Origin of the sequence: Pseudomonas sp. FP1742, from assembly GCF_030687145.1 — a bacterium.
In the GTDB taxonomy this organism is placed as follows: Bacteria; Pseudomonadota; Gammaproteobacteria; order Pseudomonadales; family Pseudomonadaceae; genus Aquipseudomonas; species Aquipseudomonas frederiksbergensis_D.
The window spans coordinates 6,234,387-6,460,467 of the sequence record NZ_CP117460.1 but is presented as its reverse complement, the minus strand read 5'-3'; the positions used below and the strand labels follow the sequence as shown (position 1 = coordinate 6,460,467).

The following is a 226,081-nucleotide window of genomic DNA, read 5'->3' as shown; positions in this document are numbered from 1 at the left end:
TTTTCGATATTACCGTCGGCCGCGTTGACGCTGCTGGCCAGCAGGGCGATCAGGCCACGCTGGTGTTCCAGTTCGACGCGCAGCTCGACGTTGAATTCGCCGGTGACATCCTTGGCCCACGAGAGCTGGATGCATTTTTCCGGGTTGTGGCGGATTTCGCTGATGTTGCGGCAGTTGTCCAGGTGCACCACCATCCCTTTGCCGGCGGACAGATGGCCAACGATCGGGTCGCCAGGGATCGGCGTGCAGCACTTGGCGTAACTGAGCACCAGGCCTTCGGTGCCGCGAATCGCCAGCGGACCTTCCGGGCTCGGCAGCTGTTCGCCTTCGCCGAGCAGGCGTCGGGCGACTACGTAAGCCATGCGATTGCCCAGTCCGATGTCTTCGAGCAGGTCTTCGATCAATTCGAGGCGGTATTCGTGGAGCATCAACTGCACACGCTCGGCCGGAATTTTTTCCAGGGAGCTGTCGAAGCCGTTGAGCACCTTGTTCAGCAGGCGTTCGCCGAGGCTGATGGATTCGGAGCGGCGTTGCAGTTTCAGCGCATGGCGGATGTGGGTCCGCGCTTTGCCGGTGACCACGAAGTTGAGCCACGCCGGGTTCGGCCGCGCGCCGGGGGCGCTGACGATCTCGACCGTGGAGCCGCTTTGCAGCGGTTCGGACAGCGGCGCGAGACGACGGTTGATCCGGCAGGCAATGCAGCTGTTGCCCACGTCGGTATGCACCGCGTAAGCGAAGTCGACCGCCGTGGAGCCTTTGGGCAGCTCCATGATCCGGCCCTTGGGCGTGAACACATAGACCTCGTCCGGGAACAGGTCGATCTTCACACTCTCGATGAATTCCAGCGAGTTGCCGGCCCGTTGCTGCATTTCCAGCACGCCTTTGACCCACTGGCGGGCGCGGGCATGAGTGCCTTTTGGCTGCTCGTCGCCGCTGGATTTGTACAGCCAGTGGGCGGCGATGCCGTTGTTGGCCATCTCTTCCATTTCACGGGTGCGGATCTGGATCTCGATCGGTACACCGTGCATGCCGAACAGCGTGGTGTGCAGCGACTGGTAGCCGTTGGCCTTGGGGATCGCGATGTAATCCTTGAAGCGCCCCGGCAACGGTTTGTACAAATTGTGCACGGCACCCAGCACGCGGTAGCAGGTGTCGACCTTGTCGACGATGATCCGGAACGCGTAGACGTCCATGATCTCGTTGAAGGCCCGACGCTTGCCGCGCATTTTCTTGTAGATGCCGTAGAGGTGTTTCTGACGACCGCTGACCTCGCCCTGGATGCCGTCGATGGCCAGGCAGTGGCTGAGGGACTCTTCGATCTTGTTGACGATTTCCTTGCGGTTGCCCCGGGCGCGTTTGACCGCCTGGTTGATCCGCGCGGAACGCATCGGGTGCATGGCCTTGAAGCCGAGGTCTTCGAATTCTATGCGGATGGCGTGCATGCCCAGCCGGTTGGCGATGGGCGCATAGATTTCCAGGGTTTCCTTGGCGATCCGCCGGCGTTTTTCGCCGGACAGCACTTCCAGGGTACGCATGTTGTGCAGGCGGTCGGCCAGTTTGACCAGGATTACGCGAATGTCGCGCGCCATGGCCATGGCCATTTTCTGGAAGTTTTCCGCTTGGGCTTCGGCTTTGGTCTCGAAGTTCATCTGGGTCAGTTTGCTGACCCCGTCGACCAGTTCGGCCACGGTTTCGCCGAACTGCGCTTGCAGCGCTTCCTTGGCAATACCGGTGTCTTCGATCACGTCATGCAGCATGGCCGCCATCAGGCTCTGATGGTCCATGTGCATGTCGGCAAGAATATTCGCCACCGCAAGAGGATGCGTGACGTACGCCTCACCGCTACGGCGGCGTTGGCCGTCGTGGGCTTGTTCGGCGTAGAAGTACGCTCGGCGGACCAGGTTGACCTGGTCCTTGCCGAGGTAGGTCGATAAGCGATCGGCGAGGGCGTCTATGCTCGGCATGATAATTCCTGCCGTTTGCTATGACCCCGCGCCGTGCTACGTCGACCAGGCATGGCCTTATACTGCCTCGTTGGACTCGTCCTCGAACGCTGCGAACAGCGGTTCGTCTTCGACGATTTCAGCGTTGGCGATGAACTCGTAGCTCATCAGGCCTTCAGCGATTTCACGCAGCGCTACAACTGTAGGCTTGTCGTTTTCCCACTGAACCAGGGGCTCTTTGCCGCCGGTGGCCAGTTGACGGGCACGCTTGGTAGAGAGCATGACCAGCTCAAAGCGGTTTTCCACGTGTTCTAGGCAGTCTTCAACGGTTACGCGGGCCATGGTATTCCTCGGAGCGAATGCAATATGCGCGCTGCCCGGTTGGGCGAGCGGACTCAACAGTTTAAAAAATCACCAGCGATTAGGGAAGCGCTGATTTTTTGACCAGGCTCTTCAACGCGCTATAAGTGCCAATGTAAAGCCCTTGCAGCGGTTTTGGGAAGAGCTGTTTAGCCGAGCAATTCAGCCAATAATTTGCCGTGACGCTGCTGCTGACGCTTCTGATGCAGCTGATTGGCGCGGAAAATCGCCTGCAAATCGCGCAACGCGTGGGCGAAATCGTCGTTGATGATCAGGTAGTCGTAGTCGACATAGTGGCTCATCTCACTGACGGCTTCGCGCATCCGGCCTTCGATGATCTCGTCGCTGTCCTGGCCGCGATTGGTCAGGCGCTGGTGCAGGGCCTCCAGGGACGGCGGCAGAATGAAGATCGAACGGGCCTGGGGCATCAATTTGCGCACTTGCTCCGCACCCTGCCAGTCAATTTCCAGAATCAGGTCGTGGCCTTCGTCCAGGGTCTGCTGCAGGTGGCTTTGCGAAGTGCCATAGAGGTTGCCGAACACTTCGGCGCGCTCGAGGAAATCTCCGTGCTCGATCATCTTCACGAACTCGCTGCGTTCGACGAAGTGATAGTTCACGCCATTCACTTCACCCGGGCGCATGGCGCGGGTGGTGTGGGAGACCGAGACGCGGATCTCCTGATCAGCGTCGGTCAGGGCTTTGACCAGGCTGCTCTTGCCCGCGCCCGAAGGTGCGGAAATGATGTACAGGGTGCCGGTACTGTGGGTCATGTCAGGTTTGCCTTACTCAATATTCTGCACTTGTTCGCGCATTTGCTCGATCAACACCTTGAGGTTGACCGCCGCTTGGGTGCTGCGCGGGTCGAAGGCTTTGGAGCCCAGTGTATTGGCTTCGCGGTTGAGCTCCTGCATCAGGAAGTCCAGGCGCCGGCCGGCAGCGCCGCCGGATTTGAGTACCCGGCGAACTTCGATGATGTGAGTACTCAGGCGATCCAGTTCTTCGGCGACGTCGCTCTTTTGCGCGAGCATGACCATTTCCTGCTCCAGGCGCTGCGGGTCGAGGTCGGCCTTCATGTCGGTGAAGCGGTCGAGGACCTTCTGGCGCTGGGTGGCGAGCATCTGCGGGACCAGTTCGCGCAGGATCACCACATCTTCTTCGATGGACGTCAGGCGCTCGTTGATCAACCGCGCCAGCTCCGCGCCTTCGCGCTCGCGGCCGGCCTTGAGTTCTTTCAGGCCTTGGTTGAACAGCGTCAGGGCTTCGGCATTCAGCGCTTGCGGGTCGGCGGCGTCGGCCACCAGCACGCCGGGCCAGGCCAGGACTTCCAGCGGGTTCAGCGCGGCCGGGTTCTTGATCAGGCTGGCGACGGTCTCGGCGGCAGCGACCAATTGCGCGGCGCGCTCGCGGTCCACTTGCAGCGGTTTGCCAGTGTTTTCTTCGGTGAAACGCAGGGTGCATTCGAGCTTGCCCCGGGACAGTTCCTGGCGCAGGGCCTCGCGGACCGCGCCTTCGAGGTCGCGGAAAGATTCCGGCAGACGCAGGTGGGGTTCCAGGTAGCGGCTGTTGACCGAGCGCAGCTCCCAGCTCAGGGTGCCCTGGACACCGGCTTTCTCGACGCGGGCGAAAGCGGTCATGCTGTGCACCATGAAGGTACCTCGCAATGCAGGTCGGCGCGTAACCCATGGTTCGCGGACCCGCTATCTGTGAATTAAAGCCGACAGGCAGCAAAGGCGCAGGATTGTAGCGCAGTGACGCGGATGCGCCCAATCACACGCTGTGACAATGAGCTGCAGGCCGTCGGCTACGCTCTGTTCAGGGGCTTCGATCGTCGGGCGATTTTTTTAGAAGTGCCCACTTGCGGCCCACGGCTCTATAATGCTCGGCAGTTTTCCGTCCCCCGTACAGGTAATCCCTATGAAACGTCCAAGTGGTCGCGCTGCCGATCAGCTCCGCTCGATCCGCATTACCCGCAACTACACCAAACACGCCGAGGGATCTGTACTGGTCGAGTTCGGTGATACCAAGGTCATCTGCACCGTCAGCGTCGAGAACGGCGTGCCGCGTTTCCTCAAGGGGCAGGGCCAGGGCTGGTTGACCGCTGAATACGGCATGTTGCCGCGCGCCACCGGTGAGCGTAACCAGCGTGAAGCGAGCCGCGGCAAGCAAGGCGGTCGCACTCTGGAGATCCAGCGTCTGATCGGTCGTTCGCTGCGCGCTGCGCTGGACATGTCCAAGCTGGGCGACGTCACCCTGTACGTCGACTGCGACGTGATCCAGGCTGACGGCGGCACCCGCACCGCGTCAATCACCGGTGCCATGGTTGCACTGGTCGACGCCTTGAAAGTGATCAAGAAGCGCGGCGGCCTCAAAGGTGGCGACCCGCTCAAGCAAATGATCGCTGCCGTTTCGGTGGGCATGTACCAGGGCGAGCCTGTGCTTGACCTCGACTACCTGGAAGACTCGGCTGCCGAGACTGACCTCAACGTGGTGATGACCAGCACTGGTGGTTTCATCGAAGTCCAGGGCACTGCCGAAGGCGCACCGTTCCAGCCGGAAGAGCTGAACGCAATGCTGGCACTGGCGAAGAAAGGCATGATCGAGATTTTCGAACTGCAGAAAGCTGCACTGGCTGACTGATTGTTTTGACGTCCGGCAAAGGAGAGCGCCATGAGTGATGAACAGCAGTTGCTTCCCACCCCGAGCTCCGAGGCTCGCCAGTGGGCGATGTTTTGTCACCTCTCGGCGTTTCTCGGTGTCTGGTTTCCGTTCGGTCACCTGATCGGGCCGCTGATACTCTGGCAGTGGAAGCGTGAAGCCGACCCGTTCATCGATGCCCAAGGCAAAGAAGCGCTGAACTTTCAGATCACCGTGGCCCTGGTCTCGGGCATCTGTTACCTGCTGATGCTGGTGTTGATCGGCTTTGCGTTGCTGCCGTTGGTGCTGATCGGGGCGATGGTGCTGTGCATCATTGCCGGGCTCAAGGCCAATGACGGGGTGCCTTACCGCTATCCCTTCACCTGGCGGCTGGTGAAATAAGCGGCGACACGCCCCCCCTGTGGGAGCGGGCTTGCTCGCGAAGAGGCCGTCACATTCAGCGTTGATGTGACTGGCCGACCGCTTTCGCGAGCAAGCCCGTTCCTGCATTAGATAATCAGCGTATCTAGTCCTGAAACCGGCGCGCACAAAAAAGCCGACAGCGATGTCGGCTTTTTTTCATCCGCGAGAAGACGCTTAGATAGTCAGCGTCCAGTCGTAGTCCACGATCAGCGGTGCGTGCTGCGAGAACCGTGGCTGACGTGGCAGGCGTGCGCTGCGTACGAAGCGGCGCAGGCCAGGGGTCAGCAGCTGGTAGTCGAAACGCCAGCCCAGGTTGAGCATTTCCGCCTGTTCGTTGTCCGGCCACCAGCTGTACTGGTCGCCTTCGCGGCTGACTTCGCGCAGGGCATCGACATAACCCATGTTGCCGACAATCTCGTCCATCCAGGCACGTTCAGGTGCCAGGAAGCCCGGGGATTGCTGGCTGTCGCGCCAGTTCTTGATATCCAGCTTCTGTTGCGCCACGTACAGCGAGCCACAATAAATGTACTCGCGACGTTTGCGCCGCTGTTTATCCAGATAACGGGCGAAGTCGTCCATTAGCTTGAACTTCTGGTTCAAGTCTTCATCGCCGTTCTGCCCCGAAGGGAGCAGCAAGGTCGCGATGCTGACCTTGTCGAAATCGGCTTGCAGGTAACGCCCGTAGCGGTCGGCCGTCTCGAAGCCGAGACCGCTGATGACAGCCTTCGGTTGCAACCGCGAGTACAAAGCCACGCCACCTTGGGCGGGAACTTCGGCTTCGCAGGCATAAAGGAAGTAGCCATCCAGTTGGAAGGCTGGATCGTCCAGTTCAAAGGCGGAGGCACGGGTGTCCTGCAGGCAGATGACGTCGGCATTCTGTGCTTGCAGCCAACTGAGCAAACCACGCTCGACTGCAGCCTGAATACCATTGACGTTCACACTGATGATCCGCATAAGTGGCCCCAAAAATCGCGTGCGGGTATGATACACGGCGTCTACCTAATTAGCTAAATCCGTGGTATTTGGGGTTTTTTTCATGCAAGCGTATCAACGCGATTTCATTCGTTTTGCCATCGATCGCGGCGTTTTGCGCTTCGGTGAGTTCACCCTGAAGTCCGGGCGCACCAGTCCATACTTCTTCAATGCCGGCCTGTTCAACTCAGGGAAGGCCCTGGCGCAGTTGGGCCGTTTCTACGCGGCAGCCATCGTCGAGAGCGGTATTTCCTTCGACGTACTGTTCGGCCCGGCCTACAAAGGCATCCCGTTGGCGGCAGCCACCGCCGTGGCGCTGGCCGAACATCACGACCGTGACCTGCCATGGTGCTTCAACCGCAAGGAAGCCAAGGCCCACGGCGAAGGCGGCAGCCTGGTCGGCGCGCCATTGACCGGTGACGTGCTGATTATCGACGACGTGATCACCGCCGGCACCGCCATCCGCGAAGTGATGCAGATCATCGCTTCCCAGGACGGCGCCAAAGCCGCCGGTGTGCTGATTGCCCTGAACCGTCAGGAGCGTGGCAACGGCGAATTGTCGGCTATCCAGGAAGTGGAGCGTGACTTCGGCATTCCGGTGATCAGCATCGTTTCGCTGAACCAGGTGCTCGAATTCCTGGCTGACGATCCGCAGCTCAAGCAACATTTGCCTGCTGTAGAAGCCTATCGCGCCCAGTTCGGCGTGTAACTACGCTGTGATCCCTGTGGGAGCGGGGTTGCCCGCTCCCACAGGGATCACAGGTAACAAAAGACCCCGTTCAGTAATCTGAGCGGGGTCTTCTGTTTATGTATGGCCCAGTTTCACCAGGATTATTTTTTGCTGGTACTGCTGAATGTCTCGGCCTTTTTGATCCCGGTGGGCTTATTCGTTTTCTCTGGGTACGGATCAGCCACAGCATCGCCCTGGCCAGTCAGAATTCTCCAACCATGGCGGGTGTGAGCAGTTTTGCGAAATTGCGGGCACGGCGGCATCGAAGTTTTCGCCTGGTTCGAATATTCATGACCGCAATCGACGCAGACATAGGTGCCAGGTGAAACATCACTGCCGTAAGGGACGTAGTCTTTTTGCATGGTCAATCTCCTGTGAGTACAGAGAAGATCCTATGCAGATGGCTTCCTTCGTGATGTCGGACGTTTCGCCCAATCAGGTCAGGCATTTCCTGCGCGCATAAAAAAGATCGCAGCCTTCATCAACTCCTACAGGCTTTTCGTACATCCGAAAATCCGTGGGAGCTGACGAAGGCTGCGATCTTTTTAACGTTTTGAATCAGTGACGCTTGCGATTGCTGATCAAGGTGCCCACACCGGTATCGGTGAAGATCTCAAGCAGAATTGCATTCGGCACCCGACCATCGATGATCAACGAGCTGCCCACGCCGCCCTGTACCGCTTCCAGCGCGCAACGGATCTTCGGCAGCATGCCGCCGTAGATGGTGCCATCGGCGATCAGCTCGTCGACTTGTTGGGTGCTCAGGCCGGTCAGGACTTTGCCGCTCTTGTCCATCAGGCCGGCGATGTTGGTCAGCAGCATCAGCTTTTCAGCTTTCAGTGCCTCGGCCACTTTACCGGCTACCAGATCGGCGTTGATGTTGTACGACTCGCCATTGGCACCCACGCCGATCGGCGCGATCACCGGAATGAAGTCGCCTTTGACCAGCAGGTTCAGCAGGTCGGTGTTGATCCCGACCACTTCGCCGACGTGGCCGATATCGATGATTTCCGGCTGGGTCATCTCCGGGGTCTGACGGGTGACAGTGAGCTTTTTCGCGCGAATCAGCTCGGCGTCTTTACCGGTCAGGCCGATGGCGCTGCCGCCATGACGGTTGATCAGATTGACGATGTCCTTGTTCACCTGGCCGCCGAGGACCATTTCCACGACGTCCATGGTCTGCGCGTCAGTCACGCGCATGCCATCGATGAAGTGGCTCTCGATCGACAGGCGCTTGAGCAGGTCGCCGATTTGCGGGCCGCCGCCGTGAACCACCACCGGGTTGATGCCCACGGCTTTCATCAGCACGATGTCGCGGGCGAAGCCGGTTTTCAGCTCCTCGCTTTCCATCGCGTTGCCGCCGTATTTGATCACCAGCGTCTTGCCGACATAGCGGCGAATGTAAGGCAGCGCTTCGGACAGGACCTTGGCGGTGTTGGCGGCGGCTTCGCGTTCGAGGGTCATTCAGGGCTCCGGGTGCTTCAATAGATCAAAACGGTAATTGGAGATCAGGTGCAACGCGCTTCAGCTGGACGTGGAACACATCCTTGATGCGCTGCAATTCAGCCTCGTCATCGGCCTCGAAGCGCAGTACCAGCACCGGTGTGGTGTTGGAGGCGCGAACCAGGCCCCAGCCTTTGGCATAGTCGACTCGCACGCCGTCAATGGTGGTCAGGTCGGCGCCTTCACCCCACTGTGCGTCATGCAGTGCATCAATGATGCTGAATTTGCTCTCTTCGGTCACATGGATATTGATTTCCGGCGTAGAAATATCGTTCGGGAAGGTCGCGAACAACTCTTCCGCGGTGGATTTCTCTTTGCTGAGGATCTCCAGCAGCCGCGCGGCGCTGTAAATGCCGTCGTCGAAACCGAACCAGCGCTCCTTGAAGAAGATATGCCCGCTCATTTCGCCGGCCAACAGGGCGCCGGATTGTTTCATTTTCTTTTTGATCAGCGAGTGACCTGTTTTCCACATCAGCGGACGACCGCCATATTCCTTGATCAGCGGGATCAGGCGGCGGGTGCATTTGACGTCGAAGATGATTTCCGCGTCGGGGTTGCGTGCTACCACATCTTTGGCGAACAGCATCAGCAGGCGGTCCGGGAACACGACGCTGCCGGTGTTGGTGACCACGCCCACGCGGTCGCCATCGCCGTCGAAGGCCAGGCCCAGGTCAGCGTTGGTTTCCTTGACCTTGGCGATCAGGTCTACCAGGTTTTCCAGCTTGCCCGGGTCCGGGTGATGGTTCGGGAAGTTGCCATCGACATCGCAGAACAGCGGGATGACTTCGCAGTTCAGGGCTTCGATCAGTTGCGGGGCAATCACGCCGGCCGCGCCGTTACCGCAATCGACCACCACTTTCAGGCGGCGGGCGAGTTTGATGTCCTGGACGATTTCGGTGTTGTAGCGGTCGAGAATCTCGACCTTGGTGATGCTGCCCTTGCCGCTGCTCAGGTTGTTGGTCTTGAGGCGGTCGTGCAGGGCCTGGATTTGTTCGTTGGCCAGGGTATCGCCAGCAATGACGATCTTGAAGCCGTTGTAGTTCGACGGATTGTGGCTGCCGGTGAGCATCACCCCGGATTTGCCGGCCAGTACGTTGGCGGCGTAGTACAGCGCAGGGGTTGGTACCAGGCCGACGTCGCTGACGTGGCAGCCGCTGTCGGCCAGGCCCTGGATCAATTGTTCCACCAGTTCCGGGCCGGACAGGCGACCGTCGCGGCCGACTGACACATTGGGTTCGCCCTGGGCCAGGCTCTGGGAGCCGATGGCGCGGCCGAGCCAATAAGCGGTTTCAGCGTTCAAGAATTCCGGGACGGTGCCACGAATGTCGTAGGCGCGGAAAATGCTGTCGGGGAACTTGGGTGCGACTTGGGCTGGGGTGCTCATCTGTAGGAATGCTCCATCTTGAAAGTGGCTGGACCTGCCGGCGAAAAACTCGTCGGCGGGCTCAAACTGAAGGGTATGACGGTGTTTTCCACCGAGAGTTCGTGGTGTGAAAAGGCCATGCCATCAACATCGGCGGGCAATTGGTCGGCCAATGCCTTGATTTTCAGTGGTAAACCTTCCAGATGACGTCTGTGCAATTTTCATCCTTAAAATGCAGAGGGCAGGTCAGGCCAGGCGGCGCTCCCAGCCTGAATGCCGATAATCAGTGGCTGCCGGAGTGGCCGAACCCGCCGGTGCCGCGCTGGGTTTCGACGAACTCTTCGACCATTTCAAAATGCGCTTGAACCACCGGCACCAGCACCAATTGGGCCAGGCGTTCGCCGACAACGATGTTGAAATCGGTCTGGCCACGGTTCCAGCACGACACCATCAGCGGGCCCTGGTAATCGGAGTCGATCAGGCCGACCAGGTTGCCGAGCACGATGCCGTGTTTATGGCCCAGGCCTGAGCGCGGCAGAATCAAGGCCGCCAGGCCCGGGTCGCCGATGTATACCGACAGGCCGGTAGGGATCAGCAGGGTTTCGCCCGGCTTGATGATGGTGTCTTTTTCCAGCATGGCGCGCAGGTCGAGGCCGGCGGAGCCGGGCGTGGCGTACTGCGGCAGCGGAAATTCGCTGCCGATGCGTGGGTCGAGGATCTTGGCTTGCAAAGCGTGCATGTAAATTAAACCTGGTTCAGACGTTCGGCGATAAAAGTGATCAGCTGGCGGGCAATCTTGCCTTTGCTGGTCTGGGCAAAAATAGTGGCGTGCAATTCCCGGTCGATCACGCTGCAGGCGTTTTCTTCGCTGTTGAAGCCAATACTCGGGTTGGCGACGTCGTTGGCGACGATCAGATCGAGGTTCTTGTCTTTCAACTTGCGGGCAGCGTAGTCGAGCAGGTGTTCGGTTTCGGCGGCAAAGCCGACACTGAACGGACGGTCGGGACGGGTGGCGATGGTGGCCAGGATGTCTGGGTTGCGCACCATCTGTAGCAACAAGCCGTCGCCGCTTGTAGGGTCTTTCTTGAGTTTCTGTGGGGCCACGACTTCCGGGCGGTAGTCCGCGACCGCTGCCGAGGCGATAAACAGGTCGCAAGGAATCGCGGCTTCACAAGCGGCGAGCATGTCGCGGGCGCTGACCACGTCGATGCGCGTGACGCGATCCGGGGTCGGCAGGTGCACGGGGCCGGTGATCAGGGTCACGCGGGCGCCGGCTTCTACCGCGGCTTCGGCCAGGGCAAAGCCCATTTTGCCGGAGCTGTGGTTGGTGATGTAGCGCACCGGGTCGATGTTTTCCTGGGTCGGACCAGCGGTGATCAGCACATGTTTGCCGGTCAGCGCCAGACGCTGGAAGCAGTCTGCCGCGCACAGGGCGAGGTCGGTGGCTTCGAGCATGCGGCCCATGCCGACATCGCCGCAGGCCTGGCTGCCGGAGGCCGGGCCGAAGACTTTGAGGTCGCGACTTTCGAGGGTCTGCAGGTTGGCCTGGGTCGCCGGGTCGCGCCACATGGCCTGATTCATCGCCGGCGCCACGGCGACGATTGCGTCGGTGGCCAGCACCAGCGTGGTCAGCAGGTCGTCGGCAATGCCTTGGGCCAGGCGAGCGATCAGGTCCGCGGTGGCGGGGGCGATCAATACCAGGTCGGCCCATTTGGCCAGTTCGATGTGGCCCATGGCGGCTTCGGCCGCCGGGTCCAGCAGGTCCAGGTGGACCGGGTGCCCGGACAGGGCCTGCATGGTCAGCGGGGTAATGAATTCGCTGCCGCCACGGGTCATGACCACGCGCACTTCGGCGCCCTGGTCGATCAGGCGGCGAACCAGCTCGGCGCTCTTGTAGGCAGCAATGCCGCCGCCGACGCCCAGAACGATGCGTTTCCGATACAGCCGCTGCATAGGTCTGCCTTTCATTTCGTTGATGACTGCATGGCGATACCCCCTCCCCAGGGGTGAAATCGCCCGCAAAAAAGATGGGCTACGATATCACAGCGACCGCTACGGAACAGCGGCGCCCACTTACATGGAGGTGTTATGAGCATTCGCGATTGGCCAGCGGCGGAGCGACCGCGGGAGAGGTTACTTGAGTTGGGTTCGGCGAGTCTTTCGGACGCCGAGTTGCTAGCGATTTTTTTACGTACCGGTGTATCGGGTAAAAGTGCAGTAGATCTGGCACGGCATCTGTTGAGTCAGTTTGGCAGCCTGCGTTCACTGCTCGAAGCCGATCAAACTGCGTTCAGCAGGCAATTGGGGCTCGGGCCGGCGAAATTCGCTCAGTTGCAAGCGGCACAGGAAATGGGCAGGCGGCATTTAGCCGAACGTGCGCGCCAGAAATCGGCACTGGAAAATCCGCAGGCGGTTCGTGATTACCTGAAGTCGATGCTGCGCCACGAGCCTCACGAGGTATTCGGTTGTCTGTTTTTGGATTCAAAACATCAAGTGCTGACCTTTGAAGTGCTGTTTCGCGGCTCCATCGACAGTACCAGTGTCTATCCAAGACAAGTGGTTAAACGCGCTTTGGCCCACAACGCCGCAGCGTTGATCCTCTGCCACAACCATCCGTCGGGTAACTCCAACCCCAGTCAAGCCGACCGGATGCTGACCAAGCGCCTGCAAGAAGCGCTGGACCTGATCGATGTGCGGGTGCTCGACCATTTCATCGTCGGTGAAGGCGATCCGTTGTCCATGGCCGAGTACGGGTGGATGTGAAGGGGAAAGGCTAGATGAGTCCCTGTGGGAGCGAGCCTGCTCCCACAGCTTTTGTGGCGACGCTGATTACTTGAAGTTGACCTTGGAGTAATCCTGCCGGCCAAACGGGCTGACCTGATAACCCTCGACGTCCTTGCGCGTCAGGGCGAAGGCGGTCGGGTGAGCCAGCGGCAGCCACAACGCCTGTTGCTGGATCTGCGCCTGGGCCTGCTCGTAGAGCTTGGTGCGTACACCTTGCTCGCCAGTGGTCTTGCCGGCGCTGATCAGCTTGTCCAGGTCCTGGTTGCAGTAGCGGGCGAAGTTGGTGCCGGATTTGATCCCCGCGCAGGAAAACTGCGGCGTGAGGAAGTTGTCCGGGTCACCGTTGTCACCGGCCCAGCCCATGAACAGCAGGTCATGTTCGCCGGCCTTGGCGCGGCGAATCAGCTCGCCCCATTCGATCACACGGATTTCGGCTTGAATGCCGATTTCCGCCAGGTCGGACTGAAGCAATTGCGCGCCGAGGCTCGGATTGGGGTTCAGCAGGCTGCCGGAAGGGCGGGTCCAGATGGTGGTCTGGAAGCCATTCTTGAGCCCAGCCTTGGCCATCAGCGCCCGGGCTTTCTCGACATCGTGAGGGTAGCCCGGCAAATTCCTGGCGTAGCTCCAGGTATTGGGCGGGTAGGGCCCATTGGCAGGCTCGGCGGTGTCTTCGAATACCGCTTTGACGTAGTTGGCCTTGTCGAACGCGAGGTTGATTGCCTGGCGCACCTCTGGTTTGTCCAGCGGCGGATGCTGGCTGTTGATGCCGACGAATGCGGTCATGAAGGCGTCAGTCTTTTCTACCTTCAGGGTCGGTTCCTGCTTCGCAGCCTGTACGTCCAGCGGTTTGGGTGACAGGGCGATCTGGCACTCGTTGCGGCGCAGTTTCTGCAAACGCACGTTGGCGTCCGGGGTGATCGCGAAGATCAGCGGGTCCACCGATGGCTTGCCCTGGAAGTAGTCGCGGTTGGCCTTGTAGCGAATCGAGGCATCTTTCTGGAAGCGCGTGAAGATGAACGGGCCGCTGCCGATCGGCTGGCTGTTGAGCTTCTCCGGAGTGCCGGCCTTCATCAGTTGGTCGGCGTATTCGGCCGAATAGATCGAGGCGAAGCCCATGCTCAGGGTTGGCAGGAAAGTCGAATCCGGGTGATCGAGGGTGAAACGGATGGTGAGCGGGTCCAGGGCGTCGATTTTCTTGATCAGCGTCGGCAACTGCATTGACTGGGCGTGCGGGAAGCCGCTCTGGGCGACTTTGTGCCACGGGTTCGCCGGGTCGAGCATGCGGTCGAAGCTGAACTTCACGTCTTCGGCAGTCAGATCGCGCGTCGGGCTGAAGTACTCTGTGTGGTGAAATTTCACCTGCGGGTGCAATTTGAAGACGTAGGTCAGGCCATCGGGCGTGACTTCCCAACTGTCCGCGAGGCTGGCGACCACTTTGCCGCTGGCGGTGTCGAAGTCCACCAGGCGGTTCATCAGCACGTCGGCCGAGGCGTTGGTGGTGGTCAGCGAGTTGTATTGCACCACATCGAACCCTTCCGGGCTGGCCTCGGTGCAGACGCTCAGGGCGGCGGCATGGGCCAAGGGGCTCAGCAGAAGCGGGGCGAGCAACAGTGGTAGGGCAGCGAGGCGCATGGTCGGATTCCTTTACAGATCGAAGGCCCATCTGCAAGTGCAGTCTGGAAAAGGCTTACCCTAGTGGGCTCTTTTGCAAATGACTATCCCCTTTTTCATTTTCAGGGGAGTATGGGCGATTGTTTTCGGTGGGCGACGGTTGAGGAAAACCCTGAATTGGCCTGTTGGCCGATTCTCTGCGACGAGCGGTCGCTATCGGGCTTAGCCTTTGTCCAAGGCACTCGGCGCCCGAAAAACCGGGTTTTTATCAACTCAATGCACACCGGTTGTTGTTGCTCTCTGGTCTTTCTGGTATAAAGCAGCGCTCTTTTCTAGGGGCCCGGTTCCTTCGTTCGTAGGTGTAGCCGGTAAGACCCTTAAAGAAACGCGGCGCCTGGCGCCAAATGACTGAGAGATTAAGCGGCCAACCCATGCCGGGTTGGGCATGTGGTTTTAGAGGGCTGAGGCATGTCGAGAGTCTGTCAAGTTACCGGTAAGGGTCCGGTGACTGGGAATAACATTTCCCACGCAAACAACAAAACCCGTCGTCGTTTCCTGCCGAACCTGCAGCATCACCGCTTCTGGGTTGAAGAAGAGAAACGTTTCGTGCGTCTGCGCGTATCTGCCAAAGGCATGCGTATCATCGACAAGCGTGGCATCACTGCCGTGCTGGCCGAAATCCGCAAAGCCGGCAAGATCTAAGGGAGCTAATCATGCGTGAATTGATTCGTTTGATTTCGAGCGCCGGTACTGGTCACTTCTACACTACCGACAAGAACAAGCGCACTACTCCGGACAAAATCGAGATCAAGAAATTTGATCCGGTTGTTCGTAAGCACGTGATCTACAAAGAAGGCAAAATCAAGTAATTGATTTTTCCTCCTTACGAAAAAGGCCCGTATCGCGAGATACGGGCCTTTTTTGTTGCCTATAGATTTTGTATTGCCTGGACCGGCCTCTTCGCGAGCAAGCTCGCTCCCACATGGGATTTGTGAACGACGCAGAACCCATGTGGGAGCGGGCTTGCTCGCGAAGGGGCCGGCCGGGGCAGCACAAATCTTCAGGTCTTCTGTTCAAACACCACATAAATTTTGCGGCACGGTTCCAGCACTTCCCAGGTGCCTTTGAAACCGGCCGGAATCACGAAGCGATCGCCCACGCGCAGGGTCTTGGCGGCGCCGTCGTCATCGCGCAGCACTGAAACCCCCTGAACGATTTCGCAGTACTCGTGTTCGGTGTAGTTCACCCGCCACTGGCCGACTTCGCCTTCCCAAACGCCTGCGCTCATCTGGCCGCATGGGCTGTTGTAGTGGTTGTACACCGCTTGTTCAGGGTCGCCCTTGAGGACTTTGGCCGGGTCTGGCCGATAGCGATCGGGCTGGGTGGTGGCCTGACTGAAATCGACGATATCCTGAATGCTCATGCTGGTATTCCCCCGTGATTGCGGCGCGAGTCGGAAGTCTATGTTTATTAAAATGAACATCGCAAGGCCGTTTACCGGCCTTATGTCAAATATATTGAAACTTCACCTGCCGCTGGTTTAGGGTAACGGTTGCCTTGAGCCAAAAAGCAGGCTGGCCGGGCAGAATTCCTGACAGCACCCGCGAAGCGCGTGGGCGCTCGTATTCAATAAGAGGAGGACACTCGTATGACCACCCTGACTCGTGCCGACTGGGAACAACGGGCTCGCGATCTGAAGATCGAAGGCCGTGCCTACATCAATGGCGAATACACCGATGCAGTCTCCGGTGAAACGTTCGAGTGCATCAGCCCGGTCGATGGCCGCCTGCTGGGCAAGATTGCCAGCTGTGACGCCGCCGACGCCCAGCGTGCCGTGGAAAACGCCCGCGCCACTTTCAATTCCGGTGCCTGGTCGCGTCTGGCGCCGACCAAGCGCAAAGCCACCATGATTCGTTTTGCCGGCCTGCTGAAACAGCACGCCGAAGAGCTGGCCCTGCTTGAAACCCTGGACATGGGCAAGCCAATCAGCGATTCCCTGTACATCGACGTTCCCGGTGCGGCACAAGCCCTTAGCTGGAGCGGTGAGGCCATCGACAAGATCTACGACGAAGTCGCCGCCACCCCACACGATCAGCTGGGGCTGGTAACTCGCGAGCCGGTCGGCGTGGTCGGTGCGATCGTGCCGTGGAACTTCCCGTTGATGATGGCCTGCTGGAAGCTCGGCCCGGCGTTGTCCACCGGTAACTCGGTAATCCTCAAGCCTTCCGAAAAATCGCCACTGACGGCTATTCGTATTGCAGCGCTGGCAGTTGAAGCCGGCATCCCGAAAGGTGTGCTGAACGTGCTGCCGGGTTACGGTCATACCGTCGGCAAGGCCCTGGCCTTGCACAATGATGTCGACACCCTGGTGTTTACCGGTTCGACCAAGATCGCCAAGCAATTGTTGATCTATTCCGGCGAATCGAACATGAAGCGCGTCTGGCTCGAAGCCGGTGGCAAGAGCCCGAACATCGTGTTCGCCGATGCGCCAGACCTGCAAGCCGCCGCCGAATCGGCTGCCAGCGCCATTGCCTTCAACCAGGGTGAGGTCTGCACCGCCGGTTCGCGACTGCTGGTCGAGCGTTCGATCAAGGATAAATTCCTGCCGCTGGTGATCGAGGCCCTCAAGGCCTGGAAGCCGGGCAACCCGCTGGATCCTGCGACCAATGTCGGTGCACTGGTGGATACCCAGCAGATGAACACCGTGCTGTCCTACATCGAATCCGGTCACACTGATGGCGCCAAACTGGTGGCTGGCGGCAAGCGAATTCTTCAGGAAACCGGAGGCACCTACGTTGAGCCGACGATTTTCGACGGTGTCAGCAACGCGATGAAAATTGCCCAGGAAGAAATCTTTGGCCCGGTGTTGTCGGTGATCACCTTCGACACAGCCGAAGAAGCCGTTGCGATTGCCAACGACACCCCTTACGGCCTTGCGGCTGCGGTATGGACCACGGACATCTCCAAAGCCCACCTCACCGCCAAGGCATTGCGCGCTGGTAGCGTGTGGGTCAATCAGTACGATGGCGGTGATATGACTGCGCCGTTCGGTGGCTTCAAACAGTCCGGCAACGGTCGTGACAAATCGCTGCATGCGTTCGACAAATACACCGAGCTGAAGGCGACCTGGATCAAGTTGTAAGCCTGTGTGAACGACACAGATCCCCTGTGGGAGCGGGCTTGCTCGCGAAGGCGGTGTAACAGCCAACATTGAGGTTGGATGTGATGGCCTCTTCGCGAGCAAGCCCGCTCCCACATTGTTTTGTGTCGTCTGTAAAAAATAACAATCCACAGGAGTGTGGAACATGCGTTGGGCGACTTATTTCGCCGTGTTGGCGTCTGTCTTGAGTGTCGGCCTGGCTCTGGGTGTCAGCATGCCGTTGGTGTCGCTGCGTCTGGAAGGTTGGGGGTACGGTTCGTTCGCGATCGGCGTGATGGCGGCGATGCCGGCCATTGGCGTACTGCTGGGGGCAAAGATCTCCAGCCATCTCGCGGCCCGTCTCGGCACGGCCAATCTGATGCGCCTGTGCCTGTGGGGCGGGGCGGTGTCCATCGGTTTGCTGGCGTTGTGGCCGAGCTACCCGATCTGGCTGGTGCTGCGGTTGATGATCGGGGTAATCCTGACCCTCGTCTTCATCCTCGGTGAAAGCTGGATCAACCAACTGGTGGTCGAGCAATGGCGCGGGCGACTGGTGGCTCTGTATGGCAGCAGTTATGCGCTGAGTCAGCTGGCCGGGCCGCTACTGTTGGGTGCGTTGGGCACCGAGCACGATTACGGTTTCTGGGTGGGCGTCGGTTTGCTGATGACGTCACCGTTCCTGCTGCTGGGTCGTAGCGGCGCACCTACCAGTGAAGCCTGCAGTGTGACCCTCAGCGACTTGCTGAACTTCTGCCGTGGCCTGCCGGCAATTGCCTGGGCGGTGTCGCTGTTTGCCGCGTTCGAAGCGATGATTCTGACCTTGCTGCCGGTCTACTGCCTGCGTCAGGGTTTCACCACGGAGATCGCCCTGGCGATGGTCAGCACGGTGGTGGTGGGGGATGCCTTGCTGCAATTGCCGATTGGCGCACTGGCTGATCGCTTGTCGCGGCGTACATTGTTTACCGGCTGCGCGATGCTCTTGCTGCTGTCGAGCCTGGCAATTCCATTGCTGATCGATACGCTGTTGATCTGGCCGCTGTGGGTGTTGTTCGGCGCCAGCGCCGGTGGTTTGTTCACCTTGTCACTGATCTTGATCGGCGAGCGTTATCGCGACGATGCGCTGGTGCGGGCCAATGCCCATATCGCGCAGTTGTGGGGTATCGGTTGTCTGATCGGACCCTTGGCGGCCGGTGCCGGCAGCCAGTGGATCAGCGGGCATGCCTTGCCGTTGCTGATGGCGGCGGGCGCGTTGGGGCTGGTGATTCTGGTGTCGCGGCAAGGGGCGTTTGGCACGGTGCAGCCAGCATAGCTCCAGGTAATTCAAGCTACAGCATCCGCTCCAGGCCGACCATGCTGCTGAGCCATGAATTGAAATGCTGCCACCAACTTCCCGGTTCTTTGGTCAGTGTGTGCGGCTTGTCATCATCTTCAGTGGCCCAGACCATCTGGCCCTTTTCCAGTCGGACCTGATAGCTGAGAGGGGGCGCCATACCCTCCAGCGCCAATTCACGCACCCGTCCGGCGAGCTGTGGGTTGTCCACCAGTACTCCGACTTCGGTGTTCCACAGTACCGAGCGCGGGTCGAAATTGAACGAGCCGATGAAGGCTTTCTGTCGGTCGAATACCATCGCCTTGCTGTGCAGGCTGGAGTCGGAGCTACGGGAGGAGCTGCTCCCGCTGTGAAACAGGCTCGGTCCGCTGCCGCTGCCTCCAATGTCGCCGGGCTGGCGGCGTAATTCGAACAGCTGCACGCCATGCTCCAGCAAGGCTTTGCGATAAGGTGCGTAACCACCGTGCGTGGCCGGCACATCGGTAGCTTCCAGTGAATTGGTCAGCAAACTTATCGACACGCCGGCATCGGCGCGACCGGTCAGGTACACCAGGCCCGGTTGGGCGGGTACGATGTAGGGCGAGACCATGATCAACTCCTTGCTGACTCCATTGAGCTCGGGTGCCAACTGGGTGGACAGCTGCAAGTACGGAGCCGGCTCGCCGTCGGCCAGCACCTTGGTTGGTGCGTCCCACAGCGCCTGGTTCCAGGCCCAGATCAGCTCCTGGCGCCAGGTCTCCAGGCGAGGATGAGTGGTATAGGTCATCAACTGTTGGTAGAGCGTGTGATTCTGTTTGCGCGTTTCCTCCAGGGATTCGTCCAGTCGCGTCCGGGTATTTTCCAGGTCCTTGAGTGTCGGCCTGATCGAGAGAAACTGCTCGATCGGCTTGCTCAGAGCGCTGTTCCAATACTCGTCGAAGCTATGCCCCAGCTGCTGGGCAACCGGGCCGACGCTGAGCATGTCGATGTCGGTGAAATTACGGTTGGGCTCGGCATCGAAGTACTCGTCCCCCAGATTGCGCCCGCCAACGATTGCCACGCTATTGTCCGCCACCCACAGTTTGTTGTGCATGCGGCGATGTTGCTGCGACAGGTTGAACAGCCGGCCCATGGTGCGCGTCACGACGGTGCTGCGGCCCAGGTGCAGCGGGTTGAAGACGCGGATCTGAATCTTCGGATGGACAGCGAGGGTTGCGATGATCTGGTCCAGGCCATCGCTGGTGGTGTCGTCGAGAAGAATCCGCACCCGTACGCCGCGGTCGGCGGCCTTGAGCAGTTCGCTTATCAGTATCCGTGTGCTGATGCCGTCATGGACGATGTAGTACTGCAAGTCGAGGCTGCTTTGGGCATTTCGAATCAGCTCGGCGCGGGCGGTGAAGGCCTCGGTGCTATCGGATAGTAAGCGGAAGCCCGACTGACCCTGGTGGGGAGCGGCCTGGGCCTGGATCGAACGGCCGAAAGCAGAGTCGGCCGCCGGCAGGGCCTGGCTTGGTTCGCGAGGGATGTTGAGTGTCGTACAGCCACCCAGAAGTGAGGCGAGTAACAGAAGAGCAAGCAGGGGCTGTCTGATTCTCACGGCGCGTATTCCGGATGGTGGCGGATAGCATATGGACGCCGTATCCCGAAGAAAGGTCAGTCGGTTTCCGCCAGCAGTTTGATTGCTGTCGCGCCGACCTTGCGCACGGCTTCTTCAATCTGCGGGGTCGTTTTGGCAGCGTAGTTCATCCGCAGGCAGTTGCGGTATTTGCCCGAGGCGGAAAAGATGCTGCCGACGGCAATCTGCACACCTTGATCATGCAGGGCACGATTGAGTTTCAGGGTGTCGAAGCCCTCCGGCAGTTCGACCCACAGCATGAAGCTGCCTTGCGGACGGCTGGCGCGGGTACCGGCGGGGAAATAGCGGGTGACCCAATCGATCATCGCGTCGCGATTGCGCTGGTATTGCATACGCATCCGCCGTAAATGTGGTTCGAAGTGCCCGGCCTTGAGAAAATCGGCAATCGCAATCTGTGGTTGCGGCGCGGTTGAGCCGGTGCTGATGTATTTCATGTGCAGTACCCGTTCCAGATAACGGCCCGGTGCGACCCAGCCAATGCGCAGGCCCGGTGCCAGAGTCTTGGAAAAGGAACTGCAGAGCAGGACGCGGCCGTCTTCGTCAAAGGACTTGATCGTGCGCGGGCGTGGGTAGGTGTAGGCCAGTTCGCCATACACATCGTCCTCGATAATCGCCACGTCGAAACGCTGGGCGAGTGTCAGCAGCGCACGCTTTCGCGACTCCGGCATGATATAGCCCAGCGGGTTGTTGCAGTTGGGGGTCAACTGTATGGCTTTGATCGGCCATTGTTCCAACGCCAACTCCAACGCATCGAGGCTGATGCCGGTGAGCGGGTCGGTGGGGATTTCCAGGGCTTTCATGCCCAGACCCTTGAGCGTCTGCATGGCGCCGTGAAAGCTCGGCGAATCCACCGCCACAATGTCGCCGGACTCGCAGATGGCGCGGATGCTGGTGGACAGCGCTTCGTGGCAACCGGTGGTGATCACCAGATCGTTGGCGCTCAACTGACAGCCGGAATCGAGCATCAGGCGGGCGATTTGTTCGCGCAGTTCGAGGGTGCCGCAGATGTTGTCGTAATACAGGCCTCGCATGTCCTGCTGGCGGCTGATTCGCGCCAGGTTGCGCAGCAGCGGTTTCATGGTCGGCGAGGTGATGTCCGGCATGCCGCGGCCCAGTTGCACGACATCCTTGCGCGGCACGGCGCGAATCAGTTCCAGCACCTGATCCCACTGCGAAATATCCACCGGTCGTTGGGCGGGGCGGCCAACCACTGGCAGCTCCGGCAATTCGCGACTCACCGGTACGAAGTAGCCGGATTTGGGTTTGGGCATCGCCAGCCCCACGTCTTCCAGCACGCGATAGGCCTGCTGCACCGTGCTCAGGCTGACCCCGTGCTCGACACTCAGCGCCCGCACCGACGGTAGCCGGTCACCGGGGCGATAGAAGCCCTGTTCGATACGTGTGCCGAGCAACTCGGCGAGGTTGACGTAAAGGGTCATAGCGCAGTCTCGGTAAAGGTGATTCGGTTAACCAATACAGATTGGGCAAAAATAAGCGATTCAGAGACAGAAACAGAAAAACTGTATGGAATTAATAGAGCCCTGTTGGATCTGTAATGCTTTTTGCCGTCCGCGCATCATGAAAGCTCTGGCTACCCAAGTAAACAGGAGCGACGAAAATGAACGGCTTGAGCGATGTGCGGCTGACGTTACGCAGTCAGGAACTGGCGGCAGGGCAAAAGAACGGTGCGCGCGAGGCGGTCATGCGCAACGCCCCGTCCTGCCTGGGTCGCTGGGGTCTGTTCTGGCATCGTCTGCACACACGCAAGACGTTGCTGGAACTGACGCCGGAGCAACTCAAAGATGTCGGGTTGAGTTGGGAGCAGGCGCGGGAGGAGGGGCTCAAGCCTTTCTGGCGGATCTGAAATCTATGGCGTTCTTGCGGGCCTCATCGCGGGCAAGCCCGCTCCCACAGGGATTAGCGGTAAACACAATTTTTGTGAACGCCAGCGACCATTGTGGGACCGGGCTTGCCCGCGATGAGGCCCGCAAGAATGCAGCAAACCGATCAGATCAACTCTTTAAGACGATGCCAAAGCATCCCCAGCGCGAGCAGCGGCGAACGCAAATGTTTGCCACCCGGAAAGGTGATATGCGGCACCTTGGCAAACAGATCGAACCCGCCACTGTGCTGCCCGCTGATGGCCTCAGCCAATAATTTGCCCGCCAGGTGTGTGGCATTTACGCCGTGACCGGAATAGGCCTGGGCGTAATACACATTAGGCTGGTCCTTGAGTCGGCCGATCTGTGGCAGGCGATTGGCACCGATGCCGATCATTCCACCCCACTGATAATCGATTTTCACCCCGGCCAATTGCGGGAACACCCGCAGCATCTTCGGCCGCATATACGCGGCGATGTCTTTCGGATCATGTCCTGAATAATGGCAGGCGCCGCCGAACAGCAAGCGTCGGTCCGCCGAGAGACGGTAATAATCCAGCGCTACCCGTTGATCGCAGACCGCCATGTTCTGCGGCAACAGTGCGTGAGCCTGCTCTTCACTCAGTTGTTCGGTGGCGATGATGTAACTGCCGGCGGGCAGCACCTGGCCGCCAAGTTGCGGGTTGAGATCGTTGAGGTAGGCGTTGCACCCCAGCACCAGAGTCTTGGCGCGGACCGAGCCCAGGGCGGTGTGGACCTTGATCTCGGGGCCATAGTCGATGCGGGTTACGGCCGATTGCTCGAACAGTTTGGCGCCCAATTGCCGGGCGGCGGCCGCTTCGCCCAGTGCCAGATTCAGTGGGTGCAGATGCCCGGAGCCCATGTCGATCATGCCGCCGACGTAGCGATCGGAGCCCACCACACTGTGCATTTCGTTGGCTTGCAGCAGACGGGTTTCGTAACGATAGCCAAGGCTGTGCAGCTCGATGGCGTCTTCGGCGAAGCCTTCCAGGTCGTGGGCTTTGTTGGCGAGGTCACAGTAACCCCAGGTCAGGTCGCAAGGAATCTGAAAACGCTCGATCCGCTGTCGGACGATTTCCACCGCTTCCAGCCCCATCAGTTTCATCTGGCGTACGCCGTCTGTACCGATCACATTGGCGAACTGATCGAGGCCATGGCCGACGCCACGAATCAATTGCCCGCCATTGCGTCCGCTGGCACCCCAACCGATCTTGTGCGCTTCCAGCAACACCACGCGCAAGCCACGTTCGGCCAGTTCGAGCGCGGTATTCAACCCGGAGAACCCGCCGCCCACCACGCACACGTCCGCAACCCATTCACCTGTGAGCGCCGGAAGGTCGGGCTGCGGCAGGCTGCTGGCGGCATAGTAAGAGGCTACGTGCCGGTGGTCTGGGGCCGGTTGCTGAACGGGGGCGTTCATGGACGTCATCCTGATGCGTGTGTTTAAAAAAGTTGACGGAGCATAAGCCGCCGTTTCAGGCGCGAGCAACATCGGTCGGTTGGCGCTGTCTGGATTGAGGTTTTTGCGTCAGAATCCCGGTCTATTCCGCATTCGGTCACCGCTTCGATGAGCTGCAACAGTCAGAAAATCCGCACGCTGCGCCAGCAGATTCCCACCTTCGAGTGCGTGCCCGGCTGCCATGACTGCTGTGGGCCGGTGACCACCTCGCCCGAAGAAATGTCCCGCCTGCCGCGCAAGACCCGGGCCGAGCAGGACGCGGCGATGGATGAGCTCAATTGTGTCCATCTGGGCCCCAACGGCTGCACGGTATATGACGAACGACCGCTGATCTGCCGTCTGTTCGGTACTACCAAGACGTTGCCTTGCCCCAATGGGCGGCGGCCGGTGGAGCTGATTCACCCCCGGGTCGAGAAGCAGATCCACGAATACATGGCCAGTACCCGGCAGGTGTTGGTGTAGGGCTCAATCCGGAATCGGCAGACTCAAGCTCTCTTTCACTTCCTCCATCACGATATAGCTCTTGGATTCGCGCACATGCGGCAACTTGAGCAGGATGTCGCCCAGCAGTTTGCGGTACGAGGCCATTTCGGAAATCCGCGCTTTCACCAGATAATCGAAGTCACCTGACACCAAATGGCATTCCAGCACGTGGGGCAGTTTCAGTACCGCGCGTCGGAACTCTTCGAAAGTATCGCCGGATTTGTAGTCGAGGCTGATCTCGACGAACACCAACAGACTACCCTTGAGGTGCTGCGGATTCAGCCGGGCGTTGTAGCCCATGATGATCCCTTCGCGCTCCAGGCGCCGTACCCGTTCAGTGCAGGGGGTGGTGGAGAGGCCGACCTTTTCCCCCAGTTCGGTAAAGGAGATGCGCCCGTCCGCTTGCAGGATCCGCAGGATGTTACGGTCGATCTTGTCCAGCTCACGTTTGGTTTGAGTGTTGGTTCGCATAGGGGATGCGCCTCCGTGAAAAGGGTTTTTGCCGAGAATTGTCGCCAAATATAGGCACTTATATAGTGAAAAGCACTGCCTAATCTTTTTTAAACTGCCCACATCTTCGGTCTGCACAATAAACGTCAGCGGTAAGCCGCGATGAGGGATATGAAAATGCGCGTTCTGGTCTTGGGTAGCGGCGTTATCGGTACCGCCAGTGCCTATTATCTGGCACGAGCCGGTTTTGAAGTGACGGTCGTGGACCGTCAGCCAGCGCCGGCCATGGAAACCAGCTTCGCCAACGCCGGGCAGGTTTCGCCGGGTTATGCCTCGCCGTGGGCTGCGCCAGGCGTACCGCTCAAAGCCATCAAGTGGCTGTTGCAGCGTCACGCGCCATTGGCAATCAAGGCCACCGCCAATATCGACCAATACCTGTGGATGGCGCAGATGCTGCGCAACTGCACGGCCAGCCGCTACGCGGTGAACAAAGAGCGCATGGTGCGCCTGTCCGAGTACAGCCGCGACTGTCTCGACGAATTGCGCGCCGAAACCGGTATTGCCTACGAAGGCCGCAGCCTCGGTACTACCCAGCTGTTCCGCACCCAGGCGCAACTTGATGGGGCCGCCAAGGACATCGCCGTGCTGAAAGAGTCCGGCGTGCCGTTTGAACTGCTTGATCGCGCCGGCATTGCCCGGGTCGAACCGGCCCTGGCCAGCGTCACCGACATCCTCGCCGGTGCCTTGCGACTGCCGAACGACCAGACCGGCGACTGCCAGATATTCACCACCCGCCTGGCCGAAATGGCTGTGAAACTGGGTGTGGAATTCCGTTTCGGCCAGGACATCCAGCGCCTCGACTTCGCCGGTGATCGCATCAATGGTGTTTGGATCGACGGCAAGCTGGAAACCGCCGACCGTTATGTCCTGGCGCTGGGTAGCTACTCGCCGCAATTGCTCAAGCCGCTGGGCATCAGGGCGCCGGTGTATCCGCTCAAGGGTTACTCGCTGACTGTGCCGATCACCAACCCGGCGATGGCTCCGACGTCGACCATTCTCGACGAGACCTACAAGGTCGCGATCACCCGTTTCGACAACCGCATCCGCGTCGGTGGCATGGCGGAAATCGCCGGTTTTGACCTGTCGTTGAACCCGCGCCGACGCGAAACCCTGGAGATGATCGTCAACGACCTTTATCCTCAGGGCGGCAATCTGGCCGAGGCGAGTTTCTGGACCGGTCTGCGTCCGACCACCCCGGACGGCACGCCGATTGTTGGTGCCACGCCGTTCAAAAACCTGTTCTTGAACACGGGCCACGGCACACTTGGCTGGACCATGGCTTGTGGTTCCGGTCGCTTGCTGGCGGACTTGATGGCGAAAAGAACGCCACAGATCAGCGCCGAAGGCCTCGATATTTCCCGTTACGGCAACAAACTTCAGGAGTCTGCAAAACATGTCAATCCAGCGCCAGCTCACCAATGAGCGCATGAGCCAGATCGTTGTCCATAACGGCACGGTGTATCTGGCAGGGCAGGTCGGCGACGACATGAACGCCGGGATTGAACAACAGACCCGTGAAACTCTCGCCAACATCGAGCGTTTGCTGGATTTGGCCGGGACCGACAAAAACCGTCTGCTATCGGTGACGATTTATCTGAAAGACATCGATGCGCACTTCGCGGGCATGAACTCGGTGTGGGACCAGTGGCTGCCCAAAGGCGTTGCACCGGCCCGTGCCACGGTCGAATCGAAGCTGTGCGAGCCGCAAATCCTGGTCGAGCTGTCGGTTGTCGCCGCGCTGCCATAAATCAAGTTACAAAGATCCCTCTCCCGGTGCTGTTGGTGGTTGACGCTATCAGCCAGCGCCGGTTTTTTTCCAATGACCGACTAGAAGTCTGCTGCCATGCGTCCTGCCCGTGCCCTGATCGACCTTCAAGCCCTGCGTCACAACTACCGGATCGCTCGTGAAGTCACGGGTGCCCGTGCGCTCGCGGTGATCAAGGCCGATGCCTATGGCCATGGCGCCGTGCGTTGCGCCCAGGCGCTGGAAGCCGAGGCGGACGGGTTTGCCGTGGCCTGCATTGAGGAAGCCCTGGAGCTGCGCGCCGCCGGCATTCGTGCGCCGGTGTTGTTGCTGGAAGGTTTTTTCGAAGCCGATGAGTTGGCGCTGATCGTCGAACACGACTTCTGGTGCGTGGTGCACTCGCTGTGGCAGCTCGAAGCCATTGAAAAAGCCGCGCTGAGCAAACCGATCACGGTCTGGCTCAAGCTTGACTCGGGCATGCATCGGGTTGGCCTGCACCCGGCGGATTACCAGGCGGCCTATCAACGGCTGCTGGCCAGCGGCAAAGTGGCGAAGATCGTGCTGATGAGTCACTTCGCCCGCGCCGATGAGCTGCACTGCCAGGCCAGCGCCGAGCAGGTTGCGGTGTTCGAGGCGGCGCGTCAGGGGTTGTCGGCCGAAATCAGTCTGCGGAACTCGCCGGCGGTGCTCGGTTGGCCGCAGATTCCGAGCGATTGGGTGCGCCCCGGCATCATGCTCTATGGCGCGACGCCATTCGAAGAGGCCAATGCCGTGGCGTCCCGCCTGCAACCGGTGATGACCCTGGAATCGAAAGTGATTTGCGTGCGTGAACTGCCGGCCGGCGAGCCGATTGGCTACGGCGCGAAATTCGTCACCCCCAAGCCGATGCGTGTGGGTGTGGTGGCGATGGGGTATGCCGACGGCTATCCGCGCCAGGCCCCGAGCGGCACACCGGTGCTGGTGGCCGGGCAGCGTAGCCAGTTACTGGGCCGGGTATCGATGGACATGCTGTGCGTCGACCTGACCGACGTGCCTCAAGCCGGCCTAGGTTCACCCGTCGAGTTGTGGGGCAAAAATATCCTCGCCAGTGACGTCGCCGCCGCCGCGGGCACGATTCCTTACCAGATCTTCTGCAACCTGCGCCGGGTGCCGCTGCTCTATTCCGGGGCCTGACAAACAGCCTTCCCGACCGAAAGTCGCTTCACCAAACAGGATTCAGGCCCAAGTGTTGTAAATACTGAACGCTGTCGCCATGATAACGCTCAATATCCCTGCAACCTGAATCCCTGGAGGCTCCAGCATTGGACGTCGGTGAACGACTGCAATCGATCCGTAAGCTCAAAGGTCTTTCCCAGCGTGAGCTCGCCAAACGTGCGGGTGTTACCAACAGCACCATTTCGATGATCGAGAAGAATAGCGTCAGCCCCTCGATCAGTTCGCTGAGGAAAGTCCTGGGCGGGATTCCCATGTCCATGGTCGAGTTCTTTTCCGAAGAAATCCTGCAGGAAAAGCCGACTCAGATCGTCTACAAGGCCCACGAGCTGATCGATATTTCCGATGGCGCAGTGACCATGAAGCTCGTCGGCCGGGCTCACCCGAGCCGGGCTATCGCGTTCCTCAACGAAATCTACCCGCCAGGTGCCGACACCGGTGAGGAGATGCTTACCCATGAGGGCGAAGAAACCGGGATTCTGGTGGAAGGTCGGTTGGAACTGGTGGTCGGGCTCGAAACATTTGTGCTCGAAGCCGGCGACAGCTACTACTTTGAGAGTACCAAGCCGCACCGTTTCCGGAATCCGTTCGATGCCCCGGCGCGACTAATCAGCGCAGCCACTCCAGCGAATTTCTAAGAGAAGAGGCGTCGTGCCCGGATTGCGCAGACGCCCATGCTGTATCCCCGCCTGGTGATAAGACCCCTTCGACTTTGGGGTTGTTTCAGTGTGGCGGGCTTACCGCTATACTTGCGCCCGCCTGCGAACCGTGGCCGTAGGCGTGACTAGCCACCATTGAGGGTGTACGCGTGAACCTAATTATGAAAATGCTGGCCGCACCAGCAACCGTATTGGCCCTTTGGGCAGTCAGCGCACAAGCTGCGACCAACGACGATATCGCTAAACGTCTTGAACCAGTCGGCCAGGTTTGTGTGCAGGGTAAAGAATGCAAGGGGATGGAAGTCGCTGCTTCGGTTGGCGGCGGTGCAGCGAAAACTCCCGACGAAATTATTGCCAAACACTGCAATGCTTGTCATGGCACCGGCCTGTTGGGCGCCCCCAAAATCGGTGATGCCGCAGACTGGAAAAAGCGCGCCGATAAAGAAGGCGGCACCGCTGCTGGCTTGGCGAAGGTAGCGTTGAACGGGCTCAATGCGATGCCGCCAAAAGGCACCTGCAGTGACTGCGAACTGAAAGACCTTGAAGGTGCCATCCAGAAGATGTCTGGCCTGAAATAAGCCTGTCTTCAACGAAAAGCCGCTTGCGAGCGGCTTTTTTGTACCTGCGATTTCCCCCTGAGGCTATTCTTTGCAGCAAAGACCCGGCAAGCTCGGTCCAGCCCCAATTCATGGAACGGGCGGGAGGATCAGATGGTGCAGTTGTGTTCTATCGAGCAGGCGGTCGATGACGTCCTGGCACGATTGCCGGCGCATATCCACATGGGCCTGCCGCTGGGGCTGGGCAAACCCAACCACTTCGTCAATGCGCTGTATCAACGGGTCGCGCAACTGCCCGAGCGGCAGCTGACGGTCTACACCGCCCTGTGCCTCGGCCGCCCGCCCTTGGGCGATGGCTTGCAAAAGCGCTTTCTCGAACCCTTCATCGAGCGGGTATTCGGCGATTACCCGGAACTGGATTTCCTCGCCGACCTGCATCGCGACAGCCTGCCAGGCAACATCCACATTCATCAGTTCTTCATGCAACCGGGCAGCCTGCTGAACAGCGCACCGGCCCAGCAGGACTACGTCAGCAGCAATTACAGCCACGCCGCGCGGGACATCAATGCCGCCGGATTGAATCTGGTGGCGCAACTGGTCGCCAGCCACAGCGAACATCCCGATCGCCTGAGCCTGAGCTGCAACCCGGACATCACCCTCGACCTGTTGCCGATGATCGCCAAGCGCCGGGCGGCGGGGGAGACGATCCTGATGGTGGGCCAGGTGCACAACGACTTGCCGTACATGCCCGGTGACGCGGAAGTCGGCATCGACACCTTTGACCTGCTGATCGACGCCAAGGACAACACCACATTGTTCTCCACACCGAACATGCCGGTGGGTTGCCAGGATCACTTCATCGGGCTGCACGCCAGCACGCTGGTGCGCGATGGCGGCACCTTGCAGATCGGCATCGGCGCCATGGGCGATGCCCTCACAGCGGCGTTGCTGGCGCGGCAGGCTGACAGTGACGGTTACAAGGCGTTGCTGGCAGATTTGAATCTCAGCCAGTGGGCGCAGCTGATCGAGCGCGAAGGGGGCGTCGAACCGTTCGCCAAAGGCCTTTACGGTTGCAGCGAAATGTTCGTCAACGGCTTGCTGGTACTGGCGGATGCCGGGATCGTGCGGCGCAAAGTCTACCCGGACGTGCCGACCCAGCAGCAGGCGAACGCCGGGACGCTGAATGAGGCGGCGCAAACCGATGGCATCTCGGTACATGGCGGTTTTTTCCTCGGGCCACGCAGTTTCTACGAGCGCTTGCGCGAGTTGCCGCAGAGCAAGCGGCTCGAATTCAACATGACCCGTATCAGTTACATCAATGAGCTCTACGGCCAGGAAGAGCTCAAACGCTTGCAGCGCCTTGATGCGCGCTTCATCAACACCGTGTTCACCATGACCCTGCTCGGCGCCGGCGTGGCTGATCAACTTGAAGACGGGCGGGTGCTGAGCGGCGTTGGCGGGCAATACAACTTCGTGGCCCAGGGTCATGCACTGGAAGGGGCGCGCTCAATTCTGCTTCTGCGCAGTTGGCGTGAGTCGGGTGGTGAAGTCAGTTCGAACATCGTTTGGGAATACGGCCACTGCACGATCCCGCGGCATCTGCGGGACATCGTTGTCACGGAGTACGGCATCGCCGATCTGCGGGGCAAGACCGACGCGGCGGTGATCGAGGCGTTGCTGAACATCAGCGACTCACGCTTCCAGCCGGGGCTGATCGAACAGGCGCAGAACGTTGGCAAATTGCCGAAGCATTTCCGTCTCGATCCGCGTTTTGCCGACAACAGCCCACAGCGTTTACAGGCCGTTCAGGCACGGCATTCGAATCTGTTTCCGGAGTATCCACTGGGCTGCGATTTCACAGCTGAGGAGCGGGACTTATTGCGGGCGCTGAACTGGTTGAAGAGCAAGTTCAAGCTCACGGAAATTCTGGAACTGGGCAAGGCGGCGCTGGATGCGCCAGAACCTTCGGAGTTTCCCGTGCATCTGGAGCGGATGCAGCTGACGAAACCGGAAGGGTTGAAGGAGGATTTGTTCCAGCGGTTACTGCTCACCGGCCTCAAAGCCACTGCTCAGTAGCGGCGAACAGAGAAATGTGGGAGCGGGCTTGCTCGCGAATACGGAGTATCAGTCACAGATGGTGTCGACTGATACACCGTATTCGCGAGCAAGCCCGCTCCCACATTGGTTTTTGCGGTGTGGCGGTTTATTCGATGAAGGTTACAACGCCATCCTTCAGCGACTGAACACGCGCCAACGATTCAACCCGATAACCCTGGGCATCCAGTTCCGCGCGGCCACCCTGGAACGACTTCTCGATCACGATGCCCAGACCGGCCACGGTCGCGCCGGCCTGTTTGATGATCGAGATCAGCGCTTGCGACGCCTTACCGTTGGCCAGGAAGTCGTCGATGATCAGCACGCGGTCGCTGCTGGTCAGGTGGCGTGGGGAGATCGCCACGGTGCTTTCGGTTTGCTTGGTGAACGAGTAGACAGTCGCCGACAGCAGGTTTTCAGTCAGGGTCAGGGACTGATGCTTACGGGCGAAAATCACCGGTACGCCGAGGTTCAGGCCGGTCATGATTGCCGGGGCAATGCCTGAGGCTTCGATCGTGACAATCTTGGTGATGCCCGAATCCTTGAACAGCGAGGCGAATTCGTCGCCGATCAGCTTCATCAGGGCCGGGTCGATCTGGTGGTTCAGAAAGGCGTCGACTTTCAGAACCTGGTCGGAAAGCACGATGCCTTCTTCGCGAATTTTCTTGTGCAGTGCTTCCATGAAGCTTTCCTCTACTGGCGCCGTGTGCGCCCAGCTTGTAAAAAGTGTTCGGTTAAAAAAAGCATCGGCTGAAAAGTGCTCAATTCTAGCGCTTTAGCATCGCGCGTATATCCGCCAATGCGGTATTACCGCGAACCGCTTTGACTTCAGTCGGGGTGTCGTCGTTACCTTCCCAGGCCAGGTCGTCCGGCGGCAGTTCATCGAGGAAGCGGCTGGGCGCGCAGTCGATGATCTCGCCGTATTGCTTACGCTTGGCGGCAAAAGTGAAAGCCAAAGTCTGACGCGCTCGGGTAATTCCGACGTAGGCCAGGCGACGTTCCTCTTCGATGGTGTCGGCTTCGATGCTGGAGCGGTGCGGGAGGATTTCCTCTTCCATGCCCATGATGAACACGTAAGGAAATTCCAGGCCCTTGGAGGCGTGCAAGGTCATCATCTGCACACCTTCGGCGCCGTCTTCCTCTTCCTGCTGACGTTCCAGCATGTCGCGCAGCACGAGTTTGCCGATGGCGTCTTCGACGGTCATCTCGCCGTCTTCGTCTTTTTCGAGGGTGTTCTTCAGCGCCTCGATCAGGAACCAGACGTTACCCATGCGGTAATCGGCGGCCTTGTCGCTGGAGCTGTTGGTGCGCAGCCAGTTCTCGTAGTCGATGTCCATGACCATGCTGCGCAGGGCGGAGATCGGGTCTTCGCCGGCGCACTGCTCGCGGACCTTGTCCATGAAACGCTTGAAACGTGACAGCCGATCGGTGAAGCGGCTGTCCAGGTGTTCGCCCAGGCCGATTTCGTCGGTGGCGGCGTACATCGAGATTTTGCGCTCGGTGGCGTAGTTGCCCAGCTTCTCCAGTGTGGTCGAGCCGATCTCCCGGCGTGGGACGTTGATCACCCGCAGGAAGGCGTTGTCGTCGTCCGGGTTCACGATCAAGCGGAAGTAGGCCATCAGGTCTTTCACTTCCTGACGTCCGAAAAAGCTGTTGCCGCCGGACAGGCGATACGGAATCTGGTGGTGCTGCAGCTTCAGCTCGATCAGCTTGGCCTGGTAGTTGCCGCGATACAGGATCGCAAAATCGCTGTAGGGCCGATCCGTGCGCAGGTGCAGGGTCAGCAGTTCCACAGCCACGCGCTCGGCTTCGGCGTCTTCGTTGCGGCAACGGATCACGCGGATTTCGTCACCGTGGCCCATCTCACTCCACAGCTGCTTTTCGAACTCGTGGGGGTTGTTGGAAATCAGCACGTTGGCGCAGCGCAGGATACGGCTGGTGGAGCGGTAGTTCTGCTCCAGCATCACCACTTTCAGGGACGGGTAATCGTCCTTGAGCAGCATCAGGTTTTCCGGGCGGGCGCCGCGCCAGGCGTAGATCGACTGGTCGTCGTCGCCCACCACGGTGAACTGGTTGCGTTTGCCGATCAGCAGTTTTACCAGCAAATACTGGCTGGCGTTGGTGTCCTGGTATTCGTCCACCAGCAGGTAGCGGACCTTGTTCTGCCATTTTTCCAGGATGTCGTCGTGTTCCTGGAACAGTTTTACCGGCAGCAGGATCAGGTCGTCGAAGTCCACCGCGTTGAACGCCTTGAGCGTGCGCTGGTAGTGGGTGTAGACGATGGCGGCGGTCTGTTCCTTGGGATTGCGCGCGTTTTCCAGGGCTTCGGGCGGCAGGATCAGGTCGTTTTTCCAGGCGCCGATCATGTTCTTGATCTCGTCGACGCCATCGTCGCCCGAGTATTCCTTCTGCATGATGTCGGTCATCAGGGCTTTGACGTCGGTCTCGTCGAAGATCGAGAAGCCCGGTTTGTAGCCCAGTCGTGCGTGTTCCTTGCGGATGATGTTCAGGCCCAGGTTGTGGAAGGTGCACACCGTCAGGCCGCGGCCTTCGCCGCCCTTGAGCAGGGTGCCGACCCGCTCCTTCATCTCCCGCGCGGCCTTGTTGGTAAAGGTCATGGCGACGATGTACTGGGCACGGATGCCGCAGCTCTGGATCAGGTGCGCAATTTTGCGCGTGATCACGCTGGTCTTGCCGGAGCCTGCGCCGGCGAGCACCAAAAGAGGGCCGCCGACGTAGCTCACGGCTTCTTGCTGCCGGGGATTGAGTCGGGACATACGAAATCAGGGAGTCGTTAGCGAAATGGGCCGGCATTTTAACAGGCTCAGCGAATTGTGCTGCTCTCTCCGACTTGTGACGCAACACGCGATCTCTATTTGCCGGTTTTGATACTTTCACGCAGGATGCGCAGTGAATTCGCGTCTAATGTTCGTATTCAAGACTCGAAGCCATGTTTGATAACCGATGTCATTTGGTCATTGGTTACCCGAGCGGCATAATGCCCGCCGCCTACATCTTTGCAGAGTCTAGGGAGCTAGCTTGTCTACGCCTGTCGAACCCTTGCGTTTGCTGCTACTGGCCGAAGAGCCGGCATGGGCGGCGTTGTTGCGCGAGTGTCTGGCTCCGATGGGGAATTCGGCGGTGCTGCTTAGCGCGCCGAGCTGGGAGTCGGTCAGCAACCTGTTCGATGACAACCGCAGCGCGGTGTTGTTGACGATTCCTGCTCTGCAGCCGGCCCCCGGCCGTTGCAACCTGCCGACGGTGTTGCTGCTCGAACACGAGCCGCTGGCGCCGCCCGACGGTGTGAGCGACTGGTTGGTGCGCAATCTGCTGGATGCCGGCATGCTGCGCCGCTGCCTGCGTCATGTCCGTGAACGCGGCGTGCTGGAAAACACCTTGCAGCGTCTGGCCGAGCAGGATCCGTTGACCGGCATCGCCAACCGTCAGGGTTTTCAGACCTTGCTGGCGGCGCGGCTGGCGGAAAACGACGGCCGTGGTCTGGCCCTCGGTCACCTCGACCTCGACAATTTTCGACACGCCAATGACGCCCTCGGGCATCAGGCCGGCGACCGGTTGATCCTGCAGGTGGTTTCGCGGCTGAAAAGCCAGCTGGAGGCCGGCGATCAACTGGCGAGGCTGGGCAGCGATGAGTTCGCCCTGCTGATCGACACCCGCCGCGCCCCCCAGCGTGCCGAATGGATGGCCGAACGCATTACCGAAGCGCTGTCCGAACCCTATTGGATCGACGGCGAAAGCCTGTTGATCGGTTCCAGTCTCGGCATTGCCCACGCCCGAGCGCAGGCCGGTGCCGACCCATTGATGTGGCACGCCCACATCGCCATGCAGCAGGCCAAGAGCACCCAAGGTTGTACCTTTCACATCTTCAACGAGCGGATCAACCGCAATGCTCGCAGCATCGCCGATCTTGAAAGCGAGCTGCGCCGGGCCTTGCGCCGCGATGAGCTGGAGTTGCATTACCAGCCGCGCCTGAACCTTGAGGACGGTCAGATCGTCGGCCTCGAAGCTTTGGTGCGCTGGCGTCATGGCGAACGCGGTTTGCTGCCCCCCAGCGAGTTCGTGCCGCTGGCCGAGCAAAGCGGCTTGATCGTGCCGCTGGGTTACTGGGTGATTTCCCGAGCCCTGCGGGACATGCAGGCGTTGCGCGAACGGGGGTTGCCGGCGTTGCATATGGCGATCAACCTGTCGTTCCGACAGTTTCAGGACAGCCAGTTGCTGGCGACCTTGAGCCGGCTGATTGCCGAGCGTGGGGTCGAGGCGCAATGGCTGGAGTTCGAACTGACCGAAACCGCGGTGATGCGTCGCAGCGATCTGGTCAAGCAGACCATGGATGCCCTCGGGCGTCTGGGCGTGCGCTTCTCGCTGGACGATTTCGGCACCGGGTTCTCTTCGTTCGTGCACCTCAACAGCCTGCCGATTGCTTTGCTGAAGGTCGACAAGAGCTTTGTCGGCGGCATGGAGGAGCGCGAAGAGAATCGCAAACTGGTGCATGCCATGATCAACCTGGCGCACAACCTCAACCTCGAAGTGGTCGCCGAAGGGGTGGAAACACAGGCGCAGCTGGAATTGTTGCGCGGGTTCGGGTGCGATCAGGTGCAGGGGTACCTGATCAGCAAGCCGTTGCCGTTGGCGGAGTTGGTTGAGTATTTGACCTTCTCCAGTCAGCAGCCCGCACTGGAAGTAGTTTAAACACGGACAAATGTGGGAGCGGGCTTGCTCGCGAAAGCGGTAAATCAGCCAACGTAGATGTCGACTGGCACACCGCTTTCGCGAGCAAGCCCGCTCCCACAGGGGATCTCAATCTGGCTGAGCGATTTGGAAACTCGCCCCTGACGACGGCTCCCGCCGAATCATCCGCTTCATTTTCCACTCAAACGCCAGCGTCAGACTCACCGCCGCACAGGCCAGCCCCAACGCCAACCCCCACCAGACCCCCGTCGGCCCCCAGTTCAGATGGAAGGCCATCCACCACGCGGCTGGCGCGCCGATCAGCCAATAGCAGCCCAAACCCACCAGGAACGTGGTCTTGGCATCCTTGAGCCCGCGAATACAGCCCATGGCAATGGTTTGCGTGCCGTCGAACAGCTCGAACCACGCCGCCACCGCCAGCAGGCTCACAGCCAACTCGATCACCGGGCGAAAGGCCGGGTCGTTGTGGTCCAGGAACAAGCCGATCAGCTGATGCGGCAGCAGCCAGAAGACCATTGCGAACCCCAGCATCGACACGGCCCCGAAGGCGATCCCGACCCGTCCGGCCAGCCGCGCATCCAGCAATTGCCCGGCGCCGTAATGCTGACCGATGCGCATGGTGATCGCATAGGAAAGCCCCGCCGGCACCATGAACGCCACCGAGACGATTTGCAGGGCGATCTGATGCGCCGCCAGTTGCGTACTGCCCATGGTGCCCATGCACAGCGCGGCGAAGGCAAACAACCCGACTTCCACCGCATAGGTGCCGCCAATCGGCAGGCCCAGGCGCCACAACTCCTTGAGGTACTGACGGTTGGGCCGCGACAGACCCTGGCTCAACGGATAAGCGTCATAGGCCGGATGCCGACGGATGTGCAGCGCGAGCGCCAGCGCCATGAGGTTGGCCACGATCGCCGTGACCAGACCGATGCCCATCAGGCCCATTTTCGGCAGGCCGAACATGCCGGTGATCAACGCGTAGTTGAGCAGGAAGTTGGCCACGGTGCCGCCGAGGCTGATGACCATCACCGGCGTTGCCCGGCCGATGGCGCTGGTGAAGCCGCGCAGGGCCATGAAGCTCAGGTAGCCGGGCAGGGCGAACGGCAGGATCAACAGAAACTGGCCGGCCGCCTGAACGTTGGTTTCGGTCTGTCCGAACAGCAGCAACACCGGTTTGAGGTTCCACAGCAGCAGACCCGCCACCAGCGCCATCAACCAGGCCAGCCACAAACCGGCCTGGGTCAGCCGCGCCGCGCCGATGATGTCGCCCGCGCCCTGACGGATCGCCACCAGGGTGCCGACCGCCGCGATCACGCCGATGCAGAAGATCGACACGAACGAATACGTCGCCGCGCCCAGGCCGCCGCCGGCCAGCGCCTCGGGACTCAGGCGCGCCATCATCAAGGTGTCGGTGAGAACCATCAACATGTGCGCCAACTGCGAGGCAATCAACGGCCCCGCCAGCCGCAGGATGGCCCAGAGTTCAATACGCGCTGGATGCTGCATGATCATCACGCTCGATTGTCAGAGAGAACAGGAAGCGTCGATTCTCGGCGCTCTGCGGGGTTTCCACAAAGGGATAAAAAGGATGGGTGGCATGATTAAAACTCATGCCAGGGACTTTCTGATAAGTTGAGGCAACCGCGCTATAGGAGCTTTCCCAATGTCTCGTCGTCTTCCTCCCTTGTATGCCCTTCGAGCATTCGAAGCGGCGGCGCGACATAGCTCGTTCACCCGCGCCGCCGAAGAACTGTCGATCACCCAAAGTGCGGTCAGCCGGCACATTCGTACGCTCGAAGAGCATTTCGCCTGTCGGCTGTTTCATCGCAGCGGGCGCAACCTGCAACTGACCGAATCGGCGCGGCTGATACTGCCCGGCATTCGCGAAGGCTTCACCGCCCTGGAACGAGCCTGCAATACCCTGCGTGCCGAGGACGACATCCTGCGCATGAAAGCCCCGTCGACCCTGACCATGCGCTGGCTGTTGGCGCGGCTCAGTCGTTTTCGCCACCTGCGACCGGGGAACGAGGTGCAATTGACCAGCGCCTGGATGGACGTCGATACGGTGGACTTCAACCACGAACCCTTCGACTGTGCCGTCATCCTCAGCAACGGGCATTTTCCACCGGACTGGGAGACGACTTTGCTGTTTCCCGAAGAGCTGATTCCGGTGGGCGCACCGAATCTTCTGAAGGATCAACCGTGGGATGTTGCGCGCCTGGCCAGCACCGAGCTGCTGCACCCGACGCCGGACCGCCGTGACTGGCGCAACTGGCTGGAGCGCATGGGCCTGACCGATCAAGTTTCGCTCAAGGGCGGACAGGTGTTCGATACGCTGGAACTGGGCATGATCGCTGCCGCCCGGGGCTACGGCGTGTCCATGGGCGATTTGCTGATGGTCGCGGAAGATGTCGCCCAGGGGCGCCTGAGTTTGCCGTGGCCGACGGCCGTCGCCAGTGGTGAGCATTATTACCTGGTCTGGCCGAAAACCCGCCCCGGCGGTGAACGTTTGCGTCGGCTCAGCGATTTCCTGCAAGGCGAAGTCCGGGCCATGGAGTTACCGGAAGTCGAGCGCCTGGGCTGAATCGATGGAGCCGCTGCAATGGCGGCCTTGAGCCATATCCCGGCTAATCACTCAAGTATTCGGTTTTGCCGCCGAAAATCTGCTGATGGAACCTTAGTGCCAGGCTCCATGTTTTCCCCACTATCAGAAATTTTGCCGAGTGCGACGGGATCAGGATGATCCGGCCACTGGGTCAGGAGCTGTCATGTCTCAACCTCGTGCTCGGATTGCCTCACAGCTGGGTCTTGCGCTTGCCGTGATACTGGCGATTGTCATCAGCGGCAGTACCGTGTTCGCCTTGCGCTCGCTGGACGCTGCCAACCTCGCCACCCGCGAAGAGCATCTGGCCAGCGAGGCGCGGCTGCTGGCCGATCAGCTGAGCACGTTCCACGGCACGTTGCGTGAAAGTACCCAGCGCCTCAGCGGCCTGTTCGAGAAGCGCTTCAGCGCCGGTCTGAGCGTGCACCCGGATGAGCCGGTGGCTGTGGCGGGTGTGCAAACGCCGGGCCTGCATTTGGGTGGCGAAGTGTTGAACAACAATTTCAAGGAAGTGGACGAGTTCAAGCAAATGACCGCCGGCGTCGCGACGCTGTTCGTGCGCAGTGGCGAAGATTTCATTCGGGTCAGCACCTCCCTGAGCAAACAGGACGGCACCCGGGCCATCGGCACATTACTGGATCACGCTCATCCGGCTTATGCGCGCTTGATGGCCGGGCAGAGCTACGTCGGTCGCGCCTTGCTTTTCGAACGGTCCTACATGACTCAGTACACCCCCGTACGCGACAGCGGCGGTAAGGTGATTGCCGTGCTGTTTGTAGGATTCGATTACACCGACGCACAGAACGCCCAGTTCGAAAACCTCAAACGCTTCCGCATCGGCCAGACCGGCTCCCTGGCATTGCTCGATGAGCAGAACAAATGGCTGGTGCCGATCGCCGGTGTGCAAGCATTGGACGTGGCAGTCCCGGCCATCGTTGGTCTGGCCAAGACACCAGGCAAGGGCGATTTCTGGAGCGACAAGTCGCAAGACTTCTACAGCATTGCCGTGCCATTCGAAGGCGGGCCGTGGTCGGTGGTGGCGAGCATGCCGAAAACCGAAATCCGCGCCGTGACCTGGAGCGTCGGCATTCGACTGGCCATCGGCAGTCTGCTGGCGATGTTGCTGGCGGTGGGGGCGGCGGTCTGGTTGCTGCGCAGCAAACTGGCGCCACTGGGCGATCTGGTGCGTCAGGCTGAAGCCTTGGGCGCGGGTGATTTGAGCGTGCGCCTGAACGTGTCGAGCCATGACGAAATCGGTCAGTTGGCCCGCGCCTTCAACCAGATGAGCCAGGCCCTGTCGACCATGGTCGAGCACATTCGTAGAGCCTCGGAAGAGGTCAACAGCCGCGCCCAAGCGTTGTCTGGTCTGTCCGGTGGTGCCTATGAAGGGATGGAGCAGCAGTCCGGCGAAATCACCAGCATGGCCGGCGCCGTGGAAGAGTTCAGCGCCACCTCGCTGAACATTGCCGACAACATGGGCAACACCCAGCGCCTGGCGCAGGAAAACGCACAACAAACCCAGATCGGTCGTACGTCGATGGACGAAGCGTCCTCATCCCTGGAGCAAATCGCCGGTGCGCTGAACAGCACCGCGACAGTGATCAATACTCTAGGTCAGCGTTCCCAGGAAATCGGCGGCATTGTCGGGGTAATTACCGCGATCGCCGAGCAAACCAATTTGCTGGCGCTCAATGCCGCCATCGAAGCCGCCCGTGCCGGTGAACAAGGTCGTGGGTTTGCGGTGGTGGCCGATGAGGTGCGCAACCTGGCTTCACGCACCCGCCAGGCCACTGATGAGATTTCCGGGATGATCCAAAGCATCCAGCAGGAAACCGGCAACGCCATCAGCACCATGGAACAAGGCAACGTGCTGATGCAGGAAGGCCTGTCGCGCAACGCCAACGTCGCCTCAGCCCTGGCGCGGATCGACGAGCAAAGCCGCTCGGCCGGTCAGCAGTTCGCCGCCATCACCGCCGCGACCCAAGAGCAAAGCAGCACCGCGACCTTGCTCAGCAGCAATCTGCAAAGCATTGCCCTGGCGAACAGTGAGCAGCGGGAAGTGGTGTCGAACCTGGCGGTGACTGCCAAAGAGCTGGAGAAGCTTGCGGCGGATCTGCGGCATGAGGTTGACCGGTTTCGTTGAGTCGCCTCTGAAACCGCTTTCGCGAGCAAGCCCGCTCCCACATTCGGTCTCGGGTGTTCACAAATACTGTGTTCACCGCAGATCTAATGTGGGAGCGGGCTTGCTCGCGAAGGGATCGACTCAATTCCCGACTTGCACCAAATCTGCGAATCAATTCATCACTCATAGTCTTTCTTGGCGTTTATCGACTTTATCTCGATTTTTATGCTTGCTGAAACGTTTCTTCAAGTTTATAAAAATGGCACAACTCCAAGAAAGGCTGCTGCCATGACCCCGCTCAAACTCTTCGTTGCCCTCAGTGCACTGTCCGCTGCTTCCCACGCCATGGCCTGGGATTACGTCCTGCTCGATACCGACAAAGCCGCCCAGAACTGGCAGATCACCAGCCAGCAACTGGGGGTAAAAACCGACAAACCCTTCAGTGTGACCCTGCGCACCTTGCACGGCGGGCGGCAGGAAGGCGTCAGCATCGTCGACATCGATAACGGCACGATGAAACTCTCGGTGGTGCCCACTCGCGGCATGAACGTCCTACAGGCGTCTGTAGGCAACGTGCGCATGGGCTGGGACTCGCCGGTGAAGGAGGTGGTCAATCCGTCCTTCATCGAGCTCAACGGCCGTGGGGGCCTGGGCTGGCTGGAAGGTTTCAATGAACTGGTCACCCGCTGCGGCTACGAATGGGTCGGCCATCCCGGCATGGACAATGGTGAGCTGCTGACCCTGCACGGTCGCGCCGCCAACATCCCGGCCAACAAAGTCACCCTGCACATTGACGAAAAACCGCCGTACGCCATCAGTTTGCGCGGCGAGCTGAAAGAGCAGGCATTCAAGAAAGTCGACTTCTCCGTCGCGACCGAACTGGTTACCGAGCCCGGCAGCGTAGTGTTCGCCCTCAACGACACCCTGACCAACAACGGTGATTATCCGAAGGAATACCAGGCGCTGTATCACAGCAACTTCAGCACACCGTTCCTGGAGCAGGGCGCCCGCTTCGCCGCGCCGGTGAAACAGGTGTCGCCGTTCAACGACAAGGCCAAGGGCGATCTGGCGGATTGGCAAACCTACCGCGCACCGACCAAGGACTACGACGAGACGGTTTACAACGTGGTGCCGTATGCCGATGCCAAGGGCGATACGTTGACCGTGCTGCATAACAAGGCCGGCAGCCTGGGGGTTTCGGTCGCCTTCAATACTCAGACACTGCCCGTGTTCTCCCTGTGGAAAAACACCGATACCCAAGGCCAGGGCTATGTCACAGGGCTGGAGCCAGGGACGAGCTTTTCCTACAACCGCCGGTATCAGCGGCCACTGAACCTGGTGCCGACGATTGCGCCGAAGGAACAGAAGCAGTTCCGCATCAGCTACAGCTTGTTGTCGGATAAAGCGGCTGTGGATAAGGCGTTGAAGCAGGTGAGCGAGATTCAGGGTGGGCGCGAGACAGAGGTGCGGCAGACGCCGTTGGTTGATCTGACCAAGGGGTGACACCGACTAGAGTGCTGTTGGCCGATATTGCAGCGCCTCGGCCAAGTGTTCGCGTCTGATCCCGTCGGCTTGTTCAAGGTCCGCCAGAGTGCGCGCGACCTTGAGCAGTCGATGGGCCGCTCGCAACGACAGCGTTAAACGCTCGCAGGCGGATTCAAGCCAGTTTTCATCGGCTGTGGATAACTTACAGTGCCGGCGTAGGCTTGGCAGGTCGAGGAAGGCATTGGCGCAACCCTGGCGTTTGTGTTGCCGCTCTCTTGCCTCGGCAACCAGCTCGGCGGCGGTGGCTGTATCGTCGCCGGGTTTCAACGCAGGATTCAGCGCCGTAGCCTCCCGAGCAACCGTCAGGTGCAGATCGATGCGGTCCAGCAGCGGCCCCGATAGCTTGTTGCGATAGCGCTGAACCATGTCCGGCGTACAGGAGCAACGGCCGCTTGGTTCGCCAAGATATCCACAGGGGCAGGGATTCATCGCAGCCACCAGTTGAAAGCGCGCCGGAAAGCGTACGCGGTCCTTGGCGCGGGAAATCACGATGTGGCCGGATTCCAATGGCTCTCTCAATACCTCCAATACCTTGCGATCAAATTCCGGGAGTTCATCGAGGAACAACACACCATGGTGGGCGAGAGTGATTTCGCCGGGTTGCGGTTTCGAACCGCCACCCACCAGTGCGGGGCCTGAAGCGGAGTGGTGTGGTTGTCGGAAGGGGCGCTGTGGCCAATGACTCAACGGCACACAACTGGCCACCGATTGAATCGCCGCGACCTCCAGCGCTTCGCTCTCGGCCAATGGCGGTAACAGCCCCGGCAGACGACTCGCCAACAACGTTTTCCCCGTCCCCGGCGGACCGCTGAACAGCAGGTTATGAGCCCCCGCGGCGGCAATCAGCAAGGCGCGCTTGGCCGCAAGTTGTCCCTGCACTTCGTTCAAGTCCGGATAGGGTTTGCTGGCGTAGAGCAAACCGTTGGAAGCGTAGGGTTCGATGGGCGTGTGACCATTGAAATGCGCGACCGCTTGAAGCAGATGATCCACCGCAATCACCTTCAACCCCGATGCCAGGCATGCCTCCTCGGCATTCGCTCGCGGCACCACCAGCGTGCGCCCGGCCTTGCGCGCCGCCAGCGCCGCCGGCAACACCCCGCGAACCGCCCGCACCGCGCCTGACAGCGCGAGCTCTCCCAGGCACTCCACGTCATCCAGCGTCAACGTCGGCACCTGCACGCTGGCCGACAGAATCCCCAAGGCAATCGCCAGATCGAACCGCCCGCCATCCTTCGGCAAATCGGCGGGAGCGAGATTCAAGGTGATGCGCCGCGCTGGAAATTGCAGCCCCGAATTGATGATCGCGCTGCGTACCCGGTCCTTGCTTTCCTTCACCGCCGCCTCGGGCAGCCCGACCATGGTCAGCGACGGCAAGCCGTTGGCCAGATGCACTTCTACGGTGACGGCGGGCGCATCCACACCAATCTGGGCGCGGCTGTGGACGATGGATAGGGACATGGTCGTTCCTTGAGCTGACGGGGAACCGCTTCCTGCGGGTTTTTGAAGGGTAGACGGGGAGTGAGGGTTTAGCGTGGCGGCAAGGGAAGGAAACTTTCGCAGGATGTTGCGAGTTTTGGTGAGCTAATCCGGGAGCTTCGTCAGGCTCGTGCCTGCAAGCCAGCCACTCGGTTCAAGTTCTTTGCCCTGAGCAGCGGCGACATCAAAAAAGCGGCGTTGTTTGGCCGATACGCTCCCGGCTAACCGGAGTGCCTCAGCATGATATTTAGTGGCGAGTAACAGTTTGGCTTTTTGTTTTTTAGATTTCATAGCGACCTTTTCGATTTGTAGATTGGTTTTTTTGGGTCAGTCAGCTTAAGAGGTGGACACGGTTTTGATGCAATGGGAATTGGCGCTTGTTTTTGTAGGATTCGGCTGGATTTCGAAAGCCTTCTGAAGGACTCAGGTAGTCCTTTTCCTAAAGTTTTGAGAGGGGGACCAAGAATCGCAACACCGCGTTTGCATTAGTGAATTCAGGTTATACACTCAAGATTAATGCATAACGTTAAGCTTTAAATTATGATCGTTGGCTTTAAGTGTTCTGAGACCGAGTACCTGTTTCGCAACGGAAAGACCCGTATGTGGTCACTGAGGTGAGTAATGACTAAGAATGGTATGCGCCCGGTTCACCCTGGCGAGATCCTCAAAGAGGAATACCTGGAGCCTCTGAGCCTTACGGCTGCAGCCTTGGCCAGAGCGTTGAGCGTTTCGACGCCTACGGTGAACGACATCGTACTTCAGCGTCGAGGTGTCAGTGCCGATATGGCTCTAAGGCTATCTATCTGCCTGGACACGACTCCCGAGTTTTGGCTGAACCTGCAATCGACATACGATTTGCGAAAAGCCGAGATCGAACGAGGGGCTGCGATCCGGGATCAGGTTGAGCGGCTCCCGCACTGCGCCTGAACCTCTGTACCTGAACGAACCCCACGCGATAAACGTGGGGTTTTTTTGTCGTTCAGAATGCCTGGAGTATTCGTGACGCACGCTTCCACCACGGAGCATTGACCATACTTCGCGGTCGTTCCTCATTCGGCAACAGCTGCGGAACATCCTGCAACCGAATCCACGGCTGGTTATTCCAGTGCAGCAAACTCAACGACATCTGCGGCCAATTGAGCAGGCTCAGAATCGGGCGTTCGGTTGAGGTGGGTTGTTGGGCGTCTCTGAGGGCTGGTACCACGTTGTGGGTCAGCCATTCGCGCAGGCCTCGGTATTCGGGGCAGTAGTGGTAGACCAGTAATGCGTAGACGCCGGATTCGCTGATCAGCAGTGTGCGTTCGATGGTGCCGTGGATCAGCATTTGTACGGTTTGGTGTTGGTCGGGATCGAGTTTGCGTAATGCTCGTTCGTCCAGGAATAGCCTGAGCAATCGGCCGAGGTCGCGAGCGCTGAACCAGGCCTGGTTTTGCAGGAGGAGGGCGTGGAGGTGGAGTTTGTTGCGGGTGAAGACGTAGGGGATTAGATAGTTTTCGTCCATGGTGCAGTTCTCGGGATCAAATGAAGAAAACTGCCTCTGATCGTCGCCAAACGAAAAGGGTGGCAGCCATGCGCGGGTTGGCGAACCGGTGACGCCCGAAAACCGGTAGACCCGAAGGTCTCCCACGCATAGCCGCCATAATTCGAGATGGGAATAAATTCCTCGGTCGAATGTGGTCGCGGTGCGTCGGGGGCTTCCGGGTCGCCAAACCCAGAGCTGAACATTCAGCTGGGGATGAGCATAGAAACTGGAGGTCTTACGACGCAATCGGACGGCGGTGGTGTTCTTTGTAGGACGTTGCCGGGATGTTTGCGAGGCTTAGGATCAAAAGATCGCAGCCTTCGGCAGCTCCTACAAAGGTGATCTGTCCAGTATGGGAGGGCTGGTAGACCGAGGCGCCCGCTTTCGCGAGCAAGCCCGCTCCCACAGGGAATGCATTTCACAGAAGAGTCGGTGCGTTACTCGGCAGGTGGATTGAGCTTCGCTTCCAGCTCCGCCACTTTCGCCTCAAGGCTCTCCAGCCGGGCGCGGGTCCGCGCCAGCACAACCATTTGGCTATCGAATTCTTCACGGCTCACCAGATCCAGCTTGCTGAAGCCGCTCTGCAGCAGGGCCTTGAACTGGCTTTCGATTTCGCTTTTCGGCAGTGGGGTGTCGCCGCTGAAGAGGCGGGAGGCGGTGCCGCTCAGGGCATCGAGGAAGTCTTTGGGCGCGAGCATGGGAAAAGTCCTGTCAACAATGGCGGGCAGTGTACCACGCAGTGTCTATAGTCAATCTCGGCGGCTGCGATGCACGCTTTTCGCGCATGCGAGTGGGCGGCCGCGCACTGTTGTTGTGCGTAACCGTGGCGTCAACCGTGCGAAGGGGCCTGCGGCTGCGGCCAAGGGCTTGAAATCAATGGGTTTTGGATAGATGGCAAGCTTTCTGCTTAGTCGCTGGTGACCCATGCACTGATGCAGTCGCTGTGACGAATGCAGTGCGCCAAGCGGAACGGGGGAAGTTTCGTGCGGAGTGGTTAGCTGGCGTCGAACGGGCAGGTAAGGCCGACGATGCGTTACAAAGCCAGGCACTGCGCTTAGACTTGAGTCGGGTTTGTTTTCCTGGGGCAAGTCCACCAATTCGGGAGAGAGTTTTCATGAAGCTAGTCACTGCCATCATCAAGCCGTTCAAACTGGACGACGTGCGCGAGTCGCTGTCCGAGATCGGCGTGCAGGGCATTACCGTTACTGAAGTCAAAGGCTTCGGTCGGCAGAAGGGTCACACCGAGCTGTATCGCGGCGCGGAGTATGTGGTTGATTTTCTGCCCAAGGTGAAGATCGATGTCGCCATTGACGACAAGGATCTGGACCGGGTTATCGAGGCGATAACCAAGGCCGCCAACACCGGCAAGATCGGTGACGGCAAGATCTTCGTGGTCAATCTGGAACAGGCGATTCGCATCCGTACCGGCGAAACCGATACCGACGCAATCTAAGCCGCCACAAACCCAACGCCCCAGGAGAAAACAATATGACTCTGCGTAAAATCGCAGGGCTAGGAGCCCTGTTGTCCCTCGTAATGCCCGGCCTGGCCATGGCGGCAGACGAAGTGGCGGCCCCAGTCCTCAATTCCGGCGATACCGCCTGGATGATGACCTCGACAGCCCTGGTGCTGTTCATGACCATTCCCGGCCTCGCGCTGTTCTACGGCGGCATGGTTCGGTCGAAAAACATTCTTTCCGTGATGATGCAGTGCTTCGCCATTACCGGTCTGATCAGCGTGCTGTGGGTCATTTATGGCTACAGCGTCGCGTTCGACACCACTGGCATGGAACAGGGCGTCATCAATTTCAACTCGTTCTTCGGGAGCCTGAACAAGGCCTTCCTCGCCGGTATCACGCCTGCGAGTCTGACCGGGCCTGCGGCGCTGTTCCCTGAAGCAGTATTCGTCACCTTCCAGATGACCTTCGCCATCATTACCCCGGCGCTGATCGTCGGTGCCTTCGCCGAGCGGATGAAGTTCTCCGCCATGCTGATCTTCATGGGCGTGTGGTTCACTCTGGTTTACGCACCGATTGCGCACATGGTCTGGTCCGGTAACGGTGGCCTGTTGTGGGACTGGGGCGTGCTCGATTTCGCCGGCGGCACCGTGGTGCATATCAACGCCGGTGTGGCCGGTCTGATTGCCTGCCTGGTACTGGGCAAGCGTAAAGGTTTCCCGACCACTCCGATGGCTCCGCACAACCTCGGCTATACCCTGATGGGCGCCGCGATGTTGTGGGTCGGCTGGTTCGGTTTTAACGCCGGATCCGCTGCGGCTGCCAACGGCACCGCCGGCATGGCGATGCTGGTGACCCAGATCGCCACGGCCGCTGCGGCGCTGGGCTGGATGTTTGCCGAGTGGATCACTCACGGCAAACCAAGCGCACTGGGTATCGCTTCGGGTGTGGTGGCCGGTCTGGTTGCAATCACTCCGGCGGCAGGCACCGTGGGCCCGATGGGCGCCCTGGTGATCGGTCTGGCAGCAGGCGTGGTGTGCTTCTTCTGCGCCACGACTCTGAAACGCAAAATGGGTTACGACGACTCCCTCGATGCCTTCGGCGTGCACGGCATCGGCGGTATCCTCGGCGCGATCCTGACCGGTGTGTTCGCGGCACCGTCCCTGGGTGGTTTCGGTACCGTCACCGACATCGCGGCTCAAGTCTGGATTCAGTGCAAAGGTGTGGGCTTCACGGTGATCTACACCGCGATCGTCACCTTCATCATCCTCAAGGTGCTGGACGCCGTCATGGGTCTGCGTATCACTGAGGAAGAAGAGGCAGTTGGTATCGATCTGGCGCTGCACAACGAACGCGGCTACAACTTGTAAGCACGCCCGAAAAAAATTGCCCGGCTTGCCGGGCATTTTTTTGTCTGGATTTTGTCAGTGAAGGAGTGGCTGAAAGGTTTTTTCATACACGTTCAGGGGCGTTTATAACGGGCGTTTTTCTGCGGCCAATGGCTTACACGATTGAAGGAATATTAGGGCCTTTGTTTTTTCCCAGAGCGCGCTAGAATGCGCCCCGAACGTGCGGAGAACTGTATGTGGCAACAGACTCTGATAACCCTGCGGGCACGGCCCCGGGGCTTTCATCTGGTAACGGACGAGTTACTCGCCGGCTTGCCTGAACTCAAGGCGTGTCGGGTCGGTCTGTTGCATTTGTGGCTACAGCATACCTCGGCGTCGTTGACCATCAACGAGAACGCCGATCCGGCGGTACGTCGCGACTTCGAACGATTTTTCAATCGTCTGATCCCACAAGGAACAGACGGCTATGAGCATAACGACGAAGGCTTGGACGACCTCCCGGCGCACTTCAAGGCCAGCGTGCTTGGCTGTCAGCTCAGTTTGCCGATCTCGGCAGGCCGGCTGGCGTTGGGGACCTGGCAAGGTGTTTATCTGGGCGAGCACCGTGATCATGGCGGTGCCCGCAAAGTCCTCGCCACCGTGCACGGTGAAGGGGCATAAACCGCTGGTCACCAGCGGTGGTTGAATTTTTTCCGGCAGCCTTCGACAGATGGCAAAGCTGGGCTATAACTAATCTGCTTTTCGCAAGTCATGAGGTAGAACATGAGCGACGATGATCTGGAAAACGACGACCTCGAAGTAGGCGACGACGACGAAACCGAAGAAGGCCTTGAAGCGGCGGCAGATGACGTCGTTGAAGACGACGGTGGTGATGTGCCCGTTCCGACTGCCAAAGGCAAGGCCAAGGCAGCGGTATCGGTCGATGAGCTGCCGAGCGTAGAAGCCAAGAACAAGGAACGCGACGCCCTGGCCAAGGCCATGGAAGAATTTCTGGCACGGGGTGGCAAGGTGCAGGAAGTGGAGGCCAATGTGGTCGCCGATCCTCCCAAGAAGCCTGATAACAAGTACGGCAGCCGGCCTATCTAAGCGCCTGTTTCCTGCTTGCTGAAAAAGCCCGCCGTCGCTGCGGGCTTTTTCATGGGCGGTGTCAAAAGTCTCGAACTCTGTGTGATCCAGTGTGGGAGCGGGCTTGCTCGCGAAAAGGCCAGCACAGTCGATATTGATAGTGACTGATACTCCGCTTTCGCGAGCAAGCCCGCTCCCACAGGATGTCTGTTCTACACAAGGTCAGTGTTGGGTGTTCCAGCGCGCCAGCAGCGCAGGCAGCTCGGTCAAGCTGCGAACCTCGGCATCCGGCGCCTTCTCGGCTTCCCACACTTTACCCGCCGGGTTAAACCAGATCGCCCGCAACCCCGCTTGCTGTGCTCCGGCAATGTCATCGCCAGGATGATCGCCGATATGCACCGCGGTGTCGGCGGTTGCGCCGCCACGTTGCAACGCTTCATGAAACAGTCGCGCATCCGGTTTGGCGATGCCGATGTCTTCGGCGCACAGGGCAAACCTGAAGTAATCCGCCAGGCCCAGTCGGCGCACATCGGCGTTGCCGTTGGTCACTACACCGAGGGCGTAGTGCCTGGCGAGTGTCTCCAGCGTCGGCTCGACTTCGGGGAATACTTCCAGCTGATGCCGGGCATGCAGAAACACTTCAAAACTCTGATCCGCCAGATCTGACGCCTGGCCATGGTCGTAACCGGCTTCTTCCAGCGCATGGAACAGCACCCGCCGACGCAGGGCGCTGATGCGGTGCTTGAGGCTCGGTTCGTGGCTCAGCACCCGTTCGCGAATCGACCACAGATGTTCCACCGGTACCGCGCCCAGGTTCGGCGCATGCTCGGTGAGCCATTCACGCAATATGGCTTCGGCGCTGGCGATCACCGGGGCGGTGTCCCACAGGGTGTCGTCGAGGTCGAAGGTGATCAATTGGATGGTCATGAATCATCGCCTTTAATGCGTTTGGCCCGTGGATGGGCGCTGTCGTAGACCGTCGCCAGGTGCTGGAAGTCCAGGTGGGTATAGATCTGGGTGGTCTTGATGTCCGAGTGGCCGAGTAGCTCTTGCACGGCGCGCAGGTCTTGCGAGGACTCCAGCAAATGGCTGGCGAAGGAGTGTCGCAACATGTGCGGGTGCAGGTTCTGCCCCAGCTCGCGCTCGCCGGCGGCCTTGACCCGCACCTGAATCGCCCGAGGGCCAAGGCGCCGGCCTTGCTGGCTGACAAACACCGCGTCGTCCGTCGGGTTGGTCATGGCCCGCAACGGCAACCATAACTCCAACGCTTCACGAGCCTTTTTGCCCACCGGCAACAGTCGGGTCTTGCTGCCTTTACCGAGGACCTGGACCATTCCGTCAGCCAGGTCCAGCTGATCGAGGTTGAGCCCGGTCAGCTCCGAAAGCCGCAAGCCGGAGGAATAGAACAACTCCAGAATCGCCTGATCCCGACGCGCCAGAAAGTCATCCTCAACCGCGCCCTCCAGCAGTTGCAACGCGCGGTCGATGTCGAGGGTTTTCGGCAGGCGGCGTTCGCCCTTGGGCGGTGCCAGACCATTGGCCGGGTCGTGGTCGCACAGGCCTTCGCGGTTCAGATAATGATAGAGCCCGCGTACCGCCGACAGCAGCCGCGCCAGGCTGCGGGACGACTGGCCTTGAGCATGCAGGCGAGCGACCAGGCTGCGCAGGCGCTGGATATCCAGCGCGGCCCAGCTACCGATGTTTTGTTTGACGCACCAGCCCAGCACTTTGTCGAGGTCGCGGCGGTAGGCGTACAGCGTGTGCGGCGACACCTGCCGCTCACTGCGCAGGTGTTCGCAGTAAGCGTCCAGCTGCCGTTCCATGGTCAGCGTACCGAGCGCAGGGGATTGTTGACCCGTGGCAACACGCGGCCCATGACTTCGGCGATGTAGCTGAGGAACAACGTGCCCACCGAGCTCTTGTAGTGCTGCGGATCGCGGCTGGCGATGGCCAGGATGCCATGAATACCCTGGTGGCTGATGGCGACGACGGCCGTGGAGCCGATCTGCTTGCGCTGTTCTTCGCCAAACAGGAAGTCCAGCTCATGCTCACGCAGGCTGCCACTGACGCTTTTGTCCTCCGAGAGCAGGCCGCCGATGGCTGTTTGGGCGTCAGCGTGGGTGACCCAGCGGCCTACCGGCATCGGGTTGTCGCCCAACAGGATCAGGCTGACGAAGGGCACCTGGAAGTCCTGGCGCAGGCTGTCTTCGACGCCGATCACCACGTCTTCCAGGCTGGTTGCGTCCATCAACGTGAGGATCAGGCGGCGGGTCTTGTCGAACAGCCGGTCGTTATCGCGGGCCACGTCCATCAAGTGCGAGAGACGATGACGCAACTCGATGTTGCGGTCGCGCAGAATCGTCATCTGGCGTTCGACCAGCGAAATGGTATCGCCGCGCTGGTGCGGAATGCGCAGGGCCGGGAGCAGTTCTTCGTGCTCGATGAAAAAGTCCGGATGAGCCTCCAGGTACGCGGCAACCGCCGCCGCCTCAAGGCTTTCGGAAGGGGATTCGTCGGGCTGTAGGGCGGGAACCTGGGGCTTATCTTTCATGGATTCGACTCTCTCAAAGACGCACTTGTCCTTCATAAACGCGCACTGCCGGGCCGGTCATCATGACCGGTTGGCCTGGGCCTGCCCACTCAATGGACAGGCGCCCGCCAGGCAGGTCGATCAATAGCGGCGAATCCATCCACCCCTGGCTGATCGCAGCCACTGCAGCTGCGCAAGCGCCGGTGCCGCAGGCCTGGGTTTCCCCGGCGCCACGTTCCCAGACGCGCAACTGCGCGCGGTTCCGGTCGATGACCTGGAGAAAACCGACGTTGACCCGTGCCGGGAAGCGCGGGTGATGTTCGATTTTCGGCCCCAGTTCATGCACCGGTGCTTTGTTGATGTCGCTGACCCGCAACACGGCATGGGGGTTACCCATGGACACCGCCGCCAGTTCGACCACGGTACCGTCGACGTCGACCTGATAGCTCAGGGCCTGGCTCGGGGCTTCGAACGGAATCTCGGCCGGCACCAGGCGCGGGGCGCCCATGTTGACGCTGATCTGGCCATCGTTGCGGATGTCCAGTTCGATGATGCCGCTTTTGGTCTCGACGCGAATCTGCCGTTTGGCGGTCAGGCGCTTGTCGAGCACGAAGCGGGCGAAGCAGCGCGCACCGTTGCCGCACTGTTCCACCTCGGAGCCATCGGCGTTGAAGATCCGATAGCGGAAATCCACATCCGGGTTGCTGGGCGCCTCGACGATCAGCAACTGGTCGAACCCGATGCCGGTGTGCCGATCGCCCCATTGCTTGGCATGCTTGGGCAGGATGTGCGCGTGCTGGCTGACCAGGTCGAGGACCATGAAGTCGTTGCCCAGGCCGTGCATCTTGGTAAAACGCAGCAGCATGGGATTACTCCGGCAGCAGGCTTTCGCCGGCAAACAACTCGGCTACCGTCTCGCGGCGACGCACTTCAAAGGCCTGGTCACCGTCCACCAACACTTCGGCGGCACGGCCGCGGGTGTTGTAGTTGGAGCTCATGACAAACCCGTAGGCGCCAGCCGAATGCACGGCCAGCAGGTCGCCTTCTTCCAGCGCCAGCTGACGATCCTTGGCCAGGAAATCGCCGGTTTCGCAGATCGGGCCGACGATGTCGTAGGCGCGAGCGGCGCTGTTGCGCGGGCGCACGGCGGTGACGTCCATCCAGGCTTGATACAGCGCCGGGCGGATCAGGTCGTTCATGGCGGCGTCGACGATGGCAAAGTCTTTGTGTTCGGTGTGCTTGAGGTACTCGACCTGGGTCAGCAGCAGGCCGGCGTTGGCAACGATGAAACGGCCCGGCTCGAACACCAGCGCCAAGTCACGGCCGTCAAGACGTTCGCGCACGGCTTTGATGTAGTCGGCAGCCAACGGCGGCTCTTCATCGCGATAACGCACGCCCAGACCGCCACCGAGATCGATGTGACGCAGGTAGATGCCGCAATCGCCGAGGCGGTCGACCAGGCCCAACAGGCGGTCAAGGGCATCGATGAAGGGCGGCAGGGTGGTCAGTTGCGAGCCGATGTGGCAATCGACGCCGACCACTTCCAGGTTGGGCAGTTGCGCGGCGCGCACGTACACGTCTTCGGCGTCGGCGATGGCAATGCCGAACTTGTTCTCTTTGAGACCGGTGGAGATGTACGGGTGAGTGCCGGCATCGACGTCCGGGTTGACGCGCAACGAGATCGGCGCGCGAACGCCCAGTTCGGCGGCCACCACTTGCAGACGTTCAAGCTCATCGGTGGATTCGACGTTGAAGCAGTGCACACCGACTTCCAGCGCACGACGCATGTCGTCACGGGTCTTGCCGACACCGGAGAACACGATCTTGTCGGCGCTGCCGCCAGCGGCCAGTACACGTTCCAGCTCGCCACGGGAAACGATGTCGAAACCGGCGCCCAGACGCGCCAGGACATTCAGTACACCCAGGTTGGAGTTGGCCTTGACCGCAAAGCAGACCAGATGCGGCGTGCCGGCCAGCGCATCGGCGTAAGCCAGGTACTGGGCTTCGATGTGGGCGCGGGAGTAGACGTAGGTCGGTGTACCAAAGCGTTCGGCGATGGCGGACAGGGCAACCCCTTCCGCGAACAGCTCACCGTCACGGTAGTTAAAAGCGTCCATGGCGTTCCCTTATTGGTAGACGTCGTGCTTGTGTGCTTTCGACGGAGACTGTTGCGACGACTTGGCTTGCTCTGCAGGATCCTGGTTTTCATCAGGCAGGTACAGCGGGCCTTTTTGACCACAGGCCGAGACCAGGCAGGCGACCGCGACGAGCGCAGCAAGGGAAGAGATCAGGCGCTTCATGGCGAAATCCTTGAAAATGCATTAATTGCGCCGGAGTATACCGGCCACCCGGCAGCTTGCCTATGCGACGCGGCTCCCGTCCGGCGGGCCTTTGCACGATGCCGGTCAGTTATGTGCAATCCATTGTGGGAGCGGGCTTGCCCGCGAAGGGGCCGTGTCAGTCAGCATTAATGTCGACTGACACTCCGCTTTCGCGAGCAAGCCCGCTCCCACATGAGGTTTGAGTACTCTCAGGTTCTGATGGATATATTTCGTACCGCGCCTCGCCCTGGGTGGTTATCCTTTGCAATCATCGGGGCTCGCCCGTATCTTGCGGCGCTTGAGCGTGAGTAGACACTTTTTGAGGTTCCCGTAATGAGTTTGACCGAAGCCCGTTTCCACGATCTGGTTGATTCCACCCAGCAAGCGCTGGAGGATGTTTTTGACGAGAGTGGCCTGGATATCGATCTGGAGAGCTCGGCCGGTGTGCTAACCGTCAAGTTTGAAAACGGCAGCCAGTTGATCTTCAGTCGTCAGGAACCGTTGCGGCAATTGTGGTTGGCGGCGGTGTCGGGTGGCTTCCACTTCGATTACGACGAAGAGAGCGAGCGCTGGATGTGCGACAAGAGTGAAGAGCAGTTGGGCGAGATGCTCGAGCGCATCGTCAAGCAGCAAGCCGACGTCGAACTCGAATTCGAGGGTCTGTGAGATCGTGATCCAGCCTGCACCCGTTCGCCCGCCCAAACCGCTCTATAGCAACGTCAGCCCGGCCGTGCCTTCGCCGTGCAGCGGTGTGTGCCGGCTGGACGAGCAAAAGGTTTGCCTGGGTTGTTTTCGGCATGTCGAGGACATCCGCGAATGGCGCTCGGCTGATGATGAGCGGCGCCGGGTGATTTGCGCCCAAGCCCTCCAGCGTAAATCACCCGCCTGACGCACAACCTGTGGGAGCGGGCTTGCTCGCGAAGGCGCCAGCACAGGCGCCCAAAGCTTCGCGAACAAGTCCGCTCCCGCATAGTCTCCTCTGAGCCACCTCACAATTTCCCCCTATCGGGTCGGTTGCCCACTCACTTGTATATTTATTGAGCTGTGATAGTGTCCAGATACGCCTCAACCCATCGAGGCTCGTGAAAACCCCGCCTTTTTCTGGCGGGGTTTTGCTTTTTTCGTGCAGAAGAAAGGAGTCTGCCCTGATCATGACCGCACCTTCCATCACCCTTACCCGTCTGGACGTGCAACGTCTGGAGCGCCTGATCGACAGCCTGGATGACACGCTGCCGGGCGTTATCGCGCTGCAAACCGAACTGGATCGCGCCGATACCCTGGTCGGTCACGAAGAGGTGCCAGCCGATGTCGTGACCATGAATTCTAAAGTGCATTGCCGTGAAGAGAGCAGTGGCAAGGACTATCACCTGACCCTGGTCTATCCCAAGGATGCCAACGCCGACGAAGGCAAGATTTCCATTCTGGCACCGGTCGGCAGCGCCCTGCTGGGTCTCAAGGTCGGTCAGCACATTGACTGGCCAGCGCCGGGTGGCAAAACCCTGAAACTGACCTTGCTGGCAGTCGAGTCGCAACCGGCCAATGGTGGCGACTTTCCGGAATAAAACCCTCAGACCTGCTCGAGCGCCTCGTTCAATGCGCGCTCCAGGTCGGCCTTGTAGCGCAGATACAACTGGCTTGAACTCTGACCATCACCGAGCAGGCCCGACAGGTCCAGGTCGGTGATGTAGCAGCGATAGCGTTCGGTCTCGCGGCGCTGCTCGACGATTTCCCGGGCAACCACGCTGAACAGTTGGTCGCCATGTTCCAACTCTGAAAATTCCCGCTGATTGCAATACAACGTGACCTGCACCTGCCCCGGTGCGGCTTTGCCGACGATCGCTTGCACGTCGTAGAACGGTTTGTTGACCGGGGTCTTCGGCGCCGGACGGGCTTCGACCCGACGTGCCCGCGCAGAGCCTGAAGGCAACAACTGGTAATACAAAGTCTCCAGGCTCAGCGGCTGGGCGGCATCCATCGGCAGCAAGGCGTCGCGCCGGTACTGGATCGATTGCAGGAAACGTTGCAGCGGTACCAGCAGGCTTTGTTCGTCGTGATAGGGCAAGCGCTGCTGCCACAAGGCATTGAACTCATCCAGCACATACAGATCCGCCAGGTGTTCGTTGATCCGGTAGAACACCTGAACGCAGTCGGGTTGCCCCATGGGCAGGATCAGCGCCAAGTCGTGGTCTTCCAGCGCCATCGGGTCCAGATGCAGCGGGCTGTAGCTGGCCAGTTCTTCACTGAGGTAGTCAAACAGTGCCGGCAGCGTGTCGAGGGCCACGTGATTGACCTGGCCGGGCACCAGCTCCAGCACGTGGTAATGCTGCTGGACCTGAATCAGGTAACGATGATTGAGTTTGCTCAGCAGCAGGTTTTGCGCGGTATCGAGAATTTCTTCGACCCGTCGGGCAATGAATTGCGCGCGGTTGTGGCAGAAGCAACGTACCCGCAGCTTGGGTTGCTGTGGCCCGTCGGGCAGGTTGTTGAGGTAATCGCGCAGGCAGTCGAGCAGGGCGTGGGGGCCGTCAAAGCGGCTGACCAGCACCTCGTTCCAGCTATTGAGCGTGACCTGATCCAGGGTCAGCACCAGGTTTTCCCGCACACCGGCGTAGCTCAGGGAGTCGGTGCGCTCGGTAGTCATCAGGATGTTCAGGTCGCGATGGTGCTTGAGCGGATCGATGCCGACGTTCACCAGAATCAGTATTTCGCTCGGCACGCTGGCACGCAGCAAAGGCTCTTCGGCGACGGTGGCCAGGGGCAGGGCGATGCTTTGTTGCAGGCTGCCGAGCAGGTTGAACAGTTCGAACTCGCTCAAATCGCTGGTGCCGGGGTGCAGGGCCAGGCGGGTGCTGCTGTCGATCACGCCGTTACGGTGGCACCAGGTGAGCAGTTCCAGTAACTGGCGGCTGCGCTTGATCGGCGCGAAGTGCTCCCACTCGTGGGCGGTCAGGCTGCCATTGTACAAACCCCATTGGGTTTGCCCAGGTTCTCTCTTGTTCGGGGCTTGCACCAGCGTCAGGGTGTCTTCGGCCAGGTCGGGGGCGATGCCCGGGTTGATGAATTCGACCTTGTCGGCCTTGCGCTCGAAGGCCGCGTACAGCCGCCTGCCCAGCACATTGAGGTCGCGTTTGTTGATCAGGCTGACGGTTTGCTCGTTGCGGGCAAACTGTGTCAGGAAACGGTAGCTGTAATTCAGTTCGCCGACCAAGGCCCGGCGTTCGGCACTGACCTGGCGGACTTTCCACTGGCTGCGGCTGTCGAGCAACGCCAACTGACGCTGATCCCAATGCCATTCGTGGGCCAGGCGCTCAAGCAACGAACGCTGCCAGCTCTGGGTGCGACCGCTATTGCCGGTGAGCTTGCGATTGACTTTCAGGTACAGCGCGCGGCGTACCAGCTCCAGCCGCTCCGGTTCGCCCCGGGCCGTGAGGTATTCCTCGATGCGCCGGTAAACCACCATGTACGGGTCCAGCTCATCGAGGTCCAGCCGATTGGCAAACACCGCCTGTTTGTAACGCAGGCTCAGGCAATGGACCTTGGGGTGCTCGCTGGCATAGACCTCGGTCAGCAGCAGTTTGAGCACCGATTTGTATGGTGACTCGATGCCTTTGAACAACTGCCAGAGCCCGGCGCCGATGAATTCCCCCGGCGGGATGTACGCCAGATGCCCCAGGTCCAGGGTTTCGTCGGCACGGATGAAACGCTTGGAAAGCAGCGTGTGGGTGTAACGGTTGTACGCGGCCTCTTCATAAACCGGCACCAACCACCAGATGGGAGTGCGTCCGGCCAGCCAGATCGCGGTGCGGTAGAACTCGTCCAGCAGCAGATAGTGCTGGGTGGTGCCACAGTCTTCCGAGCTCAACTGCGTATCGCGCTCGCCGAGCACGAAGCGGGCCGGATCGATCAGGAAAAAATGCGCCTCGGCACCCTGGCTGGCGGCCCAGATTTCCAGCAACTGGCATTTTTTGCGCAGTTCGGTGAGCTCGCTTTCGCTCAAGTCCGGGCCGTGACAGACCCACACGTCCATATCGCTCTGGTCGGCCTGGGCCAGGGTGCCGAGGCTGCCCATCAGGAACAGGCCGTGAATCGGCCGCGGCGGATTGCTGCCATGGCGCGGCTTGTAGGAAAACGAACGGGTCAGGCGTTGGGCTTCGGCGAGGGTGTTGGTGTCGGGTTCGTAATTCGACAACCCGGCCGGGGTGCTACCCGAAACGTAACCCGGCAACAGCGGATGATTGACGTGGAAAAACAGCGGCAACAGGGTCAGCACCGTTTGCTGGCGGGTCGACAATCCTTCCAGGGCGCGGGCCATGCGGCCCTCGTTGAGTTTCAGAAAACGGGCGCGCAGCTGACTGAGAACCTTGCGGTCGATTCCCTCGTCCAGATCGGGGCGGATTTCATGGGTGCGGGTCATGTCAGCTCAATCCGGCTCGCGGGGCTCGGACGCAGAAGGGCTCAGGGTGAGGGGCAGTTTAGCGCCTCGGCCCCGGGACTTTTAAGCTGATTTTGTTTTCCTGGCGTCAGATTTCTATCGTTTGGCGACGGCAGGTAACTGGGCTGCTAATCAAGTGTGCCCGCGGAAATCCCGTAACAGAGCTTTCCGTGGGCCATGCGCTGGTGCTCAGGCAGTTTCCTGGACGGACAGAATGGTGAGAACGGTCTGCACATTTTGTGCGGCGTCACGCCCCAGGCTGGTCAGATAACCGCCATCGGGCTGGGTGATCAATTCTTTCTCGAACAGTCTTTGTGCGGCGGCAATGGCTTTGGGGGCAGCGGTCTGATGAATTTTCAAACCTTCCTGGGAACTGTCCAGGTTGAAGAGTGCGAGGATTTCCAGTTCGGCAACCAGCTCAGGGGTAAGCGACATAAGGACTCCAGACTTTCTAGGAATTGGACGACAGCGCCCCTAAGGTGAACCCGTCAGTGAGGCATGTCCAGTGCTGGCAACAGGGTTTTTTCGCCTCTGGGAACATTCCCCGGTGGGTGGTGCGGACGTCGGGGTGGTTACCAGTGTAGTCAGGGTCTGGGGTAAGACGGGACTGATTGGTGACAATCTGTGTGGGAGCCGGCTTGCTCGCGAAAGCGGAGTGTCAGCCAACATCGATGCTGGATGTGCTGGCCTATTCGCGAGCAAGCTCGCTCCCACAGGTATTGCGTGAGGCAATTGTTCGGTTATTGCTTTTCCGGCGGCAACTCTGGCAGCGCGCGCAGCGCAGCTTCGTACCATTCGGTATCGAACGCGCGGTCTTCTTCGAGGATTGCGTCGATTTCCACCGCCAGCACATGGGCCATCAAGTTGAGGATTTCTTCCCGCTCGTAACCCACCAGGGTCAGCTTGTTGAAGGTTGCCTTGGCGGCTGGCGGGTTGTCGCTTTCGATCTGGTTCTCGATCGCTTCGATCAGCGTCGTTTCGGTGAACGCTTCTTCGTCGTTGTCGATGTCGTTTTGCTCGCTCATGGCAGGCTCCTCAAGGAAAGGCGGCCAGTTTACCTGCATTCAGCGCTGTGATGCTGCTGGCAAGAAGTGCCCGGGCGTTCTATAACTGGCGCTGCCAACCCCCTGCACGGCCTGGAGGCTATGTAATGCTCAAGCTTTATGGATTTTGCGTCAGCAACTACTACAACATGGTCAAGCTGGCGTTGCTGGAGAAGGGACTGTCGTTTGAAGAAGTGCCGTTTTACCCAGGCTCCAGCCCCGAGTCGCTGGCCATCAGCCCGCGCGGCAAGGTTCCGGTACTGGGCGTCGAGCAGGGTTTCGTCAACGAAACCAGCGTGATTCTCGAGTACCTCGAGCAGAGCCAGAAAGGCACACCGCTGCTGCCGAGCGAGCCCTTCGAGCGAGCGCAGGCGCTGGCTTTGGCCAAGGAAATCGAGTTGTACATCGAACTGCCGGCGCGCGCCTGCTACCCCGAAGCGTTTTTCGGCATGTCAGTGCCGGAAGCGATCAAGGACAAGACCAAGGCCGAGTTGCTGCTGGGGTTCGCCTCACTGGGCAGGCACGGCAAGTTCGCCCCTTACGTGGCGGGCGACCGTCTCAGTATTGCGGATTTGTATTTCCTGTACAGCGTGCCGATGGCCTGTGCCGTGGCGCAGAAGCTGTTCGATATCGATCCGTTGGCTGAGATGCCGGCGGCCAAGGCGCTGCTGGAGCGTCTGGGGCAGAATCCGAACGTGCAGCGAATTGCGGCGGACAAGGACGCAGCAATGCCCGCGTTTCTGGCGATGATCGCGTCGAAGAAGTAGGTTTTGTAATGTTCTGAAGTCAGTCATCGCGGGCAAGCCCGCTCCCACAGGTTTCTCTGTCTGCCATGGATTTTGGCCAGTCGGAGGTTCTTGTGGGAGCGGGCTTGCCCGCAATGCTGTCAGCGGCTGGCGAGTAACGCCTGGCCGCGAGCCACGGCAGCCTTGACCTGTGCCGGCGCGGTCCCGCCGATATGGTCACGGGCATTAACCGAGCCTTCCAGGGTCAGCACGGCAAACACGTCCTGCTCGATCTGGTCGCTGAACTTGCGCAGTTCTTCCAGGCTCATTTCCGCCAGGTCCTTGCCGCTGTCCACGCCGTATTTCACCGCGTGGCCAACGATCTCGTGGCAATCACGGAACGGCAAGCCGCGGCGTACCAGGTAGTCGGCCAGGTCGGTGGCGGTCGAGAAACCGCGCAGGGCTGCTTCGCGCATCATCGCGTGCTTGGGCTTGATCGCCGGGATCATGTCGGCAAAGGCCCGCAGCGAGTCGCGCAGGGTGTCGGCGGCGTCGAACAGCGGTTCCTTGTCTTCCTGGTTGTCCTTGTTGTAGGCCAGGGGCTGGCCTTTCATCAGGGTCAGCAGGCCCATCAGAGCGCCGAACACCCGGCCAGTCTTGCCGCGAACCAGCTCCGGCACATCCGGGTTCTTCTTTTGCGGCATGATCGAGCTGCCGGTGCAGAAACGGTCAGGCAGATCGATGAATTGGAACTGGGCGCTGGTCCACAGCACCAGCTCTTCGGAGAAACGCGACAAGTGCATCATCGCGATGCTCGCGGCCGAGCAGAATTCGATGGCGAAGTCGCGATCGGACACGTTATCCAGGGAGTTACCGCCGACAGCGTCGAAGCCCAGCAGTTGTGCGGTGTACTCGCGGTCGATCGGGTAGGTGGTGCCGGCCAGCGCGGCGCTGCCCAGCGGCATGCGGTTGGTCCGCTTGCGGCAGTCCACCAGACGCTCGTAGTCGCGGCTGAGCATTTCGAACCAGGCCAGCATGTGGTGCCCGAAGGTCACCGGCTGCGCGGTTTGCAGGTGCGTGAAGCCCGGCATGATGCTGCCGGCTTCGCGCTCGGCCTGCTCCAGCAAGCCTTTCTGCAGGCGGGTGATTTCGCTCAGGATCAGGTCGATTTCGTCACGCAACCACAGGCGGATGTCGGTGGCCACCTGGTCGTTACGGCTGCGGCCGGTATGCAGTTTTTTACCGGTCACGCCGATGCGGTCGGTCAGGCGCGCCTCGATGTTCATGTGCACGTCTTCGAGGTCGATGCGCCAGTCGAACTGGCCGGCCTCGATTTCCCCCTGGATGGTCTTGAGGCCATCGATGATGCTGTCGCGCTCGGCATCGGTCAGCACGCCGACCTTGGCCAGCATGGTGGCGTGGGCGATCGAACCCATGATGTCGTGGCGATACAGGCGCTGGTCGAAGGTGACGGAGGCGGTGAAGCGGGCGACGAAGGCGTCGACGGGTTCACTGAAGCGGCCGCCCCAGGACTGATTGGTCTTGTCAGTGCTCATGAATTCGCTCGTATCGGCTTGAAGAAAGGTGGTGTGGAACGCTGTCGCGGATAATAACAGGGTTGCCAAGCCTGTCGCTGACGCTGGTCGATACGTTTTTTTCTCATATGGCGACCCATACTTGCAGCAAGCCTTGTGGAAATTGCACAACGATATTTTTCATTTGAGCAATATCGTCCCGGCAACCGTCTACAGTTGGACAGTAGGATCAGCGCACTTCTCGATGCTGCGGCTGACTATAGAAAGAAGAGGGGTGTTCATATTGTGTATCAGCAAACCCTACGGCGATGTCTCGCCAACGCGGGCCTGGGCCGTCAGTGACCCGGCAGATGTAAATTTAGCCGCGGGTCTCGCGGCACTTTTTGGCCCTCGCGCTAGTCTTAGCGTGGATCGCGGTGACGGACGTCACTCCACCTGTCTACGCTATCTTTGTGCGAGACTCACGCAGGAATCCAGCGCAATATGAATGTCCTGATCGTTGATGACGAACCCTTGGCCCGCGAGCGCCTGAGCCGAATGGTCGGTGAACTCGAGGGATACAACGTCCTGGAGCCCAGCGCCACGAACGGCGAAGAGGCGTTGGCACTGATCGACAGCCACAAACCGGATATCGTGTTGCTCGATATCCGCATGCCGGGCCTCGATGGCCTGCAAGTGGCGGCACGATTGTGCGAACGCGAAACCCCGCCCGCCGTGGTGTTTTGCACAGGGCCCGATGAATTTGCCGTGGAAGCCCTGCAGGCCAGCGCCGTGGGCTATCTGGTGAAGCCCGTGCGCACAGAACAGTTACACGAAGCATTGAAGAAGGCCGAGCGCCCCAATCGCGCCCAACTCGCGGCCCTGACCCGTCCTGCCGCCGAAACCGGCAGCGGCCCACGCAGCCACATCAGCGCCCGTACCCGAAAAGGCATCGAGCTGATTCCGTTGGGGCAGGTGGTCTATTTCATCGCCGACCACAAGTACGTGACCTTGCGCCACGAAGGCGGCGAAGTACTGCTCGATGAACCACTCAAAGCCCTTGAAGACGAATTCGGCGACCGTTTCGTGCGGATCCACCGCAATGCACTGGTCGCCCGTGAACGCATTGAGCGGCTGCAGCGCACGCCTTTGGGGCATTTCCAATTGTTCCTCAAAGGCCTGAACGGCGATGCCCTGATCGTCAGCCGGCGCCATGTGGCCGGTGTACGCAAAATGATGCAACAGCTTTAGCAAGGGCGGATTTCTACCCTGTCACCGGACCTTGAGGCCAGGGAGGCCATGCAGTTTCTGATACAAGTCAAAGTGGATTTGGCTGAGCTGTTATTATCCGCCGTATCTATTCAGTACGGATTGATCCATGTCCTCTCGCGAAATCCGCATCGCCACCCGCAAAAGTGCTCTGGCCCTATGGCAGGCCGAATACGTCAAGGCTCGTCTGGAACAGGCCCATCCGGGCCTGCTCGTGACGCTGGTGCCCATGGTCAGCCGCGGCGACAAGCTGCTCGATTCGCCCCTGTCGAAAATCGGCGGCAAGGGTCTGTTCGTCAAGGAGCTGGAAACCGCGCTGCTGGAAAATGAAGCCGACATCGCCGTGCATTCGATGAAAGACGTGCCGATGGACTTCCCGGAAGGCCTCGGTCTGTTCTGCATCTGCGAGCGCGAAGACCCGCGCGACGCATTCGTTTCCAACACTTACTCCAGTCTGGATGAGTTGCCGCCAGGCAGCATCGTCGGCACCTCCAGCCTGCGCCGCCAGGCTCAGTTGCTGACCCGTCGCCCGGATCTGCAAATCCGCTTCCTGCGCGGCAACGTCAACACGCGCCTGGCCAAACTCGATGCCGGTGAATACGACGCCATCATCCTCGCCGCGGCGGGTTTGATTCGTTTGGGCTTCGAGGGCCGCATCACTTCGGCGATCAGTGTCGATGACAGCCTGCCGGCCGGTGGCCAGGGCGCGGTCGGTATCGAGTGCCGTAGCGCCGACACTGAAATTCATGCGCTGCTCGAGCCGCTGCATCATCAGGATACGGCCATCCGCGTGACCGCCGAACGTGCCCTCAACAAACATTTGAATGGCGGCTGCCAGGTGCCGATCGCCTGCTACGCCGTGCTTGAAGGCGAGCAGATCTGGCTGCGCGGTTTGGTGGGTGATCCGAGCGGCGGCCTGCTGCTCAGCGCCGAGGCCCGTGCGCCACGTAGCGATGCCGAGGCATTGGGTGTGCAAGTGGCCGAAGACCTGCTGAGCCAGGGCGCCGCCGACATCCTCAAGGCAGTCTATGGCGAGGCAGGTCACGAGTGACCGGTTGGCGCCTGCTGCTGACACGTCCGGCAGAGGAGTCGGCGGCGCTTGCGCGTGTGCTGGCCGAAGCGCGGGTTTTCAGTAGCAGCTTGCCGCTTTTGGACATTGAGCCGATTCCTGCCTCTGACACAATGCGCGAAGTGATTCAGGCCCTGGACCGCTATTGCGCGGTAATCGTGGTCAGCAAACCGGCCGCCAGAATCGCTGTCGATTTGCTTGAACAGTTCTGGCCGCAACCACCGGTCCTGAGGTGGTTCAGCGTGGGCGCGGCGACGGCGCAAATCCTTGAGGTTAACGGGCTGGATGTGAGCTTCCCGGCCGATGGCGATGACAGCGAAGCCTTGCTTGAACTTCCACGGTTGCGCGAGGCTGTCGCTCGACCCGACGCACGGGTGCTGATCATGCGCGGCGAGGGTGGGCGCGAACTGCTGGCTGAGCGTTTGCGCGAGCTTGGTGCTAGTGTCGAGTATCTGGAGTTGTACCGGCGTGGTTTGCCGCAGTACCCGCCAGCGGTGCTGCCTCAGCGGATCGAAGCGGAACGCTTGAATGGGCTGGTGGTCAGCAGTGGACAGGGTTTTGAGCACCTGCACCGATTGGCCGGCGATGCCTGGCCGCTCATGGCGCGGTTGCCGTTGTTTGTTCCAAGCCCCAGGGTCGCCGAGCTGGCACGTGCCGCCGGGGCCCAAACAGTTGTGGATTGTCGTGGCGCCAGCGCCGCGGCCTTGCTGACGGCGTTACGGGAGCACCCCGTGCCCGTTTTCTAATGCAAAGGATGGATACGTGAGCGAAACAGCCTTGCCTAAAGATGACGTCCAGCCGGTATTTGATGCACCGGTTGAAACTCCTTCACCTGCTGCTGAGCAGCGCCGAGGCAATGGGCTGGCAATCGTCGCGCTGCTGTTGGGCGCTGCCGGTGTTGCCGTGGGCGGTTGGGGAGTCTGGCAGGTGCGTCACCTGCAAGCCAATAACCTGCAACAGTTGAGTCAGGTACAGGCGTTGAACGATCAGGCACAGAGCCTGAAGCTCAACGAGCAGCGTCTGACCGCTCGCCTCGAACAAATGCCTGCCGCCGAAGAGCTCGATGCGCGCAGTCGCCTGGTCATTCAACTTCAGGGCGATCAGCAACGCTTGAATCAGCGTCTGGAAACCGTCCTCGGTGCCAGCCGCAAGGATTGGCGTCTGGCCGAGGCTGAGCATTTGCTGCGTCTGGCCAGCCTGCGTCTGTCGGCGTTGCAGGACATCAGCAGCGCCCAGGCCCTGGTGCAGGGTGCCGATGAGATTCTCCGTGAACAGAACGACCCGGGCTCCTTCGCTGCCCGCGAGCAAGTAGCCAAAACCCTGGTCGCCCTGCGCAGTACCCAACAGCCGGATCGCACCGGGTTGTTCCTGCGCCTGGGTGCCTTGCGCGATCAAGTGATCAACCTCACCGAGCTGGCGCCCGAGTACAAGGACCGTGGCGAATCCCTGATGGGCCTGACGGCCGATGGCGACGGGGCCAGTCGCTGGGCGCAATGGTGGGATCAGATCTCGCGTTATATCCGCATCGACTTCAACGCCGACAAGAATGTTCGTCCGTTGCTGGCAGGGCAGAGCCTGAGCCAGGTACGTCTGGCCCTGAGCCTGGCGCTGGAGCAGGCGCAGTGGGCCGCACTCAATGGTCAGGCTGCCGTCTACACCCAGGCGCTGACCGAGGCGCGGGACGTGCTCAAGGGCAACTTCAACCCGGACAACCCTCAGAGCAGAATCATGCTGGAGCAGGTGGGCGAGTTGAGCAAGCAGCCGGTCACGGTGGTCACCCCGGATCTGACCGGTACGTTGAGCGCAGTCCAGGCTTACCTTGAGCGGCGCAACATCAATGCCGAGGACTCGGTGAAACCCCTGGCCAAACCTGCCACCAACACTGTGCAGGAGGCCACACCATGAAACGCCTCTATGTAATCGTGTTTGTGGTTATCGCTGCCGCTGCCGCGTTGGGGCTGGCGATCGCTGAACATTCCGGCTACGTGTTGATCGCCTACAAAAGCTTCCGTTATGAATCGAGCCTGTGGGCAACCCTGGCCCTGGTGGCCGTGCTGTGGCTGGTGTTCTGGGGTATCAAGGCGTTGATCGAACTGGTGACAACTTCCGGTGGGGTGGTCAACCCATGGTCGCGACGCAACCGCAGTCGACGGGTACAAGTGGCGATCGAGCACGGCCAGCTGGATTTGGCTGAGGGCCGGTGGGCCAGTGCGCAGCGTCATCTGCATCGTGCCGCGGAAGCCGAGCGTCAGCCGCTGCTCTACTACCTGGGGGCTGCCCGCGCCGCGAACGAACAAGGTCTTTACCAGGAAAGCGACAACCTGCTGGAGCGCGCTTTGGAGCGACAGCCCCAGGCCGAGCTGGCAATTGCCTTGAGTCATGCCCAATTGCAGACCGACCGCGGCGATACCGACGGCGCACTGGTCACCCTGCAAGCGATGCACGAGCGTCATCCTCATAACGTGCAGACCCTGCGCCAGTTGCAGCGTCTGCTTCAGCAGCGGGGCGACTGGTCGGCCGTGATTCGCCTGTTGCCGGAGTTACGCAAGGACAAGGTATTGCCTCCGGCCGAACTGGCTGAGCTGGAGCGTCGGGCATGGGGTGAGAACCTTTCGCTGGCGGCGCACCGGGAAGAGGACGGAACGGTTGGTTTGCAATCGCTCAATCGCGCCTGGCAGCAGCTTACCGCTGCTCAGCGCCAGGAGCCGCAACTGGTGCTGGCCTATGCCGAGCAACTGCGGCAACTGGGTGCGCAGGTCGAGGCTGAAGAGGTCCTGCGCGTGGCCCTCAAGCGCCAGTACGACAGCCATCTGGCACGCCTGTACGGTCTGGTTCGCGGCAGCGATCCGGCCAGACAGTTGCATACCGCCGAAGGTTGGCTCAAGGATCATCCGGCCGACCCGAGCCTGTTGCTGACATTGGGTCGCTTGTGTCTGCAAAGCAGTCTGTGGGGCAAGGCCCGGGATTATCTGGAGAACAGTCTGCGTGTGCAGCGCAATCCTGAAGCCTGCGCCGAACTGGCGCGGTTGCTGGCGCAATTGGGTGACACCGAACGCAGCAATCAACTGTTCCAGGAGGGCTTGGGCCTGTTGGACGAGCGCTTGCTGGCGGCACCGCTGCCGGTGCCGGCTCACGCTTGATGACGGCCAGTAGCAGCTGCCGAAGGCTGCGAAGCAGTCGTGAAATCAGGCGCCGCAGTCGGATCAGCTGAGTCGTGTTAAACCGATCACGACTGCTGCGCAGCCGAACGCAGGCTGCGCCCGCTGCTACAGGGGGAGTCGTTCTCCAGGGCGATCCAACCGCTCCAAGTCCGTCACTGTTTTTGCGTTGTAGTCCTTAGCTGGCAAAGTCCTACAAAGGACTACATCTTATCCTCTCGACTCTGTCGGGAATTCCCTACACTTCTGGTGAAGTGTCCGCGCTGACCCGCCTTGAAAGGCTGCTGCGCTTTCCTCTACCGTAACCACTTGTCTCTACAGTTACGGAAAAGCCATGTCTTTGGCCTGCTCACGCTCCTTGTTTTTCATGGTCTTCATTGCAGGTGCCCTGGCCTTGGGCGTTTCCTATTACCTGGAATATGCGGTCGGCCTCAAGCCTTGCGGGTTGTGCCTGTTGCAGCGGGTTTGCCTGGCGCTGCTCACGGGTGTCTGCCTGACGGCTTCGGTGCAGGGGCCTGGTCGCTTCGGATCATTCCTGTATTGGCTGCTGGGTCTGCTGTGCAGTCTGGCGGGCACTGTCACGGCGTGGCGGCAGGTCGTGTTGCAGAGTGATCCGGTGCATCAGCTATCGGCATGCTCGCCCAATCTGACCGATCTGTTCGCCAGTAGCCCCTGGTTGTGTGTCGTGCAGCGAATGTTCGAGGGAACCGCCGACTGCGCGGAGATTTCCTGGACGCTGTTCGACCTGAGCATTCCGGAATGGAGCCTGCTGTTCTTCGTCGCGATGATGATCCTGGGCGGTTATCAGTTGCTGCGCCTTGTCTGGATCGCATGTCAGCGACCGCTCAGCGGCGAGTCGTCGCACCGGGTACTGGCGGGTGATTAAACACTTGTATGAACTTTATCTCCTGCGTACCTTGAAGCCATAGGCGCGCGGGCATAATCTGGCCCGCACGTGTCACTGGAATTATGTTGCTCGTTGCTGTTCTGCCTGACCAAGACCGGATGTGCCGAGTGTTGGGGGCAGGCGTAGAACGGCATGACCCATTAGGGAAGAGAGATCGCCATGTTAGATAGTTGTCAGAATGCTCAGGAACGCTGGGGTGGGGTTCATAAGCTCATTGACCGCTGGCTACAAGAGCGTGAAGAGTTGGTAAAGGCGTTCCACGACTTACGGAATGCTAAGCCGGCTTTCGCCGACAAGTCCCTGAATGGTCGGTTCTGCGAGGTGCTTGTCGATTACGTTTCTGCCTGGCACTTCGAAGTGAGTGAGCATCTGGTCAATGAGGCCAAGGCCTTTGGCGACGATGGCGGCCTTGAACTGGTGAAGCAGATCAACCCGCGTATCGACGTTAGCACTGAGACCGCTCTGTCGTTCAATGATCATTGCCACAAGGGTGACTGCAACGACACCGGGCGTTTCGCCGAAGCGCTGGAAAAGCTGGGCAGCCAACTGCGTGAACGCTTCGAACTGGAAGATTGCCTGATCGAAGTGTTGCATACCGCCCACAAGGAAGAGAGTTCGGTTCAGGCCTGAACCCTTCCCGGCGGAAACCCCCTTCCAGCAAGAAACCAAAAGCGGTGCGCAATGCGCGCCGTTTTTCGTTTCCGGCATTCAGCTTGTCGCACCACGCAATTCGACTTCGAATACCAGCGGCGTGAACGGTGCGATCAAGTCGCCGGCACCGTCGGCGCCATAGGCCTCGGCCGATGGAATCACCAGGCGCCATTTCGCGCCGACCGGCATATTTTGCAGCGCACTGCGCCATCCGCTGATCACGCTATCAAGACTGAACCACTGCGGCTGGCTGTTCTGATCGAACACCGTGCCGTCAGGCAAGCGTCCGATATACAGCACCTGGACCTTGCCATTCGGACCCGCCTTGGCGCCGGTGCCCGGTGCCAGTTCTGTCAGCAAGATTCCATCCGCCAATTCGCGAACCCCGGGTTTGGCTTTTTCTTCGCTGAGAAATCGCCGCTCCTTTTCGAGGGCGACTTCGCTTTGCGCGACGGCGGGTTGCTCGGCCGCTTGTGCTTCATGCTCGGCCAGGATCTGTTCGATCCGCTCGTCTTTCAGTGCCAGCGGCTTGCCTTGATAGGCTTGCTGCAAACCTTCGAGCAACGCCTGAAGTTGCAGGTCCGGAACCTCCTGGCGCAAGCGTTCGCCAAGGCTCGCCCCCAAGCTGTAAGCGAGATCGTGAGCATCATTCGCAGTGGTTTTTTCGGCGGCCTGGGCCACGGAAAAAAACACGCACAGTGATAAAAAAAGGTAGCGCAACATGGGCACTCTCCGTCCTGAGATGCGCGGGATTATGCCAGTGTGAATGCGCTCGAAGGTGAACTGGTTTTGCCTAAGCGCAGAACATTTTTACTTCGTTGCAACGGAGAGCTTTCGATAGTGTCAACATGCCCTAGCGGCGGTTGCAGCAGAGGTCTAGTATGAGCCGCACTCACGTCAGCCAGGAGGTAAACCATGTCGGCCACCAAGAAGCCAGTAAATACTCCGTTGCACTTACTCCAACAACTCTCGGGCAGCCTGCTCGAGCACTTGGAAAATGCTTGTTCCCAAGCCTTGGCTGATGCTGAAAAACTGCTCGCCAAACTGGAAAAGCAGCGCGGAAAAGCGCAGGAAAAGTTGCACAAATCCCGTACCAAATTGCAGGACGCTGCGGCGGCCGGCAAAGCCAAGGCACAAGCCAAGGCCAAGGATGCGGTGAAAGAACTTGAGGACCTGCTCGACGCCCTGAAGGATCGTCAGTCCGAAACTCGCAGCTACATCCTGCAACTCAAACGCGACGCTCAAGAAAGCCTGAAATTGGCCCAGGGTGTCGGTCGTGTCCAAGAGGCTGTCGGCAAGGCGTTGTCCCTGCGTTCGGCCAAGCCAGCTGCGGCACCTGCGAAGAAAGCCGCTGCCAAACCGGCTGCTGCAAAAGCACCGGCCAAGCCTGCTGCGGCTGCTGTTAAAAAAACCGCCGCCAAGGCACCGGTAAAAGCCGCGGCAAAACCCGCCGCAAAACCTGCGGCGAAAAAACCAGCCGCTGCCAGCGCTGCGAAACCAGCAGCTAGAACGGCGGCTGCCAAACCTGCCGCCAAGCCAGTTGCTGCCAAAACGGCTGCCGCTAAACCTGCTGCAAAAACCACAGCTGCCAAACCCGCCGTGGCGAAAACTGCAGCGGCCAAATCGGCTGCAAAACCTGCTGCAAAACCAGCAGCCAAAGCTGCCGTCGCGAAACCGGCCGCGAAGCCTGTCGCAGCTAAAACCGCTGCAGCCAAGCCTGCTGCAAAACCGGCGGCGAAACCTGCTGCAAAAGCTGCAGCCAAACCCGCCGCTAAACCGGCTGCCAAAACTGCCGCGAAACCTGCCGCCGCTGCCAAACCAGCCACTGCCGCCAAGCCAACTGCCGCGAAACCGGCAGCCAAACCTGCCGCTGCAAAACCGGCAGCCAAACCAGCGGCAAAACCGGCGGTGAAAAAGCCAGTCGTTACTGCGAAACCAGCTGCCGCACCTGTTGCCAAGCCAGCAACCCCGGCGCCGGCTGCATCGGCTTCGCCTGCGCCTGCGGCAACCACCTCGACAGCTTCGCCTGCGCCAACGCCAGCCGCACCGTCGAGCACCAGCACCACCCCAACCAGCGCTTCCTAAGTGCCGGTTACCGCGACGCGCAGCTGATGCAGCGCGTCGCGGTCCAGGTTGGCGGCGCCCGCCGCCATACCTTCCAGCCAGGCCGTTAGATCGGTCGCCTCATACTGCGGCCAACTCTGTGCCAAACGCTCCAGTCGCAGCAACAAATGCCTTTCGGCTTCCATCTCCAGTGTCTTCACTTGTTCGCGTAAATCATCCAGTCCGGCATCTTCGCCAGCGGCGGCTTTCCATTGCTGGCGCAAGGCGCGCAACGGTTGCACGACATCCGTGTCCCAAGGCCCGGCTACATCGCGCAGCAGCTGCAAGCGTTGTTCGTCGCAGGTAACGCCGCGTTCTTCCAGCCATAACCCGCACAGCAGCAGGCACACGTTCGCTCCCGTCGACTGCAATTGCAGGCAGGCGCCTTCAACGCCGGGTCGGGAGTAGGTGTCGAGGGAAAAGCTCCACAGGTCAGAGGACATAGTGCTACTCGCGCCAGTTGCGAGCGAAGCTGGTAGACTCCGCCGCCATTATGATTCGACTTCAGAACCTGACTTTACAGCGTGGCCCGCAACGTCTGCTAGAAGACGCCGAGCTGACCCTGCACGCCGGCCACAAAGCCGGCCTTATCGGTGCCAACGGCGCCGGCAAATCGAGCCTGTTCGCCTTGCTTCGGGGTGAACTGCACCCGGACTCGGGTGACTGCTTCCTGCCGGCCGACTGGCGCATCGCCCACATGCGCCAGGAGGTCGACACCCTCGAACGCCTGGCGGTCGACTACGTGCTCGATGGCGACCTTCGCCTGCGCCAGGTGCAACGCGACCTGGCGGCGGCCGAAGCAGCCCATGACGGTGCCGCTCAGGCCCGCCTGCACTCGGAACTCGACAGCGCCGACGGGTACACCGCCGATGCCCGGGCTCGCAAGCTGCTGGCAGGCCTTGGGTTCACCAACGAGCAAATGGACCGGCAGGTAGGAGATTTCTCCGGTGGCTGGCGGATGCGTCTGAATCTGGCGCAGGCTTTGATGTGCCCCTCGGACCTGTTGCTGCTCGACGAACCGACCAACCACTTGGACCTCGACGCCATCATCTGGCTCGAAGAGTGGCTCAAAAGCTATCCAGGCACTCTGTTGCTGATTTCCCACGACCGCGACTTCCTCGATGCCGTGGTCGATCACGTGGCCCACGTCGATCAACGCAAGATCACCCTGTATCGCGGTGGTTATACAGCGTTTGAACGGGCCCGTGCCGAGCGTCTGGCCCAGCAACAGCAGGCTTACGAGAAGCAGCAGGCGCAACGTGCGCACATGGAAAGCTACATCGCCCGCTTCAAGGCCCAGGCCACCAAGGCCCGTCAGGCCCAGAGCCGGATCAAGGCGCTGGAGCGGATGGAAGAGTTGTCAGCCGCCCACGTCGATTCACCCTTCGACTTCGTCTTCCGCGAGTCGCAGAAAATTTCCAGCCCGCTGATCGACCTGTCGGATGCGCGCCTGGGTTATGGCGACAAAACCGTGTTGGAGAAGGTCAAGCTGCAACTGACCCCCGGGGCACGGATCGGTTTGCTCGGGCCCAACGGTGCCGGTAAATCGACCCTGATCAAAAACCTCTCCGGTGAACTCGAACCGTTGGCGGGCCGACTGACCCGGGGCGAGAACACCGTGGTCGGCTACTTCGCCCAGCATCAACTGGACTCCCTCGATTCCAAGGCCAGCCCGTTGCTGCATTTGCAGCGCCTGGCGCCGACCGAGCGTGAGCAGACCCTGCGCGACTTCCTTGGCGGTTTCGATTTCCGGGGTGCGCGCATCGATGAGCCGGTGCTGAACTTCTCCGGTGGCGAAAAAGCGCGACTGGCCCTGGCACTGATCGCCTGGGGCCGGCCGAACCTGTTGCTGCTCGACGAACCGACCAACCACCTCGACCTGGAAATGCGCCTGGCGCTGACCATGGCCTTGCAGGAATTCAGTGGCGCGGTTCTGGTGGTTTCCCACGATCGTCATTTGCTCAAAAGCACCACCGACAATTTCTACCTGGTGGCAGACGGCAAGGTCGAGGAGTTCGACGGCGACCTGGAAGACTACACCCGTTGGCTGGTCGATTATCGTCAGCGTAATGCGCCGGTCAGCAATACACCGGTCAACCCGGACAAGACCGACAAGAAGGCCCAGCGCCAGGCCGCCGCCGCGTTGCGTCAGCAACTGGCACCGCACAAGCGCGAGGCCGACAAGCTCGAAGCCGAGTTGGGCAAGCTGCACGAGAAGCTGGCGAAGATCGACGCCAGCCTGGGCGACAGTGATATTTACGAGCCGGCGCGCAAGAACGAATTGCGCGATCTGCTGGCCGAACAGGCCAGGCTGAAGGTGCGTGAAGCCGAACTGGAAGAGGCCTGGATGGAAGCGCTCGAACTGCTCGAAAGCATGCAGGCGGAGCTGGAGGCATTGTCCTGATGGATGCCTTCAAGCTGCCGTTGCCGGCGGTGTGGGTCGAGCCGCTCTGGCTGGTGGTGCAAATCCTGCTGATCCTGCTGGCCGGTTATGTCGCCCAGCGCGTTGTCGCCAAATGCCTGACTCGCCTGGGCGAGCGCTACCCGTTCCCGCCGCAGTTTTTGATGCCGCTGCGCGGTGGTTTGCGCTGGCTGATCATGGGCAGCGCGTTGATCTTCGTGCTGGAACGCCTTGGGGTGTCGGCCACAGTGCTCTGGACCGCGTTGTCCGGTTTCGTGGCGGTGGCCGCCGTGGCGTTTTTCGCCATGTGGAGCGTGCTCTCCAATCTGTTGTGCGCGATCCTGATTTTCACCGTCGGCCCATTCCGTATCGGGGATGTGGTCGAGTTGGTGGACACCACCGACAAGCCCGGCGTCAAAGGCCGGGTGGTGGCGATCAATCTGCTCTACACCACGTTGATCGAAGCCCAAGAGCTCGGTACCGGCAGCGCCATGGTGCAAGTGCCCAACAGCCTGTTCTTCCAGCGCTCGGTTCGACGCTGGCGTGGTACCGATGTATTCCCTTCGAACGGGTTCGAAAAGTAAGTCTTCTGTTGCCTGACACACCGCTTTCGCGGGCAAGCCCGCTCCCACAGGCTTTTTGGGGCGGATTGCAGGTTTGTGATCAGCCCGAATCCCTGTGGGAGCGGGCTTGCTCGCGATGGTGGTCCGTCAGACGATGGGACCTTCAGCCATCAATGCTGGTCGGCAGCTACTCTGTCCGGCAAAAAAATCGGTAGTCATCGGCCCAAAGCCGCATTAGCTTAGACATCTGTCACGAGTCTGAGTCGAGGTGTGCGATGCTGCTTCAAACATGGCTGGCGTTTTTTGCCGCTTGCTGGGTGATCAGTCTTTCCCCCGGTGCCGGTGCCATTGCGTCGATGTCCAGCGGTCTGCGTTACGGCTTCTGGCGCGGTTACTGGAACGCCTTGGGTCTGCAGCTGGGCCTGGCGCTGCAGATTGCGATCGTCGCCGCCGGTGTCGGTGCGATCCTCACGGCCTCCGCCACTGCCTTTTATGCGATCAAATGGTTCGGCGTGGCCTATCTGGTCTACCTCGCGGTCAAGCAATGGCGCGCGCTGCCCAATGAGATGAACGACGACGCTGCCATTCGGCAGATCGGCAAGCCGATGGCGCTGATGTTCCGCGGTTTTCTGGTGAACGTCAGCAACCCCAAGGCCTTGGTGTTCATGCTGGCGGTACTACCGCAATTCATCGATCCCAACGCGCCGCTGGTGGCTCAATACCTGATCCTCGGCGTGACCATGATCTGTGTCGACCTGATCGTCATGGCCGGCTACACCGGGCTGGCGGCCAAGGTTCTGCGTTTGTTGCGCACGCCCAAGCAGCAGAAACGCATGAACCGTACTTTTGCCGGGCTATTCATCGGCGCGGCGGCGTTCATGGCGACCCTGCGCAAAGCGGCGATGTAAAACCGTCAGGCACAAAAAAGGCGACCTATCGAGGTCAATGCCAGTCAGTTAAGCGCAATCCATGTGGGAGCGGGCTTGCTCGCGAAGACGGCGACACAGTCAACATTGATGTTGCCTGACACATCGCTTTCGCGAGCAAGCCCGCTCCCACAGGTTTCGCGCCTTAACTGACAGGCATTAACCTATCGAGGTCGCCTTTTTTCATTTATGGCGAGGGGCAAGCCCCCTCGCCATAGAATGACTAGCCTTGGATCAGTGCAGAATCACCGGCGGCGTATCCCGCGGCAGGTTATTGTGCAGCGGCGCCTGGCCTGGCGGCTCGTAACCGCCACCACCGAGCTGTTGGCTCAGTTGCGAAGCCACGTCTTCACCCAGCGCCTTGGACACGTCACGCACCACCCGCGGGCGGTTCAGGGAAACCCGGATGTCCCGGCCATTCACCAATTTGGTGTCCTGACCTTCGCCCATCGCCGTGAAGGCCGAGGTGATCTCGAAGGTCTTGGTGTTGATCAGGCTGAAGTCCGCCACCAGCGTCAACGCCAGCACCGCCGAATAGCTGTCGGTATTGGCCAGCTCGTTCATGTCGCGGGTGAAGTCGATGTCTGACACGGTGCCGAACAGCACGTAGTCGGCACCCTTGAAGCTACCGGCCTTGATGCGCTTGATCACGTCATACACGTCACCTTTGGACGATGCCGTATAGGGCGTGCCCTGCACCAGCTGGAACATGCCGGTGCGCAGAATCTCGCCCTTGATGTCACCGGTGAATTTGCGCAGCTCACCTTGCTCGATGTAGCTGCTGGTGGCTTCGTACTCTTCGTAACTGGATGAACCACTGGCGCCGTAATAGCTCTGGCTATGGTTACTCTGTGCCGAAACAGTGTGGACGTATTGCTCCACGCGCTCCTGGTACGCCAGATCCGCTACTGCAACTTTCGGGGCCGCTTGCACGCTGAACGCGCAAGCCAGGGCCATCATGCCAATCCATGTGCGCATCGATTAACGCTCCGTGGTTTTGCGGATCTCTTTTTCGTCCATCCATTCGGCCAGACCGCTTTCAACGTCGATCAACTGCAGGCTGAATTTGTAGAAGACGTCCTTGTAGTCGCTGCTGCGCTTGACGATCGAACTGATCGAGCCTTCAAGACGGTATTGGGCAGCGATCATGTTGCCCGTCTTGGCCACGGTGCTTTTCTTGTACAGGCCGCTCTGGTTTTGCAGCTTGAGCTGGTCGACCTGGCTCTGCATCGCGGTGTTGTCGCTGGCGAAGCGGGCGACGCCGGTCTTCATCAGCTGAGTCTTGATGCTGGTGGTGATTTCGCGGGTATCGATGTACTCGCTGGTCTTGTTCTTCACGTCGTAGACCTGAACCACCGGACGGCCTTGCAGGATGCCGGACTGGGCCAGGGAGCGGGTCATGGATTCGGCGATCATCTGCAGGTCGGTGGAGCCGAACTCGTTGGTCACGGTTTCAACCGCTTTGGTGTCGCCGTAGCTGATGTTTTTGCTGCCCAGCGTCGGCGAAGTGTTGGCGCAACCGCTGGCCAGGAGGGCGATGACGGCGATGAACGAAAAGCGTGCAAACATGGGAATGCTCTCTAGAACTGAACGAATAGGGTGTCGGGCTTAAGGCGTTTTGATTTCGAGACGGAAATCCACGGCTTTGGCGGTTGGCGCAATGGCCTGAATGAAACTGGTCTGCTCGCCGTACATCATCTGGCTTTTCCAGGTTTCTTCTTCGGCAACCGGGAAGCCTTCAGGGCCGAGCCAGGCAAAGCGGTAGTAGAAGGTCTTGTTGTTGTAGCTGGTGTTGCTCAGCTGTGCATTGACCGTCATGAAGCCATTTTCCCGCGCCACGCGCATAGCGCCGACCACGATGTTCTTGAGCTTGCCCATGGCCACGACCTTGCTGGCAGCGCTGCCGGGCTCTGGTGGCGGCGGGGTGGCGCAGCCGGCCAGCAAGGCCAGGGCGACGACAGTGATGAGTTTGAAGCGCATGCAAAGACTCCGTTCTTAAGGTTGTTTGAGGCTGGCCATGGTGGTCGGGTTGGTGCTCGGGATCACATGAGCGGCCAGGCCGCTGGCGAACACCTGATTGCCCACGGCGCGCAGGCTGATGACCTGATAGCGCTGATCCACAGTGACCTTGACCACCGAACCGCCCACGGCGCTCGGCAGGGAGACTTGGTGCTCGCCTTTCTTCAAGCGCAGACGCACCACTTGAGTGGTGTCCGGCAGGGTTCGCCACGTACGGGTATCGGCACCTTCGAGCACGGCTGAAGAGATACCGACCGCAAGACCGGCCAGCGGGTTGGTTTCGTTGATCTTCTTCTGCGCCACGCCTTTGGTCACGGCACGGACGGTGGTGCGCAGGATGATGCCCGGCATGTCATCACGCAGCGCGCGGCGGGACATGGCGGTGGTGCTGTTGAGTTGCGTCAGGTTCACCTGCTGACCGTCCACGCCGATCTGGGCGAAGGGGGCGGTGGAGGTGTCTGGCTTGATGATCGGGAACGACAGCGGCGTGATCACCACGTTGTTGCTGATCGGCAATGGCAGCGGAATGCGGATCGAATCGCGGGACGGCGCCAGACCGCTTTGCACGACGATCAGGATGTCGCTGTCTTGGTCCTTGGCGGGCTTGTCGAGATTCACCAGCGCCTGTTCCAGCAGCGGCGTGTTCGGCCGCAGCTCGGCGGCTTTGCGATAGCCCGGCGCAGCCAGGTCTTTCTCGCCCAGGGCTTCGTAGACGAAACCGGCCAGGTAATGGCTGAACGCGCTCTGGTAGCTGTTTTTCAGGCTGACCACTTCTGGCGCGTCGAGGCTGGCCACCGGATACCCCTGAAGGTCCTTGTACTGGGTTTTGACGCCTTCTTTCTCGGCTTGCTCTTCGCTCTTGAGGTATTCCTTGTCACGTAAATCGGCGATCACCGCTTCACGCTCGTGAGTCTTCTTGATCGCGGTGCGCGCGCCGTCGAAGTCGTTCACTGCCAGCAGGTTGAGGGCCATCTGCGTGGTCAGCATGACTTTTTCGTAATCGTAGCCTTCGTAGCGACGGACCTTGTCGTTGACCAGGAAGCTGCCGAACTGGGCCAGGTATTTTTCGGTATCGAGCTTGACCGCGTCTTCCCACTTGCCCACCACCTGATCGGCGCTGGTCCAGGCATTCTGGCTGCCGGACAAGTCGCCCTTGGCGCGCAGCAGTTCACCCTTCTCGAAGTAATAGAGCAGGTCTTTGTCGGTGCCGGTGTTGTTCTTTTCCAGCAGGGTCAAGGCGGCGTCGACGTTGCCGGCCGCCAATTGCTGGTTGGTTTGCGCCAGTTCGGAATCGTAGTTGCGAAAAGCCGAACAGCCGGAGAGTAAGGTGACAGCGCTGAGCGCGATCGAGGTAAGGGCGCGGGAGGCCATAGGGGGTACTTCTTCCCTGAGTGTAAGCAGCCGCGTGCTGGTCGGGCTGTTGGGACCCATCGGCAGGGAGACTGGCGTCCTGCCAATTCCTCATAAAAAGAGGAGCTTAAATGCCATATCGCAATAACGACGGCGCGGCATTATAAACAGGGATGCTGGCTATGTAATGGCTTTTTAATTACATGTTTTCACAATGTGCCATTACTTATTTCTGGCCTGATACCACACTGCTTTCAGGCGCAACGTCAGGTTCAAAAGCCACTCCGTTGCTGTAAATCCGCTCTCCCAGCGCTCGCAGGGTTATGACCTGATGGTTCTGCTCGATGCGGACTTTCAGGGGCGCGGCGCCCGGCGCGTTGGGCAGGCTGATCAGGTGCTCGCCTTTTTTCAGGCGTAGGCGCGCCACCAGGGTGATGTTGGGCAAGGTACGCCAGGTTCGGGTGTCCGCGTGCTCAAAGCCATCGTGCTGTGTCACGTACGAGGCTTTGCTCGGGTCGCGTCGGTTGTCCGTAGCCTGAACAGAAGCGGCCAGGTAGGCACGATATACGGTGCGCTGAATGATGCCCGGCATATCGTCGCGTAACGTGCGTAAAGACATGTCGGTGATGCTGTTAACAAGGATCAGTTGCTGCTTGCCACCGTCGATCGTCATCTGTGTGAACGCCGGGGTCGACGTGTCGGGAACCATCACCGGAAACGACACGTTGGCGACGATCACCTGATTGTCCTCCAGGCGCACCGGGTAGGGGACACGAACCGAACTGCGCGCTGGCGCCAGGCCACTTTGCACGATGATCAGCACATCACTTTCATTGGCCTTGGCGGCCGGTTTGTCGAGTTCGCGCAACGCCTGCTCGAAGAAGGGCAGGTCGGGTCGCAACTCGATGGCCTGGCGATAACCCGGGGCGGCAAGATCACGCTCACCCAGCGCTTCATACGTAAACCCGGCCAGGTAGTGACTGAATGCACTCTGATAGCCGTTTTTCAGCGCGATCACGGTGGGCGCATCGAGGGTCATCACGGGGTAGCCCTGGAGATCCTTGTAGTGCACGCGAACGCCCTGGGCCTTGGCTTCTTCTTCAAGTCGCTCGTATTCCTTTTCCCGCTGACGGGCAATCAGGGCTTCACGTTCGTGGGTTTTCTTGATGTCGGCGCGAGCACCGTCGAAGTCATTCACGGCCAACTGGTTCAGGGCCATTTGCGTGGTCAGCATGACTTTTTCGTAGTCGTAGCCATCGTAGCGCCGCAGTTTGTCGTTGATGATGCTGCCCCAATGATCGCCCATCGCGGACAAGAGCTGTGTGCCGGCAGACTCTACGGTGTCCTGGCGCTGGATCACCATTTGCTCTGCACTGCGCCAGGTAGCCTGGCTTTGCGGCAGCGCACCACCGGCACTCAGGACTGCACCTTTTTCGAGGTAGTAGAGCAGGTCCCGTTCTTCTGACGGATTGTGCAGCTCCAGCAGTTGGAGAGCGCCCTGCGGATTTCCCGCTTTCAACTGGGCGGTCGTTTGCTCCAGTTCCAGGTCGTAGTTGCGGTAAGCGGCGCAACCAGTCAGTTGCAGGGCAAGGCTTAACAGCAACGAGAAAAACAGGCGTGAATGCATGGACGTTGATTCTTCCCTGATCGGATACCGCGAGTAGATGGCAATTTGCCGCCAAATGTACACGCCGTTACGCAGGAAATACCAACAAAGCTTGAGTGAAACTGATTGGAAGTGAACAATGTGTTACTTCGTATTTCCATTTGAGAATTATTCATGACTGCATCTTCTCGTTTTCTGGCGTGGCTCGTGCTGCCGATGATCGCGCTTTGCAGCTTCAATGCGCTGGCCGAAACCGCAGACGGTGCGCCCAAGGCCTTGCATTTGCTCGATTACATTGGCGCCGATTACCCGGCGACGGTCGAGGCGGGCAAAGTCATCGATGAGTCCGAGTACCGCGAACAGCAGGAATTCCTGACGGTACTGCAAGGCTTGATCGCCGATTTCCCGGCCAAACCCGAGCGCGCCGAACTGGAGCAGGGTGTCAGCAACCTGCGCACCGCGATTGCCGCTCGCAAGGACGGCGCGGACGTTGCTCGCCAGGCGCGGCAACTGGGGGCGAAACTGGCGGTGACCTATGAGGTCAGCCAAGCCCCGGTCATTACCCCGGACCCGACTCGCGGCGCGCCGCTGTATGCCCAGCAATGCTCGGTATGCCACGGTGATGCGGGCGCCGGTGACGGCCCGGCGGGTGTCGGCATGACACCGCCGCCGGCCAATCTGCGCGATACCGTGCGACTGGACCGTCTGAGCCTCTATGGGATCTACAACACGCTGGGCATGGGTGTCGAAGGCACCGATATGCCGGCCTTTGCCGATCAACTGGATGATCGCCAACGTTGGGATCTGGCGACCTATATCGCCAGCTTCAGCGCCGATCCGGCAGCGGCCAAATCCGGGAAAACCTACAACATCGCCGACCTGGCGCGTCAGACGCCGGCTGAAGTACAGGCCGCCGAAGGCCCACAAGCAGCCGCAACTTTCCGGGCGCAACGAGCGCAGCCGCCGCAGGTCAAGCGCGGCCCGGGGCAATTGCTTGATTACACGGCGGCCACGCTGGACAAGAGCATCGCCGCCTATCGGGCCGGCGATCACGATCAGGCTTACGACCTGTCGGTGGCGGCGTATCTGGAAGGTTTCGAACTGGTCGAAAGCTCCCTGGACAACGTCGACGCCAACGTACGCAAAGACACTGAAAAATCCCTGATGGCTTACCGCCAGTCGTTGCAGGACGGCTTGCCGGTGGCCCAGGCCGAGCAGCGCCTGGAGGCGGCCAAGGCCAAGTTGAAGCAGTCTGCCGGTTTGCTCGGTAGCGATGGCTTGAGCTGGTCGCTGAGCTACATTTCCGGCCTGTTGATTCTGTTGCGAGAAGGTCTGGAAGCGATTCTGGTGCTTGCGGCGATCCTCGCGTTCCTGCGCAACACCGGCCAGCAATCGGCGGTGCGTAGCGTCAACGCCGGTTGGGGCCTGGCGCTGCTGGCCGGGCTGGCGACCTGGGCATTGGCGGCGTATGTGATTGATGTCAGCGGGGCTCAGCGTGAACTGCTGGAAGGCGCGACGGCGTTGTTTGCCAGTGTCATGGTGCTCTGGCTCGGTGTGTGGATGCACGACCGTCGCCACGCAGCAGCCTGGCAGGACTACATCAAGAGCAGCCTGGTGAGCGGCGGCGGGCGTTTCGGCTTTGCGATCCTGGCGTTCTTCTCGGTGTACCGCGAACTGTTCGAAGTGATCCTGTTTTACGAAACCCTGTGGTTGCAGGCCGGCCCGGCAGGGCATAACGCCGTACTGGCGGGCGGTGCGACAGCGCTGGTGTTGCTGGTCGGACTGGCGTGGGTGATTCTGCGCGGCTCGGCGAAACTGCCGCTGGCGCTATTCTTCGGTATCAATGCCGGGTTGCTGTGTGCGTTGTCGGTAGTGTTTGCCGGTCATGGCGTGAAGGCGTTGCAGGAAGCCGGGATCTTCGGCACGCGGCCGGTGCGGTTCTTTGACTTCGATTGGCTGGGAATTCACGCTGATGCCTATTCGCTGGGTGCTCAGGCCGTGGCGATCATTGCGATCATCGTGTTGTACTGCCGCAGCCGTATGGCCGAGAAGCGGCGGGTATCGGTTTCCTGAAGCATTCGCTGTGCTCATAATCGCGGGCAAGCCCGCTCCCACAGGTTCAGCGCTAACCTTGTGGGAGCGGGCTTGCCCGCGATGCTTTTCAATAGAGGAAACCCAATGCGCGTGTGGATCGATGCCGACGCCTGCCCTCGGGCAGCCAAGGATCTGGTAGTGAAGTTCGCCCTCAAGCGCCAGTTCGAAGTGGTGCTGGTGGCCGGTCAGCCGCAGATCAAGCCGGGCCTTGCCCTGGTGAAGCTGATCGTGGTGCCCAGCGGCCCGGATGCCGCCGACGATTACCTGGTGGAACACGCGGTGCCGGGGGAGTTGGTGATTTGCAGCGATGTGCCGCTGGCGGATCGGCTGGTGAAGAACGGCGTTGCGGCGCTGGACCCGCGGGGCAAGGAGTTCGATGCGCAGAACATGGGCGATCGATTGGCGGTGCGTAACCTGTTCACCGACCTGCGCGAGCAGGGTCAGATGAGCGGCGGACCGGCGCCGTTCGGCGAGCGCGAGAAACAGGCGTTCGCCAATGCGCTGGACCGGATACTGACCCGGTTATCACGCAAGTCTTAAGCCATGCGTTGAACTCTGTGGGAGCGGGCTTGCTCGCGAAAGCGGTGTGTCAGCCAACACCAATGTTGAAGGTCAGCCCGTCTTCGCGAGCAAGCCCGCTCCCACATTGAACGGTGTTACTCGTCGTTTTCGTGGGTCAGTTCCAGTACGCGGTCGACCAGTTTGTTGATGCCGGAAGCGGCCTCGCTGATCGATTGCGCCAGCATGTAGGCCGGGGTGGTTACCAACTTGCGCGCCTTGTCTTCGATGATGTCGGTCACTGCGCATTCGGCATGGGTGGCGCCCATCTTGTTCATTGCGGCGGCGGTATCGGCATCGTTGCCGATGGTGCAGGTCACGCCCGGGCCGTAGATCTTGGCCGCCAGGGCCGGCGAGATGCAGATCAGCCCCACCGGCTTGCCGGCCTCGGCGAACGCTTCGGTCAACGCCAGGACGTCAGGTTGAACGCTGCATCCGGCGCCTTCGATGGCAAAGTTCGACAGGTTCTTGGCCGAACCGAATCCGCCAGGAACGATCAGCGCATCGAAGTCCTCGACGCTGGCTTCACGGATATCCTTGATGTTGCCCCGGGCGATCCGCGCCGATTCCACCAGCACGTTGCGCGATTCGGGCATTTCTTCGCCCGTCAGGTGGTTGATCACATGCAATTGCGCGATGTTGGGTGCGAAACACTGCACCTGGGCTCCGCGCTGGTCCAGCCGCAGCAGGGTGATCACGCTTTCGTGGATCTCGGCGCCGTCGTACACGCCACAGCCGGAAAGGATCACTGCAATTTTTTTGCTCATGGGTTTTTCTCCAGATTCATGGCGTTAAATGTCCACTAATTTGTCACTCGTTGCCATAGGGTTGATTCGTGGTTACACCTAATCTCTGCTGAACGATTCTGATCAGGTCGCGTCATGAACTTCATTCTGTATGCGGTGCCGTTTTTCTTTGTGCTGATTGCGGTCGAGTTACTGGCCGACCGTTGGCGCGGGGTGAGCAATTACCGCGTGGCAGACGCGATCAACAGCCTCAGTACCGGCGTGCTGTCGACTACCACGGGCCTGTTGACCAAAGGCGTCGGCCTGGTCACATATGCCTTCGCCCTTAAACACCTGGCCGTGATCGAGCTGTCGGCCGACAGTGTCTGGGTCTGGGTATTCGCTTTTGTCTTCTACGACTTCTGCTACTACTGGCTGCACCGCATGGGCCATGAGCGCAACATTCTCTGGGCCGCACATTCAGTGCATCACCAGAGCGAGGACTACAACCTCTCCACAGCCTTGCGCCAGACCAGCACCGGGTTTCTGTTGAGCTGGATTTTCTACCTGCCCCTGGCTGTACTCGGCGTGCCGCTGCTGGTGTTCGTCAGCGTTGCGGCACTGAACCTGCTGTATCAATTCTGGGTGCATACCCGACACATTCCCAAGCTCGGCTGGTTCGAGTGGTTCTTCGTCACGCCGTCCAATCATCGGGCCCACCATGCACAGAACGCTCTCTACATGGATCGCAACTACGGCGGGGTGTTCATTATTTGGGACCGTCTGTTCGGTTCGTTCCAGGAAGAAGACGACAACGAACCGGTGATTTTCGGCGTGACCACGCCGCTGGCGAGCTGGAATCCGTTGTGGGCGAACGTGCAGTTTTACGCGCAGTTGTGGGATGACGCCCGGCGCGCCGAGCGCTGGTGGGACAAGCTGCGGATCTGGTTCATGCGCACCGGTTGGCGGCCGGCGGACGTGGCGGCCAAATACCCGATGAACAAGCCGGACCTGGCTCAGTTCCGCAAATTCGAGGTGCCGCTGGACGGGCGTCAGCAGTGGTATGTGGCGCTGCAATTCTGCGTCTACATCGCCTTGGGCAGTTACTTGATGAACCTGGAGCAGAGCCTGTCGACCGCTGCCCTGGTGTTGGGCTGGGGGGCGGTGGCGTCAGGGTTGTTTGTGTTGGGCGTGGCCCTGGAGAATCGCCCGCAGGCGTTGAAGCTGGAGCTGTTGCGGCTGGCGTCGAACCTGCCGCTGGTTTGGCTGGCGCCGATGGTCGGGCTATGGCCGGGCAGCGCGGTGGGCTGGGTAGGGCTGCTCAGTTACAGCCTGCTCAGTGGCATCGGTCTCTACTGTTGTAGAAACCGCTTCACTCGATGGGTGTCGTAGGTTCGTTGGACTTGGCCTGTTCGGCTTTCAGTGCCTGCTCATCGGCGTAGATTTTTTTCGCCAGGCGGGCATTCTTGAAACGCCGCCGCAGCCACAGGACGAAGCCCAGTACCAACAGGGCACCCAGCACCCACAGCTCGTACTTCTTGACGCTGCCGAGCATGCCTTCGAGCACCGCACCGAAGTGATACGCGGCTGCTGCCAGCGCGGCGGCCCAGATCGCCGCGCCAATCCCGTTGAGCAGCAGATAACGTCCCGGCGGATAGCCCGACAGACCGATTGCCACCGGCATCACGGTGCGCAAACCATAGACAAAACGGAAGCTCAGCACCCAGATGTCCGGGTGCTTGCGGATATGTTCCAGTGCCCGATCGCCCATCAATTGCCAGCGCGGTTTGCGCGCCAGCAATTTGCGCCCGTGCTTGCGCCCCAGGAAGTACCACAGCTGATCGCCGGCATAACTGCCGAAGAACGCCACGACCACCACCAGGTTGATGTCCATGTACCCACGGAACGCGAGGAAGCCTGCGAGCACCAGAATGGTTTCGCCTTCGAAAAACGTGCCGAGGAACAGGGCGAAGTAGCCGAAGTCATGTAGAAATTGTTGGAGCATTGTCTGGGTGCTGGCGAAATGAACGCGCAGCCTAACCCTTCGTGCACATTCATGAAAGTGTCCAAATGTGTCTCGACGTGAACATTTCCTACAAGGACAATGGAATGCGACTACCTGCCACAGGGGTGCACATAACTGTAATACGTTGGTCATAATGGCCGCTTATAACTGTCACGCTCGCCCGCCAGCGCGGGCTCAGGAGTCTGCCGTGAGCTTTACCCCCGCCAACCGTTTGTTTCCTGCAACCCGCCTGCGTCGCAACCGTCGCGATGATTTTTCGCGTCGACTGGTCCGTGAAAACGTACTGACTGTCGATGATCTGATTCTGCCGGTGTTCGTGCTGGACGGTGAAAACCGTCGCGAAGCGGTGGCCTCGATGCCGGGCGTCGAACGCCTGACCATCGATTTGTTGCTTGAAGAAGCGGCCAAGTGGGTCGAGCTGGGGATCCCGGCGCTGGCACTGTTCCCGGTGACACCACCGGAGCTCAAGTCACTGGACGCTGCAGAAGCCTGGAACCCCAACGGCATCGCCCAGCGCGCTACCCGCGCTCTGCGTGCGCAGTTCCCGGAGCTGGGTGTGATTACCGACGTGGCCCTGGACCCGTTCACCACTCATGGTCAAGACGGCATCCTCGACGAAGAAGGCTACGTGCAGAACGACATTACCGTCGACGCACTGGTTAAACAGGCTTTGTCCCACGCCGAAGCCGGCGCTCAGGTGGTGGCCCCGTCGGACATGATGGACGGCCGCATTCAGGCGATCCGCGAGGCGCTGGAGCTGGCCGGTCACGTCAATGTGCGGATCATGGCCTACTCGGCCAAGTACGCCAGCGCCTATTACGGCCCGTTCCGCGATGCGGTGGGTTCGGCGTTGAACCTGGGCAAGGCCAACAAGGCCTCCTATCAGATGGACCCGGCCAACAGCAACGAAGCCCTGCACGAAGTGGCGGCGGACTTGTCAGAAGGCGCGGACATGGTCATGGTCAAGCCAGGCATGCCGTATCTGGATATTCTTTATCGGGTCAAGGAAGCGTTCAAAGTGCCGACCTTTGTGTATCAGGTCAGCGGCGAATACGCCATGCACATGGCGGCGATCCAGAATGGCTGGTTGAGCGAAGGGGTTATCCTCGAATCCCTGACCGCTTTTAAACGTGCAGGCGCTGATGGCATCCTGACTTACTTTGCCGTCCGTGCTGCTCAATTGTTACGAGAGCAAAAATAGCCCTCCCAGGAACATTCGATGAATACCGAAGGACTCACTGAAGTTGCCGTAAAAGATGCTCAACCTGTGGTGGAGCAAATCGCTGAAACTCCGCCGGAGCTGGAGCCCGCTCCACCCGCGGTGGTGGCCGAGCCCGTTGTGGCGGCACCAGCGATTGCCATTCCCGGTCTGGATGACAGCAGCCTGTACATCCATCGCGAGCTCTCGCAACTGCAGTTCAATATCCGCGTGCTGGAACAGGCGCTGGATGAGTCCTACCCATTGCTGGAGCGGCTGAAGTTCCTGCTGATCTTCTCCAGCAACCTGGACGAGTTCTTCGAAATTCGTGTGGCCGGCCTGAAGAAGCAGATCACCTTCGCCCGTGAACAAGCCGGTGCCGATGGCCTGCAACCGCATCAGGCCCTGGCCCGTATCAGCGAGTTGGTGCACGGTCACGTCGACCGCCAATACGCGATCCTCAACGACATTCTGTTGCCGGAGCTGGAAAAACATCAGGTCCGCTTCATCCGTCGCCGCTACTGGACCACCAAGCTCAAGACCTGGGTTCGTCGCTATTTCCGCGACGAGATCGCGCCGATCATCACCCCGATCGGCCTTGACCCGACGCACCCGTTTCCGTTGCTGGTGAACAAGAGCCTGAACTTCATCGTCGAGCTTGAAGGTATCGACGCCTTCGGTCGCGACTCCGGCCTGGCGATTATCCCGGCGCCGCGTCTGTTGCCGCGGATCATCAAGGTGCCGGAAGAAGTCGGCGGCCCGGGCGACAACTACGTGTTCCTGTCGTCGATGATCCATGCCCACGCCGATGACCTGTTCCAGGGTATGAAGGTCAAGGGCTGCTACCAGTTCCGCCTGACCCGAAACGCCGACCTTGCGGTCGATACCGAAGACGTCGAAGACCTGGCCCGCGCCCTGCGCGGCGAGTTGTTCTCCCGTCGCTACGGGGATGCGGTGCGGCTGGAAGTGGCCGATACCTGCCCGAAACACCTGTCCGATTACCTGCTCAAGCAGTTCAACCTGCACGAGACCGAGCTGTATCAGGTCAACGGTCCGGTCAACCTGACGCGGCTGTTCAGCATCACTGGCCTGGACAGTCATCCAGAGCTGCAATACACCCCGTTCACCCCGCAGATCCCGAAACTGCTGCAGAACAGCGAGAACATTTTCAGTGTGATCAGCAAGCAGGACATCCTGCTGCTGCACCCGTTCGAGTCGTTCACCCCGGTAGTCGACTTGCTGCGCCAGGCGGCCAAGGATCCGCATGTGTTGGCGGTTCGCCAGACGTTGTATCGCAGCGGCGCCAACTCGGAGATCGTCGATGCCCTGGTGGACGCTGCGCGTAACGGCAAGGAAGTGACGGCGGTGATCGAATTGCGCGCGCGGTTCGATGAAGAATCCAACCTGCAGCTGGCCAGCCGTCTGCAAGCGGCCGGTGCGGTGGTGATTTACGGTGTGGTCGGCTTCAAGACCCACGCCAAGATGATGCTGATTTTGCGTCGTGAGGCCGGTGAGATTGTCCGCTACGCCCACTTGGGTACCGGTAACTACCACGCGGCCAACGCCCGTCTGTATACCGACTACAGCCTTCTGACCTCCGACGATGCCTTGTGCGAAGACGTCGGCAAACTGTTCAGCCAGTTGATCGGCATGGGTAAAACCCTGCGCATGAAAAAACTGCTGCACGCGCCGTTCACGTTGAAGAAGGGCATGCTCGACATGATTGCCCGGGAGACACAATTCGCCCTCGACGGCAAACCGGCGCACATCATCGCCAAGTTCAACTCGCTGACCGACCCGAAAATCATCCGTGCGTTGTACAAGGCCAGCCAGTCCGGGGTGCGGATCGATCTGGTGGTGCGCGGCATGTGCTGCCTGCGACCGGGCATCGCCGGGGTTTCCCATAACATCCACGTGCGCTCGATCATCGGTCGCTTCCTGGAGCACACCCGGGTCTTCTACTTCCTCAATGGCGGCGAAGAGCAGATGTTCCTGTCCAGTGCCGACTGGATGGAGCGCAACCTCGACAAGCGCGTCGAGACGTGCTTCCCGGTCGAGGGCAAAAAGCTGATTTTGCGGGTCAAGAAAGAGCTGGAGCTTTATCTCACCGATAACACCCACAGCTGGAGCCTGCAGTCGGACGGTCGCTACGTCCGCAACACGCCGACCGGCAACCAGAACCCGCGCAGCGCCCAGGCCACCTTGCTGGAGCGTTTGGGCAGCCCGATTCTGGCGGTGCGTTAACGCGCAAAACCTGTGGGAGCGGGCTTGTGTGGCGAGGGGGCTTGCCCCCGTTGGGTCGCGAAGCGGCCCCAGAGTCTGCGGTCGTGGTGTATCAAGTTCAACGCGTGCAACGTTCTACGACTGCTACGCAGCCGAACGGGGGCAAGCCCCCTCGCCACAAGCCCGCTCTCACATGGGGTTTGCGTCGTTTGCTGAATCGCGGACACAAAAAAGGCCTTCCGAAGAAGGCCTTTTTCAATTTCAGCGGACGTTGAGCACGAAGCTGACGCGAGTCAGCCATTCTGCTTCCAGGGCGAAGTCGGCCTGGGTCAACTGGTTGTCGTCCAGCCAGTGCTCCGGGAACAATACATCCAGGCTGTCGCCGTTGGCATGCAGCACCACCTGAGGCATTTCCTGGGTGCCGCGGATGTGGTGGAACAGAATCGCAAAGCGCAGCAGCACGCACAGGCGAATCAGCTTGATGCCGTCATCGCCGAAATCGGCGAACTTGTCCTTGGGAATGTTACGTCGGTGGCCACGCACCAGCAGCGCGAGCATTTGCTGGTCTTCGCGGGAGAATCCGGCCAGGTCCGAGTGCTCGATCAGGTAGGCGCCGTGCTTGTGGTACTGATAGTGCGCGATGTCCAGGCCCACTTCATGGACCTTGGCCGCCCAGCTCAGCAGTTCGCGCCAGACGCCGTCGTCCAGGTCCCAATCCTCGGCCACTTGATCGAAGGCATGCAGCGCCTTGCGCTCGACTCGCGCAGCTTGTTCCAGGTCGACGTGGTAGCGCTCCATGAGCGAGCTGAGCGTGCGCTCACGGACGTCTTCATGATGATGACGGCCCAGCAGGTCATACAGCACGCCTTCGCGCAGGGCGCCTTCACAGTGGTCCATGCGTTGCAGTTCGAGGGCGTCGAAGATCGCTTCGAGAATCGCCAGCCCGGCGGGGAAAATCGCCCGGCGGTCGGGCTTGATGCCTTCGAAGTCGATTTTCTCGACATCGCCGAGTTTGAACAGCTTGCGCTTGAGCCAGGCCAGGCCTTCGGCATTCACTTCGCCGGTACCATGCCCACCGGCCTTCAGCGCCAGGCCAATGGCACGAATGGTGCCCGAGGAGCCGATGGCTTCATCCCAGGTCAGGCGGTGCAGGGCGTGTTCGATGCTCATGATCTCCAGCCGCGCCGCGGTGTACGCCTGGGCGTAGCGGGCCGGGGTAATCTTGCCATCCCTGAAATAGCGCTGGGTGAAGCTGACGCAGCCCATTTGCAGGCTTTCGCGCAACAATGGCTCGAATCTCTGCCCGATGATGAATTCGGTACTGCCGCCGCCGATATCGGCTACCAGGCGTTTGCCCGGAGTGTCGGCGAGGGTATGGGAGACGCCGAGGTAGATCAGGCGCGCTTCTTCACGGCCGGAGATGACTTCTACCGGGTGGCCGAGGATTTCTTCGGCGCGACGGATGAACTCGCCGCGGTTACGGGCTTCGCGCAAGGCGTTGGTGCCGACGATCCGCACGGTGCCGGGCGGCATACCGTTGATCAGTTGGGCGAAACGCTTCAGGCAATCGAGCCCGCGCTGCATGGATTCTTCGCTGAGTTGACGCTCTTCGTCGATGCCGGCGGCCAGCTGAACCTTCTCCCCGAGACGTTCGAGAATCCGGATTTCGCCGTTCTGGGCCTTGGCCACGACCATGTGAAAGCTGTTGGAGCCCAGGTCGATTGCGGCGATCAGGGACAGATTCTTGGCTTGGGGTAGCGGCATGGTCAGGGGGTCTCGGTCGATAACCTCGACATCCTGCCACGATCAAACGCTCGCGCCAACGCGTAGGAGCTGTCGAAGGCTGCGATCTTTTACCACGGGACACTTGCGGTGTTGCGGATGGCCCCTTCGCGAGCAAGCCCGCTCCCACATTGGTTCGGTGTCGTTTTCACGATTGTAGGCAACACAAAATCCCTGTGGGAGCGGGCTTGCCCGCGAAGGCGGCCTCCAAGGCACTGAATATCCTTCAGGCCGTCACTTCCACGGTCCCGATGAAATTCGCCAACTCCGCCGTCTGCGGATTGGCAAACAACACCTTCGGATCCCCCACTTCATGCACCTTGCCCTGATGCATGAACACCAACTTATCCCCAACTTCGCGGGCAAAGCGCATTTCATGGGTGACCATGATCAGCGTCATGCCTTCCCTGGCCAGTTGCCGGACCACGCTCAGCACTTCGTTGACCAGTTCCGGGTCCAGGGCCGAGGTGATTTCGTCGCACAGCAAGACTTTCGGTGACATCGCCAGCGCCCGGGCAATCGCTACCCGCTGTTGCTGGCCGCCGGAGAGTCGATCCGGGAAGGCATCGAATTTTTCGCCTAATCCGACCCGTTCCAGCATCTGCCGCGCCAGTTCGGTGGCTTTGGCTTTCGGCACTTTCTGCACCACTTGCGGCGCAAGCATGACGTTTTCGCCGACGGTCAGGTGCGGGAACAGGTTGAACTGCTGGAACACCATCCCGACTTTCTGCCGCAGGCTGCGCAGGTCGGCGCGGGCGGCGTCGAGGTATTCGCCGTCGACTTCGATCACGCCGTCGTTGATCGATTCCAGGCCATTGAGGGTGCGCAGCAAGGTGGATTTGCCCGAGCCGCTGCGACCGATGATCGCCACCACCTGGCCTTCCTCGACACTCAGGTCAATGCCTTTGAGCACATGATGGTCGCCGTAATATTTATGCAGGGCGGAAATTCTAAGCAGAGGCATGCAGTCTCCTTTCCAGGTAGCGCGCACTGAGGGACAAGGGGTAGCAGAGCAGGAAGTAACCGAGGGCGACGAGGCCGTAGACCATGAAGGGTTCGAAGGTCGCGTTGGCGAGCATGCCGCCGGTCTTGGTCAGTTCGGTGAAGCCGATGATCGAGGTGACGGCGGTGCCCTTGACCACTTGCACCGAGAAGCCCACGGTCGGCGCCACGGCAATGCGCAGGGCTTGCGGCAGGATCACGTAACGCAATTGCTCCAGCGGGTTGAGCGCCAGGCTCGACGAAGCTTCCCACTGGCCGTTGGGAATCGAGTCGACGCAACCGCGCCAGATCTCCGCCAGGTAGGCGCTGGTGAACAGCGTCAGGGCAATCGCCGCCGCCATCCACGGCGAAATTTCCACACCGGCCAAGGCCACGCCGAAGAACACCAGAAACAGTTGCATCAACAGTGGCGTGCCCTGGAACAGTTCGATGTAGGTTCGGGCGAAGTGGCTGGGCAAGGGTTTCTTTGAAATCCGCATCACCATGATCAGCAAACCGATCAGCCCGCCACCGATAAACGCCACCAGCGACAATGCCAGCGTCCATTGCAGGCCCGTGAGCAGGTTGCGCAGGATGTCCCAGAAGGTGAAATCGCTCATTGGCTGCTCCTTGCGCTGCTTTTGGATATGTAGCGGCGACCGATCCAGTTCAACAGCTGACGGATCAGTAGCGCCATGCACAGGTAGAGCAGTGTGGTCAGGGCATAGGTTTCAAAAGCGCGAAAGTTGCGTGATTGAATGAAGTTGGCGGCGAAACTCAGCTCTTCGGTGGCGATCTGCGAACAGACCGCCGAGCCCAGCATGACGATGATGATCTGGCTGCTCAGGGCCGGCCAGACCTTGCCCAGCGCCGGCAGCAGAACCACATGGCGGAAGGCTTCGAAGCGGCTCATCGCCAGGGCGGCCGCGGCTTCCAGCTGCCCGCGGGGGATCGCCTGAATGCCGGCGCGGATGATCTCGGTCGAGTAGGCGCCCAGGTTGATCACCATCGCCAGTATCGCCGCCTGCCATTCGGAAATCTGCAGGCCCAGCGACGGCAAGCCGAAGAAGATGAAAAACAACTGCACCAGAAAAGGCGTGTTGCGGATCAACTCGACGTAGACCCCGAAAATGCCGGCGAACGGGCGGATGTTCCACGCCCGCACCAACGCGCCGACGATGCCCAGAGCGACCCCGAGCACTGCGCCGATGGCTGTCAGCTCAAGGGTGAACAGCGCACCGCGCAGCAGCAGGTCGGTGTTTTCCACCACCGGCAAGAAATCGAACTGATAAGCCATAAGTCGTCTCCCGCGCGAACGATCAGAGATCGGCCGGCAGCGGCTCTTTCAGCCAGGTTTGCGAGTTCTTTTCCAGCGCACCGTCGGCCTTGGCTGTGGTCAGGATCTGGTTGACCTTGTCCAGTAAAGCCGGCTCGTTCTTGTTCACGCCGACGTACACCGGAGAGTCCTTGAGCTTCACTTTCAGCGCCGGCACCCGTTTCGGGTTTTTCTCGCTGATCGCCACCATTACCACGTTGCCGCTGGCGATCAAGTCGACTTGCCCGGCAAGGTAGGCGGCGATGGTCGAGTTGTTGTCTTCGAAGCGTTTGATCGTCACGCCTTCGGGGGCGACTTTGGTCAGCTCGATGTCTTCGATGGCGCCACGGGTGACGCTGATGGTTTTGCCCTTGAGATCGTCCAAGCCCTTGATGGCGGCGTCTGGCGGGCCGAACACGGCGAGATAGAACGGCGCATAGGCCCGGGAGAAGTCGATGACTTTCTCGCGCTCGGGGTTCTTGCCGAGGCTGGAAATCACCAGGTCGACCTTGCCGGTAGTCAGGAATGGGATGCGGTTGGTGCTATTGACCGGGGTCAGTTCGAGTTTGACCTTGAGTTGGTCGGCCAGCAGTTTGGCGGTGTCGATGTCGAGGCCGCGGGGTTTCATGTCCGGGCCGACCGAGCCGAACGGCGGAAAGTCCTGGGGCACGGCGACTTTGAGGGTGCCGCGCTTGACTACATCCTCCAGACCGTCGGCGTGGGCGGGTGCCTGGCTCAGCATCAGGCTGGCAAACAAGGCGGCGAGGAGGGCGCTGTAACGCTGGGTCATGGCAAATCTCCGGATCGGCGGGAAGTGATTTCTGCGGATCGACAGAGCACGGGCCATGCCAAGATTCGGTTTCAGGGGGTGCAAGCCACGGTTTTGCTGGTGTCGTTCGGTCTTACTGGTCTGAACAGTCAGGTGGAATTTCGCACCCTGATGGCGCACCCGTGAACAATCCCGAACCCCCATGGGGCACGACTTGCCGGATGTCGCGAATAGCTTTACAACTAGCCGCTCATTGGCCTGGTTCGTCTGAAAAAAACCATGAACTCGATCTCCCGCGCAGTACCCGAAGTGGCGCTGCAAGCCATCCGTAAATTGATCACCGAGCAAGGTTTCGGACCGGGTGATGCCTTGCCTTCGCAACGGGATCTGGCGGTGCAATTGGGGGTCAGCCGGGCGTCACTGCGGGAGGCGTTGTCGTCCCTGAGTGCGCTGGGCGTGATCAGCATCCAGCCGGGCAAGGGCGTGTTCGTGCAGTCGCCGGTCGATCTGCCCCGGGGTGATGCGGCGCCGGGTTGGCCGTTCGCGGCGCAGGCATCGCCGCTGGACATCTTTCAGTTGCGCTACGCGCTGGAGAGCTTTGCCGCCGGGCTGGCGGCCGTGACCCTGAGCACCGAAGATCTCGATGCCCTGGAAGACAATGTCGCCGCCATGCGCAACGAACTGCGGGCCGCCGACTTTGATGCAGCGGCGCGGCTGGATTTCGAGTTTCACCGACGCATCCTCCTGGCCAGCGGCAATCAGGCGATGCTGAGCATTCTGACGGCCAGCGCCGACATCTTTCTGGAGAGCCAGAAGCTACCGTTCATCCGGGCCGAGCGCGCCATGGAAACCTGGCAGGAACACCGCAAAATCCTTCGTGCACTGGCTCGCCGTTCGTCCGGTGCCGCGCAGAAGGCCATGCAGGAGCATGTGCGCAACGCTGCCCTGCGCACCGGAATCGCCTTTGTCGCTCCCGTCACCTTGTGACTTGAGCTATACCCAAATTCATGGGGCGCCATAGCGAGACTCAATCATCTGCGGCTTCCTGAACGGGGGAAGGGCAGCTATGATGGGCCACGTTTTTTTGCTTACAACCTGGAGACTTCCATGAGCAGCGATCTTATCAAACACGTTAGCGACGCTAGCTTCGAGGCCGACGTACTCAAGGCCGAAGGCGCTGTACTGGTCGACTACTGGGCTGAATGGTGCGGCCCTTGCAAAATGATCGCTCCTGTTCTGGACGAAATTGCCGAGACCTACAAAGGCAAGCTGACCGTTGCCAAACTGAACATCGACGAAAACCAGGAAACCCCGGCCAAGCACGGCGTGCGTGGTATCCCGACACTGATGCTGTTCAAGAACGGCAACGTCGAAGCCACCAAGGTCGGCGCGCTGTCGAAGTCGCAACTGGCCGCTTTCCTCGACGCCAACATCTAAGCGTTGTTATAAAGCGTCATGAAAAGGCCCCGCATATTGCGGGGCCTTTTCGTTATTGAGGGCTAGACGCTCCGAAACTCAGGTGGTACATTCGGCCCCGCACTGGTTTCTCCACTGCCCCCTGCTAGCCGTCGCCGACGCACTCCTTTTCGAATAAGTACGCGATCCTGTCGCCTTCTCTGCGGCGCGGCCTCATTAAGCCAAAAGCTTAATTTCCCCCCTCCATAAATGATTACGTCATTCCTATATGAATCTGACTGAACTCAAGCAAAAGCCGATTACCGAACTGCTCGAATTGGCCGAACAGATGGGCATAGAAAATATGGCCCGTTCGCGCAAGCAGGACGTGATTTTCTCCCTGCTCAAAAAGCACGCGAAAAGCGGCGAGGAAATCTCCGGTGATGGCGTGCTGGAGATTCTCCAGGACGGCTTCGGCTTCCTGCGCTCCGCTGACGCTTCCTATCTCGCCGGCCCGGACGACATTTACGTCTCGCCGAGCCAGATCCGTCGCTTCAACTTGCGCACCGGTGACACCATCGTTGGCAAGATCCGTCCTCCAAAGGAAGGCGAGCGGTATTTCGCGCTGCTGAAGGTCGACACGATCAACTACGATCGTCCCGAGAACGCGAAAAACAAGATTCTCTTCGAGAACCTGACCCCGCTGTTCCCGACCGTGCGCATGAAGATGGAAGCCGGCAACGGTTCCACCGAAGACTTGACCGGTCGTGTCATCGACCTGTGCGCCCCGATCGGCAAAGGCCAGCGTGGCCTGATCGTTGCTCCGCCGAAAGCCGGTAAAACGATCATGCTGCAGAACATCGCGGCAAACATCGCGCGTAACAACCCTGAAGTTCATCTGATCGTGCTGCTGATCGACGAACGTCCGGAAGAAGTGACCGAAATGCAGCGCACCGTGCGCGGCGAAGTGGTTGCCTCGACGTTCGACGAGCCGCCAACCCGCCATGTGCAGGTTGCCGAAATGGTGATCGAAAAGGCCAAGCGCCTGGTCGAGCACAAGAAGGACGTGGTGATTCTGCTCGACTCCATCACCCGTCTGGCCCGTGCCTACAACACCGTGATCCCGAGCTCCGGCAAGGTGCTGACCGGTGGTGTCGATGCCCACGCCCTGGAGAAACCGAAACGTTTCTTCGGCGCTGCGCGGAACATCGAAGAAGGCGGCTCGCTGACCATCATCGCCACCGCACTGGTTGAAACCGGTTCGAAGATGGACGAAGTGATCTACGAAGAATTCAAAGGCACCGGCAACATGGAACTGCCTCTGGATCGCAAGATCGCCGAGAAACGCGTGTTCCCGGCCATCAACATCAACCGTTCCGGTACTCGCCGCGAAGAGTTGCTGACAGCTGACGACGAACTGCAGCGTATGTGGATCCTGCGCAAGCTGCTGCACCCGATGGACGAAGTCTCTGCCATCGAGTTCCTGGTCGACAAGCTGAAACAGACCAAGACCAACGACGAGTTCTTCTTGTCGATGAAGCGTAAGTAACACGTAGTATTGTCTGATCCTGAAGCCGGTCAAGCCTGTTCAGGACGAGACAAACGCTTCAAAAAGGGCGCCCCGCAAAGGGCGCTTTTTTTTTGCGCCCGGTATTTTGTATCTGGATAGATACTTACCGTGTTGTAAACTGGCGCCCATTCTATGGGGGGGCCGCCGCCCGCGAGTCCCTTATCAATCGGCTTCGTATCGGAAACGACAAGGAACGTTATGCACACATTTGGCAATCGCCGTGATATCGACGGATTGCGGGCTCTGGCCGTTATTCCGGTGGTGCTGTTTCATTTTGGCTTCAGCACTTTCAGCGGTGGCTTTGTCGGTGTCGATGTCTTCTTTGTCATTTCCGGATTCCTGATTACCAGCATCCTGTTCCGTGAGATCGGTGCACAGCGTTTCAGCTTCGTCGATTTCTGGGCTCGCCGTGCACGACGGATCATTCCGGCCCTGAGCGTGGTGCTGCTGGCGACGCTGGCTCTGGGCTGGCTGTTGCTGACGGCCAAGGACTTCTCCGAGTTGGGAAGGACGGTTCGTTATCAGTCGCTGTTCATTTCAAACATTCTGTTCATGCGCGAAGACGGCTACTTCCAGCCCGCATCGGAACTAAAGCCGTTGCTGCATACCTGGTCCCTGGCCGTTGAAGAGCAGTACTACATCTTCTTTCCGCTATTGATGGTGTTGCTGATGCGCCATGTTCGCCATTGGCGCTGGATGCTGTTTGCCATGCTGCTGGTGTCTTTCGGGCTCAATATCGCCTATATCGACCGCAAACCCGACGTGGCTTTCTTCTCGCTGCCGACACGTGCCTGGGAGTTGTTGTGCGGTGCCATGCTCGCGGTCTTGCCCGCCTCAAAACAGGCTGTGCGGCCCTGGCTCTATCAGTCTGTGGGAGTGGCCGGGTTGATGGCGGTCCTGGTGGCTGTTTTCACTTTTGACAAGGCCACGGTGTTCCCGGGCTGGGCGGCTTTGTTGCCCGTGCTCGGTGCCACCGCGCTGATCTGGTCGGGTGGGCACGGTTCTACATGGAGCGGCCAGGTGTTGAGTGCTCGCGCACTGGTATGGATCGGCTTGCTCTCCTATTCGTTGTATCTGTGGCACTGGCCGGTCTATGTCTACGCCAATGCCATTTCGATCGACGGCATTCAGCCCTTGGAGGCTGCGGGCTGGATGCTATTGGCGCTCGGCCTTGCATGGTTGAGCTGGCGCTTCGTCGAACTTCCATTCCGTGAAAAACGCCTGCTTGGTGGACGCAAACCCGTGTTGTTGGGGGGCATGCTGGCCATGGCCGCGCTGGCGGTCACGGGTTCGATGGTGCGATCGGCGGACGGCTTTCCTCAACGCCTTACCGGCAAAGCGCTGGAATATGCTCAGTCTCGGGAGTGGCGGGCCGGGCAGATGAAATGCATGTTGGTAACCTCGGACAAAGAACTGGACAAGGCGTGTCTGGTGGGTGGTCACGAAGAGATTCCGGCGACACAAATGTTCTGGGGCGACAGTCACGCGGCCGCGCTGTTGCCGGCGATCGAAAGTAGCGCAAAGCGTGAGGGTCGCCCGGTATGGCTTTACAGCATGAGTGCCTGTCCGCCGGTTCTGAGCAATGACTTGCGCCAACGTTGCAAGGATTTCAACGAGCAGACAATGGAGCGGGTTCGCAGCCTGCAGATCAAGGATGTGGTGTTGGCATCCAATTGGAATCTGTACATTTACGGTCGCGAAGACGGCGATAAAAAGGTTCTGCTTAATCAGTATGACAATACGGCGCAGGCCGAGGAGCGCATGGCCACGGCGCTCAAGGCGCGGGTGGCGGCGTTAAGAGAGGCGGGCGCGCAAGTCTGGTTGTTCAAGGAAGTGCCGCTGCAGCGCAAAGGCACCATTGATCGACTGACGAGTCTGGCCCGGATCGGGCGTTCGGCCGAGGGGCTGGGCCGACCACTCGAAGAGCACCTGGCGCGCCAGCATTTTCTCAATACCTTGTTCGAGTCGATGAGTGCCGCCGATCCAGGTGTACATATCATCGATCCTACGCCATTGATGTGTGTGGGCCAGGTTTGCAGTATCGAGGTCAATGGTCATTCGCAGTACAAGGACGAGGATCATCTGTCGGATACCGGCAGTGCTCGCTTGGGCCCGTTGTTTGCCCCGGTGCTGCTGGGTGCAAATCACAATTGATTGCTGCTGCGCACTGACAGGCTGCTGTTTGGCCGGCAGAGCAGGTAGGATGTACGCCTATTTCAGGGGTGCCATCGTCAAATGAAATTCAAGGATCTTCGGGATTTCGTGCAGCAGCTTGAGCAGCGCGGAGAGTTGAAACGCATCCAGATCCCCGTCTCTCCAGTGCTGGAGATGACCGAAGTCTGTGATCGCACGCTGCGAGCCAAAGGCCCGGCGCTGCTGTTCGAAAAACCCACCGGCTATGACATTCCGGTACTCGGCAACCTGTTCGGCACCCCCGAGCGGGTGGCCATGGGCATGGGCGCCGAGTCGGTCAGCGAGCTGCGCGAGATCGGCAAGCTGCTGGCGTTCCTCAAGGAGCCCGAGCCGCCGAAGGGTTTGAAGGACGCCTGGTCCAAGCTGCCGATCTTTCGCAAGATCATTGCCATGGCGCCGAAGGTCGTCAAAGACGCGGTCTGCCAGGAAGTGGTCATCGAAGGCGACGATGTCGATCTGGCGATGCTGCCGGTGCAGACCTGCTGGCCGGGCGACGTCGGCCCGCTGATCACCTGGGGCCTGACGGTCACCAAAGGTCCGAACAAGGATCGCCAGAACCTCGGCATCTACCGTCAACAGGTGATCGGCCGCAACAAAGTGATCATGCGCTGGTTGAGCCACCGTGGCGGTGCGCTGGATTACCGTGAGTGGTGCGAGAAACACCCCGGCCAGCCGTTCCCGGTGTCCGTGGCCCTGGGCGCTGACCCGGCCACCATTCTTGGCGCCGTGACGCCGGTGCCGGACAGCCTCTCCGAATACGCTTTCGCCGGTCTGTTGCGGGGTAACCGCACTGAGCTGGTGAAGTGCCGCGGCAATGACCTGCAAGTACCGGCCACCGCCGAGATCATCCTCGAAGGCGTGATCCATCCGGGCGAAATGGCCGATGAAGGTCCTTACGGCGACCACACCGGCTACTACAACGAAGTCGACAGCTTCCCGGTGTTCACCGTCGAGCGCATCACCCACCGGATCAAACCGATCTACCACAGCACCTACACCGGCCGTCCGCCGGATGAGCCGGCGATTCTCGGTGTGGCGTTGAACGAAGTGTTCGTGCCGATTCTGCAAAAGCAGTTCCCGGAGATCACCGACTTCTACCTGCCGCCCGAAGGCTGCTCGTACCGCATGGCCATCGTGACCATGAAGAAGTCGTATCCCGGCCATGCCAAGCGGGTAATGCTCGGTGTCTGGTCGTTTTTGCGACAGTTCATGTACACCAAGTTCGTTATCGTCACCGACGACGATATCAACGCACGGGACTGGAACGACGTGATCTGGGCCATCACCACGCGCATGGACCCCAAGCGCGATACGGTGATGATCGACAACACGCCGATCGACTACCTGGACTTCGCCTCGCCGGTCTCCGGCCTGGGGTCGAAGATGGGGCTCGATGCCACGCATAAATGGCCGGGCGAAACCACCCGCGAGTGGGGCCGGGTCATCGTCAAGGATGAAGCCGTTACCCAACGGATCGATGCCATCTGGAATCAGTTAGGAATAGATTGATGCGTGTAACCTTGCAGCCCTCCGGAGCAGTGCTTGAGATTCTGCCCGGCGAGCGGATTCTCGATGGTGCGCGGCGCCTGGGCTATGAATGCCCACAAAGCTGTCGTAACGGCAATTGCCATGTGTGCGGCGCGTTGCTGGTGGAAGGGCGGGTCGAGCAGGGCGGTGATGTGCGCGACCATGGCGAGTTCTACACTTGCATTGCAGAGCCGCTGGAAGACTGCATCGTGCTGTGGGATGGCGTGCTCGCGCTGGGAGAATTGCCGGTGCGCAGCCTGTCGTGTCAGGTCATTGAATGCAGGGATGTCGGCGGCGATACCTGGCGCGTGCGTTTGCGTGCGCCAGCGGGCAAGCCGCCGCGCTATCACGCCGGCCAGTACCTGATGATCGAGCGTGAGAATGGCGAGAAATCCGCCTTCTCCCTGGCCTCTGCCCCGCATTCCGGCCGTGACCTGGAAATTCATGTACTGGCGCGCGAAAGCAGTGCGCTGAGCCTGATCGAACAGCTTCAGCGCAACTCGATGGTGCGCATCGAGATGCCATTCGGCGACACCCATCTGGCGGAATTGCCGGACGGTCCACTGGTACTGATCGCTGCCGGTACCGGCATGGGGCAGATCCACAGCCTGATCGAACATTGCCGGGCCTCGGGCTTCAAACATCCGGTGCATTTGTATTGGGGCGTGCGCCGTCCTGAAGATTTTTACGACATCGAGCATTGGGATGAATGGCTGAAGCTACCCAATCTGTTCCTGCATAAAGTCGTCAGCGATCAATGCGGCTGGCAGGGGCGCTGCGGCATGTTGCATGAGGCGGTGTGTGAAGATTTCCCTGATCTGAAAGCGCTGCACGTCTACGCCAGCGGCTCTCCGGCCATGGTCTATGGCACGCTGGATGCTCTGGTGGAAGCGGGGATGGATGCCCATCAAATGCGCGCGGATGTATTCGCCTACGCGCCGCGATCTTGATCCGCGATTTTGATCGTTATAACTCTCTATATAGCCGATCGGTATTTATAGATTTATATAAATGCCGGTAGGTTATATCTCATTCAGGCAATCATTTTAAAGCAGTGCCATGGCACTGAAATTGCCTCGAACCTTATGTGCCTTATTGTTTCAGCGGTGCGTTCTATTAAGTAATTCTTTACTCGCGGGGAGCTGAACGCTATTCGCCATGAGCGCCATTGAATCTGCTTTTTTGAATCTGGCTTACCCTCCGCGGCTCGATCTGGGGCCGCAGCTTACACACGAACAATTGCTCAGCTCGATGCAATCGACCATGGCGCGCCACAAGGGCGGGCCGGTCTGGCTGTTCGCTTACGGTTCACTGATCTGGCGCCCTGAATGTCCTGCGGTTGAGCGCGTGCGTGGTCGCGTGCATGGCTACCATCGCGGTTTGTACCTGTGGTCCCACGAACATCGCGGTACGCCGGAAGTGCCCGGGCTGGTGTTTGGCCTGGACCGCGGCGGCTCGTGCAGCGGGTTCGCCTATCGCTTGCCCGAAGAGCAACTCGAGGCTTCGCTTTATGCGTTGTGGCAGCGTGAAATGCCATTTCCATCTTATCGCCCACACTGGCTCAACTGCCGTCTTGAAGACGGAAACCAGGTTCAGGCATTGGGATTCGTGTTGGAGCGGCACCTGCCCAGCTATGCCGGCAACTTGCCGGACCATGTGCTGAGCCAGGTGTTCGAAAGCGCTTGCGGGCGTTACGGCACCACTCGCGAGTATGTCGAGCAGACCGCCCACGCCCTGCGTAGCCACGCCATGCCAGACCGGAATCTGGAGGCGCGGCTCAAGCGCTGTAAATCAAAGGCAGATCAGGCGAGCGCTTCGCGGCCCTGACTGGCGACGTTTTTGTGGCCCAGGGTGGGTGCCAGGAACGCCATCGCCAGCAGGCAGGCAACGACCAACAGAATGAAGCCGCCATTCCAGCCGAAATAGTCCACTGTGTAGCCCATCATGGCACTGGCCGCGACGGAACCACCCAAGTAACCGAACAGGCCGGTAAAGCCTGCCGCCGTACCCGCGGCCTTCTTCGGCACCAGTTCCAGCGCCTGCAGGCCGACCAGCATCACCGGGCCGTAGATCAGGAAGCCGATGGCGAACAGCGAGATCATGTCGATCATCGGATTGCCCGGCGGATTCAGCCAATACACGATCGTCGCAACGGTCACCAACGCCATGAACACCATGCCGGTCAGGCCACGGTTGCCACGGAAGATCTTGTCCGACATCCAGCCGCACAGCAGGGTGCCGGGAATGCCCGCCCACTCGTACAGGAAGTAAGCCCACGACGTCTTGTCGAAGTCGAAGTGCTTGACCTCTTTGAGGTAGGTCGGCGCCCAGTCCAGAATGCCGTAGCGCAGCAGGTAGACGAAGACGTTAGCCAGTGCGATGAACCAGAGCATTTTGTTGCGCAGCACGTATTTGACGAAGATGTCCTTGGCGCTGAATTCCTCTTCGTGACTGGCGTCGTAGCCTTCCGGGTAATCATTCTTGTACTTCTCGATCGGCGGCAGGCCCGTCGATTGCGGTGTATCGCGCATCACGATGAAGGCGAATACGGCAACCAACAGTGCCACGGCCGCCGGCACGTAGAACTTGCTGTGCCAGTCGTTGAACCAGCCCATGCCAAGAATCGCCAGCGGGCCGATCAAGCCACCGCCAACGTTATGTGCGGTGTTCCAGACCGAAACCACACCGCCACGCTCTTTCTGCGACCACCAATGCACCATGGTTCGCCCGCTCGGCGGCCAGCCCATGCCTTGCGCCCAGCCGTTGATGAACAGCAGGATGAACATCATGGTCACGCTGGACGTCGCCCAGGGTGCGAAACCGAAAACGAACATCACCGCGGCGGACACCACCAGGCCAAAGGGCAGGAAGTAACGCGGGTTGGAGCGGTCGGACACGATGCCCATCAGAAACTTGGACAGGCCATAGGCGATTGCAATCGCCGACATCGCCACACCCAGCTGGCCTTTTGTATAGCCTTGGGCGATCAGGTCCGGGAACGCCAGGGTAAAGTTCTTGCGCAGCAGGTAGTAACCGGCATAGCCAATGAAAATCCCGGCGAAGATCTGCCAGCGAAGGCGTCGGTAGGTGCTGTCTATTTTTTCTTCAGGCAATGGAGCCTGATGTGCGGCAGGACGAAAGAAAGCAAACATTCAAGAGCTCCAGATTTCTTGTTTTGACTGCGGATGCGAATGTTACAGTTTCGTTACCGAAAATAGCACCGGTTCGCATCGGCAAAACAGCGGAAATGTTGGAGATTGCATGTTCCTTTATGAACATGTCGCTCAGGTGTAAATGAGGGTCGGTGTGGGGATGACGGAGCCAGGTCGCAGGGCTGCGACCTGGCTGGAAAACAATCAGCGAACCTGTACGACAACCTTCCCGACCGCCTTGCGCTGGCCAAGATCATTGATCGCCTGCGCCGCATTACTCAGCGGATACACCTGCGACACCAACGGTTTCAACTTGCCCTCGGCGAACCAGTCAAACAACTGCTGGAAGTTCGCCGCGTTGTCCTGTGGCTGGCGTTGGGCGAAGGAGCCCCAGAACACACCGACCACCGCGGCACCTTTGAGCAGCGCCAGGTTCACTGGCAGCTCGGGGATGCGTCCGCTGGCGAAGCCGACCACCAGCAGGCGGCCGTTCCAGGCGATGGCGCGGATGGCCTGGTCGAACAGGTCGCCGCCCACCGGGTCGTAGATCACGTCGGCGCCTTGGCCGTCGGTCAGGCGTTTGATTTCGTCCTTGAGACTGGTTTCGCTGTAGTTGATCAGCTCATCGGCGCCGGCGGCCTTTGCCACCGCGAGTTTTTCCGCGCTGCTGGCGGCGGCGATCACCTGGGCGCCCATGGCTTTGCCGATTTCCACGGCGGCGAGGCCGACGCCGCCGGACGCGCCGAGCACCAGCAATGTTTCGCCGGGTTGCAGGTTGCCCCGTTGCTTGAGGGCGTGCATCGAAGTGCCGTAGGTCATGCTGAAAGCGGCGGCAGTGTTGAAGTCCATCGATGGCGGGATCGGCAGCACGTTGTAGCCCGGCACCGCGACCTGCTCGGCGAAACTGCCCCAGCCAGTCAGGGCCATGACCCGGTCACCGACCTTGAGGTGGCTGACCTTTTCCCCCACCGCGCTGACCACGCCAGCCGCTTCGCCACCCGGTGAAAACGGGAAGGGCGGTTTGAACTGGTATTTGCCCTCGATGATCAGCGTGTCCGGGAAATTCACCCCGGCTGCGTGCACGTCCAGCAGGATTTCGTTCTTCTTCGCGACAGGACTGGCGACGTCTTCCAGCACCAGCGATTCGGCAGGGCCGAAGGCTTTGCACAGCACGGCTTTCATCAGGGCTATTCCTTTGGGAGTGATGGCCGATAAGTGTAGGTGTGTGAGTTAACGGGTCAACGAGCATGCCCGGCCCTGATAGTCAGCCATAAGCTTGTGCTTGAGCGGCGGGTCGTTATGCTAGGCCGCAAACCGGATAAGGAGCGAATTGTGAAAGCGTGGATCGTGTTGATGCTGGCCCTGTCTCTGCCTGTGGCAGCGATGGCCGAAGAAGCCAAAGAAGGTGAAGCCCCGAAGGTCAACTACATCACCCTGAGCCCGCCGTTCGTGGGCAACTATGGGTTGGATGGCACGCCGAAGCTCAAGGTCTACAAGGCCGATGTGGCGCTACGGGTGACCGGTGACGAGGCGACCAAGGCGGTGAAGGCCAATGAGCCGTTGATCCGCAATCAGCTGGTGGCATTGTTTGCGCAGCAGACCACTGAAACCATGAACAACGTCGAAGCCAAGGAAAAGCTGCGTCAGGAAGCCTTGAAGCAGACTCAGCAAGTGATGAACGACGAGACTGGCAAACCGGTGGTTGAGGATCTGTTGTTCAACAATCTCATTATCCAGTAAGACTTTTGTTGTCTGGGGCGGCCCCTTCGCGGGCTTGCCCGCGAAGGGTGACTCGGCCCTTCAGGACGCCAGGCTCTTGCGAAACCGCATCAGCGCAATGGTGAAGAACAGCAGGCCGATGGCGCTTAATGCCAGCAAGTCCGGCCAGACCACGCCGATGCCGGCGTCGCGAAACAGTATCGCGGCGCTGAGGCTGACGAAGTGCGTCGATGGCGAGCCCTGCATCACCCATTGCAGCCATTGCGGCATGCTGTCGAGGGGCGTACTGCCCCCGGAAAGCAGCAACATCGGGATAATCACCGGAATCGCCAGCAAGCCGAACTGCGGTGTCGAGCGGGCGAGGGTCGCGAGGAAGATCCCCAGCGCCGTGCTGGCGAACAGATAAACCGCCGTTACCAGCAAGAAAAAACTCAGGGAACCGGCCAGCGGCACGCCGAGGGCGCCTTTGACAATCACTTCCAGCGATACCCAGGTGCACAGAACCACCACCAGCATGTTGCTCCAGACTTTCGCCAGCATGATTTCCAGCGCCGTCAGTGGCAGCACCAGCAAATGGTCGAGGGTGCCGTGTTCGCGTTCACGCAGCAGCGCCGTGCCGGTCAGGATGATGGCGAGGATGGTGATGTTGTTGACGATCTGAATCACCGCCAGGAACCAGCCACCCTCCAGATTGGTGTTGAACAATGCTCGTGTCGTCAGCAGCACGGGTGTCTGGCTCGCCGCATCGCCCTGGCCGCTGTAGGTCAGCAGCTCGCGCTGGAAAATCCGCCCGATATAGCCTGCCCCCATGAACGCCTGGCTCATGGCGGTGGCGTCAACGTTGACCTGCACTGCCGGCTGGCGACCGGCCAGCATATCGGCCTGAAAATTGGCTGGAACATTGATCACGAAGGTGTACCGCCCGCTGTCCAGCACCTCGTCCAGTTGCCCATAAGGCAGCGGCACCGGCGGCTGGAATTCCGGTGGCCGCAGGACCTGGGCCAGTTGGCGTGACATCGGGCTGTGATCTTCATCGACCATGGCCACGCTGGCGTTGTGCACGCCGATCACTGAACCCGCCGCCGGCATGTAGATCGCCACTGTAAAGGCGTAGAACAGGAACAGCAGCAACACACTGTCGTGTCGCAGGCTTGTGAGTTCCTTGAGGCCAAGACGCAGGATGTGCGCAAGCTTATGCATCAGACTTCCTGCTTTTTCAGCATGGCCAGGCTGAGCCCGGTGAACCCGAGAAAGAACCCGAACAGCGCCAGGCATTGCGGCCACAACTGCCGGATATCCAGGGCCTTGGTAAAGGTGCCGACAGCGATATCGAGAAAATAGCCCGCCGGAAACAGCATCCCCATGACCGCGGCGGCGCCATCAAGGGATGACCGTGGCACGATCAAACCGGAAAACTGGATGGTCGGCAGACTGGTGATGATCATCGTGCCGAGAATGGCGGCGATCTGGGTTCGGGTGAACGCCGAAATCAACAGACCCATGCTGGTGGTCGCCAGCACGTAGAGCAATCCGCCGAAGGCCAGGGTCAGTGCACTGCCCTTGAAAGGCACGCCGAACAGCCAGCGGTTCATGGCCGTCAGCACGGCGAGATTGATCAGACTGACGGCCAGATACGGCACCTGTTTACCTAACAGGAATTCCAGGCGGGTCAGCGGTGTGGCGTAGAAGTTGGTGATCGAGCCCAGTTCTTTCTCCCGCACGATGCCCAGTGCAGTCAGCATGGCCGGGATAAACGCCAGGATCAGCGCCATCACCCCGGGGCCGATCGCATTGACGCTGACGACGTCCTGGTTGTAGCGGAAACGGGTTTCCAGTCTGGCGGGCGCTTGCCGGGTCGGCGCGGGGCTGGACTGATCCGCCAATTGCTCCAGGTTGGCCTGGTGTACCGCTTCCACATAATTACGGCTGGTTTCGGCGCGAAACGGCATGCCGCCATCGAGCCAGGCCGCCACGGCGGGTTGGCGGCCGGCGAACAGATCTCGGCCGAATCCGGAGGGAACCTCCAGCGCCAGTTTGATTTCCGAGCGTTGCAATCGTCGATGCAACTGCGCGGCATCGCTAATGGGGGGCTGCTCATCGAAGTAGCGGGAGCCGCGGAAGGCCTCCAGATAAGCCCGGCTCTGTGGGGTCTGGTCCTGGTCGTAAACCGCGAAGGCGAGTTTCTCCACGTCCAGGGAAATGCCGTAGCCGAAAATCACCATCATGAGCATCGCCCCGAGCAGCGCGAAGGCCAGGCGTACTCTGTCGCGCAGCAATTCCTTGCCTTCACGACTCGCCAGAGCCCGCAGCCGCCCAAAACTGAAGCGGCGGTCTTTCATCGATGTGGCGGGTGCGAGCGTTGTGTCGCCGGGTGCTGGTGGCGCTGCTGTTGCGACCGGGCTCTGAGCCTGTTCCAGACAGGTGACGAATGCGGCCTCAAGTGTCTGGCCATTGAATTGCTGTTGCAGTGCTGCCGGTGTGTCACAGGCCAGAACCTTGCCTGCGTGCATCAATGAGATGCGGTCGCAGCGCTGGGCTTCGTTCATGAAATGGGTGGACAGGAAGATCGTCACATCCTGTTCGCGGGACAGCTCGATCAGCAGTCGCCAGAAATCGTCCCGCGCCGCCGGGTCGACGCCGGAGGTGGGTTCGTCGAGGATCAGCACTTCCGGGCGATGCAGCACGGCTACCGCGAGGGATAGCCGTTGACGCAGGCCCAGCGGCAATGCACCGGACGGCTGATGGGCGACGCTGGCCAGGTTGAAACGCTGGATCAGCTCGTCGATGCGCTGAGCGCTGTCGGCCTTGGGCAGATCGAACAGTCGCGCGTGCAAATCCAGGTTCTGCCGCACGCTGAGTTCGCCATAGAGCGAGAAACTCTGAGACATGAAGCCGACGCGCTTGCGGGTGGCCAGATCCTTGGCGTTCACCGGATTGCCCAGCAGCGTGGCACTGCCTTCGCTGGCCGGGATCAGCCCGGTGAGCACTTTCATGGTGGTGGTTTTGCCGCAGCCGTTGGAGCCCAGAAACCCGAAAATCTCGCCGCGGCCGATGGCGAAGCTGACCTTGTCCACCGCCGTGAAGTCGCCGAAACGCAGGGTCAGGTCATGGGCCTGGATGGCGATATCGGCCGTAGCGTTGGTTCGGGGAGGGATCACCAGTGGTTGGTTATCGTGGCCGGTGTCGCCCTGAAAGTGGGTGAAGGCTTCATCGAGCTTGCCGCTGGGGGTTGCCGCCCTCAGGTCGCTGCTCAAGCCGGCGGCGATCAGCTTGCCGCCGTCAAGCATCAGGCAATGCTCGAACTGCTCGGCCTCTTCCATGTACGCGGTGGCGACCAGTAGCGTCAGTTGCGGGCGTTGGCGCCGAACGTCATCAATCAACTCCCAGAAATGCCGTCGGGACAAGGGATCGACGCCCGTGGTCGGCTCATCGAGGATCAACAGATCCGGTTCATGGATCAGTGCGCAACAGAGGCCGAGCTTTTGTTTCATTCCGCCCGACAGCTTGCCGGCCGGGCGCTCGGCAAACCGCAGTAGATCGGTGGCCAGCAGCAGGCTGTGCATGCGCTGATTGCTTTCGGCCCCGGACAGCCCGAACAGTGTGGCGAAGAAGTGAATGTTCTCGCGGATCGACAAATCGGGGTACAGGTTGCCGCCCAGGCCTTGAGGCATGAACGCGATGCGCGAGTAGAGGCTGTTGCGGTGGCGCCGGTCCTGGATCGAGCCACCAAGCACTTCCAGTTGACCCTCCTGTAGCGTCTTCACGCCGGCGATCAATCCCAGCAGGCTGGATTTACCGGCGCCATCCGGGCCAATCAATCCGCACCGGGTACCGGTGGGCAGACTGAACGTGATGTCGGTCAACGCATGCCGTTCGCCGTAGCGGTGCTGAAGGCGGGTGGCATGCAGTGCCAGGCCGGTCATTGAAGATTGGCCGGCCAGTCAATGGGAGCCGTGCGCACGTAGCCGTTGCCGGGCATCCCCGGTTTGGCCTGGGGCACGGCGCTGGGCTGGGTCAGGCGTAGCTTGACCCGGAACACCAGTTTCTGACGTTCGTCGCGGGTCTCGACTTCTTTGGGGGTGAACTGCGATTTGGCCGCCACGAAGCTGATTTTTGCCGGCAATGGCTGGTCGGGCAGGGCGTCCAGCAGGATCCGCGCTTCATCGCCGACCGCCAGGCGTCCGGCGACGGATGCTGCAAGATAGAGGTTCATGTATTGATCGTTCGGGTCAATCAGCAGCAGCACTCGCCCACCGGCGCCGAGCACTTCTCCGGGTTCGGCCATGCGAAGCTGAATGATCCCGTCGATGGGGGCCCGCAAGCTGCTGTCGTCGATTTCGCTGGTTAACTGAGCCACTTGCGCCTGTGCCGCGCCAATGGCTGCGCCGACGGCGGACACCTGGGCGCGGGCCGCCGTAACGGCCGCGTTGGCGGTATCGAAGCGTGACTGCTGTTGGTCGATGATCTGGCCACTGGCGAAACCGCGATTGAACAACGCCTGGGAGCGTTTGAGTTCCTGCTGGGCAAGCAGTTGTTCGCTCTGGCGCAGTTGCACATTGGCCTGGGCCGCGGAAAGATTTTCCCGGGCACGTATCACTTCGGCTTCAGCCTGGTTGCGCTGGGCTTCGAGGGTTCGGGTGTCCATGCGGGCCAACAGTTGGCCCTGGGTTACCTTGTCGCCTTCGTCCACCAGCACTTCAGCCAATCGACCGGGTGTTTTGCTGGCGATCTGCACTTCTGTGGCTTCAAGTCGACCATTGCCCACATACAACCCTTCGGGCAGTCGGTTAACGGTCGACCGCCAATAACCAAACCCCCCGGCGGCCAGTAGCAAAGCCCCGAGTAAAAAAACAAAGAAAAGCGAAGAACGGCTGTGCGTCGACATGTCGGCATCCTGCGTCTATTGCGTCCCAGTCTGACAGCAAAGCGCTTGAGCACTTTGATGTCAGTCAACTGAGTGGCAAGCCTGACCGGTTGGCAAGGTAAGCCAGCGTGACCGGCGGTTGTGCACTATTTAACGCAAATCAAGCACCGCTGCCCATTGTTCGGCTGTCACCGGCATCACCGACAGCCGCGAGCCTTTCTGTACCAGTGGCATTTCGGCCAGCGCCGTTTGCTGTTTCAGATAATCGAGCTTCAGCACCCTGGAAAACGTCTCGACGTGAGCGACATCGATCGCGCTCCAGGCGTTTTTTTCGGCAGTGGCCTTCGGATCGAAGTAATGACTCTCGGGCTCCAGCGCCGTCGGGTCCGGATACGCGGCCTCGACAATCTTTCCGATCCCGGCAATCCCCGGCTCCGGGCAGCTGGAGTGATAGAAAAAAAACTCATCGCCCACCGCCATGGCCCGTAAAAAGTTGCGTGCCTGGTAGTTGCGAACCCCGTCCCAGCGCGCTTGGCCAAGCTTCTCCAGGTCTTTGATGGAGAGTTCGTCGGGCTCGGATTTCATCAGCCAATAGGCCATGGTTTTGCTCCTTGCGAGGTGAATGGGCAAGCGGTCGGGCAATTTTATGACAAACCGACAGTCGGTTGACGCCAGCGTTTGCGTGTCGGTTCACGTTGTCGCAAAATGCCGGCCTTCTTAGCTTGACGCTGCTGCACGGCCTACACCTACAACGGAAACCGCTGCTGTCATCGTGTTGATGTGCCTTTGGGGGGCAATCGATGAAACGCAAACCGGATTTACTATGGATTTTGGTTATTTTATTCGGCCTTGGTGTCGTGACCACCGGCTATGCCCAAAGCCTGTGGAACAACAAACCCGATGCTCCCGTCGAGATCGCGCAGCAACAGCCGTCGGCCTTCAAGCGCTGAACCTGTCGCCTGGACGCCGCTGAGATCAGTGGCGTCTAGCCCGCGAAATACCACGCCTTGTCAGTGACCGTGCCCTGCAACGGTACATCCCAGCTCGCCTGAGCCAATCGTTGAACCTTCTGACATTCGTGGGCCAGACCCAGCAGCGTCGGCTTGCGCCAGTTCTTGCGGCGCGCCAGATACGCCAGGCTTCGGTCGTAGAAGCCCCCGCCCATCCCCAGGCGTCCGCCGACATCGTCAAACCCCACCAACGGCAGCAACACCAGGTCCAGCGCCCAGACCTTGCGTTGCCGGGCGATGTTGTGCCTTGGTTCGGGGATACGGAAGCGGTTGGGTTTGAGCTTTTCGCCGGGACGAATCCGCTGGAACACCATTTTGGTTCGCGGCCAGGCGCTGAGTACCGGCAGGTACGTGGCTTTCCCCCGACGTTGCGCGGCACGCATCAGCAGGCGCGGATCGATTTCACCGTCGGTGGGCAGGTACAGGGAGATGTGTTTTGCGCGGCGGAACAGCGGGTGCCGGGCCAATTGTTTATACAGCCCGCGAGCGGCCTCGCGCTGCTGACTGGGTGTCAGTGCGCGGCGGGCCTTGCGCAGCATGCGTCGAAGTTGCGGGCGGGGCAGCAGCGCAGGTTCGGTCATGGATTCAGGCTTCGGAAAGTGCGAGTACCGAAAGCGTACCCGTAAACACGCCGATGCCGGTATGAAAACCGGCATCGGATTGAAATCAGGCTCCCCGGATGAACCGCTGTCGACGTAGCCCTTGAACCCGAAAGTTCAAGGTGGAAGATGCAGTAGGCTTTAAGGCTTTCCGTCTAGCGGACATGCACACCAGCCCAACGTGCAACTTCCAGGGTAGTGCGAATCGGCTCAGGGACGTGGTCAACTGGCAAGCACCCCAGGGAGTGATGCGAGTATACCCCAAGCGGTCACGCGAATCAGCCCTTGGTGACATCCGGATCGGTCGACAGCACCAGATCGACGCGGTCCAACAGGTCGCGAACCTGCTCGCGGGTCGAGCCGCTGGCCTGCACATCCGGGCGTTCTTCCTTGTGCAGAAGATCGTGGGTGATGTTCAGCGCAGCCATCACGGCAATGCGGTCGGCACCGATGACTTTGCCGCTGCTGCGGATTTCGCGCATCTTGCCGTCCAGGTAGCGGGCGGCGCTGATCAGATTGCTGCGCTCTTCCTGGGGGCAGATGATCGAATATTCTTTATCGAGGATCTGCACAGTAACGCTATTACTTGAACTCATGAGTCTTGCTCCAGGGCCTTGAGGCGCGAAATCATCGATTCGACCTTACGCCGGGCGATTTCATTTTTTTCAATGAGGTGCGCGCGTTCCTCGCGCCAGGTCTTTTCCTGAGCTAGTAAGAGTGCGTTTTGACTCTTAAGTTGCTCGACTCGAGTAATCAGCAACTCGAGTCTGGCCATCAGCGCTTGCAGGTCGGTGTCTTCCATTGTGTCCACGTGTTCGTCTGATGGGAGGTAGCTGGCGGACAGCCTTTAATAGTCTTGGCGAGTCTGTCGATGTAGGATACAAGGCCTTCATTCTAGACATAGCGCCGTCTGGCGCCTAGCTACCCATGCCCATTCAGAATTCTCCGTACCAAGCCTTCGCCACCCTGCTGAGCACCAGCGGCCATCCCGTCTCGCCTGCCGAACTGCATGGCTTGTTGCTCGGCCGCAGTTGCGCCGGTGCCGGTTTCGATGCCGACAGCTGGCTGGCAGACGCCGCCGAGCTGCTCGAAGGCGAGCCGCAAGACAACGTTCGCAACGCCTTGATCGGCCTGCAAGAGATGGTCAAGGGCGAGCTGACCAGCGACGACATGACCGTTGTTCTGCTGCTGCCGAGCGACGACGCGCCGCTCACCGAGCGCGCGGCCGCACTGGGCCAGTGGTGCCAGGGCTTCCTTACCGGCTTCGGTCTGACCCGCCGCGAGTATGCCCTGAGCACCGAAGCCACCGAAGTGCTGCAGGATCTGGCCGCCATCGCCCAGGTGCAAGACGCCCTGGAAGAGTCCGACGACGGTGAAAGCGACTACATGGAAGTCATGGAATACCTGCGCGTCGCGCCGCTGCTGCTGTTCACCGAAACCAAAAAAACCGACGAAGCGGCTGCCAAACCGTCGTTGCATTAATAATCGCGTGCCAGGGAACGCCATCTGCCCATGATTCATATCCCGAAATCGGAATACAGCCGTCGCCGCAAGGCCCTGATGGCGCAGATGGAACCCAACAGCATCGCCATCCTGCCTGCCGCTGCGGTGGCCATTCGCAACCGCGATGTCGAGCACGTCTACCGTCAGGACAGCGACTTCCAGTACCTCAGCGGGTTTCCCGAGCCTCAGGCCGTCATCGTATTGATGCCCGGTCGCGAACATGGCGAATACGTGCTGTTTTGCCGTGAGCGCAATGCCGAACGCGAGCTGTGGGACGGCCTGCGTGCCGGTCAGGAAGGCGCGATCCGCGATTATGGCGCCGATGACGCGTTCCCGATCACCGACATCGACGACATCCTGCCGGGCCTGATTGAAGGCCGCGACCGGGTGTATTCGGCCATGGGCAGCAATCCGGAATTCGATCGGCACCTGATGGACTGGATCAACGTGATTCGCTCTAAAGCGCACCTCGGCGCCCAGCCGCCGAACGAATTCGTTGCCCTGGATCATCTGCTGCACGACATGCGCCTGTATAAATCGGCGGCAGAAGTGAAGGTGATGCGCGAAGCCGCGCGGATTTCCGCCCAGGCCCATATTCGGGCGATGCAGGCCAGCCGAGCCGGTTTGCATGAGTTCAGCCTCGAAGCCGAGCTCGATTACGAATTCCGCAAGGGCGGGGCGAAGATGCCGGCCTATGGTTCGATCGTCGCCGCCGGGCGCAACAGCTGCATCCTGCACTACCAGCAGAATGACGCGGTGCTCAAGGATGGCGACCTGGTGCTGATCGACGCCGGTTGCGAGATCGACTGCTACGCCAGCGACATCACCCGCACCTGGCCGGTCAGTGGCAAGTATTCACCGGAGCAGAAGGCGATCTATGAGCTGGTGCTGGCGTCCCAGGAAGCGGCGTTTGCCGAGATCGCACCGAACAAACACTGGAATCAGGCACACGAAGCCACGGTCCGGGTAATTACTGGCGGCCTGGTGAAGTTGGGCCTGTTGCAGGGCGAGGTCGATGAACTGATCGCCAGCGAAGCCTACAAGGCGTTTTATATGCACCGCGCCGGCCACTGGCTGGGCATGGATGTGCATGACGTCGGCGAGTACAAGGTCGGCGGCGAATGGCGCGTACTGGAAGTCGGCATGGCGCTGACAGTGGAGCCGGGCATTTACATTGCTCCGGACAACCAGAGTGTGGCGAAGAAATGGCGCGGCATTGGCGTGCGCATCGAGGACGACGTGGTGGTCACCAAAACCGGTTGTGAAATCCTGACGAACGGCGTGCCGAAAACGGTCGCCGAGATCGAGGCCTTGATGGCCGCCGCACGGACACAAGCGGCATGAGTCGAGTCAATCTGGCAATCATCGGCGGTGGCCTGGTCGGCGCCAGCCTGGCGTTGGCGTTGCAGGCCGGGGCCAAGGCCCGTGGCTGGAAGATCGTGCTGATCGAACCCTTTGCCCCCGGCGATAGCTATCAACCGAGTTACGACGCTCGTTCTTCGGCGCTGTCCTACGGGGCCCGGCAGATTTATCAGCGCTTGGGCGTGTGGCAGGAAATCTCCCGCCGCGCCGAGCCGATCAAGCAGATTCATGTCTCCGACCGTGGGCGTTTCTCCACCGCGCGACTGTCGGCGATGGAAGAGGGCGTTCCGGCGCTGGGTTATGTGGTGGAAAACGCCTGGCTCGGCCAATGCCTCTGGCAAGGTCTGGACAAGGATGTGATCAGTTGGCGCTGCCCGGCGGAAGTCACCGGCATGGAACCGCTGACCGACGGCTATCGCCTGACCCTCAACGATGAAACCCTGCTGGAATGCGACCTCGCGGTGCTGGCCGATGGCGGGCGTTCGGGGCTGCGTGAACAATTGGGGATCGGCATCAAAACACGCCCGTACAACCAGAGTGCGCTGATCGCCAACATCACGCCGAGCGAAGCGCACAACGGCATGGCTTTCGAGCGCTTCACCGATGACGGCCCGATGGCTTTGCTGCCGTTGCCGGAAAACCGCTGCGCCTTGGTCTGGACCCGTCTGGGCATGGACGCGCAACGGCTGGCGGCCCTTGATGAGCGCAGCTTTCTCAGCGAGTTGCAGGGCGTGTTCGGTTATCGCCTCGGCACGCTGAAACAGGTTGGCGCGCGGAATTTGTATCCGTTGTCGCTGATCGAGTCCGAGGAACAAGTCCGGCCGCATCTGGCGATCCTCGGCAACGCCGCCCACAGCCTGCATCCGATTGCCGGGCAAGGGTTCAACCTGTCCCTGCGCGATGCCCAGGCGTTGGCCGACAGTTTGTTGGGCAGCGAGACAGCCCCCGGCGATTTTGCCACCTTGCAGGCTTATCGCGAGCGCCAGCGGCTGGACCAGAGCCTGACCGTGGGTTTCTCCGATCAGGTCACCCGGCTGTTCGGCAGCACCCAGCCGCTGGTTTCCCTGGGTCGCAACATCGGCCTGCTCGGCCTCGATCTGCTGCCGCCGGCCAAGCGCTGGTTTGCCCGGCAGGCCATGGGCCTGGGTACGCGTTCCGATGTTTGAGTGGCTGGCGAACCCAATCGATATTCACGACGGCGCAGGCACCTTGGTGGCGTGCGTCGAGAAACTCCTTTACGTGCGGCCCGCGCCGCAAGCGAGACAGGCTTAAAGCATGGAAATGCGCGCAGATCTGCTGATTGTCGGGGCCGGAATGGTCGGCAGCGCCCTGGCGCTGGCGCTACAAAACAGTGGGCTCGAAGTGCTGCTGCTGGACGGTAGCCCCCTGAGCGTCAAACCCTTCGACGGGCAGGCGCCGTTCGAGCCTCGGGTAAGCGCCTTGTCGGCGGCCAGCCAGCGCATACTCGAACGCCTGGGCGTCTGGGACGGCATCGCCGGCCGGCGCAGCAGTCCCTACACCGACATGCACGTCTGGGACGGCAGCGGCACCGGGCAGATCCATTTCTCGGCGACCAGTGTGCATGCCGACGTGCTCGGGCATATCGTCGAGAACCGCGTGGTTCAGGACGCCTTGCTCGACCGGCTGCACGACTGCGACCTCGGGATGCTGGCCAATGCGCGTCTGGAGCAGATGCGCCGCTCCGGTGACGACTGGCTGCTGACCCTGGCCGATGGCCGCACCCTGCGGGCACCGTTGGTGATTGCGGCGGATGGCGCCAACTCGGCGGTGCGGCGCCTGACCGGGGTTGCGACCCGCGAGTGGGATTACATGCACCACGCGATCGTCACCAGTGTGCGCAGTTCCAAATCGCATCAGATGACCGCGTGGCAGCGTTTCACCGACAACGGCCCGCTGGCGTTCCTGCCGTTGGACCGGGACGGTCAGCAGGATTGGTGCTCGATCGTCTGGTCGACCACGCCGAGCGAAGCCGAACGCCTGATGGCGCTGGACGACGAAGGATTCTGCAAGGAGCTGGAGCGGGCCTTTGAAAGCTGCCTCGGCACCGTGCTCAGCGCCGACCCGCGTCTGTGCGTGCCGCTGCGTCAGCGTCATGCCAAGCGTTATGTGGCTGAAGGCCTGGCGCTGATCGGCGACGCGGCCCACACCATCCATCCGCTGGCCGGGCAGGGCGTGAACCTCGGTTTCCTCGATGCCGCGGTGTTGGCCGAAGTGCTGCTGCAAGCGGCCGGGCGCGGTGAGCGGCTGGCGGATGTGAAAGTGCTCAGTCGCTACGAGCGTCGGCGCATGCCCCACAACCTGGCGCTGATGGCGGCGATGGAAGGGTTCGAGCGTTTGTTCCAGGCCGATCCGTTGCCGGTGCGCTGGTTGCGTAATACCGGGTTGAAGATGGTCGACCAGATGCCCGAGGCCAAGGCGTTGTTCGTGCGCGAAGCGCTTGGGTTGATTGGGGATCTGCCGGCGCTTGCCAAGGCCTGACATCTTCGCTGCGGTTGATGGCCTCTTCGCGAGCAAGCCCGCTCCCACATTGAAATGCATTCCAAATGTGGGAGCGGGCTTGCTCGCGAAGGCGGTGGCACATTCAACGCACATTTCAAAGCTGTGCAACATCTGGTAACTCCTCCGCCCACTGTTCGATTGAGAAGCGAAATGTGAGTCCTTATCATTTAGCCTCACTTCCCCATTCGAGAGAGCGCTTCCATGTTGGCACCCAAGCGTCTACTGACCGCACTGGCCCTGACCCTGATTGGCAGCACCGCCGCCCAGGCCGCCGACGAGGTGGTGGTTTACTCCTCGCGTATCGATGAGCTGATCAAACCGGTCTTCGACGCCTACACCCGGAAAACCGGGGTGCAGGTGAAGTTCATCACCGACAAGGAAGCGCCGCTGATGCAGCGGATCAAGGCCGAGGGCGAAAATGCCACCGCCGACCTGCTGCTGACCGTCGATGCCGGCAACCTCTGGCAGGCCGAGCAGATGGGCATCCTCCAGCCGTTCACGTCCAAGGTGGTCGACGCCAACATCCCGCTGCAATACCGCGCGTCCTCCCATGCCTGGACCGGCCTGAGCCTGCGGGCGCGGACCATCGCCTACTCCACCGACCGGGTGAAACCCGGTGAGCTGACCACCTACGAGGCGCTGGCCGATAAACAGTGGGAAGGCCGCCTGTGCCTGCGCACGGCGAAGAAGGTCTACAACCAGTCCCTGACCGCCACCATGATCGAAGTCCATGGCGCCGAGAAAACCGAGAAGATCCTCAAGGGCTGGGTCAACAACCTGTCCACCGATGTATTCTCAGACGACATCGCCGTACTCGAGGCGATCAACGCCGGTCAGTGCGACGTCGGCATCGTCAACACTTACTACTACGGCCGCCTGCACAAACAGAAGCCGGACCTGCCGGTGAAGCTGTTCTGGCCGAATCAGGGCGACCGTGGCGTGCACGTCAACCTGTCGGGCATTGGCCTGACCAAACACGCCCCGCACCCGGAAGCCGCCAAGGCTTTGGTGGAGTGGATGACCACGCCTGAAGCGCAAAAGATTTTTGCTGACGTGAACCAGGAGTTCCCGGCCAACCCCGCTGTTCAGCCTTCAGCTGAAGTCGCGAGCTGGGGCAAGTTCGTGGCTGATACCTTACCGGTGGAAATCGCCGGCAAGCGTCAGGCTGAAGCGATCCGGATGATGGATCGGGTCGGCTGGAACTGAGTCTGTCGATATACTGCGCCACCGAATGAAGTGGCGACGTCCCTGCCGGCCTGATCGTTCCAACGCTCTGCGTGGGAATGCATCCACCGACGACGCTCTGCGTCGAGGCGTGACGCAGAGCATCACAAGATGTGTGCCCACGCAGAGCGTGGGCATACTCATTTAAACGAGAACTTTCCTTGGCCCACCCCGCCCAACGCCGCTGGTATCCCCTGGTCTTCGCCATTGCCGCGCTGGTCCTGCTGCCCTTGAGCGTCCTGCTGCTCTCCTGGCAAACCATCGATCAGCAGATCTGGTCCCACCTGTGGGACACGCAGATGCCGCGGCTACTGGGCAATACCCTCACGCTGGTCGTTGGCGTTGGCATCGGCGTAACGCTGTTGGGCGTCAGCCTGGCCTGGCTGACCAGCCTCTGTGAGTTCCCCGGGCGGCGTTGGCTGGACTGGGCGTTGATGCTGCCGTTTGCGATTCCTGCTTATGTGCTGGCCTTCGTCTTCGTCGGCCTGCTGGATTTCGCCGGCCCGGTGCAAACCCTGCTGCGCGAATGGTTCGGCAGTGGTCTGAGGCTGCCGCGAGTGCGTTCCACCGGTGGCGTGATTCTGGTGCTGGTGCTGGTTTTCTATCCCTACGTTTACCTGTTGGCGCGCACTGCATTTCTGGCTCAGGGCAAAGGCCTGATGGAAGCGGCGCGAGTCCTTGGGCAATCCCCGTGGCAGGCGTTCTGGCGAGTGGCGTTGCCCATGGCACGTCCGGCGATCGGCGCGGGGGTGGCGTTGGCGCTGATGGAAACCCTGGCGGATTTCGGTGCGGTGTCGGTGTTCAACTTCGATACGTTCACCACCGCCATCTACAAGACCTGGTACGGCTTTTTCAGCCTGTCCACCGCCGCGCAACTGGCCAGCCTGTTGCTGTTGGTAGTGATGGTTGTGCTATATGGCGAACGCCGTGCCCGCGGCGCCAACCGGGCGAGCAACGAACGGCCGCGGGTCAAGGCGCTGTATCACTTGCGCGGGGTCAAGGCGCTGGCGGCGATGAGCTGGTGTGGTCTGGTGTTCGCCTGCGCCTTCGTCATTCCCGTGCTGCAACTGCTGGTGTGGTTCTGGCAACGCGGGCGCTTCGATCTGGACGAGCGGTATGCCGGGCTGATCGTGCACACCTTGTACCTGGGCGGCATGGCGGCGTTGATCACTGTCAGCGTCGCGCTGCTGCTGGCGTTTGCCCGTCGATTGGCACCGACCCGGGTGATCCGCTCCGGCATCAGCCTGGCCAACCTCGGCTACGCACTGCCGGGATCGGTATTGGCGGTGTCGATCATGCTGGCGTTCAGTTATCTGGATCGCGAACTGGTGATTCCGCTGTCGGGCTGGCTTGGCGGCGCGGGCAAACCGTTGCTGCTGGGCAGTCTGTCGGCATTGTTGCTGGCCTACCTGGTGCGATTCATCGCCGTGGCGTATGGGCCGCTGGAAAGCAGCCTGGCGCGAATACGGCCTTCTTTGCCCGAAGCAGCACGTAGCCTTGGTGTCAGTGGGCCACGACTTTTTTTCAAAGTGTATCTGCCGTTGCTGCTGCCGGGCACGTTGAGTGCGGCGTTGCTGGTGTTCGTCGACGTGCTCAAGGAAATGCCCGCAACCCTGCTGATGCGCCCGTTCGGCTGGGACACGCTGGCGGTGCGGATCTTTGAAATGACCAGCGAAGGCGAGTGGGCCAGGGCCTCGTTGCCGGCACTGACGCTGGTTTTGGTCGGGCTGTTGCCGGTCATCGGATTAATCAGAAGGTCGGCACATCGAAACGGCTAGGTGTCAGTCCTACACCTTGCGGCTACAATGCGCGGCATTCGGTGCGGTCCGTCTTTGATACCGGGTTGCTGAAATCGGCTGAAGGCCTTTATTTCAAGGCGTTTCACCCCGTACAGCGGCTGTCCGCACCTTCGCCACGCCCGGAAGGAGAAACCCATGGGACAGCGCACGCCTCTGTATGACCTTCATCTCGCCCTCGGCGCGAAGATGGTCGATTTTGGCGGTTGGGATATGCCTCTGCATTACGGCTCGCAGGTCGAGGAACACCATCAGGTGCGCCGAGATTGCGGGGTTTTCGATGTATCCCACATGACCGTGATCGATGTCGGCGGCCCCCAGGCCAAGGCCTGGCTTCAATACTTGCTGGCCAATGACGTCGAACGTCTGCACAGCCCCGGCCGTGCCTTGTACAGCGCCATGCTCAACGAGCACGGTGGTATCGTCGATGACATGATCGTTTATCGCCTCGATGACGGCTATCGGCTGGTGGTCAACGCCTCCACCCGCAATCAGGACCTGGCCTGGATGCAGGCTCATCTCGGCGACTTCGATGTGCAGCTCAACGAGCGTTCCGAGTTGGCGATGCTGGCCATTCAAGGCCCTCACGCCCGGCACAAGATTGCCGAACTGGTGACCCAGTCCCGCGCTACGCTGATCCAGCAACTCAAATATTTCGAAGGTCAGACCGACGGTGACTGGTTCATCGCCCGCACCGGCTACACCGGTGAGGACGGTCTGGAAATCGTGCTGCCGGCCGATCAGGCGCCGGGTTTCTTCAACGATCTGGTGGGCGCGGGTATTTCCCCGATCGGCCTCGGGGCGCGCGATACCTTGCGGGTCGAAGCCGGGATGAACCTGTACGGTCAGGACATCCATCAAGATGTTTCACCGTTGGCCTCCAACATGGCCTGGAGCATTGCCTGGGAACCGGCCACGCGCCAGTTCATCGGCCGCACCGCCCTGGAGGCCGAGCAGACCGCCGGCGTGCAGCACAAACTGGTCGGTCTGGTCCTTGAGGAACGTGGTGTCTTGCGAGCGCATCAGGTGGTTCGCATCGCCGATGTTGGCGAAGGGGAGATCACCAGTGGTAGTTTCTCTCCTACGCTTAGCAAGTCGATTGCACTGGCGCGGGTGCCGGTGGCCACCGCCGACCGCGCTGAAGTGGAAATCCGTGGCAAGTGGTACCCGGTTCGAGTGGTCAAACCGACCTTCGTGCGTCACGGCAAAACCTTGATCTAACTTTTTCTGGCGGGCAATGACCGCTGACATTTTTCTTGAGGACACAGAACATGAGCGAAATCCCTGTCGACCTGCGTTTTGCCGAAAGTCACGAATGGGCCCGTCTAGACCATGATGGCGGCGTGAAAGTGGGTATTTCAGACCATGCTCAGGAAGCCTTGGGTGATGTAGTGTTCGTCGAGCTGCCGGAAATCGGCAAAGTGTTCGCTGCCGGAGAGGCAGCGGGTGTCGTCGAGTCGGTCAAGGCCGCGTCGGATATCTACTCGCCAGTCTCCGGCACAGTCATTGCCGTCAACGAAGAGCTGGCCAACAGCCCGGAACTGGTCAACAGCGCGCCTTATGACAGCTGGTTCTTCAAACTTCAGCCAAGCGATACCTCTGAGCTGGACAAGCTGCTCGACCCCATGGCCTACAAGGCCGCCATCGGCGAGTAATGCTCGCCTTCGCAGGAGCTGCCTTTGGCCGCTCCTGCGAAGGTCGAATCAAGGCCGCAAGACGGCTTTCACCGCAGCCACCGAACGCTCGACATCCGCTTTATCCATGGACGTGAACATCGGCAGCGAGACGATCAGTCGTCCGACCCGCTCGGCGACCGGGAACATGCCTTCCTTGAACCCGCGTTCGCGGTAAAGACTCAGCAGGTGGATCGGCGGGTAGTGATAGCCAATACCAATCCCCAGTGCCTGCATCTGTTCCATGAAAGTGGCCCGTGCCGGTTTGCCATCCTGGCGTTCCGGGAGCACCAGTTGGAACAAGTGCCAGTTACTGTTCTCGAAATCTGCCGGCGGTAGTTGAGCGCCGTACTGCGCTTCGAAGTCCTCACCGAAACATGCGAAATAGTGCCGCGCCAGTTCACGCCGATGAGCCGTGATCGCCTCGATATGCGCAAATTGCCCCAGGCCAATGGCTGCCGCGACATCGGTCATGTTGAACTTGCCGCCCAGCACATCAACGTCCAGCCCATCGAAACCGCTGCGGGTGACGCCCTGCAAACGGTACTTTTCCGCCAGCCGCGCTTCTTCGGCATTGTTCAGCACCAGGCAACCGCCCTCTGAGCAAGTGACGTTCTTGTTCGCCTGGAAACTGAAGGACACGAAATCACCAGTCGCACCGATGCGCTGTCCGTTCCAGCTCGAACCCAATGCCTGGGCCGCGTCTTCCACCACTCGCAAACCGTGTTTTTTTGCAATCGCGTAAAGGCGCGTCATGTCCACGGGCAGTCCCGCGAGAAACACCGGGATAATGGCTTTGGTGCGCGGGGTTATCGCTGCTTCAAGCTGCGCCAAGTCGATATTGCGGGTAACCGGGTCGATGTCGGCAAACACCGGCGTGGCGCCAACTTCCAGGATCACGTTGGCGGTGGCCACCCAGGAAATCGGCGTGGTGATCACTTCATCACCCGGTCCGACGCCGGCAATTCGCAATGCGATCTCCATGGTGCAGGTGCCGGAATTGAACGTACGCACCGGGCGCCCGCCGAAATATTCCGAGAGTTGCGCTTCAAAAGCCTGGACCTTGGGGCCGCTGGTAATCCAGCCCGAGCGCAGCACATCGCCGACAGCGGCAATCGTGGCTTCATCGATGGTGGGTTTGGAGAAGGGCAGGAAAGACAGTTGGCTCATAAATGTGGATACCCGATCAGCGAACGTTTGTAGGCGTCGAGCATGATGATCCGGAATGACCGACAGCGCCACGCCATCCGTGCCGGTATCGACTGCTATGCTGGTTTGACCGAGTTGCATCGACGCTGAGCGCCAGTCATGAGAGAGCCCGTCATGTCCCAGTTGCCGTCCTTGAGCCAGTTACGCGACCCCAATACCTTCCTGCGCCGCCACCTCGGGCCTGATGCCGCCGAGCAGCAGGCGATGCTCGACAGCCTCGGCCTTGGCAGCCGGGTCGAGTTGATCGAGCAGACGGTGCCGCCGGGAATCCGTCTCAACCGACCACTGGACCTGCCGCCCGCCCTCGATGAAGAAGCCGCACTGGCCAAACTGCGCAGCTACGCCGAGCAGAACCAGGTCTGGACCAGCCTGATCGGCATGGGTTATCACGGCACCCTCACACCGGCCGTCATCTTGCGCAACGTGCTGGAAAATCCCGGTTGGTACACCGCCTACACGCCTTATCAACCGGAGATTGCCCAAGGCCGGCTCGAAGCGCTGCTGAATTTCCAGCAGCTGACCATCGACCTGACCGGCCTGGAACTGGCCAACGCCTCGCTGCTGGATGAAGCCACGGCGGCAGCCGAGGCCATGGCCCTGGCCAAGCGTGTCGCCAAGTCCAGAAGCAATCTGTTTTTCGTCGATGAAAATTGCCACCCCCAGACGATTTCCGTGGTGCAGACACGGGCAGAAGGGTTCGGTTTCGACCTGATCATCGACGCTGTGGATAACTTGAAACAGCACCAGGTGTTCGGTGCGCTGCTGCAATATCCCGATACCCATGGCGAAATTCGCGATCTGCGTCCGTTGATCGATCATTTGCATGCCCAGCAAGCCCTGGCCTGCGTCGCCACCGATCTGTTGAGCCTGCTGTTGTTGACCCCGCCGGGGGAGCTGGGTGCCGACGTGGTATTCGGTTCGTCCCAGCGTTTCGGCGTGCCCATGGGGTACGGCGGCCCGCACGCGGCGTTTTTTGCCAGCCGCGACGAATACAAACGGGCGATTCCGGGGCGGATCATCGGCGTGTCGAAAGATGCTCGCGGCAATGTCGCCCTGCGCATGGCCCTGCAAACCCGCGAGCAACACATTCGCCGGGAGAAGGCCAATTCGAACATCTGCACCGCCCAGGTGTTGCTGGCCAATATCGCCAGTTTCTATGCGGTCTACCATGGCCCCGAAGGGCTCAAACGAATTGCCCTGCGCGTCCATCGGCTGACCTGCATCCTCGCCGCCGGCCTGGAACGCCACGGCATTACGCGTCTGAACCAACACTTCTTCGACACCCTGACCCTGGAGGTCGGCGGCGCTCAGACCGCGATCATCGAAAGCGCCCAGGCGGCGCGGATCAACTTGCGCATTCTCGGTCGCGGGCGGTTGGGCCTGAGCCTCGATGAAACCTGTGACGAAGGCACCGTGGCGAAGCTGTTCGATGTGTTTCTAGGGGCCGATCATGGGCTCAATGTCGACGAACTGGACGCTGAAGCCCTGTTGTCCGGTATTCCTGCCGGGTTGCAGCGCCGTACACCTTATCTGCATCACCCGGTGTTCAACGCTCATCACAGCGAAACCGAAATGCTGCGTTACTTGAAGCAGCTGGAAAACAAAGACCTGGCACTCAATCAATCGATGATCCCGCTGGGCTCCTGCACCATGAAGCTCAATGCCACCAGCGAGATGATCCCCATCACCTGGCCACAATTCGCCAACTTGCACCCGTTCGTACCGAAAGAGCAGGTGGTGGGTTATTCGTTGATGATCGAGGAGCTGGAACGCTGGCTCTGCGCGATCACCGGTTTCGATGCGATCTGCATGCAGCCCAACTCGGGCGCTCAAGGCGAGTACGCCGGGTTGCTGGCGATCCGCAAATATCACGAGAGCCGCCATCAGGGCGCGCGGGACGTTTGCCTGATCCCGTCCTCGGCCCACGGCACCAACCCGGCCTCGGCACAAATGGCCGGGATGCGGGTAGTGATCGTCGAGTGCGACGAGGCGGGTAATGTCGATCTGGAAGACCTGAAAGAAAAGGCCATAGAGGCGGGGGATAAACTCGCCTGCCTGATGGCGACTTATCCTTCGACCCATGGGGTTTACGAGGAAGGCATCAGCGAGATCTGTGAAGTTATCCACCGCCACGGCGGTCAGGTGTACATGGATGGCGCCAACCTCAACGCGCAGGTCGGATTGGCGCGGCCGGCAGACATCGGCGCCGACGTGTCGCACATGAACCTGCACAAAACGTTCTGCATTCCCCACGGCGGTGGCGGGCCGGGGATGGGACCGATTGGTGTGCGGGCGCACCTGGCGCCATTCGTTGCCAATCACCCGGTGGTGCCGATCGACGGCCCGTTGCCGGAGAACAGCGCGGTGAGCGCGGCACCTTGGGGCAGTGCGAGCATTCTGCCCATCAGCTGGATGTACATCGCGATGATGGGGCCGCAACTGGCGGATGCGAGTGAAGTGGCGATTCTTGCCGCGAATTACCTGGCGCAGCATTTGTCCGGCGCGTTTCCGGTGCTTTACTCCGGGCGCAACGACCGAGTGGCCCACGAATGCATCCTCGACCTGCGACCGCTGAAGACGCTGACCGGGATCAGCGAAGAGGACGTGGCCAAACGGCTGATGGACTACGGTTTCCATGCGCCGACCATGTCATTCCCGGTACCGGGAACATTGATGGTCGAGCCGACCGAGAGCGAGTCGAAGGCGGAGCTGGATCGTTTTATCGATGCGATGCTGAGCATTCGCGCGGAAATCAACGAGGTGCAGAACGGCAACTGGCCGGCGGAGGACAACCCGCTGAAGCGCTCTCCGCATACCCTGGCCGACATCACCGGCGTCTGGGAGCGCCCGTACAGCATCGAGCAGGCGGTGACGCCGGATGCCCACACCAAGGCCCATAAGTACTGGCCGGTGGTAAACCGTGTGGACAATGTCTACGGCGATCGCAACCTGTTTTGCGCGTGCGTGCCGGTGGACGAGTACCGCTGAAATCACGAGGGATGAAGATCTGATGTGGGAGCGGGCTTGCTCGCGAAAGCGGTTCAACATTCACCAGCGATGTCGGCTGAAATACCGCTTTCGCGAGCAAGCCCGCTCCCACAATGGATCGCATTTCAGGCAAAAAAATGCCGCTCATCCAGAGCGGCATTTTTTGTTCAGCAGCGAAGCTTATTTCGAGGCGATGGCATTCTTCGCCAGGATGGCGTTCGCCAGTTCCATGTCCGTGGCTTGCAGGCCAGGGTTTTCAGCGCGGACTTTCTGCATGGCGGCTTCCAGATAGGGGCCGCGAATAGCGCCGTCACTGGCGACAAAGCTGCCGGCGTCGTCCTGGGCGGCGACGATCAGCTTGTGATCCCTGGAGGTCAGGTAGGACGAGCCGGTGGTGGCACCGGAAGTAAGGATGCTACGCCAAAAGCCGTCATCAGCCATCGCCGAACCGACTGAAAGGGACAACACGGCGAAAGTAGCGACAGCAAGTTTGAGACGCATAAAAGGTGACTCCACTGGGTTTTAACTGCGGGCTTTGATTGCCAATAACCCAATCGAGTTCCGTGACGTTAGTCGGCATCGCCTACTTCTGCTCACTCTGCGGCGTCACCCGCAACACCTCTTCAATCGTGGTCAATCCCGCCGCCACTTTCTGCGCCCCAGACAAGCGCAAACTGCGCATGCCTTCCTTGAACGCCTGACGGCGGACCGCCAGCAAATCGGTGTCGGGGTTGATCAGCGCTTTGATGCCGTCCGTCAGCTGCATGATTTCGTAAACCCCGGCGCGGCCCCGATAGCCGGTTTCGCGGCATTCCAGGCAACCGATGGCACGCTGGGCATTGTTCGGCAGTGGCGCTTGCCAGGGGCGAGTCAGGGTTTGCCAGTCGTCCTCGCCCAACGTCAAGGGTGCCTTGCAATGCGGACACAAGGTTCGGACCAGACGCTGGGCCATGACCCCGAGCACCGTGGCCTTGATCAGGTAATGCGGCACGCCGAGTTCCAGCAGGCGGCTGATGGCGCTCGGCGCATCGTTGGTGTGCAATGTCGACAGCACCAGGTGGCCGGTGAGTGCCGCCTGAATCGCCATCTCGGCGGTTTCGAGGTCGCGGATCTCGCCGATCATGATGATGTCCGGGTCTTGCCGCATCAGCGCGCGCACGCCCGCGGCAAAAGTCAGGTCGATGTTGTGCTGGACCTGCATCTGATTGAACGCCGGCTCGACCATTTCGATCGGGTCTTCGATGGTGCAGAGGTTGACCTCCGGCGTCGCCAGTTTCTTGAGGGTGGTGTACAGCGTGGTGGTCTTGCCCGAACCGGTCGGCCCGGTCACCAGAATGATGCCGTTGGGCTGGCGGATCATGTCTTGCCAGCGGCGCAAGTCATCGGCGGAAAAACCCAGTTGATCGAAGTCCTTGAGCAGCACTTCCGGGTCGAAGATCCGCATGACCATTTTTTCGCCGAATGCCGTCGGTAAGGTCGACAGCCGCAACTCGACTTCGCCGCCGTCCGGGGTTTTGGTTTTCACCCGGCCGTCCTGGGGTTTGCGTTTTTCCGCGACGTTCATCCGCCCCAGGCTTTTCAGGCGGCTGACGATGGCCATGGTCACCTGCGGCGGGAATTGATAGACGTTGTGCAGCACACCGTCGATGCGAAAGCGCACCGTGCCTTGCTCGCGCCGGGGCTCGATATGGATATCGCTGGCCCGCTGCTGGAACGCGTACTGGAACAGCCAATCGACGATGTTGACGATGTGCGCATCGTTGGCGTCCGGCTCCTGGTCGCTGGCGCCGAGGTTGAGCAACTGTTCGAAGTTGCCCAGGTTGCTTGTGTGCTGATCGGCGTTGGTGGCGCCGGTGACCGATTTGGCCAGGCGGAAAAATTCCACGCTGAAGCGCTGGATGTCCACCGGGTTGGCCACCACGCGCTTGATCGGCAGCTTCAATACGTGGGTCAGGTCGGCTTCCCAACCGCTGACGAAGGGCTGGGCGCTGGCCACGGTGACGGCATCGCGGTCGATGGACACCGCCAGAATCTTGTGGCGCTGGGCGAAGGCATAGGACATCAGCGGCGTGATGGCCGCGACGTTGATTTTCAGTGGGTCGATGCGCAGGTAAGGCTGGCCGGCCTGCTGGGACAGCCACAGCGTCAGGCTTTCCAGATCGAGGTGTTTGCCAGGACGGCTGAGGTCGTCCAGGTGTTGGCTGGCGATGAACTCCAGCGGATGCTGCTGAGCGTTGGTGGCGTGACGGCGGCGGGCGTTGATAGCGTGCTCGGCCGAATCCTGGCTGATAAAGCCCTGGGCGACCAGTTCACGCAGCAAATCGTTAAGGTCCAGCCAGCGGTCCTGAGTGGCAAGTTGAACGGACATGCGGGCTCCTTATGAACAACCGTTCGCAAAGGATAGCTGTGCACCCGCAGACCGTTGGGCCACTACCGGACCAATACGTGTCGGGTTTTTTCAGCCAGCTGCCTGAGCGGTCTCCGCCCACACAGAATCAGCCGCTTGCAGATTCACCGAGCAGACGCTGATCAGGTTACGCAGTTTTTCCGCGATCACCTGGGCGCGGTGCCAGCTCAGGCCGTCCATGACGATGTCGATCGACAGCAGATCGTCCAGGCGCCGCATGTTGACCTGCTGTGGCGTCAGAAACTGCAAGGCGAACAGGTTGAGCGCGCGGCACAGCAGATCCGGCTCGGCCTCGGCCAGCAGTTGATAGTGAACGCGGCAGTGGGCGTTGCTGACGTTCCAGACATCGGCGCGGGCGGGCAGGGTGTTTACGGCTTCAAGGGGCGGCATGGTCGGGCTCCAAAATCATTGGAGGAATTTTTACATTCGGTGCGGGGCATTTCTTATCTATGATTGGCTTTGTTGACGATTTATCGAATCGATCAATTCAAGATCATATTAATTTCAGGTTTTTCTATGCACAGCGAGCTGGATGGCTACGACCGCAAGATTCTCGCGTTGCTGCAAGAGGACGCTTCGCTCTCCAGCGCGCAGATCGCCGAGCAGGTGGGGCTTTCGCAGTCGCCCTGCTGGCGGCGGATCCAGCGGATGAAGGAGGAGGGGATCATTCGTGGTCAGGTGACGTTGCTTGACCGCAAGAAAATCGGCCTGAACACGCAGATCTTCGCCGAGATCAAACTCAACGCCCACGGACGTTCGAACTTCACTGAGTTCACCGAGTCGATTCGCGGTTTTCCCGAAGTGCTGGAATGTTATGTACTGATGGGGTCGGTGGATTTCTTGCTGCGGATCGTCACGGCGGACATCGAGGCTTATGAACGCTTCTTCTTCGAGAAGCTGTCGATGGTGCCGGGGATTCAGGAGGTCAACTCGATCGTGGCGTTGTCGGAAATCAAATCCACCACGAGTTTACCGGTGTTGCGCTGATGATGTTCGAAGGCCTTTGTGGCGAGGGGGCTTGCCCCCGTTCGGCTGCGAAGCAGTCGTAATCCAGCCAACACGTTATGCCTGATGCACCGCGCTGGCTGGTTTTGGGAGTCCTTCGGTCTCCAACGGGGGCAAGCCCCCTCGCCACAGGGTGTTACAGGCGCAGCAGGGTCTTCCAGGCACGATTCTGATACACCGCAATCGCCTGCTGCTTACGCGCATCCAGCGACTCATCGGTGATCGGCTCGTTAGCCAGCAGGGCAAGCTGTTTCAGCTCACCGTACAGGCGATCCATCTCCGGGATGTCCAGCACGCCACGGGCATGATGCAGCCAGGCCTGGATGCGCTCGATGCGCGGCAGTTGCTCGGCCAGGTCTTCCGGCTGTTGCTGGTAACGCTGTAATTGCAGCGAGTTGGCTTCTTCGCCCAGCAGGCGTGGCAGCCAGCTACCCAGTTGCGCAGCACCCTGACGATTGCCGCGGACGTTGCGATCGGCAGCCCAGGCACGGGCCAGCAGCCAGCGCGAGGTGTTCAGCGAGAACAGGCCCCAACGCGGATCTTCCAGCTCTTCGAGGAATTGCTCCGGCGCGGCTTTGCGCACGTCTTCGTCGTCCAGGCCGGCTTGTACCAGTGGGCGCCAGTCTTCCAGCAGGGCATCCAGCGCGACTCGCAGATCGTGAGTCGACTGACGCGGTGCGGCCTGACCGAGGCTGCTGATCAGCGCGCGCATTTCCGCGAGGTTTTCGACCCAGTCCTGCAGCAGGCGCCAGTGGCCATTGAAGCGATATTGCTCGGCCAGGCGCTGGCTGCTGCTCAACAAATGCCAGCACAGGGCGGCGAATGCATCGTCCAGTGGCATTTCGGCGGTGATCTGCGGCGCCGGCAAGCTCAGCGAGTAGCTGTTGGCGTCGAACAGGCGATAACCGCGCTCGGCCTTGCTGATGTCGCATGGCATCAGCGGCAGGGTCGCAGCCAGTTCGGCGGCCAGTTCCAGCAGCGCGGCCGGTTCGCCTTCGCGCAGCTCCAGTTCCAGCTCGCAGATTTCTTCTTTCTGCTTGCCGACCACCACGTGGCCCAGGTCCAGCGCGGCTTCGATGACCACTTTGGTCTTGCCACGGCCCCAGGCGATTTCCGCGCGTTCGCGAACGAAATCGGTGGTGAAGATGGCTTTCAGGGTTTTCTTGTCCAGCTCGGCCAACTCTTCGGGCCAGCATTCGCCGTCGAGTTTTTTCACGTCGAGTTTGGCTTTGGACAGGGGCCAGTCGTACTCGTGACGCTCGGACAGGCCGGCGACGCTCTGGCCACGGGTCTTGAGGGTCTGAATCACTTCTTCGCCGTCGCGGCGCAGGCGCAGGGCCACCTTGGCGCGGGCCAGGTCGCGCTCGGGCGTGTCGAAGTACTGGTTCATCAACTCACGGCGTTCCCAGCCACTTTTGTTGCGTTTTTTCAGTAACGGGTGCTCGCGCAAGGCGGCGAGGGTTTCGCGGCTGACGCGGAGTTTGATTTCGGTTTCTTTCTGCATGGCCGGAAAATCCAGGATCGGGAGCGCAGCCGGGGGGAATGGTGGCTGCCAAGGTCGTGCAGTGTACAGGACTGATCCGTCCTACGCGCCGTAGCGGTTTATTCCTGTCGCCGGATGGCTCTATGATGGACTTCAATTCGGGAGTTGGGAGTCAGCGATGCCTTTGCCGTCCATGAGAGATCAGTTCGCTGCGCTGATCGCCGCGCCGTCTGTCAGTTGCACCCAACCGAACCTGGATCAAACCAATCGTCCGGTCATCGACTTGCTGGCGACATGGCTCGGGGAGCTGGGTTTTGCCTGCGACATCCAGCAGGTCAGCCCCGGCAAATTCAACCTGCTGGCCAGTTTCGGCTCCGGCCCCGGCGGCCTGGTGCTGGCCGGTCACAGCGATACGGTGCCGTACGACGCGGCGCTGTGGCAGACCGACCCGCTGAAACTGACGGAGGTGGACGGCCGCTGGGTCGGCCTGGGCAGTTGCGACATGAAGGGCTTTTTCGCCCTGGCGATCGAAGCCGTCAAACCCTTGCTCGACCAACCATTCAAGCAACCCTTGCTGATTCTTGCGACCTGCGATGAAGAAAGCTCGATGTCGGGTGCGCGTGCCTTGGCCGAAGCCGGGCGGCCACTAGGTCGCGCGGCGGTGATTGGCGAGCCGACAGGGTTGAAGCCGATCCGCTTGCACAAAGGCGTGATGATGGAGCGCATCGACATCCTCGGTCAGAGCGGCCATTCCTCGGACCCGAGCCTGGGCCATAGCGCCCTCGAAGCCATGCATGATGCCATTGGCGAACTGCGCGGCTTGCGACTGGCGTGGCAACGGGAATTTCGTAATCCACAGTTCAGCGTGCCACAACCGACGATGAATTTCGGCTGCATTCACGGTGGCGATAACCCCAACCGCATCTGCGGGCAGTGCTCTCTGGAGTTTGACTTGCGCCCGCTGCCGGGCATGGACCCCAAAGCCCTGCGCGCGGCGATTGTGCAGAAGCTCAACCCGATTGCCGAACGACATAAGGTGAAGATCGATTACGCGCCATTGTTCCCCGAAGTGCCGCCGTTCGAGCAGGCCGAGGACTCGGAATTGGTGAGGATCGCCGAAAAGCTCACCGGCCATCGCGCCGAAGCAGTGGCATTCGGCACAGAAGCGCCTTATCTTCAGCGCCTTGGCTGTGAAACACTGGTATTGGGCCCCGGAGACATCGCCTGCGCCCACCAACCGGGGGAATACCTCGAAATGTCACGTTTGCAGCCTACCGTGCATCTATTACGTCAATTGATCGAACATTACTGCCTGACACCGGCCAAAACGGCGATGCCAGTCAGTTGAGCACAACCCACGTGGGAGCGGGCTTGCTCGCGAAGAGGTCGGCACATTCAACATCGATGTCGACTGACCTGACGCCTTCGCGAGCAAGCCCGCTCCCACAGGTTCTGTGTTTTGGCTGACTGACCGTATAAATTGCCCGTGTCACAACCCGTACTTATGAGGAGAGCGCGCGTGTCGCCAAGCCTGTTCCGACGATAACCATCAGCCCGCTGTGCGTTTACTGCGTTACTCTTTTTTCGGCTGCTATTTATTACAGGCCCAGGTTCATGCCCGAATACGTCAATTGGCTTCGTCACGCTTCGCCTTACATCAACGCCCACCGCGATTGCACTTTCGTCGTCATGCTGCCCGGCGACGGCGTGGAGCACCCGAACTTCGGCAATATCGTCCACGACCTGGTGCTGCTGCACAGCCTGGGCGTGCGACTGGTGCTGGTTCACGGTTCGCGTCCGCAAATTGAAACACGCCTCGCTGCTCGCGGCCTGACCCCGCACTACCACCACGGCATGCGCATCACCGATGCGGCGACCCTGGAGTGCGTGATCGATGCGGTTGGTCAACTGCGCATCGCCATCGAAGCGCGGTTGTCCATGGACATGGCCTCGTCGCCGATGCAAGGCTCGCGTCTGCGGGTGGCCAGCGGCAATCTGGTCACTGCGCGGCCGATTGGCGTGCTCGAAGGCGTCGACTATCACCACACCGGCGAAGTGCGCCGTGTCGACCGCAAGGGCATCAATCGCCTGTTGGACGAACGCTCCATCGTGCTGTTGTCGCCATTGGGTTATTCGCCGACCGGCGAGATCTTCAACCTCGCGTGCGAAGACGTCGCCACCCGAGCGGCCATCGATCTGGGGGCAGACAAACTGCTGCTGTTCGGCGCCGATCTCGGACTGCTGGATGAAAATGGTCGTCTGGTTCGCGAACTGCGTCCGCAACAGGTGCCGGCGCACCTGCAACGTCTGGGCAGCAACTATCAGGCCGAGCTGCTGGACGCAGCCGCTGAAGCGTGCCGGGGTGGGGTGGCGCGCAGTCATATCGTCAGCTACGCCGAAGACGGCGCGCTGCTGACCGAACTGTTCACCCGTGACGGTGGCGGTACGCTGGTGGCCCAGGAGCAATTTGAAGTGGTGCGCGAGGCGGCCATCGAGGACGTCGGCGGTTTGCTGGACTTGATCAGCCCGCTGGAAGAGCAGGGCATTCTGGTGCGTCGTTCCCGCGAGGTACTGGAGCGCGAGATCGAGCAGTTCAGCGTGGTTGAACGTGAGGGCATGATCATCGCCTGCGCGGCGCTGTATCAGATTGCCGATTCGGATGCGGGGGAGTTGGCGTGTCTGGCGGTGAACCCGGAGTACCGCCATGGCGGTCGCGGCGATGAATTGCTGGAACGCATCGAAACCCGCGCCCGGGCGCAGGGCCTGAAAACCTTGTTCGTGCTCACCACCCGGACCGCCCACTGGTTCCGTGAGCGGGGTTTCGTGCCGAGCAGCGTCGATCGCCTGCCGTCGGCGCGGGCGTCGCTTTACAACTATCAGCGTAATTCGAAGATCTTCGAAAAAGCCCTCTGACCCCCGAACCTGTAGGTGTGAGGCTTGTCCGCGAAGCAGAGGACTCGATTTATCGGTTGTCCTTGATGATGCCTTCGCGGGCACGCTGCGCTTCTACAGGGCGCTGACATACGGCGCATCATCCGGCACCCCCGTTTCTACCTTCCCCTGCCCCTTCACGTACTTCGCCGTCTCGCCAATCGCCCTGGCCGTGCAGCCATCGAGCAGCGCAGTGGTCCGCTGCGCGGCGCTCTGACCACTTCCAGACTGTTATTGAAATCACGGCAATCGATTTTTTGGCCTATGGTTCTCTCGAAAACGCCATCAGCCTGAGGAGCTTTGCCGGGATCGACACCGGTTTGATCACCGACCGCGTCGCCGCCTAAGTGGAAGGAGAAAATAATGGTGATACACAAACTGTAACAAATTGACTAGATAGTGCGCGTTTAGCCATGATGGCGTCGCCTTTTCGATAGGGATTGACGCGTACGGGATGTGCCAAAGCCAATGGGAATAAAAAAAGGCTCATAAATACCCTTTAGGAATTAGCTTTTGGGCCAATGCCGTTATGTCCGGTTCGATGAGCCGCCGGCAGGGACTCAATATTCGACGTTAGACCTTGGTCGTAGACACACATGGTTACGATTGACTTGGTAGTCACGGTCTGGCGCTAATCGCGCATCTGTGGATCCAGGGCATTCGACCCAAGACCAAAGAACACAAAAATTAGAAAACGAGAGGAGCGAAACAATGAACAAGTCCACCTTGGCCCTGGCGGTGACCTTAGGGGTTATGGCGCAGCAGGCAGGCGCTGCGGGTTTCATCGAAGATAGCAAGGCTTCCGTCAGTTCCCGGACCATGTATTACGACGCTGATACGCGTAATACCCCGAGTGGCACTAGTCCTGCTTTTGCCAAGTACAGACAGCGCGAAACCGCTGAGGGGCTAAAGTTCGATTACCTGTCTGGCTTCACCCAAGGTACCGTTGGTTTCGGTATCGATGCCCAGGCGTTGGTCGGTATCCATCTGGATGGTGGCAAGGGTCATCACCCGACCGGTAATGACAACTCATTCTTCCCTAGCGATGGTAAGGAATCGGCCGACGAGTGGAGTCGTCTGGATGCCAACGTCAAGGCGCGTTTCTCGAAGACCGAGGCCCACTTGGGTGGCGCTCTGGCACCTAACCTGCCGATCCTGATTGCGAACGACAGCCGTGTGCTGCCGCAGACCTTCGAAGGTGGCACCATCACCTCCAAAGAAATCGACAACGTGACCTTCAACCTGGGTCAACTGGAGCACGCGTCGGGTCGCGCCTCCTCTAACTCCACTGGTCTGTCGGTGGCTGGCGCGACTCAGGACAGCAACAAATTCCGGTATGCCGGTGCTGACTGGAAGGTCACCAAAGACCTTACGTTGCAGTACTACTATGCGAATCTGGAAGACTTCTACAAGCAGAACTTCCTCGGCCTGGTGCACGTCTATCCGATTGCTCCCAACCAGTCATTCAAGACCGATATTCGTTATTTCGACAGCAGCTCCGACGGCAAGAACGGCGACGCCGGCTACCAGTTCAACAACAACAGTGGCTACGCCAAGGAAAGGGGCGTGGTTGATAACAAGACCTGGAACGCCACCTTCACCTATACCTTGGGTGGCAGCGCATTCCTGCTCGGGCATCAGCGTGTCAGCGATGACGGCGGTTTTGTCTTCTTGAACCAAGGCAGCCTTGTCAATGACAACGGTCGTCCAGAAGGTGCCGGCGGCGGCAGCTTCTACTCGTTCACCGACGCCACCGTGGGCAGCTTTATCCGTGCCGGTGAAAACACCACGTACGGTCAGTACTCCTATGACTTCGCTTCACTGGGCGTGCCAGGTTTGAAAGCGTCGATTGGTTACTTGAATGGCCAAAACATCAAGGCAACCAGCGGTGTGGGTAAAGACCTGAGTGAGCACGAGACCGACGCGCGCGTGGATTACGTGATTCAAACGGGCATGCTGAAAGGGTTTGGTACGACGCTGCGTCACGGTACCTATCGTGGTAACACCAGCACCGCTGACCAAGACCAGACCCGTCTGATCTTCAACTACACCTACAGCTTCCTGTAATAACCATTAGAAAAGAGCCTCGCCTATTGGCGGGGCTTTTTTTTGCGTTTTTTTTGATATTCCAAAAAAATATCTTAAGTTGATTATTTATTCTTTTTTGTTTTTTACCTAAATCTATAAAATGAAGCCATCAGGTACTCATTGGCAGCAACACGAGTATCGGATTCAGCAACCCCGATTTTGAAGGTCAAGGAATTGGTTCATGAGCCGATACCTTGTGTTCCGGCGTGGATTTATATACCTAAATGGTATGAAAAAATCCGCATATAAATCTTTTTGGTTTATAAGCCGACCCAAATCAAGATGGCCTGACCAACCAGCGTTAATTGCGCATCCCAGGATCCGGGCGCTCGACCCAGGACCAGGAACCCAGAATTAGAAACGAGAGGAGCGAAACAATGAACAAGTCCACCTTGGCCCTGGCTGTGGCCGTAGGGGTTTTGGCGCAGCAGGCAGGCGCCGCCGGTTTCATCGAAGACAGCAAGGCTACATTGGGGCTGCGTAACTTCTACATCAACACCGATAACCGCGACTCCGACGCGGGTACCGCCAAGGTCAAGGCCAACGGCGTTCAAAGCAAGAACGAAGAATGGGGCCAAGGCTTCGATCTGCGCTTCACTTCCGGCTACACCCAAGGCACTGTCGGCTTCGGTATCGATGCCATTGGCCTGTTGGGCGTGCGTCTGGACACCGGCGGTGGCACTAACGGCGCCACTTCAACTTCTTACGGCGGCACTGTTTTCCCAAGCGAGTCCAACGGCGAAGCGGTTGATAATTTCTCCAGCCTGGGCCTGACTGCCAAAGCCAAGATTTCCCAAACCGAACTGAAGTTGGGCACCCTGCAGCCAAAACTGCCGGTGATTGTGACCAACGACGGTCGTCTGCTGCCGCAAACCTTCCAGGGCGGTCAGATCACCTCGAACGAAATCAAAGACCTGACACTGGTCGGCGGTCAGATCGAGCACGCCAAGGGTCGTAACTCCAGCAACAACGAAGAGCTGTCGATTGCTGGGGCCAACGCTCACACTGCTGCCGGTCGTGACAGCAACAAGTTCATCTATGGCGGTGGCGACTACAAAATCACCAAGGACCTGACCGCCCAGTACTACTACGGCAACCTGGAAGATTTCTACAAACAGCACTTCCTGGGGCTGGTTCACAACTGGTCTATTGGTCCGGGCGTACTGAAGTCTGACTTCCGTTACTTCAACAGCCGTGACGATGGCGCCAACGGCCATAACTCCTCCTATTTCACTACCGGTGACTACGGCACCGGCATTACCAAGGGTAAAGTCGACAACAACCTGTATAGCGGTCTTTTCCTGTACTCGGTTGCCGGTCACACTTTTGGTGGCGGTTACCAGGTCAGTAACGGTAACAGCGACTTCCCTTGGCTGAACCAGGGTGATGGCTCGTCGGCTTACTTGACTACCGACAGTCAGATCGCCAAGTTTGCCCGTGCCGGCGAACGTACCTGGCAAGCTCGCTACTCGTACGATTTTGCCAAAGTCGGCGTCCCAGGTCTGACCGCGGGTATGGTTTATCTGCGTGGTGATAACATCGACACTACGGGTAAAGTGGGTGCTGCTCAGAAAAGCGTCAACGCAACTGGCCGTTCCGAGTGGGAACGCGACCTGACCCTGGCGTACGTAGTCCAGGAAGGCCCACTGAAAAACCTGGGCTTCATGTGGAAAAACGCCATGTGGCGCAACGACATTCCAGGTCAGCGCGACCAGGACGAAAACCGTCTGATCGTCAGCTACTCGATCCCGCTGTTGTAATAGCGCTCGCGTAACCGACGTAAAAAAAAAGCCCCGCCCGGCATCGCGCCGGGCGGGGCTTTTGCGTTTTCAAGGCGGGCTCACCCCCGTAAACCCTCCTTGAAGTTCCCTCTTTTGCAACAACTCAAGGCCTTCTCGAACCTTGCGATCGATGTTCGTTCCCGTGGCCGTGCAGGTCCAGTGAAGAGATCTTTAATATTTCCTTTGGGTCTAAATAAATCGATATATATTCTTTTTGATTAAGGTGAAAGGCAGGCACAGTTGAGCTCGACAAGCACTCACAAGGAGCAGCACCATGAGCCTCAGACTGGGCGATATCGCCCCCGATTTCGAACAGGATTCCAGCGCCGGCACCCTCCGTTTCCACGAATGGCTGGGCGATAGCTGGGGTGTGTTGTTTTCCCATCCGGCGGATTTCACGCCGGTGTGCACCACCGAGCTGGGCTTCACCGCCAGGCTCAAGGATGAATTCGCCCAGCGCGGCGTCAAAGCCATTGCTCTGTCCGTGGACCCGGTGGACTCGCATCACAAGTGGATCGAGGACATCAACGAAACCCAGAACGCCATCGTCAACTTCCCGATTCTCGCTGACGCGGACCGCAAAGTGTCCGACCTGTATGACCTGATCCATCCGAATGCCAACGACACCCTGACCGTGCGTTCGTTGTTCGTGATCGATCCGCACAAGAAGATTCGGCTGACCATCACTTACCCGGCGAGCACTGGCCGTAACTTCAATGAGATTTTGCGGGTGATCGATTCGCTGCAGCTCACCGACAACTACAAGGTGGCCACGCCGGCTAACTGGCAGGACGGTGATGAAGTGGTGATCGTGCCGTCGCTCAAGGATGAAGATGAAATCAGGCAACGCTTTCCCAAGGGGTATCGCGCGGTAAAACCGTATCTGCGCCTGACGCCGCAGCCGAATCGTTAACGTCAAAAGATCGCACCCACGCAGAGCGTGGGAGCGATCATGTCTACCAAAGCAGGGGATTTCGGGCCGTTTCGACGGCCTGTTTTTTTGCCCGGAAAAAGACAATCAATATATTCTTTAAAGATATAACTAAATGAATAAATATGATTTATGGATATATAAATCACCTGTTAAGGTCACTCCATCGACGCGAAATCGCAAGCTGCGAATCGCCAACACCGCTCAAGGAATTGTCTGAATGCTGGTCGTCTCACTCGGTGGCAGCCCCAGCCTACGCTCCCGTTCCGGGGTGTTGCTGGAGCGCTCCAAACGCTGGTTGCAAGAGCAAGGTGTGGAAGTGGTGAGTTATCAGGTGCGGGACTTCCCGGCCGAAGACTTGCTGCATGCCCGCTTCGACAGCCCAAAGGTAATCGACCTGTTGCAACAGATTGATCACGCCGATGGCTTGCTGATCGCCACACCGGTTTACAAGGCATCGTTCTCCGGTGCGTTGAAAACCGTACTGGATCTGCTGCCCGAACGCGCCCTGGCCCACAAGGTGGTTCTGCCAATGGCCACCGGCGGCAGCATCGCCCACATGCTGGCGGTGGATTACGCGCTCAAGCCGGTATTGTCGGCGTTGAAGGCCCAGGAAATGCTCCACGGGATTTTCGCCGTAGACAGTCAGATCGCCTACGGCGAAGGCAGCGCCCAGGCGCAGTTGGCTCCCGAGCTTGCACAACGACTGAATGAATCGCTGGAGCTGTTCTACAGCGCCATGGCGCGACGGCCCAAGCCGCTCGATCCAAACCTGTTGAACGAACGTTTGTTGAGTGCTCGCTGGAGCATTTAAGCCTCACCCGAAACTGATTTACTCCACCTCACTGGCCCGCCAACGGGCAAGCAGGTGCAGCCAAAACCCAACTGCAAAAAGGAGAGCGCCATGCGCCCTGTCATTTTGCGTCGTGGTCTGGTCGCTCTGTTTGCTGCGGCTGTGTCCTTCGGCGTCATTACTCAAGCTCAAGCCGAGACGTTAAGAATCGGCTATCAGAAATACGGCACCCTGGTGCTGCTCAAAGCCAAAGGCACGCTGGAAAAACGCCTCGCCGCCCAAGGCGTGGACGTGCAATGGACTGAATTCCCCGGTGGCCCGCAACTGCTCGAAGGCCTGAACGTCGGCTCCATCGACTTCGGCGTCACCGGCGAAACGCCTCCGGTTTTCGCCCAGGCCGCGGGCGCCGATCTGCTCTACGTTGCCTATGAACCGCCAGCGCCCCACAGCGAAGCGATCCTGGTGCCGAAGGGCTCGCCGATCAAATCGGTGCAGGAACTCAAGGGCAAGAAAGTCGTGCTCAACAAAGGCTCCAACGTGCACTACCTGCTGGTGCGTGCGCTGGAAGACGCCGGCCTCAAATACACCGACATCCAGACCGTGTTCCTGCCGCCCGCCGATGCCCGCGCCGCGTTCGAGCGCGGCAGTGTCGATGCCTGGGTGATCTGGGATCCGTACCAGGCTGCCGCCGAACAGCAACTGCAAGCGCGCACCTTGCGCGATGGCAAAGGCATCGTCGACAACCATCAGTTCTATCTGGCGACCAAGCCTTATGCGCAGAAAAATCCTCAAGTGATCAAAACCCTGGTGGAAGAAGTGCGCGCGGTCGGTGAATGGTCCCGGGCCAATCCCGAGGACGTCACCAAACAGGTTTCGCCACTGCTCGGCCTGCCGGCGGACATCACTCTGACTTCGGTGAAGCGCCAGGGCTACGGCGCGCTGTTCCTGACCCCTGAGGTGGTCGCCGCCCAACAGAAAATCGCCGACAGCTTCTACCAGCTCAAGCTGATTCCCAAGCCCTTGAGTATCAAGGACGTGATCTGGACGCCACCGGCAGCCGTCGCCAAAGCGCCGTAATTCGATTCCCCAAGGAGACCACTCCATGAGCCTCAATATCTTCTGGTTCCTGCCTACCCACGGCGACGGCCATTACCTTGGTACCGCCGAAGGCGCTCGCGCCGTCGACCACGGTTACCTGCAACAAGTCGCGCAAGCGGCGGATCGCCTGGGGTTCGGCGGGGTGCTGATTCCCACCGGTCGCTCCTGCGAAGATTCGTGGCTGGTGGCCGCCTCGCTGATCCCGGTAACCCAGCGTTTGAAATTCCTCGTCGCCCTGCGCCCCGGGATCATTTCCCCGACGGTGGCGGCGCGTCAGGCCGCGACCCTGGATCGTCTGTCCGGCGGTCGTGCGCTGTTCAACCTGGTTACCGGTGGCGATCCGGAAGAACTGGCCGGTGATGGCTTGTTCCTCAGTCACGAAGAGCGCTACCAGGCCTCGGTGGAATTTACCCGCATCTGGCGCCGGGTATTGGAAGGCGAAACCGTCGATTACGACGGTCAGCACATCAGCGTGAAGGGCGCCAAATTGCTCTATCCGCCGATCCAGCAACCGCGTCCGCCGTTGTATTTCGGCGGCTCGTCGGAAGCGGCGCAAGACCTGGCGGCAGAGCAGGTCGAAATGGTCCTGACCTGGGGCGAACCGCCGGCCGCCGTTGCCGAGAAAATCGAACAGGTTCGCGCCAAAGCCGCGAAGCTCGGGCGCACCGTGCGCTTCGGCATTCGCCTGCATGTAATCGTTCGCGAAACCAACGCCGAGGCGTGGCAAGCGGCGGATCGACTGATCTCTCATCTGGACGATGACACCATTGCCCGCGCCCAGGCGTCTTTGGCGCGTTTCGATTCGGTCGGTCAGCAACGCATGGCGGCCTTGCACGGCGGCAGCCGCGACAATCTGGAAGTCAGCCCCAACCTCTGGGCCGGTGTCGGTCTGGTGCGCGGCGGGGCCGGTACGGCGCTGGTCGGCGATGGTCCGACAGTGGCCGCTCGGGTGAAGGAGTACGCCGATCTGGGCATCGATACGTTCATCTTCTCCGGTTATCCACACCTGGAAGAGTCCTACCGGGTGGCGGAGTTGCTGTTCCCGCACCTGGACATCGAGCGTCCGGAGCTGCCGAAAAGCGCCGGTTACGTCAGCCCGTTCGGCGAGATGGTGGCCAACGACATTCTTCCCAAAGCCGCGTCCCAGAGCTGAGGCGTGGCCATGAAGAAAACTATCCACAACCTCGCGCCCTGGGCATTGCCGATCCTGTTGCTGGCGGTATGGCAGTTGTCGGTGTCGGCGGGCTGGTTGTCGACGCGGATTCTGCCGGCACCGATCGCGGTGATCGAAGCCGGTGTGAGCCTGGTGCGCAGCGGTGAAATCTGGAGTCACCTGGCGATCAGCGGCTGGCGCGCGGCACTCGGGTTCGCCATCGGCGGTGGTATTGGTCTGGCCCTGGGCTTTATCACCGGTCTGTCGACGTGGGGCGAACGCCTGCTCGACAGTTCGGTGCAGATGATCCGCAACGTGCCGCACCTGGCGTTGATTCCGCTGGTGATCCTGTGGTTTGGCATCGACGAGTCGGCGAAGATTTTCCTGGTGGCGCTGGGCACGTTGTTCCCGATCTACCTCAACACTTACCACGGCATTCGCAACGTCGATCCGGCGCTGGTGGAAATGTCCCGCAGTTATGGCCTGTCCGGTTTCAGCCTGTTTCGCCAGGTGATCCTGCCGGGTGCATTGCCTTCGATTCTGGTGGGTGTGCGTTTTGCCCTGGGCTTCATGTGGCTGACCTTGATCGTCGCCGAAACCATCTCCGCCAGCGCCGGCATCGGTTACTTGGCGATGAATGCCCGGGAGTTCTTGCAGACCGACGTGGTGGTGCTGGCGATTCTTTTGTATGCCGTGCTCGGCAAACTCGCGGATCTCGCGGCCCGTGGACTTGAACGCGTGTGGCTGCGCTGGCATCCGGCCTATCAGGTTGCCAAGGGAGGTGCCGCATGACGGCTCAACAACCTCCACGCCTGCTGCGCGGAATTCCACTGGCAGTGCGCAAGCTGCAAAAGACCTTCGGTTCGCGGCAAGTGCTGCGTGAAATCGACCTGCACATTCCGGCCGGGCAGTTTGTGGCGGTGGTCGGGCGTAGCGGCTGCGGTAAAAGCACCTTGCTGCGCTTGCTCGCCGGTCTGGACAAACCCACGGCTGGCGAGTTGCTCGCCGGTCCCGCACCGCTGAGTGATGCCCGGGAAGACACCCGGCTGATGTTCCAGGAAGCACGGTTGCTGCCATGGAAAAAGGTCATCGACAACGTGGGTCTCGGGCTCGAGGGCAACTGGCGCCCGCAAGCATTGGAAGCCCTTGAGGCGGTTGGCCTGGCGGATCGCGCCAACGAATGGCCGGCCGCTTTGTCCGGCGGGCAGAAGCAGCGTGTGGCCCTGGCTCGCGCACTGATCCATCAACCGCGCCTGCTGTTACTCGATGAACCCTTGGGCGCACTGGATGCCCTGACCCGAATCGAGATGCAACAACTGATCGAACGGCTCTGGCAACAACATGGCTTCACCGTGTTGCTGGTGACCCACGACGTCAGCGAAGCGGTGGCGATTGCCGATCGGGTGATCCTGATCGAAGAGGGCGAAGTCGGCCTCGACCTGGCGGTGGAACTGCCGCGCCCTCGGGCCCGTGGCTCCCATCGGCTGGCGACGCTGGAAACCGAAGTGCTCACCCGCGTGCTGTCGCTACCCGGCCAACCGCCGGAACCGGAACCTGTTTCACCCTTGCCCACGCAATTGCGTTGGGCTCAATAACTTAAAGATTCATCCAACGACAGGAATCAACATCATGACAATCAAAGCCATCAACGTTCGTAACCAGTTCAAAGGCTCGATCAAGGAAATCGTACTCGGCGACGTATTGTCGGAAATCGACGTTCAGACCGCTTCCGGCATCGTCACTTCGGTGATTACCACGCGTTCGGTGAAGGAGCTGGAACTGGTGGTCGGCAGCGAAGTGATCGCGTTTGTGAAATCCACCGAGGTGTCGATCGCCAAGTTGTAAGCGCGTGCATTACCCACAACCCCGGAGGGTTTGAGTCCTTCGGGGTTTTTTATGCGTGTGAATCAGTGCTTTCGGCAGCGCGGCCTTCGCGAGCAAGCCCGCTCCCACATTTGATCTTCAGGGCAACAGATTCTGTGTACGACAGAAATCCACTGTGGGAGCGGGCTTGCTCGCGAAGGGGCCAGTGAAAGCAAGCGAGGATATCAGGCTGGAACAGTTCGCTTGGGCAGGTACGGCGGCAAATACAGCCCGAGGTAGGCATCAAACACCCGCATCCCTTCTTCAGCCATGCGCGGCGTGATCTGCCCATGTTGCTGCACCGAGCGCGCATACACCCGATCCCCCAGTTCCATGGCCAGGGCAAACACATCGACGTCTGTCGGCAGCCTTGGCAGCTCGAAGTGATGGTCGAACAGTTTGTGCATCAGGTCGCCGAGCTCGATGTCGTGCTGGCGGTCAGCCTGGGTGACTTCGGTCAGGCCGTGCTGGGCGAGGATCAACTGGCGGGCGGCGGCGTCTTCGTCGTAGATGTCGAGCATGCGTTGTTCCACCAGTCGCGACAGGTCGCGCCAACCGCTCAGGGCATTGTGGTCGATGGGCGCTTGCAGGCAGGCACGGAACGCGGCGTGGACGTCGGCGGTCAGGGCTTCGAGCAGGGCCGGGACGCTGGCGAAAAAGTGGTAGACGGAGGAGGGCGGGATCTCGGCGCGTTCGGCGACGCTGTAGATCGACAGACTGGCCACGCCCTCGGCGGCCAGCAGCGTGCGGGCGGCATCGAGTATCGAATCGATCCGGGCCTGGCTGCGGGCGCGGGGTTTGCGAATGGTGGCGGTGCGCGTCATTGGAGTCTCCTGCAGGGCAGCGGGCATTGTACGAGCAGGGTTTGATGTTGTCTGCCAGGACGCCTTCGCGAGCAAGCCCGCTCCCACATTGGGTCGGTGTTGAATGCAGATTTTGTGTTCGCAGAAGATCCAGTGTGGGAGCGGGCTTGCTCGCGAAGCAGGCACCTCGGTCCAACGGAATGAACTCGTAAAAAAACGCCGCAGGCTGTGAGGCCGGCGGCGTTGTTTTTACGGCAACCGCTTACACGGTATGCAGGTACCAGTTGTACTCGAGGTCGGAGATGGAGTGTTCGAACTCCTCCAGCTCGCTCTCTTTACAGGCGACAAAGATATCGATGTATTTCGGATCGATGTACTTGGCCATGACTTCGCTGTCGTCCAGCTCGCGCAATGCATCGCGCAGGTTGTTCGGCAGGCTTTGCTCGTTCTGCTCGTAGCTGTTGCCTTCCACGGGCGCGCCCGGCTCGATCTTGTTGACCAGGCCGTGGTGCACGCCGGCCAGGACCGAGGCCATCAGCAGGTACGGGTTGGCATCGGCGCCGGCTACACGGTGTTCAATGCGCACGGCATCGGAGGAACCGGTCGGTACGCGGATCGCCACGGTGCGGTTATCCAGGCCCCAGCACGGCGAGTTCGGCACGTAGAACTGTGCGCCGAAACGCCGGTAGGAGTTGACGTTCGGGCAAAGGAAAGCCATCTGCGCCGGTAGGGTCTCGAGCACACCGCCGATCGCGTGACGCAGTGCGGCGTTCTGCTCGGGATCCTCGCTGGCAAAAATGTTTTTGCCGTCTTTATCCAGGATCGAGATGTGGACGTGCAGACCATTACCCGCCTGGCCTGGATAAGGCTTGGCCATGAAGGTGGTGTCCATCTCATGGTCGTAGGCGATGTTTTTGATCAGACGCTTGAGCAGGACCGCGTAGTCGCAGGCCTTTATAGGGTCGGCCACGTGGTGCAGGTTCACTTCGAACTGCGCCGGGGCGCTTTCCTTGACGATCGCGTCGGCAGGGATGCCTTGCTCTTTCGCGCCTTCCAGAATGTCCTGGAGGCAGTCGACATATTCGTCCAGATCGTCGATCAGGTAGACCTGGGTCGAGTGCGGACGTTTGCCGGAGATCGGCGAGCGCGGCGGTTGCGGGCGACCGTTCACGTTTTCCTGGTCGATCAGGTAGAACTCCAGTTCGAACGCGGCGCAGATGGTCAGGCCCATCTCATCGAACTTGGTCACCACTTGACGCAGGACTTCGCGCGGGTCGGCGAAGAAAGGTTCACCTTCGAGTTCGTGCATGGTCATTAACAGTTGCGCAGTCGGGCGCTTCTGCCAGGGCTCATTGCACAGGGTGTCGGGGATTGGATAACAGATTCGGTCAGCATCGCCGATGTCCAGGCCCAGGCCGGTGCTTTCCACCGTCGAGCCATTGATATCCAGAGCAAATAAAGAGGCCGGCAGGTTGATGCCTTTCTCGTAAACCTTGTGGAGGCTGGTGCGTTCGATGCGCTTGCCGCGCACCACACCATTCATATCCGCAATCAGAAGGTCAACGTACAGAACCTCAGGATGTTCCTTAAGGAACGCGTTCGCTTCGTTAAGCTGAACGGCACGCGGGGGTACCGACATGATGCAACACCTTTGTTGTTAAAAATATCAATCATTGATCTTTTCGGATTCCAGTCAACCCGAACGGCATGCCGAAGTCAAGTAAGGCCTTTTTTGCCCTAAAAAAGCGCCAGCAGGGCTTTTTTGAGGCACTTTGGGGCGTTTTTTTGCCTTCTGACGTCTTGGCGCCCGCGGGCTTGAGCGGGCCGTGTTGTATTTTTTACGGGGGTGTTGTGTAAAAAAATGAACAAGGCTAAGCTCGATTCAAACCCATAACAGCAATAATACCGGGGTGCTTCATGTCTCGCCTGCCGTTAATCGGCGTCACCGCCTGCTCAAAGCAGATCGGTCTGCATGCTTATCACATCAGTGGCGACAAATACGTACGCGCCGTGGCTTCAGCTGCCAAGGGCCTGCCGTTGATTCTTCCATCCCTGGCGGATCGACTGGCGCCGTCCGATATTCTGGACGCTCTGGACGGCATTCTCTTTACAGGCTCTCCTTCTAATATAGAACCGTTTCACTATAGCGGCCCGGCCAGCGCGCCAGGTACTGCTCATGATTCTGCACGCGATGCCACCACTCTCCCGCTGATCCGCGCCGCTGTCGAGGCCGGCGTTCCCGTGCTCGGTATCTGCCGCGGCTTCCAGGAAATGAATGTGGCGTTCGGTGGCAGCCTGCATCAGAAGGTCCACGAGGCCGGTCCCTTCATGGACCACCGTGAAGACGACAGCCTGCCGCTCGAAGGGCAGTACGCCCCCAGTCACCCGGTGCACGTCCAGCCGGGTGGTGTACTTGCGGGGCTGGGCCTGGCGAGCGACATTCAAGTCAACTCGATTCATGGTCAGGGCGTCGAGCGGCTGGCGCCGGGCCTTCGCGTGGAAGCCGTGGCGCCCGACGGGTTGATCGAAGCCGTCTCGGTGATCGAAAGCAAGGCTTTTGCTTTGGGCGTGCAATGGCATCCCGAATGGCAGGTAAGCTTGAATCCGGACTACCTTGCGATTTTCCAGGCATTTGGCGATGCCTGCCGCAAGCACGCATTACAACGCGACGCCGATGCGTCAAACAACGCCTGACTTATAAAAGTCAGGAAACTCAAGCCTAAGAGGCATTTATGAGTAACAACCTCGACCAGCTCACCGATTGGTTGAAAGACCACAAGATCACAGAAGTCGAATGCATGATTGGCGACCTGACCGGTATCACCCGGGGCAAGATCTCGCCGACCAACAAGTTCATCGCCGAAAAAGGCATGCGCCTGCCCGAGAGCGTTCTGTTGCAGACCGTGACCGGCGACTATGTCGAAGACGACATCTATTACGAACTGCTCGACCCGGCCGACATCGACATGATCTGCCGCCCCGACCAGAACGCGGTGTTCCTGGTGCCCTGGGCCATCGAGCCCACCGCCCAAGTGATCCACGACACCTACGACAAGCAGGGCAACCCGATCGAGCTGTCGCCGCGCAACGTGCTCAAGAAGGTACTGAAACTCTACGCCGACCACGGCTGGCAGCCGATCGTGGCGCCGGAAATGGAGTTCTACCTCACCAAGCGCAGTGACGACCCGGACTACCCGTTGCAACCGCCGATTGGCCGTTCCGGTCGTCCGGAAACCGGTCGCCAGTCGTTCTCCATTGAAGCGGCGAACGAATTCGACCCGTTGTTCGAAGACGTCTACGACTGGTGCGAGCTGCAGGAGCTGGACCTCGACACGCTGATCCACGAGGACGGCACCGCGCAGATGGAAATCAACTTCCGTCATGGCGATGCCCTGTCCCTGGCCGACCAGATTCTGGTGTTCAAGCGCACCATGCGTGAAGCCGCGCTCAAGCACAATGTGGCGGCGACCTTCATGGCCAAACCCATGACCGGCGAGCCGGGCAGTGCCATGCACTTGCACCAGAGCATCATCGACATCGAGACCGGCAAAAACGTCTTCTCCAATGAAGACGGGACCATGAGCCAGCTGTTCCTCAATCACATCGGCGGTTTGCAGAAATTTATCCCTGAATTGCTGCCGCTGTTCGCGCCCAACGTCAATTCGTTCCGCCGCTTCCTGCCGGATACCTCGGCACCGGTGAACGTGGAGTGGGGCGAAGAGAACCGCACTGTGGGCCTGCGGGTTCCGGATGCCGGGCCGCAGAACCGTCGGGTGGAAAACCGTCTGCCGGGTGCCGACGCCAACCCCTACCTGGCCATCGCCGCCAGTCTGTTGTGCGGCCTTATCGGCATGCTCGAAGGGCATAACCCGAGTGCCCCGGTGGTGGGGCGTGGGTACGAACGGCGCAACCTGCGCCTGCCGTTGACCATCGAAGACGCTCTGGATCGCATGGAAAACAGCAAGACCATCGAAAAGTACCTGGGCAAGAAATTCATCACGGGTTACGTCGCGGTCAAGCGGGCCGAGCATGAAAACTTCAAGCGCGTGATCAGTTCGTGGGAGCGGGAGTTCCTGCTCTTCGCCGTCTGATACGCCGTCACTGGAATCCAAGGAGAATTCGCATGACCAGTAACAACCCGCAAACCCGTGAGTGGCAAACCCTGAGCAGCGATCACCACCTGGCCCCGTTCAGCGACTTCAAGCAGCTGAAAGAGAAAGGCCCGCGGATCATCACCCATGCCAAGGGCGTTTACCTGTGGGACAGCGAAGGCAACAAGATCCTCGATGGCATGGCCGGCCTGTGGTGTGTCGCGATCGGCTACGGTCGCGATGAGCTGGCCGATGCCGCCAGCAAACAGATGCGTGAACTGCCTTATTACAACCTGTTCTTCCAGACGGCTCACCCGCCGGTGCTGGAGCTGGCCAAGGTCATCGCTGAAATCGCGCCTGAAGGCATGAATCATGTGTTCTTCACCGGTTCCGGCTCCGAAGGCAACGACACCATGCTGCGGATGGTTCGCCACTACTGGGCGATCAAGGGCCAGCCGAAGAAGAAAGTCATCATCAGCCGCAAGAATGGCTATCACGGCTCCACCGTGGCCGGCGCGAGCCTGGGTGGCATGACGTACATGCACGAACAGGGCGATTTGCCGATCCCGGGCATCGTCCACATCGCCCAGCCGTACTGGTTTGGCGAAGGTGGTGACATGACGCCGCAAGAGTTCGGTATCTGGGCGGCCAATCAGCTGGAAGAGAAGATTCTGGAAATCGGCGTCGACAACGTCGGTGCCTTTATTGCCGAACCGATCCAGGGCGCCGGCGGCGTGATCATTCCGCCAGACAGCTACTGGCCGCGCATCAAGGAAATCCTCGCCAAGTACGACATTCTGTTCGTGGCCGACGAGGTGATCTGCGGTTTCGGCCGTACCGGCGAGTGGTTCGGCACCGATTTCTACGACCTCAAGCCCCACATGATGACCATCGCCAAAGGCCTGACATCCGGCTACATCCCGATGGGAGGCCTGATCGTGCACGACGATGTGGTCGAGGTGCTCAACGAAGGCGGTGATTTCAACCACGGTTTCACCTATTCCGGGCACCCGGTGGCCGCTGCGGTGGCGCTGGAAAACATCCGCATCCTGCGCGATGAAAAAATTGTCGAGCACGTGCGGGCAGAAACGGCACCTTATTTGCAGAAGCGTCTGCGGGAACTGAACGATCACCCGTTGGTGGGGGAAGTGCGTGGGGTCGGTCTGTTGGGGGCTATCGAACTGGTTCAGGACAAAGCCACTCGCAAACGTTACGAAGGCAAGGGCGTCGGCATGATCTGCCGGCAGTTCTGCTTCGACAACGGCCTGATCATGCGTGCCGTCGGCGACACCATGATCATTGCTCCGCCTCTGGTGATTACACCGGCTGAAATCGACGAGTTGGTGACCAAGGCGCGCAAGTGCCTGGACCTGACCCTGAGTGCGTTGCAGGGCTAAGTGCTAGGCTCTGAGCGAGGTGCGAAGTTTGCACCTCGCCCAGTGCAAACAAAGGATGGGGCTTTCCTTGAAAGCCTGCCTTGGATCTTGCCAGACTAACGGTTGTTCGGATGCCCTGTGACTGGCCGCTGAGCACGTGGTTAAAAAAGAAAAATTGGAGCATTACCCATGAAGGCATTAGGTATGAAGATAGCTGGCAAGACCCTCCTCGCCATGTCCCTGATGGGCGTGATGGCGGGCGCCGTTCAGGCTGACGACAAAGTGCTGCACGTGTACAACTGGTCCGATTACATCGCACCGGACACCATCGCGAACTTCGAGAAAGAGTCCGGGATCAAGGTGGTGTACGACGTTTTCGACAGCAACGAGACCCTGGAGGCCAAGTTGCTGGCGGGTAAGTCCGGCTACGACATCGTCGTGCCGTCGAACAACTTCCTCGCCAAGCAAATCAAGGCCGGGGTTTACCGGGAGCTGGACAAGTCCAAGCTGTCCAACTACGGCAACCTGAACAAATCGCTGCTTAAAGCGGTTTCCGTCAGCGACCCGGACAACAAACACGCATTTCCTTACATGTGGGGTTCGATCGGTATCGGTTACAACCCTGCGAAGGTCAAGGCAGCGCTGGGCGTCGATACGATCGACTCCTGGGACACCCTGTTCAAGCCCGAGAACATCGCCAAGCTCAAGAGCTGCGGTGTGAGCTTCCTGGATTCGCCTACCGAAATGCTGCCGGTCGCCCTGCATTACCTGGGTCTGCCAACCGACAGTCAGAAGAAAGAAGACATCAAGAAAGCCGAGGAACTGTTCCTCAAGATTCGTCCTTCGATTACCTACTTCCACTCCTCGAAGTACATCTCGGACCTGGCCAACGGCAACATCTGCGTAGCCGTCGGTTATTCGGGTGACGTTCAGCAAGCCAAGTCCCGCGCTGCCGAAGCCGGTGACAAGGTGAAAGTCAGCTACGCCATTCCAAAAGAAGGTGCTGGCAGCTTCTACGACATGGTCGCAATCCCCAAGGATGCGGAAAACGTCGAGGGGGCCTACAAGTTCATGAACTACCTGCTGCAACCGAAAGTAATGGCTGACATTACCAACGCCGTGCGTTTCCCTAACGGTAATGCGGAAGCCACCCAGTATGTGAGCAAGGAAATCACCTCGGATCCGGGCATCTATCCGACTCCAGAAGTACAGGCCAAGCTGTATGCGATCGCTGATTTGCCAGCCGCTACCCAGCGTGAGCTGACCCGCAGCTGGACCAAGATCAAATCCGGTAAATAAGTCATAAACCTGTAGCAGCTGCCGAAGGCTGCGTTGAGGTCCGAAGGATCTCCGCTTTTCGACAGCACGACTGCTTCGCGGTTGAACGCAGCCTGCGGCGGCTGCTACAGGATCTTCATAAAGTTTGCTGGAACGGTTTTTCGAGGGTAAGTTGCGCGCCGGTTTTGTTGTCAGGCAGCCATGGCTGTCATGTAGCGCGGGGCAACTTGGGCCCAACTAATTTTAGAGGACCTCCACTTGCCTGTTTTTTCTTTGTTGCGCAGTGCCCTGCTGGTCGGCGCCGGGCTGACGCTTGCCGTCAGTGCCCAGGCTGCCGGCACGGTGCACATTTATAACTGGTCGGACTACATCGGTGAGACCACCCTGGCGGACTTTCAGAAAGACGCCGGTATCAAGCCGATTTACGACGTATTCGATTCCAACGAAACCCTGGAAGGCAAATTGCTGGCCGGGCGTACCGGTTATGACGTGGTCGTCCCGTCCAACCACTTCCTGGGCAAACAGATCAAGGCCGGCGCGTTCCAGAAGCTCGACAAGTCGAAGCTGACTAATTACGCCAACCTCGACCCGGTGCTGCTCAAGCGCCTGGAGCAGAACGATCCGGGTAACCAATACGCCGTGCCGTACCTGTGGGGCACCAACGGCATCGGTTACAACGTCGACAAGGTCAAGGCTGTGCTGGGGCTGGACAAGATCGACTCCTGGGATGTGGTGTTCGAGCCGCAGAACATCAAGAAACTGCACAGCTGCGGCGTCGCGTTCCTCGACTCCGCCGATGAAATGATGCCCACGGTCCTCAACTACATGGGCCTGAACGCCAACAGCACCAACCCCGAAGACTACAAAAAAGCCGAGGCCAAGCTGCTGGCGGTGCGGCCTTATGTGACGTACTTCCATTCCTCGAAGTACATCGCGGACCTGGCCAATGGCGACATCTGCGTCGCGATCGGTTTTTCCGGCGATATGTTCCAGGCCAAGGCCCGCGCGGCTGAAGCTGGCAAAGGCATGAACATCGCCTACGTGATTCCGAAAGAGGGCGGAGCGCTCTGGTTCGACATGCTGGCGATCCCCAAGGACGCGGCCAACGTCAAGGAAGCCCACGCCTTCATCAACTATTTGCTCAAGCCTGAAGTGATTGCCAAGGTCAGCGATACCGTCGGCTATGCCAACCCAAACCCCGGGTCGGACAAATTGATGGAGCAGTCCATACGTACCGACGCATCGGTTTATCCACCACAAGCGGTCCTCGACAAGACGTACGTGTCCATCGAGTTGCCACCGAACATACAACGTTTGATGACGCGCAGCTGGACCAAGGTCAAGTCGGGCAAATAGCGTCAAACTATCCAGGTTCGCCACGTTGAGCGAACTGCAAATTCTGTTGGGAGTTTCGTAAATGGCAGTTGCCTCCGGCGCCTATAAGAAAGCCCTCGAGGGCGACCAATCACCTAAACAGGTGTTGGTCAAAATCGACCGGGTCACCAAAAAGTTCGACGAGACGATTGCCGTGGACGATGTGTCCCTGGAAATCAAGAAAGGCGAAATCTTCGCCTTGCTCGGTGGCTCGGGTTCGGGCAAATCCACCTTGCTGCGGATGCTGGCAGGTTTCGAACGGCCCACGGAGGGGCGCATTTTTCTCGATGGCGTAGACATCACCGACATGCCGCCCTACGAGCGGCCGATCAACATGATGTTCCAGTCCTACGCCTTGTTCCCGCACATGACCGTGGCGCAGAACATCGCCTTCGGTCTCAAGCAGGACAAGATCCCGGCGGCCGAGGTCGATGCCCGCGTGGCCGAGATGCTCAAGCTGGTGCAGATGAGCGAGTATGCCAAGCGCAAACCGCATCAACTGTCTGGTGGCCAGCGGCAGCGAGTGGCCCTGGCGCGTTCGTTGGCCAAGCGGCCGAAGCTGTTGTTGCTCGACGAACCGATGGGGGCGCTGGACAAGAAACTGCGCTCGCAGATGCAGCTGGAGCTGGTGGAAATCATCGAGCGCGTGGGCGTTACCTGCGTGATGGTGACCCACGACCAGGAAGAGGCCATGACCATGGCCGAGCGCATCGCGATCATGCACCTGGGCTGGATCGCCCAGATCGGCAGCCCGATCGACATCTACGAAACCCCGACCAGCCGGCTGGTCTGCGAATTCATCGGCAACGTCAACATCTTCGAAGGCGAAGTGGTGGATGACGCCGAGGGCCATGCGCTGATCACCTGCAAGGACCTGGACCGCAATATCTACGTGGGTCACGGCATCAGCACCTCGGTGCAGGACAAGTCCGTTACCTATGCGATCCGTCCGGAAAAACTGCTGGTGACGGCCGAAATGCCGACCTGCGAACACAACTGGTCCAGCGGCAAGGTGCACGACATCGCCTACCTCGGCGGCCATTCGGTGTTCTACGTCGAATTGCCGAGCGGCAAGCTGGTGCAGTCCTTCGTCGCCAACGCCGAGCGCCGTGGCCAGCGCCCGACTTGGGGTGACCAGGTTTACGTGTGGTGGGAAGACGACAGCGGCGTGGTACTTCGCTCATGAACATGCGCAAACTCAAACGCCGGCTCAATCGAATAATTCCCGGTGGCCGTCAGCTGGTCATCGGGGTTCCGTTCATCTGGCTGTTCATGTTCTTCATGCTGCCGTTCTTCATCGTCCTGAAGATCAGCTTCGCTGAAGCCGACGTGGCCATTCCGCCGTACACCGAGATCTACACCTTCGTTGACCAGAAACTGCAGGTGCTGCTCAACCTGGCCAACTACGCGATGCTGGGCGATGACGAGTTGTACATCGCCGCTTACCTAGGCTCGCTGAAGATGGCGCTGTTCAGCACCATCCTCTGCCTGCTGATCGGCTACCCGATGGCCTATGGCATTGCCACCGCCCGCAAAGAGCTGCAAACGGTGCTGGTGCTGCTGATCATGATGCCGACCTGGACCGCGATCCTGATCCGCGTGTACGCGTGGATGGGCATCCTCAGCAACAACGGACTGCTCAATGGTTTTCTGATGAGCATGGGCTGGATCGACGAGCCGTTGCAGATCCTCAATACCAACCTGGCAGTCTATATCGGGGTGGTTTACTCCTATCTGCCGTTCATGATCCTGCCGCTCTACGCCAACCTGGTGAAACACGATCACAGCCTGCTGGAAGCCGCGTCGGACCTGGGTTCGAGCAACTTCAACAGCTTCTGGAAGATCACCGTGCCGCTGTCGAAAAACGGAATTATCGCCGGCTGCATGCTGGTGTTCATCCCGGTGGTGGGGGAGTTCGTGATCCCGGAACTGCTCGGCGGTCCGGAAACCCTGATGATCGGCAAGGTGCTCTGGCAAGAGTTCTTCAACAACCGCGACTGGCCGGTGGCGTCTGCCCTGGCGGTGGTGATGCTGGCAATCCTGATTGTGCCGATCATCCTGTTCAACCGTAGTCAGGCCAAGGAAATGGAGGGTAAAGAATGAAGCGCTTCCGTTTCTCGAACCTGATGCTGGTGCTGGGTCTGCTGTTCATCTACGCGCCGATGCTGATTCTGGTGATCTATTCGTTCAACGCCTCGAAACTGGTAACGGTGTGGGGCGGCTGGTCGATCAAATGGTATGTGGGCCTGCTCGACAACACCCAGCTGATGGGCTCGGTGGTGCGTTCGCTGGAAATCGCCTGCTACACCGCCATTGCGGCAGTGGCGCTGGGCACGCTGGCGGCCTTCGTGCTGACCCGCATCACCCGCTTCAAGGGCCGCACACTGTTTGGCGGCCTGGTCACCGCACCGCTGGTGATGCCCGAAGTGATCACCGGTCTGTCGTTGTTGCTGCTGTTCGTGGCCATGGCGCAGATGATCGGCTGGCCACAGGAGCGCGGCATCGTCACCATCTGGATCGCTCACACCACGTTCTGTGCAGCGTACGTGGCCGTGGTGGTATCGGCGCGTCTGCGTGAGCTGGACCTGTCCATCGAAGAGGCGGCCATGGATCTGGGGGCGCGGCCGTGGAAGGTGTTCTTCCTGATCACCATCCCGATGATCGCCCCGTCGCTGGCGGCGGGGGGCATGATGTCGTTCGCGTTATCCCTGGATGACCTGGTGCTGGCGAGCTTCGTGTCGGGTCCGGGCTCCACGACCCTGCCGATGGAAGTGTTCTCGGCGGTGCGCCTGGGCGTGAAGCCTGAGATCAACGCCGTGGCCAGTCTGATTCTGCTGGCGGTATCGCTGGTGACCTTCCTGGTCTGGTTCTTCAGCCGCCGTGCTGAAGAAATTCGCAAGCGTGCAATCCAGCAGGCCATCGAGGAGGCCGCTGCCGACTCCTGGAAGCAACCGGACATACGTCGGGCGCAGGCGCCGGAAGCGGCTTGAGCCCGATGGGTTGACCACCGTTGCGTGGCAAGCCCAAATCCCTGTGGGAGCGGGCTTGCCCGCGATGGCGGACCGACATTCAACATCCATGTTGACTGACTCACCGCTTTCGCGAGCAAGCCCGCTCCCACATTGGTTTTTATGCCACCCAAGGCGATTTGCGGATGATCTCGACGAAGTTCATCGGCTTGAAGCCCGGCTCGCTGTCCACCAGCACATCCGCGTTCACGGTGCCAAACGTGCTGTCGGGTTTGTGTTTGAAGCCATTGGCGAACGCACACAGGATGCATTCCTTGAACCCTTCACCTCGTGGATGCGCATGCACCACTGCTTCACGCTGCACGGTGGAAAATGCTGCGTAGTCGATGCCCAGCACATCCATTTCGACGCCGGCAGTCACCAGTGCCACGTTGGGACGCAAGTGTTGCGGTACCCCCGGCGTGGTGTGCAGGGCGATCGACAGCCACACCTGTTCGATATCGTCGTCAGACAAACCATAGGGTGTGAGGAAGGCTTTGGCGGCGTTGGCGCTGTCGACTTCGAAGCGTTCGTCATCGCTGCGATGACCTTCCACCAGGCCCAAGTCATGGAACATCGCACCGACGTACAGCAGCTCCGGGTCGTAGGCCAGTTGCTTGCGCTCACCGCTCAAGGCACCGAACAGAAATACCCGGCGTGAGTGGTGGTACAGCAGGTCGGACTCGACGTCGCGAATGTATTCAGTGGTGGCCCTGGCCAATGCGCTGTCGGGGATCTTGATGCCGGCGATGATGCTGCTCATGGTGCTGTCCTCATGGGGAACGCCGTGGCGGCGCTGATGGAGTCAGTCTGTTCGTGCCGCCGAAACCGGACAATCGATCCATGGCTGCGATCCCGGCCAATGAGCAGGCATATCGCGCCAACCTCGCTTGTCGGGCCTGAATTGGCTAGGGTTGAACGCAGCCTCGCAGGCTCGGCAGCTGCTACGGGGCGAGTGATAGCTGATATCTAGTCCAGTGCCATAGAAGGTGTTTCATGCCATGCACAAAACCATTGCCATCGTAATGTTCGCCGGCGTCCAGTCACTGGATGTCACCGGCCCCATGGATGTGTTTTCCGAAGCCAATCGCTTCCTGGCACCGGAAGATCACTATCGGCTGGAGGTGATCGGTGTCGAACATGGGGTGATGGCCTGTTCAAACGGTTTGTCACTCAATGCCCATCGGCATTTCAGCGAAGCGCTGGAGGCTTATGACCTGCTGTTGGTGGCGGGCGGGCCGCAGTTGCCGTTCCTGAGTTTTGGTGCGGCGTTCGATACCTGGTTGCAAGAGGCCTGCGCGCGGGCGCAACGCTTCGGCTCGATCTGCAACGGTGCCTTCATGCTCGCCCGGGCCGGACTGCTCGATGGGCGAACCGTCACCACCCATTGGGGCGACGCCGCGGCGCTGGCGCAGTTGTGCCCCTCGACTCAGGTCGAGGCTGATCGTTTGTATGTGCAGGATGACGAGCTATACACCTCGGCCGGGGTCACTGCGGGGATCGATCTGTCGTTGTATCTGCTGGCCCGGGATCACGGGCCGGACGTGGCGCTCAGCGTGGCCAAGCGACTGGTGGTGTTCACTCAGCGCTCGGGTGGGCAATCGCAGTTCAGCCCGTTTCTCACACCTCACGCCGAGCCCACTTCGGCGGTGGCGCTGGCTCAGCTCTATGTGATGGCCAACCTTAATGGCGACCTGACCATTGCCGACCTGGCCAACGCCGCCAACATGAGCGCGCGCAACTTTTCCAGAGTGTTTGCCAAAGAGGCCAAAATCACCCCGGCGGAATTCGTCGAGCGGGCGAGGGTGGACGCGGCGCGGGTGATGCTCGAAAGCACCTGTGCGCCGCTGAAAACCGTGGCATACCAGTGCGGCTTTCGCGATGCCCAGCACATGCGCAGTGTGTTCAACCGCAGGCTGGGGGTGACGCCGCAGCAGTTCAGGATGAATTTTGCGGCGATGGTTTAGCGGCAATTTGTGTTGCCTGTGAGGGCCTCTTCGCGAGCAAGCCCGCTCCCACATTAGACCGTGGCTGTTTGGGCAACTCGATCAACTGTGGGAGCGGGCTTGCTCGCGAAGAGGTCAGCCCGGCCAACAAATATTCCGACCTATTGTGCAGTCCGCGCCGGCAACAGCCTCAACGTGCTGCGAGTGTTGGCCGTCACTTCTTCCTCATTGAAATTTGCCTGGAAATAAACCCCTTCGATATACGCCTCGGCCTGGTCGGCATAGTGGCTGTCGAATGGTACGCCGCTCTGGCCGACCGGGTTGATGGTCAGGCTGTGGGCCGGGTCGGCGAAGTCGATCAGCCGCCGCGTCGACGGACCGTAGGTCACGGGCCATGGCGCCGGGCCGATCTTGGCCGAGAGGTTGTTCGGCACTTCGTGGGTGCCGGGTGCGGCGAATGGGCCAACGTTGAAGATCTGGTCCAGCGGTTTTTGCATCCCCAGCGGATGGCCGTGGGTCAGGGTGTGCGCCTTGCCCCATTGCCATTGCGTGAAATCGTTGCCAAGGGTGGTCTTGAGGTGAGCCATGCTCGCTTGCCAGGCCACCTTGACCGTATCGGCGCGGGTTTCCTTGCCGGGGGTGTTGCGATTGTCCCACCACGGTGAGTCGGCGGAGGCCGCCAGACGCGGCAGTGCGGCGTCGATCACCCGGGTCGGGAGCAGCGTTTCGAAGAAGTCATTGCCCAGTTCATCGCGCATGGCTGCGTCGGCGAGGTTGAACAGGAACTGGTTGAACAGCGTGGCGTTGATGGATTCCAGCGGATAATCGCCGCTCCACTGCGCCAGTTGTTCCACCAGCTTGAGCTCGGCGGGATCACTCACCACTTCACGCAGCACCGGCAACAACGGCGCCAGCAAACGTGGACCGTAGGCGGTGGTGGTGCCCAGTTGCAGCTTCTGGTTGGCCTCGTTGTCCCATTTCACGTTCTTGTCGCTGAGCTGGCGATTGAGCTGCTGCCCGCGATCGGCGAGGTTGTAGTAACCAGGAATTTCCATGCCGGTCGGCGACACCGGTTGGAAGTTGGCCGAGACGATATAGCCCCGCGCCGGATTCTCTTCCTGTGGGTTGGCGCTGAACGGGTAAAAGCCTTCCTTGTCTGCCTGTGGGGTGCTGCCATCGAGGATGAAACCGGGCTTCACCCCGGCCGGACGCTTGGGCAGCAGCGCCGAGGCCCACCAGCCAATGTCGCCCTTGGCGTTGGCGTAGACGATGTTCAGCCCCGGTGCCTGAACCTTGGCGGCCGCGGCGCGGGCCTTGGCCAGGGTGTCGGCGCGGTTGAGCTGGTAGAAGCCGTCGAGGATCGGATTCGGGGTCTCGAGGAACGCCCACCACATGGCGACCGGCGTCTTGCCGGCGGCGGTGCCAAGCGCATCGTTGACGATCGGGCCGTGGGGCGACTGGCGCAGCGTCAATGTGACCGGTGACTGGCCTTTCACTGCGATCTGTTGTTCGGTGGTGACCATGTCCACCCATTTGCCGCGATACCAGACCTGGTTCGGGTTGTCCGGGTTGACCTTCTCGGCGATCAGGTCCAAGTCGTCGTTCTGGAACATCGTCAGGCTCCAGCCGAAGTCCAGGTTGTGGCCGAGAAATGCAAACGGCACCAGCGCCTGGTGGTAGCCATACAGCTCGAAGCCCGGCGCCGACAGGTGCGCCTCGTACCACACCGACGGCACCGAGAAGCGAATGTGCGGGTCGCCGGCCAGCAGCGGTTTGCCGCTTTTGCTGCGGTTGCCGGAAATCACCCAGGCATTGCTGCCTTCGAATTGCGGCAGGCCGTGGTCGGCCAGGGCCTGCTCACTCAGGCGGGCGAGGGCGTTCAGGTCTTTCCAGTCACTGGCGGCGAGGACCGGCGCAGGGCTGGCGCGCCTTTTGGCCAGTACGCCGTTGGGTTGCCAGTCGAGATCGAAGATATTCAGGTACTCGGCACCCAGTTGGTCGCGCACGTAAGTCAGCAAGGGTTCGGTGCGAAACGCCGCGGCAAAGCTGTAGGCCATGTAACCGGCGATGCTGATGCTGTCTTCGGCGGTGAAAGGGCGCTTGGGGATCCCCAGCACGTCGAACTCTACTGGCGCGGCGTGGCTGTCCTGATATTGATTGATGCCGTCCAGATAGGCTTGCAGGGCCTTCCACGCCGGCGACTGACGATCCAGCGTGGCCACGTAACTGTCAGCACGTTCGCGGATGCGCAGGCTGCGAAACAGTTTGTCGGTGTCGAGCAGTTTCGGGCCGAGGACTTCGGCCAGCTCACCACGGGCCAGGCGCCGCACGGCTTCCATCTGGAACAGTCGGTCCTGGGCCTGCACGTAGCCGAGGGCGCGGTAGAGGTCGGTTTCGTTTTCGGCGCGGATATGCGGCACGCCGCGCTCGTCGTAGCGCACGGTCACTGAACCTTGCAGGTGCTGCAACGCCACCTGGCCCTGGCGCGTCGGTTGTTTGCTGTACACATACCAGCCGCCCCCGGCGATGAGTATGACGATCAGCAAGGCAAGTACGGTCAGGACGCGTTTCATGGTGGCTCCTTGTTCTTTCGGGATTGCCGCCCGTGTGGGCTGCAAACGTGTAGCACAGACCTCCGGGAATCGCGGCCCTGGAAAAGTCGGGAATGCCTTACTTCACCATCGCAGGCCACGGGCAGTAGCAACCCACAGCCAGTGTGTGGGTGGCGTTCACCGCCCGGCCTTCGTTCAGCGCTTGCAGGATGGGCTCGATAAAACTGTTGCTCGAATTGCAGGTCAGGCCTTCGCTGTACGGACCGAAATACGCCAGCTTGCCGTCGCGCCCCCAGATCGCCACCGCCGGGCTGGCGGGGATCTGTTCGGAACCTGGCAGGACCGTGATGGTTTTAAGGCGGCTCAAGATGCCGGGCAACTGACCGTGGCTGCCGGGCTTTTGTACCGTATAGAACTCGACGCCTTGCGGTGCATAGTGCTCAACCAGTTCGGTCAGGTGTTGTTGGTTGCCGACATTGCACGGGCAGGCCGGGTCCCAGAAGTGCACCAGGCGGATGGCGCCAGGGCCGGCGAGTTCGTCCGGCAGGCGCAACGGGTCGCCGGAGAACACGGCGGTGTGCGAACTGAAGGCTCGCAGGTAGCGTCCCTGAAACCAGTCGTAAGCGGCCCACAGCGCGCCGACACACACAAGGGCGAGCAGGCTGGCAAGCAGTGTGGTGCGGTAGGCCGGACGCATGGGTTTCAATCCTCGAAGGTCGGCTAGCTTGCCATGCTTGCCGCGACAGATGAATATCGCAGGCCGATAAAGTCCGTTTAGCGCTCTGGAATAGCCCATGTCTGCCACTTTCGACCCCGATCATTTGCGCGCCGGCCTGCGGCCATTGGCCGAGTGGCAGCCGCTGTCGACGGAGGCCATGGCCTATCAGCGTTTTTACGGGCTGGATTTTCCACAGCGAACCCTGCGCCGTGGCTTGGGGCGTTTCGAGGTCGAGGGTTATGAAGTGGTCAGCCAGCTCTGGTGGCCCGAGCGGGCGAAGGCGACGCTGTTTCTATTTCACGGCTTCTACGATCACACCGGGCTCTACCGGCATGTGATCGAGTGGGCGCTGGACCAGGGATTTGCGGTAATCGCCTGTGACCTGCCGGGGCATGGCTTGTCCAGTGGCGAACGGGCGAGTATCAAGGACTTCGCCGAGTACCAGAGCGCCCTGCAAGGCCTGCTGGCCGAGGCGCAGTCGTTGGGCCTGCCGCAGCCCTGGCACTTGTGCGGGCAAAGCACCGGCGGGGCGATCGTGATCGATCATGTGCTCAATCAAGGCGCGAACAGTCCGGCCCAGGGGCAGGTGATTCTGCTGTCGCCTTTGGTGCGGCCCCGAGCCTGGGGCTGGTCGCGGCTCAGTTATTACTTGCTCAAACCGTTTGTCAAAGGCATCGCCCGGCGTTTCAGCGAGAACTCCAACGACCCTGACTTCCTCGCGTTCCTGCAAGCCGATCCGCTGCAACCGCTGCGCCTGCCCACGGCGTGGGTCGGTGCGCTGGGGCAGTGGATCAAGCGTATCGAAGCGGCACCGGGCAGTCCGCGGCGGCCGCTGATCGTGCAGGGGCAAGCGGACATGACCGTGGATTGGGAACACAACCTCGAAGTGTTGCGGAGCAAGTTCGATCGGCCCCAGGTGCTGATGCTGCCGCAGGCGCGGCACCATCTGGCGAATGAGTCGTCGGAGTTGCGGCAGGAGTATTTCGGGTTTTTGACCCGGCGGATGAAGGGGCGGAATCTTTAGCGGCCAGTGCTCGCGATAGCGATCTACCAGTCGCTGCAGATTACTGGGTCAGGCTCGACGTACTTTGCCCCACCGCCAACCCCGCCCGAATCGCCGCCAATGCCGCTTGGTAATAAGCCTTGCCTTCAGAGGACTCGGCAAAGGTCGAAAACTCTTCCAGTTCGTCATCCGACAGGTCGCGATAGACATACAGCAGCGTGTTGTTCAGGTCGGCGCCGATCTGCTCCATCAGGCGCTGGCGCTGACCGTTCAACATGCCTTGAGCCTGACCGTTGCCGAGCAGGCCGGGGATCATCGAACTCAGGCTGTCGGCCGCGACGCCTGCGATCGCCAGGCTGACCTCGGCGCCGGCCTCGCGGGCGGGCAGGGCCTGGGCCAGGTGGCCGATGATCAGTTGACGGGTATCGCTGGCCTGCATCTTCGGCAAGCCCTTGGCGTTTTTCGCCAATTGATCGCGACGGGTCGCCAGCAGTTCGGCGGCGACGATTTTCTTGCCCAGGGGCGATTGAAAGAAGGTCAGCGCAGGTTTCGGGTCGGCGAGCTTCTTGCGCAGTTGCGCTTCGGCGCGCTGGTCCATGGCCTTGGGGGCGAACCGTAGATTGCTGTTGTCGACCAGGGCTTGGAACACTGCCGGTGGCAAGCTGTTCTGATAGCGCTGCTGAGCGGCCGAGAGAGCGTCGTTGAAATGCGCGCGTTGTTCTGGCCAACCGGCGACCTTGTACAACTGGTCGTGGCCGTCCGCCCAGGCGGGCAAAACGCAGAACATCAACAGTGAGAAAAGCAAGCGACGCATAGGGACTCCTGTCAGCAGGCGACTATTCTCCGTGCGGCATTCGCACTTGTCGAGAATTCGTATCAGGTTGAGTGCCTTATCCGACCAATCCTCCGCTGCGTGGCTCTGTCGGATTTGCGGGCACAGGAATACTATGCGCGCCATGCACATACCCTCTGATCACCCGCTGCTGTTACGTATCGTCGACGACTTGGCTGCGCGCGGCTGGTCGCGGCAGAATATTTTCCTGCCTCTGGATCTGACCCGGGCGTTGGCGGCCGAGTGCCGCAAACGCGCCGCCGAAGGCGAACTTGCACCCGCTGCCGTGGGGCGCGGGCCGTTTTCGGAGATCCGCGAGGGCATTCGCGGCGACCATATCCAGTGGATCGAACCCGGTCAGGCCGAAGCCTGCGACAGTTACCTGGGGTTGATGGACAGCCTGCGTGAGGCGATGAATCGCGGTTTGTTCCTGGGCCTGGAAGATTTTGAAAGCCATTTCGCCCTGTACCCGCCCGGCGCTTTCTACCTCAAGCATGTCGACCGTTTCCGCGATGACGACCGGCGCATGGTGTCGGCGGTGATCTACCTCAATGAGGCCTGGTTGCCCGAGCACGGCGGTCAGTTGCGCATGTACCTGGATGAAGGCGTCGAACACGATGTGGTGCCTACCGGCGGATGCCTGGTGGTGTTCCTGTCCGGCGAGGTGCCCCATGAAGTCCTGCCCGCGACCCGGGAGCGCCTGTCGTTGACGGGCTGGTTCCGCCGTCGTGGCAACGAGCCGTTCTGATCATGCAAAAGATTCTGGTAAGTCGTTGTTTGCTCGGCCACCGCGTCCGTTACGACGGCGGGGCCAGCGGACCGTTCGATCTGTTGCAACAGTGGATTGCCGAAGGCCGGGTGGTGCCATTGTGCCCGGAAGTCGCCGGCGGCTTGCCGACACCCAGGGCCGCTGCGGAAATTCCCGGTGGGCAGGGCGGTGAAGTACTTGATGGCCATGCATCGGTCATCACCACCGAGGGCGAGGACGTCAGTGCCGCGTTTCTTTCGGGGGCTTATCAAGCGCTGGAACTGGTGCGGCAACATGGCATCCACATTGCCGTGCTCAAGGCCAACAGCCCGTCCTGCGGGAATCTGCTGACCTATGACGGGACATTCAGTGGCGTGAAGGTCAGCGGTGAGGGCGTGACTGCCGCGTTGCTCAAGCGCAATGGTGTGCAAGTCTTCAGCGAACTGGAGTTGCTGCAAGCGGCGCAGGCTTTGGCAGCCCTGACCTGACGCCCGGCAAAAAAACATGTGGGAGCGGGCTTGCTCGCGAAGAGGGAGTGTCAGTCGACATCAATGTTGGCTGACACACCGCATTCGCGAGCAAGCCCGCTCCCACATTAACTCTTCAGTGCTTTATGGTTTCGGCGCCACATCTGCATCCACCCCAAACCATTTCTGCTCCAGTCCCTCCAGCCGGCCATCGGCCTTGATCCGCTGCAATGCATTCTCAAGGCTGGCATGAAACGCCGGATTACCCTTCTGAAACGGAATCGCCAGGCTCACAGGGGTGGCTTTCGGTTTTTGCTCCGTCAGCGACTGCACCAACAGGATTGAGCGCGGTTGCTCTTCTTTCTGCGCGATCAATTGCGCATCGGTATGAATGTAAGGTTCGCTGAAGTCGAAACGATCCTTCAGGTCCGGGGTCAGTGCTATGTGATTGATGGCAACGTCATATTTGCCGCTTTCGACGCCGCCCAACAGATCGCCGGAGTCGGTGACGACGAAGTCGGGTCGTACATCCAGCTCATTGGCCAGCAATTGACCCAACTCGACCTCGAACCCGGTCAGTTTGTCGCCTTCCTTGAAATTGAAGGGCGGTGTATTAGCCTCAAGGGCAATGCGCAATTCGCCGCGGTCGTTTACATCGTCCATCAGTTCGGCATGAGCCAAAGGACTCAAAAGGGGTAGCAGGCAGATCAGGCCAGGCAAAAAGCGCATGGTCACTCCTTTGAATTCATTTTATCGCGACGCGCTGTTCAGGCTCGCTTTGCTATGGTTATCGAGTGCCTTCGACAACGAATGGCCGTTAAGTTGTCACGGTCGAGCGAATTTTACGGAAAAACTGGAGAAGAGAATGAAAAGCTTTATGTCACGTGCAGCATTGGCTGGTGTGCTGATGGGTGTTTCGGCGCTGGCCGGGGCCGCCACCCCGGCTCCGAAGGGGGCAGAAGTGTTCATCGTATCTCCCGCAGACGGAGCCACGGTCGCGCAAACCTTTACCGTGAAATTCGGCGTCAAGGAAATCGCGCTGGCGCCAGCGGGCGATCCCACCAAAAACACTGGGCACCACCATCTGCTGATCGATGTCGACAAACTACCGGCTGCCGGGGCTCCGATTCCAATGGATGCCAACCATATGCACTTCGGCAAAGCACAGACCCAGGCTGAAATCAAACTTGCCCCGGGCAAGCACACCTTGCAGCTCGAACTGGGCGACAGCGGCCACATGCCGTTCGATCCGCCGATCGTTTCGAAGAAAATCACCGTGAATGTGAAGTAACTTTTCCGCTGCCATGAAAAAGCGGCCGTAAAAAAGGGAGCTCCTCGGAGCTCCCTTTTTTGTCGCTCAAAACGCGATCAGAACAACACGCGGCAACGAATGGTGCCGTTGATGTGCTGCAGCTTCTCTTGCGCGAGGTCCGAGTATTCGGCATCGACGTCGATCACGACGTAGCCGACTTTCTCGTTGGTCTGCAGGAACTGACCGGAAATGTTGATGCCGTTTTCGGCGAAGACCTTGTTGATCTCGCTCATCACACCCGGAATGTTCTCGTGGATGTGCAGTAGACGGTGCTTGCCAGGGTGAGCCGGCAGGGCCACTTCCGGGAAGTTCACGGACGATACCGAAGTACCGTTGTCGCTGTACTTGACCAGTTTTTCCGCTACTTCCAGACCGATGTTGGCCTGCGCTTCAGCGGTGGAACCGCCGATGTGCGGGGTCAGGATCACGTTGTCCAGGCCACGCAGCGGGCTTTCGAACTCTTCTTCGTTGGAGCGTGGTTCCACCGGGAAGACGTCGATGGCCGCGCCGATCAGGTGCTTGTCCTTGATCGCGTCCGCCAGGGCGTCCAGCTCGACCACGGTGCCGCGAGCGGCGTTGATCAGGATGCCGCCCTTCTTGATGGCGCGGATTTCCTTCTCGCCGATCATCCACTGGGTGGCAGCGGTTTCCGGAACGTGCAGGGTGACGATGTCGGACATGCCCAGCAACTCGTGCAGGTTACCGACCTGGGTGGCGTTACCCAGTGGCAGCTTGGTCACGGTGTCGTAGAAGTACACCTGCATCCCTAAGCCTTCCGCCAGGACCGACAGTTGCGTACCGATCGAGCCGTAACCGACGATACCCAGCTTCTTGCCCCGGATTTCGAAGGAGTTGGCTGCGCTTTTGATCCAGCCGCCACGGTGGCAGGAAGCGTTCTTCTCAGGGATGCCGCGCAGCAACAGGATCGCCTCGGCCAGCACCAGCTCGGCTACGGAGCGAGTGTTGGAGTACGGCGCGTTGAATACCGCGATGCCGCGTTCGCGAGCCGCGTTGAGGTCGACCTGGTTGGTGCCGATGCAGAAACAGCCGACAGCCACCAGCTTCTTCGCGTGATCGAAGATCTCTTCGGTCAGTTGAGTGCGGGAGCGAATGCCGATGAAGTGAGCATCAGCGATCTTTTCCTTCAGCTGGGCTTCCGGCAGAGAACCCGTGAGGTACTCGATGCTGGTGTAGCCCGCCGCCTTGAGGACGTCGACAGCCGATTGGTGGACGCCTTCGAGAAGAAGGAACTTGATCTTGCTCTTATCGAGAGAAGTCTTGCTCATCTGCGTAAACCTGTGTCCCGGAGAAAAAATGGCAGGGAAGGGAGCAGCCAGAGCTGACCCGGACGGCAAGAAAGCCGTCGCCGCAGAACAGCCTTTGGGCACTATCCTGCGGGGTCGGTATGCTAGCATATGCGACCTGCTAACACTCATTCTGCGACGTGAAGCGTACTCAGGATGACCATGAATTGTTCGAGAGTTCTGTCGATGACCAATCCTGCGCTGATTGATGAGCTGAAGACCCTGGTTGAGCCTGGCAAGGTGCTGACCGACGCCGACTCCCTGAACGCTTACGGCAAGGATTGGACCAAACATTTCGCGCCGGCCCCGACGGCCATTGTGTTTCCCAAGACCACCGAGCAGGTCCAGGCCATTGTCCGTTGGGCCAATGAACACAAGGTTGCCCTGGTGCCGTCCGGCGGTCGTACCGGGCTTTCTGCCGCAGCAGTGGCGGCCAATGGCGAAGTGGTCGTGTCCTTTGACTACATGAACCAGATTCTCGACGTGAACCTGACCGATCGCACGGCGGTTTGTCAGCCGGGCGTGGTCACCGAACAATTGCAGAACAAGGCCGAAGAGCACGGTCTGTACTACCCGGTGGACTTCGCTTCGGCAGGTTCCAGTCAGATTGGCGGCAATATCGGCACCAATGCCGGCGGGATCAAGGTCATTCGCTACGGCATGACCCGCAACTGGGTGGCCGGCATGAAAGTCGTCACCGGCAAGGGCGATCTGCTGGAACTGAACAAAGACCTGATCAAGAACGCCACCGGCTACGACCTGCGTCAACTGTTCATCGGCGCCGAAGGCACCCTGGGCTTTGTCGTCGAAGCCACCATGCGTCTTGATCGTGCACCGAAGAACCTCACCGCGATGGTCCTCGGCACCGCCGATTTCGATTCGATCATGCCGGTGTTGCATGCATTCCAGAGCAAGCTTGACCTGACGGCGTTCGAATTCTTCTCCGATAAAGCCCTGGCCAAGGTCATGGCGCGCGGCGACGTGCCGGCCCCGTTCGAATCCGACTGCCCGTTCTATGCGCTGCTGGAATTCGAAGCGACCACCGATGAAGTGGCCAACCACGCCCTGGAAACCTTCGAACATTGCGTCGAGCAGGGTTGGGTGCTGGATGGTGTGATGAGCCAGAGCGAAACCCAGTTGCAGAACCTCTGGAAGCTGCGCGAGTACATCTCCGAAACTATCTCCCACTGGACGCCGTACAAAAACGACATTTCGGTCACTGTGTCGAAAGTCCCGGCGTTCCTGAAGGAAATCGACGCGATCGTCGGTGAACACTACCCGGACTTCGAAATTGTCTGGTTCGGCCATATCGGCGACGGCAACCTGCACTTGAACATCCTCAAGCCGGATAACCTGAGCAAGGACGAGTTCTTCGCCAAGTGCGCTACCGTGAACAAGTGGGTGTTTGAAACCGTCGAGAAGTACAACGGTTCGATTTCCGCCGAACATGGCGTGGGCATGACCAAGCGTGATTACTTGACCTACAGTCGCTCGCCGGTTGAGATCGAGTACATGAAAGCCGTCAAGGCGGTGTTCGATCCGAACGGGATCATGAACCCGGGCAAGATTTTCGCTGTTTGATTCTTCGAACTTTAAGAGCACGAAGCAGGAGTCGGTCAATGAGCTATCAGCACCAGTATGTCGACGGCACGCGTATTCACTTCCCGCTGGGGAAAGTGGTGTGCATCGGCCGTAACTACGCCGAACACGCCAAGGAACTGGACAACCCGGTGCCCACCGAACCTCTGCTGTTCATCAAGCCCGGCAGTTGCGTGGTGCCGCTGGAAGGCGGTTTCAGCATTCCGACCGAACGTGGTTCGGTGCACTACGAAGCGGAAATCGCCGTGTTGATCGGCAAGCCATTGTCGACCAGGCCGAGCCGTGAAGAAGTGCTGGATGCGATCTCCGGCTTCGCCCCGGCCCTGGACCTGACCCTGCGTGACAAACAGGCCGAGCTGAAAGCCAAGGGCCTACCGTGGGAAATCGCCAAGTCCTTCGACGGCGCGGCGGTGATTGCGCCGTTCGTGGCCGGCAGCACGTTTGCCGACCTGACCGACATCGGCATCCGTCTGACCATCAACGGCGAAGTCCGCCAGGATGGCAACAGCAAGGACATGCTCAATCCGATCGTGCCGATGATCCAGTACATGGCCGGCTGCTTCTCGCTGCAGGCCGGGGATGTGATCCTCACCGGCACGCCGGTGGGCGTTGGTCCGCTGAATGTCGGTGATGAACTGGTACTCGAATTGCCGGGTGTCAGCCGCTTTACCAGCAGCGTTCTCTGATTCAACACAAAACCCTGTGGGAGCGGGCTTGCTCGCGAATGCGGTGTGCCAGTCGACTTCATGTTGTCTGACATACCGCATTCGCGAGCAAGCCCGCTCCCACATTGGTTTTGTGATCTTCCCTGCAAACTGCGTTTGCCCACATAGGGCAATCCGGCCATTTCCCGTTTTTTTCACATTTTGTCTGGATAATTCCGGGGCTTATGGCATCTGAGCCTGACCCAATGTGCTATTACCCATAGCCTGAATTTCTGGAACGCATCCCTGAATGGCCATCGAATCGCTGCCCAAGCTGAAAACTGCCCGCCGCTCGCGTTTTGTCATGCGTTGGTATTCCTGGCTTTTACTGGTGGCGGTCGCTGCTTATGGCCTTGCGTTTGCGATGCATTGGGATGATCGCGGTGTGCTCTGGGTGAAGGAGCGCTTCGAAAGCCCTGCCGAACGCAAAGAGAGTGTCTGGCTGCCGGACTATCGGGCGGTGATCGACGCCAAACTGCTGCCGGGCATGGAGAAGGACGAAGCATCGGACGTGTCTTACGATCCGCAGACCAAAACCCTGTTCTCCGTGATGGGCAAGAATCCGTTCCTGGTCGAGCTGACGTTGCAAGGCGACGTGTTGCGCAAAATGCCGCTGGTGGGTTGGAGCAACCCGGAAGGGGTGACGGTAATGGGCAATGGTTTGCTGGCGATTACCGATGAGCGCGAACACCTGCTCTCGATCGTCAAGGTCGATGCCGATACGCGCGAGCTGAACATCGCCAATTTCCCGAAATACGATCTTGGCCCCTCGAAAAACCAGAATAAAGGCTTCGAAGCCGTCGTCTGGGATGCCCGTCGCCAGCAACTGCTGCTGGGTGAAGAGCGTCCACCTGCGCTGTTCAGCTGGAAAAGCGATGGCAGCCAGATCCTCAAGGGTGACAAGCAAAAACTGTCCAGCGACGAACTGGATGTCCGCAACCTGTCAGCCCTGGCCATCGATCCGCGCACCGGCCGCACCCTGGTGCTGTCCGCCGACTCTCACTTGTTGCTGGAACTGGACGAGAAGGGTGAGCAAGTCAGTTTCATGACCTTGCTCGGTGGTTTCAACGGCCTGAAGAAAACCATTCCCCGTGCCGAAGGCGTGGCCATGGACGAAGCAGGCACGCTGTACATGGTGAGCGAGCCGAACCTGTTCTACGTCTTCAAAAAACCAGCGCAAAACTAACCAGCCCCCCAAAACATTCGCCCACACATGTGTGGGCGAAGTCGCTTACTGGGCGCGCAGGGTCTTCACGCCTTCACTCGTGCCCAGCAGCAGCAAGTCGGCCGGACGGGCCGCGAACAAGCCATTGGTGACGACGCCAACGATGGCGTTGATCTGTGCTTCCAGCTCCACCGGGTTGGTGATCTGCATGTTGTGCACGTCGAGGATGATGTTGCCGTTGTCGGTCAGCACGCCTTCACGGTAAACCGGGTCGCCGCCGAGCTTCACCAGTTCGCGGGCCACGTGGCTGCGGGCCATCGGGATCACTTCCACCGGCAAAGGGAATGCACCGAGGACCGGCACCAGTTTGCTGGCGTCGGCGATGCAGATGAAGGTTTTGGCCACGGCCGCGACGATTTTCTCGCGGGTCAGGGCCGCGCCACCGCCCTTGATCAGGTGCAGGTGCTCGTCGCTTTCGTCGGCGCCGTCGACGTAGAACTCCAGATTGCTGACGGTATTGAGTTCGTACACCGGAATGCCGTGGCCCTTGAGGCGCGCAGCGGTGGCTTCGGAGCTGGCAACTGCACCATCAAACGCGCCTTTGTGCTTGGCCAGGGCGTCGATGAAGCAGTTGGCGGTGGAGCCGGTGCCGACCCCGACGATGCTCTTGTCGTCGAGTTTCGGGAGGATGAAGTCGACGGCGGCTTGAGCCACTGCCTGTTTGAGTTGATCCTGGGTCATGCGGGCTCCGAGGTGCCGAAGAAGAGACGAAAGGCCGGCATTATAGGCCTCGCGATGGGGAAGGTCATTGCCCGATTGGCGGGTCAAAAGATCGCACCTGGAGCTGCCAGAGGCTGCGATCTTTTCCGGTTACCCTGAAACCACCTGTTTAGTGTGGTCGCCCGCCCAAAAGCCGGGTTAGACTCCTTGACCCTGCCCAATCCGCTCAGTGATGCTTTCCGATGCTCGAACAGTACGTCAAAAAGATCCTCACCTCGCGCGTTTATGACGTTGCCGTAGAAACCCCATTGCAGATTGCCCGCCAGCTCTCCGAGCGGCTGGGTAATGAAATCTGGCTCAAGCGTGAAGACTTGCAGCCGGTGTTCTCGTTCAAGATTCGCGGCGCTTACAACAAGCTGACGCAACTGAGCGACGAAGAGCGTGCTCGCGGCGTGGTCACTGCTTCGGCGGGCAACCATGCGCAAGGCCTGGCCCTGGCGGCCAAGGTCCTGGGCGTGAAAGCGACCATCGTGATGCCCAAGACCACCCCGGAGATCAAGGTCGAAGGCGTGCGCTCGCGCGGCGGCAAAGTGGTGCTGCACGGGGATTCGTTCCCGGAAGCCCTGGCCTACTCGCTGAAACTGGTCGACGAAAAAGGTTACGTCTACATTCACCCCTACGACGATCCCCACACCATTGCCGGGCAGGGCACGGTGGCCATGGAGATTCTGCGCCAGCACCCGGGGCGTCTGGATGCGATTTTCGTTCCGGTGGGCGGCGGCGGGCTGATCGCCGGGATCACGGCGTACGTGAAATACCTGCGCCCGGATATCAAGATCATCGGCGTCGAACCGGATGACTCCAATTGCCTGCAAGCCGCGATGGCGGCCGGCGAGCGTGTGGTGCTGCCGACCGTGGGCCTCTTCGCCGATGGCGTCGCCGTGGCGCAGATCGGCCAGCACACTTTCGATATCTGCAAGGATTACGTTGATGAAGTGATCACCGTCAGCACCGATGAAATCTGTGCGGCGATCAAGGATATCTACGACGATACCCGCTCGATCACCGAGCCTGCCGGCGCCTTGGGCGTGGCCGGGATCAAAAAGTATGTCGAGCAACACGGCGTCACCGGTCACACCTTCGTGGCTATCGATTCCGGCGCCAACGTCAACTTCGACCGCCTGCGCCATGTTGCCGAGCGCGCCGAACTGGGCGAGGGCCGCGAAGCGATCATCGCCGTGACCATCCCCGAGAAGCCGGGCAGCTTCAAGGCGTTCTGCGAGGCCATCGGCAAGCGCCAGATCACCGAATTCAACTACCGCTATAACACTGGCAGCGAAGCGCACATCTTTGTCGGCGTGCAGACGCATCCGGAAAACGACCCGCGCAGCGCGCTGCTTGCCAGCCTCACCGAGCAGGGTTTCCCGGTGCTCGACCTGACCGACAACGAACTGGCCAAGTTGCACATCCGCCACATGGTCGGCGGGCGTGCCGTCCATGTGGTCGATGAAGTGGTGCTGCGCTTCGAGTTTCCGGAGCGCCCGGGTGCGTTGTTCAACTTCCTCAACAAGCTCGGCGGGCGCTGGAACATTTCGATGTTCCACTATCGTAACCATGGCGCGGCGGATGGCCGAGTGGTCGCGGGCCTGCAAGTGCCGCACGACGAGCGTCATCTGGTGCCGGCGGCGCTGGAAGAAATCGGCTACCCGTACTGGGACGAAAGCGACAACCCCGCTTATCAGCTGTTTCTCGGCTGAGCGGCTACGCTGACGAGCAAGGCCAAAAGGAAATCGAACAATGGAAACGTTAACCGCCCTCAAAATCGCCCATGGCGTGGCGACGGTGCTGCTGTTGATCAGCGCGCTGGGGCTGGCAATCTGGGTCTGGCGTACTCGCCGTAACGGTGATGCGACGGCGCCTGCGCGCACCTTGCAACGACCGCAGGTGTTCATCTGGCTATTGATGGGCCTGGCGCTGCTGAGCATGCCATTCACCGGTTGGTGGATGGTGCATCTGGTGGGCTGGCCGTTGGGGCAGACCTGGCTGCTGGCGTCCAGTGTGCTCTACACCGTGGCGGTGCTGGGCTGGTTCTGGCTGGTGGTGCGGCTCAATCGGCTGCGCAAGGCGCCGACGGCGGGGAATGGGAAGTTTACCTTGGCGTTGGCGCTGTTCAGTTTTGTCTGCATTGTCGCCATTGCGGGGTTGATGGGGGCCAAGCCGGTTTAAAGCTTTAGACCGAGTTGACCCCTTCGCGCTCCCACATTGGATCTGCGTCGCACATAAAATCTGCGTTCGCTGAAGATCCAATGTGGGAGCGGGCTTGCTCGCGAAAGCGGTTTCAGTTGCGCAACGAAATCACCGGCCAGCCACGTTTCTCGGCCTCGGCGCGCAGGTTCGGATCCGGATCGACAGCGATCGGGTTGCTCACTATCTCCAGCAACGCCAAGTCGTTCATCGAGTCGCTGTAGAAATAGCTGTTTTCCAGGCTGTGGCCGGTCTCTTCCAGCCAACGAGTCAACCGGGTCACCTTGCCTTCACGGAAGCACGGGACATCGGTGCTGCGCCCGCTGTACCGTCCGTCGATCATTTCGCATTCGGTGGCGATCAGGGTCTCGACGCCCAAGCGCGTGGCAATCGGCCCGGTCACAAAGCGATTGGTGGCGGTGATGATCACCAGCTTGTCGCCGGCCTCACGGTGTTGGGCCAACAGTTCGAGGCCCTTGGGCAGCACGATCGGTTCGATGCAGTCGCGCATGTAGTCCAGGTGCCATTGATCCAGCGTAGCCATTTCGGTGCGACCGAGGACTTCCAGGCAGAAGTTCAGGTACGCGTCGTTATCCAGCTTGCCGGCCAGGTAATCCTGATAGAACTCGTCGTTGCGCGCCTTGTAGGCGACGGCGTCGAGGAAACCGCGTTCGCACAGATAATCGCCCCAGGCGTGGTCACTGTCACCGCCCAGAAGCGTGTTGTCCAAGTCGAATAAAGCCAGCCGCATTGCAGTTACTCGCTGAAAAGTCTGTAGAAAGGTCTCCAGAATACGGACTTTTCACAAGAGTGCACATAAGGTAGGTCGGCTCGTTGCTGCTTTCACAACCTTTGTGGAACAATGCGGCGACATGCGTTTGCGAGGTTGTTGCCGTGATCGACCCCGATGGTTTCCGCCCCAATGTCGGGATCATTCTGACGAATGATGCTGGCCAGGTGCTATGGGCTCGCCGTATCAATCAAGATGCCTGGCAGTTTCCACAGGGCGGGATCAACCCCCAGGAGACGCCGGAAGACGCCTTGTACCGCGAGTTGAACGAAGAAGTGGGCCTGGAGCGCGAAGATGTTGAAATTCTCGCCTGCACCCGGGGCTGGTTGCGTTATCGTTTGCCGCAACGTCTGGTCAGGACGCACAGCCAACCGCTGTGCATCGGCCAGAAGCAGAAATGGTTTCTCCTGCGCCTGATCTCCAACGAGCAGCGGGTGCGGATGGATTTGACCGGTAAACCGGAGTTCGATGGCTGGCGCTGGGTCAGTTATTGGTATCCGTTGGGCCAGGTGGTGACATTCAAGCGCGAGGTGTATCGACGCGCTCTCAAAGAGCTTGCCCCGCGCCTTTTAGCGCGCGACTGACGACGGAGTTCGACCCCGAGCCATGCTCAATACGCTGCGCAAGATCGTCCAGGAAGTTAACTCCGCCAAGGATCTCAAGGCGGCGTTGGGGATTATTGTATTGCGCGTCAAAGAGGCCATGGGCAGCCAGGTCTGCTCGGTCTACCTGCTTGATCCAGAGACCAACCGCTTCGTGCTGATGGCCACCGAGGGCTTGAACAAGCGCTCGATCGGTAAAGTCAGCATGGCACCCAATGAAGGTCTGGTCGGCCTGGTCGGCACGCGCGAAGAACCCCTTAACCTCGAAAATGCCGCGGATCATCCGCGCTACCGATACTTCGCCGAGACCGGTGAAGAACGCTACGCCTCGTTCCTCGGTGCGCCGATTATCCACCACCGTCGCGTCGTCGGCGTGCTGGTCATCCAGCAGAAGGAACGTCGCCAGTTCGATGAAGGAGAAGAAGCCTTCCTCGTGACCATGAGCGCGCAGCTCGCCGGCGTTATCGCCCATGCCGAGGCCACCGGTTCGATCCGTGGCCTGGGTCGTCAGGGCAAAGGCATTCAGGAAGCAAAGTTCGTCGGCGTACCGGGTTCGCCGGGCGCGGCGGTCGGTACCGCGGTCGTCATGCTGCCACCGGCCGACCTGGACGTGGTGCCGGACAAGACCATCACCGACATTGATGCAGAGCTTGCACTGTTCAAGACCGCCATCGAAGGCGTGCGCGCCGACATGCGCGCCTTGTCCGCCAAGCTGGCGACCCAGCTGCGGCCTGAAGAGCGGGCGCTGTTCGACGTCTACCTGATGATGCTCGACGATGCCTCGCTCGGCAGCGAAGTCACCACGGTGATCAAGACCGGTCAGTGGGCCCAGGGCGCGTTGCGTCAGGTGGTCACCGATCACGTCAACCGTTTCGAATTGATGGACGACGCCTACCTGCGCGAGCGTGCCTCGGACGTCAAAGACCTGGGCCGCCGCTTGCTGGCCTACTTGCAGGAAGAGCGGCAGCAGACGCTGGTCTATCCCGACAACACCATTCTGGTCAGCGAAGAACTGACGCCGGCGATGCTCGGCGAGGTGCCGGAAGGCAAGCTGGTCGGTCTGGTGTCGGTACTTGGTTCGGGTAACTCCCACGTGGCGATCCTGGCGCGTGCCATGGGTATTCCGACGGTGATGGGCCTGGTCGACCTGCCGTACTCCAAGGTCGACGGCATCCAGATGATCGTCGACGGCTACCACGGCGAGGTCTACACCAACCCGAGCGACGTGCTGCGCAAGCAGTTCGCCGACGTGGTCGAGGAAGAGAAACAACTGGCCCTCGGGCTGGATGCATTGCGCGACCTGCCGTGCGTAACGGTCGATGGCCACCGCATGCCGCTGTGGGTCAACACCGGCCTGCTGGCGGACGTGGCACGGGCGCAGAAGCGTGGTGCCGAGGGCGTGGGCCTGTACCGCACCGAAGTGCCGTTCATGATCAACCAGCGCTTCCCGAGCGAAAAGGAACAACTGGCGATCTATCGCGAGCAACTCGCTGCGTTCCATCCGCAACCGGTGACCATGCGCAGCCTGGACATTGGCGGTGACAAGGCGCTGTCGTACTTCCCGATCAAGGAAGACAACCCGTTCCTCGGCTGGCGCGGCATTCGCGTGACCCTCGACCACCCGGAAATCTTCCTGGTGCAGACCCGCGCCATGCTCAAGGCCAGTGAAGGCCTGAACAACCTGCGGATTCTGTTGCCGATGATCTCGGGCACCCATGAACTGGAAGAAGCCTTGCACCTGATCCACCGGGCCTGGGGTGAAGTACGCGACGAAGGCACCGACGTGCCGATGCCGCCGGTGGGTGTGATGATCGAAATTCCGGCAGCGGTGTATCAGACCAAGGAACTGGCACGGCAGGTGGACTTCCTGTCGGTCGGCTCCAACGACCTGACCCAGTACCTGCTGGCCGTGGACCGAAACAACCCACGGGTGGCCGACCTTTACGACTACCTGCACCCGGCGGTGCTGCAAGCCTTGCAGAGCGTGGTGCGCGACGCCCATGCCGAAGGCAAGCCGGTGAGTATCTGCGGCGAAATGGCCGGTGATCCGGCGGCGGCGGTGCTGTTGATGGCGATGGGCTTCGACAGCCTGTCGATGAACGCCACCAACTTGCCGAAAGTGAAGTGGATGCTGCGTCAGATCAACCTGAGCAAGGCCAAGGAACTGCTGGCGGAGCTGATGACCATCGACAACCCGCAAGTTATCCACAGCTCGCTGCAATTGGCGCTGAAGAACCTTGGGTTGGCGCGGATGATCAATCCGGCTTCGGTCAAGACCCTTTAAAAGGCTGATGGCCTCATCGCAGGCAAGCCAGCTCCCACAGGAATTTGGGTCGATTCACTGATTTGTGATCAACACCAAAACCTGTGGGAGCTGGCTTGCCCGGGGCCAGTCCAGGCAGCACAAAATTAAATCCTGACTTCCACTTCCCCCAAATGCCCCCCATACGGCCCGAAACTCCGTTCGACCATATGCCGCATCCCATCCGCTTGAACAATCAACGCCGTGCTCGCCCGTGTCCCATAAGCCTGGCTCTTGATGAACACGCTCGACAACAACGTCTCGGTAGCTTGCCCCACGCCAGTGTCCGGCAGCTCGGCAAGCGGTGCCGTCTGCGGATCGCTGAGCAAGGCCAGTAGCGCCTGTGGCTGCGGATCATCCAGTACTTCGCTCAATGCTGCCTTGGCCTTGAGCACTTTTGGCCACGGTGTATCCAGCCCCGCGTTCGATAACCCGTAAACCCCAGGCTCGAGCCTGACTGCCGTGGTTTCCCGGGCATTGAAGTGCCAGAGCTCGTTGGCATTGCCAATCAACAGATTAAATCCGGCATATTCAGCCGAACGTCCGATAACGTCGTTTAAATAGTCTTCAACCGGTGTTTCCCCGTTGAGGAATTGCGCCACCAGTTCGCCTCGCGACCTGGCGGCCGGCGGCTGAAGGGGATCACGGATGTTGGTCAGTGCGGCGAAACGCCCGTGGGCGCCGACACCGAGCCACGTCCCGCCGGCCTCCAGATCACGCCCGGCGTAGACGTGCGGGGCGTGCGGCCATTGCGCCAGGGGCAGGCTGGGCCGGGCATAGAATTCGTCGCGGTTGGCCGCCACGATCAACGGCTGGGCATGACCCGGCCGCCAGGCAAAGACAATCAGGCACATAAGGTGGTCCTTGTGTGTTTTTTGCTCACTCTACGCAGACATCGCTCATCGATCCATCGCCATTCGCAGTGGAGCCCACGGCCATGCATCCGTTACCATGCCGCTCCTGTTTCGGGATGCTTGGGGACGTGGCCATGGAATTTTTGCTCTATCTGGCGCTGGGCGCCTGTGCGGGCGTGCTGGCCGGGCTGTTTGGGGTAGGCGGCGGGATCATCATCGTCCCGGTGCTGGTGTTCAGCTTCACCTTGCAGGGATTTGATCCGTCGATCCTGACGCACCTGGCCGTCGGCACATCGCTGGCAACGATCATCTTTACGTCGGTCAACGCGGTTCGCGAACATCATCGCCGCGGCGCCGTGCGTTGGCCGATTTTTGCCTGGATGACCCTCGGCATTCTGATCGGTGCCGGTTTCGGCGCGCTGACCGCCGAAGCGATCTCCGGGCCGAATTTGCAGAAGATCATCGGCGTATTCGCGTTGATCATCGCCGTTCAGCTCGCTTTGGACTTCAAACCCAAAGCCAGCCGTACAGTACCCGGTAAAGTCGGTCTGACCGTGGCCGGCAGCGTCATTGGCTGGGCCTCGGCGATTTTCGGGATCGGCGGCGGCTCGTTGACCGTGCCGTTCCTGACCTGGCGTAGCGTGCCGATGCAGCAAGCGGTGGCTACGTCGTCGGCCTGTGGCCTGCCCATCGCTTTGGCAAGTGCATTAAGTTTCATGATTCTGGGCTGGCACGATCCACTGCTGCCGGCCCATAGTCTCGGTTTTGTTTATTTGCCGGCGCTGCTGGGGATTGCCCTGACCAGCATGGTCTTCGCCCGCCTCGGTGCACGACTGGCCCACAGGCTGTCGCCGCGCTTGCTGAAAAGACTGTTTGCCGCTTTGCCGCTTTGCTGTTTTGCGTCGGCTTGAACTTCCTGCTCTGACGCGTAACGCAATCCTGGCTTAATCCTGGCGTGACAGCGTCGCCCGGGAATTTTGAAGGTTTCAACTCTAACGAGGAGTCGCAATGCTGCCTTACCCGCAGATCGACCCGGTGGCCCTGGCCATCGGTCCGCTGAAAATCCACTGGTACGGCCTGATGTACCTGATCGGCATCGGCGGCGCGTGGCTGCTGGCATCCCGTCGGCTGAACCGCTTCGACCCGACCTGGACCAAGGAGAAACTCTCCGACATGGTGTTCTGGATGTCGATGGGGGTCATCGTCGGTGGTCGCCTGGGTTATGTGCTGTTTTATGATCTGAGCGCTTACCTGGCCAACCCGATGCTGATTTTCGAAGTGTGGAAGGGCGGCATGTCGTTCCACGGCGGGTTTATCGGTGTGATGCTGGCGGCATTGTGGTTCGGTAAAAAGAACAACAAGTCATTCTTCCAGCTGATGGACTTCGTCGCGCCGATGGTGCCGATCGGCCTGGGTGCCGGGCGCATCGGTAACTTCATCAACGCCGAATTGTGGGGCAAGCCGACCGACGTGCCGTGGGCGATGATCTTCCCGCCGTTCAGCGATCCGGCGCAGTTGCCGCGTCACCCGTCGCAGCTGTACCAGTTTGCGCTGGAAGGTGTGGCGTTGTTCCTGATCCTCTGGCTGTTCTCGCGCAAACCGCGGCCGACCATGGCGGTGTCCGGGATGTTCGCGCTGTTCTATGGCATTTTCCGTTTCATCGTCGAGTTCGTCCGTGTGCCGGATGCGCAGCTGGGCTACCTGGCGTGGAACTGGCTGACCATGGGTCAGGTACTGTGCGTACCGATGATCGTCGGCGGTCTGTTCCTGATCTGGCTGGCTTATCGACGCGCCCCGGCGGCCCCCGCAGCGGCTGTATAAGCAGCAGGCGCAAAAAATTCGAACCCCGGGGCGACAGCTCCGGGTTCAAGGACACAGGTAATTCATGAAGCAATATCTCGAACTGGTCGCCCACGTCATCAAGAACGGCACCAAACAGGCCAACCGTACCGGCGTGAACACCATCAGCTTTCCGGGCGCGATGCTGCGTTTTGATCTGCAGGAAGGTTTCCCGGCGATCACCACCCGCAAGATGGCTTTCAAGTCGGCCATCGGCGAGATGTGTGGTTTTCTGCGCGGGGTGAATAATGCCGCTGAATTTCGTGCGCTGGGTTGCAAGGTCTGGGACCAGAACGCCAACGAAAACGCCCAGTGGCTGGCCAACCCGTTCCGTCAGGGTGAAGACGACCTCGGCGAGATCTACGGTGTGCAATGGCGCAAATGGCCGGCGTACAAGCAGATCCCGGTCAGCAATCAGGCCGCCATCGAGCAGACCCTGAGTCAGGGTTATCGGCAGATCGCCGAAGGCGAGGAAGATGGCCAGGCGTATGTGGTGTTGTACAAGGCGATCGACCAGATCCGCCAGTGCGTCGACACCATCATCAAGGACCCGGGCAGCCGTCGCATTCTGTTCCACGGCTGGAACGTTGCGCAGCTCGATGAGATGGCCCTGCCGCCGTGCCACTTGCTGTACCAGTTCCACCCGAATGTCGAGACCAAAGAGATCTCTTTGACCCTCTACATCCGCTCCAACGACCTGGGCCTGGGCACGCCGTTCAACCTCACCGAAGGTGCCGCGCTGCTGAGCCTGATCGGTCGCCTGACCGGTTACACGCCGCGCTGGTTCACCTATTTCATCGGCGATGCCCACGTTTACGAAAACCACCTGGACATGCTCAACGAACAGCTCAAGCGCGAGCCATTCGCCATGCCGAAGCTGAAGATCTCCGATCGCGTGCCAGAGTTCGCCAAGACCGGTGTGTACCAGCCGGAGTGGCTGGAGCTGATCGAGCCAAGTGATTTCTCGCTCGAAGGCTACGAGCACCACGCGCCGATGACCGCGCCGATGGCGGTTTAAGCCTTAACGCCGACCAAATGTGGGAGCGGGCTTGCTCGCGAAGAGGGAGTATCAGTCGACAGTAATGTTGCCTGATACACCGCTTTCGCGAGCAAGCCCGCTCCCACATTGTTTCTTTGGTGTTTTTAGTGGCCGTGGCTTCGGCCGACATGGGAATGCTCAACCTCCGTCGCCACCACCCCACCGCTGACCTCCAGCCGCTGCAAAATCCCGCACTGATCGATATCCGGCCCTTCGCTGCAGCGTTGGCGCAGGTCGAGCAGTTGTGTCTGCAAGGCCTGCAAGCCGTCGATTCGAGCCTTCACATGGTGGATATGCTCGTCGATCAACGCGTTGACGTTTTCGCATTGATCCTGCGGGCTGTCGCGCAGGGCCAGCAGGCTGCGGATTTCCTCGAGCGTCATGTCGAGGGTGCGGCAATTGCGGATGAAGGTCAGGCGTTCGGCGTGGGCCTGGGTGTAGACGCGATAATTGCCGTCGCTGCGGGCCGGTTCCGGCAGCAGGTTTTCGCGCTCGTAGTAGCGGATGGTTTCCACGGCGCAGTCGGTGAGTTTCGCCAGTTCTCCTATTTTCATCGCGTCAATCTCCAAAAGGGTGCTTGACCCTATAGTGGCTACAGGGTCTTTACTTGGCAACAGGCACCTTCATGGACGCGACCAATGAGCGATTCTCTTCACATCCACAAACCCGAGGCTGATCACGATCACAGCCACAAGCATGACCATGGCGGCCACGGCGATTCCTGCTGTTCCTCCAAAGCCGCGGCGCCATCGCTGATCAAGTTGAGCGAGACACCGACCGTCGGCGCGCGGCTGAGCAGCTTCCGCATCGAGGCCATGGACTGCCCGACCGAGCAGACGCTGATCCAGAACAAACTCGGCAAGCTTGCGGGCGTGCAGCAACTGGAGTTCAACCTGATCAACCGGGTGTTGGGCGTGACCCATGACCTGCCAGGCACCGCGCCGATCATCGAGGCGATCAAATCCCTCGGCATGCACGCTGAGCCACTGGAACAAGGCGTCGAAGCGCCAATACCTGTGCCAGAGAAAAAACCTTGGTGGCCATTGGCGCTGTCCGGCGTTGGTGCGTTGGCGGCTGAAGTGATCCACTTCACTAACGCGGCGCCCACTTGGGTGGTGGCGGTGATTGCGCTGATCTCAATCCTCAGTGGCGGCCTGGGTACCTATAAAAAGGGCTGGATCGCCCTGAAAAACTTCAACCTGAACATCAACGCGCTGATGAGCATCGCGGTGACCGGTGCGATCCTGATCGGTCAATGGCCGGAAGCGGCGATGGTAATGTTCCTGTTCACCGTGGCCGAGTTGATTGAAGCCAGGTCCCTGGACCGGGCGCGCAACGCCATCGGCGGACTGATGCAGATGGCGCCCGAGCAAGCCACGGTGCAGCAGGCCGACGGCAGTTGGGTCGCACAACCGGTGAAAAGCATCGAACTGGGCGCACGGGTGCGGGTGCGTCCCGGCGAGCGGATCGGTCTGGACGGCGAAGTGCTGTCCGGCAGCTCGACCATCAACCAGGCGCCGATTACCGGTGAAAGCCTGCCGGTGGAGAAAACCATCGGTGACAAGGTGTTCGCCGGCACCATCAACCAGTCCGGTTCGCTGGAATACACCGTGACCGCAGCGGCCGACCACTCGACCCTGGCGCGGATCATCCACGCCGTCGAACAGGCTCAAGGGGCACGGGCGCCGACCCAGCGCTTCGTCGACAGCTTTTCAAAAATCTACACACCGGCGGTGTTCATCCTGGCCCTGGCCGTGGCGGTGATCCCGCCGCTGTTCATGGACGCGTTGTGGTTCGACTGGATTTACCGGGCGCTGGTGTTGCTGGTGGTCGCCTGCCCATGCGCCTTAGTGATTTCCACTCCGGTGACCATCGTCAGTGGCCTTGCGGCGGCGGCGCGCAAAGGGATTCTGGTCAAGGGCGGCGTTTATCTGGAGCACGGCTACAAACTCGACTACCTGGCCTTCGACAAGACCGGCACCCTCACTCACGGCAAACCGGTGCAGACCGACTATTTGTCCCTCGACCCGACCGCCGATCAAACAGCTCCGGCCATTGCGGCGGCACTGGCGGGTCGCTCGGATCACCCGGTGTCGCTGGCCATCGCTAACGCGGCTATGGATGCCGTTGTGGATAACCCAACTGCGCCGCTGACTGTGGATAACTTTCACGCCCTGGCGGGACGGGGCGTGCGCGGTGAGATCAACGGTGAGCTCTACCATTTGGGTAATCACCGCCTGGTGGAAGATCTGGGCCTGTGTTCGCCAGCGCTGGAAGAGCAGCTGTTTGCGCTGGAGAAACAGGGCAAGTCGGTGGTGCTATTGCTCGACAAGTCGGGTCCGCTGGCCTTGTTTGCCGTCGCGGACACCGTGAAAGCGACCAGTCGCGAAGCGATCCAGCAATTGCATGAACTGGGCATCAAAACCCTGATGCTGACCGGTGACAACGTTCACACCGCCGAGGTCATCGCCGCCCATGTGGGCATCGATCAGGCGCAAGGCGATCTGTTACCGAGCGAGAAGCTGCAGGCCATCGAAACGTTGTATGCCCAGGGCTATCGCGTGGGAATGGTCGGCGACGGCATCAACGACGCCCCCGCACTGGCGCGGGCCGAGGTCGGTTTCGCCATGGCGGCCGCCGGGACCGACACCGCCATCGAAACCGCCGATGTCGCCCTGATGGACGACGATCTGCGCAAGATCCCGGCCTTCATCAGCTTGTCGCGGCAGACCTCCAATATCCTCAAACAGAACATTGCCCTGGCATTGGTCATCAAAGCGATCTTTCTTGGGGTAACCTTCGCCGGGCTCGCCACCATGTGGATGGCGGTGTTCGCCGACATGGGCGTGAGCCTGTTGGTGGTTTTCAACGGTTTGCGCCTGTTGCGCAAATAGACGATGAGGAACGGGTGTGCTGAGTGCCGAGCTGAAGGCGTTTTACATGGTGGCCCGGCTGGGCAGCATTACCCTGGCGGCGAAAAAGCTCGGCCTGAGCCAACCGACGGTGACGACCCAGATCCGGCACCTGGAAAGCCAGTATTCGGTGGAGCTGTTCTACCGTGGCGGTCGCCGCCTCAGCGTCAGCGACGAAGGCGCGCGGTTGTTGCCGATGGTCAAGGCACTGCTGCAGCAGGAAGCCGATATCGAGTTCTTCCTGCGTAACAGCGGTCAGGTCCAGGGCACGTTGCGCATCGCCGCCACGGCGCCGTACTACATCCTCGATCTGGTGAAGACCTTTCGCGAGCGCTTGCCGCAGGTGGAGGTGTCGGTGGAAATCGGCAATTCCCAGCAGGTGCTCGAAGCGCTGGAGGAGTACCGGGTCGATGTCGCCGCGTCCTCGCAGTTGCTCGACGATGCGCGGCTGATCCGCCGGGTACTGGGCAGTGATCCGCTGGTGTTGGCGGTGCATCGTAATCATCCGCTGGCGGTGCATGACCATGTGCCGCTCAGTGCGCTGGCGGGGCACACCTTGTTGATGCGCGAGTCGGGCTCGACCACCCGGCGCTTGACCGAAGAGTTGCTGGCCGGCACCGGGGTAAGTTTCGGGCCGTTGCTGGAGATTGGTAGCCGCGAGTCGATTCGTGAGGCGGTGTTGCGCAACATCGGTATCAGCATCATCGCCCGCCAGGAAGTGCCGCACGATCCGCAATTGCGGGTGCTGACCCTCGAAAATGCGCCGCAGATTCTCGAGTACCTGTACTGCCTCAAGGAGCGAAAAGGCGCGCGGCTGCCGGCGGCGTTTCTAGGGTTGGCGCAGGAAATGGCCCCGGTTTAAGAGTTGTGGTGTATGTGAGGGCCCCTTCGCGAGCAAGCCCGCTCCCACACTGGATCGCGCCTGACACAAAATCAATGTTCACCGAAGATCTAATGTGGGAGCGGGCTTGCTCGCGAAGGCGTCCGTCCGGTCGCCGCTGTATCCAACCAAAATCCTCTAATACCACTATCGGCCGTTTTTGCCTTGCTGCCACATGACGGACGCATTGCAAACCTAGGATGGCCCTCATCTGCTTGATGAGGCCTGTCCATGAACCACTCGATCGCAACTGCCCTGACCAACCCCGGTGCGCCGATGAAAGTGCGCGGCGTGCAGAAGCGCTTCGGCGCGTTCACCGCGCTGGATAACGTTTCCCTCGACGTGGCAGCCGGTGAACTGGTGTGTCTGCTGGGGCCGTCGGGTTGTGGCAAGACCACCTTGCTGCGCTGCATCGCCGGCCTTGAGAAACAAGACAGCGGCGAGTTGTACCTTGGCGATCGCGACGTTTCCCACCTGCCGCCTCAAGCCCGGGACTACGGCATTCTCTTCCAGTCCTACGCGCTGTTTCCCAATCTCACCGTCGAAGCGAACATCGCCTACGGCCTCTCTAGCAGCGGTCGCGATGAAGTGCGCCAGCGCGTCGGTCAGATGCTGGAACTGGTCGGCCTGATCGGCAGCGAGAAAAAATACCCCGGCCAGTTGTCCGGTGGTCAGCAGCAACGCGTAGCGCTGGCCCGGGCTCTGGCGCCGGCCCCTTCCTTGTTGCTGCTGGACGAACCGATGTCGGCGCTCGACGCCCGGGTCCGCGAGCATCTGTGCACCGAACTGCGCCAATTGCAGCGCAATCTCGGCATCACCACCCTGATGGTCACCCACAATCAGGACGAAGCCATGTTGATGGCCGACCGCATCGCCGTGATGAACAACGGCAGGGTCGAGCAGTACGCCACGCCGCAGGACATCTACGACCGCCCGGCCACGCCGTTTGTGGCGGAGTTCGTCGGTCAGGGCAACTGGCTGCCGTTTCGCCGTAGCAGCGACAGTCATGCCCAGGTCGGCGGGATGCACATGCGCCTGGCCGAAGGCAGCGCCCTGACCGTCTCGGGCCGTTTGTTCTGCCGCCCCGAGGCGATCAACGTCAACCCGCTGGTGCATGAAGAAAACCTGTTCCCGGCCAAGGTTCGCGAAATCACGTTCCTCGGCAACCGTTGCCGCATGAGTTTCGAACTCGATCAACTGCCGGGTCATGCATTGCTGGCCGAACTGGCGCCGGAAGCCATGCCGCGTCTCGGCGCCCGGCAAATCATGGTCGCCTTGCCGCCGCGCAGCCTGCAGGTGTTCGCCTGATGAGCGCAAACCTCGCGCTGCCGATACCGCATAAGCAGGTTCGGCAGACCTTGCGCGCGGAGATTGGCGATCGGCTGTTCGTGGTCGGCGGCAAGGTGCTGTTGCTGGTGTTGCTCGGTGTCGCGGTGTTGATGCCATTGCTGGCGATCTTCTGGCGCGGGTTCAGTTCGCAGGCCGGGCAGGGCGGTGGTCTGGTGGCTGCCCGAGAACTGCTGACCAGCGCGAATTTCCATTGGTTGCTGGGCAATAGCCTGAAGGTTTCCCTCAGCGTGGCGGCGATTGTCGTACCGTTGGCCTACCTGTTTGCCTACGCCCTGCAACGCACGTTGATTCCCGGCAAAGGCATCTGGCGCGGCATGTCATTGCTGCCGTTGATGGCGCCGTCGATGTTGCCGGGGATTGCGCTGGTTTATCTGTTCGGCAATCAGGGCCTGTTGCGCGGTCTGTTCTCGGACAATATCTACGGTTTCTGGGGCATTGTGCTCGGCGAGGTCATCTACACCTTCCCGCACGCCTTGATGATTTTGCTGTCGGCGCTGTCCCTGGCGGATGCGCGACTGTTCGATGCCGCCTCCAGCATGGGCGCGAGCCCGGCGAAAGCCTTTCGCAGCATCACTTGGCCGGCGACCCGTCAGGCGGTGTTCGCGGCGTTCTGTCTGGTGTTCACCCTGACCATCACCGACTTCGGTGTGCCCGTGGTGGTCGGTGGAGACTATCAAGTGCTGGCGCTGGAAGCCTACAAAGCGGTGGTCGGCCAGCAACAATTCGGTCGCGGCGCACTGATCGGCATGGTTCTGCTGCTGCCGGCGCTGTTCAGCTTTGGTGTCGACGCCTGGCTGCGTCGGCGTCATGGCGATTGCATGAGTGGTCGGGCGCAAGTCTTTCAGCCAATGCCGTCGAGGCTGCGCGACGGTTGTTATCTGGCCATCGTGCTGCTGATCTGCGCGGTGTTGCTGCTGGTGTTCGGCATGGCGGTGTACTCGTCGCTGGTGAAGTTCTGGCCGTACAACCTGTCGCTGTCGCTCAACCATTACCAGTTCAACGACACCGCGGGCGGTGGCTGGCTGGCCTACGGCAACAGCGTGAAGATGGCGTTGTGCACGGCGTTGATCGGCAGCGTGCTGATCTTCACCGGCGCCTACCTGATGGAGAAAACCCGTGGCCAGCGCGGGCTGAATCTGACCCTGCGCATGCTCAGTTTCATACCGATGGCGGTGCCGGGTCTGGTGCTGGGCCTGGGTTACGTCTTCTTCTTCAACCTCAGCGGCAATCCGCTGCATGTGCTCTACGGCAGCATGACGCTGCTGGTGGTCTGCACCATTGCTCACTATTTGACCACTGCGCAAATGACCGCGACCACCGCGCTGCGCCAGCTCGACGCCGAGTTTGAAGCCGCCGCTCTGTCGCTCAAGGCGCCGCTGTACCGGCATTACCTGCGGGTCACCGTGCCGATTTGCCTGCCGGCGCTGCTGGACATCGTGCGCTATCTGTTCGTCTCGGCCATGACCACCGTTTCGGCGGCAATCTTCCTCTACAGCCCCGACACCATCCTTGCGGCGGTGGCGGTGCTGAACATGGACGACGCCGGCAACGTCGGCGGCGCGGCGGCGATGTCGACCCTGATTCTGTTCACCTCGGCGGGCGTGTCCCTGCTGCTGGCCTGGGCCTCGCGCGGTTTGTTACGCCGCTCCCAGGCCTGGCGGCAGACCGCGCCCGGTCTTTGATTCACACCTTCAACTCATACAGGAATTGCACCATGTTCAAGCCCTTGGCCCTGGCCGCTGCTGTCCTCACCGCTTTCAGCCTGAACGCTTACGCGGCGAAAACCGAGTTGACGGTGTACACCGCCCTCGAAGCCGAACAACTGAAAACCTACAAAGAGGCTTTCGAAAAGGCCAACCCGGACGTCGAGATCAAGTGGGTACGCGACTCCACTGGCATCATCACTGCCAAACTGCTGGCCGAAAAAGCCCGTCCGCAAGCCGACGCAGTGTGGGGCCTGGCGGCATCGAGCCTGGCGATCCTCGATCAGCAAGGCATGCTGCAAAGCTACGCGCCGAAGGACCTGGGCAAGATCGGCGGCAACTACCGCGACGCCGCCAACCCACCGGCCTGGGTCGGCATGGATGTGTGGGCGGCAACCATTTGCTTCAACACTGTTGAAGCCGAAAAGCAGGGGCTGAGCAAACCCGTGAGCTGGCAGGACCTGACCAAGCCTGAGTACAAAGGCAAGATCGTCATGCCCAACCCGGCCTCGTCCGGCACCGGTTTCCTCGACGTCAGCGCCTGGCTGCAAACCTTCGGCGAGAAGCAGGGCTGGCAGTACATGGACGACCTGCACCAGAACATCGGCCAGTACGTTCACTCCGGTTCCAAGCCGTGCAAACTCGCGGCGGCTGGTGAGTTCCCGATCGGTATTTCCTTCGAATACCCGGCCGTTCAGTTGAAACGCCAGGGTGCGCCGCTGGACATCATCCTGCCGAAGGAAGGTTTGGGCTGGGAAATCGAAGCGACCGCCGTGATCAAAGGCACCACGCATGAAGAGGCGGCGAAAAAACTCGCTGACTTCTCTGCGAGCCCGGCGGCGATGGAGCTTTATAAAGAGAACTTCGCGGTGCTCGCACAACCGGGTATCGCCAAGCCACAGACCGAATTGCCGGCGGACTATGAGCAGCGCCTGATCAAGAACGACTTTGCCTGGGCCTCGAAGAATCGCGACGAGATCCTCAGCGAATGGCGCAAACGCTATGACGGCAAGTCCGAGAAAGTGGCTGCCAAGTAATCTTCGTCGGCTGACAAGGCCTCATCGCGAGCAGGCTCGCTCCCACAGGTTTTGTGAACGCCACGGACCCTGTGGGAGCGGGCTTGCTCGCGAAGGCGGCTTCGAATTCAGGACATCTCTTAATGACACACCACAACGACATGCTGATCGTAGGCGCCGGCATCCTCGGCCTGTCCCACGCCTATGCCGCCGCCAGACGCGGCCTCAAGGTCAAAGTCTTCGAACGCAGCGCCACACCGTTGGGCGCTTCGGTGCGCAATTTCGGCCAGGCACTGGTCACCGGCCAGCCACCGGGACCGATGCTCGAACTGGCCAGGGCCAGCCGCGACATCTGGGGCCAATGGGCGCAACTGGCCGGTCTGCAACTCAAGCGCAACGGCTCATACCTGTTCGCCCGCACTGAAGCCGAAGAACATTTGCTGGAAGCCTTCTGCGCTGGGCGTGCCGTGGAGCACGGTTACCGTGTCGAGCTGTTGCGCGGCAACCCATTGCGGGATTTATACGGCGGTCAATTCAGCCATCACCGCGCCGCGTTGCACGGCATGGATGACCAACAGCTGTATTCCCGCGAGGCGATTCCGGCGTTGATCGACTACCTGCACCGTGAGTTGGGCGTCGAGTTTCACTTTTCCACCCTGGTGCGCGACATCGAGCCGGGCCGCTTGTACAGCACTGCCGGCACCTTCAGCGCGGGGCAGATCATCGTCTGCTCTGGCCACGATTATCAAACGCTGCTGGCCGAGCCGATTGCCGAACTCAAGCCGCAAGTCTGCCGCCTGCAAATGCTCCGCGCCCGGCCGCAGATCAACCTCAACCTGCAACACGCGCTGCTCACCGGTCTGAGTTGCGTGCACTACGGCGCCTTCGCCGACCTGCCGGAAGCCGCGGCGGTACAGGCGCAGATTCTGCGCGAGGCACCCCATCTGCACGAAAACGGCATTCACCTGCTGATCAGCCCGACGCCTTACGGTGAGTTGATCATCGGCGACTCCCACCATTACGGCAGCGATCCATCACCGTTCAATGCCGAACAGGTGGACGACTGGATGCTCGAACTGGCCGAGCAGACGTTGGGCTGCAAAGTGCAGGTGGTCGAGCGCTGGCAGGGTGTTTACGGTTCACGCGGCCCCGGCCCGTTTTCTTTTCTGCGTCCGATGCCGGGTGTGAGCGTGGCGCTGATGCACTCCGGTGTCGGCATGAGCGTCGGGCCGGCGATGGCCGAACGTAACGTGGCCACTTTATTGGGAGGCAGTTGAAGGACCTCAAGGCCTTGAAGCGCACGGCCGTGGGTCTGTTGTCCCGCGCTCTGGGCTGAGTTGTCCGACAAACGATAGGGAATCGGTTTATGGATCAATGCGCGTCAAAGAATCAATCTGGCCTTTTTGCAAAGGAATGCACGGATGCATTTTTTGAAAGTGATCGCACAGGACCGGAGCGGGAAGGGCTCGGCGGATACCGTCGGTTTCCAGTTTTTTGAAGATGATCAGTTGCAGCGCGAGGCGACGGATGCGGATCGTCAACGGCTCAAGTCTTTCGGCAAGACGTACTTGAAATGCGCCTGGTACAACGCGGGTGAAGGCGAGGAGCGGCATTTGCGGATCTTCTCGGAAAACCCCAGTGCCGACGGCTCGCCAGAAACGGTACGGATGCATTTTCATGAAGGACCGACGATTACCTACAAGGCAGCGGCCCGTGATCTGGATAACGACGGGTTTTTCGAGTTGATATTGAGCTCGGATGTGGACAACGACGGGCGAGCAAACAGGACGGATCGTAGCCGCGTGAAGGCATTGGCCAAAGAGTTTCTGAAACTGGACTGGCGCTGACGATCATGGGCTAAAGCTGCTGCGCCAACACCTCAACCTGCTCCTGCCGCTCCGCCTGATTCAGCTTCGAATGAGGATTGAGCGATGACCACTGCGGATGGGCCCGCGCCTTGTTCAGCGCTTCCGGCAGTTTGCCTTCGCGCCAGGTTTTGTCCTGCGGCGTGGCAACCTGAATGCTGTCCATCGCCGCATGCCCGCGCTGGTTCAGGGCTTGCAGCAATTGCCGCTGGCGCAAGGCCAACAGCCGCAACACGCTGTCGTCGACGGTCAGTTCTCGCTGGCCCTTGATCTTGCCCAGCAGGCGGCTGCCGTAACTGCGCGCGGTTTGCAGGGCACCGCCGGCAATCGCTCCGGCCAGTGCCGCCGCGCCGAGGGTCAGGCCACCCACCAGCAGATCGACGCCGGCCCCGGCCGCCGCGCCAGCCGCGATACCGCCGCCGACTCGCACACCGAGCTGCTTCAGGGTTTCCGGGTTGAACAGGTCATCGCCCCAGCGGCCATCGAGCAGCGGCAGGTCACTGGCCGCCGCGTCCTGTGGGCGGAAAGCGTAGAGCTTGAGCAAGGCTTCAACGCAGCGTTGTTCGCGCTGACGCACCGCTTTGCGCAGTTCGCTGATCGCTTGCTGCTCCTGCTCCGCCTCGCTGACGACACTGCGGCGGCAGGCGGCGCAATCGATCAATAAATCGGCGATCAACTGCGTAGCACTCTGCCGACGGGCCAGGCGTTGGGCCTGCTGATCGGCGATCAAGCGTTCCAGTTGGTCGCGGGAGTTTTCCAGCAGCAGCGCAAGGCTTTCATAGAGTCGACGTTCGCCATCCTCCGGCGGTGCGACGCTGTCGAACCGCACCAACGCATGCAAGCCCAATCGCGCCAGGGCTTCACGCCAATCCGGTTCGCGATGCTGGGCGCTGCTGACAAAATTCAGCACCGGCAGCAGCGGTTTACCGCAACTGGCCAGCACTTGCAGTTCGTCGCGGTACTTGGCCAGCACCGGCTCCCGGGCGTCGATCACATAGAGGCCGGCGTCGGAGGCGAGCAATTGCCGCAACACCTTGGCTTCCTGTTCGAAGCGCTGCCGGGCCTCGCTGCCCTCAAGGAAGCGCGCCAGCCGTGCCGGGCCATCGAGGCGTTCGCCGGGGCGTTCCAGGCGTTCGAGGTAGTCGAGCAGGGCGATGGCATCTTCCAGGCCCGGCGTGTCGAACAGATCGAGCAGAGGCTCGCCGTCCACCGACAATCGCGCGCCCTCGACATGGCGCGTGGTGCTGGGGCGATGGGACACTTCGCCGAAGCCGACATCCCGCGTCAGCGTGCGCAGCAACGAGGTTTTGCCGACGTTGGTGTGGCCGACCACGGCGAGCTTCAAGGGCTGTTTCCAGGTATCAGTCATGACCCGTCTCCAGCCAGTTCAATGGCGCGCAATCGGCGAATGGCAGGTCCAGTTGTTGTAGCGCAACATGCCAGTCGCCCAGGCGTTCGGCGTCCAGCGCTTCGCCGGGTGGCGCTTGCAGCAACCACACGCGGGTCGCGGTGGCGCTGCGAGCCAATTCGGCAATCAGCGCCAGGCTGCCACGGTCCGGCGAACGCCGTGGATCGCAGGCGATGGCCAGGCGGGCCGGGGGAAAACGACTCAGCTGTTCGAGCAGTTTGTGCCGGGATTCGCGGCTGTCGAGGATGCCGGCGTCGTTGACGCTTTTCGGCAGCTGCGGTGGCCAGGGGCGTTGATCGTCCAGCTCGATGGCCACCAACAGTGCGCCATCGCTTTGCAGATCGCTGGCCGCGTTTTCAACCCGGTGAAGTTGCTCAGGCGCGGCATCGCTAATACCCAGGCGTTCGCTGGTGGGCATCAGCCGTTCGCGCAGTTGGGCGTAACCGGGCAGGTTCAAGTCCAGATGCAAGGCTGCCTGGCCGGTTTTCCAGCGCCACCGGCAGAACAATGCGAGCAGCAAACGCGGTAACACGCCGTACACCAGCAGCACGCTCACCAGCCACGCCGCCCAGGCCTGGCGGGCGCTTTCGATGTTCAGCGCGGCATCGCCGCTGGCGCGGATCATCTCCACGCTGGGCACACTGAAACCGAGCAAGGCCGGCAGGGCGCCGAGGGCCTGGGTCATGGCGACGAAGGTGTCGGCGCCGAGAATGGTGGTCTCCCAGACGAAGCCATAGCGCCGGGTCGCCATCAGCGTCAGCAGCATCACCAAGGCACTGAGCATCGCCAACAACCACAAGCCGTTGACCAGCACACCCAGCGCCCACCGATTGAGTTTCTGCCGTTGCAGTAACAGCAGCAGGGCTGGCGCCAGTTGCGCGGCGTTGGCATCGCGGGCGAGTTTTTCACTGAGCCACAACCACAAGCGTCCGAGGGCGGCGCCCTGTTCGCCGGCGAACACCAGGCCCAGGGCCCAGCTCAATAGCAGAATCAGGTTCAGCCCCAGCAGGCTGCCCAAGGCCCAGAACACATTGACCGGGGTCTGGCCGTCGCCCAGCGCGGCAAACGCCAGGCCGGCGCCACTGATCACGGCCAGCACGGCGAGCACGATCAACGCCAGTCTCGCGCCTTGCAGCCAGTGTCTGAGGGCGCGGGTCTGCCCGTCGCGCTCGGCCAGCCACCGGGCACGGCATTGAATACGCGTCGGCAGGTCGCCGCCGGCGCTACGGGCGACTCGGTTGGCTTCCAGATCATCCAGGGGGCCGGCGTGTTCTTCACGCAGGCGTATGGTTTCGCTCAGCCAGAGGTTTTGCAGTGGAGTCAGTTCAGTCACGCGGCATCCCGTCGCTTCATTGAGCGATGAGCATAACCGCTGTGACGCTTATCGGGGTAAGGGAGGCTCTGGTATCCTCGCCGGCATGACTAAATCACTCCCCCTCAGCCTGATCGCAGCCCTCGGTGAAAACCGTGTGATCGGCGTCGACAACAGCATGCCCTGGCACTTGCCGGGGGACTTCAAATACTTCAAGGCCACCACCCTCGGCAAGCCGATCATCATGGGGCGCAAGACCTGGGATTCCCTCGGTCGTCCGCTGCCGGGCCGGTTGAACATCGTGGTCAGTCGCCAGGCGGATCTGCAGCTGGAAGGCGCGGAGGTTTATCCGTCACTGGAGACGGCCGTGGGTCGCGCCGAGGAATGGGCGCTGGAGCAGGGTGCCAATGAGTTGATGTTGATTGGTGGTGCGCAGTTGTATGCGCAAGGTCTGGAGCAGGCCGATCGGCTATACCTGACGCGCGTGGCGCTGAGCCCGGAAGGGGATGCGTGGTTTCCGGAGTTTGATGTGAACCAGTGGAAGCTGGTGTCGAATGTTCCGAATCCGGCAGAAGGCGATAAGCCGGCGTACAGCTTTGAGGTGTGGGAGCGCACATAGATCATTCCCACGCTCTGCGTGGGAATGCAGCCCGTGACGCTCGGCGTCACTGGACGCGGAGCGTCCCTTGAGGCATTCCCACGCGGGAGCGTGGGAACGATCAGTGCGGGTTAAGCGTGAGCCAACTCCGAATGCTCATCTGCATCCAATAGCGCTTTATCCGTCTGCTGCATGATCTGGCTGGTAATCGCCCCAGCGGTAATCGACCCACTGACATTCAACGCCGTACGACCCATGTCGATCAGCGGTTCAACCGAAATCAGCAACGCCACCAGTGACACCGGCAAGCCCATGGCCGGCAACACGATCAGCGCGGCGAAGGTTGCACCGCCACCAACCCCGGCCACCCCGGCCGAACTCAGCGTCACAATCGCCACCAACGTCGCGATCCACAGCGGGTCCAGCGGGTTGATGCCCACGGTTGGCGCAACCATCACCGCCAACATCGCCGGGTACAGACCGGCACAGCCGTTCTGGCCAATGGTCGCGCCAAACGAGGCAGCGAAACTGGCGATGGACTGTGGAATACCCAAACGGCTGGTCTGGGCTTCGATGCTCAGCGGAATGGTCGCGGCGCTGGAGCGGCTGGTGAAGGCAAACGTCAGCACCGGCCAGATCTTGCGGAAAAACCGTAGCGGGTTGATCCCGGCGGCTGATACCAGCACGCCATGGACCACAAACATCAGGCCCAGGCCGATGTAGGACACCACCACGAAACTGCCGAGCTTGATGATGTCTTGCAGGTTGGAGCCGGCGACCACTTTGGTCATCAGCGCCAACACGCCGTATGGGGTCAGCTTCATCACCAGGCGCACCAGGCGCATCACCCAGGCTTGCAGGGTGTCGATGGCGTTGATCACTTTCTGACCTTTCTCGACATCATCCTTGAGCAGTTGCAGCGCCGCGACCCCAAGGAATGCGGCGAAGATCACCACACTGATGATCGACGTCGGTTTGGCGCGAGCGAGGTCGGCGAACGGGTTCTGCGGGATGAACGACAACAACAGTTGCGGCACATTCAGATCGGCGACCTTGCCCGCGTAGTCGGTCTGGATGGTTTGCAGGCGAGCCATTTCCTGAGTGCCGGCGACCAGACCTTCGGCGGTGAGACCGAACAGGTTGGTCAGGCCGATACCGATCAGCGCCGCGATGGCGGTGGTGAACAGCAGCGTGCCGATGGTCAGGAAGCTGATCTTGCCCAGCGACGAAGCGTTGTGCAGACGGGCCACGGCACTGAGGATCGAAGCGAACACCAGCGGGAACACGATCATTTGCAGCAACTGCACATAACCGTTGCCCACCAGATCGAACCAGCCGATCGAGGCTTTGAGTACCGGGTTGCCCGCACCATAAATCGAGTGCAAAGCAACACCGAATACCACGCCCAGCACCAAGGCCAGCAACACCTTTTTGGCCAGGCTCCAGGTGGTGTGACGGGTTTGCGCCAGGCCAAAGAGCAAGGCGAGGAACACCAGCAGATTGAGGATCAGCGGCAGATTCATAGAGGCTCCATAGACTTGTGCCAGCCACCTTCATGTGTGACTGCGAACCGGTAAGCCTAACAGCTTGATATGTAATGAATTAATATCAAAAACAGCGGTCGTCTGTCGTTTTTGGAATAAGCCGGTGACGCTATGGGGAATGCCGCTGGCGGAATCAGGATGCAAGCGGTCGCGGGCAGACGAGGACTGTCACACTTATTTGTTAGCGTCGATTTCTTTGAACTGGGGAGAAACGACGATGAAACTTGCACCGAAATTTCTTGCTGCTGCACTGGGATTGGGGTTGGGCCTGGGCCTTGTCGGGCAGGTATTCGCCACCGATCTGCAACACTGGCCAGCGGATCAGGCCAAGGCGCTGGACGCGATGATCGCGGCCAATGCCAACAAGGGTAACTTTGCGGTGTTCGACATGGACAACACCAGCTACCGCTACGACCTCGAAGAGTCATTGCTGCCGTTCATGGAAAACAAGGGCCTGATCACCCGCGAGAGCCTTGACCCCTCCCTGAAACTGATGCCGTTCAAGGACACCGCCGACCACAAGGAAAGCCTGTTCAGCTACTACTATCGCCTCTGCGAAATCGACGACATGGTTTGCTATCCATGGGTCGCCCAAGTGTTTTCCGGCTTCACGCTTCAGGAGCTCAAGGCCAACGTCGATGAGTTGATGGCATCTGGCAAGCCGGTGCCGAGCACTTATTATGACGGCGACGTGGTCAAGACCATCGACGTCAACCCGCCGAAAATCTTCACCGGTCAGAAAGAGCTCTACAACAAGCTGATGGAGAACGGCATCGAGGTCTACGTGATGACCGCTGCCTCCGAAGAGCTGGTGCGCATGGTCGCTGCCGATCCGAAGTACGGCTATAACGTCAAACCGCAGAACGTGATCGGCGTGACCACGCTGCTCAAGGACCGCAAGACTGGCGAGCTGACCACGGCGCGTAAGCAGATTACTGCCGGCAAGTATGACGAAAAGGCTAACCTGGGCCTGGAACTGACTCCGTACCTGTGGACCCCGGCCACCTGGATGTCCGGTAAGCAGGCGGCCATCCTGACCTACATCGATGAATGGAAGAAACCGGTCCTGGTGGGCGGCGATACCCCGACCAGCGATGGTTACATGCTGTTCCACAGTGTCGACGTGTCCAAGGGCGGCATCCATTTGTGGGTCAACCGCAAAGACAAATACATGACCCAGATTAACGGCATGATGGCCAAAAACGCTGCAGCCCAGGCCAAAGAAGGGTTGGCGGTGACGGCGGACAAGAACTGGGTGATCGTCAAGCCGGAAGAGATTCAATAAAACCGAATCGCGACCAGGCTCACTCTCAAAGGCAACATAGAACAAATGTGGGAGCGGGCTTGCTCGCGAAGAGGCCATCACATTCAACATCAATGGTGACTGTCAGACCGCTTTCGCGAGCAAGCCCGCTCCCAAATTCGGGTTGCCTGCAATGTTTGTGGATGGCAGTTGCCCGAGTTGATCGCAAAAAAATGCCCCGCACTTGACGGGGCATTTTTTGTTCGACGGTTAAGTATTACAGCCCGTCGAGCATCGCTTTGTTACGCACGGCACCCTTGTCGGCGCTGGTCGCCAACAGGGCATAGGCTTTCAGAGCGGTGGTCACTTTACGTGGACGCTTTTCCACCGGCTTCCAGCCTTTCTTGTCCTGTTCGACCCGGCGCGCGGCCAGTTCTTCGTCGCTGACCAACAGGTTGATCGAGCGGTTCGGAATGTCGATCAGGACTTTGTCGCCATCCTGCACCAGACCGATTGCGCCGCCAGCAGCGGCTTCTGGCGAAGCGTGGCCGATGGACAGGCCCGACGTGCCGCCGGAGAAACGGCCGTCGGTCAGCAGGGCGCAGGCTTTACCCAGGCCTTTGGATTTCAGGTACGACGTCGGGTACAGCATTTCCTGCATGCCCGGGCCGCCTTTCGGGCCTTCGTAACGAATGATCACGATGTCGCCGGCCTTCACTTCGTCGGCGAGGATGCCGCGTACGGCGCTGTCCTGGCTTTCAAAGATCTTCGCGTTGCCTTCGAAGACGTGGATCGACTCGTCGACACCGGCGGTTTTCACCACACAGCCGTCCAGCGCGATGTTGCCATACAGAACGGCCAGGCCGCCTTCTTTCGAGTAAGCGTGTTCGACACTGCGGATACAGCCGTTTTCACGGTCGTCGTCGAGGGTTTCCCAACGGGTCGACTGGCTGAACGCGGTTTGTGTCGGGATGCCCGCAGGACCCGCCTTGAAGAAGTGATGCACCGCTTCATCGGTGGTCTGGGTGATGTCCCACTTGGCGATACCTTCGGCCATGGTCTTGCTGTGTACGGTCGGCAGGTCGGTGTGCAACAGGCCGCCACGGGCCAGGGAGCCGAGGATGCTGAAGATCCCGCCGGCGCGGTGCACGTCTTCCATGTGGTACTTCTGGATGTTCGGCGCGACCTTGCACAGTTGCGGTACATGGCGGGAGAGGCGGTCGATGTCGCGCAGGTCGAAATCGATCTCGGCTTCCTGGGCCGCGGCCAGCAAGTGCAGGATGGTGTTGGTGGAACCGCCCATGGCGATGTCCAGGGTCATGGCGTTTTCGAACGCCTTGAAGTTGGCGATGTTGCGCGGCAACACCGACTCGTCGTTCTCGCCGTAGTAACGCTTGCACAGCTCGACGATGGTGCGGCCGGCTTGCAGGAACAGCTGTTCGCGGTCGCTGTGGGTGGCCAGGGTCGAACCGTTGCCCGGCAGCGCGAGACCGAGGGCTTCGGTCAGGCAGTTCATCGAGTTGGCGGTGAACATGCCGGAGCAGGAGCCGCAAGTAGGGCAGGCGCTACGCTCGTACTCGGCGACCTTCTCGTCGGAGGCGCTGGAGTCGGCGGCGATCACCATGGCGTCGACCAGGTCGAGACCGTGGCTGGCCAGTTTGGTCTTGCCGGCTTCCATCGGGCCGCCGGACACGAAGATCACCGGGATGTTCAGGCGCAAGGCGGCCATCAGCATGCCAGGGGTGATCTTGTCGCAGTTGGAAATGCAGACAATGGCGTCGGCGCAGTGGGCGTTGACCATGTATTCGACGGAGTCGGCGATGATCTCGCGGCTCGGCAGCGAATAGAGCATGCCGTCGTGGCCCATGGCGATGCCGTCATCCACGGCGATGGTGTTGAATTCCTTGGCTACGCCGCCGGCCCGTTCGATTTCACGAGCGACCAGCTGACCCAGATCCTTGAGGTGCACATGGCCCGGTACGAACTGGGTAAAGGAGTTGGCAATGGCGATGATCGGCTTCTTGAAGTCGTCATCTTTCATCCCCGTGGCGCGCCACAGTGCGCGAGCACCGGCCATGTTGCGGCCGTGGGTGGATGTTTTCGAGCGGTAATCAGGCATGGAGCACTCCGGGCGGCTAATCAGGTATCAAAAGGGAAGTGAGCTTCTATTGACGTCTGGAACACTCAGAAATGGCCGTGTGTCCGGAAGTTGCCGATAACTTTGCGGGATCGCCGCGCGCTTCAGCTTGAGCTCATAAACCCGCCGGGGGATGACTGGCGATGAATCTCGCGATTCTACACCGCTGGCGTCAGGAGGGAATGCCGGAAAGTGCTGATCCAGTGCTGACGGCGCGCGTGGGATGACGACCGGCAGGATTATTCGACACTTGGGCTGGCTCCCGGGCTTTTGGCTCGGCTATGGATACGACTGTTGAGCGCCAGCGCCATGCTACTCAAAATGATGAAGCTGTATCCAAGGGTGGATTGCAGGTTGGTCGGGCTCAAGCTGATGAGCGCGCTGATCAACCCACCGCAGATGAAAATCACCGTGCTGCCGGCCGACGCCGAGGTTCCCGCATTTTCGGGGAACAGGCTCATGGCTTTGGACGTGGCGGCCGGTCGGGCAATGGTGGTGCCGGCGGTACAGATGAGCATCGGTACCAGGACGGTGATCGGGGACAACGCAAAGTGGCTTGAGAGGTAAAGCATGATCAGGCCGGACAGCAGGATCAGGCTCAGCCCGCTGATGACTTGATGGCCGGGACTGAGACGTTTACCCAGCAGCGTCGCAACCATGCCGCCGATAATGTAGGCGCCGCCGTATGCCAGCAGGACCAGGGAGAAGTCATAGGCCGATAGCTGCAGTCGATCCATGAAAATCAGCGGCGAAATCACGATGAAGGAAAAATGGCAGGCGAAAGCAAAGGCTGAAATCAGCCAGTAGGACAGAAAGTCGACATCGCACAAGATCTGGCGGTAGGGCTGGAAGATATTCAGTCGTGCTCCGGTTGCCGCTGGCCGAGTATTTTCGAGAAAAAACCAGGCCTTGAGCAGCACTATTCCAGCCAGTGCGGTAAACACCCAGAAGCTGCCCCGCCAGCCCAGTGTGGCTTGCAGAAACGTACCGGCCAACGGAGAAACGGAGATGAAAACGCCAGTGGCAGTCACCATCAGGATCCGCAACCGGTCACGCTTCTCACCCTCGAACAGGTCCTGAATCAGCGCTTGAGACAGCACGAAACAGCCACAGCCGAGCGCCTGAATCACACGGAACAGCAGGAAGTGGACATAGTCCGTGGTCAGTGTGCAGCCCACTGCGCCCAGCATCGAAACGGTTATTCCGGCAAGCAACAGCCCTTTGCGCCCGATCGCATCCGACAGCGGCCCTATCAGCAGTTGGGAGACCGCTATGCCGACGGCAAACAGACTGATCGACAGCGCAATGTCGGCGGGCGTGCTGCGAAAGTGTTCGGCGAGCGCAGGGAAGGAGGGCAGCAGGACATCCAGCGGGAACACGCCAAGCAGCACCATTGCCAACAACAGGCTGGCCGCTCCCCGACGTTGTCTGGCGGTTACTGCGGATTGTCCTTCAGCCATCGATAAGCCCTGCCTTCATGAACAGTTGCTGGTTGTCAGGCGAGTCGAAAAAACCAGCCTTTTTCAAAGCCTGAAGCGTCGCCCCAGCCCCGGATCGCGCCCGTAGATCAGTGGCTTGCGGACTGCTCAGGGCGCCGAGAATATCCGTGATGGTGGTCTGGCCAAGACCCGCGCTGTGCAGGCTTTCACGCATCCATCGTTCATCGGCCTCGAAGAATATCCGGATGATGTCGAGCAGCGTTTTGGCGGCAAACGTGCGTTGATGGCTGTTCAGCGTCAGCCACAGGTAATGGAACACTTCAGAGAAATAGCGACTGTGGCGTGCCTCGTCCCCCAGATGATCCCTGAGCATTGCCTGGACGCTGGAAACCAGGTCGTTACGGCAGACATCGAGCAGTTCCTTGGCAATGATCGTCTCCGACACGAACCCGACGAGAAACCAGGCCAGCGCCCTGTGTCTTTCAGGGGCGCGGTCGAGCAGGGTGTTCAATCGCATGATGCGGTGGGGCATGACCGGACGCCGGCTGATTCCGTAGAACAGGGCAACCTGTTCGGCAAGGCTATTGGAGAACAGGGCGTGGTATCCCTCGTCGGTATAAAGCTGAAGCGCGGCGGTCTTCATTCGCGAGGGAATATGGACGTTCAGTTCATCGTGGATGATGGTTTCCACGGAGCGGTTGACGATGCGGTGCTCAAGCAAAGTGGTGTAGTCGAGGAAGTACACCAGATGATTGGCCGACAGCCGATGGATGACGGTTTGACCTGCCGCCTGGATAGCCGGGTGAGACAGGTAAGCCAGAAAGCCTGGAGGAAACCAGTGGCGCGTTTCCAGTTGCTGCTCCAGGTCTGGCGGCAACACATAGTCGTACTCGCTGGTTCGCACTGATGCGCGGGTATTCCAGTCGCCGAGGGTGAAACGAAGCGCCCGGGAAACGGGGTGCTCCAGCGGGGCAATGATGGGAGTGGTCATGGTTGAGGCTCCCGACTGTTCAGAAGATCTTTCAACTCCTTGCACATCACTTGTCCGTCGCTGTAGCCACAGCCGACAAAAAACAACGGTTGTTCTGCGCTGGCCTCGATCCCCAGCAAGACCTCGACCTGATCTTCGGCCAGCGCCCCCGTCAGCCAGGTGTTCAACCCCAGTGCAGTGGCCACCAGTTGGAATGTTTGAGAGATATGCCCCGCTTCCACGAAGGCCATTCGGTAGGCTCGCGAGTGTTCATATTTCCACCACAGCTTGTCGAATCGACTGGTGATGAACAGGCCCACGGGCAGGTTGTTGATGAAGTGCTGCCCGCACAACAACAGCCCCAGTGGTGAGTCAGGTGTCGGGTTGACGAAACTCAGGGCGTGGTCGGCGGGATGGTAGGCGTAGAGCCCGGGCTTCAGGCCGCTGACGTTGTGTACATGTAGAAAGCCTTCGCAGGCATTCAGCCCGCCGCCGGATGGGCTGCTGCGTCGGGCATCGAGACCTTCGACAAGGGTTTCGTCGACATCGTTTTCGCGCTCATGCAAGTAGCCCAGGGACAGGTAAAGCAGCGTGCCGATAGCTTCCAGTGAAACGGCGGCATTGGTGAAGGTACGGCAGGTTTTTCGGCCGATCAGGACGTTGGCAAGAGAGCCTTCCGGCAGGCAGGAAGGTTTCGGCAGGGTAATCAGATCCGGCGCCTGGCGTTCTATGAGCCTGCTGCCCGGCGCGGGTGCGGCCAGCACTTCGGTGCAATGGTCCAGATAGTGTCTCGACCATTCATGAATGTTCTGAGGGATATATTCACATGGAATGTTTTTGGTGCCGATATGGAATATCTTCGATAGTTCATCCCAACCCCATTCAATCGTGTCTTGTATTGATGTTGTCAGTATTCCTGCGTTCAGGAGTTGAGTGTCAACTATATTGCTGTCGTTATACGATTCGGGGTTGTTGATAAGTTGTGCAAGTCTGGTTGAGTATTCAAGGTTGAGTTCAAATTGTTTGTGGTTCTTGTAATCCCAGACTATTTGGCGGGGCGTGCGCGGAAGTATGAATAGATATGGATTTATCTGCATGGTGGGTGGTTCGCTCTGGACGGTGCCATAGAAAACGCTGGGTAGCCGGCACTCCCCAGCGTCTCATTTACTTAGCGGGCTTTTGGTGCGACCAGAAAAGCCAGGTTGGCGATTTTGTTAGCTTCCAGAGTAATTGCTTTCATGTTTATGACTCCTTGTCATTTGATAGTGAGTGTCACTTCGTGGTGACAACTCAATCATAGGCTGTAATGAGCCCTTTTCAAGGAGATATTAAGTAGGAAAATTCCAGTAATTTTGTCGGAGCGATCTTGGGCTTGGAACAGTTTTGTAAGTTATATTCCTTCAAATAAAAGATGCAGGGAAATGTCCTGCAAGCCAGTAGGACCGCAGAGTAAGAAATTGGAGTTGTAGAGTAAATATTGTGGCGTCAAAACGGCTGACGGGAGCCTGTTGGCTCCCCGTCAAACCGGCGTAATCAGCTGTTTGGCAGCAGACGGCAGGTGATGCTCTTGATGTAGCGGGTTTCGGCAATGGCCGGGTGAACCGGGTGATCCGGGCCCTGGCCGCCGCGCTCGAGCATCTGGATGTTGCGGTCCAGGTGGCGGGCGCTGGTCAGCAGGATGTTCTGCAGATCGTCTTCCGGCAGGTGCATCGAGCACGATGCGCTGACCAGAATGCCGTCCTTGGTGAGCAGGCGCATGGCTTGTTCGTTCAGGCGACGGTAGGCGCCTTCGCCGTTTTTCATGTCTTTCTTGCGTTTGATGAAGGCAGGAGGGTCGGCCACGATGACATCGAAACGTTCTTCGCTGGCTTTCAGCTCTTTCAAGGCTTCGAACACGTCACCTTCGATGCAGGTCATTTTCTCGGCGAAACCGTTCAGCGCGGCGTTGCGCTCGACGCCGTCGAGGGCGAAGGCCGAAGCATCGACGCAGAACACTTCACTGGCGCCGAAGGCGGCCGCTTGCACGCCCCAGCCGCCGATGTAGCTGTACAAGTCCAGTACGCGTTTGCCTTTGGCATAAGGTGCCAGACGCGCGCGGTTCATGCGGTGATCGTAGAACCAACCGGTTTTCTGGCCCTGGATGACCGGTGCTTCGAACTTCACGCCGTTCTCTTCCAGAGCTACCCACTCCGGCACCAGGCCGAATACGGTTTCGACGTAACGGTTGAGGCCTTCGGCGTCACGGGCGGCGGAGTCATTCTTGAACAGGATGCCGCTTGGCTTGAGCACTTGGGTCAGGGCCGCGATCACGTCATCTTTGTGAGCTTCCATGGTCGCCGACGCGATTTGCACCACCAGGATGTCGCCGAAACGGTCGACCACCAGGCCTGGCAGCAGGTCGGAGTCGCCGTAGACCAGGCGATAGAACGGCTTGTCGAACAGGCGATCACGCAGGGACAGGGCGACGTTCAGGCGATGCACCAGCAGCGACTTGTCCAGCGGCAGCTTGATATCGCGCGACAGCAGGCGGGCGCAGATCAGGTTGTTCGGGCTCATGGCAACGATGCCCAGCGGCTTGCCGCCGGCGGCTTCGAGGATCGCTTGGTCGCCGGCCTTGAAACCGTGCAATGGGGTGGCGGCTACATCGATTTCGTTGCTGTAGACCCACAGGTGGCCGTTTCGCAGGCGTCGGTCGGCGTTGGCTTTGAGGCGCAGGCTAGGCAGGGACATGACGTCGCTCCGGAAAAAAGAGCGGGAGTATAGCGTGTTGAGGGAGTGGCGGGTTTGGTGGTCGACCTGTGGGAGCAGGCTTGCGCGCGAAGAGGGCGTGTCAGTCGACATTAATGTTGCCTGGCACACCGCCTTCGCGAGCAAGCCCCCTCTCACATGGATTGCTTGACTGGCTGTCGGATCGATCTTTTTAAGGGTTAGAATCCCCGCCTGACCCGGAGTGTGTACTTATGTCCCAAGAGTTGACGGCCGAACAGATTCAACAGTCCCTGCAAGGCATCAGCGTGCCGCCCCAGCCGCAGATCATGGTGGATCTGCAGATGGAGCAATATATGCCCGACCCGGACCTGGAGGTGATCGCCAAGCTGATCTCCCAGGACCCTGGCCTTTCCGGTGCCTTGCTGAAAATCGTCAACTCGCCGTATTACGGCTTGAGCAACAAGATCACCGCGATCCAGCGTGCGGTAAACCTGTTGGGCAGTCGTTCGATCATCAACCTGATCAACGCGCAGTCGATCAAGGGCGAGCTGAATGACGACGCCATCGTCACCCTCAATCGCTTCTGGGACACGGCGCAGGATGTGGCGATGACATGCCTGACCCTGGCCAAGCGCGTCGGTATCCAGGCCGGTGATGAAGCCTATGCGCTGGGCCTGTTCCACGATTGCGGCATTCCGCTGATGCTCAAGAAATTCCCTGATTACATGAAGGTTCTGGAACAGGCCTACGCCAACGCCAGCGCCGAATGCCGCGTGGTGGATACCGAGAACAGGCAGTACAACACCAACCACGCCGTGGTCGGGTATTACACCGCCAAGTCCTGGCGTCTGCCGGAACATGTCACCCAGGCCATTGCCAACCATCACAATGCCCTGGCCATTTTCAGCGATGAGTCGTGCCGCAATACACCGCTGAAAAATCTGCTGGCAATCCTGAAGATGGCCGAGCACATTTGTGCCTCCTATCGGGTGCTGGGCAACCAGTCCGAAGACCACGAATGGAACAATGTCGGGCATCTGGTGCTCGATTACATCGGTCTATCGGAATACGATTTTGAAACCCAGAAACAAGAAATTCGCGACCTCGCCACACGTTGAGTGTCGAACCTCGCCTGATTCGAGAGCCCCATGCCAGAACTGCCGGAAGTCGAAACCACCCGCCGCGGAATTGCACCGCACTTGGAAGGCCAGCGCGTCAGCCGGGTGATCGTGCGTGAGCGCCGCCTGCGCTGGCCGATCCCCGAAGACCTGGATGTGCGGCTGTCCGGCCAGCGCATTGTGCTGGTGGAACGGCGGGCCAAGTATCTGTTGATCAATGCCGAAGTCGGCACGCTGATCAGTCATTTGGGTATGTCGGGGAATCTGCGCCTGGTGGAAGTCGGCATGCCGGCGGCCAAGCATGAGCATGTGGACATCGAGCTGGAATCGGGCCTGGCCCTGCGTTACACCGACCCGCGTCGGTTCGGGGCGATGCTCTGGAGTCTCGACCCGCTGAATCACGAACTGCTGGTTCGCCTGGGGCCGGAGCCGTTGACCGATCTGTTCGATGGCGAGCGTCTGTTCCAGCTGTCCCGCGGGCGATCCATGGCGGTCAAGCCGTTCATCATGGATAACGCGGTGGTGGTTGGCGTCGGCAATATCTACGCGACCGAAGCGCTGTTTGCTGCCGGCATCGACCCGCGCCGCGAGGCCAAGAGCATTTCCCGGGGGCGTTATTTGAAGCTGGCGATCGAGATCAAGCGCATCCTGGCGCTCGCCATCGAACGGGGCGGTACCACGTTGCGGGACTTTATCGGCGGCGACGGCCAGCCGGGGTACTTCCAGCAGGAGCTGTTCGTATACGGCCGTGGTGGTGAACACTGCAAGGTCTGTGGCACGGGGCTGCGGGAAGTCAAACTTGGGCAGCGCGCCAGCGTCTTTTGTCCGCGCTGTCAGAGCTGATATCGGCTACGGTCTATAGTCAGTGTTCTCACTGCCTAGCCGAAGGACCGTGCCATGAATCTGTTTCGAACCCTTGTCGTCACGCTGCTGCTGAGCGTCGGTGCGCCCGCGCTGGCTACTGAGAACGGCAGCGGCGACCCGCGTTACACCATCCAGAACCCGCCGGCCTACGCCATGCTTGGCGATCTACTGATTGCTCGACCATTACTGGTGGTGGCGACGGTGATCGGCGCCGGGGCGTTTGTGGTGTCGCTGCCCTTCACCGCGTTGGGGGGTGGCATTGGCGATGCGGGGCAGGCGTTGGTGGTCGACCCGGCGAAAGCGGCGTTTGTACGGTGCCTGGGGTGTATCGGGGAGGGTTTTGAGCAGCAGGAATGAGGCAGTCAGGTATTCGGTGCTGCTGATGACGTCTTCGCGAGCAAACCCGCTCCCACATTGAATCTGTGTTGTTCACAAACCCCATGTGGGAGCGGGTTTGCTCGCGAAGAGGCCCGGGAAGACAACACAAAACGGTCAGGCTCAAGCCTTGCCGGTAATTTTCCGATATTTCTCCATCAACTGTTCTTCAGTTTCCGGATGGTTCTCGTCCAGCGGGATGCAATCCACCGGGCAGACCTGCTGGCACTGTGGTTCGTCGTAGTGGCCGACACATTGTGTGCACAGGTTCGGGTCGATCACGTAGATCTCTTCGCCCTGGGAAATGGCGGCGTTCGGGCACTCGGGTTCGCAGACGTCGCAGTTGATGCAATCGTCGGTGATGATCAGGGACATGCTAACTCCAGCCGGGGCGGCAGGCCCGGGCGCAATAAACCAATGCGCACAATTGTGCCGCATTGGCGCCCGCAGTGCACGCGGGCGCGATCAAGTGCAGCGGATTGCAGCCTTCGGCAGCTCCTACTTTTTGAAGCGTTCGGTGAGGGCGTCGGCCACCGCCGGGTGGACGAACTTGGTGATATCGCCGCCCAGGGCTGCGATTTCACGGACCAGCGTCGAGGAAATGAACGAATAACGCTCGGACGGGGTAAGAAACAGGCTTTCCACATCCGGCGCCAGTTGGCGGTTCATGTTGGCCAGCTGGAACTCGTATTCAAAGTCCGACACCGCGCGCAAACCACGCAGGAACACATTGGCATTCTGCTCTTTGGCAAAATGCGCAAGCAGCGTCGAGAAGCCGACGACTTCAACGTTCGGCAAATGTTTGGTGACCTCGCGAGCCAGCTCCACACGTTGTTCCAAGGGAAACAGCGGGTTTTTCTTCGGGCTGGCGGCGACGGCGATGATCACATGATCGAACAGGCGCGAGGCGCGTTCGACCAGATCGCCATGGCCCTTGGTAATAGGGTCGAAGGTACCTGGGTACAACACTCGGTTCATCGCGTCGTCCTGGCGGGAGTCCGTTGGGGAGTCGGATGGTATCGCAGCCTTCCCGGTCGGCCAAGTCGCCTGTTGGGTAAGAAAGCACTATAGACGATGGGAATATTCCGCGTTTTCATGGGTTTTTCAAACGATCGGCCAGTGAATTCGCCAGTTGCGCCGTCAGCCCGTAGACCGACAATTGGGGGTTTGCCCCAATGCTGGTGGGGAATAGCGAGCCATCGTGAATCGACAGATTGCGCAGTTGGTGATGTCGACCGAGGCTGTCGGTCACGGCGTTTTTCGAGTCTTCGCCCATGGCACAACCGCCCATCACATGAGCACTGCCCAGGCGCGTGCGATACAGCTCAAGGCTCAATCCGTCGATCAATGCACGCGCTTGGGCGAGGGTTTTCACGTAATGGGCGTCGGCATGCATCGGCATCACAGCGTTGGCGCCACCGGCAAACTGGATTTCGGCCATGCTATGGAATGCCCGGCGCAACCCGTCCCAGGCATACGGTGACACCTGATAGTCGAGCACCGGCGTGCCGTCACCGCGCAATTCGACACTGCCGCCGGGGCTGTCCGGGTGAAAACCATCGCGCAGCAACGCCAGCATGGCGTGGGTATGTGGCAGGTTTTCCATGTGCCGGGCGTTTTCCGTGCCGAAACCGCCGAGCAGGGTAGTGGCCAGCGCCGGGTGCAGCGGTGGGACTTCCAATTTGTAGGACATCTTGCCGGTGGTGCCGTCCTGCCACTGGAAATGGTCGGAATAAATCGACTGCGGCGCACCGTAAAACGGGTTGATCACCTCGTCGAACAGCCCGGCGGACATGTTGACCAAATGCAGAAAGGTCCGTTTACCCAGGCGCTCATGCGGATCCGGTGCCTCTGAGCGCAACAGCAGCGCCGGGCTGTTGATCCCGCCACCGGCCAGCACGTAATGCCGTGCCTTGACCATGATCGTGCGTCCGGTGGGCGCAACGCAGCGTTCATCCATCGCCACGCAGTGCAGGCCCGTGACGTTGTCGTCCTTGATCGACAGCCGTTCGGCGCGGGCCAGATAGAGCAACTCGCCGCCTTTTTCCAGGGTCGCCGGGATGGTCGTGACCAGCATCGATTGCTTGGCGTTGGTCGGGCAACCCATGCCGCAGTAGCCGATGTTCCAGCAGCCGCGCACGTTGCGCGGGATCACATGCCAGGCGTAGCCGAGTTTTTCGCAGCCCTTGCGGATGACGTCGTTGTTGGCGTTGGGCGGCACCAGCCACGGGGCGACACCCAGGCGTTGTTCCATTTGCTCGAACCAGGGCGCCATCTCGGCCGGCGTATGGCCTTTGACATCGTGTTCCTTGGCCCAGTGTTCCAGCGTCGGGTCCGGGGTGCGAAAGCTCGAGGTCCAGTTGATCAACGTTGTGCCGCCTACTGCCCGGCCCTGAAGGATGGTGATTGCGCCGTCCTTGCTCATGCGTCCGATGCCTTCCTGGTAGAGGCTGGTGTAGGCCTGGTCTTCGAGCATCTTGAAGTCGCTGCTGGTCTTGAGGGGGCCTTCTTCAATCAACAGCACCTTGTAGCCGGCGGCGCTGAGGATTTCGGCGGTGGTTCCGCCGCCGGCACCGCTGCCGATGATCGCCACATCCGCTTCGAGGGTCAGGTCCTGGTTCAATCGGGCGCCGTTGTAGGTTTTCCAGCCACGGGCCAGGCCTTCGCGGAACGGATCGGGTACGGGCATGTTCGGGTTCTCTTATTATTTTGGATTTGGTGGTGATGTGGCTGACGCCATCGCGGGCAGCCACGCTCCCACAGGGTTTGAGTCGTTCACAAAAGGGTGGCCCATCTCAAAACCTGCGGGAGCGTGGCTTGCCCGCGATAGCGGCGACCCGGTTTCAGACCGTAGGCGGCCCCGGATACCCGCAATGCACCCACGATTCCGCGCGGCTGTACCACGCCATCATCACCAGTTGCAGCAACGAGCTATGGCCCATGCGCAGCAGGCTCAACGAGCTGTTTTCCCAGCGCTCGAGAAAGTGTCGGATCTGTTCGCCGCCGGCGTTTTCCCAACTGCCCCAGATCCCGGTCAGTGGGCCGCGGGTGATGCTCATCCCTAGCACATCGAACAATTGCCGGGTCAGCTTGAGCATCTCCGGCGACAGGTGATCGAGGCTGTCATCCAGGCTTTTGAGGGTGCCTTCGATGGCGGCCGGCATTTTTTCTCCGGCCACGGCGCCATCGAGCATCACCGGAATCAGTGCCCGCAGAAACAGCAGGTCACCACTGCGCAGCATCGCGAAGCCGTTGGCCGGGGTGCTCGACGAGCAACCGCTGAGGCTCGCGCCTAATCCGGCCGTGGCCAGAAAGGCGCTGGCGCCCAGGCTGAATTTAAGCAGGCCACGCCGTGACAGCGTGGTGGTATCGGACAGGCTTGGGCTCATTATTGTTATTACCCGGCGGTGTTGATCGTTAGCGGATGAACAGCTTCTGGATCAGTTTCTGAATGGCTTTGCCATAGGGCGGGTAGATCAGCTTCGCCGCGTTGAAACGCTGTTTGATCAGCACACCCTTGGCCTTGCTGAAGGTCAGAAAACCTTCGTGACCGTGGTAGTGGCCCATGCCCGAGGCGCCGATGCCGCCGAACGGCATGTCGTCCTGGGCAACGTGCAGCAAGGTGTCATTGAGGCAGACGCCGCCGGAATGGGTTTCGTGGAGAACGCGGTTTTGCTCGCGCTTGTCGTAGCCGAAGTAATACAGCGCCAGCGGACGAGGCCGTTGGTTGATGTAGGCAAACGCTTCGTCGAGATCCTTGTAGGGGACGATTGGCAGCAACGGGCCGAAAATTTCGTCCTGCATCACCGTCATGTCGTCGTTGACGTTGAGCAGCAGGCTATGACCCATGCGTCGGCCCTGGCCCTGCTCGAACAGTGGAACCAACAGCGCGCCTTTGCTGGTGGCGTCGCTGAGGTAGCCGTTAAGCCGCGCCAATTGCCGGTCATTGATGATGGCGGTGTAGTCCGGATTGTCGGCCAGGGTCGGATAAAAACCGCGAACGGCCTGGCGATAGGCTTCGACGAAAGAACCGACACGGTCTTCCGGCACCAGCACGTAGTCCGGGGCGACACAGGTTTGCCCGGCGTTGAGGGTCTTGCCGAAAGCGATGCGTTCGGCGGCGTCCTTGAGTGGCACATCGCGGGCAACGATGGCCGGGGACTTGCCGCCCAGTTCGAGGGTCACCGGGGTCAGGTTCTCGGCGGCGGCGCGCATCACGTGTTTGCCGATGCTGGTGGCGCCGGTGAACAGCAGGTGATCGAAACGCAGCCGGGAGAATGCCACGCCGATATCGGCTTCGCCGAGTACCACGCAGACCAGGTCTTGGGGGAAGATGCGGCCCAGCAACTCCTTGAGCAGCAAACCGGTGGCAGGTGTGGATTCGCTGAGTTTGAGCATCACCCGGTTGCCCGCCGACAACGCTCCCACCAGTGGGCCGATGGCCAGATAAAGCGGGTAGTTCCACGGCACGATCACCCCGACCACGCCCAGCGGTTGGTAGACGACTTTGGCCGACGCCGGCTGAAAGGCGAGGCCGACTTTGCGCCGTGAGGCTTTCATCCAGCCGTTGAGGTGCTGGCTGGCGTAATGAATACCGTGCAGGCTGGGCATCAATTCGGCGAGCAGGGTTTCATCGGCACTGCGGTGGCTGAAATCCTGGCCGATGGCGTCGATCAAGGCCTGGCGCTCATTGCTCAACACATCCCGCAACGCCTTCAGCCATTGTTGGCGCTGGGCCGCAGGTGGCATCGGGTTGCCTGCATAGGCCGCGCGTTGAGCGTCGAACAGGGTTTGGAGTTCGTCCAGGGGCTGCTGCAGGGTCTTCAGGTAGGCGATGTCTGCAGGCATGATCGGCTCCGGAATTATTCGAATGAGGGTTTTTAGAGTCTATGCTCTAGGAAGTCAAATGACATCCTGACGCAGCTTTGTTTTCTCCACTCGCGGATAGGTCGTAAGATGCCCGTCACCGCACTCTGAATTAAAGCTCAAGCCATGGCCCCTCGGATCAAAACCAGCGAGCGCATCGTGCAGAACAGCCTGGAGCTGTTCAATCAGCAGGGCGAGCGCAGCATCAGCACCAACCACATTGCTGCCCACATGGAGATTTCTCCGGGCAACCTGTACTACCACTTCCCTAACAAGCAGGCGATCATCGCTGTGTTGTTCAGTGAGTACGAAAGCCTGGTGGACAGCTTTTTGCGCCCGCCTCAGGGCCGCGCCGCGACGGTCGAAGACAAGCGCTTCTACCTCAAGGAGTTACTCGCCGCCATGTGGCGCTACCGGTTTTTGCATCGTGACCTCGAGCACTTGCTCGACAGCGATCCCGAGCTCGCGGGGCGTTACCGGCGCTTTTCCCAGCGCTGCCTGATCCAGGGCACCGCCATTTACGAAGGGTTCGTCGCGGCCGGCATCCTGAAAATGGATAAGGTGCAGATCGAATCCCTGACGCTGAATGCCTGGATCATCCTCACGTCCTGGGTGCGCTTTCTGTGCACCACGCGGGAAAACTCCAACCATCTGAGCGAACAGGCCATTAAACGAGGCGTATATCAGGTGTTGGTGCTGGAGGCCGGATTCGTCACCGATCAATCCCGCGATGCGGTGAATGCGCTGTTCGACGAATTTTACGTGCCGCTGGCCCAGGCTCTGGAAGAAGTGCATTAGGATTTAAGACCGACATCATCACAGGAGCCCGTCATGCCCATTGCGCAACTGATCAGCCCGCAAGCGTTGGACCTGAAAAAGGAAACGCCGGGGCTGGTGATTCTGGATTGTCGTTTTGCCCTCGAAGACCCGGACTATGGTCAGCGCAGCTATGCCGAAGGGCATATTGCCGGGTCGAGTTTTGCCGATCTCGAGCGTGATTTGAGCGGGACCGTGGTCAAGGGCGTTACCGGGCGTCATCCGTTACCGGAGCCCGAAAAGCTGATCGAGCGCCTGCAAGCCTGGGGCATCAATGCCGACAGCGAAGTGGTTTTGTACGATGACGGTCCCGGCGCCTATGCGGCGCGGGCCTGGTGGTTGCTGGCCTGGCTGGGCAAGCGCGACGGTGTATTCATTCTCGATGGCGGGCTGAAGGCCTGGCACGCCGCCGGATTACCCTTGAGTCTTGATCCGCCTTCGGCCACCCATGGCACTTTCACCGGGACGCCGGATGCTTCGCTGGTGCTCAGCGCCGAGCAGCTCCAGCAGCGTCTCGGCCAGCCAGCGTTGACCTTGCTCGACGCTCGCGCCTTGCCGCGCTTCAAGGGTGAAGTGGAGCCGATCGATCCGGTTGCCGGGCACATTCCCGGCGCACAATGCACCGCGTTCACTGACAACCTGGGCAGTGACGGGCGGTTTCTGCCGGCCGATCAGCTCAAGCAGCGGTTTGCCGCGAAGCTCGGTGATCGTTCGCCGACGGAGCTGGTCGCGTATTGCGGTTCCGGCGTGACGGCCTGCCACAACCTGTTCGCCCTGTGCCTGGCGGGTTATCCGTTGGGGGCGTTGTATGCCGGTTCGTGGAGCGAGTGGATCAACGACCCCGCGCGAGGTGTCGCCACCGGCGAGTAAGCGCAAACCAATGTGGAAGCGGGCTTGCTCGCGAAGGCGGTGTAACAGGCGACATTCATATCGACTGACCTACCGCTTTCGCGAGCAAGCCCGCTCCCACATTTTGGATTTTCGTCATCCGTAACCGGGCAACCGTCGCGCGCTGCGATACGCCCCCGGCCCAACGCCGTAAACCTGCTTGAATTGCCGGCTCAGATGGCTCTGGTCGGCAAATCCCAATTGCGTCGCGACTTCCAGCGGCAGGCACCCGCCCTGTAACAACGCCCGTGCCCGAGCGATGCGCTGCTGCATCAACCAGGCGTGCGGCGGCATGCCGGTGGCGCGGCGGAATACCCGGGCGAAGTGGAAGGGGGACAGGTTCACTGTCGCCGCCAGTTCTTCCAGTGAGGGCGGCGCCGCCAATTGCGATAGCAGCCGCTCCTTGGCCAGCGTCACTGCCCGGTGTTCCTTGCCGGGTTTGCCGGCGATCGGGACGGCGGCGTGGCGTTGCAACAACGACAGCATCATTTCCCGCCAGACCGTTTGCTGCTGCAGGGCCGTGGACGGGCTTTCCAACAGCTGATGCAGTTGGCAGAACCCCCTCACCAGGTCCGGGTCGCGATACAACGTGGCGCCAAACGTGGGCAGGGTGGTGGTCGGCAATTCGAGCTCATCCAGCAGCGAAAGAATCTGCCCGCTGTCGGGATAAAACGCCCGGTACAACCAACCGTCCTCCGTGCCTTTGTGGCCGGTGTGCAGTTCATCCGGGTTGATCAGCACCAGTGTGCCGCTGCCCGCCAGATGCTCGGCGCCGCGATAGCGATAACGCTGGGCGCCGGCCATGATCATGCCGATCACATAGCCGTCATGCACGTGAGGGGCGAAACGCTGTTCGATGTAGCGCGCGGACAACAACTCGACCCCGGCCAGCGGGGCCGTTTGCCAGAAGCGGATCGACTCGCCCTGATCGAAGTCCACGGTTTACTTGCGCCCCGTGGCGGCCAGCCATTGGGGAATGCGCCGTTCCAGGTAGTAACCCGGTTGTCTGAACGAACCCTCGACGAAACCGACATGCCCACCCTTGGCCTGCAACTCGAATTGAGTGCTGGCGGATAGTTCGTCGGCACGCGGCAGGCTGTGAGGAAACACAAACGGGTCATCAGCCGCCTGGATAATCAGGGTCGGAGTACGAATCTCTCCCAGGAAATAACGACTCGAAGCGCGACGATAGTAATCCGCGGCATCGGCGAAACCATTGAGCGGTGCGGTGACCCGGCCGTCGAAATCCCAGAAGGTACGCAAGTTCTCTAATGAACCCAGCGCCTCCAATGCCGCCAGGCCATCCTCATGCCCCTCATGCTGGAATCTGCGTTGTTTGTTCTTGATGTAGGCGACCATCTCTCGCATGAAATGCGCTTGGTAGAACTGGGAAAAACCCTGGCTGATACGATCGGCACAGTGATCGAGGCGAAACGGCACCGACACTGCCACCGCACCGAGTACACCGCTGTTGCTGCCGGTTTCACCCAGATGCTTGAGCAACACATTACCGCCCATGGAGTATCCGACCGCATACAGCGGGGCGAGGGGGCGTTGGGTGCGCAGGTGTTTGATGGTTTCCGCCAGGTCTTCACTGGCCCCGGAATGGTAGCTGCGTGGCAGCAGATTGGGCTCGCCGGAGCAGCCTCGCCAGTTCAGCGCGACGCTGGCCCAGCCCTGGGCGCCCAGGGCTTTCTGCATGCCTGCCACGTAAGGTGAATTCGACGAGCCGGTCAGGCCGTGCAATACCAGCACCAACGGCGCATTCGCGCTGTGGGGGCCGTGCCAGTCCAGGTCAAGAAAGTCGCCGTCCTCGAGCCACAATCGTTCGCGCTCGCGTTCGATATGCGTGGTTTTGCGCCATAGCGGTCCCCACAGGGTTTGTACGTGCGGATTACCCAAGCCGTAGGCGGGCGTGAAGGCGGGGGTGAAGCGTTCTGGCAGATGGGACACGATTGCTCTCGATGCTGCGGTGCGTACCCGCAGCGTTAGCTGACTGAGCTTCGCACCATTTTCTCAGGCCGGACTAACCGGCGATCCCTGCCATACGTTGCCACAACGCGTAGTACACCCGTCCCGATTTTTGCTCCCGATGCAGGCGCCAATTTTCTGGCAAACCCAATATCGACGGTGCGCTTTCGCTTTCAGTGTAGACCCACGCATCGTCGGCTAGCCAATGACGCTCTTCGAGCAGAGCGCAAACTACAGGCAACAGATTCTGATTGAACGGCGGGTCGAGAAACACCAGATCGAACGCCGTGGCCGGTTGGGTTTCCAGATAGCGCAAGGCGTCGGCGGTCTGTACCTGGCCGTTGGTGCAGCGCAGGGTGCCCAAATGTTCTTTCAGGCTGGACACCGCGATATTGCTGGCGTCCAGCGCCTGGCCCATGGCCGCGCCACGGGACAGGGCTTCCAGAAACAGCGCGCCGCTGCCGGCAAACGGATCGAGCACCTTGGCCCCGGCGACGTAAGGCGCGAGCCAGTTGAACAGGGTTTCACGCACCCGGTCCGGGGTCGGACGCAGGCCCGGGGCGTCAGGGAAGCTGAGCTTTCGGCTGCGCCATTCGCCGCCGATGATACGCAGTTGATTCACGCCGTTGTGCACGTTGTGAACGGGTTTCTTTGGACGGGATGGACTGGCCATTAATGCTCCGGAACCCCGAGCGGTTGCTCGGCAGGTTTGTCAGTTGGGGCCGGCAACGGCTTTTGTGGCACGGTCGGGCCAGCGCTGACGATGACCAGTTTGTCCGTGCTCAGGTGTTTGTTCAGTGCGGCTTTGACTTGCTCGACGGTCAGGCTCTGGGACTGTTGCATGAAGTCTTCCAGGTAGCTCAGAGGCAAGTTGTAGAAACCCATGGCGCCCAGCTGGCCGACGATATCGGCGTTGCTGGCGGTAGACAGCGGGAAGCTGCCGGCCAGTTCACGCTTGGCGTCGTCGAGTTCTTTCTCGGTGGGGCCGGTTTTAAGGTAGTCGGCGAGCACATCCTGCACCAGTTTCAGGGTGCCTTCGCTCATCTCGGCGCGGGTTTGCAGGTTGATCATGAACGGGCCGCGAACCTGCATCGGGCTGAAACCCGAATACACGCCATACGCCAGGCCACGCTTCTCGCGCACTTCACTCATCAGCCGGGTGCCGAAGCCGCCGCCGCCAAGGATCTGATTGCCCATGGACAACGCCGCATAATCCGGATCGTCACGGTCGATGCCCAGTTGCGCGATCATCAGGTTGGTCTGTTTGGACGGAAACTCGATATGGCCGATGCTGGGTTTGGGGTCGATCGGTTGTTCGACTTTCGCCAGGGCCGGGCCTTTGGGCAGGTCGGCGGACACTTGGGCGGCAACCGCCTCCGCTTCGGCGCGCGACAGGTCGCCCACCAGCGCAATCACCACGTTGCCGGCGGCGTAGGCTTTCTGATGGAAGGCTCGCAACTGCGCCAGGGTGATCGGTGGAATGCTCTTCGCCGTACCGTCGCTGGAGTGCGCGTACGGGTGATCGCCATACAAGCGGTTCATCAGCTCCAGGCTGGCGAGTTTGCCGGGGTTCTGTTTCTGGAATTCGAAGCCGGCGAGCATCTGGTTCTTGATGCGGGCAAATGAGTCGGCGGGGAAGGTCGGTTTGCCGACGACTTCAGCGAACAGCTTCAAGGCAGGCTCGCGCTTGTCCGCGGCACTGAGGCTGCGCAACGAGGCAAGCGCCATGTCCTTGTACGCGCCATTGCTGAAGTCGGCGCCCAATCCTTCGAAGCCCTGAGCGATGGCGCCGACATCTTTGCCGGCCACGCCTTCGTTGAGCATGGCATTGGTCAGCAGTGCCAGGCCGGGTGCGTCGCCGTCCTGGCTGCTGCCGGCGGCGAAAATCAGGCGCATGTCGAACATCGGCAGCTCACGGGCTTCGACGAACAGCACCTTGGCGCCTTCGGCGGTGTTCCAGGTCTGCACGTTCAGCGAGCGATGGCTTGGGGCCTTGCCGTCGAGTTCGGCAAGCGATTGCAGTTTCTGGCTGGACTTGGCCTTGTCGAGGGCTTCGCTGGCGTTGGACTCGTCGGGTTTTGACAGATAGAAGGCGGCAGACCCGATCAGTGCGACAGCGATCAGGCCGATCAGGGCCAGACGTGATTTTTTACGCTCACTCATGAGTCGTCTCCTGTGGCAGTACATGGGCGACGCTGAGACGTTCGCGGGTGAAATACAGCTTGGCGGTCTTCTGGATATCTTGCGGGGTCACGCTTTCCAGGTCGGCAAGTTCGGTGTCCATCAGTTTCCAGGACAGGCCGACGGTTTCCAGCTGACCGATGGCGGTGGCCTGGCTGGTGATCGAGTCACGCTCAAAGACCAGACCGGCAATCACTTGCGCTCGTACCCGCTCCAGTTCTTCAGTGGATGGTGCGGTGGTTTTCAGTTGTTCGAGCAGTTTCCACAGGCCGGCTTCAGCCTGGGCCATGGTTTTCTTCTTCTGGGTGTTCGGCGTGGCCGACAATGTGAACAGGCTGTCGCCACGGGTGTAGGCGTCATAGCTCGACGAGCCGCCGGACACCAGCTCTTCGCCGCGCTCCAGTTGCGTCGGGATGCGACCGCTGTAGCCGCCGTCGAGCAGGGCGGAGATCAGGCGCAGGGCGTTCACCGACTGTTTGTCTGCGGCGGTGGCGATGCTCGGCACGTTGAAGGCCAGCATCAGGCTCGGCAATTGAGTCTGCACATGCAGGGTGATCTTGCGTTCACCGGGCTCAGCCAGCTCCAGCGGGATTTTCGCCGGTGGCACGTCGCGCTTGGCGATCGGGCCGAAGTAGCGCTGGGCCAGGGTTTTGACTTCATCCGGGGTCACATCGCCGACCACTACCAGGGTGGCGTTGTTCGGCACATACCAGGACTGGTACCAGTGGCGCAGTTCTTCGACTTTCATGCGGTCCAGGTCCGCCATCCAGCCGATGGTCGGCGTGTGATAGCCGCTGGCGGGGTAGGCCATGGCCATGAAACGTTCGTAGGCCTTGGACATCGGCTTGTCGTCGGTGCGCAGGCGACGTTCTTCTTTGATCACCTCGATCTCGCGGGCGAACTCGTCGGCCGGCAGGCGCAGGTTGGCCATGCGGTCGGCTTCCAGTTCGAAGGCCACGCCCAGACGGTCGCGGGCCAATACCTGGTAATACGCGGTGAAGTCATCGCTGGTGAAAGCGTTCTCTTCGGCACCGAGGTCGCGCAGGATCAGCGAGGCTTCGCCGGGGCCGACTTTCTCGCTGCCCTTGAACATCATGTGTTCCAGCGCGTGGGACAAGCCGGTCTGGCCCGGAGTCTCGTAGCTGGAGCCGACCTTGTACCAGATCTGGGAAACGACGACCGGTGCACGATGGTCTTCGCGCACGACAACCTTCAGGCCGTTGTCGAGGGTGAATTCGTGGGTCGGTTGTGGGTCGGCAGCCAAGGCTGAGAGGGGCAGACAAACTGTGCTGAGCAGCAGGCCTGCAGCGCGGCGGGCTAGAGCATTCATTCGTTTTTAAACCTGTTGGGCTGCCCGCTGGTCTTAGCGTAGGCGGGCGAGAGGGTGCTAGGATACTGATCCGTTTTACTGGCGGCCACGCCTATCAAGCCTTGGTGTTTGATCAGGTTGTATGGGTTTGCGGCAGAAAGCTGATAGTTATCAACTAAACTCTGCTTTTTCGCCGATTTTGCCGCTTCAGTCCTTCGTGAAATCGTTTCTGTGAGGTGCCGTTCGCTCCTCGACAAAATGTTGCGCGTGAACAAGCTGGATGAATCGCAGTCTGTTCTGCATCGAATTTTTTATTTGCCGAGGCGCCTTTGGGCGCGTCGCTACCGTGAGATAGCCGTCCTCCATGTTTGGTTCCAACGACGACAAGAAGACCCCAGCTGCGGCTGGCGAGAAGAAAAGCCTGTTCGGATGGCTGCGCAAAAAGCCGCAGGAACCCGTTGTCGAACAGCCACAGCCACTTTCCGAGCCAACTCCTGCACCGGTTATAGAGCAAAAGCCTGTGCCGATAGACGGGCCGGTGCTGCAAGCTGCGGCCGAGCTTATACCTGAAACCGAAGTCGCGGCCCCATTGCCGCTGACGCCTGTTGCCGAGCCGTGGCTGACATTGCCGGTAGCGGAAGAACCGGTGGCGCTGGTCGAGGATGAGCAAGCGCCGCACATCACGCCACCGATTCCGGCCCCGACTGCGTTTACTCCGGAGCCGGTTCGGGCGCCAGTGGTTGAACCGGCAGCCGTTGCGCCCGTGTTCGTAGCCGAACCTGCGCCGGTGGTTCCAGAGCCTGCAGTGCCTGCATTTGTTGCTCCGGTTGCTCCAGTTGCTCCAGTTGCTCCAGTTGCTCAAACGCCTGCACCCGTCATCGCTCCTGTTGCCGCCACACCGGTCGAGCCCCTCGAAACTCCAGTCGAGCCTGTGCGTACCGAAGAGACCAAAGCCGGTTTCTTCGCCCGCCTCAAGCAAGGCCTGTCTAAGACCAGCGCCAGCATTGGCGAGGGCATGGCCAGCCTGTTCCTCGGCAAGAAGATCATCGATGACGAATTGCTCGAAGACATCGAGACCCGTCTGCTGACCGCCGATGTCGGCGTTGAAGCGACGTCGGTGATCATTCAGCGCCTGACCCAGAAAGTCGCCCGCAAGGAGCTGGCCGATGCCAATGCGCTGTACAAATCCCTGCAGGCCGAACTGGCAGCGATGCTCAAGCCGGTCGAGCAGCCGCTGAAAATCACCTCGCAGAACAAGCCGTTCGTGATTCTGGTGGTCGGCGTCAACGGTGCCGGCAAAACCACCACCATCGGCAAACTGGCGAAGAAGCTGCAACTGGAAGGCAAGAAAGTCATGCTCGCCGCCGGTGACACCTTCCGCGCGGCAGCGGTCGAGCAGTTGCAGGTCTGGGGCGAGCGCAACAAGATTCCGGTGATTGCCCAGCACACCGGGGCCGACTCGGCTTCGGTGATCTTCGACGCCGTGCAGGCCGCCAAGGCCCGGGGCATTGACGTGCTGATCGCTGACACCGCCGGTCGTCTGCACACCAAAGACAACCTGATGGAAGAGCTGAAAAAGGTTCGCCGGGTGATCGGCAAACTCGACGCCGACGCGCCGCACGAAGTGCTGTTGGTGCTCGACGCCGGTACCGGCCAGAACGCCATCAACCAGGCCAAGCAATTCAACCAGACCGTCGAATTGACCGGCTTGGCGCTGACCAAACTCGACGGCACCGCCAAGGGCGGGGTGATTTTCGCCCTGGCCAAGCAGTTCGGCCTGCCGATCCGCTACATCGGCGTCGGTGAAGGCATCGACGATTTGCGTACTTTTGAAGCAGAACCCTTTGTCCAGGCATTGTTTGCCGAACGGGAGCGTTCATGATTCGTTTCGAACAGGTCGGTAAACGCTACCCGAACGGTCACGTCGGCTTGCATGAGCTGAGCTTTCGAGTCCGTCGGGGCGAATTCTTGTTTGTCACCGGCCATTCCGGCGCCGGTAAAAGCACCTTGTTGCGGCTGTTGCTGGCCATGGAGCGTCCGACCACTGGCAAATTGCTGCTGGCCGGGCAAGACCTGGGCACCATCAGCAATGCACAGATTCCGTTCCTGCGCCGACAGATCGGTGTGGTGTTCCAGAATCACCAGTTGCTGTTCGATCGCACAGTGTTCAATAACGTCGCATTGCCGTTGCAGATCCTTGGCCTGTCCAAGGCCGAGGTCGCCAAGCGTGTGGACTCGGCCCTGGAGCGCGTGGCGCTCTCGGACAAGACCGATCTGTACCCGGGCGATCTGTCCACCGGCCAGCAACAGCGCGTCGGCATCGCCCGCGCCATCGTTCACCGTCCGGCCTTGCTGCTGGCGGACGAACCGACCGGTAACCTCGACCCGCGTCTGGCGGCCGAAATCATGGGCGTGTTCGAAGACATCAACCGCCTGGGCACCAGCGTGCTGATCGCCAGTCACGACCTGGCACTGATTGCCCGCATGCGGCACCGCATGCTGACCCTGCAGCGTGGCCGATTGATCGGCGACGGGGAGGCTGGCGTATGAGTGCGACACGTAGCCCCAAGGTTTCCGAACGCGTGGCCCCTAAGGCCGCCGATCCGCAACCGCAACAGAAGAAAAAGCGCGACGATGACGACGGCCCGGACTTCGCCACGCTGTTCCGCGCCTGGGTCGAAAGCCACCGCGCCAGTCTGCTGGACAGCCTGCGCCGCTTGGGCAAGCAGCCGATCGGCAGCTTTTTCACCTGCATGGTGATGGCGGTCGCCCTGAGCTTGCCGATGGGCCTGTCACTTTTGCTGAGTAACGTCGAGCGTCTGGGCGGCTCCTGGCAACGTGCGGCGCAGATCTCCCTGTACTTGCAACTTGATGCCAGCCCTGAACAGGGCGAGTCGTTGCGCGAGCAGATCAAGGGCATACCCGGTGTAGCCGAGGCCGAATACGTGGGTCGCGATCAGGCACTGGAAGAGTTCCAGCAGCAGTCCGGACTGGGCGAAGCCCTTAAGGAACTGCCGGAAAACCCGCTGCCGGGCGTGGTTCTGGTGACCCCGAACGAGGTCGACAAGCCCGCGCTTGAAGCATTACGACAAAAACTTTCCGAGCTGCCGAAGGTACAACAGGCGCAACTTGATCTAGTCTGGGTCGAGCGTCTGGCAGCCATCCTCAAGCTGGGTGACCGTTTTGTCTTCGGTCTGACCGTGCTTTTGGTTTCTGCATTACTTTTGGTGATAGGCAATACCATTCGTCTTCATATTGAAAACCGCCGCACAGAGATAGAAGTGATTAAACTCGTCGGCGGCACGGACAGTTATGTGCGCAGGCCCTTTCTGTATATGGGCGCGCTTTATGGCTTCGGTGCGGGGATTCTTTCCTGGGGCGTATTGGCGTTCGGCCTGAACTGGTTGAACGACGCGGTGGTTGGACTGGCCGGTTTGTACGGCAGTGATTTTGCGCTGGCCGGAGTGCCAGTTGCCGACGGTCTGTCGCTCTTGCTTGGCGCGGTGCTGTTGGGGTATATCGGTGCATGGATTGCAGTCGCACGCCACCTGCGGGAGCTTGCGCCAAAGTAATATCATTTTGCTCGTATTGACCTTTCAGCGTTTATGGGAACTTGTTTTTTGGTTTCCGGTCAATTTTCGCAGTGCTGAACTGCACGAGTTATGTAAGTCGGAGGTTTTTTCGTATGACCAATTCTTTGCAGCCTGCATATGCTCTGGTCCCGGGTGCGAACCTGGAGGCCTATGTGCACACGGTGAACAGCATTCCATTGCTGACGCCGGAGCAGGAGCGTGAACTGGCCGAGAGTCTCTATTATGAGCAGGATTTGGGGGCGGCTCGGCAGATGGTGCTCGCCCACCTGCGTTTTGTCGTACACATTGCCCGTAGCTATTCCGGCTACGGCCTGGCCCAGGCTGACCTGATCCAGGAAGGCAACGTTGGCCTGATGAAAGCGGTCAAGCGTTTCAACCCGGAAATGGGCGTACGCCTGGTGTCCTTTGCGGTGCACTGGATCAAGGCGGAAATCCACGAGTTCATCCTGCGCAACTGGCGGATCGTGAAAGTCGCGACCACCAAGGCGCAGCGCAAGCTGTTCTTCAACCTGCGCAGCCAGAAGAAACGTCTGGCCTGGCTGAACAACGAGGAGGTCCATCGCGTGGCCGAAAGCCTCGGTGTAGAGCCGCGGGAAGTACGCGAGATGGAAAGTCGCCTGACCGGCCATGACATGGCCTTCGACCCGGCCGCGGAAGCGGACGACGACAGTGCTTTCCAATCGCCGGCCAACTACCTGGAAGACCACCGGTACGACCCGGCTCGTCAACTGGAAGACGCTGACTGGAGCGACAACTCGAACCACAACCTGCACGAAGCGCTTGAAGTGCTGGACGACCGCAGCCGTGACATCCTCTACCAGCGCTGGCTGGCAGAGGAAAAAGCCACACTGCACGACCTGGCGCAGAAGTACAACGTGTCGGCCGAGCGTATTCGTCAGCTCGAGAAGAGCGCGATGAACAAGCTCAAGTTGTCGATCGCGGCATAACCGCAGCAACGGCAATAAAAAACGCCCCGATCATTGATCGGGGCGTTTTTGTTTCTGCGCTACACCACAAAACCAATGTGGGAGCGGGCTTGCTCGCGAATGCGGTGTATCAGTCAACATCAAAGCTGAATGACACGCCGCATTCGCGAGCAAGCCCGCTCCCACAGGGAGTTTTCGGTGTGCACGAGAATGTGTTTGGTTATTGGGCCCACGGCGCCCGACGCGAATCGTTGAGGTCGAGCAGATAACTGTCACCGCCCAATTGATTCATCTGCTGGCGAATCCACCCCGCCCGCCTTGCAACGTAGGAGGTCGGGTGGCTGGCGCTCCACACCCGCGGGTTCGGCAGGACCGCCGCCAGCAAGCTAGCCTGTTGCCGGGACAGCGAACGAGCGCCCACGCCAAAGTGATGCCGGGCGGCCGCTTCGGCGCCAAACACGCCTTCATCCCACTCGACGCTGTTGAGGTATACCTCAAGAATCCGCTGTTTGGGCCAGAGCACTTCGATCAGCCCAGTAAACCAGGCTTCCAGACCTTTGCGCAGCCAGCTGCGACCAGACCACAGAAACAGGTTTTTCGACACTTGCTGGCTCAGGGTGCTGGCGCCGCGAATCGAACCACCGCGCTCGTTATGCGCAAAAGCCGCCTGAATGGCGCTGAAATCAAAACCCCAATGCTCGGGAAACTTCTGGTCTTCACCGGCGATCACCGCGACTTTCAGGTCATCGGAGATTTCATCCCAGGGTTTCCAGGTGCGTTGCAGGTCAATGGGTTCGCCGTCGAGCCAGGATTCAATCTTGCGCTCGACCATCAGCGCCGTTCCCGGTGGCGGCACCACCCGAAACAGCAACACCAGCAATACACTGCCGCCCGCGAACCAGAGCAGGGCTTTCATGAAGCGACGGAAAATTATCTGCAGCATAGAGATGGCTTGGCCGAACCCGTTGAGCCGGCCATTATACAGACCCTGTTGATCGAGTCTGACTGGAGTTCTTCATGTTGCGTGGTTTCCTGATGCTGGCTGCCTTTTTCGGCTTCACCGGTGTTGCCTTGGGCGCATTTGCCGCCCACGGCCTGAAAAACCGCCTGAGCGCCGAGTACTTGACGATTTTCCACACAGGCGTCACCTATCAACTGGTGCATACCCTGGCGTTGCTCGCCGTGGCGCTGCTGTCCACGCAGATTCCCGGACGCCTGATCACCTGGGCTGGCGCGTCCTTTGCCATCGGCATTGTGTTGTTTTCCGGCAGCCTGTACCTGCTGACGATGACCGGCGTCAGCAAGCTCGGGATCGTTACACCTTTCGGTGGCCTTGCGTTCCTGATCGGCTGGGTCTGCCTGGGGCTTGCCGCCTGGCGGTTGAGCTGACCACGCAGTCCATTTCGTGACGAATGGCTTGGGTCGCCAAGTCTGATCGGGCTAGAATGCCAGCCCCTAAAAATGATGGCGGCATTCGGCATGCGCATTCAGTTGAACGGCGAATCCCTTGAACTGCCCGACGGTGAAACCGTTGCGGCCCTGCTGACCCGTCTGGAACTGACCGGGCGTCGGGTGGCGGTCGAGCTCAATCTGGATATCGTCCCGCGCAGCCAGCACGCAGACACCACCTTGAATGAGGGTGACTCCGTAGAAGTCGTGCACGCCATCGGCGGCGGCTAGCCGCCCGGCCCGAGCGGCCACAGAATCATTGTGCAAGAACCTCACCCCAACAGAGGATTTCCCATGAGCATCGTTCGTAGCGACAAGCCTTTCGTCCTGGCCGGTCGTACTTACCAGTCGCGTTTGCTGGTAGGCACCGGCAAGTACCGTGACATGGAAGAAACCCGCCTGGCCATCGAGGCTTCGGGTGCCGAGATCGTCACCTTCGCCGTGCGCCGGACCAACCTCGGCCAGAACCCGGGCGAACCGAACCTGCTCGAAGTCCTGTCACCGGATCGCTACACCTTCCTGCCGAACACTGCCGGTTGCTACGACGCCATTGAAGCCGTGCGCACCTGCCGCCTGGCCCGTGAGCTGCTCGACGGCCACAACCTGGTGAAGCTGGAAGTGCTGGCGGATCAGAAAACCCTGTTCCCCAACGTGATCGAAACCCTCAAGGCCGCCGAAGTGCTGGTCAAGGAAGGTTTCGACGTGATGGTGTACACCAGCGATGATCCGATCATTGCCCGTCAACTGGCGGAAATCGGCTGTATCGCGGTCATGCCGCTGGCTGGTCTGATCGGCTCGGGCCTGGGGATCTGCAACCCGTACAACCTGCAGATCATCCTCGAAGAGGCGAAAATTCCGGTGCTGGTGGATGCCGGTGTCGGTACTGCCTCCGACGCCACCATCGCCATGGAGCTGGGCTGTGAAGCGGTGCTGATGAACTCGGCCATCGCCCATGCCCAGCAGCCGATCATGATGGCTGAAGCCATGAAACACGCCATCGTGGCAGGTCGTCTGGCCTACCTCGCCGGCCGCATGCCGAAAAAACTCTATGCCAGCGCCTCCTCGCCGCTGGATGGTCTGATCAAGTAAGAGCCATTGATGACTGAATCAAACGACACGCCAATCCAGCAGGAAGAAGGCGAAGAGCGCCAACACCGCCGTATCAAGAGTTTCGTGATGCGCGCCGGGCGCATGACCGAAGGCCAGCAACGCGGTCTGGAGCAGGGTGCTCCGCTGTTCGTACTGCCTTTGGCCGATGCACCGGTGGATTTCGATCAGGTGTTCGGCCGTTCGGCGCCGCGCTCGCTGGAAATCGGTTTCGGCATGGGCCATTCGCTGCTGGAAATGGCCGCGGCCTCGCCGGAGCAGGATTTCATTGGCGTTGAGGTTCACCGTCCGGGTGTCGGCGCGCTGCTCAATGGCGTGCTGACCCAGGGCCTGACCAACCTGCGTGTCTACGATTGCGATGCGATCGAAGTGCTCAACCGTTGCATCGCCGACAACAGCCTCGATCGCCTGATGCTGTTTTTCCCGGACCCGTGGCACAAGAGCCGTCACCACAAGCGTCGTATCGTTCAGGCATCGTTCGCTGAACTGGTGCGCAGCAAGTTGAAGGTCGGCGGTGTGTTGCACATGGCCACCGACTGGGAACCGTACGCCGAGTACATGCTGGAAGTGATGAACGTCGCCCCGGGTTATCGCAACCTCGCCGAAGACGGCAAATGCGTGCCGCGCCCGGCCGAACGCCCGATCACCAAGTTCGAACGTCGCGGCGAACGGCTTGGCCATGGCGTGTGGGATCTGAAGTTCGAAAAACTGGCTTAAGCCTTACGCAATACCAAATGTGGGAGCGGGCTTGCTCGCGAAGGCGTCGTATCAGTCAACATCACTGTTGAATGTTCAACCGCTTTCGCGAGCAAGCCCGCTCCCACATTGTTTTGTGTGGTATTCGAAGTCAGCGGCGGTCGGCTACGACGCCAATCAACACCAGCACCACCAACAGCACCGGCGCCAGGCTGTAGTTGTTGAACTGGCTCAGGCCTTTGATGATCCACGGCGTGGCGTAGATCAGCGCCACGCCGCTGCCGACCATGCACAGCAGGGCCATCAGCGGGACGCGCAAGGCGCCGGCGATGCTGCCCAGGCGTTGGTCGACCCAGCCTTTGATGTCGGCGCCAAACAGCACCAGCAAACAGCCCACCAGCGCCAGAGAAATTTCCGACAGGTTGCTACGGCTCCAGCGGGACACGGTGGCGAGCAGGTCGAGTACCAGATCCATTCGATTTCCTTATGTCAGAAAAGTCTGCAGCAAGTCATTGAGAAAGAGTTGTCCGCGCAGCGTGGCTGCCAGACGTGACGGTTCGACCTGCAACAAGCCACTTTGTTCGGCCTCGCGACGGCCTTCGGCAAGGCTTTCCAGGGGCAGCCCGGTGCGCTCCGTATACAACTGCGCTTCGACGCCCTCGGTCAGGCGCAAGGCGTTCATCAGGAACTCGAACGGCAGTTCTTCGTTGGTCAGCGCTTTCTCGCCAGCCTTGAAGCTTTTGGCCGGATTGAGGTAATCCTTCGGCAGGCGAGTCTTCCAGGTGCGTACGATGCGCCCGTCCGGATGGCTGAGCTTGCCGTGGGCACCGGCGCCGATGCCGATGAAGTCGCCGAAACTCCAGTAATTGAGGTTATGCCGCGCCGGATGGCCGGGCTGGGCATAGGCCGAGACTTCGTACTGCGCGTAACCGTGCTCGGCCAACAGCGCCTGGCCAGCCTCTTGAATGTCCCACAGGGCGTCATCTTCCGGCAGCGTCGGCGGCTGGTTCCAGAACACCGTGTTCGGCTCCAGGGTCAGCTGATACCAGGACAGGTGCGTCGGCTTCAGGGCGATGGCCTGGCGCAAGTCGCTCAGAGCGTCGTCCAGGGACTGATCGGGCAAACCGTGCATCAGGTCCAGATTGAAGTTGTCGAAGCCAGCCTGGCGCGCCATGTCGGCGGCACGCACGGCTTCATCGCC

General features: G+C 60.2%; 214 protein-coding genes, 1 other RNA gene and 3 pseudogenes (2 of these 218 only partly in view). 123 read left to right on the top strand and 95 right to left on the bottom strand.

The annotated features are described in order from the left end of the window. The 4 genes from spoT to PSH64_RS29405 form a co-directional block, all read right to left on the bottom strand. Positions 1-1,964, bottom strand: the 5' portion of a protein-coding gene (gene spoT, locus PSH64_RS29420) for a bifunctional GTP diphosphokinase/guanosine-3',5'-bis pyrophosphate 3'-pyrophosphohydrolase (protein WP_007894658.1). Its footprint begins 142 nt before the window's first position; the window shows 1,964 of its 2,106 coding nt (coding positions 1-1,964); its start codon is at positions 1,962-1,964; its stop codon lies off the left edge, out of view. 57 nt (positions 1,965-2,021) lie between these two features. Continuing rightward, positions 2,022-2,285: a DNA-directed RNA polymerase subunit omega gene (gene rpoZ / locus PSH64_RS29415; protein WP_003177259.1), complete on the bottom strand. Its 264-nt coding sequence runs from the start codon at positions 2,283-2,285 to the stop codon at positions 2,022-2,024. A 167-nt stretch (positions 2,286-2,452) separates the two neighbouring features. Next, positions 2,453-3,073, bottom strand: coding sequence for a guanylate kinase (gene gmk / locus PSH64_RS29410; protein ID WP_105342298.1), 621 nt, complete (start codon positions 3,071-3,073; stop codon positions 2,453-2,455). A 12-nt stretch (positions 3,074-3,085) separates the two neighbouring features. Continuing rightward, positions 3,086-3,949: a YicC/YloC family endoribonuclease gene (locus tag PSH64_RS29405; protein WP_105342297.1), complete on the bottom strand. Its 864-nt coding sequence runs from the start codon at positions 3,947-3,949 to the stop codon at positions 3,086-3,088. A 268-nt stretch (positions 3,950-4,217) separates the two neighbouring features. Between PSH64_RS29405 and rph the strand changes: the two genes are divergently transcribed. Continuing rightward, on the top strand, positions 4,218-4,940 hold the full coding sequence (gene rph, locus PSH64_RS29400) for a ribonuclease PH (protein WP_007934600.1): 723 nt from the start codon (positions 4,218-4,220) through the stop codon (positions 4,938-4,940). Between the two features lie 30 nt (positions 4,941-4,970). Continuing rightward, positions 4,971-5,339 (top strand): DUF4870 domain-containing protein, encoded by a 369-nt coding sequence (locus PSH64_RS29395; RefSeq protein ID WP_105342294.1) that lies wholly within the window; start codon positions 4,971-4,973, stop codon positions 5,337-5,339. A 195-nt stretch (positions 5,340-5,534) separates the two neighbouring features. On the opposite strand, the gene PSH64_RS29390 is transcribed toward PSH64_RS29395, so the two are convergent. Next, positions 5,535-6,314 carry an exodeoxyribonuclease III gene (locus tag PSH64_RS29390; RefSeq protein WP_007934608.1) on the bottom strand — a complete coding sequence of 260 codons (780 nt, stop codon included), beginning with the start codon at positions 6,312-6,314 and terminating at the stop codon, positions 5,535-5,537. A gap of 82 nt (positions 6,315-6,396) precedes the next feature. Between PSH64_RS29390 and pyrE the strand changes: the two genes are divergently transcribed. Beyond that, the gene (gene pyrE, locus PSH64_RS29385; RefSeq protein WP_018927484.1) at positions 6,397-7,041 is read left to right on the top strand and encodes an orotate phosphoribosyltransferase; all 645 of its coding nucleotides are present in this window, start codon (positions 6,397-6,399) and stop codon (positions 7,039-7,041) included. 122 nt (positions 7,042-7,163) lie between these two features. Here the strand turns inward: pyrE and PSH64_RS29380 are convergent, their stop codons facing one another. From PSH64_RS29380 to PSH64_RS29370, 3 genes and pseudogenes are all read right to left on the bottom strand, one after another. Continuing rightward, entirely contained in the window at positions 7,164-7,424 is a 261-nt protein-coding gene (locus PSH64_RS29380) for a hypothetical protein (protein ID WP_305479379.1), read from the bottom strand. 196 nt (positions 7,425-7,620) lie between these two features. Then, positions 7,621-8,526 carry an acetylglutamate kinase gene (gene argB / locus PSH64_RS29375; protein WP_105342289.1) on the bottom strand — a complete coding sequence of 302 codons (906 nt, stop codon included), beginning with the start codon at positions 8,524-8,526 and terminating at the stop codon, positions 7,621-7,623. 25 nt (positions 8,527-8,551) lie between these two features. Further along, positions 8,552-9,928, bottom strand: a pseudogene (locus PSH64_RS29370) (phosphomannomutase/phosphoglucomutase); the annotation flags it as partial. 39 nt (positions 9,929-9,967) lie between these two features. On the opposite strand from PSH64_RS29370, the gene PSH64_RS29365 reads away from it, so the two are divergent. Beyond that, positions 9,968-10,135: a hypothetical protein gene (locus PSH64_RS29365; protein ID WP_305479378.1), complete on the top strand. Its 168-nt coding sequence runs from the start codon at positions 9,968-9,970 to the stop codon at positions 10,133-10,135. Positions 10,136-10,211: 76 nt separating this feature from the next. Here PSH64_RS29365 and dut read toward each other — a convergent pair whose 3' ends face one another. Continuing rightward, positions 10,212-10,667, bottom strand: coding sequence for a dUTP diphosphatase (dut, locus tag PSH64_RS29360; RefSeq protein ID WP_305479377.1), 456 nt, complete (start codon positions 10,665-10,667; stop codon positions 10,212-10,214). A gap of 5 nt (positions 10,668-10,672) precedes the next feature. Then, positions 10,673-11,881, bottom strand: coding sequence for a bifunctional phosphopantothenoylcysteine decarboxylase/phosphopantothenate--cysteine ligase CoaBC (coaBC, locus tag PSH64_RS29355; RefSeq protein ID WP_105342283.1), 1,209 nt, complete (start codon positions 11,879-11,881; stop codon positions 10,673-10,675). Positions 11,882-12,016: 135 nt separating this feature from the next. On the opposite strand from coaBC, the gene radC reads away from it, so the two are divergent. Continuing rightward, entirely contained in the window at positions 12,017-12,691 is a 675-nt protein-coding gene (gene radC / locus PSH64_RS29350) for a DNA repair protein RadC (protein ID WP_105342279.1), read from the top strand. A 66-nt stretch (positions 12,692-12,757) separates the two neighbouring features. Here the strand turns inward: radC and PSH64_RS29345 are convergent, their stop codons facing one another. Then, positions 12,758-14,344 carry an ABC transporter substrate-binding protein gene (locus PSH64_RS29345; RefSeq protein ID WP_105342277.1) on the bottom strand — a complete coding sequence of 529 codons (1,587 nt, stop codon included), beginning with the start codon at positions 14,342-14,344 and terminating at the stop codon, positions 12,758-12,760. Between the two features lie 447 nt (positions 14,345-14,791). On the opposite strand from PSH64_RS29345, the gene rpmB reads away from it, so the two are divergent. Next, positions 14,792-15,025, top strand: coding sequence for a 50S ribosomal protein L28 (gene rpmB, locus PSH64_RS29340; protein WP_034147715.1), 234 nt, complete (start codon positions 14,792-14,794; stop codon positions 15,023-15,025). Positions 15,026-15,036: 11 nt separating this feature from the next. Continuing rightward, on the top strand, positions 15,037-15,192 hold the full coding sequence (rpmG, locus tag PSH64_RS29335; RefSeq protein ID WP_007894709.1) for a 50S ribosomal protein L33: 156 nt from the start codon (positions 15,037-15,039) through the stop codon (positions 15,190-15,192). Between the two features lie 191 nt (positions 15,193-15,383). Here the strand turns inward: rpmG and PSH64_RS29330 are convergent, their stop codons facing one another. Further along, positions 15,384-15,746, bottom strand: a complete 363-nt coding sequence (locus PSH64_RS29330) for a cupin domain-containing protein (RefSeq protein ID WP_105342275.1) — start codon at positions 15,744-15,746, stop codon at positions 15,384-15,386. Between the two features lie 225 nt (positions 15,747-15,971). Here PSH64_RS29330 and PSH64_RS29325 point away from each other — a divergent pair, with 225 nt between their 5' ends. Further along, positions 15,972-17,465 carry an aldehyde dehydrogenase gene (locus tag PSH64_RS29325; protein WP_105342273.1) on the top strand — a complete coding sequence of 498 codons (1,494 nt, stop codon included), beginning with the start codon at positions 15,972-15,974 and terminating at the stop codon, positions 17,463-17,465. Positions 17,466-17,628: 163 nt separating this feature from the next. Next, on the top strand, positions 17,629-18,771 hold the full coding sequence (locus tag PSH64_RS29320; protein WP_105342271.1) for an MFS transporter: 1,143 nt from the start codon (positions 17,629-17,631) through the stop codon (positions 18,769-18,771). Between the two features lie 16 nt (positions 18,772-18,787). Here PSH64_RS29320 and PSH64_RS29315 read toward each other — a convergent pair whose 3' ends face one another. Both PSH64_RS29315 and PSH64_RS29310 read right to left on the bottom strand, forming a co-directional pair. Continuing rightward, a complete protein-coding gene (locus PSH64_RS29315; RefSeq protein ID WP_305479376.1) occupies positions 18,788-20,368 on the bottom strand; it encodes a phospholipase D family protein in 1,581 nt (526 codons plus the stop codon). Between the two features lie 56 nt (positions 20,369-20,424). After that, the gene (locus tag PSH64_RS29310) at positions 20,425-21,846 is read right to left on the bottom strand and encodes a PLP-dependent aminotransferase family protein (protein ID WP_105342268.1); all 1,422 of its coding nucleotides are present in this window, start codon (positions 21,844-21,846) and stop codon (positions 20,425-20,427) included. 179 nt (positions 21,847-22,025) lie between these two features. Here PSH64_RS29310 and PSH64_RS29305 point away from each other — a divergent pair, with 179 nt between their 5' ends. Beyond that, complete coding sequence (locus PSH64_RS29305) at positions 22,026-22,271, top strand: DUF1127 domain-containing protein (protein ID WP_105342266.1); 246 nt, start codon at positions 22,026-22,028, stop codon at positions 22,269-22,271. 143 nt (positions 22,272-22,414) lie between these two features. On the opposite strand, the gene PSH64_RS29300 is transcribed toward PSH64_RS29305, so the two are convergent. Beyond that, positions 22,415-23,728, bottom strand: a complete 1,314-nt coding sequence (locus PSH64_RS29300) for an FAD-binding oxidoreductase (protein WP_105342264.1) — start codon at positions 23,726-23,728, stop codon at positions 22,415-22,417. 147 nt (positions 23,729-23,875) lie between these two features. Here PSH64_RS29300 and PSH64_RS29295 point away from each other — a divergent pair, with 147 nt between their 5' ends. Continuing rightward, positions 23,876-24,229, top strand: a complete 354-nt coding sequence (locus PSH64_RS29295; RefSeq protein ID WP_007934627.1) for a YkgJ family cysteine cluster protein — start codon at positions 23,876-23,878, stop codon at positions 24,227-24,229. Between the two features lie 3 nt (positions 24,230-24,232). Here PSH64_RS29295 and PSH64_RS29290 read toward each other — a convergent pair whose 3' ends face one another. Then, positions 24,233-24,721, bottom strand: a complete 489-nt coding sequence (locus tag PSH64_RS29290; protein ID WP_003177284.1) for an Lrp/AsnC ligand binding domain-containing protein — start codon at positions 24,719-24,721, stop codon at positions 24,233-24,235. Positions 24,722-24,877: 156 nt separating this feature from the next. Between PSH64_RS29290 and dadA the strand changes: the two genes are divergently transcribed. The 6 genes from dadA to PSH64_RS29260 all read left to right on the top strand — a co-directional run bounded on the left by dadA (position 24,878) and on the right by PSH64_RS29260 (position 31,008). Next, entirely contained in the window at positions 24,878-26,182 is a 1,305-nt protein-coding gene (gene dadA, locus PSH64_RS29285) for a D-amino acid dehydrogenase (RefSeq protein ID WP_105342774.1), read from the top strand. Next, on the top strand, positions 26,154-26,507 hold the full coding sequence (locus PSH64_RS29280) for a RidA family protein (RefSeq protein ID WP_305479375.1): 354 nt from the start codon (positions 26,154-26,156) through the stop codon (positions 26,505-26,507). Before dadA ends, PSH64_RS29280 begins: the two co-directional genes overlap by 29 nt. A 96-nt stretch (positions 26,508-26,603) precedes the next feature. Then, positions 26,604-27,677 carry an alanine racemase gene (gene alr, locus PSH64_RS29275; protein WP_105342260.1) on the top strand — a complete coding sequence of 358 codons (1,074 nt, stop codon included), beginning with the start codon at positions 26,604-26,606 and terminating at the stop codon, positions 27,675-27,677. 128 nt (positions 27,678-27,805) lie between these two features. Continuing rightward, a complete protein-coding gene (locus PSH64_RS29270) occupies positions 27,806-28,354 on the top strand; it encodes a cupin domain-containing protein (protein ID WP_018927504.1) in 549 nt (182 codons plus the stop codon). Between the two features lie 170 nt (positions 28,355-28,524). Beyond that, complete coding sequence (locus PSH64_RS29265; RefSeq protein WP_105342257.1) at positions 28,525-28,953, top strand: cytochrome c5 family protein; 429 nt, start codon at positions 28,525-28,527, stop codon at positions 28,951-28,953. A 132-nt stretch (positions 28,954-29,085) separates the two neighbouring features. After that, positions 29,086-31,008 carry an acetyl-CoA hydrolase/transferase C-terminal domain-containing protein gene (locus tag PSH64_RS29260; protein ID WP_305479374.1) on the top strand — a complete coding sequence of 641 codons (1,923 nt, stop codon included), beginning with the start codon at positions 29,086-29,088 and terminating at the stop codon, positions 31,006-31,008. A gap of 127 nt (positions 31,009-31,135) precedes the next feature. On the opposite strand, the gene PSH64_RS29255 is transcribed toward PSH64_RS29260, so the two are convergent. Together PSH64_RS29255 and rep are read right to left on the bottom strand one after the other, a co-directional pair. Further along, positions 31,136-31,708, bottom strand: coding sequence for a xanthine phosphoribosyltransferase (locus PSH64_RS29255; protein WP_018927509.1), 573 nt, complete (start codon positions 31,706-31,708; stop codon positions 31,136-31,138). Positions 31,709-31,793: 85 nt separating this feature from the next. Continuing rightward, positions 31,794-33,803, bottom strand: a complete 2,010-nt coding sequence (gene rep / locus PSH64_RS29250) for a DNA helicase Rep (RefSeq protein ID WP_105342251.1) — start codon at positions 33,801-33,803, stop codon at positions 31,794-31,796. A gap of 262 nt (positions 33,804-34,065) precedes the next feature. Here rep and PSH64_RS29245 point away from each other — a divergent pair, with 262 nt between their 5' ends. Further along, entirely contained in the window at positions 34,066-35,733 is a 1,668-nt protein-coding gene (locus PSH64_RS29245) for a bifunctional diguanylate cyclase/phosphodiesterase (RefSeq protein WP_305479373.1), read from the top strand. A gap of 108 nt (positions 35,734-35,841) precedes the next feature. Here the strand turns inward: PSH64_RS29245 and PSH64_RS29240 are convergent, their stop codons facing one another. After that, complete coding sequence (locus PSH64_RS29240) at positions 35,842-37,239, bottom strand: NorM family multidrug efflux MATE transporter (protein WP_305479372.1); 1,398 nt, start codon at positions 37,237-37,239, stop codon at positions 35,842-35,844. Between the two features lie 157 nt (positions 37,240-37,396). Between PSH64_RS29240 and PSH64_RS29235 the strand changes: the two genes are divergently transcribed. The 4 genes and pseudogenes from PSH64_RS29235 to PSH64_RS29225 all read left to right on the top strand — a co-directional run bounded on the left by PSH64_RS29235 (position 37,397) and on the right by PSH64_RS29225 (position 41,960). Then, positions 37,397-38,317 carry a LysR substrate-binding domain-containing protein gene (locus PSH64_RS29235; protein WP_105342244.1) on the top strand — a complete coding sequence of 307 codons (921 nt, stop codon included), beginning with the start codon at positions 37,397-37,399 and terminating at the stop codon, positions 38,315-38,317. Positions 38,318-38,501: 184 nt separating this feature from the next. Next, positions 38,502-39,575: pseudogene (locus PSH64_RS30575) on the top strand (Cache 3/Cache 2 fusion domain-containing protein); the annotation flags it as partial. A gap of 42 nt (positions 39,576-39,617) precedes the next feature. Then, positions 39,618-40,478 (top strand): methyl-accepting chemotaxis protein, encoded by an 861-nt coding sequence (locus PSH64_RS30570; protein WP_370694487.1) that lies wholly within the window; start codon positions 39,618-39,620, stop codon positions 40,476-40,478. 267 nt (positions 40,479-40,745) lie between these two features. Next, positions 40,746-41,960: an aldose 1-epimerase family protein gene (locus PSH64_RS29225; RefSeq protein WP_305479370.1), complete on the top strand. Its 1,215-nt coding sequence runs from the start codon at positions 40,746-40,748 to the stop codon at positions 41,958-41,960. Between the two features lie 6 nt (positions 41,961-41,966). On the opposite strand, the gene PSH64_RS29220 is transcribed toward PSH64_RS29225, so the two are convergent. Together PSH64_RS29220 and PSH64_RS29215 are read right to left on the bottom strand one after the other, a co-directional pair. Then, positions 41,967-43,460: a YifB family Mg chelatase-like AAA ATPase gene (locus PSH64_RS29220; RefSeq protein ID WP_305479369.1), complete on the bottom strand. Its 1,494-nt coding sequence runs from the start codon at positions 43,458-43,460 to the stop codon at positions 41,967-41,969. A gap of 123 nt (positions 43,461-43,583) precedes the next feature. After that, a complete protein-coding gene (locus tag PSH64_RS29215) occupies positions 43,584-43,769 on the bottom strand; it encodes a hypothetical protein (protein WP_305479368.1) in 186 nt (61 codons plus the stop codon). A 330-nt stretch (positions 43,770-44,099) separates the two neighbouring features. Here PSH64_RS29215 and PSH64_RS29210 point away from each other — a divergent pair, with 330 nt between their 5' ends. Further along, complete coding sequence (locus tag PSH64_RS29210) at positions 44,100-44,405, top strand: HigA family addiction module antitoxin (protein ID WP_030129123.1); 306 nt, start codon at positions 44,100-44,102, stop codon at positions 44,403-44,405. 52 nt (positions 44,406-44,457) lie between these two features. Here PSH64_RS29210 and PSH64_RS29205 read toward each other — a convergent pair whose 3' ends face one another. Together PSH64_RS29205 and PSH64_RS29200 are read right to left on the bottom strand one after the other, a co-directional pair. Next, complete coding sequence (locus PSH64_RS29205; RefSeq protein WP_305479367.1) at positions 44,458-44,979, bottom strand: Bro-N domain-containing protein; 522 nt, start codon at positions 44,977-44,979, stop codon at positions 44,458-44,460. 458 nt (positions 44,980-45,437) lie between these two features. Then, a complete protein-coding gene (locus PSH64_RS29200) occupies positions 45,438-45,698 on the bottom strand; it encodes an accessory factor UbiK family protein (RefSeq protein WP_008076132.1) in 261 nt (86 codons plus the stop codon). Between the two features lie 416 nt (positions 45,699-46,114). Here PSH64_RS29200 and glnK point away from each other — a divergent pair, with 416 nt between their 5' ends. The 4 genes from glnK to sutA all read left to right on the top strand — a co-directional run bounded on the left by glnK (position 46,115) and on the right by sutA (position 48,891). Then, on the top strand, positions 46,115-46,453 hold the full coding sequence (gene glnK / locus PSH64_RS29195; RefSeq protein WP_002555808.1) for a P-II family nitrogen regulator: 339 nt from the start codon (positions 46,115-46,117) through the stop codon (positions 46,451-46,453). Positions 46,454-46,488: 35 nt separating this feature from the next. Then, positions 46,489-47,826, top strand: coding sequence for an ammonium transporter (locus PSH64_RS29190; RefSeq protein WP_105340658.1), 1,338 nt, complete (start codon positions 46,489-46,491; stop codon positions 47,824-47,826). A gap of 213 nt (positions 47,827-48,039) precedes the next feature. Then, positions 48,040-48,465 carry a secondary thiamine-phosphate synthase enzyme YjbQ gene (locus tag PSH64_RS29185; RefSeq protein ID WP_007989493.1) on the top strand — a complete coding sequence of 142 codons (426 nt, stop codon included), beginning with the start codon at positions 48,040-48,042 and terminating at the stop codon, positions 48,463-48,465. 102 nt (positions 48,466-48,567) lie between these two features. Further along, positions 48,568-48,891: a transcriptional regulator SutA gene (gene sutA, locus PSH64_RS29180; RefSeq protein WP_105340659.1), complete on the top strand. Its 324-nt coding sequence runs from the start codon at positions 48,568-48,570 to the stop codon at positions 48,889-48,891. A 201-nt stretch (positions 48,892-49,092) separates the two neighbouring features. Here the strand turns inward: sutA and PSH64_RS29175 are convergent, their stop codons facing one another. The 6 genes from PSH64_RS29175 to PSH64_RS29150 are packed head-to-tail and all read right to left on the bottom strand — an operon-like array spanning position 49,093 to position 53,700. Beyond that, entirely contained in the window at positions 49,093-49,797 is a 705-nt protein-coding gene (locus tag PSH64_RS29175) for an HAD family hydrolase (protein WP_305479366.1), read from the bottom strand. Continuing rightward, complete coding sequence (xerC, locus tag PSH64_RS29170; RefSeq protein ID WP_305479365.1) at positions 49,794-50,693, bottom strand: tyrosine recombinase XerC; 900 nt, start codon at positions 50,691-50,693, stop codon at positions 49,794-49,796. The genes PSH64_RS29175 and xerC overlap by 4 nt, the downstream gene beginning before the upstream one ends. A 2-nt stretch (positions 50,694-50,695) precedes the next feature. After that, positions 50,696-51,421, bottom strand: coding sequence for a DUF484 family protein (locus PSH64_RS29165; RefSeq protein ID WP_105340662.1), 726 nt, complete (start codon positions 51,419-51,421; stop codon positions 50,696-50,698). Positions 51,422-51,434: 13 nt separating this feature from the next. Further along, positions 51,435-52,265: a diaminopimelate epimerase gene (gene dapF / locus PSH64_RS29160; RefSeq protein ID WP_105340663.1), complete on the bottom strand. Its 831-nt coding sequence runs from the start codon at positions 52,263-52,265 to the stop codon at positions 51,435-51,437. Between the two features lie 4 nt (positions 52,266-52,269). Further along, positions 52,270-53,517 carry a diaminopimelate decarboxylase gene (lysA, locus tag PSH64_RS29155; RefSeq protein ID WP_105340664.1) on the bottom strand — a complete coding sequence of 416 codons (1,248 nt, stop codon included), beginning with the start codon at positions 53,515-53,517 and terminating at the stop codon, positions 52,270-52,272. A gap of 9 nt (positions 53,518-53,526) precedes the next feature. After that, positions 53,527-53,700, bottom strand: a complete 174-nt coding sequence (locus PSH64_RS29150) for a lipoprotein (protein ID WP_105340665.1) — start codon at positions 53,698-53,700, stop codon at positions 53,527-53,529. 354 nt (positions 53,701-54,054) lie between these two features. On the opposite strand from PSH64_RS29150, the gene cyaY reads away from it, so the two are divergent. From cyaY to rnk, 3 genes are all read left to right on the top strand, one after another. Next, positions 54,055-54,387, top strand: a complete 333-nt coding sequence (gene cyaY, locus PSH64_RS29145; RefSeq protein ID WP_105340666.1) for an iron donor protein CyaY — start codon at positions 54,055-54,057, stop codon at positions 54,385-54,387. 4 nt (positions 54,388-54,391) lie between these two features. Continuing rightward, positions 54,392-54,610, top strand: coding sequence for a DUF1289 domain-containing protein (locus tag PSH64_RS29140; RefSeq protein ID WP_305479364.1), 219 nt, complete (start codon positions 54,392-54,394; stop codon positions 54,608-54,610). Between the two features lie 262 nt (positions 54,611-54,872). Continuing rightward, positions 54,873-55,283, top strand: a complete 411-nt coding sequence (gene rnk, locus PSH64_RS29135) for a nucleoside diphosphate kinase regulator (RefSeq protein WP_105340669.1) — start codon at positions 54,873-54,875, stop codon at positions 55,281-55,283. A 5-nt stretch (positions 55,284-55,288) separates the two neighbouring features. Here rnk and PSH64_RS29130 read toward each other — a convergent pair whose 3' ends face one another. The 3 genes from PSH64_RS29130 to PSH64_RS29120 form a co-directional block, all read right to left on the bottom strand. Then, entirely contained in the window at positions 55,289-58,135 is a 2,847-nt protein-coding gene (locus tag PSH64_RS29130; RefSeq protein ID WP_305479363.1) for a class I adenylate cyclase, read from the bottom strand. 207 nt (positions 58,136-58,342) lie between these two features. Continuing rightward, the gene (locus tag PSH64_RS29125; protein WP_305479362.1) at positions 58,343-58,588 is read right to left on the bottom strand and encodes a TIGR02647 family protein; all 246 of its coding nucleotides are present in this window, start codon (positions 58,586-58,588) and stop codon (positions 58,343-58,345) included. Between the two features lie 305 nt (positions 58,589-58,893). After that, positions 58,894-59,178, bottom strand: a complete 285-nt coding sequence (locus PSH64_RS29120) for a hypothetical protein (protein WP_105340672.1) — start codon at positions 59,176-59,178, stop codon at positions 58,894-58,896. 125 nt (positions 59,179-59,303) lie between these two features. Between PSH64_RS29120 and PSH64_RS29115 the strand changes: the two genes are divergently transcribed. Next, positions 59,304-59,963 carry a glutathione S-transferase family protein gene (locus tag PSH64_RS29115; protein WP_305479361.1) on the top strand — a complete coding sequence of 220 codons (660 nt, stop codon included), beginning with the start codon at positions 59,304-59,306 and terminating at the stop codon, positions 59,961-59,963. Positions 59,964-60,082: 119 nt separating this feature from the next. On the opposite strand, the gene argH is transcribed toward PSH64_RS29115, so the two are convergent. Further along, positions 60,083-61,477, bottom strand: coding sequence for an argininosuccinate lyase (gene argH, locus PSH64_RS29110; RefSeq protein ID WP_105340674.1), 1,395 nt, complete (start codon positions 61,475-61,477; stop codon positions 60,083-60,085). A 462-nt stretch (positions 61,478-61,939) separates the two neighbouring features. Here argH and PSH64_RS29105 point away from each other — a divergent pair, with 462 nt between their 5' ends. From PSH64_RS29105 to rsd, 7 genes are all read left to right on the top strand, one after another. Further along, positions 61,940-62,686 carry a LytTR family DNA-binding domain-containing protein gene (locus tag PSH64_RS29105; RefSeq protein WP_105340675.1) on the top strand — a complete coding sequence of 249 codons (747 nt, stop codon included), beginning with the start codon at positions 61,940-61,942 and terminating at the stop codon, positions 62,684-62,686. 127 nt (positions 62,687-62,813) lie between these two features. After that, positions 62,814-63,755, top strand: coding sequence for a hydroxymethylbilane synthase (gene hemC / locus PSH64_RS29100; RefSeq protein ID WP_105340676.1), 942 nt, complete (start codon positions 62,814-62,816; stop codon positions 63,753-63,755). After that, the gene (locus PSH64_RS29095) at positions 63,752-64,519 is read left to right on the top strand and encodes a uroporphyrinogen-III synthase (protein ID WP_105340677.1); all 768 of its coding nucleotides are present in this window, start codon (positions 63,752-63,754) and stop codon (positions 64,517-64,519) included. The genes hemC and PSH64_RS29095 overlap by 4 nt, the downstream gene beginning before the upstream one ends. A 16-nt stretch (positions 64,520-64,535) precedes the next feature. Further along, the gene (locus PSH64_RS29090; RefSeq protein WP_105340678.1) at positions 64,536-65,678 is read left to right on the top strand and encodes a uroporphyrinogen-III C-methyltransferase; all 1,143 of its coding nucleotides are present in this window, start codon (positions 64,536-64,538) and stop codon (positions 65,676-65,678) included. After that, positions 65,675-66,913: a heme biosynthesis protein HemY gene (locus PSH64_RS29085; protein WP_105340679.1), complete on the top strand. Its 1,239-nt coding sequence runs from the start codon at positions 65,675-65,677 to the stop codon at positions 66,911-66,913. Before PSH64_RS29090 ends, PSH64_RS29085 begins: the two co-directional genes overlap by 4 nt. A gap of 352 nt (positions 66,914-67,265) precedes the next feature. Then, positions 67,266-67,817 carry a disulfide bond formation protein B gene (locus PSH64_RS29080; RefSeq protein ID WP_105340680.1) on the top strand — a complete coding sequence of 184 codons (552 nt, stop codon included), beginning with the start codon at positions 67,266-67,268 and terminating at the stop codon, positions 67,815-67,817. A 180-nt stretch (positions 67,818-67,997) separates the two neighbouring features. Next, entirely contained in the window at positions 67,998-68,468 is a 471-nt protein-coding gene (gene rsd, locus PSH64_RS29075; RefSeq protein ID WP_105340681.1) for a sigma D regulator, read from the top strand. A 78-nt stretch (positions 68,469-68,546) separates the two neighbouring features. On the opposite strand, the gene PSH64_RS29070 is transcribed toward rsd, so the two are convergent. After that, positions 68,547-69,212 (bottom strand): FKBP-type peptidyl-prolyl cis-trans isomerase, encoded by a 666-nt coding sequence (locus tag PSH64_RS29070; protein ID WP_305479360.1) that lies wholly within the window; start codon positions 69,210-69,212, stop codon positions 68,547-68,549. A gap of 192 nt (positions 69,213-69,404) precedes the next feature. Here PSH64_RS29070 and PSH64_RS29065 point away from each other — a divergent pair, with 192 nt between their 5' ends. Continuing rightward, a complete protein-coding gene (locus PSH64_RS29065; RefSeq protein ID WP_305479359.1) occupies positions 69,405-70,574 on the top strand; it encodes an AlgP family protein in 1,170 nt (389 codons plus the stop codon). Here the strand turns inward: PSH64_RS29065 and PSH64_RS29060 are convergent. Continuing rightward, complete coding sequence (locus PSH64_RS29060) at positions 70,571-71,035, bottom strand: TIGR02444 family protein (RefSeq protein WP_305479358.1); 465 nt, start codon at positions 71,033-71,035, stop codon at positions 70,571-70,573. The genes PSH64_RS29065 and PSH64_RS29060 overlap by 4 nt on opposite strands. Positions 71,036-71,085: 50 nt before the next feature. Between PSH64_RS29060 and PSH64_RS29055 the strand changes: the two genes are divergently transcribed. The 3 genes from PSH64_RS29055 to PSH64_RS29045 all read left to right on the top strand — a co-directional run bounded on the left by PSH64_RS29055 (position 71,086) and on the right by PSH64_RS29045 (position 74,464). Beyond that, positions 71,086-72,996, top strand: a complete 1,911-nt coding sequence (locus tag PSH64_RS29055; RefSeq protein WP_105340685.1) for an ATP-binding cassette domain-containing protein — start codon at positions 71,086-71,088, stop codon at positions 72,994-72,996. After that, entirely contained in the window at positions 72,996-73,577 is a 582-nt protein-coding gene (locus tag PSH64_RS29050; protein ID WP_305479357.1) for a mechanosensitive ion channel family protein, read from the top strand. The genes PSH64_RS29055 and PSH64_RS29050 overlap by 1 nt, the downstream gene beginning before the upstream one ends. Positions 73,578-73,831: 254 nt before the next feature. Further along, positions 73,832-74,464, top strand: a complete 633-nt coding sequence (locus PSH64_RS29045) for a LysE family transporter (RefSeq protein WP_105340687.1) — start codon at positions 73,832-73,834, stop codon at positions 74,462-74,464. Between the two features lie 252 nt (positions 74,465-74,716). Here the strand turns inward: PSH64_RS29045 and PSH64_RS29040 are convergent, their stop codons facing one another. The 5 genes from PSH64_RS29040 to PSH64_RS29020 all read right to left on the bottom strand — a co-directional run bounded on the left by PSH64_RS29040 (position 74,717) and on the right by PSH64_RS29020 (position 79,478). After that, positions 74,717-75,460, bottom strand: coding sequence for a penicillin-binding protein activator LpoB (locus PSH64_RS29040; RefSeq protein WP_305479356.1), 744 nt, complete (start codon positions 75,458-75,460; stop codon positions 74,717-74,719). Positions 75,461-75,463: 3 nt separating this feature from the next. After that, complete coding sequence (gene lpoB, locus PSH64_RS29035) at positions 75,464-76,051, bottom strand: penicillin-binding protein activator LpoB (protein ID WP_105340689.1); 588 nt, start codon at positions 76,049-76,051, stop codon at positions 75,464-75,466. A gap of 39 nt (positions 76,052-76,090) precedes the next feature. Continuing rightward, positions 76,091-76,462 (bottom strand): YcfL family protein, encoded by a 372-nt coding sequence (locus tag PSH64_RS29030; protein WP_018927555.1) that lies wholly within the window; start codon positions 76,460-76,462, stop codon positions 76,091-76,093. 15 nt (positions 76,463-76,477) lie between these two features. Continuing rightward, positions 76,478-77,872, bottom strand: coding sequence for a COG3014 family protein (locus PSH64_RS29025; RefSeq protein WP_105340690.1), 1,395 nt, complete (start codon positions 77,870-77,872; stop codon positions 76,478-76,480). A 205-nt stretch (positions 77,873-78,077) separates the two neighbouring features. Continuing rightward, complete coding sequence (locus PSH64_RS29020) at positions 78,078-79,478, bottom strand: COG3014 family protein (protein ID WP_305479355.1); 1,401 nt, start codon at positions 79,476-79,478, stop codon at positions 78,078-78,080. A 153-nt stretch (positions 79,479-79,631) separates the two neighbouring features. Here PSH64_RS29020 and PSH64_RS29015 point away from each other — a divergent pair, with 153 nt between their 5' ends. Then, entirely contained in the window at positions 79,632-81,530 is a 1,899-nt protein-coding gene (locus PSH64_RS29015; RefSeq protein ID WP_305479354.1) for an FTR1 family protein, read from the top strand. A gap of 105 nt (positions 81,531-81,635) precedes the next feature. Further along, positions 81,636-82,091, top strand: coding sequence for a YaiI/YqxD family protein (locus PSH64_RS29010; RefSeq protein ID WP_105340693.1), 456 nt, complete (start codon positions 81,636-81,638; stop codon positions 82,089-82,091). A gap of 116 nt (positions 82,092-82,207) precedes the next feature. Here PSH64_RS29010 and elbB read toward each other — a convergent pair whose 3' ends face one another. Next, positions 82,208-82,876 carry an isoprenoid biosynthesis glyoxalase ElbB gene (elbB, locus tag PSH64_RS29005; RefSeq protein WP_105340694.1) on the bottom strand — a complete coding sequence of 223 codons (669 nt, stop codon included), beginning with the start codon at positions 82,874-82,876 and terminating at the stop codon, positions 82,208-82,210. Between the two features lie 114 nt (positions 82,877-82,990). On the opposite strand from elbB, the gene PSH64_RS29000 reads away from it, so the two are divergent. Then, the gene (locus PSH64_RS29000; RefSeq protein ID WP_305479353.1) at positions 82,991-84,226 is read left to right on the top strand and encodes a sterol desaturase family protein; all 1,236 of its coding nucleotides are present in this window, start codon (positions 82,991-82,993) and stop codon (positions 84,224-84,226) included. Here the strand turns inward: PSH64_RS29000 and PSH64_RS28995 are convergent. Continuing rightward, positions 84,207-84,839 (bottom strand): DedA family protein, encoded by a 633-nt coding sequence (locus PSH64_RS28995; protein WP_064621046.1) that lies wholly within the window; start codon positions 84,837-84,839, stop codon positions 84,207-84,209. The genes PSH64_RS29000 and PSH64_RS28995 overlap by 20 nt on opposite strands. Positions 84,840-85,047: 208 nt before the next feature. On the opposite strand from PSH64_RS28995, the gene hemB reads away from it, so the two are divergent. After that, positions 85,048-86,061, top strand: a complete 1,014-nt coding sequence (gene hemB / locus PSH64_RS28990; RefSeq protein ID WP_019580521.1) for a porphobilinogen synthase — start codon at positions 85,048-85,050, stop codon at positions 86,059-86,061. Between the two features lie 18 nt (positions 86,062-86,079). Then, positions 86,080-88,302: a polyphosphate kinase 1 gene (gene ppk1, locus PSH64_RS28985; protein ID WP_105340696.1), complete on the top strand. Its 2,223-nt coding sequence runs from the start codon at positions 86,080-86,082 to the stop codon at positions 88,300-88,302. A gap of 240 nt (positions 88,303-88,542) precedes the next feature. Here ppk1 and ppx read toward each other — a convergent pair whose 3' ends face one another. The 5 genes from ppx to PSH64_RS28960 all read right to left on the bottom strand — a co-directional run bounded on the left by ppx (position 88,543) and on the right by PSH64_RS28960 (position 93,149). Beyond that, positions 88,543-90,045, bottom strand: coding sequence for an exopolyphosphatase (gene ppx / locus PSH64_RS28980; protein ID WP_105340697.1), 1,503 nt, complete (start codon positions 90,043-90,045; stop codon positions 88,543-88,545). A gap of 244 nt (positions 90,046-90,289) precedes the next feature. Continuing rightward, complete coding sequence (locus tag PSH64_RS28975) at positions 90,290-91,027, bottom strand: amino acid ABC transporter ATP-binding protein (RefSeq protein ID WP_305479352.1); 738 nt, start codon at positions 91,025-91,027, stop codon at positions 90,290-90,292. Then, positions 91,014-91,664: an amino acid ABC transporter permease gene (locus PSH64_RS28970; RefSeq protein ID WP_105340699.1), complete on the bottom strand. Its 651-nt coding sequence runs from the start codon at positions 91,662-91,664 to the stop codon at positions 91,014-91,016. Before PSH64_RS28970 ends, PSH64_RS28975 begins: the two co-directional genes overlap by 14 nt. Continuing rightward, positions 91,661-92,341, bottom strand: coding sequence for an amino acid ABC transporter permease (locus tag PSH64_RS28965; RefSeq protein WP_305479351.1), 681 nt, complete (start codon positions 92,339-92,341; stop codon positions 91,661-91,663). Before PSH64_RS28965 ends, PSH64_RS28970 begins: the two co-directional genes overlap by 4 nt. 22 nt (positions 92,342-92,363) lie before the next feature. After that, the gene (locus PSH64_RS28960) at positions 92,364-93,149 is read right to left on the bottom strand and encodes a transporter substrate-binding domain-containing protein (protein WP_018927568.1); all 786 of its coding nucleotides are present in this window, start codon (positions 93,147-93,149) and stop codon (positions 92,364-92,366) included. A gap of 258 nt (positions 93,150-93,407) precedes the next feature. Here PSH64_RS28960 and PSH64_RS28955 point away from each other — a divergent pair, with 258 nt between their 5' ends. The 7 genes from PSH64_RS28955 (at position 93,408) to PSH64_RS28925 (ending at position 101,640) form a co-directional block, all read left to right on the top strand. Beyond that, positions 93,408-94,115: a FadR/GntR family transcriptional regulator gene (locus PSH64_RS28955; RefSeq protein ID WP_305479350.1), complete on the top strand. Its 708-nt coding sequence runs from the start codon at positions 93,408-93,410 to the stop codon at positions 94,113-94,115. 120 nt (positions 94,116-94,235) lie between these two features. Further along, positions 94,236-94,565: a thioredoxin TrxA gene (gene trxA / locus PSH64_RS28950; RefSeq protein ID WP_003206727.1), complete on the top strand. Its 330-nt coding sequence runs from the start codon at positions 94,236-94,238 to the stop codon at positions 94,563-94,565. Positions 94,566-94,812: 247 nt separating this feature from the next. Next, positions 94,813-96,072: a transcription termination factor Rho gene (gene rho / locus PSH64_RS28945; RefSeq protein ID WP_007899384.1), complete on the top strand. Its 1,260-nt coding sequence runs from the start codon at positions 94,813-94,815 to the stop codon at positions 96,070-96,072. Positions 96,073-96,291: 219 nt separating this feature from the next. Beyond that, entirely contained in the window at positions 96,292-98,247 is a 1,956-nt protein-coding gene (locus tag PSH64_RS28940) for an acyltransferase family protein (RefSeq protein ID WP_305479349.1), read from the top strand. Positions 98,248-98,328: 81 nt separating this feature from the next. Beyond that, positions 98,329-99,795, top strand: coding sequence for a 4-hydroxy-3-polyprenylbenzoate decarboxylase (gene ubiD, locus PSH64_RS28935; RefSeq protein WP_105340703.1), 1,467 nt, complete (start codon positions 98,329-98,331; stop codon positions 99,793-99,795). Next, a complete protein-coding gene (locus PSH64_RS28930) occupies positions 99,795-100,763 on the top strand; it encodes a CDP-6-deoxy-delta-3,4-glucoseen reductase (protein WP_105340704.1) in 969 nt (322 codons plus the stop codon). Before ubiD ends, PSH64_RS28930 begins: the two co-directional genes overlap by 1 nt. 208 nt (positions 100,764-100,971) lie before the next feature. Next, positions 100,972-101,640 carry a gamma-glutamylcyclotransferase gene (locus PSH64_RS28925; RefSeq protein WP_105340705.1) on the top strand — a complete coding sequence of 223 codons (669 nt, stop codon included), beginning with the start codon at positions 100,972-100,974 and terminating at the stop codon, positions 101,638-101,640. On the opposite strand, the gene glpT is transcribed toward PSH64_RS28925, so the two are convergent. Both glpT and PSH64_RS28915 read right to left on the bottom strand, forming a co-directional pair. Continuing rightward, positions 101,616-102,965, bottom strand: a complete 1,350-nt coding sequence (glpT, locus tag PSH64_RS28920) for a glycerol-3-phosphate transporter (protein WP_018927575.1) — start codon at positions 102,963-102,965, stop codon at positions 101,616-101,618. The two genes, PSH64_RS28925 and glpT, sit on opposite strands and share 25 nt — an antisense overlap. Positions 102,966-103,169: 204 nt before the next feature. Further along, positions 103,170-104,147, bottom strand: coding sequence for an NADPH:quinone oxidoreductase family protein (locus PSH64_RS28915; protein WP_305479348.1), 978 nt, complete (start codon positions 104,145-104,147; stop codon positions 103,170-103,172). A gap of 150 nt (positions 104,148-104,297) precedes the next feature. On the opposite strand from PSH64_RS28915, the gene PSH64_RS28910 reads away from it, so the two are divergent. Further along, on the top strand, positions 104,298-104,705 hold the full coding sequence (locus PSH64_RS28910) for a flagellar basal body-associated protein FliL (RefSeq protein WP_305479347.1): 408 nt from the start codon (positions 104,298-104,300) through the stop codon (positions 104,703-104,705). 60 nt (positions 104,706-104,765) lie between these two features. Here PSH64_RS28910 and PSH64_RS28905 read toward each other — a convergent pair whose 3' ends face one another. The 4 genes from PSH64_RS28905 to PSH64_RS28890 form a co-directional block, all read right to left on the bottom strand. Then, positions 104,766-105,884, bottom strand: a complete 1,119-nt coding sequence (locus PSH64_RS28905; RefSeq protein WP_105340709.1) for an ABC transporter permease — start codon at positions 105,882-105,884, stop codon at positions 104,766-104,768. Then, entirely contained in the window at positions 105,884-108,607 is a 2,724-nt protein-coding gene (rbbA, locus tag PSH64_RS28900; protein WP_305479346.1) for a ribosome-associated ATPase/putative transporter RbbA, read from the bottom strand. Before rbbA ends, PSH64_RS28905 begins: the two co-directional genes overlap by 1 nt. Next, entirely contained in the window at positions 108,604-109,569 is a 966-nt protein-coding gene (locus PSH64_RS28895; protein ID WP_105340711.1) for an HlyD family secretion protein, read from the bottom strand. Before PSH64_RS28895 ends, rbbA begins: the two co-directional genes overlap by 4 nt. 129 nt (positions 109,570-109,698) lie before the next feature. Continuing rightward, positions 109,699-110,148, bottom strand: coding sequence for an EVE domain-containing protein (locus PSH64_RS28890; RefSeq protein WP_105340712.1), 450 nt, complete (start codon positions 110,146-110,148; stop codon positions 109,699-109,701). 200 nt (positions 110,149-110,348) lie between these two features. Between PSH64_RS28890 and PSH64_RS28885 the strand changes: the two genes are divergently transcribed. After that, positions 110,349-110,498 (top strand): hypothetical protein, encoded by a 150-nt coding sequence (locus tag PSH64_RS28885; RefSeq protein ID WP_018927582.1) that lies wholly within the window; start codon positions 110,349-110,351, stop codon positions 110,496-110,498. 35 nt (positions 110,499-110,533) lie between these two features. Here PSH64_RS28885 and PSH64_RS28880 read toward each other — a convergent pair whose 3' ends face one another. The 4 genes from PSH64_RS28880 to PSH64_RS28865 form a co-directional block, all read right to left on the bottom strand. Continuing rightward, complete coding sequence (locus tag PSH64_RS28880; RefSeq protein ID WP_105340713.1) at positions 110,534-111,139, bottom strand: 5-formyltetrahydrofolate cyclo-ligase; 606 nt, start codon at positions 111,137-111,139, stop codon at positions 110,534-110,536. An 87-nt stretch (positions 111,140-111,226) separates the two neighbouring features. Then, positions 111,227-111,405: non-coding RNA, 6S RNA (ssrS, locus tag PSH64_RS28875), on the bottom strand. A gap of 30 nt (positions 111,406-111,435) precedes the next feature. Further along, positions 111,436-111,753 (bottom strand): cell division protein ZapA, encoded by a 318-nt coding sequence (locus PSH64_RS28870; protein ID WP_105340714.1) that lies wholly within the window; start codon positions 111,751-111,753, stop codon positions 111,436-111,438. Continuing rightward, positions 111,750-111,959 carry a TIGR02449 family protein gene (locus PSH64_RS28865; RefSeq protein ID WP_007940359.1) on the bottom strand — a complete coding sequence of 70 codons (210 nt, stop codon included), beginning with the start codon at positions 111,957-111,959 and terminating at the stop codon, positions 111,750-111,752. Before PSH64_RS28865 ends, PSH64_RS28870 begins: the two co-directional genes overlap by 4 nt. Positions 111,960-112,084: 125 nt before the next feature. Here PSH64_RS28865 and PSH64_RS28860 point away from each other — a divergent pair, with 125 nt between their 5' ends. The 9 genes and pseudogenes from PSH64_RS28860 (at position 112,085) to gcvH (ending at position 121,217) form a co-directional block, all read left to right on the top strand. Next, the gene (locus PSH64_RS28860; RefSeq protein WP_105340715.1) at positions 112,085-112,639 is read left to right on the top strand and encodes a YecA family protein; all 555 of its coding nucleotides are present in this window, start codon (positions 112,085-112,087) and stop codon (positions 112,637-112,639) included. Positions 112,640-112,669: 30 nt separating this feature from the next. Continuing rightward, positions 112,670-114,004: a Xaa-Pro aminopeptidase gene (gene pepP, locus PSH64_RS28855; RefSeq protein WP_105340716.1), complete on the top strand. Its 1,335-nt coding sequence runs from the start codon at positions 112,670-112,672 to the stop codon at positions 114,002-114,004. Then, complete coding sequence (gene ubiH, locus PSH64_RS28850; RefSeq protein WP_105340717.1) at positions 114,001-115,188, top strand: 2-octaprenyl-6-methoxyphenyl hydroxylase; 1,188 nt, start codon at positions 114,001-114,003, stop codon at positions 115,186-115,188. The genes pepP and ubiH overlap by 4 nt, the downstream gene beginning before the upstream one ends. 16 nt (positions 115,189-115,204) lie before the next feature. Further along, positions 115,205-115,294 (top strand): annotated as a pseudogene (locus PSH64_RS28845) (tetrameric acyl-CoA thioesterase); the annotation flags it as partial. Between the two features lie 9 nt (positions 115,295-115,303). Then, positions 115,304-116,521, top strand: coding sequence for a 2-octaprenyl-3-methyl-6-methoxy-1,4-benzoquinol hydroxylase (locus tag PSH64_RS28840; protein WP_181150641.1), 1,218 nt, complete (start codon positions 115,304-115,306; stop codon positions 116,519-116,521). Positions 116,522-116,743: 222 nt separating this feature from the next. Then, positions 116,744-117,748 (top strand): extracellular solute-binding protein, encoded by a 1,005-nt coding sequence (locus tag PSH64_RS28835; RefSeq protein WP_105340719.1) that lies wholly within the window; start codon positions 116,744-116,746, stop codon positions 117,746-117,748. A 179-nt stretch (positions 117,749-117,927) separates the two neighbouring features. Further along, the gene (locus PSH64_RS28830; RefSeq protein WP_305479345.1) at positions 117,928-119,544 is read left to right on the top strand and encodes an iron ABC transporter permease; all 1,617 of its coding nucleotides are present in this window, start codon (positions 117,928-117,930) and stop codon (positions 119,542-119,544) included. Positions 119,545-119,700: 156 nt separating this feature from the next. Beyond that, complete coding sequence (gene gcvT, locus PSH64_RS28825; RefSeq protein WP_305479344.1) at positions 119,701-120,783, top strand: glycine cleavage system aminomethyltransferase GcvT; 1,083 nt, start codon at positions 119,701-119,703, stop codon at positions 120,781-120,783. Between the two features lie 50 nt (positions 120,784-120,833). Next, positions 120,834-121,217, top strand: coding sequence for a glycine cleavage system protein GcvH (gene gcvH, locus PSH64_RS28820; protein WP_105340722.1), 384 nt, complete (start codon positions 120,834-120,836; stop codon positions 121,215-121,217). A 48-nt stretch (positions 121,218-121,265) separates the two neighbouring features. Here gcvH and PSH64_RS28815 read toward each other — a convergent pair whose 3' ends face one another. Continuing rightward, the gene (locus PSH64_RS28815) at positions 121,266-122,405 is read right to left on the bottom strand and encodes a DegT/DnrJ/EryC1/StrS aminotransferase family protein (RefSeq protein ID WP_305479343.1); all 1,140 of its coding nucleotides are present in this window, start codon (positions 122,403-122,405) and stop codon (positions 121,266-121,268) included. Between the two features lie 153 nt (positions 122,406-122,558). Between PSH64_RS28815 and gcvP the strand changes: the two genes are divergently transcribed. Next, complete coding sequence (gene gcvP, locus PSH64_RS28810; RefSeq protein WP_305479342.1) at positions 122,559-125,432, top strand: aminomethyl-transferring glycine dehydrogenase; 2,874 nt, start codon at positions 122,559-122,561, stop codon at positions 125,430-125,432. A 180-nt stretch (positions 125,433-125,612) separates the two neighbouring features. On the opposite strand, the gene PSH64_RS28805 is transcribed toward gcvP, so the two are convergent. The 3 genes from PSH64_RS28805 to PSH64_RS28795 all read right to left on the bottom strand — a co-directional run bounded on the left by PSH64_RS28805 (position 125,613) and on the right by PSH64_RS28795 (position 128,229). Further along, a complete protein-coding gene (locus tag PSH64_RS28805; RefSeq protein ID WP_105340724.1) occupies positions 125,613-125,933 on the bottom strand; it encodes a DUF2388 domain-containing protein in 321 nt (106 codons plus the stop codon). 82 nt (positions 125,934-126,015) lie between these two features. Then, entirely contained in the window at positions 126,016-127,800 is a 1,785-nt protein-coding gene (locus PSH64_RS28800; protein ID WP_305479341.1) for a GspE/PulE family protein, read from the bottom strand. Between the two features lie 90 nt (positions 127,801-127,890). Beyond that, a complete protein-coding gene (locus PSH64_RS28795; protein WP_105340726.1) occupies positions 127,891-128,229 on the bottom strand; it encodes a hypothetical protein in 339 nt (112 codons plus the stop codon). A 126-nt stretch (positions 128,230-128,355) separates the two neighbouring features. Here PSH64_RS28795 and PSH64_RS28790 point away from each other — a divergent pair, with 126 nt between their 5' ends. Then, complete coding sequence (locus PSH64_RS28790) at positions 128,356-128,826, top strand: Lrp/AsnC family transcriptional regulator (RefSeq protein WP_105340727.1); 471 nt, start codon at positions 128,356-128,358, stop codon at positions 128,824-128,826. 154 nt (positions 128,827-128,980) lie between these two features. Here the strand turns inward: PSH64_RS28790 and PSH64_RS28785 are convergent, their stop codons facing one another. Then, the gene (locus PSH64_RS28785) at positions 128,981-130,348 is read right to left on the bottom strand and encodes an inorganic triphosphatase (RefSeq protein WP_305479340.1); all 1,368 of its coding nucleotides are present in this window, start codon (positions 130,346-130,348) and stop codon (positions 128,981-128,983) included. A gap of 157 nt (positions 130,349-130,505) precedes the next feature. Here PSH64_RS28785 and argE point away from each other — a divergent pair, with 157 nt between their 5' ends. The 11 genes from argE (at position 130,506) to PSH64_RS28730 (ending at position 142,947) form a co-directional block, all read left to right on the top strand. Beyond that, entirely contained in the window at positions 130,506-131,675 is a 1,170-nt protein-coding gene (gene argE, locus PSH64_RS28780; RefSeq protein WP_305479339.1) for an acetylornithine deacetylase, read from the top strand. A 266-nt stretch (positions 131,676-131,941) separates the two neighbouring features. Next, on the top strand, positions 131,942-133,240 hold the full coding sequence (gene argA, locus PSH64_RS28775) for an amino-acid N-acetyltransferase (protein ID WP_105340730.1): 1,299 nt from the start codon (positions 131,942-131,944) through the stop codon (positions 133,238-133,240). A 729-nt stretch (positions 133,241-133,969) separates the two neighbouring features. Beyond that, a complete protein-coding gene (locus PSH64_RS28770; protein ID WP_105340731.1) occupies positions 133,970-135,325 on the top strand; it encodes an OprD family outer membrane porin in 1,356 nt (451 codons plus the stop codon). 398 nt (positions 135,326-135,723) lie between these two features. Next, on the top strand, positions 135,724-137,106 hold the full coding sequence (locus tag PSH64_RS28765) for an OprD family porin (protein ID WP_105340732.1): 1,383 nt from the start codon (positions 135,724-135,726) through the stop codon (positions 137,104-137,106). A gap of 295 nt (positions 137,107-137,401) precedes the next feature. After that, complete coding sequence (locus tag PSH64_RS28760) at positions 137,402-138,040, top strand: peroxiredoxin (protein WP_305479338.1); 639 nt, start codon at positions 137,402-137,404, stop codon at positions 138,038-138,040. Positions 138,041-138,278: 238 nt separating this feature from the next. Next, positions 138,279-138,872, top strand: coding sequence for an NADPH-dependent FMN reductase (gene ssuE, locus PSH64_RS28755; RefSeq protein WP_105340734.1), 594 nt, complete (start codon positions 138,279-138,281; stop codon positions 138,870-138,872). A gap of 90 nt (positions 138,873-138,962) precedes the next feature. After that, a complete protein-coding gene (locus tag PSH64_RS28750; protein WP_105340735.1) occupies positions 138,963-139,928 on the top strand; it encodes a sulfonate ABC transporter substrate-binding protein in 966 nt (321 codons plus the stop codon). Between the two features lie 25 nt (positions 139,929-139,953). Next, entirely contained in the window at positions 139,954-141,102 is a 1,149-nt protein-coding gene (gene ssuD, locus PSH64_RS28745; RefSeq protein ID WP_007939251.1) for an FMNH2-dependent alkanesulfonate monooxygenase, read from the top strand. 9 nt (positions 141,103-141,111) lie between these two features. Then, the gene (gene ssuC / locus PSH64_RS28740) at positions 141,112-141,894 is read left to right on the top strand and encodes an aliphatic sulfonate ABC transporter permease SsuC (RefSeq protein ID WP_105340736.1); all 783 of its coding nucleotides are present in this window, start codon (positions 141,112-141,114) and stop codon (positions 141,892-141,894) included. Then, entirely contained in the window at positions 141,891-142,697 is an 807-nt protein-coding gene (gene ssuB, locus PSH64_RS28735) for an aliphatic sulfonates ABC transporter ATP-binding protein (protein WP_305479337.1), read from the top strand. The genes ssuC and ssuB overlap by 4 nt, the downstream gene beginning before the upstream one ends. Positions 142,698-142,731: 34 nt before the next feature. After that, entirely contained in the window at positions 142,732-142,947 is a 216-nt protein-coding gene (locus PSH64_RS28730; protein WP_003229256.1) for a molybdopterin-binding protein, read from the top strand. 203 nt (positions 142,948-143,150) lie between these two features. Here PSH64_RS28730 and PSH64_RS28725 read toward each other — a convergent pair whose 3' ends face one another. Together PSH64_RS28725 and PSH64_RS28720 are read right to left on the bottom strand one after the other, a co-directional pair. Continuing rightward, on the bottom strand, positions 143,151-143,789 hold the full coding sequence (locus tag PSH64_RS28725; RefSeq protein ID WP_105340738.1) for a TetR/AcrR family transcriptional regulator: 639 nt from the start codon (positions 143,787-143,789) through the stop codon (positions 143,151-143,153). A gap of 241 nt (positions 143,790-144,030) precedes the next feature. After that, positions 144,031-145,407 carry a glutamine synthetase family protein gene (locus PSH64_RS28720; protein ID WP_018928630.1) on the bottom strand — a complete coding sequence of 459 codons (1,377 nt, stop codon included), beginning with the start codon at positions 145,405-145,407 and terminating at the stop codon, positions 144,031-144,033. Between the two features lie 278 nt (positions 145,408-145,685). Here PSH64_RS28720 and PSH64_RS28715 point away from each other — a divergent pair, with 278 nt between their 5' ends. The 8 genes from PSH64_RS28715 (at position 145,686) to PSH64_RS28680 (ending at position 154,877) form a co-directional block, all read left to right on the top strand. Beyond that, the gene (locus PSH64_RS28715; protein ID WP_105340739.1) at positions 145,686-146,462 is read left to right on the top strand and encodes a gamma-glutamyl-gamma-aminobutyrate hydrolase family protein; all 777 of its coding nucleotides are present in this window, start codon (positions 145,686-145,688) and stop codon (positions 146,460-146,462) included. 38 nt (positions 146,463-146,500) lie between these two features. Beyond that, positions 146,501-147,859 carry a glutamine synthetase family protein gene (locus tag PSH64_RS28710; protein ID WP_305479336.1) on the top strand — a complete coding sequence of 453 codons (1,359 nt, stop codon included), beginning with the start codon at positions 146,501-146,503 and terminating at the stop codon, positions 147,857-147,859. A gap of 32 nt (positions 147,860-147,891) precedes the next feature. Next, positions 147,892-149,256, top strand: coding sequence for an aspartate aminotransferase family protein (locus PSH64_RS28705; RefSeq protein WP_105340741.1), 1,365 nt, complete (start codon positions 147,892-147,894; stop codon positions 149,254-149,256). Positions 149,257-149,439: 183 nt separating this feature from the next. Then, positions 149,440-150,534 carry a polyamine ABC transporter substrate-binding protein gene (locus PSH64_RS28700; RefSeq protein ID WP_105340742.1) on the top strand — a complete coding sequence of 365 codons (1,095 nt, stop codon included), beginning with the start codon at positions 149,440-149,442 and terminating at the stop codon, positions 150,532-150,534. 237 nt (positions 150,535-150,771) lie between these two features. Further along, complete coding sequence (locus PSH64_RS28695; protein WP_105340743.1) at positions 150,772-151,869, top strand: polyamine ABC transporter substrate-binding protein; 1,098 nt, start codon at positions 150,772-150,774, stop codon at positions 151,867-151,869. 61 nt (positions 151,870-151,930) lie between these two features. After that, positions 151,931-153,073 (top strand): ABC transporter ATP-binding protein, encoded by a 1,143-nt coding sequence (locus PSH64_RS28690; RefSeq protein ID WP_105340744.1) that lies wholly within the window; start codon positions 151,931-151,933, stop codon positions 153,071-153,073. Positions 153,074-153,108: 35 nt separating this feature from the next. After that, positions 153,109-153,990 carry an ABC transporter permease subunit gene (locus tag PSH64_RS28685; RefSeq protein ID WP_172901220.1) on the top strand — a complete coding sequence of 294 codons (882 nt, stop codon included), beginning with the start codon at positions 153,109-153,111 and terminating at the stop codon, positions 153,988-153,990. Next, a complete protein-coding gene (locus PSH64_RS28680; protein WP_105340745.1) occupies positions 153,987-154,877 on the top strand; it encodes an ABC transporter permease subunit in 891 nt (296 codons plus the stop codon). Before PSH64_RS28685 ends, PSH64_RS28680 begins: the two co-directional genes overlap by 4 nt. 139 nt (positions 154,878-155,016) lie before the next feature. Here PSH64_RS28680 and PSH64_RS28675 read toward each other — a convergent pair whose 3' ends face one another. After that, positions 155,017-155,658: an HD domain-containing protein gene (locus PSH64_RS28675; RefSeq protein WP_305479335.1), complete on the bottom strand. Its 642-nt coding sequence runs from the start codon at positions 155,656-155,658 to the stop codon at positions 155,017-155,019. Positions 155,659-155,896: 238 nt separating this feature from the next. Between PSH64_RS28675 and PSH64_RS28670 the strand changes: the two genes are divergently transcribed. Further along, on the top strand, positions 155,897-156,862 hold the full coding sequence (locus PSH64_RS28670) for a GlxA family transcriptional regulator (RefSeq protein ID WP_305479334.1): 966 nt from the start codon (positions 155,897-155,899) through the stop codon (positions 156,860-156,862). Positions 156,863-157,002: 140 nt separating this feature from the next. Here the strand turns inward: PSH64_RS28670 and PSH64_RS28665 are convergent, their stop codons facing one another. Both PSH64_RS28665 and PSH64_RS28660 read right to left on the bottom strand, forming a co-directional pair. Then, the gene (locus PSH64_RS28665) at positions 157,003-159,414 is read right to left on the bottom strand and encodes a penicillin acylase family protein (RefSeq protein WP_305479333.1); all 2,412 of its coding nucleotides are present in this window, start codon (positions 159,412-159,414) and stop codon (positions 157,003-157,005) included. A gap of 97 nt (positions 159,415-159,511) precedes the next feature. After that, complete coding sequence (locus PSH64_RS28660; protein WP_105340749.1) at positions 159,512-160,090, bottom strand: DUF6436 domain-containing protein; 579 nt, start codon at positions 160,088-160,090, stop codon at positions 159,512-159,514. Between the two features lie 97 nt (positions 160,091-160,187). On the opposite strand from PSH64_RS28660, the gene PSH64_RS28655 reads away from it, so the two are divergent. Then, complete coding sequence (locus PSH64_RS28655; protein WP_305479332.1) at positions 160,188-161,135, top strand: alpha/beta hydrolase; 948 nt, start codon at positions 160,188-160,190, stop codon at positions 161,133-161,135. 40 nt (positions 161,136-161,175) lie between these two features. Here PSH64_RS28655 and PSH64_RS28650 read toward each other — a convergent pair whose 3' ends face one another. After that, positions 161,176-161,928, bottom strand: a complete 753-nt coding sequence (locus tag PSH64_RS28650; protein ID WP_018928642.1) for a DUF2059 domain-containing protein — start codon at positions 161,926-161,928, stop codon at positions 161,176-161,178. A 133-nt stretch (positions 161,929-162,061) separates the two neighbouring features. On the opposite strand from PSH64_RS28650, the gene PSH64_RS28645 reads away from it, so the two are divergent. Then, positions 162,062-162,694 carry a 2OG-Fe(II) oxygenase gene (locus tag PSH64_RS28645; RefSeq protein ID WP_105340751.1) on the top strand — a complete coding sequence of 211 codons (633 nt, stop codon included), beginning with the start codon at positions 162,062-162,064 and terminating at the stop codon, positions 162,692-162,694. Positions 162,695-162,696: 2 nt separating this feature from the next. Then, positions 162,697-163,182 carry a DUF523 domain-containing protein gene (locus tag PSH64_RS28640; RefSeq protein WP_305479330.1) on the top strand — a complete coding sequence of 162 codons (486 nt, stop codon included), beginning with the start codon at positions 162,697-162,699 and terminating at the stop codon, positions 163,180-163,182. 123 nt (positions 163,183-163,305) lie between these two features. Here PSH64_RS28640 and PSH64_RS28635 read toward each other — a convergent pair whose 3' ends face one another. Further along, on the bottom strand, positions 163,306-163,890 hold the full coding sequence (locus PSH64_RS28635) for a transporter substrate-binding domain-containing protein (protein WP_305479329.1): 585 nt from the start codon (positions 163,888-163,890) through the stop codon (positions 163,306-163,308). A 136-nt stretch (positions 163,891-164,026) separates the two neighbouring features. On the opposite strand from PSH64_RS28635, the gene PSH64_RS28630 reads away from it, so the two are divergent. Next, complete coding sequence (locus tag PSH64_RS28630; RefSeq protein ID WP_105340754.1) at positions 164,027-164,452, top strand: DUF4399 domain-containing protein; 426 nt, start codon at positions 164,027-164,029, stop codon at positions 164,450-164,452. A 77-nt stretch (positions 164,453-164,529) separates the two neighbouring features. Here PSH64_RS28630 and serA read toward each other — a convergent pair whose 3' ends face one another. Further along, positions 164,530-165,759: a phosphoglycerate dehydrogenase gene (gene serA, locus PSH64_RS28625; RefSeq protein WP_105340755.1), complete on the bottom strand. Its 1,230-nt coding sequence runs from the start codon at positions 165,757-165,759 to the stop codon at positions 164,530-164,532. 204 nt (positions 165,760-165,963) lie between these two features. Here serA and PSH64_RS28620 point away from each other — a divergent pair, with 204 nt between their 5' ends. From PSH64_RS28620 to PSH64_RS28610, 3 genes are all read left to right on the top strand, one after another. Then, complete coding sequence (locus PSH64_RS28620) at positions 165,964-167,358, top strand: FAD-binding oxidoreductase (RefSeq protein ID WP_305481218.1); 1,395 nt, start codon at positions 165,964-165,966, stop codon at positions 167,356-167,358. A gap of 38 nt (positions 167,359-167,396) precedes the next feature. Continuing rightward, entirely contained in the window at positions 167,397-168,062 is a 666-nt protein-coding gene (locus PSH64_RS28615; RefSeq protein WP_105340757.1) for a fumarylacetoacetate hydrolase family protein, read from the top strand. 268 nt (positions 168,063-168,330) lie between these two features. After that, a complete protein-coding gene (locus PSH64_RS28610; protein ID WP_305479328.1) occupies positions 168,331-169,266 on the top strand; it encodes an SdiA-regulated domain-containing protein in 936 nt (311 codons plus the stop codon). Between the two features lie 45 nt (positions 169,267-169,311). Here PSH64_RS28610 and rpiA read toward each other — a convergent pair whose 3' ends face one another. Then, the gene (rpiA, locus tag PSH64_RS28605; protein ID WP_105340759.1) at positions 169,312-169,986 is read right to left on the bottom strand and encodes a ribose-5-phosphate isomerase RpiA; all 675 of its coding nucleotides are present in this window, start codon (positions 169,984-169,986) and stop codon (positions 169,312-169,314) included. A 221-nt stretch (positions 169,987-170,207) separates the two neighbouring features. Here rpiA and ilvA point away from each other — a divergent pair, with 221 nt between their 5' ends. Continuing rightward, entirely contained in the window at positions 170,208-171,722 is a 1,515-nt protein-coding gene (gene ilvA / locus PSH64_RS28600; protein ID WP_105340760.1) for a threonine ammonia-lyase, biosynthetic, read from the top strand. A 40-nt stretch (positions 171,723-171,762) separates the two neighbouring features. Next, positions 171,763-172,191: a DUF2269 domain-containing protein gene (locus PSH64_RS28595; RefSeq protein WP_105340761.1), complete on the top strand. Its 429-nt coding sequence runs from the start codon at positions 171,763-171,765 to the stop codon at positions 172,189-172,191. 112 nt (positions 172,192-172,303) lie between these two features. Here PSH64_RS28595 and PSH64_RS28590 read toward each other — a convergent pair whose 3' ends face one another. Continuing rightward, on the bottom strand, positions 172,304-172,960 hold the full coding sequence (locus tag PSH64_RS28590) for an HAD family phosphatase (protein WP_105340762.1): 657 nt from the start codon (positions 172,958-172,960) through the stop codon (positions 172,304-172,306). A 143-nt stretch (positions 172,961-173,103) separates the two neighbouring features. Between PSH64_RS28590 and PSH64_RS28585 the strand changes: the two genes are divergently transcribed. Next, on the top strand, positions 173,104-173,583 hold the full coding sequence (locus PSH64_RS28585; protein ID WP_007897732.1) for an RNA pyrophosphohydrolase: 480 nt from the start codon (positions 173,104-173,106) through the stop codon (positions 173,581-173,583). A 22-nt stretch (positions 173,584-173,605) separates the two neighbouring features. After that, on the top strand, positions 173,606-175,885 hold the full coding sequence (gene ptsP, locus PSH64_RS28580; RefSeq protein ID WP_105340763.1) for a phosphoenolpyruvate--protein phosphotransferase: 2,280 nt from the start codon (positions 173,606-173,608) through the stop codon (positions 175,883-175,885). A 125-nt stretch (positions 175,886-176,010) separates the two neighbouring features. On the opposite strand, the gene PSH64_RS28575 is transcribed toward ptsP, so the two are convergent. Next, positions 176,011-176,757 carry an NRDE family protein gene (locus PSH64_RS28575; protein WP_105340764.1) on the bottom strand — a complete coding sequence of 249 codons (747 nt, stop codon included), beginning with the start codon at positions 176,755-176,757 and terminating at the stop codon, positions 176,011-176,013. Between the two features lie 134 nt (positions 176,758-176,891). On the opposite strand from PSH64_RS28575, the gene PSH64_RS28570 reads away from it, so the two are divergent. The 3 genes from PSH64_RS28570 to PSH64_RS28560 all read left to right on the top strand — a co-directional run bounded on the left by PSH64_RS28570 (position 176,892) and on the right by PSH64_RS28560 (position 179,614). Beyond that, on the top strand, positions 176,892-177,668 hold the full coding sequence (locus PSH64_RS28570) for a sulfite exporter TauE/SafE family protein (RefSeq protein WP_305479327.1): 777 nt from the start codon (positions 176,892-176,894) through the stop codon (positions 177,666-177,668). A 97-nt stretch (positions 177,669-177,765) separates the two neighbouring features. Next, a complete protein-coding gene (gene lgt, locus PSH64_RS28565) occupies positions 177,766-178,578 on the top strand; it encodes a prolipoprotein diacylglyceryl transferase (RefSeq protein WP_305479326.1) in 813 nt (270 codons plus the stop codon). A gap of 64 nt (positions 178,579-178,642) precedes the next feature. Beyond that, positions 178,643-179,614: a thymidylate synthase gene (locus PSH64_RS28560; RefSeq protein ID WP_105340767.1), complete on the top strand. Its 972-nt coding sequence runs from the start codon at positions 178,643-178,645 to the stop codon at positions 179,612-179,614. Between the two features lie 125 nt (positions 179,615-179,739). Here the strand turns inward: PSH64_RS28560 and cadR are convergent, their stop codons facing one another. Continuing rightward, on the bottom strand, positions 179,740-180,189 hold the full coding sequence (cadR, locus tag PSH64_RS28555) for a Cd(II)/Pb(II)-responsive transcriptional regulator (RefSeq protein WP_305479325.1): 450 nt from the start codon (positions 180,187-180,189) through the stop codon (positions 179,740-179,742). An 84-nt stretch (positions 180,190-180,273) separates the two neighbouring features. Between cadR and PSH64_RS28550 the strand changes: the two genes are divergently transcribed. The 7 genes from PSH64_RS28550 (at position 180,274) to PSH64_RS28520 (ending at position 189,343) form a co-directional block, all read left to right on the top strand. After that, positions 180,274-182,529 carry a heavy metal translocating P-type ATPase gene (locus tag PSH64_RS28550; RefSeq protein WP_305479324.1) on the top strand — a complete coding sequence of 752 codons (2,256 nt, stop codon included), beginning with the start codon at positions 180,274-180,276 and terminating at the stop codon, positions 182,527-182,529. Between the two features lie 16 nt (positions 182,530-182,545). Continuing rightward, positions 182,546-183,409: a LysR family transcriptional regulator gene (locus tag PSH64_RS28545; protein WP_105340769.1), complete on the top strand. Its 864-nt coding sequence runs from the start codon at positions 182,546-182,548 to the stop codon at positions 183,407-183,409. A 249-nt stretch (positions 183,410-183,658) separates the two neighbouring features. Further along, positions 183,659-184,735 carry a putative 2-aminoethylphosphonate ABC transporter ATP-binding protein gene (locus PSH64_RS28540; RefSeq protein ID WP_305479323.1) on the top strand — a complete coding sequence of 359 codons (1,077 nt, stop codon included), beginning with the start codon at positions 183,659-183,661 and terminating at the stop codon, positions 184,733-184,735. Next, positions 184,735-186,459, top strand: a complete 1,725-nt coding sequence (locus PSH64_RS28535; protein WP_305479322.1) for a putative 2-aminoethylphosphonate ABC transporter permease subunit — start codon at positions 184,735-184,737, stop codon at positions 186,457-186,459. The genes PSH64_RS28540 and PSH64_RS28535 overlap by 1 nt, the downstream gene beginning before the upstream one ends. Positions 186,460-186,491: 32 nt before the next feature. Beyond that, positions 186,492-187,517, top strand: a complete 1,026-nt coding sequence (locus PSH64_RS28530) for a putative 2-aminoethylphosphonate ABC transporter substrate-binding protein (protein WP_305479321.1) — start codon at positions 186,492-186,494, stop codon at positions 187,515-187,517. Between the two features lie 122 nt (positions 187,518-187,639). Continuing rightward, entirely contained in the window at positions 187,640-188,773 is a 1,134-nt protein-coding gene (locus tag PSH64_RS28525) for a TIGR03364 family FAD-dependent oxidoreductase (RefSeq protein WP_305479320.1), read from the top strand. Between the two features lie 144 nt (positions 188,774-188,917). Beyond that, complete coding sequence (locus tag PSH64_RS28520; RefSeq protein ID WP_105340773.1) at positions 188,918-189,343, top strand: hypothetical protein; 426 nt, start codon at positions 188,918-188,920, stop codon at positions 189,341-189,343. Positions 189,344-189,353: 10 nt separating this feature from the next. On the opposite strand, the gene PSH64_RS28515 is transcribed toward PSH64_RS28520, so the two are convergent. Together PSH64_RS28515 and PSH64_RS28510 are read right to left on the bottom strand one after the other, a co-directional pair. Then, a complete protein-coding gene (locus PSH64_RS28515) occupies positions 189,354-190,730 on the bottom strand; it encodes a GTPase/DUF3482 domain-containing protein (protein WP_305479319.1) in 1,377 nt (458 codons plus the stop codon). Next, positions 190,723-192,102 (bottom strand): DUF2868 domain-containing protein, encoded by a 1,380-nt coding sequence (locus PSH64_RS28510; RefSeq protein ID WP_305479318.1) that lies wholly within the window; start codon positions 192,100-192,102, stop codon positions 190,723-190,725. Before PSH64_RS28510 ends, PSH64_RS28515 begins: the two co-directional genes overlap by 8 nt. Before the next feature lie 85 nt (positions 192,103-192,187). On the opposite strand from PSH64_RS28510, the gene PSH64_RS28505 reads away from it, so the two are divergent. Further along, positions 192,188-192,700, top strand: coding sequence for a dihydrofolate reductase (locus tag PSH64_RS28505; RefSeq protein ID WP_305479317.1), 513 nt, complete (start codon positions 192,188-192,190; stop codon positions 192,698-192,700). A 110-nt stretch (positions 192,701-192,810) separates the two neighbouring features. On the opposite strand, the gene PSH64_RS28500 is transcribed toward PSH64_RS28505, so the two are convergent. Then, positions 192,811-194,202 (bottom strand): L-cystine transporter, encoded by a 1,392-nt coding sequence (locus tag PSH64_RS28500; protein ID WP_305479316.1) that lies wholly within the window; start codon positions 194,200-194,202, stop codon positions 192,811-192,813. Positions 194,203-194,440: 238 nt separating this feature from the next. Here PSH64_RS28500 and PSH64_RS28495 point away from each other — a divergent pair, with 238 nt between their 5' ends. Then, entirely contained in the window at positions 194,441-195,508 is a 1,068-nt protein-coding gene (locus PSH64_RS28495) for a phosphorylcholine phosphatase (RefSeq protein WP_105340778.1), read from the top strand. 235 nt (positions 195,509-195,743) lie between these two features. On the opposite strand, the gene ilvD is transcribed toward PSH64_RS28495, so the two are convergent. The 5 genes from ilvD to PSH64_RS28470 all read right to left on the bottom strand — a co-directional run bounded on the left by ilvD (position 195,744) and on the right by PSH64_RS28470 (position 202,742). After that, complete coding sequence (gene ilvD, locus PSH64_RS28490) at positions 195,744-197,585, bottom strand: dihydroxy-acid dehydratase (protein ID WP_105340779.1); 1,842 nt, start codon at positions 197,583-197,585, stop codon at positions 195,744-195,746. Positions 197,586-197,842: 257 nt separating this feature from the next. After that, the gene (locus tag PSH64_RS28485; RefSeq protein WP_105340780.1) at positions 197,843-199,063 is read right to left on the bottom strand and encodes an MFS transporter; all 1,221 of its coding nucleotides are present in this window, start codon (positions 199,061-199,063) and stop codon (positions 197,843-197,845) included. Then, entirely contained in the window at positions 199,056-200,033 is a 978-nt protein-coding gene (locus PSH64_RS28480; RefSeq protein WP_105340781.1) for a diiron oxygenase, read from the bottom strand. The genes PSH64_RS28485 and PSH64_RS28480 overlap by 8 nt, the downstream gene beginning before the upstream one ends. Beyond that, entirely contained in the window at positions 200,030-201,109 is a 1,080-nt protein-coding gene (locus tag PSH64_RS28475) for a SagB family peptide dehydrogenase (RefSeq protein ID WP_305479315.1), read from the bottom strand. The genes PSH64_RS28480 and PSH64_RS28475 overlap by 4 nt, the downstream gene beginning before the upstream one ends. A 436-nt stretch (positions 201,110-201,545) precedes the next feature. Further along, positions 201,546-202,742 carry a class I SAM-dependent rRNA methyltransferase gene (locus tag PSH64_RS28470; protein ID WP_090326160.1) on the bottom strand — a complete coding sequence of 399 codons (1,197 nt, stop codon included), beginning with the start codon at positions 202,740-202,742 and terminating at the stop codon, positions 201,546-201,548. Positions 202,743-203,026: 284 nt separating this feature from the next. Here PSH64_RS28470 and PSH64_RS28465 point away from each other — a divergent pair, with 284 nt between their 5' ends. Genes PSH64_RS28465 through PSH64_RS28455 form a run of 3 tightly spaced genes read left to right on the top strand, consistent with a single transcriptional unit; the run spans position 203,027 to position 205,060 of the window. Then, positions 203,027-203,839, top strand: a complete 813-nt coding sequence (locus PSH64_RS28465; protein WP_305481217.1) for an HDOD domain-containing protein — start codon at positions 203,027-203,029, stop codon at positions 203,837-203,839. 30 nt (positions 203,840-203,869) lie between these two features. After that, complete coding sequence (gene mutM / locus PSH64_RS28460) at positions 203,870-204,682, top strand: bifunctional DNA-formamidopyrimidine glycosylase/DNA-(apurinic or apyrimidinic site) lyase (protein ID WP_305479314.1); 813 nt, start codon at positions 203,870-203,872, stop codon at positions 204,680-204,682. A gap of 54 nt (positions 204,683-204,736) precedes the next feature. Continuing rightward, entirely contained in the window at positions 204,737-205,060 is a 324-nt protein-coding gene (locus PSH64_RS28455; protein WP_305479313.1) for a multidrug transporter, read from the top strand. Positions 205,061-205,201: 141 nt separating this feature from the next. Here PSH64_RS28455 and PSH64_RS28450 read toward each other — a convergent pair whose 3' ends face one another. From PSH64_RS28450 to PSH64_RS28430, 5 genes are all read right to left on the bottom strand, one after another. Beyond that, complete coding sequence (locus PSH64_RS28450) at positions 205,202-205,453, bottom strand: YfhL family 4Fe-4S dicluster ferredoxin (protein ID WP_105340786.1); 252 nt, start codon at positions 205,451-205,453, stop codon at positions 205,202-205,204. Between the two features lie 123 nt (positions 205,454-205,576). After that, entirely contained in the window at positions 205,577-206,056 is a 480-nt protein-coding gene (gene coaD, locus PSH64_RS28445; RefSeq protein WP_007975368.1) for a pantetheine-phosphate adenylyltransferase, read from the bottom strand. Positions 206,057-206,171: 115 nt separating this feature from the next. After that, positions 206,172-207,767: a GMC family oxidoreductase gene (locus PSH64_RS28440; protein ID WP_105340788.1), complete on the bottom strand. Its 1,596-nt coding sequence runs from the start codon at positions 207,765-207,767 to the stop codon at positions 206,172-206,174. 154 nt (positions 207,768-207,921) lie between these two features. Beyond that, positions 207,922-208,467 (bottom strand): twin-arginine translocation pathway signal protein, encoded by a 546-nt coding sequence (locus PSH64_RS28435; RefSeq protein WP_305479312.1) that lies wholly within the window; start codon positions 208,465-208,467, stop codon positions 207,922-207,924. 28 nt (positions 208,468-208,495) lie between these two features. Then, a complete protein-coding gene (locus PSH64_RS28430) occupies positions 208,496-209,926 on the bottom strand; it encodes a coniferyl aldehyde dehydrogenase (protein ID WP_105340790.1) in 1,431 nt (476 codons plus the stop codon). Positions 209,927-210,070: 144 nt separating this feature from the next. Here PSH64_RS28430 and PSH64_RS28425 point away from each other — a divergent pair, with 144 nt between their 5' ends. After that, positions 210,071-210,742 (top strand): TetR/AcrR family transcriptional regulator, encoded by a 672-nt coding sequence (locus PSH64_RS28425; protein ID WP_105340791.1) that lies wholly within the window; start codon positions 210,071-210,073, stop codon positions 210,740-210,742. A 33-nt stretch (positions 210,743-210,775) separates the two neighbouring features. After that, positions 210,776-211,630, top strand: coding sequence for a sulfurtransferase (locus tag PSH64_RS28420; protein ID WP_305479311.1), 855 nt, complete (start codon positions 210,776-210,778; stop codon positions 211,628-211,630). Between the two features lie 114 nt (positions 211,631-211,744). Here the strand turns inward: PSH64_RS28420 and PSH64_RS28415 are convergent, their stop codons facing one another. The 5 genes from PSH64_RS28415 to PSH64_RS28395 form a co-directional block, all read right to left on the bottom strand. Next, positions 211,745-212,587 carry an AraC family transcriptional regulator gene (locus tag PSH64_RS28415; protein ID WP_305479310.1) on the bottom strand — a complete coding sequence of 281 codons (843 nt, stop codon included), beginning with the start codon at positions 212,585-212,587 and terminating at the stop codon, positions 211,745-211,747. Positions 212,588-212,590: 3 nt separating this feature from the next. Continuing rightward, positions 212,591-213,601: a hydrolase gene (locus PSH64_RS28410; RefSeq protein WP_305479309.1), complete on the bottom strand. Its 1,011-nt coding sequence runs from the start codon at positions 213,599-213,601 to the stop codon at positions 212,591-212,593. A gap of 73 nt (positions 213,602-213,674) precedes the next feature. Then, a complete protein-coding gene (gene rsmD / locus PSH64_RS28405; RefSeq protein WP_305479308.1) occupies positions 213,675-214,292 on the bottom strand; it encodes a 16S rRNA (guanine(966)-N(2))-methyltransferase RsmD in 618 nt (205 codons plus the stop codon). Then, a complete protein-coding gene (locus PSH64_RS28400) occupies positions 214,292-215,782 on the bottom strand; it encodes a pitrilysin family protein (RefSeq protein ID WP_105340796.1) in 1,491 nt (496 codons plus the stop codon). The genes rsmD and PSH64_RS28400 overlap by 1 nt, the downstream gene beginning before the upstream one ends. Beyond that, on the bottom strand, positions 215,775-217,130 hold the full coding sequence (locus PSH64_RS28395; RefSeq protein ID WP_105340797.1) for a pitrilysin family protein: 1,356 nt from the start codon (positions 217,128-217,130) through the stop codon (positions 215,775-215,777). The genes PSH64_RS28400 and PSH64_RS28395 overlap by 8 nt, the downstream gene beginning before the upstream one ends. Positions 217,131-217,473: 343 nt before the next feature. Between PSH64_RS28395 and ftsY the strand changes: the two genes are divergently transcribed. The 4 genes from ftsY (at position 217,474) to rpoH (ending at position 221,649) form a co-directional block, all read left to right on the top strand. Beyond that, positions 217,474-218,991: a signal recognition particle-docking protein FtsY gene (ftsY, locus tag PSH64_RS28390; RefSeq protein WP_305479307.1), complete on the top strand. Its 1,518-nt coding sequence runs from the start codon at positions 217,474-217,476 to the stop codon at positions 218,989-218,991. Then, positions 218,988-219,659: a cell division ATP-binding protein FtsE gene (gene ftsE, locus PSH64_RS28385; protein WP_105340799.1), complete on the top strand. Its 672-nt coding sequence runs from the start codon at positions 218,988-218,990 to the stop codon at positions 219,657-219,659. The genes ftsY and ftsE overlap by 4 nt, the downstream gene beginning before the upstream one ends. After that, positions 219,656-220,681, top strand: coding sequence for a permease-like cell division protein FtsX (gene ftsX / locus PSH64_RS28380; RefSeq protein WP_305479306.1), 1,026 nt, complete (start codon positions 219,656-219,658; stop codon positions 220,679-220,681). The genes ftsE and ftsX overlap by 4 nt, the downstream gene beginning before the upstream one ends. Positions 220,682-220,794: 113 nt before the next feature. Next, positions 220,795-221,649, top strand: coding sequence for an RNA polymerase sigma factor RpoH (gene rpoH, locus PSH64_RS28375; RefSeq protein ID WP_007897890.1), 855 nt, complete (start codon positions 220,795-220,797; stop codon positions 221,647-221,649). A 199-nt stretch (positions 221,650-221,848) separates the two neighbouring features. On the opposite strand, the gene mtgA is transcribed toward rpoH, so the two are convergent. After that, complete coding sequence (mtgA, locus tag PSH64_RS28370) at positions 221,849-222,571, bottom strand: monofunctional biosynthetic peptidoglycan transglycosylase (protein WP_105340801.1); 723 nt, start codon at positions 222,569-222,571, stop codon at positions 221,849-221,851. Between the two features lie 74 nt (positions 222,572-222,645). Between mtgA and PSH64_RS28365 the strand changes: the two genes are divergently transcribed. From PSH64_RS28365 to trmB, 4 genes are all read left to right on the top strand, one after another. Next, a complete protein-coding gene (locus PSH64_RS28365) occupies positions 222,646-223,017 on the top strand; it encodes a DUF423 domain-containing protein (RefSeq protein ID WP_105340802.1) in 372 nt (123 codons plus the stop codon). A 90-nt stretch (positions 223,018-223,107) separates the two neighbouring features. Beyond that, a complete protein-coding gene (thiS, locus tag PSH64_RS28360; protein ID WP_181150639.1) occupies positions 223,108-223,308 on the top strand; it encodes a sulfur carrier protein ThiS in 201 nt (66 codons plus the stop codon). Positions 223,309-223,371: 63 nt separating this feature from the next. Next, positions 223,372-224,166 carry a thiazole synthase gene (locus tag PSH64_RS28355; protein WP_007939343.1) on the top strand — a complete coding sequence of 265 codons (795 nt, stop codon included), beginning with the start codon at positions 223,372-223,374 and terminating at the stop codon, positions 224,164-224,166. 9 nt (positions 224,167-224,175) lie between these two features. After that, positions 224,176-224,901, top strand: a complete 726-nt coding sequence (trmB, locus tag PSH64_RS28350; RefSeq protein ID WP_105340803.1) for a tRNA (guanosine(46)-N7)-methyltransferase TrmB — start codon at positions 224,176-224,178, stop codon at positions 224,899-224,901. A 130-nt stretch (positions 224,902-225,031) separates the two neighbouring features. Here trmB and PSH64_RS28345 read toward each other — a convergent pair whose 3' ends face one another. After that, positions 225,032-225,355, bottom strand: a complete 324-nt coding sequence (locus PSH64_RS28345) for a DUF3392 domain-containing protein (RefSeq protein ID WP_007897907.1) — start codon at positions 225,353-225,355, stop codon at positions 225,032-225,034. A gap of 9 nt (positions 225,356-225,364) precedes the next feature. Further along, positions 225,365-226,081, bottom strand: partial view of a radical SAM family heme chaperone HemW gene (gene hemW / locus PSH64_RS28340; protein WP_305479304.1) — the 3' portion only. It continues 486 nt past the right edge of the window; only the last 717 of its 1,203 coding nucleotides appear in the window; the start codon falls outside the window, past its right edge — the gene reads right to left on this strand; its stop codon occupies positions 225,365-225,367.

Coding starts and splice junctions, on each gene's coding strand:
- PSH64_RS28520 (WP_105340773.1), top strand. CDS start 188,918: ATGCATTTTTTGAAAGTGATCGCACAGGACCGGAGCGGGAAGGGCTCG.
- PSH64_RS29045 (WP_105340687.1), top strand. CDS start 73,832: ATGCTGCTTCAAACATGGCTGGCGTTTTTTGCCGCTTGCTGGGTGATC.
- ilvD (WP_105340779.1), bottom strand. CDS start 197,585: ATGCCTGATTACCGCTCGAAAACATCCACCCACGGCCGCAACATGGCC.
- ubiD (WP_105340703.1), top strand. CDS start 98,329: ATGAAATTCAAGGATCTTCGGGATTTCGTGCAGCAGCTTGAGCAGCGC.
- PSH64_RS28750 (WP_105340735.1), top strand. CDS start 138,963: ATGCGCCCTGTCATTTTGCGTCGTGGTCTGGTCGCTCTGTTTGCTGCG.
- PSH64_RS29395 (WP_105342294.1), top strand. CDS start 4,971: ATGAGTGATGAACAGCAGTTGCTTCCCACCCCGAGCTCCGAGGCTCGC.
- ssuE (WP_105340734.1), top strand. CDS start 138,279: ATGCTGGTCGTCTCACTCGGTGGCAGCCCCAGCCTACGCTCCCGTTCC.
- coaD (WP_007975368.1), bottom strand. CDS start 206,056: ATGAACCGAGTGTTGTACCCAGGTACCTTCGACCCTATTACCAAGGGC.
- PSH64_RS28570 (WP_305479327.1), top strand. CDS start 176,892: ATGGAATTTTTGCTCTATCTGGCGCTGGGCGCCTGTGCGGGCGTGCTG.
- PSH64_RS28965 (WP_305479351.1), bottom strand. CDS start 92,341: ATGGCTTATCAGTTCGATTTCTTGCCGGTGGTGGAAAACACCGACCTG.
- xerC (WP_305479365.1), bottom strand. CDS start 50,693: ATGGAACGGCAGCTGGACGCTTACTGCGAACACCTGCGCAGTGAGCGG.
- PSH64_RS29025 (WP_105340690.1), bottom strand. CDS start 77,872: ATGGCCTCCCGCGCCCTTACCTCGATCGCGCTCAGCGCTGTCACCTTA.
- argB (WP_105342289.1), bottom strand. CDS start 8,526: ATGACCCTCGAACGCGAAGCCGCCGCCAACACCGCCAAGGTCCTGTCC.
- PSH64_RS29080 (WP_105340680.1), top strand. CDS start 67,266: ATGTCTTTGGCCTGCTCACGCTCCTTGTTTTTCATGGTCTTCATTGCA.
- PSH64_RS29240 (WP_305479372.1), bottom strand. CDS start 37,239: ATGCAGCATCCAGCGCGTATTGAACTCTGGGCCATCCTGCGGCTGGCG.
- PSH64_RS29405 (WP_105342297.1), bottom strand. CDS start 3,949: ATGGTGCACAGCATGACCGCTTTCGCCCGCGTCGAGAAAGCCGGTGTC.
- PSH64_RS28610 (WP_305479328.1), top strand. CDS start 168,331: ATGGCCATCGAATCGCTGCCCAAGCTGAAAACTGCCCGCCGCTCGCGT.
- PSH64_RS29260 (WP_305479374.1), top strand. CDS start 29,086: ATGGTGCAGTTGTGTTCTATCGAGCAGGCGGTCGATGACGTCCTGGCA.
- PSH64_RS29185 (WP_007989493.1), top strand. CDS start 48,040: ATGTGGCAACAGACTCTGATAACCCTGCGGGCACGGCCCCGGGGCTTT.
- PSH64_RS30570 (WP_370694487.1), top strand. CDS start 39,618: ATGAGCCAGGCCCTGTCGACCATGGTCGAGCACATTCGTAGAGCCTCG.
- argA (WP_105340730.1), top strand. CDS start 131,942: ATGCCCGAATACGTCAATTGGCTTCGTCACGCTTCGCCTTACATCAAC.
- lgt (WP_305479326.1), top strand. CDS start 177,766: ATGCTGCCTTACCCGCAGATCGACCCGGTGGCCCTGGCCATCGGTCCG.
- argE (WP_305479339.1), top strand. CDS start 130,506: ATGCCTTTGCCGTCCATGAGAGATCAGTTCGCTGCGCTGATCGCCGCG.
- PSH64_RS28680 (WP_105340745.1), top strand. CDS start 153,987: ATGAAGCGCTTCCGTTTCTCGAACCTGATGCTGGTGCTGGGTCTGCTG.
- radC (WP_105342279.1), top strand. CDS start 12,017: ATGAGCATTCGCGATTGGCCAGCGGCGGAGCGACCGCGGGAGAGGTTA.
- PSH64_RS28530 (WP_305479321.1), top strand. CDS start 186,492: ATGTTCAAGCCCTTGGCCCTGGCCGCTGCTGTCCTCACCGCTTTCAGC.
- PSH64_RS29290 (WP_003177284.1), bottom strand. CDS start 24,721: ATGCGAACCAACACTCAAACCAAACGTGAGCTGGACAAGATCGACCGT.
- argH (WP_105340674.1), bottom strand. CDS start 61,477: ATGAGCACTGACAAGACCAATCAGTCCTGGGGCGGCCGCTTCAGTGAA.
- PSH64_RS28450 (WP_105340786.1), bottom strand. CDS start 205,453: ATGTCCCTGATCATCACCGACGATTGCATCAACTGCGACGTCTGCGAA.
- rpoH (WP_007897890.1), top strand. CDS start 220,795: ATGACCAATTCTTTGCAGCCTGCATATGCTCTGGTCCCGGGTGCGAAC.
- PSH64_RS28540 (WP_305479323.1), top strand. CDS start 183,659: ATGAACCACTCGATCGCAACTGCCCTGACCAACCCCGGTGCGCCGATG.
- PSH64_RS29040 (WP_305479356.1), bottom strand. CDS start 75,460: ATGCGCACATGGATTGGCATGATGGCCCTGGCTTGCGCGTTCAGCGTG.
- PSH64_RS28495 (WP_105340778.1), top strand. CDS start 194,441: ATGAAACTTGCACCGAAATTTCTTGCTGCTGCACTGGGATTGGGGTTG.
- PSH64_RS28870 (WP_105340714.1), bottom strand. CDS start 111,753: ATGAGTTCAAGTAATAGCGTTACTGTGCAGATCCTCGATAAAGAATAT.
- PSH64_RS29115 (WP_305479361.1), top strand. CDS start 59,304: ATGCTCAAGCTTTATGGATTTTGCGTCAGCAACTACTACAACATGGTC.
- dapF (WP_105340663.1), bottom strand. CDS start 52,265: ATGCTGCTGCGTTTTACCAAGATGCACGGCCTGGGCAACGACTTCATG.
- PSH64_RS28575 (WP_105340764.1), bottom strand. CDS start 176,757: ATGTGCCTGATTGTCTTTGCCTGGCGGCCGGGTCATGCCCAGCCGTTG.
- PSH64_RS29125 (WP_305479362.1), bottom strand. CDS start 58,588: ATGTCGCTTACCCCTGAGCTGGTTGCCGAACTGGAAATCCTCGCACTC.
- PSH64_RS28550 (WP_305479324.1), top strand. CDS start 180,274: ATGAGCGATTCTCTTCACATCCACAAACCCGAGGCTGATCACGATCAC.
- serA (WP_105340755.1), bottom strand. CDS start 165,759: ATGAGCAAGACTTCTCTCGATAAGAGCAAGATCAAGTTCCTTCTTCTC.
- ppk1 (WP_105340696.1), top strand. CDS start 86,080: ATGAATACCGAAGGACTCACTGAAGTTGCCGTAAAAGATGCTCAACCT.
- PSH64_RS28715 (WP_105340739.1), top strand. CDS start 145,686: ATGTCTCGCCTGCCGTTAATCGGCGTCACCGCCTGCTCAAAGCAGATC.
- thiS (WP_181150639.1), top strand. CDS start 223,108: ATGCGCATTCAGTTGAACGGCGAATCCCTTGAACTGCCCGACGGTGAA.
- glnK (WP_002555808.1), top strand. CDS start 46,115: ATGAAGCTAGTCACTGCCATCATCAAGCCGTTCAAACTGGACGACGTG.
- trmB (WP_105340803.1), top strand. CDS start 224,176: ATGACTGAATCAAACGACACGCCAATCCAGCAGGAAGAAGGCGAAGAG.
- gcvP (WP_305479342.1), top strand. CDS start 122,559: ATGTCCCAGTTGCCGTCCTTGAGCCAGTTACGCGACCCCAATACCTTC.
- PSH64_RS28665 (WP_305479333.1), bottom strand. CDS start 159,414: ATGAAACGCGTCCTGACCGTACTTGCCTTGCTGATCGTCATACTCATC.
- PSH64_RS28640 (WP_305479330.1), top strand. CDS start 162,697: ATGCAAAAGATTCTGGTAAGTCGTTGTTTGCTCGGCCACCGCGTCCGT.
- pepP (WP_105340716.1), top strand. CDS start 112,670: ATGATTCATATCCCGAAATCGGAATACAGCCGTCGCCGCAAGGCCCTG.
- PSH64_RS28730 (WP_003229256.1), top strand. CDS start 142,732: ATGACAATCAAAGCCATCAACGTTCGTAACCAGTTCAAAGGCTCGATC.
- elbB (WP_105340694.1), bottom strand. CDS start 82,876: ATGAGCAAAAAAATTGCAGTGATCCTTTCCGGCTGTGGCGTGTACGAC.
- sutA (WP_105340659.1), top strand. CDS start 48,568: ATGAGCGACGATGATCTGGAAAACGACGACCTCGAAGTAGGCGACGAC.
- cyaY (WP_105340666.1), top strand. CDS start 54,055: ATGAGTTTGACCGAAGCCCGTTTCCACGATCTGGTTGATTCCACCCAG.
- hemC (WP_105340676.1), top strand. CDS start 62,814: ATGTCCTCTCGCGAAATCCGCATCGCCACCCGCAAAAGTGCTCTGGCC.
- rho (WP_007899384.1), top strand. CDS start 94,813: ATGAATCTGACTGAACTCAAGCAAAAGCCGATTACCGAACTGCTCGAA.
- ssuD (WP_007939251.1), top strand. CDS start 139,954: ATGAGCCTCAATATCTTCTGGTTCCTGCCTACCCACGGCGACGGCCAT.
- rep (WP_105342251.1), bottom strand. CDS start 33,803: ATGTCCCGACTCAATCCCCGGCAGCAAGAAGCCGTGAGCTACGTCGGC.
- PSH64_RS29010 (WP_105340693.1), top strand. CDS start 81,636: ATGCGCGTGTGGATCGATGCCGACGCCTGCCCTCGGGCAGCCAAGGAT.
- PSH64_RS28365 (WP_105340802.1), top strand. CDS start 222,646: ATGTTGCGTGGTTTCCTGATGCTGGCTGCCTTTTTCGGCTTCACCGGT.
- PSH64_RS29330 (WP_105342275.1), bottom strand. CDS start 15,746: ATGAGCATTCAGGATATCGTCGATTTCAGTCAGGCCACCACCCAGCCC.
- dut (WP_305479377.1), bottom strand. CDS start 10,667: ATGCACGCTTTGCAAGCCAAGATCCTCGACCCACGCATCGGCAGCGAA.
- PSH64_RS28710 (WP_305479336.1), top strand. CDS start 146,501: ATGAGTAACAACCTCGACCAGCTCACCGATTGGTTGAAAGACCACAAG.
- gcvT (WP_305479344.1), top strand. CDS start 119,701: ATGGGACAGCGCACGCCTCTGTATGACCTTCATCTCGCCCTCGGCGCG.
- PSH64_RS28480 (WP_105340781.1), bottom strand. CDS start 200,033: ATGACCACTCCCATCATTGCCCCGCTGGAGCACCCCGTTTCCCGGGCG.
- PSH64_RS28515 (WP_305479319.1), bottom strand. CDS start 190,730: ATGACTGATACCTGGAAACAGCCCTTGAAGCTCGCCGTGGTCGGCCAC.
- PSH64_RS29205 (WP_305479367.1), bottom strand. CDS start 44,979: ATGGACGAAAACTATCTAATCCCCTACGTCTTCACCCGCAACAAACTC.
- PSH64_RS29345 (WP_105342277.1), bottom strand. CDS start 14,344: ATGCGCCTCGCTGCCCTACCACTGTTGCTCGCCCCGCTTCTGCTGAGC.
- PSH64_RS28865 (WP_007940359.1), bottom strand. CDS start 111,959: ATGGAAGACACCGACCTGCAAGCGCTGATGGCCAGACTCGAGTTGCTG.
- PSH64_RS28660 (WP_105340749.1), bottom strand. CDS start 160,090: ATGCGTCCGGCCTACCGCACCACACTGCTTGCCAGCCTGCTCGCCCTT.
- PSH64_RS29015 (WP_305479354.1), top strand. CDS start 79,632: ATGACTGCATCTTCTCGTTTTCTGGCGTGGCTCGTGCTGCCGATGATC.
- ptsP (WP_105340763.1), top strand. CDS start 173,606: ATGCTCAATACGCTGCGCAAGATCGTCCAGGAAGTTAACTCCGCCAAG.
- PSH64_RS28840 (WP_181150641.1), top strand. CDS start 115,304: ATGCGCGCAGATCTGCTGATTGTCGGGGCCGGAATGGTCGGCAGCGCC.
- PSH64_RS28655 (WP_305479332.1), top strand. CDS start 160,188: ATGTCTGCCACTTTCGACCCCGATCATTTGCGCGCCGGCCTGCGGCCA.
- PSH64_RS28885 (WP_018927582.1), top strand. CDS start 110,349: ATGAAACGCAAACCGGATTTACTATGGATTTTGGTTATTTTATTCGGC.
- PSH64_RS29390 (WP_007934608.1), bottom strand. CDS start 6,314: ATGCGGATCATCAGTGTGAACGTCAATGGTATTCAGGCTGCAGTCGAG.
- PSH64_RS29215 (WP_305479368.1), bottom strand. CDS start 43,769: ATGAAATCTAAAAAACAAAAAGCCAAACTGTTACTCGCCACTAAATAT.
- PSH64_RS28430 (WP_105340790.1), bottom strand. CDS start 209,926: ATGCCTGCAGACATCGCCTACCTGAAGACCCTGCAGCAGCCCCTGGAC.
- ftsE (WP_105340799.1), top strand. CDS start 218,988: ATGATTCGTTTCGAACAGGTCGGTAAACGCTACCCGAACGGTCACGTC.
- pyrE (WP_018927484.1), top strand. CDS start 6,397: ATGCAAGCGTATCAACGCGATTTCATTCGTTTTGCCATCGATCGCGGC.
- PSH64_RS28615 (WP_105340757.1), top strand. CDS start 167,397: ATGAGCTATCAGCACCAGTATGTCGACGGCACGCGTATTCACTTCCCG.
- lpoB (WP_105340689.1), bottom strand. CDS start 76,051: ATGTTTGCACGCTTTTCGTTCATCGCCGTCATCGCCCTCCTGGCCAGC.
- PSH64_RS29225 (WP_305479370.1), top strand. CDS start 40,746: ATGACCCCGCTCAAACTCTTCGTTGCCCTCAGTGCACTGTCCGCTGCT.
- PSH64_RS28395 (WP_105340797.1), bottom strand. CDS start 217,130: ATGAATGCTCTAGCCCGCCGCGCTGCAGGCCTGCTGCTCAGCACAGTT.
- rpmB (WP_034147715.1), top strand. CDS start 14,792: ATGTCGAGAGTCTGTCAAGTTACCGGTAAGGGTCCGGTGACTGGGAAT.
- PSH64_RS28355 (WP_007939343.1), top strand. CDS start 223,372: ATGAGCATCGTTCGTAGCGACAAGCCTTTCGTCCTGGCCGGTCGTACT.
- rsd (WP_105340681.1), top strand. CDS start 67,998: ATGTTAGATAGTTGTCAGAATGCTCAGGAACGCTGGGGTGGGGTTCAT.
- PSH64_RS28650 (WP_018928642.1), bottom strand. CDS start 161,928: ATGCGTCGCTTGCTTTTCTCACTGTTGATGTTCTGCGTTTTGCCCGCC.
- PSH64_RS28970 (WP_105340699.1), bottom strand. CDS start 91,664: ATGAGCGATTTCACCTTCTGGGACATCCTGCGCAACCTGCTCACGGGC.
- PSH64_RS28670 (WP_305479334.1), top strand. CDS start 155,897: ATGCACAAAACCATTGCCATCGTAATGTTCGCCGGCGTCCAGTCACTG.
- PSH64_RS29320 (WP_105342271.1), top strand. CDS start 17,629: ATGCGTTGGGCGACTTATTTCGCCGTGTTGGCGTCTGTCTTGAGTGTC.
- PSH64_RS28955 (WP_305479350.1), top strand. CDS start 93,408: ATGAACTCGATCTCCCGCGCAGTACCCGAAGTGGCGCTGCAAGCCATC.
- PSH64_RS29300 (WP_105342264.1), bottom strand. CDS start 23,728: ATGAACGCCCCCGTTCAGCAACCGGCCCCAGACCACCGGCACGTAGCC.
- PSH64_RS29295 (WP_007934627.1), top strand. CDS start 23,876: ATGAGCTGCAACAGTCAGAAAATCCGCACGCTGCGCCAGCAGATTCCC.
- PSH64_RS29235 (WP_105342244.1), top strand. CDS start 37,397: ATGTCTCGTCGTCTTCCTCCCTTGTATGCCCTTCGAGCATTCGAAGCG.
- ssuB (WP_305479337.1), top strand. CDS start 141,891: ATGACGGCTCAACAACCTCCACGCCTGCTGCGCGGAATTCCACTGGCA.
- ppx (WP_105340697.1), bottom strand. CDS start 90,045: ATGCCGCTACCCCAAGCCAAGAATCTGTCCCTGATCGCCGCAATCGAC.
- PSH64_RS28440 (WP_105340788.1), bottom strand. CDS start 207,767: ATGCCCGTACCCGATCCGTTCCGCGAAGGCCTGGCCCGTGGCTGGAAA.
- mtgA (WP_105340801.1), bottom strand. CDS start 222,571: ATGCTGCAGATAATTTTCCGTCGCTTCATGAAAGCCCTGCTCTGGTTC.
- PSH64_RS29000 (WP_305479353.1), top strand. CDS start 82,991: ATGAACTTCATTCTGTATGCGGTGCCGTTTTTCTTTGTGCTGATTGCG.
- PSH64_RS29065 (WP_305479359.1), top strand. CDS start 69,405: ATGTCGGCCACCAAGAAGCCAGTAAATACTCCGTTGCACTTACTCCAA.
- PSH64_RS28505 (WP_305479317.1), top strand. CDS start 192,188: ATGACTAAATCACTCCCCCTCAGCCTGATCGCAGCCCTCGGTGAAAAC.
- PSH64_RS28835 (WP_105340719.1), top strand. CDS start 116,744: ATGTTGGCACCCAAGCGTCTACTGACCGCACTGGCCCTGACCCTGATT.
- PSH64_RS28620 (WP_305481218.1), top strand. CDS start 165,964: ATGACCAATCCTGCGCTGATTGATGAGCTGAAGACCCTGGTTGAGCCT.
- PSH64_RS29190 (WP_105340658.1), top strand. CDS start 46,489: ATGACTCTGCGTAAAATCGCAGGGCTAGGAGCCCTGTTGTCCCTCGTA.
- PSH64_RS28485 (WP_105340780.1), bottom strand. CDS start 199,063: ATGGCTGAAGGACAATCCGCAGTAACCGCCAGACAACGTCGGGGAGCG.
- PSH64_RS28895 (WP_105340711.1), bottom strand. CDS start 109,569: ATGTCGACGCACAGCCGTTCTTCGCTTTTCTTTGTTTTTTTACTCGGG.
- PSH64_RS28805 (WP_105340724.1), bottom strand. CDS start 125,933: ATGCGTCTCAAACTTGCTGTCGCTACTTTCGCCGTGTTGTCCCTTTCA.
- PSH64_RS29120 (WP_105340672.1), bottom strand. CDS start 59,178: ATGAGCGAGCAAAACGACATCGACAACGACGAAGAAGCGTTCACCGAA.
- PSH64_RS28815 (WP_305479343.1), bottom strand. CDS start 122,405: ATGAGCCAACTGTCTTTCCTGCCCTTCTCCAAACCCACCATCGATGAA.
- PSH64_RS29280 (WP_305479375.1), top strand. CDS start 26,154: ATGTCAATCCAGCGCCAGCTCACCAATGAGCGCATGAGCCAGATCGTT.
- PSH64_RS28690 (WP_105340744.1), top strand. CDS start 151,931: ATGGCAGTTGCCTCCGGCGCCTATAAGAAAGCCCTCGAGGGCGACCAA.
- PSH64_RS28420 (WP_305479311.1), top strand. CDS start 210,776: ATGCCCATTGCGCAACTGATCAGCCCGCAAGCGTTGGACCTGAAAAAG.
- PSH64_RS28645 (WP_105340751.1), top strand. CDS start 162,062: ATGCGCGCCATGCACATACCCTCTGATCACCCGCTGCTGTTACGTATC.
- PSH64_RS28455 (WP_305479313.1), top strand. CDS start 204,737: ATGAATCTGTTTCGAACCCTTGTCGTCACGCTGCTGCTGAGCGTCGGT.
- PSH64_RS28475 (WP_305479315.1), bottom strand. CDS start 201,109: ATGCAGATAAATCCATATCTATTCATACTTCCGCGCACGCCCCGCCAA.
- PSH64_RS28760 (WP_305479338.1), top strand. CDS start 137,402: ATGAGCCTCAGACTGGGCGATATCGCCCCCGATTTCGAACAGGATTCC.
- PSH64_RS28960 (WP_018927568.1), bottom strand. CDS start 93,149: ATGACCCAGCGTTACAGCGCCCTCCTCGCCGCCTTGTTTGCCAGCCTG.
- rbbA (WP_305479346.1), bottom strand. CDS start 108,607: ATGACCGGCCTGGCACTGCATGCCACCCGCCTTCAGCACCGCTACGGC.
- ftsX (WP_305479306.1), top strand. CDS start 219,656: ATGAGTGCGACACGTAGCCCCAAGGTTTCCGAACGCGTGGCCCCTAAG.
- PSH64_RS28675 (WP_305479335.1), bottom strand. CDS start 155,658: ATGAGCAGCATCATCGCCGGCATCAAGATCCCCGACAGCGCATTGGCC.
- rsmD (WP_305479308.1), bottom strand. CDS start 214,292: ATGGCCAGTCCATCCCGTCCAAAGAAACCCGTTCACAACGTGCACAAC.
- glpT (WP_018927575.1), bottom strand. CDS start 102,965: ATGTTTGCTTTCTTTCGTCCTGCCGCACATCAGGCTCCATTGCCTGAA.
- PSH64_RS29255 (WP_018927509.1), bottom strand. CDS start 31,708: ATGGAAGCACTGCACAAGAAAATTCGCGAAGAAGGCATCGTGCTTTCC.
- PSH64_RS28635 (WP_305479329.1), bottom strand. CDS start 163,890: ATGCGCTTTTTGCCTGGCCTGATCTGCCTGCTACCCCTTTTGAGTCCT.
- PSH64_RS29030 (WP_018927555.1), bottom strand. CDS start 76,462: ATGCGCTTCAAACTCATCACTGTCGTCGCCCTGGCCTTGCTGGCCGGC.
- PSH64_RS28345 (WP_007897907.1), bottom strand. CDS start 225,355: ATGGATCTGGTACTCGACCTGCTCGCCACCGTGTCCCGCTGGAGCCGT.
- PSH64_RS29085 (WP_105340679.1), top strand. CDS start 65,675: ATGAAACGCCTCTATGTAATCGTGTTTGTGGTTATCGCTGCCGCTGCC.
- gmk (WP_105342298.1), bottom strand. CDS start 3,073: ATGACCCACAGTACCGGCACCCTGTACATCATTTCCGCACCTTCGGGC.
- PSH64_RS29150 (WP_105340665.1), bottom strand. CDS start 53,700: ATGAAGCGCCTGATCTCTTCCCTTGCTGCGCTCGTCGCGGTCGCCTGC.
- PSH64_RS28915 (WP_305479348.1), bottom strand. CDS start 104,147: ATGAAAGCCGTGCTGTGCAAAGCCTTCGGCCCTGCCGAATCGCTGGTG.
- PSH64_RS28860 (WP_105340715.1), top strand. CDS start 112,085: ATGCCCATTCAGAATTCTCCGTACCAAGCCTTCGCCACCCTGCTGAGC.
- alr (WP_105342260.1), top strand. CDS start 26,604: ATGCGTCCTGCCCGTGCCCTGATCGACCTTCAAGCCCTGCGTCACAAC.
- ftsY (WP_305479307.1), top strand. CDS start 217,474: ATGTTTGGTTCCAACGACGACAAGAAGACCCCAGCTGCGGCTGGCGAG.
- PSH64_RS28940 (WP_305479349.1), top strand. CDS start 96,292: ATGCACACATTTGGCAATCGCCGTGATATCGACGGATTGCGGGCTCTG.
- PSH64_RS29105 (WP_105340675.1), top strand. CDS start 61,940: ATGAATGTCCTGATCGTTGATGACGAACCCTTGGCCCGCGAGCGCCTG.
- gcvH (WP_105340722.1), top strand. CDS start 120,834: ATGAGCGAAATCCCTGTCGACCTGCGTTTTGCCGAAAGTCACGAATGG.
- rnk (WP_105340669.1), top strand. CDS start 54,873: ATGACCGCACCTTCCATCACCCTTACCCGTCTGGACGTGCAACGTCTG.
- PSH64_RS29380 (WP_305479379.1), bottom strand. CDS start 7,424: ATGCAAAAAGACTACGTCCCTTACGGCAGTGATGTTTCACCTGGCACC.
- ilvA (WP_105340760.1), top strand. CDS start 170,208: ATGCTCGAACAGTACGTCAAAAAGATCCTCACCTCGCGCGTTTATGAC.
- mutM (WP_305479314.1), top strand. CDS start 203,870: ATGCCAGAACTGCCGGAAGTCGAAACCACCCGCCGCGGAATTGCACCG.
- PSH64_RS29310 (WP_105342268.1), bottom strand. CDS start 21,846: ATGACCCTTTACGTCAACCTCGCCGAGTTGCTCGGCACACGTATCGAA.
- PSH64_RS29325 (WP_105342273.1), top strand. CDS start 15,972: ATGACCACCCTGACTCGTGCCGACTGGGAACAACGGGCTCGCGATCTG.
- ssuC (WP_105340736.1), top strand. CDS start 141,112: ATGAAGAAAACTATCCACAACCTCGCGCCCTGGGCATTGCCGATCCTG.
- PSH64_RS28890 (WP_105340712.1), bottom strand. CDS start 110,148: ATGGCCTATTGGCTGATGAAATCCGAGCCCGACGAACTCTCCATCAAA.
- PSH64_RS28705 (WP_105340741.1), top strand. CDS start 147,892: ATGACCAGTAACAACCCGCAAACCCGTGAGTGGCAAACCCTGAGCAGC.
- PSH64_RS28590 (WP_105340762.1), bottom strand. CDS start 172,960: ATGCGGCTGGCTTTATTCGACTTGGACAACACGCTTCTGGGCGGTGAC.
- PSH64_RS28700 (WP_105340742.1), top strand. CDS start 149,440: ATGAAGATAGCTGGCAAGACCCTCCTCGCCATGTCCCTGATGGGCGTG.
- PSH64_RS29210 (WP_030129123.1), top strand. CDS start 44,100: ATGACTAAGAATGGTATGCGCCCGGTTCACCCTGGCGAGATCCTCAAA.
- PSH64_RS28995 (WP_064621046.1), bottom strand. CDS start 84,839: ATGCTCCAACAATTTCTACATGACTTCGGCTACTTCGCCCTGTTCCTC.
- PSH64_RS29220 (WP_305479369.1), bottom strand. CDS start 43,460: ATGTCCCTATCCATCGTCCACAGCCGCGCCCAGATTGGTGTGGATGCG.
- PSH64_RS28770 (WP_105340731.1), top strand. CDS start 133,970: ATGAACAAGTCCACCTTGGCCCTGGCGGTGACCTTAGGGGTTATGGCG.
- rpmG (WP_007894709.1), top strand. CDS start 15,037: ATGCGTGAATTGATTCGTTTGATTTCGAGCGCCGGTACTGGTCACTTC.
- PSH64_RS29165 (WP_105340662.1), bottom strand. CDS start 51,421: ATGAAAGATAAGCCCCAGGTTCCCGCCCTACAGCCCGACGAATCCCCT.
- PSH64_RS28975 (WP_305479352.1), bottom strand. CDS start 91,027: ATGCCTCTGCTTAGAATTTCCGCCCTGCATAAATATTACGGCGACCAT.
- PSH64_RS28535 (WP_305479322.1), top strand. CDS start 184,735: ATGAGCGCAAACCTCGCGCTGCCGATACCGCATAAGCAGGTTCGGCAG.
- PSH64_RS28790 (WP_105340727.1), top strand. CDS start 128,356: ATGCACAGCGAGCTGGATGGCTACGACCGCAAGATTCTCGCGTTGCTG.
- PSH64_RS29055 (WP_105340685.1), top strand. CDS start 71,086: ATGATTCGACTTCAGAACCTGACTTTACAGCGTGGCCCGCAACGTCTG.
- lysA (WP_105340664.1), bottom strand. CDS start 53,517: ATGGACGCTTTTAACTACCGTGACGGTGAGCTGTTCGCGGAAGGGGTT.
- PSH64_RS29020 (WP_305479355.1), bottom strand. CDS start 79,478: ATGCATTCACGCCTGTTTTTCTCGTTGCTGTTAAGCCTTGCCCTGCAA.
- PSH64_RS29070 (WP_305479360.1), bottom strand. CDS start 69,212: ATGTTGCGCTACCTTTTTTTATCACTGTGCGTGTTTTTTTCCGTGGCC.
- PSH64_RS29200 (WP_008076132.1), bottom strand. CDS start 45,698: ATGCTCGCGCCCAAAGACTTCCTCGATGCCCTGAGCGGCACCGCCTCC.
- ubiH (WP_105340717.1), top strand. CDS start 114,001: ATGAGTCGAGTCAATCTGGCAATCATCGGCGGTGGCCTGGTCGGCGCC.
- PSH64_RS28500 (WP_305479316.1), bottom strand. CDS start 194,202: ATGAATCTGCCGCTGATCCTCAATCTGCTGGTGTTCCTCGCCTTGCTC.
- rph (WP_007934600.1), top strand. CDS start 4,218: ATGAAACGTCCAAGTGGTCGCGCTGCCGATCAGCTCCGCTCGATCCGC.
- dadA (WP_105342774.1), top strand. CDS start 24,878: ATGCGCGTTCTGGTCTTGGGTAGCGGCGTTATCGGTACCGCCAGTGCC.
- PSH64_RS29305 (WP_105342266.1), top strand. CDS start 22,026: ATGAACGGCTTGAGCGATGTGCGGCTGACGTTACGCAGTCAGGAACTG.
- PSH64_RS28795 (WP_105340726.1), bottom strand. CDS start 128,229: ATGCCGCCCCTTGAAGCCGTAAACACCCTGCCCGCCCGCGCCGATGTC.
- PSH64_RS28785 (WP_305479340.1), bottom strand. CDS start 130,348: ATGCAGAAAGAAACCGAAATCAAACTCCGCGTCAGCCGCGAAACCCTC.
- PSH64_RS28880 (WP_105340713.1), bottom strand. CDS start 111,139: ATGACCGAACCTGCGCTGCTGCCCCGCCCGCAACTTCGACGCATGCTG.
- PSH64_RS29060 (WP_305479358.1), bottom strand. CDS start 71,035: ATGTCCTCTGACCTGTGGAGCTTTTCCCTCGACACCTACTCCCGACCC.
- rpiA (WP_105340759.1), bottom strand. CDS start 169,986: ATGACCCAGGATCAACTCAAACAGGCAGTGGCTCAAGCCGCCGTCGAC.
- PSH64_RS28630 (WP_105340754.1), top strand. CDS start 164,027: ATGAAAAGCTTTATGTCACGTGCAGCATTGGCTGGTGTGCTGATGGGT.
- PSH64_RS28560 (WP_105340767.1), top strand. CDS start 178,643: ATGAAGCAATATCTCGAACTGGTCGCCCACGTCATCAAGAACGGCACC.
- PSH64_RS28800 (WP_305479341.1), bottom strand. CDS start 127,800: ATGTCCGTTCAACTTGCCACTCAGGACCGCTGGCTGGACCTTAACGAT.
- PSH64_RS28400 (WP_105340796.1), bottom strand. CDS start 215,782: ATGAGTGAGCGTAAAAAATCACGTCTGGCCCTGATCGGCCTGATCGCT.
- rpoZ (WP_003177259.1), bottom strand. CDS start 2,285: ATGGCCCGCGTAACCGTTGAAGACTGCCTAGAACACGTGGAAAACCGC.
- PSH64_RS28470 (WP_090326160.1), bottom strand. CDS start 202,742: ATGTCCCTGCCTAGCCTGCGCCTCAAAGCCAACGCCGACCGACGCCTG.
- PSH64_RS28425 (WP_105340791.1), top strand. CDS start 210,071: ATGGCCCCTCGGATCAAAACCAGCGAGCGCATCGTGCAGAACAGCCTG.
- PSH64_RS28525 (WP_305479320.1), top strand. CDS start 187,640: ATGACACACCACAACGACATGCTGATCGTAGGCGCCGGCATCCTCGGC.
- PSH64_RS29130 (WP_305479363.1), bottom strand. CDS start 58,135: ATGACCCGCACCCATGAAATCCGCCCCGATCTGGACGAGGGAATCGAC.
- PSH64_RS28725 (WP_105340738.1), bottom strand. CDS start 143,789: ATGACGCGCACCGCCACCATTCGCAAACCCCGCGCCCGCAGCCAGGCC.
- cadR (WP_305479325.1), bottom strand. CDS start 180,189: ATGAAAATAGGAGAACTGGCGAAACTCACCGACTGCGCCGTGGAAACC.
- PSH64_RS28720 (WP_018928630.1), bottom strand. CDS start 145,407: ATGTCGGTACCCCCGCGTGCCGTTCAGCTTAACGAAGCGAACGCGTTC.
- trxA (WP_003206727.1), top strand. CDS start 94,236: ATGAGCAGCGATCTTATCAAACACGTTAGCGACGCTAGCTTCGAGGCC.
- PSH64_RS28435 (WP_305479312.1), bottom strand. CDS start 208,467: ATGAGCCCAAGCCTGTCCGATACCACCACGCTGTCACGGCGTGGCCTG.
- PSH64_RS28765 (WP_105340732.1), top strand. CDS start 135,724: ATGAACAAGTCCACCTTGGCCCTGGCTGTGGCCGTAGGGGTTTTGGCG.
- PSH64_RS28930 (WP_105340704.1), top strand. CDS start 99,795: ATGCGTGTAACCTTGCAGCCCTCCGGAGCAGTGCTTGAGATTCTGCCC.
- coaBC (WP_105342283.1), bottom strand. CDS start 11,881: ATGCAGCGGCTGTATCGGAAACGCATCGTTCTGGGCGTCGGCGGCGGC.
- PSH64_RS28905 (WP_105340709.1), bottom strand. CDS start 105,884: ATGCATAAGCTTGCGCACATCCTGCGTCTTGGCCTCAAGGAACTCACA.
- PSH64_RS29175 (WP_305479366.1), bottom strand. CDS start 49,797: ATGACCATCCAATTGATCACCTTCGACCTCGACGACACCCTGTGGGAC.
- PSH64_RS28925 (WP_105340705.1), top strand. CDS start 100,972: ATGAGCGCCATTGAATCTGCTTTTTTGAATCTGGCTTACCCTCCGCGG.
- PSH64_RS29050 (WP_305479357.1), top strand. CDS start 72,996: ATGGATGCCTTCAAGCTGCCGTTGCCGGCGGTGTGGGTCGAGCCGCTC.
- PSH64_RS28595 (WP_105340761.1), top strand. CDS start 171,763: ATGGAAACGTTAACCGCCCTCAAAATCGCCCATGGCGTGGCGACGGTG.